This window comes from Kitasatospora sp. NBC_01560 (assembly GCF_045208415.1).
Classification (GTDB): Bacteria; Actinomycetota; Actinomycetes; order Streptomycetales; family Streptomycetaceae; genus Kitasatospora.
Genome location: NZ_CP109364.1, coordinates 2,004,513 through 2,235,198, shown reverse-complemented (window position 1 = coordinate 2,235,198; position 230,686 = coordinate 2,004,513). Strand labels below are relative to the sequence as shown.

Here is a 230,686-nt window from a genome sequence, read left to right as displayed (position 1 = left end):
GCTGGAGCGCTTGGCGGGGGTGATCGGCGAGCGGTTCGGCAAGCTGGACGGTGTGTTCGCCAATGCCGGGGTCGCCCTGTTCAAGCGCAGCGCCGAGATCACCGAGGCCGAGTTCGACCACGCCGTCGGCATCAACTTCAAGGGCGTCTTCTTCACCGTCCGGTCCACGCTGGCGCTGCTCGACGCGGCGGGCGGCGGCTCCGTCGTCCTCAACGCCTCCTGGACGCTGCACCGCGGCCTGGCCGGCGCGCCGGTGTACTCGGCGACCAAGGCCGCCGTGCACAACCTGGCCCGCACCCTCGGCGCGGACCTCGCGGAGCGGGGCATCCGGGTCAACTCGGTCAGCCCCGGCTACATCGTCACCGACATGTTCGACGCCGTGCTGCCCGATCCGGCCGAGCACGAGGAGGTCCGGGCCCGGGTGCCGCTGGCACGGCTCGGCCGGTCCGAGGAGGTCGCCGAGACGGTGGCGTTCCTGCTCTCGCCGCGTTCCTCGTACATCACCGCCCAGGACATCGTGGTGGACGGCGGCCTGGTGGGGGCCATCCCGGCCTGAGCTGGGCCCGAGCCCGAGCCTGGGCCCGAGCCCGAGCCTGGGCCCGGACCGGCCCGGGCCCCGCGTACCGGCCTGTCCCGGTCACCCCGCCCGCCCCGGTCGCTCCGCCCTCTGTGGTCGCTCCGGCAGCCTGGTCCTGGCAGGGCCAGGCTGCCGGCCCGGTGCTCGGGCGAGAATCCTCGTATGAGCACCGCGATCAGCCTCAACGAGTTCCTGCGCACCCGGCGCTCCCGGCTCCGCCCCGAGGACGTGGCCCTGCCGGACTTCGGCGGCCGCCGCCGGGTGGCCGGGCTGCGCCGGGAGGAGCTCGCCCAGCTCGCCGGGGTGAGCGTCGACTACTACACCCGGCTGGAGCAGGGCCGGGTCCGCAACCCGTCCGACGGCGTGCTCGACGCCGTGGCCCGGGCGCTCCGGCTCGACCCGGAGGAGGCTCGCCACCTGCACCGGCTCGCCCGCACCCGGCCGGACACCCGTGCGGCGCGTACGCCCTCCGCGCCCCAGCTGGTCCGGCCGATGCTGGCCCGGCTGCTGACCGAACTGCCGGACGTACCGGCCCTGGTGATCGGCCGCCGGATGGACGTGCTGGCATGGAACCGGGGCGCCGCGGCCCTGCTCGGCGACTTCGGCGCGCTCGCTCCGAACGAGCGGAACCTCCCCCGGATCACCTTTCTCGATCCGGCCTCGCGCGCACTGTTCGCGGACTGGACCACCTGCGCCCGGGAGAGCGTCGCCTTCCTGCACCTGGAGGCGGGGCGCCGGCCGGACGATCTCCGGCTGGCCGAGCTGATCGGTGAACTCTCCATGCGCAGCGAAGAGTTCCGCTACTGGTGGGCGCAGCACCCGGTGCGTGACAAGACCTCGGGTCGCAAGGTGTTCCACCACCCGCTGGTCGGCTCGCTGGAGCTGGACTACGACACCCTGCGCCCGGCCTCCGACCCCGACCAGGCGCTCCTCACCTACGCGGCCGAGCCCGGGTCGGCGTCCGACGACGCGCTGCGCATGCTCCTCGCCTGGTCCGCCACCCCGGTCCCCGAGCCGGTGGCCGGAGTCCCGACGCCCGACGCCTGACCCCGGCCCCCGACCCCCTGGCCCGGTGGTCCCGTCGGCCCCGCCCGCCCCGCCCATCGGCCCCGCCCGCCTGCACGGTCACCGGGAGGGTCCGGCTCACCTGAAGGTGCGTTCTTCTGTCCTGCCCGCCCACGCCCCTACGGTGAACGGGTACTTGGCAGAGCCACGCGGAGCCGGACGTCCGCCGTGGCCCGGACGACTCGGAGCGCCCATGGCCATCCTGAAGACCTACGCCCGCCTCTGGGCGGACCGGCTCGATCAGGCCCTCCCGTTGCTGCGCGAGCTCACCGGTGCCGAGCCGGATCTCCAGTTCGCCTTCCAGAACATCGAGTTGGCCGCCATCGGCGACTTCCTGGTGATCGCCGGCCCGCCCGGCGAGCGGGCCCGGTACGCGCACGCCTCGGCCACCGTGGTGGTGACGGACCTCGACGAGCTCCGGGCCGCGCTGCTGCGCGCCCAGGCCGTCATCACCACTCCCGAGACCGCGTCCCCCACCGGCCGCTTCCTCTACGCCCGGCACGCCGACGGCGCCGAGGTCGAGTACGTGGAGTGGTCGTCCGAGCTGGTCAGCCGGATCATCCACCGTGGGCCGTAAGGGAGTCCGGGCTGCTGCCGGGCCTGTCGGCCGGAGGGCGGTTCACTCGGACGGGTGAACCGAAAGATCGGAGCCATCCGGGGCCGCCGTTGCGCCGAATGGCAGGTGTGAGCAAGCACCAGAACCCCGCGAGCGCGGCGGCCGGGCCTCGTCCCGGCCGCCGCGCCGACCGGCTCCGGCAGACCTTCGTCGAGGCCTGCACCGGGCTGGCCGCCGCCGCTGCCGCCCTGGCGGCCGGCGAGGCGGCGGCGGCCCTGACCCGGCCGGACGGGTCCCCGGTGCTCGCCGTGGGGTCGGCGGCCATCGATCTGACGCCCACTCCGTTGAAGGAGTACGCCGTCCGGAGCTTCGGCACCCACGACAAGGCGGTGCTGCTGACCGGCATCTACCTGGTGATGGCCGCGCTGGCGGCCGGTACCGGCCTCCTGGCCGCCCGCCGGCCGGCGCTCGGCGCAGGCGTGTTCCTGGCGTTCGGTGCCCTCGGCACCTGGGCGGCGCTGGCCCGGCCCAGCGCGACCGGCTCCGACCTGGTGCCGTCCGTGCTGGCGGGCCTGGTCGGCGCTGCTGTCCTGGGGTGGCTGGCCCGCGGGCTGCGCCGTGCCACGGCCGCCGCGGCGGTGCCGCCGACGGCCTCCGCCGGAGCTGCGCCCGCCCCGGACGCCCTGGCCGGAGATGCCGGCATGACCGCGGTCGGGCCGGACGGAACACCTGCAGCCGGCCCGCCCGGACCGTCCCGCCGCGCGGTGCTGGCGGCCACCGGCGGTACCGCCGCGGCCGCCGCCCTGGTCGGCGTCGCCGGGCGGGTCCTGTCGGACCGGCGCAACGACGTCGGCGCCGCCCGGGCCGCCGTCCGGCTACCGCCGCCCGCCGCGCCCGCACCCTCCCTGCCGCGCGGGGTGCACCCCGCGGTGCCGGGCCTGACGCCGTTCCTCACTCCCAACCGTGACTTCTACCGGGTCGACACCGCACTGACGCTGCCGAGGATCGATCCCTCCCAGTGGTCGCTGCGGGTGCACGGCCTGGTCGACCGACCGCTGCTGATCGGCTTCGACGAACTGCTCCGGATGCCGCTGGAGGAGCTGGACCACACCATGTCCTGCGTCTCCAACGAAGTCGGCGGCCCCTACGTCGGCACCACCCGCTGGCTGGGTGCCTCGCTGCCGGGCCTGCTGCGCCGGGCCGGGGTCCGCCCGGGCGCCGACCAGCTGCTCGGCCGGTCCAAGGACGGCATGACGATCGGCACCCCCCTTGAGTCGCTGCTCGACGGCCGGCCGGCCCTGCTCGCGGTCGGCATGAACGGCGAGGCGCTGCCCGTCGAGCACGGCTTCCCGTGCCGCACGGTGGTGCCCGGTTTCTACGGCTACACCTCGGCCACCAAATGGCTGGTCGACCTGGAGGTGACCACGTTCGCCGCGCACGACCCGTACTGGGTGCAGCGCGGGTGGGACCGGACGGGGGAGGTGCGGACGGCCTCCCGGATCGATGTCCCCGCGCCCTTCGCCCGCGTCCCGGCCGGCGAGGTCACGCTCGCCGGTACGGCCTGGGCGACCCACCGGGGTGTCGCCGCCGTGGAGGCCAGGGTGGACGGCGGGCCCTGGCAGGCGGTCGACCTCGCCACGGATGCCGGGCCGGACCTCTGGCGCCAGTGGAGCTGGACGTGGAGGGGTGCCGCACCGGGCACGCACCGGATCGAGGTACGGGCCACCGACGCCCTCGGCGCCGTCCAGACGGAGACCCGGATGCCGCCCTACCCCTCCGGCGCGACGGGCTGGCACAGCACCGTCGTCACCGTCACCTGACCCGAACCGACCCCACCCGAACCGAACCGAACCGACTCGACCCCACCTGACACCGCCGAACCCCCAGACCCTCTCGAACAACCCGTTCCACCCACCCCCGGCCGGGGTCGCCCGGTCACCTCGTCAGACCATGGAGAGTTCTGTCATGCGCATGTCCATTTCTTCGCGGAAGTCCCTCGCCACCCTCTTCGCCGTCGGCGTCCTGGCCACCGGCCTGAGCGCCTGCAGCAGCAGCGGCAGCGGCAGCACCACCAAGGCCGCCGCCGGCGCCACCACGCAGGCCGCCTCGGCCCCGGCCACGAGCGGGACGCCCGCCGCCGCGCCGGCCACCTCGGGTGCGGCGATGGCCGGGCAGCCCTTCGGCACCGCCTGCGCGGCGGTGCCGAAGGACGGGGCCGGCAGCTTCTCCGGGATGGCCACCGACCCGGTCGCCACCGCGGCCTCGAACAACCCGTTGCTCTCCACCCTGGTGACGGCGGTCAAGCAGGCCGGTCTGGTGGACACCCTCAACTCGGCCCAGAACATCACCGTGTTCGCCCCCACCAACGACGCGTTCGCCAAGCTCCCCAAGGACACCCTGAACGCGGTGCTCGCGGACAAGGAGAAGCTCGCCAAGATCCTGACCTACCACGTGGTGCCGAACCGGCTGGCGCCCTCCGCCCTCGCCGGTGCGCACAAGACCCTGGAGACCAGCAACCTGACCGTCACCGGCGGCGGGGAGGACTTCACGGTCGACGGCAAGGCCAAGGTGCTCTGCGGCAACGTCCAGACCGCCAACGCGACCGTCTACATCGTCGACACCGTGCTGATGCCCGCCTCCTGATCCGCGGCGGCACCCCCGGACAGCGGTCCCGGCCGACAACCCCACGGCCGGGACCGCTCTTTGCCGGGCCGGGGCACGTCGCGCGGGCCGCGGGCGTCAGCCGGTCGAGGAGCCGTCGTCCGCCGACCCTTCGGCCCGCTCCTCCGCCGCTCGGACCTGCGCGGCGAACTCCTCGGCCCCGATCCGCTCCACCGTGACGCGGTGCCGGGCGGCGAACTCGTCGACCGGCTCGGGGGAGGACTCCCGGATGTCCAGCACCAGCAGTGCCGCCCCGTCCGGGACTCGCGGCGAGAGCACGATCAGCCCGGCTCCACCGGTGGCGTTCCGGCCCGCCTCGGCGGCGTTCCCCAGTGCCGCGCCGGCGGCGAAGCCCAGCAGCGATCCGATCGGACCGCCGAGCAGGCCGATCAGCCCGCCGGCCAGCCCGGACCCCACGGTGGCCACCCCGGCACCGCGGGTGTAGCCGTCGCGGGGCTGGAGCAGGCCGTCGGCGGTGCGTTCCAGGACGGCCGCCTGACGGAGACCGGGCAGGTGCTCGGCCTCCTCGAAGGCCGGCCGGCAGGCGGCGGCGTCCCGGAAGGTGAGCAGGACGACGTGGTGCTGGTCGGACATCGCACTCCGATCGGGCCGCGGCTGTTTCTCCGGTCTCCCATCCTGGTCGTGCCCGCCCGCGCCTGCCACAGGAGCGGGCAGGATGGCACCATGCCGACCAGCATCCCGCCCGACAGCACGTCTGCGCAGCGCACCGAACCGAAGCGCACTGCACCGAACAGCACTGCACCGAAGCGCACCGCACCGAGGAGCGCCGAACCGAAGTGCACCGTGCGGATCAGGATCGAGGCCACCGCCCTTCCCGGACGCAGCTGCGCCCAGGGGCCGGGCCTCCCGCCCCTCGAAGACGTCCACGTCGCCGTCCAGCGGCGCGGAAAGCCGGGCGAGCTGCTCGACCCGGTGGCCGGTGACGCGGCGCGCGCGGTCTGGACGCTGGAGTGCACCGCGCAGGGCGAGGACCTCCTCGGCCCGTACGTCCAGGGCGGCCCGGGTGCCCGGTTCGTCTACCTCTCCTGGCTCGCCGCGGGGGCGGGCGGCTTCACGATGTTCCGCCGGGCCAAGCTGATGCTGGACGCCGTCCCGGCCGGGACGGTGGAGGCGGCGGTGCGCGGCGGGCTGCTGGTGGCCCGGCTCGGCCTGACCGACGCCCGGGGTCTGCCGCTCTGTGCGGCCGTCCGGCCGCCGCTGGTCAGCTGGTCCGCATGACGCTGCGCCCCGCCCGGAGAGGTCCGGACGGGGCGCAGCGCTCGGAACGGGCCTACTGGTACTGCGTGGTGACGGTGGCGCCGCTGAAGGTCTGCTGGCCGTAGAGGCTGAAGTAGACCCAGCCGGACGGCGGGTTGGTGATGGTGAGGGTCTCGCCGTTGTCGGCGTTGGTGGACTTGGCCTGGTAGTTGGCGGTGGTGGCCCAGTTGCTGCCGCCGTAGTAGAGGTCGGCGTTGCCGGTGCCGCCGCTGCTGGTGATGGTCAGCTTCTGGACGCCGGCCGGCAGGTACAGGAAGTGGTAGCTGTAGTTGCCGGTGGCGGCGGCGAGGTTGTCCCGACGGCAGTTCTTGTCGAACTGCCGGGTGTCGGCGGCGGTGCAGAGCGGGGCCTGGTTGACGGGCGGCAGGGAGCCGCAGTTGTCGGCCGCGCACGCGGTGAGCCAGGTGGAGAAGTCGGCGTCGTACGAGGTGCCGATGGTGCTCTTGAGCAGCGTGCGGGCGCCGTTCCAGTCACCGGTGCGGTACTTGGCGAGCACCGCCTTCACGTCGTCCGGGTGCGACTGGAGCATGTAGCGCACGGCCAGGTAGCCCCAGCGGTAGACCCGGTTCGAGTTGGCGGCGGCGTCGGGGGTCTGGTCGTAGACGGTGTCGAAGAGCTCGCTGAGCTTGTAGGTCTTCTTGCCGGCCTCGGCGATCGCGTCGGCGTTGCGCACGTTGCGGTAGGTGTACGAGATGTACTCGGCGATGCCCTCGACCCACCAGATGGTCGGGGTGACGATGCCGGCCTCGAAGTCGCCGTACATGTTGTAGCGGCCGTCGAGGTAGTGGGTGTACTCGTGGTTGAGGTTCCAGATCTGGAAGTCCGGGCGCAGCCAGCTGGCCTCGTGGGCGATGAAGCGGGCCTGGTTGCCGACCTTGGCCGGGTTGCCCTCCTCGTACATGCCACCGTTGTCGACGGCGATGCCGTACATCGCCCCCGCGTAGAGGCTGTACTCGTAGTAGTCGTCGAAGACGACGACCTCCAGGTTGGTGTTCACGTCACCCGGGATCGCGCCGTTGTCCTGGATCACCTTGTGGAACAGGGCGTCCTCGTTGATCAGGCTGGTGCAGGTGTCCGCGAGCTGCTGCTCGGTCATCTCCTGGGCGCGGACGCGCAGGTTGGCGTTGCAGGTCTTGGTGTTGGTGAGCACCAGCGGGGGGAGCCGGGTGGGCAGGTCGCAGAGGCCGTAGACGGAGCAGTTGCCCTTGTCCTTGTTCTCCGTGAACCAGACCAGGTTCATGGTGAGCGGGCCGGTGGCGCCGACCAGCGGGAAGCGGGTGACGAGGTCCTTGATGATCGGCCGGCCCTGGGCCTTGAGCTCGTCGTGGGCGACGTAGTTGCCGATCAGGATGCCGATCGAGGTGACCATGTCGCCGCCGTTGATCAGCGAGGCGTTCCGCGTCACGAAGGAGGACAGCGTGGTGCCGAAGGCCGGGTCGGCCTGGAGCGCGGCGATGAAGGCGGGTTGGTCGAAGCCGTCCTCGATGACCGTCTTGGTGTTGGCGACCGCCGTGGTCATGAAGGACGGCCAGGAGGTGGTGTAGTCGCCGAGCAGGCGCTTCACGGTGCCGGTGTACCGGGCGTTCTCCTGGGCGCTGTCGATCAGCGTGACGGCCTCGGCGAAGGTCTGGCCGTTCGCGTCGGTGACGTCCTTGCTGTGCGGGGCGGCGAAGAACGCGTCCAGGGCGCCGCGGATCGAGGTCTGCAGCGCGGTGCCGTACGTGCCGACCACGTCGGAGTGGTACCACTGCACGTAGTAGCCGGCGCGCAGGAACTGCACCAACTGCCCGGTGGAGGTGGAGTTGTCACCCGGGTAGGTGGCGGCGTTGGTGCGCAGGGCGTCGGCCACGGCGACCATCTTGGCCTCGCCGAAGACCTTGCCCGCGTCGGTCCCGGTCAGCGGGTAGAGGGTGTTGAGGCAGTCGAGGCTCGCGGCCTTGACGTTGGCGACCAGCGTGCTGCCGGAGGCGTTGCTGAAGGAGGCGAGGTCGCAGCCGTTGCCCGCGGCGGCGGCCGAGAACTGCTTGGCGGCCTTGGTCGGGGCGGCGGTGGCGGCGGCCTTGGGGGTGGCGGCCTTCGCGTCGTCCTCGGCGGCGAGCGGGCGGCCGCCGGTGGTGGCCTCGGGGGCCTTGGGGACCGGGATCGACCGCGGCGCGGCGGCCTTGGTGGCCGGCGGCGTGGCGGCGGACGCCTGGCCGGCCGGGGCGGCATGGGCCTGCGGTGCGAACAGGCCGAGAGCGACGAAGAAGGCGGCGCCGAGCGCCGGTGCCTTCCTCGCCTGGGCCTTGGTTATCCGGAAGGGACGCATCTGTGGGGGCCTCCGGGGCCGTTCGGGGTCGCGTGTTGGGGGGCGCGACCGCTCGATGTGTGACATGTAAAATGGCACATGTCGCATCGCGACGGGAAGACCTCGGGCGGGATTGATCCCTACCGCAATCGAAACGTTGTCAGGAACCCGACGATCCGGGCGCCGGCCGCTCCGCCGCGCCGGTCCGCCCCGGCCTCATCGTCGAGGGGTGTGCCCCCGGACGGCCCGCCCCGGACGGCCTGCCCCCGCACGGTCCCGCGCCCGGACGTCCCCTGTTCGGACGCCCCGCCCCCGGATGCCCCGGCGCCCGGCGCCGCTCCGCCTCCTCGCCGTCCCTGGTGGGCGCGTGCGCCCGTGGCGCCCGACGGAGTGTGAGGAATACGCAGGAGCCCATACTGCGTTTCTGCAAGTGATACGCAATAGAGTGTTTCCGGCACGATCGTCACCGCAGAACTCGCTGAAAGGGCCCGTCTCCTGATGAGCACCTACTCCCTCCCCGATCTCCCGTACGACTACTCCGCGCTGGAGCGGGCGATGTCCGCCGAGATCCTGGAGCTGCACCACTCCAAGCACCACGCCGCCTACGTCAAGGGCGCGAACGACACCCTGGAGCAGCTCGCCGAGGCGCGCGACAAGGAGCAGTTCGGCGGTCTGGTCGGCCTTCAGAAGACCTTCGCCTTCCACCTGTCCGGCCACGTGCTGCACTCGCTGTTCTGGGAGAACCTCTCCCCGGAGGGCGGCGACCGCCCCGAGGGCGAGCTCGCCGACGCCATCACCGAGCACTTCGGCAGCTTCGAGGCGTTCAAGAAGCAGCTCACCACCGCCACCACCGGCGTCCAGGGCTCCGGCTGGGGCATCCTCTCCTGGGAGCCGCTCGGCAAGCGCCTGATCGTCGAGCAGGTCTACGACCACCACGGCAACGTCGGCCAGGGCACCACCCCGCTGCTGGCCTTCGACGCCTGGGAGCACGCGTACTACCTCCAGTACCGCAACGTCCGCCCGGACTACGTCACCAAGCTCTGGGACGTCGTCAACTGGCAGGACGTCTCGCAGCGCTTCGCCGCCGTCACCTCCGCCTGACCGAGGTCATGTGAACGGCCCCGGACCGCTCGCGGTCCGGGGCCGTTCCCCGTGTCATCTGCGGGCCCCCTCCGGCCACAGCACCTCCACCGGCACAGCCAGTCGTCGTGCGTACGCGACGACGTCCGCCGTCCCGCCGAAGCCGCGGGCCGGCAGGCTGTCCCAGACGGCCAGGAGCTTGTCGACCTGCTGTACGAGGAGCTCGCTCGCCGCCATGTGGGCCGCCTCGTCGGACTCCACCCGCCCGGTGCGGTGAACGGCGGCCGCGCCGCTCAGCAGCAGGTCGTAGGTGGGGTGATGCCAGTCCGGCAGCCCGTCCCGGTACCGGTCGGCCGGAACGACGACCTCCAGTCGGGCACCCCGTTCGAGTGCGACCTCGGCGAGCCACGCGTCCGGCCCGTCCGCGATGCACGACACGACGGTCAGCCGACCGGGGGCCTCTCCTGTGAGAGCCTCCTCCAGAAGCCGTCGGACCTGAGCCTCCACCTCGGCCGTCAGCCCGCGATGTCCCGTGATCCCGATCCGCATCGTTTTCCTCCCTAGAGATGGATGTCGTACATTCGCTCGTCGAACTCCCTCACGATCTTGGGCGGTGAGGAAGTGTTGAACGATCGTCGGAGTGCGCGTCCCCGTTCGACAATCCGCCCGGAGCGGTACTGGAGGCCGACCTCCAGAGCCTGCGCCGCGAGCGCGAATGCAGCCTCGACCCGTCCGGCGGAGAGGTGGCCTGCCGCGATGTCGAGTACGAGAAGCGCACGCTGCTTCGCGTGACCAGAGGTGAGGACCGGGCCGGTGCCGTCGGAAACCCATGCGGAGAGTCCGAGCTTGGCACCGCAGGTCACCCTGAAGCCCGCCACCTTGCTCTCGTCGAAGGTGAACACCCACGGCCAAGGAGGTGACTCGGCTCCGGTGTCGGCCTGGACCGCCGCTCGGCTCTCTGTCAGGGCACGGTCGGCTGCACGCCGGTCGCCCGTGGCAGAGTGCCCGAGGGCCTCCACCGCCGACAGCCACGCGTCCGCGACTGCGGGTGAGCCGGGCTCCAGGAGGCTTCGGGCCCGCTGCGCGAGGCTGAGGGCCTGGATTCCGTTGCCGGTGTGCGCCTCGAACTGCGCCAGGCTGCCGACCTGGTACGCCGCGAGGAGAGGATTCGCTCCCGATCTGGCAGCCTTGATCGCTGCCCCGTAGAGCGACCGCGCCGACCCGCTGTCCCCCATGTCCCACGCCAACCAGGCAGCCAGACTGGCCGCCTCGCTCGCGACAGCGGCGAGCCTCGTCCGATGGACGTCGGTCGGTGCCGTACCGATCAACCCCTGGATCAGCCTCAGATGTGAACGGACGGCTTCGGCGAGTTCGCGGGAGGGCGTTGAGCCGTCCAACCGGCGGTAGGACGTGGTGACAAGTCGAAGCGAGGCGGCCTGCTGCGCGGTCTCGTCTACGGGACCGGCGACGGCTGCCAACGCGGGCGATACGGCGACCGCCGCTGCGGCTCCGAGGAATTGACGTCTCTCCACGCTCTCAGTCCCGATTCGTGCCTGCACAGTGGCTCCGGCGAGGCCCAGGAGAGGCGCGGGAATGCCCAGGAGTTGCGACATCCGCAGCAGAACATCCATGGCATACGGGCTGACTCCCTTCTTCTCCAGTCGTGAGACGGCTGACTGCGAGAGGCCACAGGCCTCACCCAACTGGGCCTGGGTCATGCGCCGATGGGCTCGCGCCAGCTCGATGACCCTGCCGTAGTTCCCACTCCGGGACGCCTCCCGGAGCACTGCCGAATTCCAGTTCAACAGCTCACCCAACGGTACGAGTACCACCACGCCGAGGGGCGCAGCCCGATGCGGCGCCCGCATAGCCGTATGCGGGCGCCGCATGATCGATGGTCGCACAGACGTGACGGCTTGTTGACTGACAGTGAGAAGAGCTTGGGGTGGCTGTCCCGGTCCCCACCGGGACAGCCACTCGCCGATCTGCGCCTGGCAGTTACTCTGCCCGGCCGGCTGGGAGGGTATTCGTGGTGATCAGCCCACTGAACAATGCGCGGTTTCCGGTTCCGCTGGAGTGGGGTGAGCCGCCGGGGGCAGCCGCAGTGCCGGCGGCGCGGCGGTTGGTGACGGCGGTCGTGCGGGACTGGGCCGTGGCGCTCTCGGACGGCGCGATTCAGGACGTGGAGTTGTGCGCCAGCGAGCTGATCGCCAACGCACTCGTGCACACCGGGGAGCGCTGCACGGTGACGGTCCGCCGTCGTGCCGGGCGGTTGCGCGTGGAGGTCGCCGACCGGTGTCCTGATCTTCCCGAGCGGGAGCGTGACGCCGAATCGACCGGCGGGCGTGGGCTGTTGCTGGTGGAGGCGCTGGCGGACGCCTGGGGGTGGCACCCTGCGGGGGTCGGCAAAGTCGTCTGGTTCGAGTTCCTGGAGACGGCCGAAGCGCCGTGCCCCACGCACGGATGGGGCACGGCGTACGGCCTTCGTGCTCTGCGCGAGGTGGCGTAGTGCTCTCAGCGCTCCGGTCGACCGGCCTCGACCGGTCGACCGTGGTGCGCCTCGCGTGGTGGCTGTTCTTCTCCGTCGCTGTGACGGTCGGGTTCACGGCGGGTGGTGACCGCCGGTGCCTCGACCCGCGTGCGAGGTCGAGGCACTCCGGCGAGCTAGTCGATGCCGAAGAAGGCGTCCAGGATCCGTTGGGCGGCCAGGCCGGCCGGTAGCGTGCCGGAGCGGACCTGGTTCTCCAACCCCGGTGCGAGGCGCTGTACTTCGGGGTGTCCGTGCAGGCGGGCGTAGAGCTGGTCGTGGACCATCGCCCACGTCCACTCGACCTGCTGGTCCCGGCGCTTGGCCGCCAGCGCGCCGGTCGCGTCGAGGACCTTGCGGTGCTGCTGCAGCCGCTCCCACAGCACGTCCAGGCCGGCGCCGTCCCGGCCGCTGCAGGTGAGCACCGGCGGCGTCCACGGCGCGTCGGGGGCCTGCAACAGGCGCAGCGCACCCGCCAGTTCGCGGGCGGCGCCCTTGGCGTCGGTCTCGTGCGGGCCGTCGGCCTTGTTGACGGCGATGACGTCGGCGAGCTCCAGCACGCCCTTCTTGATGCCCTGGAGCTGGTCCCCGGTACGGGCCAGGGAGAGCAGGAGGAAGGAGTCGACCATGCCGGCCACCGTGGTCTCCGACTGCCCGACGCCGACCGTCTCGATCAGCACCACGTCGTACCCCGCCGCCTCCATCACCACCATCGACTCGCGGGTGGCCCGGGCCACCCCGCCGAGCGTGCCGGAGGTGGGGGAGGGGCGGACGAAGGCGTTCTGGTCCACCGCCAGCCGCTCCATCCGGGTCTTGTCGCCCAGGATGGAGCCGCCGGTGCGGCTGGACGTCGGGTCGACGGCGAGCACCGCGACCCGGTGGCCGAGGCCGGTGAGCATGGTGCCGAACGCGTCGATGAAGGTCGACTTGCCGACACCGGGGACGCCGGTGATGCCCACCCGGACGGCCCCGCCCGCGTGCGGCAGCAGCATGGTGAGCAGCTGCTGCGCGAGCGCGCGGTGGTCGGGCCGGGTGGATTCGACGAGGGTGATGGCCCGCGCGATGTACGCGCGCGAGCCGTCCCGCACGCCCTGGGCGTACTGGTCGAGGTCGATCGTCCGGGGCGCCATCGCCTCAGTACCTCAGAGCTCGTGGCCGAGGTCGGCGGCCAGCGACTCCAGCAGGTCGTAGGCGGCGTCGGGGATCACCGTGCCGGGCGGGAAGACCGCCGCGGCGCCCGCCTCGTACAGCGCGTCGAAGTCGCCCGGGGGGATGACTCCGCCGACCACGATGGTGATGTCCTCCCGGCCGGCCTCGGCGAGCTCGGTGCGCAGGGCCGGCACCAGGGTGAGGTGGCCGGCGGCCAGCGAGGAGACGCCGACGATGTGCACGTCCGCCTCGACGGCCTGGCGGGCCACCTCGGCCGGGGTCTGGAAGAGCGGGCCGACGTCGACGGTGAAGCCGAGGTCGGCGAAGGCGGTGGCGATCACCTTCTGCCCGCGGTCGTGGCCGTCCTGGCCCATCTTGGCGACCAGGATGCGGGGGCGGCGGCCCTCGGCCTGCTCGAACCGCTCGACCAGGTCCCGGGTGCGCTGGAGGGAGGCCGACGGGCCCGCTTCGTCTCGGTACACACCCGAGATGGTACGGATCTGGCCGGAGTGGCGGCCGTACACCTTCTCCAGGGCGTCCGAGATCTCGCCGACGGTGGCCTTGGCCCGGGCCGCGTTCACGGCCAGGTGGAGGAGGTTGCCGTCGAGCGAGCCGCCGCGCTGCGGGCCGGCCTCGGCGGCCCGGGTGAGCGCGTGCAGCGCGTCCTGGGTGGCGGCCTCGTCGCGCTCGTCGCGCAGCCGGCGCAGCTTCTCGATCTGGCGGGTCCGCACCGAGGAGTTGTCGACCTTGAGCACGTCGATCTGCTCGTCGCTCTCGACCCGGTACTTGTTGACGCCGATCACCGGCTGGCGGCCGGAGTCGATCCGCGCCTGGGTGCGGGCGGCGGCCTCCTCGACGCGCAGCTTGGGGATGCCCGCGTCGATGGCCTTGGCCATACCGCCGGCCGCCTCGACCTCCTGGATGTGCTGCCAGGCGCGGCGGGCCAGGTCGTGGGTGAGCTTCTCGACGTACGCGGAGCCGCCCCACGGGTCGATGACCCGGCAGGTGCCGGACTCCTGCTGGAGCAGCAGCTGGGTGTTGCGGGCGATCCGGGCCGAGAAGTCGGTCGGCAGGGCCAGCGCCTCGTCGAGGGCGTTGGTGTGCAGCGACTGGGTGTGGCCCTGGGTGGCGGCCATCGCCTCGACGCAGGTGCGGGTGACGTTGTTGAACACGTCCTGGGCGGTGAGCGACCAGCCCGAGGTCTGCGAATGCGTGCGCAGCGAGAGCGACTTGGCGTTCTTCGGGTCGAACTGCTTGACCAGCTTGGCCCAGAGCAGCCGGGCCGCGCGCAGCTTGGCGACCTCCATGAAGAAGTTCATGCCGATCGCCCAGAAGAACGACAGGCGCGGAGCGAAGGCGTCGACGTCGAGCCCGACGTCCAGGCCGGCGCGCAGGTACTCGACGCCGTCGGCCAGGGTGTAGGCCAGCTCCAGGTCGGCCGTGGCTCCGGCCTCCTGGATGTGGTAGCCGGAGATGGAGATCGAGTTGTACCGCGGCATCTTCTGCGAGGTGTACGCGAAGATGTCCGAGATGATCCGCATCGACGGCTGCGGCGGGTAGATGTAGGTGTTGCGGACCATGAACTCCTTGAGGATGTCGTTCTGGATGGTCCCCGCCAGCTTCTCGGGTGCCACCCCCTGCTCCTCGGCCGCCACGATGTACAGCGCCAGGACGGGCAGCACGGCGCCGTTCATGGTCATCGACACCGACATCTTGTCCAGCGGGATGCCGTCGAAGAGCTGGCGCATGTCGTAGATGGAGTCGATCGCCACGCCGGCCATGCCGACGTCGCCGGTGACCCGCGGGTGGTCGCTGTCGTAGCCGCGGTGGGTCGGCAGGTCGAAGGCGACGGAGAGGCCCTTCTGGCCGGCCGCGAGGTTGCGGCGGTAGAAGGCGTTGGACTCCTCGGCGGTGGAGAAGCCGGCGTACTGCCGGACGGTCCACGGCTGGTTCACGTACATCGTCGGGTACGGCCCGCGCAGGTACGGGGCGATGCCGGGGTAGGTGCCCAGGAAGTCCAGGCCCGCCAGGTCGTCGGCGGTGTACAGCGGCTTGACGCCGATGCCCTCCGGGGTGTCCCAGAGCAGCTCGTCGACGTCCTTGCCGGTGGCCTGCCGCCAGGCCGAGCGCCACTGGCCGTCGGTGACGTCCTTGCCGGCGTCCCCGTCGAGCCCGATTCCGGTGAAGTCGGGGATCATCACGCCACTCCGCTTTCGTCGAGGATTTCCTCGGTGATCTCGTCCATCAGGCCGGTCAGGGCGGCGACGGCGTCGCCGCCCGCGAAGACGAACTCGTCCACCCCGGCGGCCAGGAGGGCCTCGCGCTGCTCGCCGGGCCGGCCGGCCAGCAGCACCCGGCGGGCACCGGCGGCCTTGAGCGCCGTGGCGACGGCCTCGGCGTGCTCGCCGTACATCTGGTCGCTGGAGCAGAGGCAGGCCACGCGGGCGCCGGAGGCGGTGAACGCCTCGGCGAACGCGGCCGGGTCGGTCGCCTCGACGGCGGTGGTCGCGATGCCGCCGGCCTGGAACAGGTTGGCCGCGAACGTGGTCCGCGCGGTGTGCGCGGAGGCCGTCCCGATGGAGGCCAGGAAGAGCAGCGGACGGGCGCCGTGCGCCGCGAGCTGCGCGTCCGAGCGGTCCCGCAGTGCCTCGTACGCCTCGGCGCGCCGCACCCGCGGCAGGCCGCCGCCGGGCGCGGCCGGGGCCGGCTCGCGGACCAGCGGCTGCTCGGCGAGGTTCGGGAACTCGCTGACGCCGGTAATGGGTTCACGCCGCTTGGCGAGCGCCTTGGAGCGCTCCGCCCAGGTGGCGGCGATCCGCTCGCCGACCAGCCCGGTGGCGAGCGCGGCCCGCTGGCCGCCGGCCCGCTCGATCTCCTGGAACCAGGCCCAGGCGGCGTGCGCGAGCTCGTCGGTCAGCTGCTCGACGTACCAGGAGCCGCCGGCCGGGTCGATCACCCGGGCCAGGTGCGACTCCTCCAGCAGGATCGACTGGGTGTTGCGGGCGGCCCGGCGGGCGAAGGCGTCGGGGAGGCCGAGCGCGCTGTCGAACGGCTGGACGCTCACCGCGTCCGCGCCGCCGACCCCGGCGGCCAGGCAGGCCACCGTGGTGCGCAGCATGTTCACCCACGGGTCGCGCGAGGTCATCATCACGGCGGAGGTGACGGCGTGCTGGCGCTGCGCGGAGCCGTCCGTCGCGGCCCCGGAGGCCTGCGCCACCCGGGCCCAGAGCCGGCGCGCCGCACGGAACTTGGCGATGGTGAGGAACTGGTCGGCGTCGGCCGCGTAGCGGAACTCCAGCTGGCCGAGCGCGGCGTCCACGGAGAGCCCGGCGGCGGTCAGCGCGCGCAGGTAGGCGACACCGGTGGCGAGCGAGCAGCCCAGCTCCTGCGCGGGCGAGGCGCCGGCCTCGTGGTACGGCAGGGCGTCGACGGTCAGCGCGCGCAGGCCGGGGAAGCCCTCGGCGCAGCGGGCGGCGAGCGCGGCGGCCTCGGCGAGCAGCGCCTCGGTGGGCCCGTCCTCGCCGGTGCGGGCGGCCAGGCCCAGCGGGTCGGCGCCGAAGTTGCCCGCGGCGGCGCCGGGGGAGACCTCGTGCTCGCGGTACAGAGTGAACAACTGCTCGGCGGCCGCGGTGAATTCGGGGCCCGCGTCGAGCACCACACCGGCCAGGTCGAGGTAGACCCCGGTCAGGACCTCCGGCAGCGCCGCGACCGGCAGGCCCGCACCGCCCAGCTCCAGCCAGAGCGAGCCGCCGCCGTTCTCCAGATCGGCGAGGACCGCCTCGTTGGCGCGACGCGGGTCCGGGTCGGTGTGCCGCTGGCGGACGTCCCAGCCGGAGACCGAGGAGCCCTGCGGTCGCGCGCCGCGGACGAACGGGGGGAAACCCGGGTAACCGGGTTCGGCCGGGGCGTTCTCGGCGGTGTACAGCGGGCGGGCGCGCAGCCCGTCCTGGAGTGCGGTGGTGAGCGCCTGCTCGGCCGCTTCGCCGTCCGCGGGCTGTGCACCCGACTTGCGGAGCACGCTCTCGACGAGGTGCTGCCACTGCTCGCGGTGTGCTGCCGGGAACTCGGCGGCCAGGGGGAGCCCTTCGGGCGGGACCGTCATGCCCGCAGGTTAGCGCTCTGCGGCTCGGACGCAGCAGAGGCGGAAGGTGTGACCTTGCCCTCGCTCTGGGCCTTGCTGCACTTCAGAGGGCGTTACCCCTAGAGACCCCCTAGGAGTAGTTAGGGGCACGGCGGTGGGGGTGTGTCGCGGGGCGGGGGTGTCGCAGGGGTGCGTTCGCGGGGCGCTCCGGAGTGTCAGGGGCGCTCCGGGGTGTCAGGGGCCGGGCGTCGGGTGTCGGGGCGGGGTCCGGTGTCGTGGTTGCCGGGCGGGTTGCGGAACCCGGGGCGCTATCTATTAAGTTGCTTAGTAGATAGCGGCCGGGGCACCACCCGGGTCCGCCGGTCCGCGCTGCCCCGGCGCCCGCTGCCCCGGTGCCCGTCGTGAAGGAGCCCCTGCCATGGGAAAACGCCGCAAGCCCAGCCCGCCCGGCCGGGCCCGCCTCGCGGTGGTCACCACGGCGATGGCCGGCAGCGCCGTGTTCGCCGCCGGCACCGCCCAGGCCGAGCCGGCCCCCACCCTCGACTCCGTCAAGGAGCAGGTCGACCGGCTCAACGAGGAGGCCGAGCAGTCGATCGAACGCCACAACGGCTTCCAGGAGAAACAGCAGCGGCTCCAGGGCGAGGCCAACCGGATGCAGGAGAAGGTCGCCCGCGGGCAGGACGCGATGAACCAACTGCGCACCCAGCTCGGCGCCATCGCCGGCGAGCAGTACCGCAACGGCGGCATCGACCCGTCCGTCCAGCTCCTGCTCGAATCCGACCCCGGCGGCTACCTGGCCAAGGCCGCCGCGCAGAACCAGGTCGTCGACTCCCAGGCCGCCCTGCTCCGCCAGGCCCGCGACGAACAGCGCAAACTCGACCAGGGCCGCACCGAGGCCACCGCCACCCTCGCCCAGCTGGACGCCGCCGGCACCGCCCTGGCCGCGGAGAAGAAGCAGATCCAGGACAAGCTGGCCAAGGCGCAGGCTCTGCTCAACCGGCTCGGTGCCGCCGACCGCGCCAAGGTCAACGCCCAGGAGAACGCCGCCCGCGCCTCCCGCGCCGGCAGCCGCGGCGAGACCCCCGGCTACACCGGCCCGGCCACCGGCCGCGCCGCCGCCGTCCTCCAGTTCGCCTACGCGCAGCTCGGCAAGCCCTACGTCTGGGGCGCCACCGGCCCGGCCGGCTTCGACTGCTCCGGCCTCACCGGCGCCGCCTACCGCGCCGCCGACGTGAAACTCCCGCGCGTCTCCCAGGACCAGTGGAACGCCGGCCGCCGCATCCCCCGGGCCGAGCTCCAGCCCGGCGACCTCGTCTTCTTCTACGGCGACCTGCACCACGTCGGCCTCTACATCGGCGACGGAAAGATGATCCACGCCCCGCGCACCGGCAAGAACGTCGAAGTCCTCCCCATCGACGCCATGCCCTACGTCGGCGCCGTCCGCCCGTAGGGCCGCGGCCGTCCTCCGCGACCGGTCCCGCACCTCACCCTGACGCACAGCGGCCCCGCGCCCGGCCCCGGCCGCGCTGCGGCTGTCGGGCGGGATCACGGGTGCGGGGCGCAGGCGAGGAGGTAGGGGAGGACGGGGGCGGAGGCGGCGGCGAGGCGCCAGGCGGCGGGGGCGGCCGGGGCGGGGCGGGCCAGCCGCTGGACGCGGGGGAGGACACCGGTGGAGGCCGCGCCGAGGGCCCGGCCGGGCACCCCGGCGCCGGCCCGGCCGGAGGGCTGCCCGGTGGCCAGGAGGCAGAGGGCGGACGCCAGTTCGGTGCGGGTCGCCACGGCCAGAGCGGCGTCGTCGGCGGCCATCTCCAGCAGCAGTGCGACCTCCGCCCGCCCGGTGCGGGCGAGCGGGAGCGCGCCGAGGACGAGGGCGAAGGCGTCCACCGCGGCCCGGACGAGGTGGTGCCGGCCGCGGATGTGACCACGCTCGTGGGCGACGGCGGCGGCCAGCTGCCGTTCGCCGAGGAGCTCCAGCGCGCCCCGCGAGACGACCACCCGGGAGTGCCGGCCGGGCAGGCAGTAGACGGTGGGCCGGGGGTCCTCCAGCACCAGGGCGTCGCAGCGTGCGTCCCGCCGGGCCACGATGTCCAGGACTTCGCGGTGCCGCCGGCGCTGCCGCGCGGTCCGGAGGCCGACGGCCGCCGCGACGCCGCCCGCCGCGAGCGCCGCCGCGGCCGGCGCCCACCAGCCGTGGGCGGGCCGGGCGGGGGCCGGGACGGGCTCGGTGTGCGGGAGCAGGCCGACCAGGCCGGCCGGTTCGTGGCCGGCCGGCGCTGCGAGGTGATGGACGGTGAGCAGCAGTGCGACGCCGAACGAGGCCATCAGCGCGAGCCAGACGGCGGTGCCGGCCACCGGCCGCGCCTGCAACCCGGCCCGCAGCCGGGGCGAGCGGGCGAGCCGGCGGGGCAGCGCGAAGCCGACCAGCAGGAGGTACAGCCCGAGCAGCGCGGTGGTCACTCGGAGTCCCGTGCCTTGACCTGCTCCAGGGCGGCGAGCAGCGCCGAGGCCTCGTCCCCGCTGATCCGGTCCACGAAGTGGAGCAGGGCCCCGGCCCGGTCGGGGCTGGTCTCCAGCGCCTGGTGCATCAGCTGCGCGGTGTAGGCCTCGCGGGTGCAGGTCGGCCGGTAGGCCCAGGCGCGGCCGGACTTCTCGCGGCTCAGCCACCCCTTGGTGTGCAGGATGTCGGCGACGGTGGTGACGGTGGTGTACGCGACCGGCCGTTGGCTCCGGAGGTCGTCCACGACCTCGCGTGCGGTCGCCGGCCGGCCCCAGGTCCAGAGCCGGTCCATGATCTCCGCTTCGAGATCCCCGAACCCCCGCAACACGCCGTCCTCCTTCATCGCCGAGCCGTCGCCGAGCCGTCGCTGTGCTGTCGCCGGGGCGTCGGCCGGGCTGCTGCGGCGTCCCGTGCCGTGCCGTGCCGTGCCGGGGCCCGAGGCCCGAGGCCCGAGGCCCGAGGCCCGAGGCCCGAGGCCCGAGGCCCGAGGCCCATGGTACGGCGGTGCGCACGCAGGCCGTCCGCGCCGACAGCCCTCGCCGACGTGCTGCTACGACAGCCCCGCCTGCACCCCCGCCTGCACCCCGGCCGACCCCCGGCGGATCCGCCGGGCGAGGTCGACGGCGGCCGCCGGCCAGTGCGGGTGCTCGAATCCGAACCCGGCATCCTGGAGCCGGCCGGGGGTCACCGAGCGGCTCTTGAGCAACAGTTCGGTGTCCGAGCGGAGCGCGAAGGCGCCCAGCTCGGCCATCCGGCGGGTGGCGGGCAGGCCGACCGGGATCCCCCAGGCCCGGCGGATCGCCTGCATGAACGCGCGCTGCGGGAGCGGGTGCGGTGCGCCGAGGTTGACCGGCCCGGCGAGGTCCTCGCGGTCGAGCAGGAAGGTGACGGCGCGCACGAGGTCCCGGTCGTGGATCCACGACATGTACTGCGAGCCGCCGTCGATCGGCCCGCCGAGCCCGCACCGGGCCAGTCGCAGCATCAGGTCGAAGGCGCCTCCCCGGTCGGGGCTCATCACCATGGTGGTGCGCAGGGCGACCTGGCGGGTGCCGGGGGTGCGGGCGTCCTGCTGGGCCTGCTCCCAGGCCCGGGCGATGTCGACGCTGCGGTCCCAGTACCGGGGGACGTCGGGCTCGTTGCCGCCGAGGACGCCGGTCGCCTCGTCGTGCGGGGCGCCGTAGTGGTGGGCGTAGATGGTGGCGGTGCTCATCTGGAGCCAGACCCGCGGCGGGCGGCGCGCCGCGGCGACGGCCGCGCCGACGACCCGGGCGGAGTCCACCCGGGAGTCCAGCATCTCGCGCTGGTTGGTAGGGGTGTAGCGGCAGTTGACGCTGCGGCCGGCGAGGTTGATCACGGCGTCGCTGCCGTCGACGGCCTCGGCCCAGCGGCCGAGGGTGCGGCCGTCCCAGTGGAGCTCGCGGTCGCGCCGCGGTCGCCGGGTGAGGATCAGGACGTCGTGGCCCTCGGCGGTCAGGGCGCGGTCCAGGATGCGGCCGATCTGCCCGGTTCCGCCGGGTATGACGATCTTCACGGAGCCCCCCTTGATGGTGTGCTCCTTAGCCTAAACCAAAAATGAACGTGTTCAAAGGCGGGTCGGGAGTGGCCCGCCGGGGCACCGGGGCGTTGTGCGCGCGGCGGCCGGTAACCGCACCCCGGGAGCCCGGACACCGCCCGCCCGGAGCCCCGCCGGAGCGGGCGTGGCCGGAAATGTGTCCGGGATCGACGGAACCCGCCGCCCCCGCCGGCCGACTGGTGGACCGGGCGCCGACGGGCGGCCGCGCCGGGGCAGCAGCTCCGGGCGGACGGTGCCGCGCGCCCCGCCCGTCCGTTCCGACGCTGCCCGCCCAAGGAGTGCACACGCATGTGCGGAATCACCGGCTGGGTGTCCTTCCACCAGGACGTCCGCCACAGCGCCCCCGTCATCGAGGCGATGACCGCCACCATGGCCCTGCGCGGCCCCGACGCCGGCGGGATCTGGCTCGGCGCGCACGCCGCGCTCGGCCACCGCCGCCTCGCCGTGATCGACCTCGACGGCGGTGCGCAGCCGATGGCCGACCGCCACGAGCAGCCGGGCGTCGTGCTGACGTACAGCGGCGAGGTCTACAACCACCACCAGCTGCGCGCCGAACTCCGCTCCAGGGGACACCGGTTCGAGACCCGCAGTGACACCGAGGTGGTGCTCCGCGGCTATCTGGAGTGGGGCGAGGGGCTGGTCGACCGGCTGGAGGGCATGTACGCCTTCGCCGTCTGGGACGAGCGGACGGAGCGCCTGCTGCTCGTCCGCGACCGGCTCGGCGTCAAGCCGCTGTTCTGGGCCGAGGTCGACGGCGGCCTCGTCTTCGGCTCCGAACCCAAGGCGCTCTTCGCCCACCCCGGGCTCACCCCGACCGTCGACGCGGACGGCCTGCGCGAGGCCTACAGCCTGCTGTTCAACACCGGCCCGACGGTCTGGTCGGGCGTCCGGGAGGTCCACCCCGGCGGCCTGCTCGTCCTCGACCGGGGCGGGATCCGGGAGCGCCGCTACTGGGAGCTCCGGGCCCGCCCGCACACCGACGACCTCGACACCACCACCGAGCGGGTCCGCTCGCTGGTCAACCGTGCCGCCCGCGCCCAGCTGGAGGCGGACGTCCCGCTCTGCAGCCTGCTCTCCGGCGGCCTGGACTCGACCGTGGTGACGGCGCTGGTCGCCGACGAACTCCGGCTGACCGACGGCCCGCAGGCCAGGCTGCGCTCCTACGCCGTCGACTACAGCGACCAGGCCGAGCAGTTCACCGGCGATGTGCTGCGCACCGGGCACGACACCCCGTTCGCCGCCGAGGCCGGCGCCTTCATCGGCACCGACCACTCCACCGTCGTCCTCGACCCGCGGACCCTCCTCGACCTAGACCACCGCCGGGCCGTCGTGGTCTCCCGGGACTCGCCGATCGGCGTCGGCGACATGGACACCTCGCTCTACCTGCTGTTCGGCGAGATCCGCAAGCACTCCACGGTCGCGCTCTCCGGCGAGGCCGCGGACGAGGTGTTCGGCGGGTACCCGTGGTTCCACAACCCCAAGGCGCTCGCCGCGCAGACGTTCCCCTGGCTGCTCGTCACGGGTGACGAGGCGGCGATGCCGATCAACCCCGACCTCGCCGCCCACCTGCGGATCGGCGAGTTCCGGGAGGACACCTACCGCAGCGCGCTCGCCGCCGTCCCGCACCTGGACGACGAGACCCCCGCCGAGCACCGGCAGCGCGAGATGCAGCACCTCTCGCTGACCCGCTGGCTCCGCCAACTGCTGCACCGCAAGGACCGCCTCTCGATGGCCCAGGGCCTGGAGGTGCGGGTGCCCTACTGCGACCACCGGCTGGTCGAGTACGCCTTCAACACCCCCTGGGCGATGAAGAGCCACGACGGGCGGGAGAAGAGCCTGCTGCGCTCCACCGGGCAGGGCATTGCGCCGGAATCGGTGCTGTGGCGGCCGAAGAACCACTACCCGGCCACCCATCACGCGGACTACAACGGCGGTCTCCAGCGGCTCGCCCGCGAGGCGCTGGACGCGCCGCACGTGCGCGACCTCGCCGACGAGACGGTGATCAAGTCCGCGCTGGACACGCCGCCCGAGCGGCTGGAGTGGGGCCACCGGCTCCGCCTGGAGCGGGTGGTCGACCTCGCCCTCTGGCTCGACCACCACCGCCCGGCGCTCGCCGTCTGACGGTGCGCCGCCGTGCGGGAGCAGCGCCCCGCGGCCCCACCGGGCCGGTGCCGGGCGGCCGTCGCCGGTGCCGAGCCCGCCCGTTCCGCGCGGCATGCGGACCCGGACCCGGACCCGGAGTCGGCCGCGGAGTCGGCCCGGACCCGGACCCGCGCGGGGCCCGGGCGGGGCGTGGCGTGACCCGGCGGGCCCGGCGGCGTAGAACGGACGGAGTGCCGGAGCCGCGCGCGGCCGGCGCCCGACCGGAGGAGAACAGGCGTGAAGACCGACCCCCGCCACGGCCCGCTGGTACCGCTGCTGTTGGCGCTCACCGTGGTCACCGGCCTGGTCGACGCGGTGAGCTACCTCGCCCTCGGCCACGTCTTCGTGGCCAACATGACCGGGAACGTGGTCTTCCTCGGCTTCGCCGTGGCGGGTGCGCCCGGCCTCTCCGCGCCGGCCTCGCTCACCGCGCTGGCCGCCTTCCTGCTCGGTGCGCTCGCCGGGGGCCGGCTGTGCGAAGTCCTGCCGGGCCACCGGGGGCGGCTGCTGGTGGTCTCGGTCGCCGCGCAGTCCGTCCTGGTGGCCGGGGGCATCCTGCTGGCGGCCCTGGCCGGCCACACCGCCGATCCGGTGCGCCACCCGCTGGTCGGCCTGCTCGCCTTCGCGATGGGGCTGCAGAACGCCGTCGTCCGCCACCTCAGGGTCCCGGACCTCACCACCACGGTGCTGACGATGACCATCACCGGCCTCGCCGCCGACCGGTCCGGGGCCCGCCGGCTCGCCTCGGCGGGCTGGATGTTCGTCGGTGCCCTGATCGGCGCCCTGCTCGTCCTGCACGCGGACGTTCCGGTCGCCCTGGCGGCCGCCCTGGCCCTGCTCGTCGGGGTGGCCGTGGTCACCCACCGCGCCTCCGCCCCGCGCCCGGAGGCGCCGGCCTGGACGGCCCCGGTCCCGGCTCCGCCGACCGCCACTCCGCCGACCGCCACTCCGCCGACCGCCGCTCCACCGGCCCCGGGCGGCGGCTCCTGACCCGCCGACGGGCCGGGACCGCCGGCCGCTCCGCCGCTCCAGGTGAAGGCGAGGTTCACGGGGGCCTTCTCTCAGTCGTCCGGCGGTCCGCCGGGGCTGCCGGCGGTGCGGCCGGTCCAGTGCGGTTCGTGCCGGGCCCAGTCCCGGGCCCAGGCGTGGCCGGCCCGTCGGTCGAGGGTGCGCAGGCGCAGCGCGAGGGCGCCGCCGGCCGCCGCGGTGAAGGTGACGACGCCGAACAGGCCGGCGCAGACCGCGTCGACGGCCAGGCCGGTCGGGTCGGCGGGCGGATCGACAGGGGTGCCGGCCCGGTCGACCCAGAGGGTGACGGTGGCGCGGGCGGGGGTGGTGCGGGGCACGTCGATCGTGCCGGTGTGCGGCTGCCCGTCGGGGCCGGTCCAGTCGGCCTCGGCGCCGACCGTGTTCCGGTAGCCGCCGGTGCGACGGGCAGCCGGGGTGGCGGTGGGCCGGTCGATGCTCCGGACGACGGCGGTGACGGGCCGTAGGCGCTCGCGGTCGGCCGCCGCGTCGCGGGCCGCGAGGTGATGGGTGATCAGCGCGGTGCCGGCGCCGGCGGCCGGCGCGAGCAGGACGCCCAGCATCGCCGCGACCCAGGCCCGGCTGCGGGAGCGGTCCAACGGCCGCTCCAGAGCTCCGGGGTGGGTGCGGAAGGCCCGCCGCAGGTGCCGGCCGGCCCGGCGCGGCAGCGGCGCGGGTCGGGCCGGGGGCGGGGTGCTGGACACGATGCGGGCTCCTCGGGGGTGCGCGGGCGGCCGGTGGGCGGCGTCCGGGCGGCGGCTGGGGCTGGGGCTGGGGGGGTGGTGGCTGGGGCTGCGGCACCCAATCTGCCTCCGCGCCCGCCTCCCGCACAAGAGCCGTGCGCGCCCGCACCATCGCCGCCGGCCGACCGGGACGTTCGGCCCTCGGCGGGGGAGGGGTGGACGGGGCAGGCTGGGGCGGTCGCGTCCTCCCCGTGCCGGGGCGTGGCCGGCCCGGCCCGCTGTGGGGGCTCGCCGGGCCGTGGTGCGGAGCGGGGGCGGCCCCGGTCGGCCCCCGCCCGCACCGCTCCGCCCTCCGCTGCCGCCTCGCCCGCACCCGCGCCTGACGTCACCGCACGTTCGTTGTGAGGCCCCGTCAGTACCCGTACGCTCGCCGCCGCGGGCTTGCTGTGAGACTTCGTCAGCAGCCTTTCCTCCGGGCGCCGTAGCCCCTCCGTCGCAGCCCCGCCGGTACGTCGTTCTCCCGGCGCGGCGCCGTATTCCCTCCAGCTATACACTCGGAGTATACGCCTGGTGTACCGTCCTTCTCATGAGTGTTCCTTTGACCCTTCTCGGGCTGCTGGAGCGAGAGCCGAGCCATGGCTATGACCTCAAGCGCGACTACGACGCCTTCTTCGGGCGGGGCAAGCCCCTGCCGTACGGTCAGGTCTACGCCACACTGGGCCGGTTGGCCCGGGACGGAAAGGTCGTGGCCGGTGAGGCGGAGCCCGGCGACGGACCCGAGCGCAAGCGCTACGTGATCACCGAGGCGGGGGTGACCGAGTTCGAGCACTGGCTCACCGACCCCGTCGCGCCCGAACCCAACCTCCAGACACTGCTGTTCACCAAGGTGGTGCTGGCCCTGATGCTCGGCCGCGACGCCGAGGTCTACCTGAACACCCAGCGCGCCGCCCACCTGAAGCGGATGCGCGAGCTGAACGAACTGCGCCGTGCCGGCGAACTGGTCGACTCCCTGCTCGCCGACCACGGGCTCTTCCACCTGGAGGCGGACCTGCGCTGGATCGACCTGACCGCGGCCCGGCTGGACGCGCTCGCCGCGGCGGTGCGCGGATGAGCGCCCTGATCGAGGCCCGCGACGTCGCCCTCGCTTTCGGCGAGACGCCCGCCCTGCGCGGGGCGAGCCTGTCCGTCGAGGCCGGCGAGGTGCTCGCCATCATGGGCCCGAGCGGCTCCGGCAAGTCCACCCTGCTGCACTGCCTGGCCGGCATCCTCCTCCCCGATGCGGGCGAGGTGCATTTCGACGGGCGGCGGATCGACACCCTGAACGAGGCCGGGCGCAGCGCCCTGCGCCGCGACCGCTTCGGCTTCGTCTTCCAGTTCGGCCAGCTCGTCCCCGAGTTGACCGCCGAGGAGAACGTCGCCCTGCCGCTGCTCCTGAGCGGCACCGGGCGGGCGGCCGCCCTGGCGGAGGCCCGGCCCTGGTTCGCCCGGCTCGGTCTGGACGGCTTGGAGCAGCGCCGGTCCGGCGAACTGTCGGGCGGTCAGGCGCAGCGCGTCGCGCTGGCCCGCGGCCTGGTGGCCCGCCCCCGGGTGCTGTTCGCCGACGAGCCGACCGGCGCACTGGACTCGCTCACCGGCGAGCAGGTGATGGACTTGATGGTCGGCGCCGCGCGCGCCCAGGGCACCACCGTCATCCTGGTCACCCACGAGCCGCGGGTCGCCTCCTACGCCGACCGCCAGGCGGTCGTCCGGGACGGCCGGGCCACCGAGCTGACGGCCGGTCCGGCGAGCCGCGCGGCCGAAACGATCGACTCGTGATCGCCTTCGCGCTCCGCCTCGCCGTCAGCGGCGGGAAGGAGGCCGTGGCCCGGCTGCTGATGATCGCGGCGGCCGTCGCCATCGGCGTCGGGCTGCTGCTCTCGGCGCTCTCCGGCATCAACGCCGTGGACCGTGCCAACGAGCGGCAGGTCTGGATGAACACGGGGGTCAAGAGCCGGACGGAGACGGCCCCGGTGGACCCCCTCTGGTGGAACGCCCACGGCGACTTCTACCAGGGCAAGGAGATCTTCGAGGCCGAGGTCGCGGCCACCGGCCCGACCTCGCCCGTCCCGCCCGGCCTGAGCAAGGTGCCGGCGCCCGGCGAGTACTACGCCTCGCCCGCCCTGGCCGAGTTGCTGCGCGAGGTGCCGGCCGTCGAGCTGGCCGACCGCTTCCCCGGCCGGCCGGCCGGGATCCTGGGTGACGAGGCCCTGCCGTCGCCCGACACGCTGTCGTTGGTCATCGGCCGCACCGTGGACGAGGTCAAGGCCGCGCCGGGGGCCGTGGCCGTGACGACCATCGCCACCGCCGTCCCGTCCGTCTGCGACAGCGACTGCTACGGCCAGGGCGTGCGCGGCGACGCGATGACGCTCATCCTCTCGGTGGTGGCCGGTGCGCTGATCTTCCCGGTGCTGATCTTCATCGGCACCGCCACCCGCCTGTCCGCCGCCACCCGGGAGCAGCGCTTCGCCGCGATGCGGCTGGTGGGTGCCACCCCGGGGCAGGTGTCGGTGATCTCGGCGGTCGAGTCCACGGTGGCGTCGGTGATCGGGACGGCCGTCGGCTTCGGCCTGTACTTCGCGCTGCGCCCGCTCCTGGCCACCGTGCCGTTCACCGGGGACCGCTTCTTCGCCGCCGACCTCGGGCTGGGCGCGCTCCAGGCGGCCGGGGTCGCGGTGGGCGTGCCGGTGGCGGCGGCGCTCGCCGCCCGGCTCGCGCTGCGCCGGGTCACCATCTCGCCGCTGGGCGTCACCCGGCGGGTCACCCCGCAGCCGCCGCGGGCGTGGCGGCTGGTTCCGCTGCTGGCCGGCCTCGCCGAGCTCGGCTACTTCGTCGACAACCGGCCGTCCGACACCAACGGACAGACGGCCGCCTACCTCACCGGCTTCCTGCTGGTGATGCTGGGGCTGGTGATCGCCGGCCCGTGGCTGACCATGGCCGCCGCCCGCGGGGTGGCCCGGCGCACCAGCCGCCCGGCCACGCTGATCGCGGTGCGCCGCCTGGCCGACGATCCGAAGGCGGGGTTCCGTTCCGTCGCCGGCCTGGTCCTGGCGTTGTTCGTGACCACCGCGACCGTCTGCATCATCGGCACGATCGACGAGAACCGCGGCGCGCTGAGCGGCGATCCGGGCACCCGGAAGGCCGTGGTGCACACCGCGGAGGACATCCTCGGCCCGCAGGCGATCCCCACCGTGCCCGACAGCCTGGTGGCGGCGGCCCGGGCGGTCCCCGGCTTCCGGGGGCTGGCGCTGGCGCACACCAATCCGGCCGGGATCGGTTGGGACCCGTCGGGCCATGACCCCCATCCGCCCCTCCTGGCGATCTGCTCGGAGCTGGCGCAGGTCGCGGTGGTCGGCCACTGCGCGCCGGGCGCGAGCGTCGCGGCCGTCCCGGCATGGCGGTTCGTCGACCTGGGGGAAGCCACCGACGAGGAGTACCCGGCCGCGGCGGTCCCGGTGGCGGAGGCGGCCGCGCTGCCGGTGAAGATGATCTACGCGACCACGGACGGGTCGGCGGCGGCCATGGAGCAGCTGCGGACGATGTTCACCAAGGCCTACCCGGCCTTCCGGTCCCGGATGGTCGAGGACTGGGGCACCCGCTCGCAGAAGCGGCTCGCCGGCTGGCGGCAGCTGGCCGATGTCGTCCTGCTGACCACCCTGCCGATCGCCGGGTGCAGCCTCGCGGTGAGCGTGGTGGCGGGTCTCGCCGACCGCCGGCGGCCGTTCGCGATGCTGCGCCTCACCGGGGCGCCGCTGCGCCTGCTGCAGCGGGTGGTCGGCCTGGAGAGCGCGCTGCCGCTGCTGCTGGTGTCGGCGATCTCGGTCGGGGCGGGCTTCGCGGCGTCGGCGATGTTCCTCCGGTCGCAGATGGCGTACGACCTGGTGCCGCCGAGTGCGCTGTACTTCGGGCTGATCGGGCTCGGCCTGGCGGCCTCGCTCGGGATCATCGCCTCGACGCTGCCGCTGCTGAGGCGGATCACCGGCCCCGAGGCGGCCCGGAACGGCTGAACCCGGCCGCGTCCGGGTCGCGTACCCCGTCCGGCTCAGCCGGCGACGGGGTACGCGTACGTCCCGGCCCGCGCGGCCGTCGGGCGGTCCGTCAGCCAGCTGCCGAGCACCAGCGCGGAGGGGTAGAACATCGGCTCCGGCAGCGCGTCGAGCGGGAACCGCTCCCAGCCGGCGCACGCGTGCGGCTCGGTGACGAGTGCCTCGGCCAGGCTCGGCGGGGCGAGCACGGCCGCGGTGAGCCGGGGCCGGCCCAGCTCGTGGTCGAGCAGGACGGCCAGCACCCGCATCTCCGCGGCCGGCAGCACGATGCCGGTCTCCTCGGCGAGTTCGCGCGCGGCCGCCTGCTCGAAGGACTCTCCCGGGTCGTCCACCTTGCCGCCGGGCAGGCTCCAGGTGGGCGGCTCGCCGGCGGTGGTCCGGCGGCCGATCAGCACCCGGCCGTCCCCGGTGGGCACGATCACGCCGGCGCCGAGCATCGGTGCGGTGGTCAACTCAAGCCCTCCCAGGGTGATTTACCAGGCGGAGCGGTCGAAGTCCTTCAGGAAGCAGCCGTAGAGGTCCTCGCCCTGCTCACCGCGGACGATCGGGTCGTAGACCCGGGCCGCGCCGTCGACCAGGTCGAGCGGGGCGTGGAAGCCCTCCTCGGCCAGCCGCATCTTGTCCGGGTGCGGGCGCTCGTCGGTGATCCAGCCGGTGTCGACGGCGGTCATCAGGATGCCGTCGGTCTCGAACATCTCCTGCGCGCTGGTGCGGGTGAGCATGTTCAGCGCGGCCTTGGCCATGTTGGTGTGCGGGTGGCCGGCGCCCTTGTAGCCGCGCTGGAAGACGCCCTCCATCGCGGAGACGTTGACGACGTACTTGCGGCGCGAGGCCGAGGCGGCCATCGCCGGGCGGAGCCGGCTGATCAGGATGAACGGCGCGGTGGAGTTGCAGAGCTGCACCTCCAGCAGCTCGACCGGGCCGACCTCGTTGACGGTCTGCACCCAGCTGTTGGTGGGCGCGAGGTCGGGCACCAGGCCGCCGGCGTCGATGGCCGTCCCGGCCTCGATCCGGGCGGGCGTCGCGGAGCCGGTGACGAGGGCCAGCGAGGTGACGTCCTCGGCGGAGATCCGCTCGCCGGGGCCGGTGGCCTGCGCGGGCAGGGCGGGCAGGTCGACGCTGCCGCTGCCGAACCGGCCGATGGTGGTCGACTGCGGCAGCATGCCGGCCGGCAGCGGTGCGGACTCGGCGTTGACCAGCTCGCGGTAGGACTCCGGCGGGCGGCGGACGGTCTGCGCGGCGTTGTTGATCAGGATGTCGAGCGGGCCGTCGGCGGCGACCTCGTCGGCCAGCGCCATCACCTGGGCCGGGTCGCGCAGGTCGATGCCGATGACCTTGAGGCGGTGCAGCCAGTCGGCGCTGTCCGGCATCGCGGTGAAGCGGCGGATCGCGTCGTTGGGGAAGCGCGTGGTGATGGTGGTGTGGGCGCCGTCGCGCAGCAGCATCAGCGCGATGTACATCCCGATCTTGGCCCGGCCGCCGGTGAGCAGCGCGCGCTTGCCCGTGAGGTCGGCGCGGGCGTCCCGGTGGGCGCGGTTCTTCACGGCGCAGTTCTGGCAGAGGTTGTGGTAGAACGCGTCCACCTCCACGTACCGCTGCTTGCAGGTGTAGCAGGAGCGCGGGCGCTCCAGGATGCCGGCGATCTCGGTGGTGGTGACGGTGGTGAGGCCGAAGGCGCCGGCCGTCTCGTCGTCGATCCGGCTCGGTGCGCCGGTCGCGGTGCGGGCGGTGACGGCGCGGTCGTTGGCGGTCTTCCGGGCCCGGGTCTCCTGGCGGCGACGCTGCTTGAGCGTGCGGAATATGCCGCCGACCGCCTGGCGGACGGTGATCGCGTCCGGGTGGTCCACGTGCAGCCGGTCCAGCTCGGCGATCACGTCGAGGCAGAGCTTCAGCCGCTCCGGGTCGAGCCCGGGGCCGAAGTCGATCTCCTCCTCGGTGGCCGGGATGGCCTCCGCGGTCCCGATGGCCCCGGTGCCGCTGTCCTGCTCGATGTCCACGCCCGCCGTCATGATGCCTGCTGCCGCTTTCCTGGATCGCCTCGCCTTACCGCGTGAATGCTACGGGAGCGGCCGGGGCCGGGGCGAAAAGCCGTCGACTTGGAGGATCCTCCATGTCTACGCGCGGTGCATTGATCATCGGTTTGTGCACAGTGCCAGCAATCGGCCCCGAACTGGCTTTTGGCACCACCGTGCCGGAGAATCGAACGTTGGGTGCCGGGCGCCCGAGTGCGCCGGCCGGCCTCGCTGTCACCGCACCCGAGGTGTACCTTCTCCCAGCCAGAGAGCCCTTTTTCATGCGCTTCCTGAACGACCTCATGCCTTCGTACGACCTGACGTACGACGACGTCTTCATGGTCCCCAGCCGCTCCGCCGTGGGCTCCCGGCAGGCTGTCGACCTCTCCTCGAACGACGGCACCGGCACCACCATCCCGCTCGTGGTCGCCAACATGACGGCCATCGCCGGCCGCCGGATGGCCGAGACCGTCGCCCGCCGCGGCGGCCTGGTCGCCATCCCGCAGGACATCCCCACCGAGGTGATCGCCGACGTCATCGGCTGGGTCAAGCAGCGCCACCTGGTCCACGACACCGCCATCACCCTCGCCCCCGGCGCCACCGTCGCCGAGGCACTGTCGCTGCTGCCCAAGCGGGCGCACGGCGCGCTGGTCGTGGTCGAGGACGGCAAGCCGGTCGGCGTGGTCACCGACTCCGACTGCCAGGGCGTCGACCGCTTCACCAGCCTCGCCGACGTGATGTCGCGCGACCTGCTGCTGCTGGACGAGAGCATCGACCCGCGCACCGCCTTCGACCGGCTCACCGAGGCGCACCGCAAGCTCGCCCCCGTGGTGGACGCGGACGGCCGCCTGGTCGGCCTGCTCACCCGCAAGAACGCGCTGCGCGCCACCCTCTACACCCCCGCCGTCGACGCGCAGGACCGGCTGCGGGTCGCCGCCACCGTCGGCATCAACGGCGACGTCGCGGGCAAGGCCAAGGCCCTGGTCGAGGCCGGCGCCGACGTGCTGGTGGTCGACACCGCGCACGGTCACCAGGAGTCGATGATCAGCGCGCTGCGCGCGGTGCGCGGGCTCGACCCGCAGATCCCGATCGTGGCCGGCAACGTCGTCTCCGCGGCCGGCGTCCGCGACCTGGTCGAGGCGGGTGCCGACATCCTCAAGGTCGGCGTCGGCCCCGGCGCCATGTGCACCACCCGGATGATGACCGGCGTCGGCCGCCCGCAGTTCTCCGCCGTCCTGGAGTGCGCCGCGGAGGCGCGCCGGCTCGGCAAGCACGTCTGGGCCGACGGCGGCGTCCGTCACCCGCGCGACGTCGCGATGGCGCTGGCCGCCGGCGCGTCCAACGTGATGATCGGCTCCTGGTTCGCCGGCACCTACGAGTCCCCGGGCGACCTCCAGACCACCGCCGACGGCCGCCAGTACAAGGAGAGCTTCGGCATGGCCTCGAAGCGCGCGGTGAGCAACCGCACCTCCCAGGACTCCTCCTACGACCGGGCCCGCAAGGCGCTCTTCGAGGAGGGCATCTCGCACTCCCGGATGTTCGTCGACCCCGCTCGCCCGGGCGTCGAGGACCTCATCGACTCGATCGTGGCCGGCGTGCGCAGCTCCTGCACCTACGCGGGCGCCTCCAGCCTGGAGGAGTTCCACGAGAAGGCCGTGGTCGGCATCCAGAGCGCGGCCGGCTACGCCGAGGGCAAGCCGCTGCACTCCAGCTGGGCCTGATCCGCTCCCGGTCCGTGGGCGTGGCCGCGGCCGGTTCTGCCGTGCCCGCCCGCCCGCCCGCTACGCCCGCCCGACGGCCGGCCGGTTCCTCGCTCCGGGGAACCGGCCGGCCGTCCGGCTCTGCGGCTCCGCGGGGCCGTGGAGGCCCGGCGGCGCGAGGCCCAGCGGCGTGAGCAGGGCCCGGCCGAGCAGGCCCACCGAGGCGTCCAACGCCGTGGCGAGCGCCGCCGCCGCGCACGGCACCGCGCGCAGCTCCCAGAGCGCGCCGACGCTCGACCAGGCCGCGTCCCGCGCCGCGTCGACCGACCAGGCGCCCACCATGTGCGTCAGCGGCTCGGCCCGCTCCAGGGCGTCCGGGCCGGGCATCAGCTGCTCCCGGACGCCGGTCTCCACGGCGGCGAGCAGCCCGTTGATCCGCCGGTAGTCGTCGGCGAGCCGCTCCGGCGCGCAGCCGAGCCGGCGGCAGGTGTCGAGGACGGCGAGCGGCAGGTCGTGCTGGATGTGCGCGGTCATCCCGGCCACGGCGAACTGCAACGGGTGCACCCCCGGGTGCGCGCGAAGCTCGAACAGCGGCCGCCAGCAGGCCGGCGGCCGCCGCCCCGCCGCGTCGGCGTCCACGGCCAGCAGGTACCGGCGGGCGAAGAGCACGTCCAGCTCGGCCATCGCGGCCGGGTCGGCGAAGTACGGCGGGCGCTGCGCCGGGCCGCCGTCGGCCGGGTTGCCGACGCCGGGTCCGGCGAAGCCCGGTTCGGCGGCGGCCGGTCCGGTGCCGGCGTCCGGTGGCGTGAGCCGTCGGCGCACGGCCTCCGTCACGGTGAGGTACATCCGGTTGAACACCGCGACGCCGTCGCCCGGCGGCAGCCGGCGGCCGATCCCGCGCAGCCGCCCGATCACCCGGTCGACCTCGTGTGCCGCGTCCCGTGCCATCCGTCACCCTCCGCGATCGATCGTGTGCCGATCGCATCATCGTGACAGTGCCCACCCGGGCCGCCCCCGACGCCGCGCGGACGCCCCGCCGGACGGCCCCGGCGCGGACGGCCCGCACGGCAGCGCGGACCGCCCGCCCGGCCGGGGCGGCGCCCTCCCGGGCAGCCCGGCCCGGATCAGGCCAGCTCGTAGTCCAGCGTGTAGGTGTGCTTCCCCGCCTCGTCCACGTGCAGCGCGAACGTGCCGGTGATCCCCGCCAGATCGCCCTCCCCGGTGCCCGCCACCAGCAGGATCGCCAGCCGCTCGCCCTGGCTGCCCGGTGCCGAGTGCTGGAGCACGAAGGAGCCCTTGCGCCCGTCCAGCTCACCGGTGAAGTGCTCCACCGCGACGTACGCCGCCGGGCCGCCGGTCCCGTCCACCACGGAGAGCATCCGCACCACGCTGCTGCCGGTCAGCCCGCCCGTGAACTGCTTGGTGATCCGCACCCGGCCGAGCGTCGCACCGGCCCGCTCGTCCGTCTCCTCCGGCTCGAAGCCGGTCACCTCGAACGCCCCGCTCGCCTTGTTCGCCATGGCACCGTTCCCCTCGAAATCTCGCCGGCGCGGACGGCTCCCCGCCGGCCGTAGGGGAGAGCCTCGCACACGGCGCCGCCCAGCCGTTGGTGCCACACCCGGACGGGTGAGTCCCGGCCGGTCCGCCCGGCCCGGCAGTCAGCGCTCCCAGCGCAGCGCCAGCAGGGCCGCGTCGTCGGCCGGCCCGGCCGGGCCCAGCCAGGCCCGGACCTCGGCCAGCAACTCGTCCAGCAGGTCCTCCGGGCTCCCGCCGGGGAGGGTGGCGAGGCGCTCGGGCAGCGGGAAGAACCGGCCGGCCGCGTTCCGGGCCTCGGAGACGCCGTCCGTGTAGAGCAGCAGCAGATCGCCCGGGCCCGGGGCGAAGCCGCCCGCCCGGTAGCGTCCGCCGATCAGCCCCAGCAGCCCCAGTGGCGGCGCGTGCTGCGGCGGCACCAGCTCGCTCACCCGGCCCGCGCGGCGCAGCAGCGGGTGCGGATGGCCGCAGTTGACGAACTCGGCCCGCCCCCCGGCCCGGTCCACCGCCAGCAGCACCGCCGTGACGAACCGCTCGTTCACCGGGCGGGCCGCCAGTGCCGCGTCCAGCCGCTCCGCCACCCGGGCCAGCTCCGCCTCGGTCCGCGCCGCGTCCCGGAACACCCCCAGGACGTCCGCCGCCGTCTCCACCGCCGGCAACCCGTGCCCCTGCACGTCCCCCAGCAGGATCCGGATCCCGTACGGCGTCTCCGCCACCTCGTACAGGTCCCCGCCGATCCGGGCCTCGGCCGCCGCCGCGACGTACCGCACCGCCACCCGCAGCGGCCCGAGCCGCTCCGGCGGCGGCCGCAGCAGCGCCCGCTGCGCCGCCTCGGCCACCGTCCGCACCTGGAACAGCTCGCGCTCCCGGGCCGCCACCAGCACGACGTTGCCCGCACTGGCCAGGGTGGCGGCGGCCACGGTGATCAGCGCGGTGAGGTGGACGGAGGTGGGCAGGCCGTGGTTGGTGATCTCCAGCAGCCCGACGACGGCCATCGCCACCGCCCCCGTCACCAGCGGCACCCGGGCCCGCCGGGTGGTCGCCCCGGCCAGTACCGGCGCCACCGCGAGGACGGGCGAGAGCGTCGTCCCCGGGCCCGTCACCAGGTCGGCGACCACGGCCGCGACCAGCAGCAGGTAGGCGCAGCCGAGCAGCAGCCTGGTCCGCCGCGGCAGATGCGGCGGCGGCACCACGTCCTGCGGTCCGTCGGCGGTCACGGGTACGCCTCCAGTCGGTCGGTCGGCGGAGGGCCTCACCGTCCACTGTCCACCGCCGCCCCGCCTCCCGGCACGTCGGACCGCCCGGGCCGGCCGCCCGGCCGTCGCGGACGAACTACGCTGGCGGCGAGATGAGACGCAAGAGCAAGGTGCCGCCCGCCCCGCTGCCGCAGCGCCGCGGCGTCGACCCGGTGCACCTGCGGCTGCCTGTCGAGGGCCCGTGGCCGACCTTGCGCGGCTACCTCGCGGAGCGGCTGCCCACCGTGGCCCCGGAGCGGATCGACGAACTGCTGGCCGGGCGCGAGATCGTCGGCGTGGGCGGCCCGGTCGGGCCGGACGAACCCTTCCGCCCGGGCGCGCACCTCTGGCTCTACCGCGAGCTGCCGGACGAAGTGCCCGTCCCGTTCGAGCTGCACGTGCTGCACCGGGACGAGCACCTCGTGGTGGTCGACAAGCCGCACTTCCTGGCCACCACCCCGCGCGGCCGGCACGTCGTGGAGACGGCGCTCTCCCGGCTGCGGCACTCGCTCGGTCTGCCCGCCCTCAGCCCCGCGCACCGGCTGGACCGCCTGACCGCGGGCCTCGCGATGTTCGTGGTCCGCCCCGAGGAGCGCGGCGCCTACCAGACGCTCTTCCGCGACCGGCTGGTCCGCAAGGAGTACCGCGCGGTCGCCCCGTACGACCCGGCGCTCGACCTGCCGCGCACCGTGCGCAGCCACATCGTCAAGGAGCGCGGCGTGATCGCCGCCCAGGAGCTGGACGCCCCGCCGAACAGCGAGAGCCGGATCGAGCTGCCGGCGCACCGCGACGGCCTCGGCCACTACCGGCTGCTCCCGTCCACCGGGCGCACCCACCAGCTGCGGCTGCACATGAGCGGCCTCGGCGTACCCATCCTCGGCGATCCGGTCTACCCGGTGCTGCTGCCCGACCCGGCGCCCGACGACTTCCGCCGTCCACTGCAACTGCTCGCCTCCGTCATCGAGTTCACCGACCCGCTGACCGGCGCCCCGCGCCGCTACGAGACCCGCCGCACGCTCACCGCCTGGGCGGACCAGCAGGCGTGGGCCCGGGGCCCGGCAGTCCCGGCCGCACCGCCGGCCACGCGCTGACCTCCGGGGGGCGCCACCGCCCGTACCGCCGCACGCGGACCGCACGTCCGGGCCGCACGTCCGGCCCGGCCCCGGCCGGACGTGCGGTCACGGCCGTCAGTACTGCAGCGACTTGTACTGCAGGAACTCCTCCAGGCCGTGCCGGCCCAGTTCGCGGCCGAGGCCGGAGTTCTTGTAACCGCCGAACGGGGCCAGCGGGTTGAAGCGGCCGCCGTTGAGGTCGACCTGGCCGGTGTCCAGCCGGCGGGCGAACGCGGCGGCGACGGCGGTGTCTGCTGCCCAGACACCGCCGGCCAGGCCGTAGTCGGTCGCGTTGGCGAGTTCGGCGGCGTGGTCCTCGTCGCGGTACGCGAGGACGGCGAGCACCGGGCCGAAGACCTCCTCCCGGGCCACCGTCATGTCGGCCGTGACGTCGGCGAGCACGGTCGGCTGCACGTAGAAGCCGGTGGGCAGGCCGTCGGGGGCGTCCGCGCCGCCGGCGACGAGCCGGGCGCCCTCGGCGAGCGCTCCGGCGATGTAGCCGCGGACCTGCTCCCGCTGGCGGGCGCTGACCAGCGGCCCGACCCGGGTCTGCGGGTCGGCGGGGTCACCCGGGAGGTACTTGGCCGAGGCCTTCACGGCGAGCGACACGGCCTCCTCGTACTGCTCCTCGTGCACCAGCAGCCTCGTCCAGGCGCTGCAGGTCTGACCGGAGTTGGCGAAGACGTTGGCCACGTTGACGTTGACCGCCCGGGCGAGGTCCGCGCCGCGCAGCACCACGTTGGCGGACTTGCCGCCCAGCTCCAGCGCGACCCGCTTGATGCCGCGGCCGGCCGTCTCGGCCACCGTCCGTCCGACGGCGGTGGAGCCGGTGAACGAGACCACGTCGACGCCCGGGTGGGCGGCGAGCGCCGCACCCGCGAGCGCGCCCGTCCCGGTGACCAGGTTGAACACCCCGGGCGGGAAGCCGGCTTCGTCGACCAGCCGGGCGAACAGCCGGGCCACCAGCGGGGTGTCCTCGGCCGGCTTGAGCACCACCGGACAGCCCGCGGCCAGGGCCGGGACGACCTTGGCGACGATCTGGTGCAGCGGGTAGTTCCACGGCGTGATCGCCGCGACCACCCCGGCCGGTTCGGCGAGCACCACCGAATTGCCGATCCGTTCCTCGAAGGAGTACTCGGCGAGCAGCGCCAGGTACGAGGTGGTGACGGCCAGCGGCAGGCCCGCGTGTACGGCGCTGGCGAAGCCGACCGGTGCGCCCAGCTCGGCGACCACGGTGGCGGCGATCTCCTCCTGCTGCGCGGCCAGGCCGTCCCGCAGCCGGGTGAGCAGGGCGAGCCGCTCCTCGCGGGAGGTGGCGGCCCAGCTGCGCGCGGCCCGGCGGGCGGCGGCCACGGCGGCGTCGACGTCGGCCGCGCCGCCGGCCGGGACGGTGGCGAGCACCTGCTCGGTCGCCGGGTTCAGCACCGGTATCGACCCGCCGTCCAGCGCGGGCCGCCACGCGCCGTCGACGTAGTGGTCACCGTGTTCCGCGTACGGGACGTCGTACTCCGCGTCCTGCTGCACCGTTGGTCCTCTCGTCCGGGTGGCTGACCGGCCGACAGGTCGCTGGACCGACGGGCCGATCGGCCGGTCTCGCCTGCCAAAAGGCCAGTCAAGGGCGCCCGGACCGCCCCGCGCAAGGGCCGGATCCGCAATGGGGCGTTTCTCCCGGCCGGCCGGTACCCGGTTCGTGGCGTGCCGTCCGAAGTGCCCGGTGCGTCCGGCGGCCCGGTGCGGCCCGCGGCGGTTCGTGCGACCGGGCCGGGTACGGCCGGAGCGGCGAGGATCATCCCCGTGGACGGTGACAGACCGGTACAAAGAGTGGCAGGACGGAGTCAGCCGTTCCACCCGGCCCCCACTGAAGTCTTTTCCCGGTCTTTGCCCGGCCGGTGTCGTCCGGCAGGCCGGTCGAACGCCACCCGATTCGTACGGTCCGGGCATCCCGCACCTTCACCCCACGTCACCGGCCGGCGCCGTACCGGAACCGCCTTTCCCATCTGTACGCCGGGCGAACGCCGAGCGGCGGTCCGCAAATGTCCTCTGCGCAAGACCTCCCCAACTCCGTTGGGTCAGAGGTAGATTGCAGCGCACTCGGCCACGTGGGCACCGGTTGCGGAGACCGGACCAGGTGCGTCTCGCCGTGCCGGGCCGCCGACTGCTCCGGATGATGGGGGGAGGCCTGCGCCTCCCGTCCCGTGCCCCCGTGGCCAGGAGAACGTCCCCGATGGTCGTCCGTAGCGTGTAAGGAGCAATCTCGTGACCGACGCCGCGCTGAGCACCGAGCAGCACCGGGCAGCCGAGCCCGCCGTGCTCGATGACGTCCCCGGCTGGTTCTGGGACCACGACCGCCATCTCTTCGAGTGGTTCCTCGCCCGCCAGGAGAAGGCGGCAGTCACCGGTGACCTGCTGGAGATGGGTGCCTACCTGGGGCGGAGCGCGATCGTGATCGGCAGCCACCTGCAGCCCGCCGAGACGTTCACCGTCTGCGACCTCTTCGACTCCGACGCCCCGGACGACGAGAACGCCGCCGAGATGAGCCAGTCCTACCGGAAGTCGCTGACCCGGTCCGCGTTCGAGTCCAACTACCTCTCGTTCCACATGTCGCTGCCGGAGATCGTCCAGGCGCCCACGTCCAGCCTGGCCGGCGGCCGGATCCCGGCCGGGGCCTTCCGTTTCATCCACATCGACGCCTCGCACCTGTACGAGCACGTGGTGGGCGACCTCCAGGTGGCCAGGGTGGCGCTCCAGTCGCAGGGTGTGGTGGTCCTGGACGACTACCGATCCGCGCACACCCCCGGCGTCGCCGCCGCCACCTGGGAGGCGGTCTTCAACCACGGGCTCAGGCCGATCGTGCTCACCGAGTGCAAGTTCTACGGCACCTGGGGCGATCCCGGGCCCGCCCAGCGCGACCTGCTGGACCGGGTCGGCCTGGCCGAGGGCTGCCACGTCAGCAGCGAGACCGTGAACGGGCAGCAACTGCTGCGGATCACCGGCAGCTCGGACGGCATCGCGTCGTTCCGGCGCTCCCGCCACCACGACCGGCTGGCCGCCGCGGCCTCCCGGCGCGAGGCCGAACGGACCGCCGAGGACGCCCGCCGCGAGGCGGACGCGGCCGCCGAGGACCTGGCCGGCCGCCGGGCCCGTGCCGCCGAACGCCGTCGGCCGGCCAACGTCGCCAAGCGCGTCGCGGGCGACCTCCTCCCGCCGGTCGTCACCTCCGCCATCCGCCGCGCCCGCCGGGGCTGACCGCTCCGCCTCCGAGAGCCGCGCGGCCCGACCGCCCGCGCGGCTCGCGGCGTGCCGGTGCCGGTGGCGGTGCCGGTGTCGGTGCCGGTGTCGGTGGCCGCGCCCGGCGCGTCGCGCTCAGTCGCCCGTCGGCAGCCCGGCCTCGACCCCCAGCACGCCCAGCGTGCGCCGCAGCGCCTCCCGTTCGGATGCGCCGAGGGAGGCGGTGAGCTCCTCGTCCAGCCGCCGGGCGAGCGCCGTGCAGTCGGCGAGCAACGCCCGCCCGGTGCCGGTCAGCGCGAGTACCTGACGGCGCCGGTCCGCCGGATCGCGGACGCGGTCCACAGCGCCGATCTGCTGCAGGTGGTCGGCCAGCGCGACCACCAGGCTGGGGGCGACCGCCATCGTCCGGGCCAGCTCCAGCTGCGACGGCGGCGCCCCCGAATCCAGCGCGACCATCAGTCCGACGTGCTTGGGCTTGAGCCCGAGCGCCGCCAGCGCCTCGGTGAACCGCGCCGTGACGACGCTGCCGAGCGTGCCGAGGCGGAAGACCACGGATGCCGTGAGCGGCGGGGGGTCGGCCGGCGGGCGGGGGTTGACATCGTTCACGAGAGGAACGCTAGCATGGCAAAACCATTCAGAGATCGAACGATTCGAGGCATGACTCAATGCTGCGCCGTTCCACCCTTGCCCCCGCCATGCCCGTCGCCACCTCCACCCCCGCTGCCGCCCCCGGCCGGGGCGTCCGTGCCCTGGTGATCGCCAACGCGGTCGGCGCCGCGGTCTCCATGGCCGCCGCCGTCGTCGGGCTGGTCTCCCCGGAGCTGGCCCTGCCCGGCTCCACCGGCCCGACCGGCCCCCTCGTCGACGTCTACGCCCAGGCGTACGCCGCCCGCGCCCTGCCGCTCGGCGCCGTCCTGCTGTACCACCTGCAGGCCGGCCGGAGCAGCCGCTCCCTGACCCCGCTCCTGCTGGTCGCGGGCATGGCCCAGGTGGCCGACGCGGCCATCGGTCTCTCCTCGGCCAACCCGGGCATGGCCGTCGGCGGCACCCTGCTCGCCGCCCTCCACCTCGGCCTCGCCGCCCACCTCACCCGCACCCGCCGCCCCCTGACCCCCCTCCCGCCCACCGGAGCGACCCCCGCCCACCCCTGAACCCGTCCCGACCTCCTCGGCCGCCCCCCGAAAACCCACCCGCCGCGCCGCCGCGCCGACGCGCCGACGCCCACTGGCCCCGCACCGCGAGCTCCCGGAGCAGGGCGGGTCAAACAGGCTGGAGGGGAACCGTCCTTCCGGCCGGACCGGAGGAGTCAGGCTCGGGGCGAGCGGGTCATGGTGGCGTCGGGGCGCACCTGGCGGTACACGGCCAGGGCGATGTCGTCCGCCGACTCGTGCTCCCAGAAGCGGAGCACCGTCTCCTCAGCACGGCAGTGACAGCGACTGGTGCCCCGGCGACGCGGACGGGAGGGGGTGCATCCGGGGCGGCGTCCCGGTGCACCCCCTCCCGTCGGGGCCTGTGCGGGTGGCTCAGACGCGGGACGTCTCGCCCGACTGGTGGGGGACGTCGGCGGTCGGGCCGTTCTCGGCGGCCAGCTCGCGCTTCACGGCGTCGAGGGACGGGTTGGCCCAGGCGCTCGCGACGCCCCAGCGGTAGAAGGCGAGGCCGATCGCGGCGACGACCAGCAGGTCCCAGCCCTCCGGCAGGTAGCCGCGGCCGCCGAAGTCGGTGGAGCCGGCCCAGGAGATGCCGGCCATCACGAACAGGTAGGTGATCATCCAGGCGCCGGCCCGCAGGTGCGGCTTCAGCTCGGCGAACGGCTTGCGCAGCTCGTACCAGGCCCAGATCGGCAGGCCGGCGGCCATCAGCAGGATGACCTTGCCGGTCAGCGGCCAGCGGGCCCAGTAGAGCACCAGGGAGCCGAAGATCATGGCGACCGGGGCGATCACCGGCATCGCGCGCAGCCGGACAGGGCGGGGCAGCTCCGGGGCCAGGCGGCGCAGCGCCATCACGGCGACCGGGCCGGTGATGTACGAGATGACGGTGGCGACGGAGACGATCTCCGCGAGCGAGCCCCAGCCGCGGAAGACGGCGAGGAAGAGGAAGGCGATGAGCAGGTTGAGCAGCAGGGCGGGGCGCGGGATGCCGGTCCTGGCATCCACCCGGCCGAACAGCGAGGGCAGGTGCCCGTTCTCCTGGACGCCGTGGATCATGCGCGAGGTGGTGGCCGCGTAGATCATGCCGGTGCCGCTGGGGGAGACGAAGGCGTCCGCGTACAGCAGCAGGGCCAGCCAGTTCAGGCCCCAGGCGATCGACAGGTCGGCCAGCGGGGAGGTGTAGGCGAGGCTGCTCCAGCCGCCGGAGAGGTCGGCGGTCGGGACGGCACCGAGGAAGGCGATCTGCAGTACGACGTAGATCACCAGGGAGATCAGGATCGAGCCGATCACGGCCTTCGGCAGCGACTTGCCGGGGTTGCGGGCCTCACCGGCGAGGTTGAGCGGGGACTGGAAGCCGTTGAAGGCCCAGACGATGCCGGAGACGGCGACGGCGGTGAACACCGCGCTCCAGCCGTTCGGCGCGAAGCCGCCGTGGTCGGTGAAGTGGGCGGTGTCGAAGTGCGCGAACAGCAGGGCGCCGGCGGTCAGCGTCGGCACGATCACCTTGAAGACCGTGATCGCGGTGTTGGTCTTGGCGAACAGCGTGATCGCGAACCAGTTCAGCGCGAAGTAGCCGACCAGCAGCACGCCGGCCACGGCCACTCCGGAGACGGTCAGCTCCTGCCCGTTGAACAGCCCCTTGGCCCAGCCGAAGTCCCAGGAGCTCATGTACTGGACGGAGGCGGTGGCCTCGCCGGGGATCACCGAGACGATGGCGATCCAGTTGGCCCAGGCAGCCAGGTAGCCCGCGAGCGAGCCGTGCGAGTACTGGCCGTACCGCACCATGCCGCCGGCCTTGGGGAACATCGAGCCCAGCTCGCTGTAGGTCAGCGCGATGGTCAGCGCCACCGCGGCCCCGATCACCCAGGCGACGATCGAGGCCGGCCCGGCCAGCCGTGCGGCCCGCTCCGCTCCGAACAGCCAGCCGGACCCGATGATCGAGCCCAGCCCGACGGCCGTCAGGCTGATGGTGCCGAGTGAGCGGCGGTAGTTCTGGTGGGATGCCGTCGTCGGCTCGGGCACGCTCAACGTATCGGTCCTCTGTCTCGTCAGGGCTTCGCCGGGGCTTCGCCGGGGCTTCGCCGGGGCTTCGCCGGGATGGGTCCGGGCCCGGATCGACTCGTCACTCGTCGGAGTCCGGACAAACGCACAGCAGACTATGGTGCGAAATCGGACCAAAGCCTCAGATCGAGCTCAGATCACTCGATCGTTGCCATCTCGTGTCCGATTATCGGAGCATCATGTCCGCAGGTCAGGCATGGGGCGGCGGTGGCCCGATGGTCGGACGGGGGAGGCGCGGGCCGGGGAGGCGTGGCGGGTCGAAAACACCGCCGGACCGCCCCCGGGCGGGAACTCGGGCGAGAGCTCGGGCTGAAGTCCGGCCGGAAACCCGGCCGGAAACCCGGGCGGAAAAAAGAAATTCCCCGCGCGAACTCTTGCGAGCTCCCACGGGGAATTGCTGGTGTCCGAGGGGGGACTTGAACCCCCACGCCCGATAAAGGGCACTAGCACCTCAAGCTAGCGCGTCTGCCATTCCGCCACCCGGACAGGGTGTGTGCTTCGGGGGCTTTTCTCTCGCCCCCTCGGCGACAGAGAGAACACTACCAGGGTTCTGGAGTGCTTCTCACCTGCGTTTCCCCGGGGGGGATCAGCGGGGTGGCGGGGACGGATCGCGAGTGTGAGCGAAGCGGTGCTTCAGGGACGGGAACCGGTCGGGTTGCGACCGGCGTGCGGTCGGAATCGGGCGGTACCGATCCGACACGGCCAAGTTGTCGACGGTGCCACGGCTGCGGGGGCCGCTCTCCTAGCCTCTGTGGACCGAGGGCGCCATGAGCGGAACGCCTGATTCCCGGGGTCGCGGACGAAGGGCGGCTGGACGTGGAGCTGGAGCAGATCAGCGGGGCGGCCGAGGCAGGGCCGAGACGGGTCGAGGCCGGGCCGGCCGAGGGGGTGTGGCGGTTCGCGGTGCCGGCGGCGGAGGCGTCGGTGCCCCGGACCAGGCACGCGGTGCGGGACCGGCTGCTGGCCCAGGGCATGGCCGGGGTGCGCTACCAGGAGCTGGTGGACGACCTGCTCCTGATCGTCTCGGAGCTGGTGAGCAACGCGGTGACGCACGCGGCCGAGCTGTCCCCGGAGGTGACCACCGAGCTCGCCGTCCGCGACGGCTGGGTGCGGATCTCGGTCGAGGACGGCGATCCGTACCGGCCGAAGGCGCTGGAGACCGACACCGGGCGCACCGGCGGGCGCGGGCTGCTGCTGGTGAAGAGCGTGACGCTGCAGGCCGGCGGGGTCTGCGACGTGGAGCGGACGGGGGAGGGCGGCAAGGTCATCTGGGCCTCGCTGCCCGTCCCCCAGGAGGACGCGGACTGACGCCGGGGCCGCGCCGATCCTCGCGCCCGGCCGGCGTCCGGCCCCCGCGCCCGACCAACGTCCGGCCCCCGCGCCCGACCGGCGCCCGGTCCTCTCGGGCAGGCCCTCGCCCGGCCCCTCGGCGGACCGGCGCCCGGCCGCCCGTGCTACCAGTCGCGCCCGGCGATTTCCCGGATGCCCGGCAGGGCCGCCTCGAAGACCGTTCGGAACCACACCGAGAACGGCCGCTCCTCCTGCAACTCGCGCAGCTCCTGCGCGGTGACGAAGGCGAAGTCGTCCACCTCCTCCGGGGCCGGCCGGACCGGGGCGGTGACCAGGCCGACGAAGAGGTGGTTCCACTCCCGCTCGATCAGGCCGGAGGCCTCGTCGGGCAGGTCGTACCGCACGGTGCCGGCCTCGCAGAGCAGCGCCGGCGCGACGCCGAGCTCCTCCGCGGTGCGCCGGGCGGCCGCGACGAACGGCTGCTCGTCGGGGTACGGGTGGCCGCAGCAGGTGTTCGACCAGACACCGGGGGAGTGGTACTTGCCCAGCGCGCGGCGCTGGAGCAGCAGCCGGCCCTGCCGGTCGAAGAGGAAGACGGAGAACGCCCGGTGCAGGCGGCCGGGCTGCTGGTGTGCCCAGAGCTTCTCGGCGGTGCCGATCGTGACGCCCTCGTCGTCGACGAGTTCCAGCAGGATCTCGGCGCCCGCGGGCGCGCCGGCCGCGGTCCGGGGGTCGGCCGTCACGTCGGTCTCCACGTCGAGACCGGTGTCGATCTCGGCGGTGAAGTGCGTCGGGTCGGTCGGCAGACTCTGGGGCATGAGGCCTCTTTCGGGGGCAATGGGAGCACCGGTGGCGTCGGGCCCCAGTCTGCCGTACGGGTGGCGGTGCACAGGGGTCCCACACACAACCGGGCGGATCATGACCGTTCCCGGTTCATTCCTGGTATCGGAATGGGCGCGGGAATAGCAGATTCGTTCGGGATTCGTTCGGTGCGCGTTCGATCCGGCGCATTGTGGGCGGCGAACCGGCACCACACCTTCACCACCGTCGGTTGCCCACCCGGGCGGGGCCCCACTCCCGCCCCCACTTCCGCCCCCGGCGGCCCCCGGCCGCGTTCGGGCCGGTCACCGCGGTCGCCTACCATCACATACGACACGGTGCCCGCATCCACACCGGTATCGGCGCGCCCCCGACGGCTGTCGGCAGTACACGGCCGGACGGATCAGCACAGCACGACGGATCAGGAGACCTCGCATGATCGGCCTCGTTCTGGCAGCCGGCGCCGGCCGCCGCCTGCGCCCGTACACCGACACCCTGCCGAAGGCGCTGGTGCCGGTCGACGGGGAGCGGACCGTCCTGGACCTCACGCTCGGCAACTTCGCCGAGGTCGGCCTGCGCGAGGCGGCGATCGTCGTCGGCTACCGCAAGGAGGCGGTGTACGACCGCAAGGCGGCGCTGGAGCAGAAGTACGGCGTCAAGCTGACCCTGGTCGAGAACGACAAGGCCGAGGAGTGGAACAACGCCTACTCCCTCTGGTGCGCCCGCGAGCTCTTCGCCGAGGGCCTGCTGCTCGCCAACGGCGACACCGTCCACCCGGTCTCGGTCCAGCACACCATGCTGGAGGGCAACGCCCGGCTGACCGCCGAGGGCCGCGCGCCCGGCATCCTGCTCGCCCTCGACACGGTGAAGAAGCTCGCCGACGAGGAGATGAAGGTCGTCGTCGACCCGGCCACGGGCATGCGGCGCATCACCAAGCTGATGGACCCGGCCGAGGCGAGCGGCGAGTACATCGGCGTCACCGTGATCAACCCGGCCGCCGCCGCCGACCTCACCGACGCCCTGCGCGCCACCTACGAGCGCGACCCGCAGCTGTACTACGAGGACGGCTACCAGGAGATGGTCGACCGCGGCCTGCGGATCGACGTGCAGCCGATCGGCGAGGTCTCCTGGGTCGAGGTCGACAACCACGACGACCTGGCCAAGGCGCGGGAGATCGCATGCCAGTACTGACCCGGCTGGTGCCGTCGCCGGTCTTCGTGGAGATCCGCTCCGGGGCGCTCGGCGCCCTCGGCGGCATCCTCGCCGACCAGCGGCTCTCCGCCTCGGGCCGGATCGCGGTGGCGATCAGCAACGGCTCGGGGGCGGTGCTGCGCGAGCGGCTGGAGCCGGACCTGCCCGGCGCCGACTGGTACAACGTGGACGACGGCAGCCTGGACAGCGCGGTGCGGCTGGCCGAGGCGATGCGCGGCGGGCACTACGACGCGATCGTCGGCCTCGGCGGCGGCAAGATCATCGACGCCGCCAAGTACGCCGCCGCCCGGGTCGGCCTGCCGCTGGTCGCGGTGGCCACCAACCTCGCCCACGACGGCATCTGCTCGCCCGTCTCGACCCTCGACAACGACGCCGGCCGGGGCTCCTACGGGGTGCCGAGCCCGATCGGCATCGTGGTCGACCTGGACGTGATCCGGCAGGCCCCGCCGCGCTTCGTGGCGGCCGGCATCGGCGACGTCATCTCCAACATCTCGGCCTGCGCCGACTGGGAGTTGTCGCACGCCGAGACCGGCGAGCCGGTGGACGGACTGGCCGTGGCGATGGCCCGCTCGGCGGGCGAGAACCTGCTGCGACACCCAGCAAACCTTCAGGATCAGGACCTCCTCACCGCACTCGCGGAAGCCCTGGTACTGTCCGGCATCGCGATGAACATCGCGGGCAGCACCCGGCCCTCCTCGGGCGCCTGCCACGAGATCTCGCATGCCCTGGACGTGCTGTATCCCAAGCGGTCCGCCCAGCACGGCGAGCAGGTCGGCCTCGGGGCCGCCTTCGCCAGCTTCCTGCGGGGCGAGCACGAGCTGACCGGTCTGATCGTGGAGCGCCTGGCGCGCCACGGACTGCCGGTGACCGCAGCTCAGATCGGCTTCACCGAGGCGGAGTTCACCGAGGCGGTGCACTACGCTCCGAACACCCGCCCGGGCCGCTTCACCATCCTTGAGCACCTCGACCTCTCCCCTTCCGCAATCAGGGACGCGTACGCCGACTATGTCCAAGCCGTCAACAGCTGAGCCGTCCACGAAGGGCTCCTCCCCGGCCCCGGTGGACCTGACCCGCCGCCCCTCGATCGAGGAGCTGCGCGCGGTGATCCACCCGGAGGGCATGCTCCAGCGCCGCAGCGCCGAGCACTGGGCCGGCCGCCTCTACATGCGGAGCATCTCGCTGCGGATCACCCGCGTGCTCTCCACCATGACGGCGATCACGCCCAACGGTCTGACCTACCTGATGATGCTCACCGGCGTCCTGGCCGGTGCCGCCCTGGTCGTCCCGGGCCTGTCCGGCGCGATCCTCGGGGCCCTGCTGATCCAGGTCTACCTGCTGCTGGACTGCGTGGACGGCGAGGTGGCCCGCTGGCGCCGGCAGACCTCGCTCACCGGCGTCTACCTGGACCGGGTCGGCCACTACATGTCCGAGGCGGCCCTGCTGACCGGCCTCGGCCTGCGCGCCACCGACCTGCTGCACCGCGAGGGCGGCGCCCACTGGGAGTGGGCCTTCCTCGGCACGCTGGCCGCGCTCGGCGCGATCCTGATCAAGTCCGAGACCGACCTGGTGGACGTGGCCCGCGCCCGCAGCGGCCTGACGGCAGTCGAGGACAGCGCCTCCGTGCCGCGCTCGGCCGGGGTCGCCAAGGCCCGCCGGGCGGCGTCGCTGCTCAAGTTCCACCGGCTGGTCGGCGCGGTCGAGGCCTCGCTGTTCATCCTCGCCGCGGGTGTCGCGGACGCGGTGCACGGCGGGCTGTTCTTCACCCGGATCGCGGTGGTCGTGCTGGCCGGGATCGCCATGCTGCAGACCGTGCTGCACCTGCTGAGCATCGTCCTGTCGAGCAGGCTCCGGTGAGCGCCGTGACGGAGCCGGCCCGGGCCGCCGCCACCTTCCGGCTCGGTGCGGTCATCATCACCATGGGCAACCGCCCGGCCGAGCTCAACGCGCTGATCGAGTCCGTCCGCGCCCAGGAGGGCCCCGCGGTCGAGCTGGCCGTGGTCGCCAACGGCGCCCCACTGCCGCCGCTCCCGGCGGACGTGCGCGCCGTCGAGCTGCCGGAGAACCTCGGCATCCCGGGCGGCCGCAACGTCGGCATCGAGCTGTTCGGCCGGGACGGCAAGGACGTGGACGCCGTCCTCTTCCTGGACGACGACGGCCACCTGCCGCGCACCGACTCGGCCCGGCTGCTGCGCGAGGCCTTCACCGCCGATCCGGAGCTGGGCATCGTCAGCTTCCGGATCGCCGACCCGGAGACCGGCGTCACCCAGCGCCGGCACGTGCCCCGGCTGCGCGCCAGCGACCCGCTGCACTCCTCCCGGGTGACCACCTTCCTGGGCGGCGCCAGCGCCGTGCGCTGCGCGGTGTTCGAGCAGGCCGGGCAGCTGCCCGCCGAGTTCTTCTACGCGCACGAGGAGACCGACCTCGCCTGGCGCGCCGTGGACGCCGGCTGGGCCATCGACTACCGGGCGGACGTGGTGCTGCACCATCCGACCACCTCGCCCGCCCGGCACGCCTCGTACTTCCACAACGTGGCCCGCAACAGGGTGTGGCTCGCCCGACGGAACCTTCCGGCCCTGTTCGTGCCTCTCTATCTGGGAACCTGGTTCCTGCTCACGCTGGCCCGCCGCCCCTCGCCCGAGGCGCTGAAGGCCTGGTGGGGCGGGTTCCGGGCGGGCTGGCGCGAACCCTGCGGTACGCGACGGCCCATGCGATGGCGTACCGTTTGGCGACTGACCAGGCTGGGCCGGCCACCGGTCATCTGACCTGTCCGATGACCCTACGGCCGGCCGATCGGACGGTCGTACAGCCGTACGGTCGGCCGATCGCTGCGGCCGGTGACCACACACCGGCCGGATTCCCCCCGTGATCCGAGTGGATCCCCCTCGGCGAAGGCCGGCGGACCCCCGCCGACCGGCCCGCCCCGACCCGATCCCGCGCGAAGGACGAATGTGTCGACAGTGAGTGAACCCGTCAGCCTCTCAGCCCCGAGGGGGGCGGACGCGGGCCTGACCCCCAAGCAGCTTGCGGACAAGTACGGCCTGGCGGTCAGCGGAAGACGGCCCGGCCTGGTCGCCTACACCAAGCAGCTCTGGGCCCGCCGTCACTTCATCTGGGCCTTTGCCACCGCCCGCCTGGTGGCGCAGTACACCGACGCCAAGCTCGGCCAGCTGTGGCAGGTGGTGACCCCGCTGCTCAACTGCGCGGTGTTCTACCTGGTCTTCGGTGTGATCCTGAAGAACAAGGACGGCTTCCCGGAGGGCACCTACACCGCCTGGCTCTGCATCGGGGTCTTCGTCTTCCAGTTCACCCAGAACGCCGTGCAGTCGGGCACCCGGGCGATCTCCGACAACCTCGGGCTGATCCGCGCGCTGCACTTCCCGCGCGCCTCCCTGCCGATCGCCTTCACGGTGATCCAGCTCCAGCAGCTGCTGATCTCGATGGTCGTGCTGGTCGGCGTCGTGCTGGCGAGCGGGATCGACCCGGGCCGGACCTGGCTGGCGGTGGCCCCGGCCCTGGTCCTGCAGTCGATGTTCAACACGGGTGTCGCCCTGGTCATGGCGCGGATCGGCGCCAAGACCAGCGACATCTCGCAGCTGATCCCGTTCGCGATGCGGGCGTGGATGTTCCTGTCCGGCGTGATGTTCAGCATCCAGGACAAGAAGGACAGCTGGCCGCCGTTCTGGCAGAAGGTGATGGAGCTCAACCCGGCCTCGGTCTACCTGGACCTGGTCCGGCACGCCTTCGCGCCGGTCATCTACAACAAGCACGTCCCGCAGCACCAGGAGCTGCCGCCGCACCTGTGGACGTACGGGATCGCCTGGGCGGTCGGGATGTTCGTGATCGGATACGTCTTCTTCTGGAAGGCCGAGGAGGAGTACGGCCGTGGCTGACATCGACCTGCGAAAGGGCGAGACCGTGCAGGACACCGACGTGGCCCGCGAGCCCACCGTCGTCGTCGACGACGTGCACATCGTCTACCGGGTGCACGGCGCGGGCTCCGGCAAGGGCAGCGCGACCTCCGCGATCAGCCGGATCATCAGCCGCAAGCGCTCCTCGGGCGTGCGCGAGGTGCACGCCGTCAAGGGCGTCAGCTTCACCGCGTACAAGGGTGAGGCGATCGGCCTGATCGGCTCCAACGGCTCCGGCAAGTCGACCATGCTGGCGGCCATCGCCGGTCTGCTGCCGACCGAGCGGGGCGGCATCTACACCAACGGCCAGCCCTCGCTGCTAGGCGTCAACGCGGCGCTGATGAACGAGCTCACCGGCGAGCGCAACGTCGTGCTCGGCTGCCTGGCGATGGGCATGACCCCCGCCCAGGTGCGCGAGCGCTACCAGGAGATCGTCGAGTTCTCGGGCATCAACGACAAGGGCGACTTCATCTCCCTGCCGATGCGCACCTACTCCTCCGGCATGGGGGCCCGCCTGCGGTTCTCCATCGCGGCGGCCAAGACCCACGACGTGCTGCTGATCGACGAGGCGCTGGCCACCGGCGACCAGGCGTTCCAGCAGCGCAGCAAGAAGCGGATCGACGAGCTGCGCGGCTCCGCCGGTACGGTCTTCCTGGTCAGCCACGACAACAGCTCGATCCGCGAGGTCTGCGAGCGGACCATCTGGATCGAGGCCGGCGAGCTGGTGATGGACGGCCCGACCGAGGAGGTCGTGGGCCGCTACGAGCGCGGCGAGCGGCCGTAGCGCCGCCGGGCCCCCGTGCGCGGGAGGGCCGGTGACCGGGGCTCCCGGTCACCGGCCCTCCCCGCGTTCACCGCCGCCCGCAGGTCCCCCGGGTGGCCCGCCGCTGCGCGGGTGAGTGCCGCGCGCCCCGGGCGGGGCACCCTTCTCCGGCGCGGCCGGTGGTGTCAGGCTGTAAGACGCGGGCGTGGTGTGCCGGGCGGGACTCCCGGTATCGGACGCGTGTCCGACTCGGGGCGGTCGTACCGGGCGGTGTAGAACGGGGGAGTGACAGCAGTGTCGGCTTCGGCCCAGCCCAGTAGTGAGCCAGCGGACCGTCCGGCGGAGGTGACGCTGGACAAGGCGAACGCGGAGAACTTCCCGGTCGCCCCGTTCTTCCTTCCCGCCGCCTGGCGCGACGACCTGATGGCGGTCTACGGCTTCGCCCGTCTGGTGGACGACGCCGGCGACGGCGACCTCGCGGACCCGGCCGGAACGGCCCGCCTGCTCGGGGTCGCCGCGCGGCCCCCCGTCGTCGTCCCGCCGCCCGCGGCCGCCCCGGCCACTCCCGCGGAGGCAGCCCCGATCACCCCTTCGGCCCAGTCCGGTCCGCCCGGTCCGGCCGAGGTCGCCTTCCGGTTCGCGCTGCTCGACGGCCTGGAGCAGGACCTCGACCGGGTGTTCGAGGCGGCCCTGCACCCCGGCACCGCCGAGACGCCCCGGCACCCCCTGATGCGCGCCCTCGTCCCCCTGGTGGACCGCCACGGGCTGACGCCGGAGCCGTTCCGGCGCCTGATCGAGGCGAACCGGGTGGACCAGACCACCGCCCGCTACGCCACCTACCAGGACCTCCTCGGCTACTGCACGCTCTCCGCGGACCCGGTGGGCCGCCTGGTGCTGGCCATCGCCGGCGTCTCCACCCCCGAGCGGATCGAGCTCTCCGACGCCGTCTGCAGCGCCCTCCAGGTGGTCGAGCACCTCCAGGACGTCGCCGAGGACCTCGCGCACGGCCGGATCTACCTCCCGGCCGAGGACCTCGCCCGGTTCGGCGTCACCGAGGCGGACCTCGCCGCCCCGAGCGCGAGCCTCGCCGTCCGTGAGCTGGTCGCCTTCGAGGTCGGCCGGGCCCGCACCCTGCTCGACCGCGGCGCGCCATTGGTAGGTACGGTTCGGGGGAGGCTTCGACTGCTCCTGGCGGGATTCACCGCCGGCGGGTACGCGGCCCTGGCAGCCATCGAGGACGCCGGGTACGACGTGCTCGCCCAGCAGGCCAAGCCCGACAAGCGCCGCCTCGCAGCGAAGGCGGCGGCCATCTTCGCGAAGGGAAGGTGAACGCCCGAGTGGCGGCATCACCACTGGCGTCGGCACAGGTCATGGCGGCGTACCGGTACTGCGAGGCAGTCACCGGACTGCAGGCCCGCAACTTCAGCTACGGCATCCGCCTGCTGCCGGAGCCGAAGCGGCTGGCCATGTCCGCCCTGTACGCCCTGGCCCGCCGGGTCGACGACATCGGCGACGGCGAGCTCCCCGCCGACCGCAAGGCCGAGGCCCTGCTGCGCACCCGCGAGCTGCTGGACGAGATCCGCGCCGGATCGGTCGCCGAGGACGACACCGACCCGATCAAGGTCGCCCTGGCGGACGCCGCCCGGCGCTTCCCGATCCCGCTCGGCGGCTTCGACGAGCTGATCGACGGGGTCGAGATGGACCTCAAGGGCGCCGAGTACCAGACGTACGAGGAGCTCAAGGTCTACTGCCGCTGCGTCGCGGGCGCGATCGGCCGGCTCTCGCTCGGCGTGTACGGCTGCCAGGACCCGGAGCGCGGCGCGCAGTACGCCGACACCCTCGGCCTGGCCCTGCAGCTCACCAACATCCTGCGCGACCTGCGCGAGGACGCCCTGACCGGTCGGACGTACCTGCCCTTCGAGGACCTGGTCCGGTTCGGCTGCCAGGAGGGCTTCGCCGGCGCCAGGCCGCCGGTCGGCGCGGACTTCACCGGCCTGGTGGCGTTCGAGGCCGCCCGGGCCCAGGCCGCGTTCGAGGAGGGCCTGCGGCTGCTGCCGATGCTCGACCGCCGCAGCCGGGCCTGCACCGCGGCGATGGCCGGCATCTACCACCGGCTGCTCGGCCGGATCGCTGCCGACCCGGAGTCGGTGCTGCGCGGCCGCGTCTCGCTGCCGGGCTGGGAGAAGGCGTACGTGGCGCTTTCCGGGCTCGCCGGGGGGCGTTCTTGATTCTCGCCGCGGTTCTGTCACGCTGTGTCAGCGGGGAATCACTGATGGGTGGACCCGTGTTGTCCACCGTGATGCGAACGACGTCAACGGGCACCCCGGCCGGGACCGGGCGGGGTGCCGGATACGAGGGGGAGGGCCGATGACCGGCCGAGCCGATGCCGCGCGCCCGGCCGCCGTCGTGGTCGGCGGCGGCCTGGCGGGCATCACCGCCGCGCTCCGGCTGGCCGAGGCGGACCACCGGGTGACCCTGGTCGAGGGCCGCCCCCGACTGGGCGGGCTGGCCTTCTCGTTCCAGCGCGGCGAGCTGACCGTCGACAACGGCCAGCACGTCTACCTGCGCTGCTGCACCGCCTACCGCGGCCTGGTCGACCGGCTCGGCGCGAGCCGGCTGGTGCACCTCCAGGACCGGCTGGACGTCCCCGTGCTCGGGGTGTCCGGCCCGGCCGGGGCGCCGGTGCGTACCCTCGGCCGGCTCCGCCGGGCCGCCCTGCCCGTCCCGCTGCACCTGGCCGGCAGCCTGGCGCGCTACCCGCACCTGGGCCCGGCCGACCGGGCCCGGGTGGTCCGCGGCGCGCTCGCCCTGCGGGGCCTCGACCTCGACGACCCGGCACTGGACGCCGTCTCCTTCGGCGCCTGGCTGCGCGGCAACGGCCAGAACGAGCGCACCGTCGCCGCCCTCTGGGACCTGGTCGGCGTCGCCACCCTGAACGCCCGCGCCGACCAGGTGTCCCTGGCCCTGGCCGCGATGGTCTTCAAGACCGGCCTGCTCTCCGACCCGGGCGCCTCCGACATCGGCACCGCCGCCGTCCCGCTCGGCACCATCCACCACGACCGGGCGCTCGCCGAGCTGGAGCGCGCCGGCGTGCGGGTGCTGCTGCGGGCCCGCGCGGCCGAGCTCAAGCCGGCCAGCCCGCAGCACGCCGTGCTGCTGGACGGCGGCGAGCTGCTCACCGCCGACACCGTCGTCCTGGCCGGGGCCCAGGACACCGCCGCCGCCCTGCTGCCGCCCGACGCGATCGACGGGCAGGAGCGGCTCGACGGCTTCGGCACCACCCCGATCCTCAACGTCCACGTGGTCTACGACCGCAAGGTGCTGCGCCGGCCGTTCTTCGCGGCGCTCGGCTCGCCCGTCCAGTGGGTCTTCGACCGCACCGCGCACTCCGGCCTGGCCGGCACCGGGCTCGGCCGCTCCCACCCGGGCGCGCAGTACCTGGCGCTCTCGCAGTCCGCCGCCCAGGACGAGAGCGACCTGCCGGTGGCCGAGCTGCGCCGCCGCTACCTGCCGGAACTGGCCCGGCTGCTGCCCGCCGCCGGCGGGGCCGAGGTGCTGGACTTCTTCGTCACCCGCGAGCGCACCGCGACCTTCGACCCGGCCCCGGGCACCGCCGCACTGCGGCCGTCCGCCCGGACGAAGGTCCCCGGCCTGGTCCTGGCCGGCGCGTGGACCGCCACCGGCTGGCCCGCGACCATGGAGGGCGCCGTCCGCAGCGGCCACAGCGCGGCCGACGCCGTGCTGGCCGGCACCGGCACCAGGCTCCCGGTGGACCGCGGCGACGGGAGGTGGCCCCGGTGACCCGGGGTCCCGCCGCCGGCGACCCCGCGAGAGCCGCCGGCCCCGTCGCAGGCCCGGCCGGCCGTCCCGGCCTCATCGACATCGCAAGCGCCCGGCCGTCCCCTGCGGCCCGGCACCACCAGGGAGAGGGAACGCACGTGGAGTCACGCACCGGCACTGCCGTCGGAGGCACGGCGCACGCCGAACCGGTCTCGGTGCCGGAGCTGCTGGCCCGCAGCCGTACGCTCTGCACCCCGCCGCTGAAGGCCGCCGTCGCCCGTCTGGCCGCACCGATGGACACCGTCGCGGCCTACCACTTCGGCTGGATCGACCGGGACGGCACGCCGGCCGCGGGGGACGGCGGCAAGGCCGTCCGGCCCGCCCTGGCACTGCTCTCCGCCCAGGCCGTCGGCGCCCCGGCGGAGGCCGGAGTGCCTGGTGGGGTGGCGGTTGAACTGGTGCACAACTTCTCCCTGCTCCATGATGATCTGATGGACGGTGACGAGACCAGACGGCACCGGGCCACCGCCTGGACGGTCTTCGGACCGGCCCAGGCGATCCTGGCCGGCGATGCTCTGGCAACGCTCGGTACCGAGGTGCTGCTCGACGCTGGGGTGACCGGCGGGGCCGGCGCCACCGATGCCGCGCGCGCCGTCCGGCTGCTCACCACCGCGACCCGCGGGCTCATCGACGGCCAGGCCATGGACGTCGCCTTCGAGCAGCGGGACAGCGTCACCGTCGCCGAATGCCTGGAGATGGAGGGCGGCAAGACCGCCGCCCTGCTCGCCGCCGCCTCCGCCATCGGTGCCGTCCTGGCCGGCGCCGACGACCGGGTCTCGGACGCCCTCCAGCGCTACGGCCACCACCTGGGACTGGCCTTCCAGGCGGTGGACGACCTGCTCGGGATCTGGGGCGCCACCGAGGTCACCGGCAAGCCGCACTGGGGCGACCTGCGCCAGCGCAAGAAGTCCCTGCCGGTCGCCGCCGCCCTCGCCGAGGGCGGCGCGGCGTCCCGCAGGCTCGCCGAACAGCTGGCCGACCCGAAGGGGCGCGGCGAGGAGAGCGAGCCCGAGCTCGCCGCCCGCGCCGCCCTGATCGAGGAGGCCGGCGGCCGCGCCTGGACCCAGGAGGAGGCCCGCCGCCGGCACACGACTGCCCTCGCCGCTCTGGACGAGGTGCCCATGCCCGATGTGGTGCGCGAGCACTTCGTCGCACTCGCCGAATTCGTGGTGGTACGAGAGAGGTGACGTTACGTTGACAGCAACCGCGGACGGCCGGCTCGACCCTGAGTACGATTCCGAGCCGGTCGCGGTGGGCGACCGCCCCCCGGCGCTGCTGGGTACCGGGAGGTGGCAGCCCGAAGGGCCCGACGAGCTCCACCCGGACGGCCGGGACCAACAGCAGAGCGGGCCCGCCTCCGCCGAGGAGGCACTGGCCCGCGCCACCACCCACCTGCTCTCCCTGCAGAGCTCCGAGGGCTGGTGGAAGGGCGACCTCGAAACCAACGTCACCATGGACGCCGAGGACTTACTGCTCCGACAGTTCCTCGGGATCCGTACGGAGGAGCAGACCAAGGCCACCGCCGAGTGGATCCGCTCCCAGCAACGGGAGGACGGCACCTGGTCCACCTTCCACGGCGGGCCGGCGGAGCTCTCCACCACCGTCGAGGCGTACGTCGCCCTCAAGCTGGCCGGCGACGACCCCAACGCCCCGCACATGCTCGCCGCGGCCCGCTACGTCCGGTCAGCCGGCGGCATCGCGGCCGCCCGGGTCTTCACCCGGATCTGGCTCGCCCTGTTCGGCTGGTGGCCCTGGGCACGGCTGCCCGAGATGCCACCCGAGATCATCTTCCTGCCCCGCTGGCTCCCGCTGAACATCTACGCCTTCGGCTGCTGGGCCCGGCAGACCATCGTGCCGCTGACCATCGTCTCGGCCCACCGCCCCGTCCGGCCCGCGCCCTTCCCCCTCACCGAGCTGCACACCGACCCCGAGCACCCCTTCCCCGAGCGCCCGCTCGCGCGCGCCACCACCTGGGACGGCGTCTTCGAACGTCTGGACAAGGTGCTGCACGCCTACCACCGCCGCGCGCTGCGCCCACTGCGCAGGCTCGCCCTCTCCCAGGCCTGCCGCTGGATCGTCGAGCGGCAGGAGGCCGACGGCTGCTGGGGCGGCATCCAGCCGCCCGCCGTCTACTCGCTGATCGCCCTGCACCTGGAGGGCTACGAGCTGGAGCACCCGGTGATGCAGGCCGGGCTCTCCTCCTTCGACCGCTTCACCGTGCACACCGAGGACGGCCGGCGCTGGCTGGAGGCCTGCCAGTCCCCGGTCTGGGACACCTGCCTGGCCGCCATCGCCCTGGTCGACGCCGGCCTGCCGGCCGACCACCCCGCCCTGGTCTCGGCCGTCGACTGGATGCTCGGCGAGGAGATCACCCGGCGCGGCGACTGGTCCGTCCAGCGCCCCTCACTGGCCCCCGGCGGCTGGGCCTTCGAGTTCGAGAACGACACCTACCCCGACATCGACGACACCGCCGAGGTGGTGCTCGCCCTGCGCCGGGTCGCCCACCCGGACCCGGCCAAGGTGACCGGCGCGGTCGACCGGGCGGTCGGCTGGAACCTCGGCATGCAGTCCAAGAACGGCGCCTGGGGCGCGTTCGACGTCGACAACACCAGCACCCTGCCGAACAAGCTGCCGTTCTGCGACTTCGGCGAGGTGGTGGACCCGCCGTCCGCCGACGTCACCGCCCACGTGGTGGAGATGCTCGCCGAGGTCGGCAAGGGCCGGGACCCGCGCACCCGGCGCGGCGTCGAGTGGCTGCTGCGCAACCAGGAGGCCGACGGCTCCTGGTTCGGCCGCTGGGGCACCAACTACATCTACGGCACCGGCTCGGTGCTGCCCGCCCTGGTCGCGGCCGGCGTCCCGGACGAACACCCGGCGATCCGGCGTGCCGTCCGCTGGCTGGAGGACCGGCAGAACACCGACGGCGGCTGGGGCGAGGACATGCGCTCCTACGAGGACCCGGCCCGCTGGGCCGGCCGCGGCGACACCACCGCCTCGCAGACCGCCTGGGCGCTGATGGCGCTGCTCGCGGCCGGCGAGGGCCCCGACGGCCGGGCCAACCCGGCCGTCGAACGCGGGGTCGACTGGCTCGTCCGCACCCAGCTGCCCGAGGGCACCTGGGACGAACCACAGTTCACCGGCACCGGCTTCCCGTGGGACTTCTCCATCAACTACCACCTGTACCGGCTGGTCTTCCCGGTCACCGCGCTCGGCCGCTACCTGCACGGCAGCCCCACCACCGGCCGGGAGGCCGCACCCGGCGCCAAGGGCGCGCCGGCCACCGGCACCCCGGCGATCGGGGCGGCCCGGTGAACCGTGCCCCCCTGCTGGTGCTCTGCGCACTCGGCCCCGAGGTCTGGGCCCTGCGCGGCGGGGACTGGCGCGGCGCGGCCGGCGGCTCCCCGGTGCTCGTCCGGACCGGGGTCGGCCGGCGGCGGGCCGGGCACGCCGTCCGCCGGCTGCTGACCTCGGCCCCCGGCGGCTACGGCGCCGTCGTGGTCGCCGGCTTCGGCGCCGCCGTCGCACCGGGAATAACACCGGGTGACGTCATCGTTGCGAACGGCGTGCGCGACGCCGAGGGCAACCTCTTCGCGGTCGGCTCGGGACCGGACCTCGCCCGGGCCCTGAAACTGCGCGGCCTGACGGCCCACTGCGGCGTCCACCACACCGCCGACCACGTGGTGCGCGGCCTGGAGCGGCGCGCCCTGCACCTGCAGGGCGCACTCGCCGTCGACATGGAGGCCGCCGCCGTCCTCGCCGCCCTCCAGGAGCTCCGGCCGGCGCTGCCCGCGGCCGTCCTGCGGGTGGTGGTCGACACTCCCGAGCACGAACTCCTGCGCCCCGGCACCCTGCCGGCCGGCGTCCGGGCCTGGCGCAGGCTGCGCGCCACCGTACCCGCGCTGGTCGACTGGCACGAACAGAACCGGCCGGGCCCGCGCCGCCCGGCACCCGGTACCCGGCACCACCCCACATCCTCGACGCTCCCCCAGGAGGCGAGCTAGCCATGGCCATGCCGTTGCGCCAGACCGTGCGGGTCGGCACCTACCTCATGCAGCAGAAGCTCAAGCGGCGGGACAAATTCCCGCTGATCGTCGAACTGGAACCGCTCTTCGCCTGCAACCTGGCCTGCGAGGGGTGCGGCAAGATCCAGCACCCGGCGGGCGTGCTGAAGCAGCGGATGCCGGTGGCCCAGGCGGTCGGCGCGGTGCTGGAGTCGGGCGCGCCGATGGTCTCGATCGCCGGCGGCGAACCGCTGATGCACCCGCAGATCGACGAGATCGTGCGCCAGCTCGTGGCCCGCCGCAAGTACGTCTTCCTCTGCACCAACGCGCTGCTGCTGCGCAAGAAGCTCGACAAGTTCAAGCCCTCGCCCTACTTCACCTTCACCGTGCACATCGACGGGCTGCGCGAGCGGCACGACGCCTCGGTGGCCAAGGAGGGCACCTTCGACGAGGCGGTCGAGGCGATCAAGGAGGCCAAGCGGCGCGGCTTCCGGGTGACCACCAACAGCACCTTCTTCAACACCGACACCCCGCAGACCATCATCGACGTGCTCGACTACCTGAACGACGACCTCAAGGTCGACGAGATGATGATCTCCCCGGCGTTCGCCTACGAGAAGGCGCCCGACCAGGAGCACTTCCTCGGCGTCGAACAGACCAGGGAGCTCTTCCGCAAGACCTTCGCCGGCGGCAACCGGCGGCGCTGGCGGCTCAACCACAGCCCGCTCTTCCTGGACTTCCTGGAGGGCAAGGTCGACTTCGAGTGCACCGCCTGGGGCATCCCCAACTACTCGCTCTTCGGCTGGCAGCGCCCCTGCTACCTGATGGCCGACGGGTACGTGCCCACCTACCGCGAGCTGATCGAGAAGACCGACTGGTCGAAGTACGGCCGGGGCAAGGACGCCCGCTGCGCCAACTGCATGGCGCACTGCGGCTACGAGCCGACCGCCGTCCTCGCCACCATGGGCTCCCTCAAGGAGTCGCTGCGCGCGCTCACCGAGACCGTCGGCGCCAACCGCGGCAACTGAGCGCACCGGGCCCGGTGCGGGAGGAGCCTCCCGCACCGGGCCACCCCGCCCCAGGGGGGCCACGCACCGCTCCGAGTCGTGAGGTGAACGCATGTCACTGCTCTCCAGCGTCAAGTCCCCGGCCGATCTGCGGAAGATCCCGGCCGCGGACCTGCCGCTCCTCGCCGACGAGATCCGCGACTTCCTGATCGACGCCGTCACCAGGACCGGCGGCCACCTCGGCCCGAACCTCGGGGTGGTGGAACTGACCATCGCCCTGCACCGGGTCTTCGACTCGCCCTACGACCGGATCGTCTGGGACACCGGCCACCAGAGCTACGTCCACAAACTGCTCACCGGCCGGCAGGACTTCTCCAAGCTGCGCAGCAGGGGCGGCCTCTCCGGCTATCCCTCCCGCGCCGAGTCCGAACACGACGTCGTCGAGAACTCGCACGCCTCCACCGCACTCTCCTACGCCGACGGTCTCGCCAAGGCCGCCCGGCTGCTCGGCCAGTACGACCGGCAGACCGTCGCGGTGATCGGCGACGGCGCACTCACCGGCGGGCTCGCCTGGGAGGCGCTCAACAACATCGCCGAGGCCCGGGACCGCCCGCTGGTCATCGTCGTCAACGACAACGAGCGCTCCTACGCGAGAACCGTCGGCGGCCTCGCCAACCACCTCGCCACGCTGCGCACCACCCAGGGCTACGAGCGCTTCCTCGCCCTGGGGAAGGGCGCACTGCAGCGCACCCCGCTGGTCGGGCAGCCGATCTTCGACGCGCTGCACGGCGCCAAGAAGGGCTTCAAGGACGCCTTCGCCCCGCAGGGCATGTTCGAGGACCTCGGGCTCAAGTACCTGGGGCCGATCGACGGCCACGACCTGGCCGCCGTCGAGCAGGCGCTGCGCCAGGCCCGCGGCTTCGGCGGCCCGGTGATCGTGCACTGCCTCACCGTCAAGGGCCGCGGCTACCGGCCGGCCGAGCAGGACGAGGCCGACCGCTTCCACGCGGTGGGCCCGATCGACCCGTACACCTGCCTGCCCACCTCGCCGGGCGGCGGAGTCTCCTGGACGTCCGTCTTCGGCGAGGAGATGCTCGCGGTCGGCGCGGAGCGGCCGGACGTCGTCGCGATCACCGCGGCGATGCTCCAGCCGGTCGGGCTGGCCAAGTTCGCCAAGGCCTTCCCGGAGCGGACCTTCGACGTCGGGATCGCCGAGCAGCACGCCGTGACCAGCGCGGCCGGGCTCGCCACCGGAGGGCTCCACCCGGTGGTCGCGGTGTACGCCACCTTCCTCAACCGGGCCTTCGACCAGGTGCTGATGGACGTCGCGCTGCACCGGCTCGGCGTCACCTTCGTGCTGGACCGCTCGGGCGTGACCGGCCCGGACGGCGCCTCGCACAACGGCATGTGGGACATGTCGATCCTCCAGGTCGTCCCCGGCCTGCGGCTGGCGGCGCCGCGCGACGCCGACCAGCTGCGCGCGCAGTTGCGCGAGGCGGTGGACGTGGTGGACGCGCCGACCGTGGTCCGCTTCCCGAAGGCGAACATCGGGCCGGCCGTCCCGGCGGTCGAACGCGTCGGCGGCGTGGACGTGCTGCTGCGGACCGGCGAGGTGCCGGAGATCCTGCTGGTCACGGTCGGGACGACCGCGGCCGCCGGGCTGGACGCGGCGCGCCTGCTGCTCGCCGAGGGCTTCACCACCACCGTGGTCGACCCGCGCTGGGTCAAACCGGTCGACCCGGCGCTGCCGGCCCTGGCCGCCGCACACCGCCTGGTCGTCACCGTGGAGGACAACGGCCGGACCGGCGGCGCCGGCACCGCCGTCGCCCAGGCGCTGCGGGACGCCGGGGTGGACGTCCCGGTGCGGGTGCTCGGCCTGCCGCAGGAGTTCCTCGGACACGCCGCGCGCGGCGAGATCCTGGAGGAGACCGGGCTGACCGGTACCGGGGTCGCCGCCCAGACCGCCGCCTTCGCCAAGAACCTGCTGCCGACCCGAGGAGTGGACCAGCGCCATGCCGGCTGACCCGGACGCCACCGCGGCCCGCACCCGGGCCGGCTTCGACCTCGCTGCCCTGATCGCCGAACGCGGCTCCGAGCGCTACGAGTTGCACAGCCGCTACCTCAACCCGCAGCTGCCGAGGATGCTCCGCACGATCGGCTTCGACAAGACCTACGAGCGGGCCCGCGGCCAGTACTTCTACGACGCCGAGGGCAACGAGTACCTCGACATGCTGGCCGGCTTCGGCATCTTCGCGCTCGGCCGGCACCACCCGGTGGTGCGCTCGGCCGTCCAGCAGGTGATGGACCTCGACCTGCCCGACCTGGTCCGCTTCGACTGCTCGCCGCTGCCCGGCCTGCTCGCCGAGCGGTTGCTCGCCCAGGCGCCCGGGCTGGACCGCGTCTTCTTCGGGAACAGCGGGACCGAAGCGGTCGAGACGGCGCTGAAGTTCGCCCGGTACGCCACCGGGCGGCGGCGCATCCTCTACGCGGACCACGCCTTCCACGGGCTGACCACCGGTTCGCTCTCGGTCAACGGCGAGAGCGGCTTCCGCAAGGGCTTCGACCCGCTGCTGCCGGACACCGCCATCGCGCTCGGTGACCTCTCCGCACTGGCGAAGGAGCTGAAGAAGGGCGACGTAGCGGCGCTGATCGTGGAGCCGATCCAGGGCAAGGGCGTGCAGGCGCCCCCGCCCGGCTGGCTGCGCGCCGCGCAGGAGCTGCTGCACGAGCACCGGGCGCTGCTGATCTGCGACGAGGTGCAGACCGGCATCGGCCGGACCGGCGCCTTCTTCGCGTACCAGTACGAGGAGGGCGTGCTCCCGGACCTCGTCTGCGCGGCCAAGGCGCTCTCCGGCGGCTACGTGCCGGTCGGGGCCACCCTCGGCAAGAGCTGGATCTTCGAGAAGGTGTACTCCTCGATGGAGCGGGTGCTGGTGCACTCGGCCAGCTTCGGCGCCAACGCGCAGGCGATGGCGGCCGGGCTGGCGACCCTGGAGGTGATCCGCGACGAGCGGGTGGTCGAGAACGCCCACCGGATCGGCGACCTGTTCCGGGAGCGGCTCTCCGCCCTGGTCGAGAAGTACGAGCTGCTGGCCGAGGTCCGCGGCCGGGGCCTGATGATCGGCATCGAGTTCGGCCGGCCGAAGTCGCTGAAACTGCGGACCGGCTGGACGGCGCTGCAGGCCGCGCGCAAGGGGCTCTTCGCCCAGATGGTCGTGGTCCCGCTGCTGCAGCGGCACCGGATCCTCACCCAGGTGTCCGGTGACCACCTGGAGGTGATCAAGCTGATTCCGCCGCTGATCATCACCGAGCGCGATGTCGACCGGTTCCTGGACGCCTTCACCGACGTCATGGACGACGCGCACCGGGGGAGCGGCCTGATGTGGGACTTCGGGCGGACGCTGGTCAAGCAGGCGGTCGGCAACCGCTGACCGGCGGCGCGGGGTGGGAGCCGGCCGGGCCGGTTTCCCACCCCGTGGGAGACGGCGGGCGGCGCGTCAGAGCTCGGTCCGGCGGCGCCGGATCACCACGACGAGGTCGACGGCGGCGAACAGGGTGAGGATCCCGCACGCCACGGCGAAGCCGGTGAGCGTGCCCCGGCTGGGAACGCCCAGGTCGGAGGCGTTCGCGGCCCAGACGGCGAAGGCCACCGTCGCGATGGCGAACAGCGGGGTGAAGGTCAGCGAGAGCAGGTAGCGGAGCTTGAGATCGCTGCGGGCGGTGGCGGGTTCGGTGCCGCTGCGCCACCGGCGCGGGGTGGTGGTGCGCATGGTCCGGTCACCTCCTCCTCGGTCCGGAGGCCGCCGCGGGTGCGCGTCCTCCGGGGCTACCATTCCAGCGTACGTCCGGGGTACGAGGCGGGGAGGGGCCATGACGGAGGCGGACGCGGAAGGCTATGCGGGGCTGCGGGTGGAGCGGGCCGAGGAGCTGGCCCGCCGGCACGGCTGGGCCTCGGTGCGGGTGCTACAGCCGGGGGCGATGATGACCATGGACCACCGGGAGGGCCGGCTCAATCTCGCGGTGCGCGACGGGGTCGTGGAACGGAGCTGGGAGGGGTAGCCGGTCCGGCCGGGTGCCGGGGGCTGCGCTGCCGGGGGCTGCGCTGTTCGGAGCCGCGTTGTCGGGGGCTGTGTTGTCGGGGGTTGGGGCGGAGGCCCGTCCGCCGGGAGCGCCGGGTGGCCAGTCGCTGTTCGGCGGCCGCCACCAGGGGCTCCAGCAGCGGCAGCGAGAGCAGGACGAGCAGCCCGGCAGCCCAGCCGGCCAGCACGTCGGTGACCCAGTGGGTGCCCAGGTAGAGGGTGGTCAGCCCGACCGAGCAGGCGGTGACCGCGGCCAGCACCGCGCCGGTGCGCCGCCAGCGGACCGCGAGGTAGGCGAGTACGCCCCAGGTGACCACGGCGTTGGCGGTGTGCCCGGACGGAAAGATGGTGCCGCCGGAGAACAGCTCGGGCGAGCCGACGTAGTGCGCGTAGTGCGGGCCGAGCCGGCCGGTGACGATCTTCACCGCACCGACCGTGATGTTGAGCAGCAGCAGTGCCGCGCCCATCACCAGCAGCGGGCGCAGCCGTCGGGACCGGTGCGCCCGCCAGCCGAGCCAGCCGAAGGCGGCCACGGCGGACGGGCCGCGCTGGCCGGCCACCACCCAGTTGTCCAGCAGCGGCTCCAGGCTGGGCCACCGCTCGTACGGGCGCGCCAGCCGGACCGCCCAGTCGAGGTCCACCAGTGCGGTGTCGAGCAGCACGCCCGCCACCACCAGGAGGTAGCCGAGCGCGGTGGCGGCCAGCAGGCCGGTCTGCCGCCTGCCCAGGGGCGGCCATCCGGGCTCCCGGCCGGTGGCCGCGGGGGAGCGGCGCGGGCGCTCGCGGCGGGTGGTCAGGTTCTCCGGCAATTCACTCGGCGCTTGCACGCTGGTGACCATACCCAGCGGTCGGGCGGCATTCCTCGCGGAATTCGGAATTCTCCGGGAAAGCCGGGACAAGGCCGAAATAGGGCCGTGCGGGGACTGTTTTCCGGTATTCTCCGATCGAATTCACGTACGGTGCGGGTACATGTTTTCCCAAGGGCGGGCAAAGCGAACGGAGCGGGAGACCGGCCGAGCCGGTTCCCACTCCGTGGTAACCCTGTGTAGATCCGGTGCCTAGTCGAGGGGGCCGCCGGCCACGTAGATCACCTGGCCGGAGACGAAGCCGGCGCCCTCGCTCGCCAGGAACGAGATGGTGTGCGCGACGTCCTCGGGCAGGCCGACCCGCTGGACCGGAATCTGCGTCGCGGCGGCGCGCTTGAAGTCCTCGAACTCCATGCCCACCCGTGCGGCGGTGGCGGCGGTCATGTCGGTGGCGATGAAGCCGGGGGCCACGGCGTTGGCCGTGATGCCGAACTTGCCCAGCTCGATGGCCAGGGTCTTGGTGAAGCCCTGCAGGCCGGCCTTGGCGGCGGAGTAGTTGGCCTGGCCGCGGTTGCCCTGGGCGGAGGACGAGGAGAGGTTGACGATCCGGCCGAATCCGGCGTCCACCATGTGCTTCTGAATCGCCCGGGTCATCAGGAAGGCGCCGCGGAGGTGAACGTTCATGACCGTGTCCCAGTCGGACTCGGACATCTTGAAGAGCAGGTTGTCGCGCAGCACGCCCGCATTGTTGACCAGTACGACCGGGGCGCCCAGCTCGGCGGCGATCCGGTCGACGGCGGCCTGCACCTGGGCGGCGTCCGACACGTCCGCGCCGACCGCGAGGGCCCGCCCGCCCGCCGCGGTGATCCGGTCGACGGTGTCCTTCCCGGCCGATTCGTCCAGGTCGAGGACGGCGACGGCGTAGCCGTCGGCCGCCAGGCGCTCGGCGGTGGCGGCGCCCAGTCCGCGCGCGGCGCCGGTGACGACGGCGACCCTCGGGGCGGTGGTCTGCTCGGTCATGCTCGCTCTCGTCTCTCTCGGATCTCACTCGGTTCTGACGCGGAGCCCCGGGCGGAACCCCTGGTGGGGGTCGTGCGGCGGCTCCCCTCGGGGCGGACCGCCGAGTGGGCCATACCCTACCGGCGAGTAGGGGGCGCGGCCAGGGCGAAGCCGCAGGTGACCGAGGGTAAGGACCGACCGGTCGGCTTTCTCCTGCGAACGGGTTACCGACGGGTCGGACCGGCGCGTAAATATGCCAATGTTGCCGAACCTGCGTCTACTATCCGCCCCCGCCTGCCAGCAAGGGCCCGCCGTTTGTATAGTGTCCGCCAGCAGCCACCGGCTGCACGGCTGGAGCGCCCTCCCTCACAGCGGGACGCCCACTCGCCGTTACTGCCCCACCCGGGTGTCCCACACACACCGGGTGTGACATCGGGACGGATACATGGTGCTGGGGGAGATCCCGACGACCCGCGTGTCCGCGCGACTGCAGCAGTCGCCCGGGCACCTCATCCGCGTTGCACAGCAGGTTCACACCCGTCTGTGGTCAGAACACGTCGGAGCCGATCTCACGGCTCCGCAGTTCGCCGTACTGCTGGTCCTCGCCCTCGAACCGGGGGCTGACCAGCGGACGGTCGGCGAGCGAGCCTCGCTCGACAAGGCCACGATGGCCGAGATGGTCGCCCGGCTCGTCCGGCGCGGCCTGGTGCTGCGACGCCGCGATCCGGCCGATGGCCGGCGCAAACTGCTCGCTCTCTCGCAGAGCGGCGCCCAGGCGGTGCGCGAGGCCACCGGCGGAGTGGTCCGCGTGCAGCGCACGCTCTTCGAGCCGCTCACGGCCGAGGAGCAGCTGGAGATTGTCCGGGTGATGGCCAAGATAGCCAGGCTTGAACCCGCTGCGGTCGCCGTCCTCACCGACGCGCGACCGATGCTGGACGCCCAACGGGCGATCGGCTACCTGATCAGGGTGAGCCAGCAGGTGCACACCAAGCTCTGGTCGGAGCACGTCGGTTCGGACCTGACGGCGCCGCAGTACGCGGTGCTCGATGCGCTCGAACTGGAGCCGGGCGCCGACCAGCGCACGGTCGGCGAGCTGGCCTCGCTGGACAAGGCGACGATGGCCGAGATGGTCAGCCGGCTCGTCCGGCGCGGTCTGGTGCAGCGTCGGCGCGACCCCTCGGACGGGCGGCGCAACCTGCTGTCGCTCTCGCCGGCGGGTCAGGACCTGCTGCACCGTTCGGCCGCGGGTGTCGCCCACGTCCAGCGGTTGCTGCTGGCTCCGTTGGACGAGGACGAGCACGAGCCCGCGCTCGCGCTCATCGGGAAGGCGGCTCGGCTCTAGGGTCCGCCCTCCGAGCGTCAGCCAAAACGATTCGCCAACGTACTGAAGGTCGCCGACCCGGACGGGGGAAGGCGGCCTTCAGTTTTCCCGCCTCCCCGCCTCCCCGCTTGTCCGGTCCTCCGGGGGCGGCGGCGGTGCGCCGCCGGCCCCGGCCGGGTGCGTCAGTTCCAGTCGAACTCCTGCGGGTCCGGGCCGATCCGCGTGCCGGTGGCGATGCCGGCGACCGCGGCGAGGTCGTCCGCGTCCAGCTCGAAGCCGGTGACGTCCAGGTTCTCGACGATCCGGGACGGGGTGACCGACTTCGGGATCGCGATGACGCCGCTCTGCAGGTGCCAGCGGAGCACCACCTGCGCGACCGTGCGGCCGTGCTTGGCGGCGATCTTCGCCAGGGCCGGCTCGGCGAGCAGCTCCTTGCCCTGGCCCAGCGGGCTCCAGGCCTCCGTCGCGATGCCGTGCTCGGCGTGGAAGGCGCGCAGCTCGTCCTGCGGGAAGTAGGGGTGCAGCTCGACCTGGTTCAGCACCGGGGCGACCCCGGTCTCGTCCAGCAGGCGGGTGAGCTGCGCGGTGCCGAAGTTGGAAACGCCTATCGACTTGACCCGGCCGTCGGCGAGCAGCTCCTCGAAGGCCTTCCAGACGTTGAGGTAGCTGCCGTGCATCGGGCGCGGCCAGTGGATCAGGTAGAGGTCCAGGTACTCCAGGCCGAGCTTGGCGAGCGAGGCGTCGAACTCGCGCCGCACGGCGTCACGGCCCTGCTCGCCCGACCAGTCGCGGGTGCCCGAGTTCCACAGCTTGGTGGTGATGTAGAGGTCCTCGCGCGCGACGCCGCCGGCAATCGCCTCGGTGAGGGCCTGGCCGGTGCCGGCCTCGTTCTCGTAGATCGCCGCGGTGTCGATCGAGCGGTAGCCCGCCTCGACGGCGTTGCGGACGGCGGCCGTGGCCTCCGCGTCCGGCACCTGCCAGACGCCGAAGCCGAGCTGCGGGATCTGCACGCCGTTGTTGAGGGTGACGGTGGGGATGTTGCTCACGGGACGGGGTGCCCTCCTGGTCGTCCATGTTCTTCCAGTGGGGGCAACCGGCGTGCTGTCCCGATTGTTCCCGGTTCGGACAGGAACTTTCTGACGCGTTGTACCGGCGTGCGCAGCATGAACGGGCGGGGGCGGCGGCGCGGCGGCGGAGGGCGGGCGGGGCGGCGCCGAGGTGGCGGCGGGGCGGCGGGGATGCGGCGCCGAGGTGGTGCGGAGGGGGCGTGAGCAGGGGCGCGGGCCGGGGAAAACCTGTTGCGTGGGTCACATCGCGGTTGGCAGGCTCGCTGCCATGACCTCCTGAGACCGCCCGGGAACGCCCGGGACCGTCCGACATCGGACGGGTCCTCCTCCGCCGGCACCGGCCGTGACCGACCCCGGCCGCTGCGCCCTCCTCCCCTCCCCGCATCCGCGCGTGACCCGCGCCGGCTGCGCCATCCGCCCGTCCCACCCGCAACGGAGCGTCATGCCGCTCAAGACCCTGCCGCTGGCCGATCCCGGCGGTCCCGATCTCTCCTCCCCCCTCGCCCTGCTGCGCTGGCTCCAGCGCAGCCAGCGGCGCGGCCAGGTGCTCGCCACCTGCTGGTCGCTGCTGGAGATGGGCTGCCGGGCCGCCCTGCCGGTGCCGCTGGGCATGGGCGTCCAGGCCGCCGTCGACGGTGACACCGCCGGCATCTGGCGGGCCGGCGCCGTCGCGCTCGTCCTCTCCGCCTTCGCGGCGCTCGGCGCCGTCCTGCTGCACCGCCAGGCGGTGTGGAACTGGATCCACGCCGCCACCCAGGTCCGTCAGCTGGTGGCCCGGCAGGCCTCCCGCCTCGGCACCGGGCTGTCCCGGCGGATCGCCACCGGCGAGATCGTCGCGGTCGGCAGCGGCGACGTCGAGAAGATCGGCTGGTACGTCGAGCTGGTCGCCCGGCTCCGCGGCGCGGTGCTGGTCTGGCTGGCCGTCAGCGCGGCGGTGCTGGTGACCGAGCCGCTGCTCGGTCTCGCCGTCCTGCTCGGCGTGCCGGTGCTGGCCGCCTCCGTCTGGCCGCTGCTCGGCCCGTTCGAGCGGCGCTACGCGGAGCAGCGCGCGCTCGGCGGCCGGGCCACCGAGCTCGCCGCCGACACCGTCGCCGGGCTCCGGGTGCTGCGCGGCATCGGCGGCGAGGAGCTGTTCCTCGACCGGTACCGGGCGGCCTCCCAGAAGGTCCGCGCCGCCGCCGTCCGGTCGGCCCGGATCTGGTCGTTGATGCAGGCCCAGCAGGTCCTGCTGCCCGGCCTGTTCGTGGTCGGCATCACCTGGTACGGCGCCCACCTGGCGGCCACCGGACGGATCGGCATCGGCACCCTGGTCGCCGTCTACGGCGCGACGGCGTTCCTGGCCGCGCCGCTGCGCATCCTCGGCGAGGCCGCGCACGCCTGGAGCGTGGCGCGGGTCTCCGCGGGCCGGGCCGCCCGGGTGCTCTCGCTCGAACGGACCAGCGGCAGCCATGACGCGGCACTGGCCCGGCCCGGGCAGTCCGACCTGTTCGACCCGCTGTCGGGGCTGACCGCCCGGGCCGGCGAGCTGACCGCCGTGGTCTGCGGCGATCCGGACTTCGCCGGGGAGCTCGCCGAGCGGCTGGGCGGGCACGTCCCCCCGGCCGACGGCGAGCAGCCCCGGCCCTCCGTCAGGCTGGGCGGCACCGAGCTGGACGCCGTCCCGCTGGCCGAGGCGCGGGCGGCGGTGCTGGTCCACGACAAGGAGCCGGTGCTGCTCTCCGGCACCCTGGCCGCGCTGTTCGACATCCCCTCCTCCGGCCGGGTCACCCCGGCCGAGGCGCTGGCCGCGGCCCGCGCCGAGGACGTCCTGGAGGCGCTGGTGGACGGCTCACCGGAGTGCGGGGGCGATGCGATGCGGGCCGGGATCACCGAGCGCGGCCGCTCGCTCTCCGGCGGCCAGCGCCAGCGGCTCGCGCTGGCCCGCGCGCTGCTGGCCGACCCGCCGGTGCTCGTCCTGGACGAGCCCACCAGCGCGGTCGACGCGCACACCGAGTCGAGGATCGCGGCCGGGCTGCGCAGGAACCGGGAGGGGCGCACCACCGTGGTGTTCGCGACCAGCCCGCTGCTGCTCGACCGGGCGGACCGGGTGATGCTGCTCCGTGGCGGCCGGACCGTCGCGGCCGGCCGCCACCGCGAGCTGATGCGCACCGAGCCCGCCTACCGCGCCGTGGTCACCCGCGACGAGGAGCCGGCCCCGGTCGGGGAGGTCGTATGAGCGGGCCCGCGGCCCCCGGCACCGCCGCGCTCCGCCGGCCGGAGCGGCCCGGCCGCCCGACCGGCCCCACCACCCACCGGACGACACCGTCGAGGAGCACTGCATGAAGCCCCCCGTCCAACAGGAGAAGGGGCCGGCCGCCACCCTGCCGGTCGGCTCCCCGGCCGCCGTCCGCGCGTACCTGGGGCTGCTCGCCCGCCGCCACCGGGCCGGGTTCTCCTCGGTGGTGCTGCTGCACTCGGTGGCCACCGTCGCCGGGCTGGTCGGGCCCTGGGTGCTCGGCACCCTGGTCGAGTCACTGGCCACCGGCACCACCGAGTCGACCGTCGCGGTCGCGGTCGGCTGGTACCTGCTCGCCCTGTGCGTGCAGTCGGCCTTCACCTGGTGGTCGCGGCTGCGCGGCAGCGTCCTCGGCGAGCGGGTGCTGGCGGACCTCCGGGAGGACTTCCTGGTCCGCTCGGTGGCGCTGCCGACCGGCGTGCTGGAGCGGGCCGGCACCGGGGACCTCGTCTCCCGCGGCACCACCGACATCGACCGGCTGGACAAGTCGGTCCGCGAGGCGGTGCCCGAGCTCGCGGTCGCCGTGGTCTCGCTGCTGCTGGTGCTGGGCGCGCTGGTCGTGACCTCGCCGCTGCTCGCGCTCACCTCGCTGATCGGCCTGCCGCTGCTGCTGGCCACCTCCCGCTGGTACTTCCGGCGGGCCCCGCAGTCCTACCGGAACGAGTCGGCCGGCTACGCCGCGGTGAACACCGTGCTGGCCGAGACGGTCGACGCCGGGCGGACGGTGGAGACGCTGCGGCTCGGCGAGGAGCGGATCCGGCTGACCGACCGCAAGCTGGCCGACTGGCTCGCCTGGGAGCGGTACACCCTCTGGCTGCGGTCGGTCTGGTTCCCGACCATCGACGCGGTCTACACGCTGGCCGTGCTGGGCACGCTGGTGGCCGGCGGCCTGTTCGCCGTGCGGGGCTGGATCACCGTCGGTCAGCTGACCACCGGGGTGCTGTACGCCCAGGCGCTCACCGGCCCGGTCGACCTCATCCTGCGCTGGTACGACGAGTTGCAGATCGGTCAGGCCTCGCTGGCCAGGCTGGTCGGGGTCCGCGAGGTGCCCGCGCACGAGAGCGACGAGGAGGCCCGGCCGGACGGCCGGCGGGTCGAGGCGAAGGACGTCCGGTTCGGCTACCGCGAGGGCGCCGACGTGCTGCACGGCATCAGCCTGGACGTCGCTCCGGGCAGCCGGGTCGCGCTGGTCGGGCCGTCCGGCGCCGGGAAGTCCACCCTGGGCCGGCTGCTGGCCGGGATCTACGCGCCCGGCCGGGGCAGCGTCACGCTGGGCGGGGCGGCGCTCTCCCGGATGCCGGCCGAGCAGGTCCGGGCCCAGGTCGCGCTGGTCAACCAGGAGCACCACGTCTTCGTCGGCACCCTGCGGGACAACCTCCGGTTGGCTGCGCCGGACGCCGACGACGCCGGGCTGCGCGCCGCGCTGGACGCGGTGGAGGCCGGCGAGTGGGTGGACGCGCTGCCGGAGGGGCTGGACACCGAGGTCGGCTCGGGCGGTGCGGCGCTGACGCCGCCGCAGGCCCAGCAGCTGGCGCTGGCCCGGCTGGTGCTGGCCGATCCGCACACGCTGGTGCTGGACGAGGCCACCTCGCTGCTGGACCCGCGGGCCGCCCGGCACCTGGAGCGTTCGCTCTCCAAGGTGTTGGAGGGGCGGACGGTGATCGCCATCGCGCACCGGCTGCACACCGCGCACGACGCGGACGTCATCGCCGTGGTGGAGGGCGGGCGGATCAGCGAGTACGGCAGCCATCCCGAGCTGGTGGCGGCCGGCGGTCCGTACGCGGCGCTCTGGCGCTCCTGGCGGGACGAAGGGTAGGCCGCGGCCCGGGCAGGCGGGGCTGCCCGGGCGGTGCCGGGCCGCAGCCGGGGCAGAGCGGGCGCCGGCGGCCCCTGGCCGGGGCAGGCCCGCACCGGGCGGGGTTGCCCCGTGCGGGTTACTCCCGGGCGCGTAGCCGGACAAATCGGTGGATCGGACCGCAGACTGCGCAAGTGACCAAGATTTCGGACGGCTCGTCCAGCACCAAGCGCAGTGAGATCGCCGGCATCCCGACCCGGTACATCGGGATCGGCATCATCGTCGTGCTCGCGGTGTGGTTCCTGTTCGCCAACCTGGAGCGAGTCAAGATCCAGTTCTGGGTGTTCACCGTCACCGCACCGCTCTGGATCGCCCTGCTGGCCACCCTGGTGGCCGGCGGCGCGCTGGGCTGGCTGCTCAAGGGGCGGCGCGACCGGTGACCGACGCCCCCGCACCGGAACCGGGGCCCGCACCCACACCCGGGAGGGCGCCCGGGCCCGCTCCGGGGGCGCCCGCCGCCTACGCCCCGCTCATCGAGCTGCGGGGCGTCAACAAGCACTTCGGCGAGCTGCACGTCCTGCAGGACATCGAGCTGACGGTGGGCCGTGGCGAGGTGGTGGTGGTGATCGGGCCCTCCGGCTCGGGGAAGTCCACCCTCTGCCGGGCGATCAACCGCCTGGAGCCGATCGAGTCCGGCAGCATCGTCATCGACGGCCGCCCGCTGCCGGCGGAGGGCAAGGGGCTGGCCCGGCTGCGCGCCGAGGTCGGGATGGTCTTCCAGTCGTTCAACCTGTTCGCGCACAGGACGGTGCTGCAGAACGTCTCGCTCGCGCAGATCAAGGTCCGCGGCCGCTCGAAGGCGGAGGCCGACGCGAAGTCCCGGGCGCTGCTGGAGCGGGTCGGGCTGGTCACCCAGGCGGACAAGTACCCGGCCCAGCTCTCCGGCGGGCAGCAGCAGCGGGTCGCGATCGCCCGCGCGCTCGCGATGGACCCGAAGGCCCTGCTCTTCGACGAGCCCACCTCGGCCCTCGACCCGGAGATGATCAACGAGGTGCTGGACGTGATGCGCGGGCTCGCGCACGAGGGCATGACCATGGTGGTGGTCACCCACGAGATGGGGTTCGCCCGGGCCTCGGCCAACCGGGTCGTCTTCATGGCCGACGGGCGGATCGTCGAGGACCGCGCCCCGGAGGCCTTCTTCGGCGCCCCCGAGAGCGAGCGCGCCCGGGACTTCCTCTCCAAGATCCTGAAGCACTGAGGGCGCACGTGAAGAAGTTCGTGACCCTCGCGGTCCTGACCGTGCTGCTCGCCGGCTGCGGCAAGCCCGGCACCCCGCCGCCGAAGGGGCCGCAGCCCAGCGCGCTGCCCAGCTACCAGGTGGCGAGCGGCGCCGGGATCACCGGCTCGCCCACCCTGGACGCCGCGCGCGACCGGGGCCACCTGGTGGTCGGCGCCAAGGAGGACCAGCCGTACCTGGGCCAGAAGAACCCGGCCACCGGGGTGTATTCGGGCTTCGACATCGAGATCGCCAAGATGGTCGCCGCCGACCTGGGCTTCGCACCCGACCGGATCGAGTTCCGGACGATCGCCTCCGCGAACCGCGAGACGGCCCTGCAGAACGGTCAGGTGGACTACTACGTCGGCACGTACACCATCAACGACAACCGGAAGAAGCTGGTCGGCTTCGCCGGCCCGTACTACCTGGCCGGGCAGTCGCTGCTGGTGCGCCGCAACGAGACCACCATCAACGGCCCGCAGGACCTGGACGGCAGGAAGGTCTGCTCGGCGGCCGGCTCCACCCCGGCCCAGCGGATCGAGAAGCAGTACCCGAAGGCCCACCTGGTCACCTACGACACCTACTCGGCCTGCGTGGACAACCTGATCACCGCCCAGGTGGACGCCGTCACCACGGACAACACCATCCTGATGGGCTACGCGGCCAAGGTGCCGGACGAGCTCAAGGTCGTCGGGCCGCTGTTCTCCCAGGAGCCGTACGGGATCGGGACGCCGAAGAACGACACCGTGCTGCGCGGCGCGCTGAACGACGCCCTCGCGCACCACGAGGAGAACGGCGACTGGAGGAAGGCCTACGACGCCACCCTCGGCCTCTCGGGGGTGCCGGCGCCCACTCCGCCGCCGATCGACCGGTACTGAGAGGGCCGTTGTGAAAACGCTGATCGACAACTGGTCGACCTACTGGCACGGGTTCCTCGGCACGCTCTCGCTGTTCGTGGTGAGCGCCGTGCTGGCGCTGGTGCTGGGCGTGCTGATCGCGAGCTTCCGGGTCTCGCCGGTGAAGCCGCTGCGGGTGTTCGGCACGACCTGGGTGACGCTGCTGCGCAACACCCCGCTGACCCTGCTCTTCTTCATCGTGGTGCTGGGCCTGCCGCGGTTCGACATCACCCTCCCGTTCTTCACCTTCGCGGTGCTCACACTGGGCTGCTACACCTCGGCATTCGTCTGCGAGGCGATGCGTTCGGGCGTCAACACCGTCCCCACCGGTCAGGGCGAGGCGGCCCGCAGCCTGGGGATGAGCTTCGGCCAGACGATGGGCCTGGTGGTGCTGCCGCAGGCGTACCGGTCGGTGGTCGCGCCGATCGGCAGCGTGATGATCGCGCTGGCCAAGAACACCGCGATCGCCGGTTCGTTCAGCGTGACCGAGCTGCTGGGCAGCTACCGGACCATCAACGAGCTGGGGTACGGGATCGTCTGGACCTTCGTCTGGATCGCGGTCGGCTACCTGATCATCACGTTGGCCGTCAGCGCCGTCTTCAACCTGCTGGAACGACGAGTGGCGGTGTCGCGATGACGGCGGAATCCTCGGCGCTCTACGACATCCCCGGCCCCAGGGCGCTGGCCCGGCACCGGCTGTACGGCCTGCTGGCGCTGGTGGCGATCGCGGCGCTGATCGGCTGGATCGTCTACATGCTGTTCCACACCCAGCAGTTCACCTACGAGAAGTGGATGGCCTTCGAGTACGAGGGCGTCCAGGACCTGCTGCTGCGTGGGCTCGGCAACACCCTGAAGGCCTTCGGCTGGACGGTGCTGTTCGCCCTGCCGTTCGGTGCGCTGTTCGCGGCCGGCCGGCTCTCCGACCACCGGGTGGTCCGCCTGTTCTCCACGGTGGTGGTGGAGTTCTTCCGGGCCATGCCGCTGCTGGTGATGATCTTCTTCATCTTCGTCGCGCTCAAGGTGGAGCCGCTCTGGGCCCTGGTGGCCGGGCTGGTGCTCTACAACGGCTCCGTCCTGGCGGAGGTGTTCCGGGCCGGGGTGCTGGCGGTGCCCCCGGGGCAGCGGGAGGCGGCGTACGCGCTCGGCATGCGCAAGACCCAGGTGATGGCGTACGTCCTGGTGCCGCAGGCCAACCGGGCGATGCTGCCGGCCATCATCAGCCAGCTCGTGGTGGCGCTCAAGGACACCTCGCTGGGGTTCCTGATCACCTACGAGGAGTTCCTGCACGCGGGCAAGCTGATCGCCACCAACCTCGACTACGACCTGCCGTTCATCCCGGTGGTGATGGTGATCGCACCGGTCTACATCGGCATGTGCCTGCTGCTCTCGTGGCTCGCCCGCTGGGTGGAGCGCCGCAGCCGGCGCAGCCCGCGCATGCGGGGCGGTGCGCCGGTGGCCGAGGCCGAGGTGTCGATGGGCCTGCCGCCGGCCGGCCAGGAGCCGCCGCCGCTGTGAACTCCCCGTCGGACCACGCCGCCCGACGGCGGCCGGGGTGCGCGGACAGCACGACGACAGCCTGCGGCGGGGGCGCCCGGGGCGGTGGCGACGGGCCTCCGGCCGGGCGCGGCGGGGGCGCCGGGGGAGGGCGGTTCGTCCGTGAACCATAGGTGCGAACGGGGTCAGGCCCGAGACCTCCAAAGTCTGCTTATGATTGCCCGGACGTGCGGGCAGAGCGGGCGGAGGCGCAGTGGAGCCGGTATTCGACTCACGGCACATCAGAACCTTCCACGAGGTCGTCCGGGCCGGCTCCTACTCCGCGGCCGCCCGCGAACTCGGCTACACCCAGCCCGCCATCACCCAGCAGATGAAGGCACTGGAACGGTCCGTCGGCGTACCGCTGTTCACCCGCGCCGGGCGCGGGCTGCGCCTCACCGAGGCGGGCGAGGCGCTCTCCCGGCACGCCGAACTGATCCTCGGCAGCCTCTCGGCCGCCCAGCAGCAGCTCGCCGCACTCGCCCGGCTGCGGGCCGGGAGAGTCCGGGTCTGCGCCTTCCCGAGCGCCAACGCCACCCTGATACCCGAGGCGATGGCGCGGCTGCTCACCGACCACCCCGGCGTCCGCGTCGAACTGCTGGAGGCCGAACCGCCGGACTCCGTCCAGCGCCTGCTGCGGGGCGAGTGCGACATCGCGCTGGCCTTCCGCTACCCGGGCGTCGCCACCGAGCTGCCCGACGGCGTGGACGAGATCCCGCTGATGGAGGACCTGCTCACCGTCCTGCTGCCGGTCGGCCACCCGCTGGGCCGCCGGCACGCCGTCCGGCTGGCCGACCTCGACGGCGAGCGCTGGATAGCCGGCTGCCCGCGCTGCCGGGCCAACCTGCTGCACGTCTGCGCCGAGGAGGGCTTCGCGCCCGACATCGTCTTCTCGACCGACGACAACCTCGCCGTCCAGAGCCTGGTCGCCGCAGGGGTCGGGATCGCGCTGATGCCCGCGCTGGTGCTCTCCTTCATGTGCCACCGCAAGGTCACCGGGCGGGCCGTCGAACCCCACCTGCGCCGGCAGGTCAGCGCGTACGTGCTGCGCGAGCACCGCCGGATCCCGGCCACCGCGCTCGTCCTGGACCACCTGCGGTCGGCGGCCGCCGCCCGGGTCGGCTGCTGAACCCGCGGCCGCGCGGACCGTGACGGGCCCGGGCGGTACGGGGCCGGCCCCGGGGGTACCGGGCCGCGGCCCACGGATGCCGGGGGAACGGTCCTCGCGCCATCCATAAGTGCAATTTTGGGGAATGCTAAAAACCCTCCTTGGACGTGATGGGTCGGCCGGGTCGAACCTGCTGCCATGACACCCTCAGCCACCACGGTCGGCAGCGACCGGCTCAGCGAGCGCATGACCGCCCTGGTCGGCGAGATCCGCGCGGTCGTCGACCGCGGCCTGCCCCCCGAGCTCACCGCCTACCTGGTCGGCGAACGGCTCGCCCCGCACCTCGGCGACGACGACCTGCTCACCGCCGCCCAGCGCGAGGGCGACGCCGAACGCTACCGCCAGCACGTCCTGCACGCGGAGCGCGACGGCAGCTTCTCCGTCGTCGCCCTGGTCTGGCTGCCCGGCCAGCAGACCCCGATCCACGACCACGTCGCCTGGTGCGTGGCCGGCGTCCACCGGGGCCAGGAGAGCGAGACCCGCTACCGGCTGGTCTCCGACGGGCGCACCGCACACCTCGTCGAGACCGACCACGTGGTCGGTCCGGCCGGCAGCGTCGCCGCCTTCGCCCCGCCGGGGGACATCCACCTCGTCCGCAACGCCTGTTCCTCCACCGCCATCTCGATCCACGTCTACGGGGCCGACGTCGCCCGGCTCGGCACCAGCATCCGCCGGGTCTACCAGCTGCCCGCAGACGACCGGCGGTGAGCGCGTCGTGGCACTGACCGTCCGGGAGCGGCGCGTCCGCACCCGCTCGCTGCCCCCGCTCGGCGGGGACGCCCCCGGCCTGCTGCTCGCCGCGCTCGGCGTGGCCGCCGCGCTCGCCGTCCACCAGGCCGTCCCCGCCGTGCCCAAGCTCACCGCCGCCGTGGCGCTCGGCATCGCCGCCGCCCACCTGCCCGGCGTGCGGCCGGTGGTCCGCGGCGTCGCCCGGCCCGGCCTGTCCACGGCCGGGCGCCGGCTGATGCGGCTCGGCATCGTGCTGCTCGGCCTCAAGCTCAGCCTGGACGACGTGCTCGGGCTCGGCTGGGCCACCGTCGCCATGGTGCTCGCCGTGGTCGCCGCCACCTTCGCCGGCACCTGGTGGCTCGGCCGCCGGCTCGGCCTGCCCGGCGACCAACCGCTGCTGGTCGCCACCGGGTACTCGATCTGCGGGGCCTCCGCGATCGGCGCGGTCAGCCAGGCCGCCGGCAGCGAGGAGGAGGACGTCGCCGCCTCGGTGGCGCTGGTCACCCTCTGCGGCACTCTGGCGATCGCCGTCCTCCCGCTGCTCCAGCAGCCGCTCGGCCTCGGCGAGGCCGAGTTCGGCCGCTGGGTCGGCGCCAGCGTGCACGACGTCGGCCAGGTGGTCGCGACGGCGCAGACCGGCGGACCGGGCGCGCTGCGCGAGGCGGTGCTGGTGAAGCTGATGCGGGTGGTGCTGCTGGCGCCACTGGTCGCCGGGGTCGCCGTCGCCGCGCGCCGGGCCCGCCGCGGAACGCCAGACGGAACGCCCGACGGGACGGCCGCGGCGGGCCGGCGGCCGCCGATCGTCCCGCTGTTCGTCGCCGGCTTCCTGGCGATGATCGCGCTGCGCACCACCGGCCTGCTGCCCGACCGGGCGCTCACCCTCGCCGGGGACGCGCAGGAGCTGCTGCTGGCCGCCGCCCTCTTCGGACTGGGCAGCGCCGTCCACCTGCCCACCATGGTGCGCACCGGCGGCCGGATCGCCCTGCTCGGCCTCGGATCGTGGGTGATGGTGGCCGGTGTTTCCTACGCGGGAGTACTGATCACGACGTGACCGGCCGCCGCCCGGCCTCGGCTATTGTCGGGCGGGTAGTCCGCGCACCCGAGTCCGCAGAGGAACCCGAATGTCCACCGCACTGCCCGAACGGGACGGTCACGACGCCGTCGTCACGCTCGACCGGCGGGAGGGCCCCTTCGGCGAGGTGGTCCTGCGGCAGCGGGGGCGGCACTTCGAGATCATCGCCAACGGCTGCTTCCTGATGGACACCGCCGACGGGCGCTCCGAGCGGCTGCTGATCCAGGCGGCGCTGGACGAGCTGGACCGGACCGGCACCGCGGTCGAGCGGCCGTCGGTGCTGATCGGCGGGCTCGGCGTGGGCTTCTCGCTGGCGTACGCGGCGGCCGAGCCGCGCTGGGGCCGGATCGCGATCGTCGAGCGCGAGAACGCGATCATCGACTGGCACCGGGGTGGCCCGCTGGCCGCCTTCTCGGCCGGCGCACTGGAGGACGACCGGGTGGCCGTCCTTCACACCGACCTGCTGGAGTACCTGGCGGGGGCGGACGGCGAGCGCTACCACGCGCTCTGCCTCGACATCGACAACGGCCCGGACTGGACGGTCACCGACTCCAACGCCGGGCTGTACGGCGCGGACGGGCTGGCGGTGCTCCGGCACCGCCTGCTGCCGGGCGGGGTGCTGGCGGTCTGGAGCGCGCAGCCCTCCACGGCCTTCGAGGAGGCGCTGCGCGCGGCGGGCTTCTCGGGCGTGGTCACCCACGAGATCCCGGTTGCCCGGGGTGTGCCGGACGTCGTGCACCTGGCCCGCCGCACCGACTGAGCGGGTACGGCGGGCCGGGCGCTCCGGGGCGTTCCCGGTGGGCCCCGGTGGGGCCGCCCCGGTGGGGAGGGCGCCGGAACGGCACCACCCCGGGACGGCCCCCGTCGGGGCGGGCTACTTCAGGCCGTTGTCCACGGCGGCCATCAGCTCGCCGTTGGGCGTGTCGCCGTCGAAGGCCCAGACCATCGCGCCGGCCAGCCCCTGGGACTTGATCCAGGCGGTCTTGCGGGCGATCTCGATCGGGTCGTCGTAGGTGTAGAGGACGGTCCCGTTGTAGATGTACGCGTGGCCGGCCACCGGGTCCCGGTAGAGGGTGTAACCGCCGCTCGTGGCCATCTGCTTGAGCTTCTTGTAGTCCTCGAACCCGGCCTCGTACGTCCCCGGGCCGGGGCCCGTGGCGGTCTGGAACAGGCCGTTGGTGGTGCCGCGCGGCACACCCGTCCAGCCGCGTCCGTAGAACGGGATGCCCAGGGTCAGCTTGCTCTTCGGAGCGCCGCCGGTGACGTAGGCGTTGATGGCGATCTCGGAGCTGAACTGCCGGTCCGGCGTGCTCGGGTCACCGGCCGCGAGCTTGATGGCGGACTGCTGGTTGGTCGTCGTCTCCCAGCCGCCGTGGTAGTCGTAGCCCTGGATGGTGGCGAAGTCGAAGGCACCGAAGAGGCCGGGGATGTCGATGCCGGCGGTGACCTTCGCCGGGTCGGCGGGGAGGAAGGCGCTCAGCGTGTAGTGCTTGCCGGTGGTGCTGCCGAGCGCGTCCAGCTGGCGGCGGAACTCCTGCGCCAGCAGGGTGTAGTTGGCCTTGTCGGTCGGACGGAAGATGTTCCCGTCGTGCCCGCCGGAGGCCGGCCACTCCCAGTCGAGGTCGATGCCGTCGAAGATGCCGGCCGCGCTGCCCGCGCCGCCGCGGCCGTCGATGACCGGCAGGTTGCCCTTGATGTACATGTCGATGCAGGAGCTGACCAGCGCCTTGCGGGAGGCGTCGGTGGCCGCCGCGTCGGAGAACCACTTGCTGTACGACCAACCGCCCAGCGAGATCTGGATCTTGAGGTTGGGGTACTTGGCCTTGAGCTGCTTCAGCTGGTTGAAGTTGCCCGCCAGCTTCTGGTCCCAGGTGTCGGTGGTGCCGGCCACCGAGCTGCCCGCGTCCCAGCCCTTGCCGAAGTCGGCCCAGGCGTCACCGGCGCCGTCGCCCGCGTTGGGGTCGTTGTCCGGTCCGGCCGCCTTGTTGGTGATGAAGCACTGCTTGGTGGTCGGGTGGATGTTGGCGAACGCGTAGTTGAGCGTGGTGAGCCGGCCGGCCGAGCCGGAGGTGTCGAGCTGCTTCACGCTGTAGCCGCGGGCGTAGATGCTCCACTGGGTGAAGTAGCCGATCTTCAGCGCGCCGGGGTTGCTCCCGCCGGGCTGGGTCTTGCCGGTCACCGCGTTCGAGGCCGGGGAGACGTTGCCGGCCGCGTCGCGGGCCTTCACGGTGAAGGTGTACGAGGTGTCCGGCGCCAGGTTGCCCACGGTGGCGGAGGTGCCGGTGACGGTCGCGGCGAGCCCGGTGCCGCTGTAGACGTCGTAGGCGGTGACGCCGACGTTGTCGGTGCTGGCGCCCCAGGTGAGCGAGATGCTGTTGGCGTCCGAGCCGGTGACCAGCGGGGTGCCGGGCGTGGAGGGCGCCTGCTTGTCCGGGTCGGTCGGCGGCTTGGTGGTGGCGCTCACCGGGCCGGCGGCGGCCGAGCGGTTGCCCGCCGCGTCGAAGGCCTGCACGGTGAACTGGTAGGCGGTGCCGGCGGTCAGGCCCTGGACGGTGACGCCGGTGGCGGTGCCGTCCGTGGTGGCCACCTTGGTGCTGCCCTGGTAGACGTCGTACCCGGTGACCGCGACGTTGTCGGTGCTCGCGGTCCAGGAGAGGTCCACCGAGGTCTGGGTGGTGGTGCCCGCCTGGAGGCTGCCCGGCACCGTCGGCGCGGTCGTGTCGCCGCCGGCGCCGTCGCACGGCTGGCCGTTCAGCTTGCAGTTGAGCAGCGGCTTGTAGGTGCCCGAGTAGGCGATGTTGAAGCCCAGGTTGTACGTGCCGCCGGGCGGCAGAGTCCCGGCCCAGCTCGGGTTCTTCACCGTGACGTGCGAGCCCGCCGTGGTGTAGCTCGCGTTCCAGAGCGAGGCGACGGTGTTGGCGGCCGGCAGGTCGAACTCCAGCGTCCAGCCGTTGACCGGGGCGCTGGAGCCGTTGCTGATGGTGTAGCTGCCCTCGTAGCCGCTGCCCCAGTCGCTGCCCTTGGTGAACGCGGCGGTCGCGGACCCGGCGGCGTGGGCGGCGGTGCTGGGCAGGGAGACGGCGAGCAGCGGGACGAGCAGGGTCCCGGCCGCGAGCAGCGGCAGCTTGATCCGACGTCTGCGCATGGGTGTGGCTCCTGTCCTGGGGCCTCCGGGCATGCCGGGGTGCCCCGTTACCTGTGGGGAGGTGTCAGGTGCGTGGAGCAGCGTGCGGGCGCTCCGGCCGTGGGGCAGCGCGGAGCGGAGACCTCGGGCCGTCGGGGTGCCGCGGAGGATCCTGTGCTCCCCGAGGGTAGGGAGCCGGTCGGCAACTGGCAATAGGTCTGTACCAGTTGGCGATCGTGAGCATGACCGGGCCGGTGCCGGCGCGGCCGCGCGGGCAGGCCGGCGGCGGCTTCCGGGAGGGGCGGACGCGCCGGTGGCCGCCTCCGCGGGGGAGGCGGCCACCGGCGGGTGCGGCTCAGCCGAAGGGGCTGGTCTCCGGGGCCGCGGCGGCCGGGGCGGCGGCGGGGGCGGAGGTGTTGGTGGGCTGGGGGGCGAAGGGGTTGAAGTCCGGCGGCGGGATCTCCACCGGCGTGCCCTTGGGCTTCCGGTCGTCCGACGGGGCCGCGCCGACGACGGGCGGGGCCGTGGGCGGCGGCGGGACGGCCGCCGACTGCTGCGGGAGGGTGGTGCCGAACGGGTCGACCGGCTGGTCGGCGGTCACCGTCCGGAAGGGGTCGGTGACCGGGGCCGCGGCGGCCGGGGCGGCGGCCGGGGTGAAGGTGTTGGTGGGCTGGGGGGCGAAGGGGTTGAAGTCCGGCGGCGGGATCTCCACCGGCGTGCCCTTCGGGCGGTCGTCCGCCCCGGTGTCCGGCACCGTGGTGTCGGTCAGCGTCGGGGCGAGTGGCGCGAAGGGGTTGAAGTCCGGCGGCGGGATCGTGACGGGTGTGCCCCGGGGCGTCCGGTCCGGGTCCTCGGCGGGCGGGCCGGCGAAGGCGCCGGCCGGGCCACCGGCGGTGCCGGCGGCCACCGGGTCGAACGGCCCGTCGGTCACCGCCTCGAACGGCCCGTCGGCCGGGACGAGGATCGGCTGGGCGGGCGTCGGGTCGGCGACCGGGGCGAAGGGGTTGAAGTCGGCCGGGGGGACGCGCACCGGCGTACCGCGCAGGTGCACGGGCAGCGGCGTGCGGCCGGCCGGAGCGGGGTCGGTGAACACCGTCGGCAGGCCGGCCGGGACCGGCTCCGCCGGCGCCGGGGCGGGGGCGGGGGCGGGGGCGGGGACGGGGGACACCGGAGCGGCCGGCTCCACCTCGACCGGTGCGGGCGCAGGCGCGGGCGCGGCGGGGAAGCCCCGGGCCGGCGTCGGGTTGAGCGTGGGGACGGCGGCCGGGAGGGGGACGGCCGGCGCGGTGACCTTGCCGGCCACGCCGTCCCAGCCGAACTGCACGCTGCGCAGCAGCTCGGCGAAGGCCCCCGCGTAGAGGTCCCAGTCCTGCGGCCGGGCGGTGGCCAGCTGGACGCAGAGCACCGAGACGCCGTCCGGCAGCGGGACGAACGCCTCCACCGCCGCGGTGACCGCCCAGCGCCGCTGCCCGTCCGCGGCGAGCGGGCCGGGCACCGGGACGCTGCGGCCCTCGACGAGGACGGCGGCCGGGCCGGCCGGCAGCAGGACGGTCCAGACCTCGGCGTGCCGGCGGAGGGTGGCCAGCTCGGTGGCGAGCCCGGTGATCGGCAGCGGGTGCTGGGCGAGCGAGACGACCAGGGTGGCGTCGCTCGGGCGGCCGTCCACCTCCACCGCGCAGACGCCCGCGTAGACCGCGCCGGAGGCGGTGACGGCGTCCGCCAGGGTGGCGGCGATCACCGCGAAGTCGCGGCGCGGCGCCGGGCCCGTCCCGCTGAACAGTTCTTCGGCGACCTCGGCCAGATGGGTGGTCAGCTCCGCGGCGGCCGCGCCGGTGGCCGGGTCGACGCCCGGCGTGGTGGCGGCCGTGCCGGTGGGCACCGTCCGGGCCGACGCGCCGGGCGGGCCGCCCGGCGCGGTCAGCGCGTGGAAGCCGGGCGGGACGACCAGGCGGACCTCCGCGCCGGCGCCGGTGGCCAGCTCGACCGGCTGCCGGGTCTGCTGCCCGGCGGCGAGCGCGGCCAGGGCGGCGGCGAACGGCGGGCGGAGCTGGGGGTCGGCGGGCTCGGCGCTCACCGGCAGCTCGAACAGGGCGGCCGAGGCGGTGCCCCGGTCGGCGACCGCGCCGCGCACCGGGCCGCCGCCGTACCGGGCCAGCAGCGCGCCGGTGGCCAGCTCGGCCACCCGGGCCCCGGAGCCGGGGCGGGCCGTCCCGGCGGTGACGACGGTGCCGAGCCGGTCGACGGCGTCGTACACCGGGCCGTTGGGGGCGAGCCGGAGGGTGAAGAGCGTCTCGGCGGCCGGGTGCGCGCCCGGGCGCAGCGCGCCGAGCGCGGCCGCGGGGTGGCGCGAGGTGTGCGGCTCGAAGAGGGCCTCGGTGAGTGCCCCGAGCGTCGCGGACACCTGCTCCGCGGCGGCGAAGGGGTTGGCCTCCGCGGTGTACTGGCCGTCCTGGGTCAACTGATGAGCCCCCCGCTCTGCTCCGTGTGCGCCGGCTGGTCCGGCGGTCCGGGCGAGCCGTTGACCGGCGCGCCGTCAGATCCGTGCTCATTCCTATCAGAGGCCGCCGCCGGGGCAGAACCGGCGCCCGGTGCAGCCCTTGTGGCCGCTCTGTGCAGGCCGGGCCGGAGCGGCCGGCCCGGACGGGTCAGTCGGCGGCCGGCCGGGCGGTGGCCAGCGCGGCGACGGAGTCCGCGATCCCCGGCACGGCGAACAGCGCGGCGAGGTCGCGCACCAGCCGGCCGGTCGGTCCGTCGGGGCGCTCGTGGCTCAGGAACCCGGCCAGTTCGGCCGCCACCGCGGGTTCCCGGGCGGCGGTCAGCGTCAGCGCCGCCACGAACTCCTGGACGAGGTGGAGCTGGAGCTCCTCCAGCGGCAGCGAGCGGTCGGCCAGCCACTCCAGCGAGGTGATCTCGGCGTTGGCGATCCAGGCACGGACGGTGAGCCGCAGGGCCGGACTGGGTACGGGGACGGCCAGGTGCACCAGGATCTGGTCGGCCGCGGCCCGCCGGACATCGTCGATCACCGCGGACGTCCCGGCGCTGGCGGCCACCGAGCCGCCGCGCAGCAACGCCGCGAAGCCCGGCCCGTGGCTCTGCACGAAGTCCAGGTAGCGGCCCATCACCCGGTGGAGGCGCTCGGAGAGCGGGCCCTCGGCCGGCTCCTCGAAGCGACCGGCCAGCTCCCGCCCGGCCCGCCGCAGCGACTCCTCGTACAGGGCCTGCTTGCCGGGGAAGTAGTGGTAGACCAAGGGCCGCGAGGCGCCGGCCGCGGCCGCGATGTCGTCGATCGACACCTCCTCCGGCGGGCGGCGGCTGAACAGCTCCAGGGCGACGGTGATCAGCTGTTCGCGCCGCTCGTCCACGCTCAGCCGACGGCGCGGCCGCTCGGCGGCCCGGCCGGTGCCGGTGCCGCCCTCGGTGCCGGTGGCGCTGCCGCTGCTGGAGCCGGTGCGCCGGTCACCGCTCCGGTGCGGGCTCGCGGACGGGGGCGACGCGGACGGCGTACGGGAAGCCATGCGCGCCACCCTATCCGGCCGGCCCACGCCCCCTAGCCGCACAGCTCCTGGTAGCGGCGGTACGCCACCAGTCCGTCCGGAACGAACTCGTCGCGGGCCAGCCGCTCGTCCAGCTCCTCGGCGGTGAGCCAGGCGTGCCAGGCGACCTCCGACTCCTGCGGCGAGACCGGCCCGTCCCACTCCGCCTCGTACATGTCGCACCACCAGGAGAGCTCGTCCTGGCGGAACAGGAACTTGAACAGGCGCCGCGGTTCGATCCCGCTCACCCCCAGCTCCTCCTCGGCCTCCCGGACGGCGGCGCTCGCGTACGTCTCGCCCGCGCCGACGACACCGCCGACGAACATGTCGTGCGCGCCGGGGGCGAACAGCTTGGTGTCGGTGCGGCGGTGGACGAAGATCCGCCCGGCCGGGTCGCGGACCAGGACGAAGACGCAGCGGTGGGTCAGGCCGTCCCGGTACACCTCCCCGCGCGGGGCCGTCCCGATCACCCGGTCGTGCTCGTCGACGACGTCCAGCAGCTCTTCGGCGGGGTTCGTGGTCATGACGGACAGGTTAGGGTTTCCGGGCCCGGGCCGAACGGTTCCGGCACGGGGACCGGCACGATCCGGACAGGCTGAGGGCGGCACGCGGTGGTGGAGATCCGGGGCGAGGCGGCCGAGGGCTTCGAGCCGGTGCGGGACGCCTTCGCACGCAACTTCCAGGAGTACGGCGAGCTGGGCGCGGCCTTCGCGCTCTACGTGCACGGCCGCAAGGTGGTCGACCTGTGGGGCGGTGACGCCCGGCCGGAGGTCGGCGGCCGGCCCGCGCCCGCGGTGCCCTGGACGGCCGACACCGCGCAGGTGCTGCGGTCCGTCACCAAGGGGCTGACCGCCACCACCGCGCTGCTGCTGGCCGAGCGCGGCCTGCTCGACCTGGACGCGCCGGTCGCCTCCTACTGGCCGGAGTTCAAGGCGGCCGGAAAGGAGCGTGTCCCGGTGCGCTGGCTGCTCTCGCACCAGGCCGGGGTGCCCGCGCTGGACGTGCCGCTGCGGCTGGAGGACGTGCTGACCTGGGAGCGGGCGGCCGCCGCCGTCGCGGCGCAGGCGCCCGCCTGGGAGCCCGGCACCGCGCACGGCTACCACCCGTACACCTTCGGCTGGCTGGTCGGCGAGGTGGTCCGGCGGGTGAGCGGGCGCACGGTGGGCCAGTACTTCGCCGAGGAGATCGCCCGGCCGCTCGGGCTGGACCTGTGGATCGGGCTGCCGGCCGGCGCCGCGCCCCGGGTCGGCCGGCTGGTCGACCTGCCCGCCCCGGAGGCCGCCCGGACCGGGCCGAGCGGGCTGCGGCTGCGCCCCAAGCAGGCGGTGCGGGACGCCTACCAGGACCCGGCCTCGCTGACCGCCCGGGCCTTCGCCTCGGTGCGGCCCGGGGTGGACCTCAACGACCCGGCGGTGCAGGCCGCCGAGATCCCCGGCGCGGGCGGCATCGGCACGGCCCGGTCGCTGGCCCGGTTCTACGCGGCGCTGGTCGGCGTGGCCGACCGGCACGGCGCCGGGCCGGGCGCCCTGCTGCCGCCGCTGCTCGGGCCGGAGCTGATGGCCCGCGCGGCCGGGCCGGTGGTGAGCGGGCCGGACCGGGTGCTGATCGTGAACTCGACCTTCGGTCTCGGCTTCTTCCGGCACGGCCCGACCGCGCTGATGGCCTCGCCCGCGAGCTTCGGCCACCCGGGCCGGGGCGGCTCGCTCGGCTTCGCCGACCCCGAGCTCGGGCTGGGTTTCGGTTACGTCACCAACGGCATGCAGCCGGGGGTGACGGGCGACATCCGCTCCCGCAACCTGATCCGTGCGGTGCGGAGCTGCCTCGGCCTGTCCTGACGGTCGTCGGGCCGGGCCCGGGCCCCGGGAGCCGGGGCCGGTGCGCCGCCCGGGACCGGCCGGTCAGGCCTGGCCGGTCTCGAAGCGGGTGATCCGCCCGCCGTCGACGCTGAAACGCCAGGCGGTGCGCATCTCGCCCCAGGTCTCGTTGCTGTAGTTGGCGACGAGCGCCCGCCCGTGGTCCGACTCGCTCTGCACGTCCATGTGTCCGCGGCTGCTGAAGATCTCGCGGTCGATCCAGTCGTGCAGGTCGCGGTCCGAGCCGTCGTCCGACATGGTCGCGCCCTCGGACAGCAGCGCGGTGAAGGCCGCCCGGTCGCCCGCGTTGATCGCGGTGACGGCGGCGCGCACGGTGGGGTCGGAGAGCTTGGCGGTGGCGATGGTCATGGACGGCCTCCCGGAGGGTTGGGGTCGGGGTGTCGACCTCCTGTCTATTGGGTCCGCCGGGCGTGTCCGGGAATGTCGGCGGCGCGTCGGATATTTCCGAGATTGATGTGCTTAGATCCCGGTATGGGTGATTTGAGCAATCCGGCGGGCCTGTCCGGTCGGATCTGACGGCCCAGCAGGGCCTGCTCGCCCGTGAGGGGGCCGCGTCGGCGACGGCGCGGCCGCCCGGCGGGCGAGTGCGGGAGAAGCCGCGACCGGTGCCCCGGAGGGCGTCCGGCCGCGGGCCACGGGGAGTGGTTGCGGAGCGGGAGGCCGGCCCGGCCTCCCGCTCCGCGTCTGCGCCCGCCCTGCCGCCGGTCGAGCCCGGCCGGGAGCAGCTTGAGCGGCCTGAGCGGGCTGAGCTGCTTGAGTGACGAGGCGCCGGCCGTCGGACGGTCAGGGGCGGCCCGCCGGGGCGTGGGGCCGCTGGATCTCCTCCGGACGGGCCGTGTGCAGCACGGCCTCCTCGTAGGCGACGGCGCCTGCCGCGACGAGGGCGTTGAGGCTGCTCTCAAGGGTCTGCATGCCGTCACGGTGGCCGGTCGCGATCATGTTGCGGATCTGGCGCGTCTTGCCCTCGCGGATCAGGTTGCGGATCGCCGACGTGCCCACCAGCACCTCGAAGGCGGCCACCCGGCCCCCGCCGAGCCGGGGGACGAGCGTCTGGTTGAGGACGCCGACCAGGGTGCGCGCCAGTTGCAGCCGGACCTGCGGCCCTACGGCTTGTCGGACAAGCCCTGTCGGACAAGCCCTAGAAGAAGCCGAGCGCGTCGGGCGAGTAGCTCACCAGCAGGTTCTTGGTCTGCTGGTAGTGCTCCAGCACCGTCTTGTGGTTCTCCCTGCCGATCCCGGAGTTCTTGTACCCGCCGAACGCCGCGTGTGCCGGGTAGGCGTGGTAGCAGTTGGTCCACACCCGCCCGGCCTGGATCGCCCGCCCGGCCCGGTACGCGGTGCTGCCGTCCCGCGTCCAGACGCCCGCGCCGAGCCCGTACGAGGTGTCGTTGGCCAGCGCGATGCCGTCCTCGAATCCATCGAAGCGGGTGACCGAGAGGACGGGGCCGAAGATCTCCTCCTGGAAGATCCGCATGCTGTTGACGCCCTCGAAGACGGTGGGCGTCACGTAGTAGCCGCCGGCCAGCGGACCGCCGAGGTCGGCGCGTTCGCCGCCGGTGAGCACCTTGGCGCCCTCGGCCTGGCCGACCTCGATGTAGGAGAGGATCTTCTTCAGCTGGTCGTCGCTGGCCTGGGCGCCGACCTGGGTCTCGGTGTCCAGCGGGTTGCCCTGGCGCATCGCCCGGACCCGCTCCAGGCCGTCGGCCAGCAGCCGGTCGTAGACCGCGGTCTGCACCAGCGCCCGGCTCGGACACGTGCAGACCTCGCCCTGGTTGAGGGCGAACATCGCGAAGCCCTCCAGCGCCTTGTCGTAGAAGGCGTCCTGCTCGGCCGCGACGTCGGCGAAGAACAGGTTGGGGCTCTTGCCGCCGAGCTCCAGCGAGACCGGGATCAGGTTGCCGCTGGCGTACTGCGCTATCAGCCGGCCGGTGGTGGTCTCGCCGGTGAAGGCGATCTTGCGGATCCGGCTGCTGGAGGCCAGCGGGCGGCCGGCCTCCAGGCCGAAGCCGTTCACCACGTTGAGCACGCCGGGCGGCAGCAGGTCGGCGGTCAGCTCGACCAGCAGCAGGATCGAGGCCGGGGTCTGCTCGGCGGGCTTGAGCACCACCGCGTTGCCGGCCGCCAGGGCCGGGGCGAGCTTCCATACCGCCATCAGGATCGGGAAGTTCCACGGGATGATCTGGCCGACCACGCCCAGCGGCTCGTGGAAGTGGTACGCCACGGTGTCCTCGTCCAGCTGGGAGAGGCCGCCCTCCTGGGCGCGCAGCGCGCCGGCGAAGTAGCGCAGGTGGTCGACGGCGAGCGGGAGGTCGGCGGCCAGCGTCTCGCGCACCGGCTTGCCGTTCTCCCAGCTCTCGGCGACGGCCAGCTCCTCCAGGTGCGCCTCGATCCGGTCGGCCATCCGCAGCAGGACGTGGGCGCGTTCGGCGGGCGGGGTGCGGCCCCAGGCCGGCGCGGCGGCGTGGGCGGCGTCGAGTGCGGCCTCGATGTCCTCGGCGGTGCCGCGGGCCACCTCGGTGAAGACCTCGCCGGTGACCGGGCTGGGGTTCTCGAAGTACTCGCCGCGGACCGGCGGCGTCCACGCCCCGCCGATCCAGTGCTCGTACCGGGGGCGGTAGGTGACGATGGATCCGGGCCGGCCGGGGGGCTGGTAGACCGTCATGGCTGGTGCCTCCTCGCGTTGTCGGGGCACCGCCGCGGCCGCGCGGGCCGGGCGGCGCGCCGGACCGCGGGCCGGGTGGCCCCGACGGCCCGGCGGAGGGGTCGGACACGCCCGGCCAATCTAGCCGCGGACACCGCCGCACGGCTACGGTCCGTACCGCCTCCGTGGACGGAGGGTGGGCATTCCGGCCGTACTCCGGCAGTCCCGGCCGTTCGCCCGCGGGCCCCGGCCGCCTTTCGCCGCGGCCCGGGCGGTCGGCGGCCCGGGCCGCGGCGGGCCGGAGCGCGGCCGACGGCTCAGGCGGCCAGGTAACGGCCGGTCCGGGCCTCCCAGTCGAGGTAGCCGGCCAGCCAGGTGACCAGGCCGTCGGCGTAGCGCTGGGCGATGCTCCGCTCGACCCGGGACAGGCCGAGTTCGCGGTGGACGTCGGGGAGCTGCTCGTACAGCTCGCGGCAGCGCTCGACCATCAGCTGGGCCTCGGCCATCACCACCGCGCAGGCCTCCTCGGCCGAGCAGTGCCGCTCCCGCTGCACGATCAGCACCAGGTTGTTGACGTCGCCGCGCGGCGCCTCCAGCGGGAAGGAGCGGACGTCGTTGCTGAGCGAGGGGATGTCGGCGGCGAGCTGGCGGATCTGGCGCAGGACCGGGTGGTGCAGGACGGCGGCGGGGACCTCGAAGTGGCCGAGGCGCTCGACCATGTCGAAGATGGTCTCCATGGCGGCCGTGCCGCGCCGGAGCGCCAGGTAGCCGTCACGGTCCGGCGGGCGCTCGGAGATCCGGCCGGCCGCCTCGGCGGGGTGACTGGCCAGGTACCACTCCCAGTTGTACGCGGCGCGCGCCTGCCAGCGCGCGGGCATGCCGTGCGCGCTGCGGTTCCAGAGGTCCGCGAAGGCGGTCTCGACGGCGGAGGAGCGGTCCGGCCGGGCGGCGCCGTGCAGGATGGCGATCAGCCGCTCGCAGATCGGGGCCACCTCGGCGGGGCGGCGTCCGAGCGGCCCGTCGAACTGGTCGTCGAAGAGGAAGTAGAACCCCATCAGGTCGGCGGCCAGGGTGAGTTCGTCCTGGCCGGCATCGGGGTAGCCGAGGGCGGCGAGGGCGACGACGTCCCAGTGGGCGTACGACGGGTGGGTGGGGTCGGGGAGCAGCGGATGCCTGGTCAGCCAGGCGCGGTGGAGCTCGGCGGCGTACGGCCCGTGCGGGCTGCGGCGGTGCGGGAACGGAATCTGAAGTGAGGTGTCGTCAGACATCGGACTCCCGGTGCGGCGAAGGGTGGGGGCTGCTTGTACTACTGGTAAGCAATGTGGGGGAGTTGGAGCGAAATGGCTCGACGCGGGCGAAACGGCATGGCAAGATCAACTCGTTTCGGGGGCCGTAGAGTATCCGATGCAATGATCGGACGTTAGGGATATAGGGCAATTGCCCTTGGCAACCCGTCCGAACCCTCGATCTCCGCCCCAGCCTGGGCGAATGCCGAACAGCGCGCCCCCGACGGCGCTAATCTCGGCTCCACGAGCAGGGAACGGCGAGGCGGAGGCACGACGGTGACCGACCAGGGACACGAACTTCGGGCGGGGGAGGGCACCGGCGGGCGGGAACCGGAAGCCGTGCCGGTCCGGGTCAGGCTGCGCGACCGGGACGCCGAAGTCCGCTCCGCCGAAGCCGCGGTGGACAAACTCTGCCGCGAGTTCGCGGCCGGCGGCACCGAGATCGGCGAACTGCTCACCTTCTCCGGCCGCCCCGGCATCGGCAAGACCAGCCTGCTGCACGAAGTCCGCCGGCTCGCCAAGCTCCGCGACGGCGCCACCGTGCTGTTCGCCCGCGGCGGCGAACGCCAGTCCAACGAGCCGTACCACGTCCTGCGCCAGCTGCTCCAGCCCGTCCTCGGCAGCCTCGGACCGGCCGAGTTCCGGCAGGTCATGGGGACATGGGAGGAGGTGGTCGGCCCGGCCATGGGCCTCAAGCAGCCGAAGGCCGGGGCCCGCCGCCTCGACCCGCAGGGCGTGCGCGACGGCCTCGACTACGTGCTCACCCAGCTCGCCCCGCGCCGGGCGCCGCTGGTGATGATCGTCGACGACCTGCACTGGTCCGACCTCGAATCACTGGCCTGGCTCGCTCAGTTCGCCGTCCGCGCCCGCGAACTGCCCGTCCTGCTGGTCTTCGCCTACCGGGACGACCTCGTCGACTGGCAGCCCGAGGCGCAGGAGCACCAGAGCGCCGTCACCTCGCTCGCCACCCGCCGGCACGAGCTGAGCCGGCTCACCCTCGTCTCCGTCACCGACATGATCCGCACCGAGTTCGGCGACAAGGCCGAGGACGCGTTCTGCTACGAGTTCTGGAACGTCGTCAACGGCAACCCCTTCGAGGCCGTCGCCCTGCTGGACCAGGTCCGCGACCAGGAGCTCGACCCCGTCGAGGAGAACTCCCAGCAGCTGCGCGAACTCGCCGTCGACGCCACCGGGACGACCCTCACCGGCTGGCTGGAACGCCTCGGCGCCAGCACCCTGCGGTTCGCCTGGGCCTGCGCGATGCTCGGCACCGACATCCGGTCCGAGCTCGCCGCCCGGATCTCCACCCAGACCCCCGAGGGCGCCCGCGAGTCCATCAAGCAGCTGCGCAAGCAACGCGTCCTCACCCAGACGCCCAACGGGAACCTGGAGTTCGTCCACCCGCTGATCGGCAGCTCGATCTACAACACCATGAAGGAGTCCACCCGGACCGGCATGCACGGCGTGGCCGCCGCCGAGATCGAGAACGCCGGGCTCGGCCTGCTCGCCGCCTCCCGCCACCTGGTCGAGACCTTCCCCGGCGAGGGCGACGACCGCACCGTCCGCAAACTGCGCCGGGCCGCCCAGGAACACCTGCTGATCGGCGCCCCCGAGGCCGCCCAGCGCTGCCTGCACCGCGCCCTGGCCGAGCCGCCGGACGACGACATCCGCGCCGAGGTGCTCTACGAACTCGGCTGCTCCGCCCTGCTCACCGACCCGCACGCCACCGTCAACCAGCTGAAGCTCGCCCTCGACCCCGAGGAGGGGCCGCTGCGCCCCTCGCTCCGGGTCGACGCCACGTTCCGGCTCTCCGAGGTGCTCGCCCACAGCGGCCAGCTCGGCGAGGCGGCGCGGGTCTGCCAGGACGAGGCGGCGCAGACCGTCGGCGACCCGTCCGGCCGGCTCCGGCTGGAGGCGGCCTCGTTCATGTGGCACGCCTACCGCAAGTCCGAGGAGGACGGGCCGGGCCGCTCGGAGCGGCTGGGCGAGCTCTGCCGCAGCCTCACCGGCCGGGAGGCCGCCGACCGGGCCGTGCTGGCGATGCGCGCCTGGGACCTCACCCTGCGCGGTGACCCCTCCACGGAGGCGCTGCGGCACGCGGACGAAGTCCTCGACCAGGGCCGGCTGCCCAAGGGCCTCGGCTGGACCGACAGCACCTGGGGCTTCGAACTGCCCGCCACGCTCGGCCTCGCCTACACCTACAACGACCGGATCGCCCAGGCCGAGCGGCTCTTCGGGGACGCCATCGTCCAGTTCGAGATCGCCGGCTGGAGCGGGGCCCACCGCGGCTTCGCGTACTTCCTGATGGGCCTGGCGCGGTTCCGCCGCGGGCTGCTCGCCGAGGCCGAGGACTTCCTGCGCCGCGCGCTGCGGCTCTCCGAGCGGATCGGCCCCAAGCTGCCGCTCGCCTGGGACGCCGTCGGCGTCCTGGTGGACACCCTGATCGCCCGCGGCCGCAACCAGGAGGCGTGGGAGCTCGCGACCGGCTTCGGCTTCGGCCCGCCGTACCACGCCACCGCGATGGTGCTGCCGGACGCCGCCTCGCTGTACGGCAAGCTGCTGCTCGCCAAGGGCCGCAAGGCCGGCGCCGCCGCCGCGCTCACCGAGGCGGGCGCGCAGCTGGACACCCGCGGCTGGCACAACACGGTCTGGGCGCCGTGGGCCGGTCACCTGGGCGTCGCCCTCGCCGAGGACGAGCCGGAGCGCGCCCGCGGGTACGCCCAGCGCTCGGTGCTGGACGCCCGCCGGTTCGGCACCGCCTCGGCGATCGGCACCGCGCTGCGGCTGCAGGCCGAGATCGAGGACGGCCAGCAGGCCGTCGAGCTGCTGGAGGAGGCCGTCCGGTACCTCGGCCAGTCGCCGGCCGGTTACGAGCACGCCTTCGCGCTGGTGGACCTGGGCGCCGCGCTGCGCCGGGTCGGCCGGCTGGAGGACGCCCAGGAGTTCCTGTACCAGGGCATCGAGCTGGCCCAGCACTGCGCCGCCGACGGCCTGGTCGAGCGGGCCCGCCGCGAGCTGGCCAACTACGGCCTGCGGCCCAACCGGCTGGGCGACGTCCGCGAGATGCTCAGCCAGCCCGAGTGGGACGTCGCCCGGCTGGCCGTCCGGGGCGTGCCGCCGCAGCGGATCGCCGAGGAGCTGGGTGTCCACCTCAGTCTGGTGAACCGCCGGCTGGCGGCGGTCTACCGCAAGGCGGGCAGCGGCCCGGACGGGCTGGCGTCGGCGCTCGGCCTGCCGCCCGAGCAGCGCGGCGCCGCGGAGGAGTGACGGTGCCGGGGAGGAGTGACGGTGACGCGGGGCGGGGTGGTGACGGTGCCCGGCCCGCCCGTCGCCGCCCGGCCCGCTCCGGCGCCGCGCCCCGACCCCGACCGGCCCGGCCGTGCGCCCTGCGCCGGGCGGGCTGCCCGACGCCGCGTGCTGATACGGCACGAATTGTCGGGAAACCCCTAGGCTTTCACCCACCGGGGCCGCCGCCGCTGGCCCCGGACGGATCCGGTACCAGGGGCCGCGGTGTGCGCCGCGGCCGCCAGTGAGGAGCAGGTCATGGCGACGCCCCCGGCGAACGGGTCGCAGGCGACCACCGTGCGGCGCGAGCCCCTCGAACCTTCGGGCGTGGGCGCCGCGATCGAGCGCTGGACGCTGCAGGCCGGCCCGTACGAGGCGAGCGTGCTCAACCTCGGCGCCACCCTGCACACGCTCTCCGCGCCCGACCGCGCCGGCCGGCCCGCGCAGCTGCTGCTCGCCGCCGACCGGCTCGCCGAGCTCCTCGGCCCGGCCCGGCACTACGGCGCCGTGGTCGGCCGGTACGCCAACCGGATCGATGCCAGCAAGGTCACCATCGACGGCGAGGAGCACCCGCTCGCCCCGACCGGCGGCGGGGTCACCCTGCACGGCGGCCCGGACGGCTTCGCGCACCGGATGTGGGAGACCGAGGCGCTGCCCGACGGCGTCCGGCTGCACCTGCACAGCCCGGACGGCGATCAGGGGTTCCCGGGCGCGCTCGACGTCACCGTCGAGTACACCCTGAGCGCGGGCGGGGAGCTGGCCATCGCCTACCGCGCCGTGACCAGCCGCCCGACCGTCCTGAACCTCACCAACCACGCGTACTTCAACCTCGGCGGCGAGGGCAGCGGGGACGTCCTCGGCCACCTGCTCACCCTGGAGGCCGATGCCTTCACCCCGGCGGACGGCCGGCAGATCCCGTACGGGCGGACCGAGCCGGTGGCCGGCACACCGTTCGACTTCACCGCGGCCCGGCCGATCGGCAAGTCGGTGCACGACGAGCACCCGCAGCTGGCCGGGCCCGGCGGGTACGACCACAACTGGGTGCTCCGCCCGCGGCCGGCCGACGGCACCCCGGCCCGGGCGGCGCTCCTGGAGGACCCGGCGAGCGGCCGCACGCTGGAGGTGCTGACTACCGAGCCTGGCGTGCAGGTCTACACCGCCAACAAGTTCCAGGGGGCGGTGACGGGTGCGAGCGGCGTCGCGTACGGCCCGTTCGCGGGGATCGCCCTGGAGACCCAGCACTTCCCGGACGCCCCGCACCACCCGGACTTCCCCAGCACCGTGCTGCGGCCGGGCGAGGAGTTCCGCTCGACGACGGTGCTGCGGCTCGGGGTGGGCTGACCGGACGCGGCAGCCCGCGGCAGTCCGCGGCAGGACGAGCACAGGGCGAGCACAGGAGGACGGAGCAGGAGGACGGAGTGAGCCCGGGCCGACGGTCCGGGCTCTTTTCGTGGGCCCGGCTGCAAGGAGCTTTCTGCAACGCGGCGTACTAATCTGCCCGTCCGTCACCGGGGTGAAACGGACAAACAAGGGCGAACCCCTGCCCGTGGCGGCGGCTGTCAACTACCGCACGGCCACGCCCAGGACACGCGGGCGTAACGATCCCCATTTCTTGCAGAAACTTGCTGCAAGGACTTTCCGTGGCGATTGCGCCGCTGTTAACTTCCTTCCGAGCCCGACGGCAGCAACGGTGCGGTCGGCACGAGGCAGCCATTATGCGCCTGTCTCCCAACATCTCGGGCACCCCCACCCTCCCAAGGAGTTCTCATGCGGCGTGGCATCGCGGCCTCTGCCCTCGTTGTGGCCCTCGCGGTCTCGATGGCTGCCTGTGGCAGCAGCGGCTCCAGCTCGGACGGCAAGGCCGACGGGCCGGTCACCCTCACCTACTGGGACACCTCGAACGCCACCAACGAGGCGCCGAACTACGAGGCGCTCGTCAAGAAGTTCCAGGCCGCCAACCCGAACATCACCGTCGACTTCGTCAACGTGCCGTTCGACCAGGCGCAGAACAAGCTCCAGACCGCCATGGGGGCCAAGGGCGCTCCGGACGTGTTCCGCTCCGAGGTCGGCTGGACGGCCGCCTTCGCCAAGGCCGGCTTCCTGGAGCCGCTGGACGGCACCCCGGCCACCACCGAGTCCGGCTCCTTCCAGCCCAGCCTGGTCCAGCAGGCCAAGTACGAGGGCAAGACCTACGGCGTCCCGCTGGTCACCGACACCCTGGGCCTGCTCTACAACAAGGAGCTCTTCGCCAAGGCCGGCATCACCACCGCCCCGACCACCTGGGACGAGCTGAAGACCGCCGCGGCCGCCGTCAAGGAGAAGGCCGGCGTCGACGGCTTCTGGCTGAAGGCCGCGGACGGCTACTACGCGATGCCGTTCCTGTTCGGCGAGGGCACCGACACCGTCGACGCCGCCGGCAAGAAGATCACCGTCAGCTCGCCCGAGGCCGTCAAGGGCATCGAGACCTACAAGACGATGTTCACCTCGCCCGGCACCGCCAAGGCCGACGTCACCACCGACGCCTACGCGCACATGATGGACGCCTTCAACAGCGGCAAGGTCGCGGCGATCATCCAGGGCCCGTGGGAGATCACCAACATCTACAAGGGCACCGCGTTCGCCGACAAGACCAACCTCGGCATCGCCCCCGTCCCGGCCGGCTCGGCCGGCAAGGCCGGCGCCCCCACCGGCGGCCACAACATCTCCGTCTACGCCGGTGCGGACAAGGCCCACAAGGCCGCCGCCGAGAAGTTCGCCGCGTTCATGACCTCCGCCGAGAGCCAGGCGTTCATCGCGCAGAAGAACTCCACCCTGCCGACCCGCGCCGACGCCTTCACCCCCGAGGTCAAGGCCGACCCCGGCATCGCCGGCTTCCAGGCGGTCCTGAGCAGCGCCCGCCCGCGCCCCGAACTGCCCGAGTACAGCTCGCTGTTCGCCTCGCTCGGCACCAACCTCGGCAAGGTCGTCCAGGGCACGAGCACCCAGGACGGCCTGGGCACCGTCGCCACCGACTACGCCAAGCTCCTCCCGGGCTTCGCCAAGTAGTCCCCCGAGCCGCCCGGCCCGCCGTCACCTCTCCCGGCGGGCCGGGCGGCCAGACCCGTAGCAGCAGTCGCCGTAGCGAGGCGGCGGACCTCCCCCCGAGAAGGTGTCGAACAATGTCAGTCGCCGTGCAGGGCGCCACCGGCCAGGGCAGCCGGGAGCGCGATCCGCGTCCGGGCCTGATGGAGCGCCTCAAGCGCTCGTACGCCAAGCACTGGTACGCCTACGCGATGATCGCGCCGGTCGTGCTGGTGCTCGGCGTGCTGGTGCTCTACCCGCTCGCCGAGGGCCTCTGGCTCACCCTCACCGACGCCAACAGCCTCAACGCCGCCCGCAAGATCGGCGTCAACGAGATCCCGGCCAGCTACCACTTCGTCGGGTTCGACAACTACGCCGACATCCTCTGGGGCCCGGGGTCCTACGACCGCTTCTGGTCGCACTTCGTCTGGACCATCACCTGGACGGCGCTCTGCGTCTTCCTGCACTACACCATCGGCCTGGGCCTGGCCCTGCTGCTCAACCAGAAGCTGCGCGGCCGCGCCGTCTACCGGATGCTGCTCATCCTGCCCTGGGCCGTGCCGACCTTCGTCACCGTCTTCTCCTGGCGCCTGATGCTCGCCGACGGCGGCGCCGTCAACGGCATCCTGTCCGCCCTGCACCTGCCCGAACCCGGCTGGCTGGACGACCCGCTGGCGCAGAAGGCCGCCGCCGTCCTGGTCAACACCTGGGTCGGCGTGCCGTTCATGATGATCTCGCTGCTCGGCGGCCTGCAGTCGATCCCGGCCGAGCTGTACGAGGCCGCCGAGATGGACGGCGCCACCGCCTGGCAGCGGTTCCGGCACGTGACCCTGCCCGGGCTGCGCACCGTCTCCTCCACCGTGGTGCTGCTCGGCGTGATCTGGACGTTCAACCAGTTCGCCGTCATCTTCCTGCTGTTCGGCGCCAACGGCGCGCCCGACGCGCAGCTGCTGGTCACCTGGGCCTACCGTCTCGGCTTCGGCCAGCAGCCCCGGGACTACGCGCAGTCCGCCGCCTACGGCGTGATCCTGCTGTCCATCCTGATCGTCTTCACCGCCTTCTACCGGCGCTGGCTCGCCCGCAACGAGCAGGCCAACGGCTGACGCCCCGCAACCCCAGCGACCACGAAGGCAGGAGACCCCGATGAGCACCACCACCGACCGACCCACCGCGCTCGCCGCGCGCCCCGCGGCACCGGCCGCGAAGCCGGCCCGCGCCCGCCGCCGCGGCCAGGCCTCCCCGGCGGCCAGGGCGCTGTCCCACGCCGCGCTGATCCTGGCCAGCCTGATCGCGCTCTTCCCCGTGGTCTGGATCCTCTACGTCTCGCTCGGCCCGGACAAGACGGACTACCTCCACCCCGGCGCCATCTTCGACAAGATGACGCTGTCGAACTACCACAAGGTGCTGTTCGACACCGACTTCTTCAGCTGGTTCGGCAACGCCTTCCTGGTCTCCGGGATCACCACGGTGTTCGGCGTGATGATCGCCGCCTCCACCGGCTACGCCGTCTCCCGGATGCGCTTCCCCGGCCACCGGCCGCTGATGTGGTCGCTGCTGGTCACCCAGATGTTCCCGATCGCGGTGCTGATCGTGCCGATGTACACGATCCTCTCCGAGCTCGACCTGCTGGACAGCTACCTCGGCCTGATCCTGGTCTACTCGACCACCACCGTCCCGTACTGCGCCTGGCTGCTCAAGGGCTACTTCGACACCATCCCGGTGGAGATCGACGAGGCCGGCCGGGTCGACGGGCTCACCCCGCTCGGCACCTTCTGGCGGCTGGTGCTGCCGCTCGCCCGTCCGGGCCTGGCGGTGGCCGCGTTCTACTCGTTCCTCACCGCCTGGGCCGAGGTGGCCTTCGCCTCCACCTTCATGCTCAGCTCCGACAAGTACACCCTCGCCGTCGGTCTGCAGACCTTCGTCAGCGAGCACGACGCCCAGTGGAACCTGATGGCCGCGACCGCCGTGCTGATCGCGATCCCGTCCTCGGTCCTCTTCTACCTGGTGCAGCGTCACCTGGTGACCGGCCTGACCGCCGGCGCCTCGAAGTCCTGACCGCCGGCCCGACCGCCGGCCCGACCGCTGTTCCGCTCACCGCCTAGTCCCCAAGGGATACCGTCCATGACCCAGAACCTGGCCGACACCTCCCGGCCCGCCGCCGACGCCACCGCTCACGAGGCCGGCGCCGGCGCGTCCAGAGACTGGTGGCGGGACGCGGTCATCTACCAGGTGTACCCGCGCAGCTTCGCCGACTCCAACGGCGACGGCATGGGCGACCTGCCCGGCATCCGCAGCCGGCTGCCCTACCTGCGCGACCTCGGCGTGGACGCGGTCTGGCTCTCGCCCTTCTACGCCTCGCCGCAGGCCGACGCCGGGTACGACGTCGCCGACTACCGCGCGGTGGACCCGATGTTCGGCACCCTGCTGGACGCCGACGGCCTGATCCGGGACGCCCACGGCCTCGGCCTGCGGATCATCGTGGACCTCGTCCCCAACCACTCCTCGGACCAGCACGAGTGGTTCCAGCGTGCCCTGCGCGAGGGTCCTGCGTCCCCGCTGCGCGAGCGCTACCACTTCCGTCCCGGCAAGGGCGAGAACGGCGAACTGCCGCCCAACGACTGGGAGTCCATCTTCGGCGGCCCGGCCTGGACCCGCACCGAGGACCCGGACGGCACCCCCGGCGACTGGTACCTGCACCTGTTCGCCCCCGAGCAGCCCGACTTCAACTGGGACAGCCCGGCCGTCGCCGACGAGTTCCGCTCGATCCTGCGGTTCTGGCTGGACATGGGCGTCGACGGCTTCCGGATCGACGTCGCCCACGGCCTGGTCAAGGCCCCCGGCCTGCCCGACCTCGGCGGCGGCGACCAGCTCAAGCTGCTCGGCAACGACGTCATGCCGTTCTTCGACCAGGACGGCGTCCACGAGATCTACCGCAGCTGGCGGCGGATCCTGGACGAGTACCCGGGCCGGCGGATCGGCGTCGCCGAGGCGTGGACCCCGACCGTGCAGCGCACCGCCAACTACGTCCGCCCCGACGAGCTGCACCAGGCCTTCAACTTCCAGTACCTGGGCACCTCCTGGGACGCCGCCGAGCTGCGCGGGGTGATCGACCTCTCGCTCGACTCGATGCGCCCGGTGGAGGCCCCCACCACCTGGGTGCTCTCCAACCACGACGTCACCCGGCACGCCACCCGGTTCGCCAACCCGCCCGGCCTCGGCACCCAGATCCGCACCGCCGGCGACCGCGCGCTCGGCCTGCGCCGCGCCCGCGCCGCCACCCTGCTGATGCTCGCGCTGCCCGGCTCCGCCTACCTCTACCAGGGCGAGGAGCTCGGCCTGCCGGACGTCACCGACCTGCCCGACGAGGTCCGCCAGGACCCGTCGTTCTTCCGCAAGGCCGGCCAGGACGGCTACCGCGACGGCTGCCGGGTGCCGATCCCGTGGTCCGGCAGCGAGGCCCCGTACGGCTTCGGCCCGGCCGCCGGCGGCCCGAGCTGGCTGCCGCAGCCCGCCGAGTGGGCCCGGCTGAGCGTCGAGGCGCAGACCGGCGACCCGACCTCCACCCTGGAGCTGTACCGCAGCGCGCTGGCCGTCCGCCGGGCACAGCCGGACCTCGGCGCCGGCGAGGCCGTCGAGTGGCTGGACGGCCCCGAGGGCACCCTGCTGTTCCGCCGCGGCTCCTTCGTCTGCACCGTGAACACCACGGCCGAGCCGGTCCGGATACCCGCGCCCGGCCGCCTGCTGCTCTCCTCGGCGGACGCCGTGGTGGACGGCGGCGAGACCGTGCTCGCTCCGGACAGCACCGACTGGTGGGCGGTCTGACGTGGTTGCAATAGGCTCTGGGACCGTGACTACGGCGCGACTCTCAGACATCGCGGCTCAGGCGGGGGTCAGCGAAGCCACCGTCTCCCGCGTACTCAACGGCAAGGCGAACGTTTCCGCCGCCACCCGGCAGACCGTGCTGGCGGCGCTGGACGTGCTCGGCTACGAGCGTCCGACCCGGCTGCGCCAGCGCAGCGCGGGTCTGATCGGGCTGATCACCCCGGAGCTGAGCAACCCGATCTTCCCCGCGCTGGCCCAGGTGATCGAGCAGGTGCTGAGCCGGCACGGCTTCACGCCGGTGCTCTGCACGCAGACGCCCGGCGGCTCCACCGAGGACGAACTGGTGGAGATGCTGGTGGACCGGGGGGTGGCGGGCATCGTGTTCGTCTCCGGGCTGCACGCCGACACCACCGCCGACCACGACCGGTACGCCCGGCTGACCGGCCGGCAGGTGCCGTTCGTGCTGATCAACGGCTTCAGCGGGAAGATCGACGCGCCGTTCATCTCGCCGGACGACCGGTCCGCGATGTGGATGGCCGTCCAGCACCTGGCCGAACTCGGCCACGAGCGGATCGGCCTGGCCGTCGGGCAGCGCCGGTACGTGCCGGTGCTGCGGAAGATCGAGGGCTTCACCGCGGCCATGCACGAGGTGCTGGGCCGGAGCGAGGAGGAGGCCCAGGAGCTCGTCCACCACACGCTGTTCAGCGTGGAGGGCGGGCACGCGGCGGCCGGGGCGCTGCTCGACAAGGGCTGCACGGCGATCGTCTGCGGCAGCGACATGATGGCACTCGGCGCGATACGTGCGGTCCGTCAGCGCGGCCTGAGCGTCCCGCAGGACGTCTCGGTGGTCGGCTTCGACGACTCGCCGTTGATAGCGTTCACCGAGCCGCCGCTGACCACGATCCGTCAGCCGGTGGAGGCGATGGCCACCGCGGCCGTCGATGCGCTGCTGGAGGAGGTCGGCGGGAACGCCGCCCAGCGCGGCGAGTTCATGTTCCAGCCGGAGCTGGTGATGCGCGGTTCCACGGGCGCCTGCGCCCGCTGACCGGGTACGACCGGGGCCCGGGGAGTGTTCCGCTCCCCGGGCCCCTTTCGCGTGCCCGCTCAGCCCTCCTGGACGGCCGGGCGCTCCTGTGCCGCCCGCTGCCCGTCGCCGGCGTCGCCGGTCCGGGCCCCGGTGCGCCGGCCGCGGGCCAGGTAGTCGCGCAGGACCAGCTCGACGGCGTCCTGCGGGTTCTTGGTACCGGAGAGCATCATCACGTCGATGGCGAGATTGGCGTCGAGCGTGACGGTGACCTGGGCCATGGGGACTCCTTCTCGGGTGCGAAGCAGCAGGATGCCCCGCCGGCGCCGGTTTGACCACGGCCGGGCCCGGCGCGGCGGGCGGGCAGGCCGAAGCCCCCGGGGAGCGAGCGGACTCTCCCCGGGGGCTTCGGGCTACCGGTGCGCGCCCGGTGCGGTACCGGGTCAGACCCGGCCGGCGAAGTCCGGCGCCCAGTTGGCGACGGTCTGGATCCGCACGCCCGAGCTCGGGTTGGCGGCCTCGACGTACTTGCCGTCGCCGATGTAGAGCGCGACGTGGTAGACGCCGGAGTCCTGGCCGTTGTTGGACCAGAACAGCAGGTCGCCCGCCTTGAGGGAGTCCAGCGACACGTGGGTGCTGGCGGCGGCCTGGTCGGCGGCGACGCGCGGGACGGAGATGCCCGCGGCGCGCAGCGCGGCCTGGGTCAGGCCGGAGCAGTCCCAGCCGCCGTCGCTGGTGCCGCCGTAGACGTACGCCTGGCCGACCTTCGACTGGGCGAAGGAGACCGCGGCGGCCATGCTGCCGGTGGCGGCCTGGGCGGGCGCCTGGGTCTCGGCGGCCGGCTTGGCGGCCGGGGCCTGGGTCTGCGCGGCCGGCTTGGCGGCCGTGGCGGTACCGGCGGCGGCCTGGCCCGAGGTGCCGGAGGAGCGGTTGAACCAGTCGAAGTTCTTGCCGGACTCGTCCGAGGCACGGGTCTTGCCGTGGTCACCGAGGCTCAGGTGCTGGCCCGGGTAGATGACGTGCGGGCCGTCGGCCAGGGTGGAGCGGTTGAGCTCGTACAGCCGCTCCCAGCCGCCCTGGACGTTGTTCTTGTCGGCGATGGCGGAGAGCCAGTCGCCGGCGACCACGGTGTAGTCGTCGGAGCCGGCCTTGTCCTGCCAGTTCTGCGACCGGTTCTGGCCGCCCTGCGGCTTGGCGGAGTCGGTGGACGGGGCCGGGTCGGCCTTCGGGGCGGCCGGCTTGGCGGCGGGCGCCTGGGTCTGCGGCTTGGCGGCCGGGGCCGGGGTCTGCGCGGCGGGCTTGGCGGCCGTGGTGGTGTCCACGGCGGCCGGGGTGCCGCCCTTGGTCAGGCCCGCCTGGACGGAGCAGACGGGCCAGGCGCCGGGGCCCTGGACGGCGAGCACCTTCTCGGCGATCGCTATCTGCTGGTCCTTGGTGGCGAGGTCGGCGCGGGCCGCGAACGCGGTGCCGCCGAACTCGGCCCAGGTGCTGTTGGTGAACTGAAGGCCGCCGTAGAAGCCGTTGCCGGTGTTGATGCTCCAGTTGCCGGTGCTCTCGCACTGGGCGACCTTGTCCCAGGTGGCGACGGAGGCCGCGGAGGCGGTGCCGGTGGTCAGGCAGGGAATGGTGAGACCGACGCCGGCGACGCCGAGGGCGGCGATCACGCGGCGGGTGCGGCCGGACAGGCGGGTGCCGTTGGTGGGCAGCATGAAGGTGCGGTCCTCTCCCACGCCTGCGAGGTGAGCTGTCGGATTCGGGCTGGAGTTGCCCGGCCGCGCTGTGGACGCGGCTTCACCCCTAGCCCTGAACCGGTCGTGGACCGGTCCGGGCGACTTACCTGTGGTTCCCCCGCTCCTGCCGTGGTGCGTTTCTGCGCTGCCAGCGCAACCGACGGCAGGACTCGGCGTTGCGGATGAGCTGGGTCCGTGTGGCCACGAACGGGGAGCACGTTAAGCAGACTCAAGTTCAAACCGCAAACATGTGTGACGACCGTCACGGTTTGCGGATGCCCTGCTGAAAGGCTGTCCACCATGATCAGAAATGACCGTTTTCGCGCAACGCCCGTCGGCTTCACAGCAACTGCCTATGCTTCAGAGAGTCGGGACCGATGCAGCCGCCCGGGGGGAGGGCTACGCAACGATGGCCATGGACGAGGAGCCGGACGCCGGCCGGCCGCCGCACCGGCCGCGCGGAGCGCATCGCCGGGCAAAACCCCGCAGAGCGGACATCCCGCCCGAAGAGCCCATAACTCCCTTACGCCGCAGGACGATGCTGCGCTGGCTCGCCGTCGGGACGGTCTTCGCGGCGGTCGGCGGCGAGGAGGCGCTGCGCCGCTCGCTGGGCGGCCCGGCCGAGCCCGTCGCGGCCGTGGGCGGCCCCCTGCCGGCCGGCGGGGCCGGTGCGGACGGGACGGGGATGCTCCACGGCGGAGCGCCCGCCACCGGGCCGTCCGCCACCGCGCCGGTCACCGCGCCGGTCACCGCGGAGAGCGCTGCGGAGGGCACCGCGGAGGGTGCCGCCCCCGCGACCGGCCAGCCCGGCGCCGCCCCCACCGTCGGCCGGGGCGGCCGCCGGTGGTCCGACCCGGCCGGCTGGGGCGGCCGGGTGCCCGGCCCGCAGAGCGCCGTCCGGATCGCCGACCAGGTGCTGCTCGACACCGATGCCACCGTCGCCTCGCTGCTCGTCGAGCCGACCGGCGCCCTCGTCTTCGCCGCCGACCGCACCGTCACGCTCGCCTCGGCGGGCAACGTCGAGATCCGCGGGACGCTCGCCCTCGCCCCCGACGGCGCCGCCGTGCACACCCTGCGCTTCCCGTCCGTCGACGAGAAGCGGTTCCACGGCGACGGCATGAAGGTGGTCGACACCGACGTCGGCCTCTGGGTCACCGGCACCGGGTACCTGCGGCTGGACGGCGCCGCCCGTACGGCCTGGGTGCGGGCAGCCGGCGCTCTGCTGCCCGGCGACACCGCCGTCAGCCTGGCCGCCGCACCCGCCGGTTGGCAGCCCGGCGACGAACTGGCCGTCACCCCGACCGGCCCGCCCGACGAGGACGGCTTCGCCACCCGCTACGACCTGGCCGTCGTCCGCTCCGTCAGCGGATCCACCGTCACCCTGGAGGCCCCGCTGAGGTACGCCCACCCCCGGGTCGCGGCCGGAGGGGGCGTCACCGTCGGCGCCGAGGTGCTCAACCTGACCCGCAGCGTCCGGATCGAGGGCAGCGCCGGGGGCCGCACCCACGTCCACCTCACCAGCACCCGCCGCGCCGACGTCCGGCACGCGGCGCTGCGCTGGGTCGGGCCGCGCGCCGCGACCGGGGAGAGCTGGAAGGGGCCGGACGGCAGCACCCCGGTCACCGCCCCGGTGCTCGGCCGCTACGGGCTCCACTTCCACCTGCTGGGCGACACCACCCGCGGCACCGTGGTCGAGGGGGTGGTGGTCCGCGACGCCGGCAACCACGCGTACGTCCCGCACGCCAGCCACGGCATCACCTTCCGCAGCTGCATCAGCCACGACACCTGGGAGGACGCCTACTGGTGGGACGGCCCCCTGGACACCCGCACCCCGCAGCAGCCGTCCGACGACATCGTGTACGAGTCCTGCGTCGCCTCCCGCACCGTGCTGGAGCCCAATCCGCGCGCCTACCGGCTGACCGGCTTCAACCTCGGCGCCGGCACCGGCGGCAAGGCACTGGACTGCGTGGCCGTCGGCGTCCAGGGCGCCAACGGGGCGTCCGGCTTCGAGTGGCCGGAGAACAGTGAGGGCGTCTGGACCTTCCAGCGCTGCCTGGCCCACAACAACCTGCAGGACGGCATCTTCGTCTGGCTGAACGCCCGCCGGCACCACGTGGTCACCGAGTTCGCGGCCTACCACAACGGTGGCTGGGGCATCGAGCACGGCGCCTACCTCAACGACTTCGACTACACCGCGAGCGTGCTGTACGGCAACGCCGGCGGGGGAGTGGCGCTGCACGCGCTCGGCCGGGAGAAGGGCACCGTCTTCGACGGCCTGCTGATCGACTGCGCGGGGAAGAGCGACTTCGCCGTCTCCACCGCCCGGCACGAACTGGAGGGGGAGAGCGTCACCTTCGGCCGCAGCCGGTTCACCGGCCACCGGCGGGCCGGGTTCGCCTTCCGCGCCACCCCCGACGGCCGGCCGGACGACGTGCTGGTGCTGGACTGCGAGTTCGGCGGTAACGAGCTCTGGATCGACCCGGAGTCCGCGCCGCCGAAGAACATCCTGCTGCGCCGGGCCGGGCAGTCCGAGGTGCTCCAGGTGCGCCGGGCCGAGGCCGGCGGCACCGCGCAGCCGCAGTGGAACGCGAGCAGCGTGCCGCTGGCCTCGTTCGCCGCGCAGTCCCGCCCCGTCCAGCTGCCCGCACTGCGGCTCAAGGACGCCGCCGCGCCCACCGCCCGGCTCGACGGCAGGGCCTGAGGGCCGCGGCGGCGGTCGACGGCCGCGAGGGGCCCGGAACGGATGCGTTCCGGGCCCCTCGGTACGGTCTGCGGGCGTTCGCTACTGGGCGGCGTGCCGGCCGCCGCCGGGCTCGCCGGCGGCCTCGGCGTCGTCGTCGCCGAGCGCCTCGGGGTCGAAGGCGGGCAGCACCGCGAGGTAGGTGGAGGCGATCAGCTGCCCCACCGTCGGGTACGCGCCCAGCGGGGCGGCCGACGGGCAGCCGGCCTCCTCGGCGGCCGTGGCGAGCAGCTCGGAGTCCGCCTCCGGGCCGATCACCAGCGGGGCCAGCGCCGGGTTCCGGGCGCCCATGTCCTTGAGGTGGGCGACGGCCGTGGCGACCGAGCCGGGTACGTCGAGCGCGGCGGCGACGACCGGCACGGCCAGCCGGGCGGCCAGCAGCATGCCGGTGATCCCGGCGGCGTCGGCCGCGTCCTGGCCGCCGACGGTGGTCAGGACCACGCCGTCCGCGGCGGTGGCGATGGCGAACAGGCGGGCGCGGTCGGCGCGGGCCAGCCCGGCCTCGGAGAGCCGGACGTGGACGGCCTCGGCCAGCAGCGGGTGCGGGCCCAGCACGTCGGTGACGTGGGCGCCGTACTCGGCGGCGAGGGTGTGCAGTCCGCCCAGGAAGCCGTGCGGGCCGGGGACGAGCGGGACGACGACCGGCGTGGGCAGGCCGGCTTCGGCGGCGTGCGCCAGGAGTTCGGCGACGGTGCGCTCCTCACCGGCGGACCAGCCCTCGCCCGCCTCGCCCGGGAGGTAGCCGGCGGCGGTCTGCACGCCGTTCTGCTCGCTGCGGACGATCGAGAGGAGTTCCTCGACGACGGAGCGGGACTCCGGTCCGGCGGTCGCGGGCACCGCGAGCACCAGGGCCGGGGATCCGGCCGGGATCTCGGGGCGCTCGGGGCGGCGGTGGCGCCCCCGCGCACGGGAGCCTGGGGTGCGGACGGGCAGTGGCGCGCCCGGGATGGCTGCGGTGCTCATGGCGGAGATCGTAGGACATCGGGCGGCCCGGCCTGCAGTCGGCTGCCGAACCGGGGCGGGCGGGCTGCCTGAAAACCGGACAAATTCTGCCTAATCCCCGCGCAAGCAGGACAACTCCTATGACGCGGCGAACAGGGAACCGCGTTGCGGTCCCCGTGCGTGAGATGTCTCACAGGAAGGGGAATGTCTGACGGAGGGTCACGAAAGCGCGACTCCCGGCATTCGAAGATCAACATTCAGCGGGGGGCCGCCTACGGGCGGTTATCGGCGGCTTGCCGATTCAGTCGGCTATGTCCGGTTACGTACCGTCAGGTGTCCGAGTGGTGAAGAGTTGCAGTTTGGCAGCGAACGGCCCGTGCACCTGCAACGTCCCGTGCTGATGCACGTGCACTGGAGCTATCATCACGTCAAGTGAGGCGTTGTGCCGGGTCGGTACGGGGCCGGCCCAGCCGTTCGGCCGTGGCCGGGGCGCCGAGCTGGACGACCACTCCGGAGCTCTTCGGGAGATTTCTATGCACGACAAGAACGACACGGGCGGCCCGTTCAACGGGATGGCGGCTGCGGACCTGGGGGACGTGGTCTGGCAGAAGAGCCTGCACAGCAACTCTCAGGGCAACTGCGTCGAGTTCGCCGCCCTTCCGGGGGGCGGCGTCGCCATGCGCAACTCGCGCTTCCCGGACGGTCCGGCGCTGATCTACACCCGGGCCGAGATAGCGGCGCTGTTGCTGGGCGCCAAGGACGGGGAGTTCGACCACCTGGCGGTCTGACCGGCCGTCGCCTTCACCATCGGGGGGCCGTCGTGGGTGCTGACACCACGACGGCCTTTAATGTCTGCTCCCACGGCTCCCACGGCTTCCGGGGCCCGCACCGTTCCCACGGCTTCCGGGGCCCGCACGCCCTGCCGCACGTCCGGTCCGTCCGTGGATCCTGTGGTCCGTCCGCGGGGCCGGCCCGTCGGCGCGGTGGCCCGTCGGCCGGTGCGCGGTCGGGGAGTCGACCGGTGCCCGCTGCCCGTGGGTCGCCGATCGCCGCCGCTGTGCAGCCGCTGGTACCGCTGTTGCCGAGGTCGTCCGGGTGTCGTGGTGCGCTCCGGACGGCGGTCCTGCCGCCTGGTCGCCCTGCCGCTAGGCCGAGCGCCGGTGCCGGCCGCCGAGCTCCGGCACCGCGACCGCCGCGGCGCCCTCCGACTCGAACAGTGCCCAGACCACCTTGCCGCTGCCCAGTGGGTGCCAGCCCCAGGAGCGGCTGAACGAATCCACCAGGTGGAGCCCGCGCCCGGACTCGGCCACGAAGTCGGCCTCCCGTGCCACCGGCCCGGTGCTGCTGGGGTCGCTCACCGCACACACCACCTGTGGTGCGCGGTGCACCAGGCTTATTCGGATCGGCAGCCGGTTGTCGGCCGTCGCTTGGACGGGGAAGTCGAAGTCACCGAGTGCGCCGCCCGCCGTCGCCGGGGCCGCACCGATCGCGTGCCGCAGGGCGTTGGTCACCAGCTCCGAGGCCACCAGCGCGACATCGTCGAACAGCTCGCTCAGGCCCCAGCGCTGAAGAGCGGTTCTGGCGAAGTCGCGCGCGGTTCTGACGGCTTCGTAGCGCGGGGCGAGCGTACAGGTGACCACATGGGGATCGACTGCCAAGGCCGTACCGGTGCTCATGAAGAGCTCCTCCCATAAGGGGGCGGACACGGCTGGACCCGCCGGGGTCATGCCGGTCACCTCCGACTCGCTCGGCCGCACGGCCGCCCCCTCGACCAGGCGCGCGCGCACACGAATGCCCGGTGGCGCGAGGGGCGCTGCCGGGCCGGTGCACGGAGTCGCGCGTGGGGTCGACGCGGAGCCCGCGGGATTGCCAGGGATGTGCAGGTGCACGTGCACCATGGTCCTCTGCGCTCACAGCAGATGCAAGAGTCGATTCACGTGCAGTTGGTCAAATGGCATATGCAAGCGCCGAATGCACGTGCATCCTGGTGTGCGGGATACGGAACTGATAGGAACATCCGTCAGTATCGGCACCGTGAGCGCTCAACTGATGGCAGACTGTGCGCTGTTTGCCCTAGGTGGAGGTTTCGACCGCATGACCACAGTTCAGCCGGGCGGCGGCTCGATGGTCCGCCGGATCCTCCTGGGTTCCCAGCTGCGTCGGCTCCGCGAGGCGCGCGGTATCACCCGGGAGGACGCGGGCTACGCGATCCGCGCCTCCGAGTCCAAGATCAGCCGCATGGAACTCGGCCGTGTCAGCTTCAAGGAGCGCGACGTCGCCGACCTCCTCAGTCTCTACGGGGTCGACGACGGCATCGAGCGCGAGGCCCTGCTGGGCCTGGTCCGCGAGGCCAACAAGTCGGGCTGGTGGCACAGCTTCAACGACGTGCTGCCGGGCTGGTTCCAGACCTACGTCGGCCTGGAGGAGGCCGCCGCACTGATCCGCACCTACGAAGTGCAGTTCATCCCCGGCCTGCTGCAGTCCGAGGAGTACGCACGGGCGGTTTTCGGCCAGAGTCGGCCGGTGATCAGCGAGGAGGAGGTGGAGCGCCGGGTCAGCCTCCGGCTGCGCCGCCAGAAGCTGCTGGCCGAGGGCAACAGCCCCCGGCTCTGGGCCGTCATCGACGAGGCCGCACTGCGCCGCCCGGTCGGCGGTCCCAAGGTGATGCGCGGTCAGGTGCAGTACCTGATCGACGTCGCCGAGCAGGCCAACGTGGTGATCCAGGTGATGCCGTTCCGGTTCGGCGCCCACGCGGGCGAGTCCGGGGCGTTCACCATCCTCCGCTTCCCCGAGCAGGACCTCGCCGACGTCGTCTACCTGGAGCAGCTGACCAGCGCGCTCTACCTCGACAAGCGGGACGACGTCGACGCGTACATCCAGGTCATGGAGCGGCTCTGCGTGGACAGCCTCACGCCCGAGCGCACCATCGACCTGCTGGCGTCGATCCTGAAGGAACGCTGACGCCGGGCCCCGTCCCGACCGGAACGGCCGCCGGACCCGCGCTCACCCGCGGGCCGGCGGCCGTTCGCGTTCCGGCGGGAGCGGCTGCGGCGGCCGGCCCAGCCGCCACTCCAGGTCGTAGCGGCGGAACAGGTCGGCCCTGATCGGGGCCAGCGGCAGTTCGGCCCCCGGCAGCAGCAGGCCTATGCAGCCGCCCATCAGCGCGCTGCGCAGGACGGCGTGCTCGGCGACCGGGTCCGGTGCGCCCCAGTCGCGCAGCAGCCCCTGGAGGATCGCGCCGAGCCGGCGCTGCTCGGGGTCCTGGACGAACGCGCCGGTGTCGGGGTCGAGGATCAGCGCCAGGTGCGAGCGCATCACCCGGGGGTGCTCCATCGCCAGCCCCAGCACCACGTCGATCGCCCCGGCCAGCCGGGCCTCCGGCGAGGCGCCCGGCGCGAGTTCGTCCAGCGCCGCCGACAGCGTCAGGTGCATCATCCGGTGGGTGGCCGACTGCATCAGCAGCCGCTTGCCGTCGAAGTAGTACGAGAGCAGCCCGCGGGCGAGCCCGGCGCGTTCGGCGATGTCGGTCAGCGTGGTGCCGGCGTAGCCGTGGCGGTCGACCAGCTCGACGGTGGCTCGCATGATGCGCCGGCGGGAGCGTTCCCGCATCTCCTCATTGACCGAATCCCCGCGAGGTGCCATCGTGTCTGCTCCGTACGTCCGTTGGCTCCCGGCCAATATACTGGCGGGGCGAGCGACCGGACCGTGGTGTCCGCCCTCGGCGGGTGCGCACGGGCCGGCACGTACGGAGGCGCCGGCTCCACCAACACGGGGGTTTGGTGGAGCCGGCGCCTGCCGGAGGGGCGAGCAACCGCCCCGGGGGTGGTCAGCGCTCGGCCAGGACCTTGCCCCGCAGGCCGGCCGGATCCGCCGACGGATCGTCATGGTCCGCCACCGGCGCGGGAACCGCCTTCTGCCGCCGGTCGAGCACGGCGCCCGTCGCGGCGACCACGAAGCCGATCAGGGCCACCGCGGTGACCAGGACCAGCGCCGGCCGGTAGCCGTCGAGCTGGGCCCCGGCGCTCTCGCCGCCGCCGCTCCCGGCGGTGATCACCGCCGTGACCACGGCCAGCACGATCGCGCTGCCGACCTGGAAGGCCGTGTTGACCAGGCCGGAGGCGAGCCCCTGCTCCTCGTCGGCGACCCCGTCGGTGGCGGCGATGTTGACGGACGGGAAGGCGAGGGCGAAGCCGATCCCGAGCAGGATCATGCTGGGGAGCACCAGCGCCGGGTAGGAGCTGTGCTCGTCGAGCCGGAGGAAGACGGTGTAGCCGAGCACCAGGGCCAGCACGCCGATCGGCAGCAGCCGCCCGGTGCCGAAGCGGTCGACGATCGCCCCCATCCTGGTGGCCGACAGCGCGACCAGCGCGCCGGCGGGCAGCAGGCCGAGCGCCATCTCCAGCGCCGACCAGCCGAGCAGCCGCTGCAGGTAGAGCGTGACGATGAACTGGAAGCCGGCGTACGAACCGAAGATCGTGAACGCGATCAGGTTGGCCCGGGCGACCCCGCCGTTGCGGAAGATGCCGAGCCGGACCAGCGGGTGCGCGGTGCGGTTCTCGACCACCAGGAAGGCGGCGGCCAGGGTGGCCACCACGGCCAGCGAGCCGAGCGTGCGCAGGCTCAGCCAGCCGGCGCCCTGCGCCTCGGTGACGGTGAAGACCAGCAGCAGGACGGCGGCCGTGCCGGTGATCGCGCCGAGCACGTCGTACCCGCCCTTGGCCGGCGCCTCGGTGGGCCGGGGGAGCAGCCGGACGGCGAAGACCAGGGCGATCAGGGCGACCGGGACGGGCATCAGGAAGGTCCAGCGCCAGCCGACCGAGGTGAGCAGGCCGCTGAGCACCAGGCCGAGCGAGAAGCCGCTGGCGCCGCAGGTGGTGTAGATCGACAGGGCCCGGTTGCGGGCGGTGCCCTCCGGGAACGTGGTGGTGATGATCGACAGGCCGGCCGGTGCGGTGAAGGCCGCGGCGACGCCCTTGAGGAAACGGGCGGCGATCAGCAGGGCGCCGTCGTCGACCAGTCCGCCGAGCAGCGAGGCGCCGGCGAAGACGGCGAGGGCGACCAGGAAGACCCGGCGGCGGCCGAGCAGGTCGGCGGCGCGGCCGCCGAGCAGCAGCAGTCCGCCGTAGCCGAGGACGTAGCCGGAGACCACCCACTGCAGGGTGGAGGTGGAGAGGTGGAGCTCGGAGCCGATGGACGGCAGGGCGACGCCCACCATCGAGACGTCCAGGGCGTCCAGGAACATCGCCGCGCAGAGCACGATCAGGGTGCCCCAGAGGCGGGGGGTCCAGCTCGGCCCGGTGATTGACGGATCGTCGGCCGGTGCCGGCGAGGCGGTCGGAGTGGTCGCGGTGGTCATGGGGAGGACACTACATGCACGTGCATTCAATGCAAATGAATAAGATGTGAACGCATAAGTTTCATGCGCATGTGGTACCGTGGCGGCGTGGCTGAACTCGACTCTCCGACGGAGGCAGTGCTGGTCGCCGAATGGCGCGACCTGCTGGCTCGCCATGCCGCCGCGGCCTGCGCGCTCGACCGCGAGCTGGGCGAGAAGTACGACCTGGGCATGAGTGAGTTCGAGGTGCTGGAACGCCTCGTCGAGGGGTGCAGCGAGAGACCGCGGCAACTGCGGGTCCAGGAGCTGGCCGACGTTGTGCACCTGAGTCAGAGCGCGCTCTCCCGGCTGATCGGCCGCCTGGAGAAGGCCGGGCTGGTGACGCGCGCGATGTGCCCGAACGACCGGCGCGGCATCCAGGTGGTGCTCACCGAGGCCGGCCGCCGGCGCTATGTCGAGGCCCGGCCGCTGCACCGCGAGGTGCTCGCCCGCACGCTGGGCGGGGCGCCGCTGCCGGTCTGCTCGGCCGGCTGACGGCCGGGCTCCCGCAACGTCCGCGGGCGGACACGCCCGCGGGCGTTCGTGTGCTCAGGGCCGGGCGTGGTTCAGGGCCGGGTGCGGTTCGGGGTCGGGCGCGGCTCAGGGCCGGGCGTGCTGCAGCAGTGTCGACAGCCCCGGTGCGGCGGCCAGCAGGACGGCGGCGGCCGGAGCGGCCAGCGCGACCACGGTGAGCCGCAGCCGGTGGGTCACCGGCAGCCGGGGCCGCCCGGCGAGCAGCCGGTCCACCCGCTTCGGCGACTGCGCCAGCCCGGGCGGGCAGGAGCCGAACACCCCACTGCCCAGGTTGAGTTCGGCGAGTGCGAGGGCGGTGGTGTGCCGCCCGTGCCGACGCGCCGCCCGGTCGTCCGCGGCCAGCTCCACCAGCTCGCCCACCTGGTCCCGGAAGGCGCTGAACACGCCGACGCCGGGGAAGCCGGAGGCGAGTGCCTGGGAGCACTGCGACAGCCAGTGATGCCGGGCCCGCACGTGGCCGCGCTCGTGGCTGAGCACAGCCGCCAACTCCCGGTCGGTCAGCTGCTGGAGGGCGCCGGTGGTGACCACCAGACGGGAGTGGTGCCCCGGCAGCGACCACGCCTCGGGGCGGACGTTCTCCAGCACCACCAGCCGCTCCCGGCGGTTCCGCAGCGCGTCGATGGACTCCGGCAACTCCGGTGCCCGACGGGTCAGTTGCGCGTGCCGCCGGTCGCGCAGCGCCTTCGCCGAGCGGACTTCGCGGGTCAGCGCCAGCACCGTCCGCAGCGCGCCCGCCGCCAGCACCGCGGCACAGAGCCGCCCCCAGCCCTCGGCGTTCTGCAGCTCGTACGCGGCCTCCACGCCGTGCGGAGCGCCCGAGAACACCACGGCCCGCAGCTCCGGGAGGGCGGCCGAGGCGGCCAGCACCAGGCCCAGTGCGCAGCACAGCAGCACGGCCACCACCAGGCACTGCCAGACCAGCAGGGCCAGCACGGGTTCGCGCTCGGCCCAGCGGGCCCGGGCCAGCAGTCTGGGCGCCACGGTCGAGAGCAGCAGTCCGAGCAGCAGCAGGCCGAGCAGGGCCGTCATGGCATGGGCTCCCCGAGTACGCACGGAACGCGACAGCGCGCTCTCCGCCAACCTAAGCGGTGGTGGCGCCCGGTGGAACGACTTTCGGCCGGCCAGTGACCAACGCCACGCGCGGTGCCGGCCGGGCCCGGCTCACATCGTCAGGAGCATGGCGAACATGCCGATGCCCATCGACAGCCGGCAGGCCCGCGGCAGCCCGGCGGTGGCCGTCCGCAGCCCCCCGGCGGAGGTGCTGAGCAGCCGGCTGCCGGCCCAGAGCGAATAGCCGCCGAAGTAGAGCAGCAGCGCGCCCGTCAGCAACGGCGCCCCCGCCCCCGCCGCGTGGTGGTGGCCGTGGCCCTGCCCTGCGGCGGAGCCCATGGCCAGCGCCATGTACGCCATCGCCAGCCCGCCGATCGCGTGGTGCAGCCGGTGCGCCCGCCGGGCCGGCGCGCTCGCCGCCGCCAGCACGAACACCACCGCCGGGGCGCCGAAGACCCAGGCCCAGACGGCGGCCGGCACCGCGCTCCCGGAGACGGCCATCGCCGCCATCCCGAACCCCATCAGGGCCTCGGCGGCGTCCGATTCGTGGCTGTGCGGCCGGTGTGCCGCGGTGCCGGTCGCGCAGGGGGAGCGGCTCAGCCGGGTGAGGCAGTAGCCGCCGGCGGCTGCGGTGAGGACGGCCAGCAGCCAGCTGACCAGGACTGGACCGTGCAACGGCGGCCTCCCGGGCGGCGCGGACGGGCGTACCGTCCACGATCACTGCTCGGGGCCGTGTGCAGCAGGGCGCGCGCAGGGGCGCATGGTGGTGCCCGCCGTAGTGAGCCCCTCCGGCGGGCGCCCGTCCGGGCCCTGCGCGAGCGCGTGGGCTCCCTAGGGAGTGAGGCGCCCCGAGGCGACCACCCGGCTCAGGAAGCTCCTGGTCCGCTCGTGCCGCGGATCGCCGAACACCTGCTCCGGCGGGCCCTGTTCGAGCACGGTCCCGGCGTCCAGGAAGCAGATCTGGTCGGCCACCTCCCGGGCGAAGCCCATCTCGTGGGTGGAGATCAGCATCGTCATGCCCTGCTCCTTGAGGTCCCGCACCACCGCGAGCACCTCGCCCACCAGCACCGGGTCGAGCGCCGCGGTGATCTCGTCGAGCAGCAGCAGCCGTGGCCCGGTGGCCAGCGCGCGGACGATGGCGACCCGCTGCTGCTGGCCGCCGGAGAGGCGGTCCGGGTACTCCCGCGCCTTCGCCGCCAGTCCGAGCCGCTCCAGCAACGCCAGGGCCGTCGCCTCGGCCTCGGCCCGGGGGACGCCGTGCACCCGGCGCGGCGCCAGGGTGACGTTCTCCAGCACCGTCATGTGCGGGAACAGGTTGTACGACTGGAACACCACGCCGATCCGGCGCCGGACGGCGTCCTCGTCGGTCCGTGGGTCGGTGATCTCCTCGCCGTCGAGGAAGACCGCGCCGTCGTCGATCCGCTCCAGCAGGTTGGTGCAGCGCATCAGCGTGGACTTGCCGGAGCCGGAGGCCCCGATCAGCGCCGTCACCGAGTGCTCGGGCACCACGAGGTCCACCTCGCGCAGCACCACCTGGGCGCCGAAGCTCTTGCGGACCGACTCCAGCCGCAGGACGGGGGTGGTCGTCACACCGCACCTCCCTGGTGCTGACGGCGGTTCGTCCGACGGGTCAGCCAGTCGGTGAACCGGGTGAGCGGAACGGCCAGCACGATGAAGACCAGCCCCGCGACGATGTAGGGGGTGTAGTTGAACGAACGGCCAGTGATGATCTTGGCCGCGTAGACCGCGTCGATCGCGCCGCCGATCGAGACCAGGCCGGTGTCCTTCTGCAGGCTGACCAGATTGTTCAGCAGCGGCGGTACCACCCGGCGGACGGCCTGCGGCAGCACCACGTACCGCATCGCCTGGGCGTTGCTCAGCCCCAGCGAACGGGCCGCCGCCCGCTGGCTCGGGTGCACCGAGTCGATCCCGGCGCGGAACACCTCGGACACGTACGCCGAGTAGGTCAGCACCAGCGCGGTCCCGCCGAGCAGGATCGGGTCGGTGGTCACGCCGGTCAGCCGCAGCGCGGGCACGCCGGTGATCATCACCAGCAGGCAGATGATCATCGGCAGGCCGAGGAAGAAGTCCACGTACGCCGTGGCCAGCAGCCGCACCGGCAGGAAGACCGGCCCGCGCAGGGTCCGCAGCACGGCGAGGAGAAGCCCGAGGACGAGGATCAGCGCCCCGCAGCCGAGCATCAGCTCCAGGTTGATCCGCAGGCCCTTCAGCACCTCCGGCAGAGCCAGTCGCGCGTACTCCGCGTTGAAGAAGGTCTTCCGGGTGGCCTCCCAGCCGGGGGAGTTGACCACCAGCAGGTACAGCGCGACCGCCGTCGCCAGGGTCGAGCCGCCCGCGATCAGCGCGGACCGCCGGGCCCGGCGGCGACGGAAGGCCTCGTGGGCCAGCCGGCGGTCGGACGGGCGGTAGCCGGCGCCGGGCGTTCCCGCGTCGTGCGGGGCCACGCCCGCCTTGCGCAGGACGCCCGCCGGGGCGCGGCCGTCCGGCCCGGTGCCGCCCACGTCGCCCGCGCCCACGTCGCCCGCGCTCACCTCGCCCGCGCTCACTTCAGCACGGGGGCGGAGACGGCGTCGGAGAGCCACTGCTTCTCCAGCTTCGCCAGTGTGCCGTCGGCCCGCAGCGCGTCCACGGCCTTGCTGACGCAGCCGGTCAGCGCGGAGCCCTTGTCCAGCACCAGCCCGAACTGCTCGCCCTGCGCAGCGCCCTCGAACTGCCCGACCACCTGGGCGTCCGTCACCTCGGCGCCGGTGATGTAGAACGCCGTCGGCAGGTCCACCACCAGGGCCTCGATCTGACCGTTGCGCAGCGCGGCCTTGGCCAGGTCGTTGGAGTCGAAGACGGCGGGCTGGACGGACGGCTTGATGGTGTTGGTGACGACGTCCAGGCTGGTCGTCCCGACCTGCGCGCCCAGCTTGGCGCCCTTGAGGTCGGCGATGCCCTTGGCCGAGGCCGCCTTGGAGTTCTTCAGCGCGATCACGGCCTGCCGCACGTCGTAGTAGCCGGAGGAGAAGTCCACCGCCTGCTTGCGCTCGGCACTGATCGAGACCTGGTTGATGTCGAAGTCGAAGTCCTTGGCGCCGGGCGTGGTGGCCTTGCCGAACGGCGCGACCACCCAGGACACCTTCTCCTTGGGGTACCCGAGCTTCTCGGCCACCGCGTACGCCACCGCCGACTCGAAGCCCTTGCCGTTCTCCGGCTTGTCCTCGGTGAACCACGGGTCGTAGGCCGGCTTGTCGGTGCCGACGGTCAGCGTCCCCGCCGTCCGGGTGGCCAGCGCGCCCGGCGCGCAGCCGCCGGCCGTCCCCGCCGCGGTCGCGCCGGCGTCGGAGGCGCTGTCCTGCGGGGCGCACGCGGTCAGCGCGGCGGCGGCTACCAGCAGGGCGGCGAACGGCAGGGCGGCGAGCGGCTTGCGGGTGGAGGTCATGACAGGGGGCTCCTGGGAGAGGGGACCGGGCAGGGCGGAGGAAGGACGGTGCGGTGCGGCTGGTGCAGCGGTGGGACCGGCGGTGCGGTGCGTCGAGGGCCGGGGCCCGGGGCGGTGGCCCCGGCGGGTCACTTCCCCCCGGTGGCGGCGCCGGAACACAGGCGGCATGGTCGGCGTACGGGGCCGCGTCCGCGGCACCCTCGGAGCCGGATCAGCAGCAGCGGCAGCAGAGGCCGCGCGCACCACCGCAGGCGTGACAACACGAGGGCGCCCGGAGCAGGTCGACGTGGCGCCGGGCCACCTGGTTCACCAGCGGGAGCATGGCGGGAGGTTCGCATCCCCACGGTGCATCTGTCCAGAAGATCCAGATACCCGTCCACATGCCGGACATCCGGTGGCCGGCGCCGCCGTTGGGGTCCCGTTCACCGGTGGTTCTCCTGCGGTCGGCCCCGTTGGCGGGAGATCTGTCGGTAGGCCCCCCCTTGAACAGGAGAACCTTTCGTACTTATGGTGGTCTCGTTGAAAACCCTCCTGTCGAAGTGAGTCCCCGATGCAGAATCTTTCGCCAAAGCTCGCTGTGGCGGCCGACGCTCCGGTCTCCGACCTCGCCGGCCACCCGGCCTGGCTGCGCCTGAAGGAAGCCGTCGAGGCCCTGCGCCCGCTCCAGTCCAAGGACGGCTCGATCGACCTCGCCGCCGTGCAGCGGCACACCGTCGACCCGCTGGTCGCCACCGTCCGCAGCGCCGTCGAGGAGCTCTCCCCGCTCTTCCCGCACGACGCCGACTACCTCGCCGCCGTCGACGCCGACCTCGCGAAGTGGGCGGACACCGGCTACCGCGAGCCGGACTTCCTCGACTCCCTGCTCGCCTTCCAGCCCGCGGAGCAGCGCGAGGACGGCCTGGAGCACCTGGTCGTCTTCCCGATGTACACCCAGAACGGCAACCCGGACCGCAACCTGGAAGCCGTCCTGCTGAGCGTCGTCTGGCCCGACTGGCTGGCCGAGCTGGAGCGCACCCGCTTCGACAACCCGATGTTCGTGCCGATCACCTTCACCGACTTCACGGCCGGCTACGACACCAACTCCGCCGTCCTCTTCCCCGAGACCGTGGCCGTGCGCAAGGCGCCGGAACGTTTCACCTGGGGCGGCATCTTCTGCGACCGCGAGGCCGCCCGCTTCCGCGCCGTCACCACCAGCGCCGTCCGCCAGCTCGGCCTGGAGATCCCGGCCGACGCGGAGGGCCTGCTGCAGGACCAGCACCGCGCGCAGGAGACCTTCGTCCTGTGGGACCTCGTGCACGACCGCACCCACAGCCACGGCGACCTGCCGTTCGACCCCTTCATGATCAAGCAGCGCAGCCCGTTCTGGATGTACGGCCTGGAGGAGCTCCGCTGCGACCTCACCACCTTCAAGGAGGCGGTGAAGCTGGAGACCGAGGGCAACAAGCACGCGCGCGACGTCCAGTACGCCGTCCTCTTCGACCGGATCTTCCGCTTCCCGGTCAGCGGTGACCGCGTGCGCAACTACGACGGCCTCGGCGGCCAGCTGCTCTTCGCCTACCTGCACAAGAACGACGCGCTGCGCTGGCGCGACAACCGCCTCAGCATCGACTGGGACCGGGCCCCGCAGGTGACCAACGCGCTCTGCGCCGAGATCGAGACCCTCTACCGCGACGGCATCGACCGCCCGAAGCCGGCCCACTGGATCGCCGCGTACGAGCTGGTCTCCCGCTACCTCACCCCGCACCCCGCCTCCACCTGGGCGAAGGGCGCCGACGCGCTCCCGCTCGACATCACCGACGGCAAGGCGCTGAACAAGGCGCTGTGCGACGCCGTCCTGCCCGACGAATTCCCGCTGAGCATGTTCTACGAGGCCCTCTCCAAGAAGCTCGGCGGCGTCATCGCCTCCACCACCGGAATTACCGGCACGAGCGTCCAGGGAGTCGCCGCGTGACCAGCACCACCTCCAAGCCGCTGACCGGCAAGGTCATCGCCGTCGCCGGCGCCAGCGGCCCGGCCGGCCAGGCCGTCCTGCGCCGCCTCACCGCCGACGGCGCCACCGTGATTGGTGCCGACATCGACGCGCACCGCCTTGAGTCCGCCCTCGACGCCACCCGCGTCGCGGTGCCGGGCGCGCGGGTCAGCGGCCAGGTCATCGACCTGCTCGACCCGCAGGAGGTGCACGACTGGGCCGACCACCTGGAGGCCGAGCACGGCCACGTCGACGGCCTGTTCCACCTCGTCGGCGGCTGGCGCGGCAGCAAGAAGTTCTTCGACACCCGGATCGACGACTGGGACTTCCTCCACGACACCGTCGTGCGGACCCTCCAGCACACCTCGCTGGCCTTCCAGCCGGCCCTGGTCCGCAGCGAGTCCGGCCGCTACGCGATGATCTCCGCGTCCTCGGCCCACAAGCCGACCGCCGGCGGCGCCGCCTACGCCGCCGCCAAGGCCGCCACCGAGGCCTGGACGCTCTCCATGGCGGACTCCTTCAAGAAGGAGACCACCGCCGAGGACGGCGAGCCGACCGCCGCGGCTGCGATCCTGGTGATCAAGGCGCTGGTCAGTCCCGAGATGCGGGCGGAGAAGCCGGAGGCGAAGTTCCCCGGTTACACCGACACCGCCGACCTCGCCGCAACCCTGGCGGGCCTCTGGGACCGCCCCGCAGCAGAACTGAACGGACAGCACCTGTGGCTGACAGCCCGATGACCGACCCCACCCCCGGCACCGACGCGGTACGGCGGCACGACCCCGCCGTCCGGGGCTTCGCCAGCGACAACTACGCCGGCGTCCACCCGGAGGTCCTCGCCGCGGTGGCCCTCGCCAACGGCGGTCACCAGGTCGCCTACGGCGAGGACGACTACACCACCCACCTGCAGGACGTCTTCCGCCGGCACTTCGGCGACAAGGCCGAGGCGTACCCGGTCTTCAACGGCACCGGCGCCAACGTCGTCGCGCTGCAGGCCCTGCTCCCGCGCTGGGGCGCGGTGATCGCCGCCGAGTCCGCCCACATCAACGTGGACGAGGGCGGCGCCCCGGAGAAGATGGGCGGCATCAAGCTGCTCACCGTCCCCACCCCGGACGGCAAGCTCACCCCCGAGCTCATCGACCAGCAGGCCTGGGGCTTCGGCGACGAGCACCGCGCGCAGCCGCTCGCGGTCTCGATCACCCAGAGCACCGAGCTCGGCACCCTCTACACCGTCGAGGAGATCCGGGCCATCGTCGAGCACGCCCACCAGCACGGCATGCTCGTGCACGTGGACGGCTCGCGCCTGGCCAACGCCGCCGCCTCGCTCGGCGTGCCGCTCCGGGCCTTCACCACCGACGCGGGCGTGGACGTGCTCTCGTACGGCGGGACGAAGAACGGCCTGCTCTTCGGCGAGGTCGTGGTGGTGCTCGACCCCGAGCGGGTCCGCAACATCAAGTACCTGCGCAAGACCTCGATGCAGCTGGCCTCGAAGATGCGGTTCGTCTCGGTCCAGTTCGAGGCCCTGCTCGCCGGTGACCTCTACCTGCGCAACGCCGGCCACGCCAACGCCATGGCGAAGCGGCTGGAGGCGGCCGTCCGTGACATCGACGGTGTGAGCCTCGTCCGCCCCGTGCAGGCGAACGCCGTCTTCGCGATCCTCCCGCGCGAGGTCAGCGAGCGACTGCAGAAGCGTTACCGCTTCTACTTCTGGAACGAGCACACCGGCGAGGTCCGCTGGATGTGTTCGTTCGACACGACGGAGGCCGACATCGACGCCTTCGCCGCCGCCATCGCGGAGGAGATGGGCCGCGCCTGACGGCCCGCTGCCGACGCTGCTGGACCGCCGATCGCCCCGCCCTGCCGTCGCAGGGCGGGGCGATTTGCATGTGGCGGGCCCGTCCCCGTACAGTTCCGGAGTCGCCGCGAGAGAGCGGGGACAACGCGGAAAGCAAATCCGATGAATGAAACTCCGGAAAAACGGAGCGAAAACGTCTGGTAAGCTGGAAACACGAAAGAACGAAGCGCCCGGAGGGTCGGTGTGAAAGCCGCCTGAAGGAAGTGTCCGTTCCTTGAGAACTCAACAGCGTGCCAAAAGTCAACGCCAGATATGTTGACATCCCCGGCTTCGATCACTTGATCGGGGTTGGAGATTCCTTTTGAAGTAAAACACTAGCGAGGACGCAGTGCGCGGGGCCGCCCTATTCCGGTGGTTGCCGTGCCGCTCGACGCGAGTGCAGCTCGACCGCTTTTCATTAAGCACTGTCGAGAAGACATTCACGGAGAGTTTGATCCTGGCTCAGGACGAACGCTGGCGGCGTGCTTAACACATGCAAGTCGAACGGTGAAGCCCTTCGGGGTGGATCAGTGGCGAACGGGTGAGTAACACGTGGGCAATCTGCCCTGCACTCTGGGACAAGCCCTGGAAACGGGGTCTAATACCGGATATGACCACGGTCCGCATGGACTGTGGTGTAAAGCTCCGGCGGTGCAGGATGAGCCCGCGGCCTATCAGCTTGTTGGTGGGGTAATGGCCTACCAAGGCGACGACGGGTAGCCGGCCTGAGAGGGCGACCGGCCACACTGGGACTGAGACACGGCCCAGACTCCTACGGGAGGCAGCAGTGGGGAATATTGCACAATGGGCGAAAGCCTGATGCAGCGACGCCGCGTGAGGGATGACGGCCTTCGGGTTGTAAACCTCTTTCAGCAGGGAAGAAGCGCAAGTGACGGTACCTGCAGAAGAAGCACCGGCTAACTACGTGCCAGCAGCCGCGGTAATACGTAGGGTGCGAGCGTTGTCCGGAATTATTGGGCGTAAAGAGCTCGTAGGCGGCCTGTCGCGTCGGATGTGAAAGCCCGGGGCTTAACCCCGGGTCTGCATTCGATACGGGCAGGCTAGAGTGTGGTAGGGGAGATCGGAATTCCTGGTGTAGCGGTGAAATGCGCAGATATCAGGAGGAACACCGGTGGCGAAGGCGGATCTCTGGGCCATTACTGACGCTGAGGAGCGAAAGCGTGGGGAGCGAACAGGATTAGATACCCTGGTAGTCCACGCCGTAAACGTTGGGAACTAGGTGTTGGCGACATTCCACGTCGTCGGTGCCGCAGCTAACGCATTAAGTTCCCCGCCTGGGGAGTACGGCCGCAAGGCTAAAACTCAAAGGAATTGACGGGGGCCCGCACAAGCAGCGGAGCATGTGGCTTAATTCGACGCAACGCGAAGAACCTTACCAAGGCTTGACATATGCCGGAAACGGCCAGAGATGGTCGCCCCCTTGTGGTCGGTATACAGGTGGTGCATGGTTGTCGTCAGCTCGTGTCGTGAGATGTTGGGTTAAGTCCCGCAACGAGCGCAACCCTTGTTCTGTGTTGCCAGCATGCCTTTCGGGGTGATGGGGACTCACAGGAGACTGCCGGGGTCAACTCGGAGGAAGGTGGGGACGACGTCAAATCATCATGCCCCTTATGTCTTGGGCTGCACACGTGCTACAATGGTCGGTACAAAGGGCTGCGATGCCGCGAGGCGGAGCGAATCCCAAAAAGCCGGCCTCAGTTCGGATTGGGGTCTGCAACTCGACCCCATGAAGTTGGAGTTGCTAGTAATCGCAGATCAGCATGCTGCGGTGAATACGTTCCCGGGCCTTGTACACACCGCCCGTCACGTCACGAAAGTCGGTAACACCCGAAGCCGGTGGCCTAACCCGTAAGGGGAGGAGCCGTCGAAGGTGGGACCAGCGATTGGGACGAAGTCGTAACAAGGTAGCCGTACCGGAAGGTGCGGCTGGATCACCTCCTTTCTAAGGAGCACATGGCCGCTTGCAGGCGAATGTTCTGCACGGTCGCTCATGGGTGGAACGTTGACTATTCGGCACACTGGGTTGGCATCCGTTAGTACTGCTTCGGCGTGGAAGACGGATTGTTGATCGGGTGTGTCGGGCACGTTGTTGGGTCCTGAGGGAACGGCCGTATGGTCGTTGCTTCAGTGATGCCGGTCTCACTTGAGGCAGCCCGTTTCGGGTTGTTGATGGTGGGTGACTGGTCGTTGTTTGAGAACTGCACAGTGGACGCGAGCATCTGTGGCCAAGTTTTTAAGGGCGCACGGTGGATGCCTTGGCACCAGGAACCGATGAAGGACGTGGGAGGCCACGATAGTCCCCGGGGAGCCGTCAACCAGGCTTTGATCCGGGGGTTTCCGAATGGGGAAACCCGGCAGTCGTCATGGGCTGTCACCCATACCTGAACACATAGGGTATGTGGAGGGAACGCGGGGAAGTGAAACATCTCAGTACCCGCAGGAAGAGAAAACAACCGTGATTCCGGGAGTAGTGGCGAGCGAAACCGGATGAGGCTAAACCATCAGCGTGTGAGACCCGGCAGGGGTTGCGCTGGTGGGGTCGTGGGATTTTTCTTGATCGGTCTGCCGGCCGGTCGACGAGTCAGAAACCGTATGGGTAGTCGAAGGACATGCGAAAGGTCCGGCGTAGAGGGTAAGACCCCCGTAGACGAAATCTGTACGGCTCGTTTGAGAAACTCCCAAGTAGCACGGGGCCCGAGAAATCCCGTGTGAATCTGGCGGGACCACCCGCTAAGCCTAAATATTCCCTGGTGACCGATAGCGGATAGTACCGTGAGGGAATGGTGAAAAGTACCGCGGGAGCGGAGTGAAATAGTACCTGAAACCGTGTGCCTACAAGCCGTGGGAGCGTCGGACGTGCAGCTTGCTGTGTGTCTCGTGACTGCGTGCCTTTTGAAGAATGAGCCTGCGAGTTTGCGGTGTGTAGCGAGGTTAACCCGTGTGGGGTAGCCGTAGCGAAAGCGAGTCCGAATAGGGCGTTTGAGTTGCATGCCCAAGACCCGAAGCGGAGTGATCTAGCCATGGGCAGGTTGAAGCGGAGGTAAGACTTCGTGGAGGACCGAACCCACCAGGGTTGAAAACCTGGGGGATGACCTGTGGTTAGGGGTGAAAGGCCAATCAAACTCCGTGATAGCTGGTTCTCCCCGAAATGCATTTAGGTGCAGCGTCACGTGTTTCTTGCCGGAGGTAGAGCACTGGATAGGCGATGGGCCTCACCGGGTTACTGACCTTAGCCAAACTCCGAATGCCGGTAAGTGAGAGCGTGGCAGTGAGACTGTGGGGGATAAGCTCCATGGTCGAGAGGGAAACAGCCCAGAACACCGACTAAGGTCCCTAAGCGTGTGCTAAGTGGGAAAGGATGTGGAGTCGCAGAGACAACCAGGAGGTTGGCTTAGAAGCAGCCACCCTTGAAAGAGTGCGTAATAGCTCACTGGTCAAGTGATTCCGCGCCGACAATGTAGCGGGGCTCAAGCACATCACCGAAGTCGTGTCATTGCAGCATATAGGGCCAACGCCTGCTGTGATGGGTAGGGGAGCGTCGTGTGCCGGGTGAAGCGGCGGTGGAAACCAGTCGTGGACGGTACACGAGTGAGAATGCAGGCATGAGTAGCGATACAAGAGTGAGAAACTCTTGCGCCGATTGACCAAGGGTTCCTGGGTCAAGCTGATCTGCCCAGGGTAAGTCGGGACCTAAGGCGAGGCCGACAGGCGTAGTCGATGGACAACGGGTTGATATTCCCGTACCCGCTTTGAAGCGCCAACGCTGAACCAGGTGATGCTAAGGCCGTGAAGCCGGCCCGGAGTCTTCGGACAAAGGGACGTGGTGGAGCCGCCGGACCAAGTCTGTATTAGGTGAGCGATGGGGTGACGCAGGAAGGTAGTCCAGCCCGGGCGGTGGTTGTCCCGGGGTAAGGGTGTAGGCCGAGTGATAGGCAAATCCGTCACTCATTGAGGCTGAGACCTGATGCCGAGCCGATTGTGGTGAAGTGGATGATCCTATGCTGTCGAGAAAAGCCTCTAGCGAGTTTCATGGCGGCCCGTACCCCAAACCGACTCAGGTGGTCAGGTAGAGAATACCGAGGCGTTCGGGTGAACTATGGTTAAGGAACTCGGCAAAATGCCCCCGTAACTTCGGGAGAAGGGGGGCCATTCCTGGTGACGAGTCTTGCACTCCGAGCTGGGGGTGGCCGCAGAGACCAGCGAGAAGCGACTGTTTACTAAAAACACAGGTCCGTGCGAAGCCGTAAGGCGATGTATACGGACTGACGCCTGCCCGGTGCTGGAACGTTAAGGGGACCGGTTAGCTCTGATTCGTCGGGGCGAAGCTGAGAACTTAAGCGCCAGTAAACGGCGGTGGTAACTATAACCATCCTAAGGTAGCGAAATTCCTTGTCGGGTAAGTTCCGACCTGCACGAATGGCGTAACGACTTCTCGACTGTCTCAACCATAGGCCCGGTGAAATTGCATTACGAGTAAAGATGCTCGTTTCGCGCAGCAGGACGGAAAGACCCCGGGACCTTTACTATAGCTTGATATTGGTGTTCGGTTCGGCTTGTGTAGGATAGGTGGGAGACTTTGAAGCAGCAACGCCAGTTGTTGTGGAGTCGTCGTTGAAATACCACTCTGGTCGTGCTGGATGTCTAACCTGGGTCCGTGATCCGGATCAGGGACAGTGTCTGGTGGGTAGTTTAACTGGGGCGGTTGCCTCCTAAAGAGTAACGGAGGCGCCCAAAGGTTCCCTCAGCCTGGTTGGCAATCAGGTGTTGAGTGTAAGTGCACAAGGGAGCTTGACTGTGAGACTGACGGGTCGAGCAGGGACGAAAGTCGGGACTAGTGATCCGGCGGTGGCTTGTGGAAGCGCCGTCGCTCAACGGATAAAAGGTACCCCGGGGATAACAGGCTGATCTTCCCCAAGAGTCCATATCGACGGGATGGTTTGGCACCTCGATGTCGGCTCGTCGCATCCTGGGGCTGGAGTAGGTCCCAAGGGTTGGGCTGTTCGCCCATTAAAGCGGTACGCGAGCTGGGTTTAGAACGTCGTGAGACAGTTCGGTCCCTATCCGCTGTGCGCGTAGGAGTGTTGAGAAGGGCTGTCCCTAGTACGAGAGGACCGGGACGGACGAACCTCTGGTGTGCCAGTTGTCCTGCCAAGGGCATGGCTGGTTGGCTACGTTCGGGAGGGATAACCGCTGAAAGCATCTAAGCGGGAAGCCTGCTTCGAGATGAGCACTCCCACCTCCTTGAGAGGGTAAGGCTCCCAGTAGACGACTGGGTTGATAGGCCGGATATGGAAGCCCTGTAAGGGGTGGAGTTGACCGGTACTAATAGGCCGAGGGCTTGTCCTCAGTTGCTCGCGTCCACTGTGTTGTTCTGAAACAACGACCCCCATGACATGGCCTGTCGTGGGTGCGGTTGACAGTTTCATAGTGTTTCGGTGGTCATAGCGTGAGGGAAACGCCCGGTTACATTCCGAACCCGGAAGCTAAGCCTCACAGCGCCGATGGTACTGCAGGGGGGACCCTGTGGGAGAGTAGGACGCCGCCGAACAATCATTCACAAAGAACCCCTTCCCGGGATACGGGAAGGGGTTCTTTGCGTTTTCCGGACACTGAGGTGGTGCCGGCTCTAGCCTGGCGCGATGACGAGTCGAAATCGAACCTTCCGTGCCGGGACGGCGGCCCTGGCGGCCGCCGGCCTCGTGGTCCTGACGGCATGCAGCAGCAGTGGCGGCGGTGGCAGTGGCGGCAAGGCGCACAGCGTCGGGTGGTACCGCACGGTCAGCAACGTCTGTGCAGCGCTCGGCGATCCCGGCCTGCCGGGGCTGCGGAGCTCCATACCCGTCACGAGCGCCGGGATCCAGAGCGATCCGTCCAAGACGATCAGTTGTAGCTACGACGCCGGCGAAGGTCTGGAGGACTGGCGGGTGTCCGTCGACGCGACGGTTTTCGAGGCGGCCCGTGGCTGTCATTGGCTGGAGGTCGCGGCGGAGAACGCGAGGTCGCCGATCGGCGGGCCGAAGCCGACCGAGACCCGGAAGTTCGAGAGGAACGACGGTGGTGGGCTCGGGCAGGAGGGGTACCAGGTGTCGGTCCGGCACCCGCTCACCGACACCATCCCCGGGGCGGTCGACCACCTGACGTTCAAGTCCAGCATCTGCGACGGCAATCTGCGCCTGGATGTCGACGTGGACTACGGTGCCGGCAGCGACCGGTCGGCGGACTACCCGGGAGCGCTCGACAAGGCCGAGGCGGCGGCCCGGAAGAAGGCCGACGAACTGCTGAAGCGTGCCGAGGAGAAGCTGTTCGAGCACGCGATGAGCCCGCAGCCGACGCCGTCGTAGGGCCCGGACGGGCCGCGCTACTGCGTCACTGTGGCCGCTGTGCCCCAGGCCGGCCGGGTGTCCCCGCGGCCGGCCGTGCCGGTGAGCGGGGTGACGTTCGAGCCGTCGCGCTTCATGGTGAACAGCTGGGCGTTCCCGCTGGCGGGCGCCTGGGTGAAGGCGATCGAGCTGCCGTCGGGGGAGTAGCCGGCGGCGCCGTAGAAGACGTCGGACGGCCCGGGGGTGAGGGCGCCGATGGCGGTGCCGTCGGGGTGGACGGTGTAGATGCCGCCGCCCGGTGCGTTGTCGGGGCCCGAGGGGTACGTGGTGAACACGATCTCGGTGCCGTCGGGCGACCAGTTGGCCCGCTCGCCGGCGCGCAGCTCCCACGGGGTGAGGCGGCGCAGGCCGGTGCCATCGGCGTTGACGACGTAGAGGGCGCGGCTGTTGGCGGGTTGGCCGGTGGCGCTCGTCCGGTAGGAGAAGACGATCTGCTTGCCGTCGGGGGACCACGCGGGGCTGCTGACCTCGCCGGAGTACGGGGTGTCGTTGGTGAGGAAGGTGACCCGCTGGACGCTGGTGCCGTCGGGGCTCATCACGTAGAGGTCGCTGTACTGGATCTGGTTGGCCGTCGGGTCGGCGGCGCCCCAGGTGCGGCTGAAGGCGAGCTGCGTGCCGTCGGGGGAGAAGGCCGGGGTGGTCTCGGCCTCGTTGGTGCAGTCGGGTGCGCCGGCTTCGCAGAGCGGCCCGATCCGGTGGGCGTTCTCGCCGTCGGCGCCGATCGTCCAGATCCGCCCGGGGGAGTCGCCGACGCTGCGGTCGAAGGCGACCGTGCTGCCGTCGGGGGACCAGTCGGGGTGGTCGTCCCGGGTCTGTGCGGGCGGCTGGGTGAGCTGGCGCGTGCCGGTGCCGTCGGGGGCGACGGTGAAGACGGCGCTGGTCGTCCGTTGCTCGTCGAGGAAGACCCGGCCGGCGATCAGGCCGTTGGTCCTCGTCCCGATGGCGGCCGCGACGGCGCCCGCGGTCGGGTCGGATGCGGCGGCGGCGACGGCGGGCTCGGGGGCGGCGGACGGGCTCTCGGCCCGGATCTCGCTGAGCGGGATCTCGCCCGGCTCGGCACCGCAGCCGGTGAGCAGGACCCCGGCCAGCAGAAGGCCCGCACCTGCGCGGGAGCGAGTGCGGGCCATGGTGGTGGGTAGTGGCAGGTGCGGTGTGCCGGTCATCGGCGTGTGATCTCCGTATCTCCGTCTCCGGCCCGGGACGAGGCCCCGAGGGAGCTGTCACTGTGGCAGATCGGGAGTGCGGAGGGAGGGGCGACACGCGACGCTCCGGCGCCGGTCGGTCACACGGAGTATGAAGAGCGGACCGTCTGGTTGACCGATCGGGTACGGACTGCGGCCGTTGCCGTCGCGGGCCCCGGCCGGTCGTCCGCGGCCCCGGTCGGCCCGGTCGGCCCGGTCGCCCGGCGTACCGTCGCGGCCGGTGTACGGCCGCGGGCCGCGAGGTCAGTCCCGGTCGGCGCGGCGTTCGGCCTTGGCGGCCGCCTCCGCCTCGTCCTCGGCCTCGGCGGCCTCCAGGGTGGGCGCGGTGCCGCCGAGCTGGGCGGGCATCCACCAGGTGTCGTCGGGGCCGGACGGCTTGCCCGGGTACTCCCGCTGGGCCCGGTCGAGCATCTCGGACATCGCGGCGCGCAGGCGGCGGGTGACCATGACGGGCTTGTCACCCGGAGCGAGCACGATCGGCTCGCCGATCATGATGGTGACCGGCACGTGCCGCTTGGTGAGGGTCTTCGGGCGGCCCTTGGTCCACAGCTGCTGGGTGCCCCAGAGGATGACGGGCAGCAGCGGGGCGCCGGAGTCGGCGGCCATCCGGGCGGCGCCGGTCTTGAACTTCTTGAGCATGAAGGAGCGGCTGATGGTGGCCTCGGGGAAGACCCCGACGACCTCGCCGGCCCGCAGCGCGCTCACCGCGGCGTCGTAGGCGGGCTGGCCGTCGGTGCGGTCGACCGGGATGTGCTTCATGCCGCGCATCAGGGGGCCGGAGATGCCGTGCTTGAAGACGTCGTCCTTGGCCATGAAGCGGGTCTTGCGCTTTCCGCCGCGGTAGGCGCCGAGGCCGGCGAAGAGGAAGTCCAGGTAGCTGATGTGGTTGCTGACCAGGACCGCTCCGCCCTCGGCGGGGATGTGCTCGGCACCGATGATCCTGATCCGCACGTCGAGGGCGCGGAAGACGGTCAGTGCGGCGCCGATCACCGGCGGGTAGACGAACTCAGCCACGGTCAGTCCTGACTTCCACGGGCCCTTGCGGCCCGGTACGGCGGTACCCGGACCGTACGGGGGAGCCGACCGGAGGCGCGGCACGCCGCGGCGGCCACGGGTGATACACGCAGATGATCCCCCGAACGAGTGCCCGCTGTCACCTGAGGGCTGCGGCCGGACGGCCGTCGGGGGTGTGAGATCCGTGATGGGCCGGACGGGAACCTTCCGGGTGGAATCCCTTCCGGCGGCCGTCGCGGAACAGGCGCGGACCGGGCGCGGACCGGGCGCAGACCGGGCTCTGGACGGGCTCTGGACGGCGGCCGGGCCCGTACGGACCCGGCCGGCGGGAGGCGCGGTGCGGTCAGGCCGCGGGGTCGAGGCGGCCCTGGGCGCGGCGGATCAGCAGGTACATCTCGCAGCCGAGGCAGTAGCCGAAGGCGGCGTTGAGGAAGGCGGCGGCGAGGGCGACGCCGGTGGCCAGCAGGCCGAGCCAGGTCACGCCGGTGCCGAAGCCGAGCGTGCCGATGACGGTGAAGGCCAGCCCGACGCCCTGGGCGAAGCGCGGCGGCCGTTCGTCCTCGGTCTCGGTGGGCGGCTTCAGCCGGGGGAGGACGAAGGTGCGGAAGAGCCGGCTGTACGGGGAGCGGTGCAGCCCGCCGATGGCGGCCAGGCCGAAGACGACGGCCTGGAGGGCGAGCAGCACACCACTGCCGGTGAGCAGGACGGCGATCAGTACGAGGGTGGTGAGCACGGCGGCGAAGCGCGGGCCGCGGGGGTCGATCTGCACGGGGACTCCGGGGTGGGGAGTGGAGGGGGGACGGCGGGGCGCGTCAGTGACAGCGCGAGGCCGTGGCCCGGCACAGGTCGACCACACGGCGGGTGGTCAGCAGCGGCTGTGCGGGGCGGTCGGAGTCCACCCGGCGATCGTACGCGCGGCCCGGCCCGGCGGTCGACCGGTTTGGCCGGACTGCCCGGCCCGCCCGCCGCCACGGTGCCGCCACCGGCTGTCGGTGACCGGGAGCCCTCCCTGCGGGGCGTCCGCCGGCCTGGCGCAGACTGGGGGGATGACCGGTTTGGTGGTGTGCGTGGCGGTGCTCGCGCTGGCGAGTGCGTTCGGCCTGCTGCGGGCCCGGCGCGACGGGAGGCTGCGGGTGCGCACGAAGGACGGGGCGGTACGGCTGTCGGCGACGGAGCTGGGCGTGCCGCTCGGTGAGCGGGCCACCCTGGTGCAGTTCTCGACGGCGTTCTGCCAGCCGTGCCGGGCCACCCGCCGGGTGCTCGGCGAGGTGGCGGGCATGGTCGAGGGGGTGGCGCACGTGGAGCTGGACGCCGAGGCGCAGCTGGAGCTCGTCCGCCGGCTGGAGATCCTGCGGACGCCGACCGTGCTGGTGCTGGACGCGGGCGGCCGGGTGGTGCGCCGGGCGGCGGGGCTGCCGCGCCGGGCGGACGTGATCGCGGCACTCGGCGAGGCGGTCTGAGCTGCGGGGCCGCTGCGCTGCGGGCGGCGGGGAATCTCCGGGCGGATCCGGCGCCCCGTCGCGGGTACCGGGCCCGGGCTGGGGCAGGATGGGCCTCGACGGCAGTGCAGGCCGTCCCGTTCGTCCGTCCGGACCGGCGGGCCCTCCGGGCCGCCGCAGGCGTCGCGCGGGGCGTCCGGCCGGGCCCGGCGGCGTAAGCTACTGGCCAGTAGTGACCGCTGAGCTACTGGCGAGTATGCTGCCAGCAAGTTCCGGACCGGCACGGGAACACGCTGCCCGGAGCGGGTGCGGATCGGTTTCGCGCCCGCTTGCACAGCCGCAGCCGCCGGACGAGACCAGTACAGGAGACAGGCCGTGAGCTTGAGGATCGTTGTCTGTGTGAAGCACGTGCCGGACGCGACGGGTGACCGTCGTTTCGCGGACGACCACACCACCGACCGGGAGGGCGTGGACGGCCTCCTGTCGGAGCTGGACGAGTACGGCGTGGAGCAGGCGCTGCGGATCGCGGAGGCGCACGGTGACGCCGAGGTGACGGTGCTGACGGTGGGTCCGGACGATGCGAAGGACGCGCTGCGCAAGGCGTTGTCGATGGGTGCGGACAAGGCCGTGCACGTGAACGACGACGACATTCACGGGTCGGACGTGATCGCGACGTCGGCGGTGCTGGCGAAGGCGCTGGAGAAGACCGGTTTCGATCTGGTGATCGGTGGTATGGCGTCGACGGACGGGACGACGGGTGTGCTGCCGGCGTTGCTGGCGGAGCGGCTGGGTGTGCCGCAGGTGACGCTGCTGTCCGAGGTGTCGGTCGAGGGTGGTGTGGTGAAGGGCCGTCGTGACGGTGACGCGGCGACGGAGCTGGTGGAGGCGTCGCTGCCGGCGGTGGTGTCGGTGACGGACCAGTCGGGTGAGGCCCGGTACCCGTCGTTCAAGGGGATCATGGCGGCGAAGAAGAAGCCGGTCGAGTCGCTGGACCTGGACGATCTGGGGATCGAGGCGGGCGAGGTCGGTCTGGCCGGGTCGTGGACGGCGGTGGAGTCGGTGACGGCGCGTCCGGCGCGTACCGCGGGCACGGTCGTGAAGGACGAGGGTGAGGGCGGTAAGCAGCTCGCCGGGTTCCTCGCCGACCAGAAGTTCATCTAGCCCACCCGTAAGCGATTCCAACGATCGATCAGGAGCAACGAATCATGGCTGAGATCCTGGTTCTGGTGGACCACGCCGACGGTGTGGTGCGCAAGCCGGCCCTGGAGCTGCTGACCCTGGCCCGTCGGATCGGCGAGCCGTCGGCCGTCGTCCTGGGTGCGGGTGCGGCCGCGGCCGGTATCGCGGCGAAGGTCGCCGAGTTCGGTGCGGCGAAGGTGTACGTCGCGGACGGTGCGGAGTTCGCGGACCGGCTGGTCGTCCCGAAGGTGGACGCGCTGGCGCAGATCGCGAAGGCCGTGGACGCGGCCGCGGTGCTGGTCACGTCCTCGGGTGAGGGCAAGGAGGTCGCGGCGCGGGTGGCGCTGCGGATCGGTTCGGGCATCATCACCGATGCGGTGGACGTGGAGGCGGGTGCGGACGGTCCGGTCGCGACGCAGTCGGTGTTCGCGGCGTCGTTCCAGGTGAAGGCGAAGGTGTCGCACGGTGCGCCGGTCATCACGGTGAAGCCGAACGCGGTGGCGCCGGAGGCCGTGGCGGCCGCGGGCGTGGTGGAGAACGTGTCGGTGGCGTTCACGGGCAACGCGGCGACGGTGACCTCGCGGACGCCGCGGGTGTCCAGTGGTCGTCCGGAGCTGACGGAGGCCGCGGTCGTGGTCTCGGGTGGTCGTGGTGTGGGTGCGGCCGAGGGCTTCGGCGTGGTCGAGGAGCTCGCGGACGCGCTGGGCGCGGCCGTCGGTGCCTCGCGTGCGGCCGTCGACGCGGGTTGGTACCCGCACAGCAGTCAGGTCGGCCAGACCGGCAAGCAGGTCTCCCCGCAGCTGTACATCGCGGCCGGCATCTCCGGTGCGATTCAGCACCGCGCGGGCATGCAGACCTCGAAGACCATCGTGGCCGTCAACAAGGACCCGGAGGCCCCGATCTTCGAGCTGGTCGACTACGGCGTCGTCGGCGACCTCTTCGCCGTGCTGCCGCAGCTCACCGCCGAGGTGAAGGCCCGCAAGGCCTGACCCGGTAGCAGGTGAACGGCCGACGCCGGGGCGCGTCCGGGATCTCCCGGGCGCGCCCCGCGGCTTTGGAGCGGCCGAACCCGTGCCCCGTAGAGTCGGCCGCACCATCGGTGACGACACTGCTGCACCCGACTGCCCGCGGCGGCGGCCCGGGTGCAGGGGCAAGGGTGAGGGCAGAGGCATGACACTCCTGACGGCGCTTCGGGGCGACCACGGCGACTCCGGCGACGCACTGCGGATCGACGGGCGGGCGCTCTCCCGCGAGCACCTGCTCGGGGCGGCGAGCGCGGTGGCCGACCGGGTGGCCGGCGCCCCGGCGCTGGCCGTGCTCGCCCGGCCCACCGCCGAGACCGTCGTCGCCGTGGTCGGCGGGCTGCTGGCGGGCGTGCCGGTGGTGCCGCTGCCGCCCGACTCCGGGCCCAAGGAACGCGCGCACATCCTGCGGGACTCGGGCGCCGTCCTGCTCGCGCACGCCGCGGGCGACACGCCGCCCGAGGACGCCGGGGTCGCCGCGCTGCCGGTCGACCCGGCGGAGCGGTCCGCCGCCACCCACCCCGAGCCCGCCCCCGACACCGCGGCGTTCGTGCTCTACACCTCCGGCACCACCGGCGCGCCCAAGGGCGCGGTGATCCACCGGTCGGCGGTCGCCGCCGATCTGGACGCGCTGGCCGCGGCCTGGGCGTGGACCGCCGACGACACCCTGGCGCACGGCCTGCCGCTGTTCCACGTGCACGGCCTGGTGCTCGGCGTGCTGGGCGCCCTGCGCACCGGCAGCCGGCTGGTGCACACCGGGCGGCCCACCCCGGCCGGGTACGCCGCCGCCGGCGGCAGCCTCTACTTCGGTGTGCCGACCGTCTGGTCCCGGGTGGCCGCGGACCCGGCGGCGGCCGGGCGGCTGGCCTCGGCCCGGCTGCTGGTCTCCGGCAGCGCCCCGCTGCCGGTGCCGGTCTTCGCCAAGCTGGCCGCGCTGACCGGCCACGCCCCGATCGAGCGCTACGGCATGACCGAGTCGCTGATCACCGTCTCCACCCGGGCGGACGGCGAGCGCCGCCCCGGCAGCGTCGGCCTGCCGCTGGCCGGCGTCCGGACCAGGCTGGTCGGCGAGGACGGCGAACCGGTGCCGGCCGACGGCGAGAGCGTCGGTGAGCTGCAGGTCGCCGGGCCGACCCTGTTCGCCGGCTACCTCAACCGCCCGGACGCCGACGCCGAGTCGTGGACGGCGGACGGCTGGTTCCGCACCGGCGACGTCGCGGTGATCGGCGAGGACGGCTTCCACCGGATCGTCGGCCGGGCCTCGGTGGACCTGATCAAGAGCGGCGGCTACCGGATCGGCGCCGGTGAGGTCGAGGCGGCCCTGCGCGACCACCCCGCCGTCGCCGACGCCGCCGTGGTCGGCACCCCCGACGAGGACCTCGGCCAGGCGGTGGTCGCGTACGTCATCGCGGACGGCGAGGTGACGGGGGAACAGCTGACGGACTTCGTGGCGGAGCGGCTCTCGGTGCACAAGCGGCCCCGCAAGGTGGTGCTGGTGTCCGAACTGCCCAGGAACGCCATGGGCAAGGTGCTGAAGAAGCAGCTGCTGGCGGAGGCGGCACACGGGTGACGGGAGGTCATCCGGTGACGGTCGCTCACCCGATCGCTCACCTGATTGTCCGTCGCCCTGCTCACCATCCGTGAACCCTTCCATTGGCGCACTCCACTGCGCGCCGTGAGCGGACGCGTGCCTACCGTGACACGCAGGCAGAACCGAATACCCGCAGGACATGCTGCGGCTCCCGGTCGCAGGAACACCGGAAGCCGCGGCATGTCGGCCGGAGGACCTCTGCCGATCCCCGCTCAGCAACGCAGTAGAGCCAGCAAAGGAAGACAGCAGGATGACGACCGTCAACACCGGCGCCCCGGGTGCCGCCGACGACCCGACCGAGCAGCACGCCACCACCGACGCGCGGCCGCGTGCCGCCCGTCCCTCCCGGTCGGCGCGGGTGCGCCGGGGGATAGGCATGGTGGCCGTGATCGCGGCCGGAGCCGGCGTGATCGGCCTCGGCACCAGTGTGGGCAGCGCAGCGGCCGAGTCCGCGCCGGCCCACGCCGGGTGGGACGGCTCGCGGTACTGGTTCAAGAACAGCCAGGGCCAGTGGCGCTGGACCTCGCACTACGACATCTACCAGGCCCGGACCGGGGGCGGCTCCTCGTCCTCGCCGGCCAAGTCCTCCTCGTCCTCCTCCGGCGGGATCAAGCAGGGGTGGGACGGCTCGCGCTACTGGTTCAAGAACAGCCAGGGCGAGTGGCGCTGGACCTCGCACTACGACATCTACCTGGACCGGACCGGGGGCGGCTCCTCCTCGGGCTCGTCGTCCGGCTCCTCCGCCTCGGCCGCGGCGCCCGCGGCCGACGGCGACGTCGAGACGGCGGTGCAGTTCGCGCTGGCCCAGCTCGGCAAGCCGTTCCTGACGGCCGGGAACGGACCGGACGGCTACGACTGCTCGGGCCTCGTCCAGCAGTCCTTCCGGCGCGGCGGGATCGACCTGCCGCGGGTCGCCAACGACCAGTACGCGGCGACCACGCCGGTGAGCGCCGGCCAGCTCCGGCGCGGTGACCTGCTCTTCTGGTCGGACGACGGCAGCGCCCGGGGAATCCACCACGTGGCGATCTACCTGGGCAACAACCAGTACGTGGAGGCCGCCCGGCCCGGTACGGACATCCGCATCTCGGGCATCAGCAGCGGCTACTACCCCACGCACATGGGCCGGCCCTGAGGCCCGCATCCGGGTGGTACGACGCCCGGGCCGGCCGGGAGGCACCGACTCCCGGCCGGCCCGGGCGTTCGTGACGGTCCGCCCCCGCCCGGAGGTCGGGTCGGGGAGGGCGTCCGGCGCGGGCCGGAGGTCGGGTCCGGAGGTCGGGTCCGGAGGTCGGGTGCGGAGGTCGGGTGCGGAGGGGGCGCGTGGGGTGTGGAGGGGGCGCGCACGATGAGTGCGGACGCCGGTGTCCGGGGGCGCGCGGACCGGCGGTGACGCGGGCGCGCGGAGGTCGGGGCAGCCCTTCTGGCCTGGGCACATGCCCCTGTCACGGGGCGGCCTGCGATCCTGGGGGCGGCCCCCGTCCGGAGGTATGGGGACCGGCACGGCGGGGGTACCACCTCGGGTGGCGCCGGTTCGGCCGACGGGGGCGCCGCCCGGTGCGAACGGCACCGGGGGAAGTCGAGGGGCAGGGGACGTTGTGATCGTCTGGGTCAATGGCACGTTCGGCGCGGGCAAGACGAGTGCCTGCCGCGAGTTGGTCGAGCTGCTGCCCGGCAGCACGCTGTTCGACCCGGAGCAGATCGGGTTCGGGCTGCGCGGGATGCTGCCGGCCGACCGGCTGGCTGCGGTGTCGGACTTCCAGGACCTGCCGGCCTGGCGCCGGCTCGTCCCGGAGACGGCGGCCGCATTGCTGGGTGAGGTGCCGGGCCCGCTGGTCGTCCCGATGACGCTGCTCCGGGAGGACTACCGGGACGAGATCTTCGGGGCGCTCGCCTCGAACGGGATCACGGTGCACCACCTCGTGCTGGACCCAGAAGAAACGATCCTGCGTGAGCGGATAGCCCAACGCGAGGAGATCCCCGACGATCCCGAGCGCAGCGAGCGGATCCGGCAGTGGTGCCTGGAGCACCTGCCCCGCTACCGCACCGCCCGCCGCTGGCTCGGCCGGGACGCCCGGCTCGTCGACAGCGGCGCCCTGACGCCGCGCGAGACCGCCGAGCGGCTCGCCCGGCTCGTCCAGGACGGCTCGGCCCGCTGCCCGATCGTCCAGACCCCCGACCCGACCGGTGACACCGTCGCCTCCGCCGTGCTGTTCTTCGACGAGCAGGACCGGGTGCTGCTCGTCGACCCGGTCTACAAACCGGACTGGGAGTTCCCCGGCGGCGTCGTCGAACGCGGCGAGGCGCCGACGGACGCGGCCCTGCGGGAGACGGCCGAGGAGCTCGGCCTGCGCCTCGACCCGGCCGCGCTGCGGCTGCTCGCGGTCGACTGGGAGCCGCGGACCGGCCCGCGCCGCGGCGGCCTGCGGCTGGTCTACGACGGCGGTCTGCTGGACGCCGCCGCCCGTCAGGGCCTGCTCCTCCCGCAGGAGGAACTGCGCAGCTGGCGCTTCGTCAGCCTGGAGGAGGCCGCCGGCCTGCTGCCGCCCGGCCGGTACCGGCGGCTCGCGGCCGCGCTGGACGCCCGCCGCAGCGGTGAGCTGCGCTACCTGGAGGCCGGGCGGCGGACGGCCCTCGGCCTGGCCCGGGCGGCCGACGCGGCGTAGCGGGGTGCGGCGGCCGCGCGCTGCCCGCGCCCTCCCCGCGGCTCCTCGTCGCTCGTGCTGCGTGTCCGTCCCGTTGTTCGCCCCGCCGTCCGTCCCGTCGTCCGTCCCGTCGTCCGTCCCGTTGTTCGCCCCGGGGGTGGCCGGTTCGGTGGAAGCGGGCGGGGGCGGCAGGATGGGGGCATGCCGTTCACCCTGAGCCACCCGGCCGCCGTCCTGCCCCTGCTGCGCGCGGCGGGGGCGCGCGGGCCTCTGGTCGCCTCGGCGCTGGTCGCCGGCTCGATGGCGCCCGACGTGCCGTTCTTCGCGGAGTCGCTGCTGCCCGGCGTGTACGGGCAGGGCGGGCTGACGCACCGCTGGTGGGCGGTGCCGACGGTGGACGTGGTGATAGCGGGCGCGCTCGTGGCGGGCTGGCACGGTCTGCTGCGCGGCCCGCTGGTCGGGCTGCTGCCCGGCCGGTGGGCAGGGGCGGCCGAGGCGCTGACGGTCCGCCGGTCCGGCCGGCCCGGGGCTGCGGGCGGCGACGGCGGCGCGGCGGGTACGGGCGGCGGCACCGCCGCGGCCGCGGCCTGGTTCGCGGGCTCGGCGGCGATCGGCGCGGCCACCCACGTCGGCTGGGACGCCTTCACCCATGAGGGCCGGCTCGGCGTCACCCTGCTGCCGGTGCTGGACCGGACGGTCGCCGGGCTGCCGCTGTACACGGCGCTCCAGTACGGCAGTTCCGCGCTGGCGCTGGCCGCGCTGGCCGGCTGGGCGGGGCGTGCCGTCCGGGCGGTCGAGCCCGTGGAGCCGGCCGTGCGCCCTCCGGCGGGCGTCCGACGGGCCGCCGTCGCGGTGCTGGGCGCGGCGACGGCGGCGGGGGTGGTGCACCGGCTCACGCCGCTGCGGCGGAACCTGATCCCGGAGTTCTGCTTCGGGGCGGGTGCGGGCCTCGCCGTCGGCGCCGTCGGGTACGCACTGGTGCACGCGGCGGCGGCGCGGCTGGGCCGGCGGCCCGGTGGCCGCCCGGCCGACCGGGAGCGGTCGGCCGAGCGGGCCGGGGTGTGAGCAGCGGGGCGCGGTGAGCGGCCGGGGTGCGAGGGTGTCCGGCCGGTCGGGGCCTCAGCGCTTGCGGAGCTCCGCGTAGCGGCGCAGGAAGAGCGCCTCGGTCAGCGCCATCCGCTCCAGCTCCTCGGGGTCGACGCTCTCGTTGACGGCGTGGATCTGGGTGGTCGGCTCCTCGACGCCGATCAGCACGATCTCCGCCTCCGGGTAGAGCGTCTGCAGGGTGTTGCAGAGCGGGATCGAGCCGCCCTCGCCGGAGGCGACCATCGGGGTGCCGAAGGCCTCGGCCATCGCCTCGCCCATCGCCTCGTAGGCCGGGCCGGAGGTGTCGGCGCTGAACGGCGAACCGTTGCCGTGGCGCTCGATCCGCAGCTGCGCGCCGAACGGGACCCGGGCCTCCAGGTGGGCGGCCAGCGCCTCCTGGGCGGCGGCGGTGTCGGTGCCCGGCGGCACCCGGAGGCTGACCAGCGCCTTGGCGGTGGCCTGGACGGAGGAGGTGGCGCCGATCACCGGCGGGGCGTCGATGCCGAGCACGGTGACCGCCGGACGGGCCCAGAGCCGGTCGGCGACGCTGCCGGTGCCGGACAGCGCGACGCCGTCGAGCACCTTGGCGTCGGCCCGGAACTTCTCCTCCGGGTACTGCACGCCGGGCCAGGTCTGGCCGCCGGCCAGCCCCGCCACCGCGACGTCGCCGTGCTCGTCGTGCAGCGAGGCCAGCACCTTCACCAGGGCCTGGAGGGCGTCCGGGGCGGCGCCGCCGAAGGCGCCCGAGTGCAGGTTTCCGGCCAGCGTGGTGACCGTCACCTCGACCACCGTCATGCCGCGCAGCGAGGCGGTGACGGTGGGCAGTCCGGCGGCGAAGTTGCCGGCGTCGCCGATCACGATGGCGTCGGCGGCCAGCAGCTCGGGGTGCGCCTCGGCGTACCGCTCCAGGCCGCCGGTGCCCTGCTCCTCCGAGCCCTCCACGACGATCTTCAGGCCGACCGGGTAGCCGTCCCCGTACACCTCGCGCAGCGCGCGGAGGGCCGTCAGGTGCATCAGGATGTTGCCCTTGCAGTCGGCGGCGCCGCGCCCGTACCAGCGGCCGTCCCGCTCGGTCAGCTCGAAGGCGGGGCTCAGCCAGCCGTCCTCGTCCAGCGGCGGCTGCACGTCGTAGTGGGAGTAGAGCAGCACGGTGGGTGCGCCGGCCGGGCCGGGCAGCTCGGCGTAGACCGACTGGGTGCCGTCGGGGGTGTCCAGCAGCTGCACGTTCGTCAGGCCCTCGGCGGCGAAGGCGTCGGCCACCCACTGCGCGGCCTTGCGGCACTCCTCGACCGGGAACTGCCGCGGGTCGGCGACGGAGGGGAAGGCGACCAGCTCGGCGAGGTCGGTACGGGCACGGTCCATCAGGGACCGGACGGCGTCGGCCAGGGGCTGCTTCGGCATGCGGGTGCTCCGGGAGGGCTGGCCCGTCGGGGAGGATGGTTCCGGCGGGCGACGTGGACTTGGGGTGTGGACTTGGGGTACGGACGATCATAGGCCGGGCCGAACGAGCGGTCGTGGGGATCGTGCGGATGTTCGGGGTGCCGCGGCGGACGCCGGCTCACCGGGCCGCATAGGATTGCTCGACGTGACTGACTCCGGAAGCTCCGATTCCCGTAGCCCGCTCGACGCCGCGGCGTCCGGACAGCCGTCCGGGATGCAGCCCGACCGGGCGGCGTCCGGGCCCGACCGCCTCGACCCCCCGGACGGCGTCTGGGACGTCGTCGTGGTCGGCGCCGGACCGGCCGGGGCGTCGGCCGCGCACGCCGCCGCGACGCAGGGCCGCCGGGTGCTGCTGCTCGACAAGGCCGAACACCCCCGGTACAAGACCTGCGGCGGCGGCATCATCGGCCCGTCCCGGGACAGCCTCCCGCCGGACTTCCGGCTGCCGCTCCAGGACCGGGTGCACGCCGTCACCTTCGCCTACAACGGCCGGTTCACCCGGACGCGGCGGTCGAAGCGGATGCTCTTCGGGCTGGTCAACCGCGACGAGTTCGACCTGCGCCTGGTGCAGGCGGCCAAGCAGGCCGGTGCGGTGCTGGTCACCGGAGTGACCGTCACCGGTGTCGAGCAGCGCGGCGGCGAGCACCGCACGGCGGTCGTCACCGCCTCCGACGGGCGCACGTTCGAGGCGCGTGCGGTGGTCGGTGCGGACGGCAGCGCGAGCCGGATCGGCCGGCACGTCGGGGTCTCCTTCGACCAGATCGACCTCGGGCTGGAGGCGGAGATCCCCGTCCCGGCCTCCGTCGCGGCCGACTGGGCCGGCCGGATCCACCTCGACTGGGGCCCGCTGCCCGGCAGTTACGGCTGGGTCTTCCCGAAGACGGAGTCCGGCAGCCTCACCGTCGGGGTGATCTCGGCCCGCGGCGACGGCGAGCGGACCAAGCAGTACCTGGCCGACTACATCCGCCGGCTGGGGCTCGCCGGGTTCCCGCCGAGCGTGGAGTCCGGGCACCTGACCCGCTGCCGGGCCGAGGACTCGCCGCTCGCCCGCGGCCGGGTGCTGGTGGCCGGCGACGCGGCCGGCCTGCTGGAGCCGTGGACCCGCGAGGGCATCTCGTACGCGCTGCGCTCGGGCCGGCTGGCGGGCGAGTGGGCGGTCAAGGTCGCCGAGGCGGGCAACGCCTCCGAGGTGCGGCGGGAGGCGCTGAACTACGCCTTCGCCGTCAAGGCCGGGCTGGGCGTCGAGATGCGGGCCGGAAAGCAGATGCTGGCCGCGTTCGAGCGCCGGCCGTACCTGTTCCACGCCGCGGTCTGCCTGATCGCGCCGGCCTGGCGGGCGTTCGCCCGGACGACCCAGGGGCACACCACCTTCGCGCAGGTGCTGCGGCAGTACCGGGCGGCGCGGCGGCTCTCCTCGATCGCCTCGCGCTGAGCGGACGGGCCTCCCGGGGCGGGCTGCGGCCCGCCCCGGGAGACCCGGGTGTTGCGTGAGCCCGGGTGTTGCGTGAGCCCGGGTGTTGCGTGAGCCCGGGTGTTACTTGAGCCCGGTGTCGAGTGCCGTGATGAGCGTGCCGTTCGGGGTGTCGCCGGTCATCTCCCAGATCATCGCGCCGAGCAGGTTCTTCGACTTCAGGTAGGCCGTCTTCTGGCCGATCGACCAGGCGTCGTCGAAGGTCCACCACTGCCCGCCCGCGCCGGTGTAGCCGTAGGTGGCGATCGACTGGGTGTCGTGGCGGACGGTGAGGTTGGGGAAGGTGGTGATCAGGTTGTTGTACCCGCGGGTGCCCGCCTCCTCGGCGAACTGGCCGGGTGCCGCGCCGGTCGCGCTCTGCCACTCGCCCGCCGCGCCGCCGTCCGCCACGCCCTGCCAGCCGCGCCCGTAGAAGGGGAAGCCGATGGTGAGCTTGCGCGGGTTGACCCCGGCGGAGAGGTAGGCCTGGACGGCCGCGTCCACGCTGAAGTGGTTCGGGTACGGGTCCTGGGCGTCCTGGTAGAGGTTGGCCTGGTGGCCGGTCCGGTTGGGCTCCCACGAGTTGTCGCTGCCGGCGCCGTGGAAGTCGTAGCCCTGGACGTTGGCGATGTCCAGGTAGTTGAAGATCTTCGAGAGGTCCCAGCCCTGGTTGATCTTGACCGGGTCGGCCGGGGTGAAGGCGGTCAGCAGCTTGTGCGAGCCGCCGAGCGCGTCCAGCTGCTTGCGGAACTCGGCCAGCAGCAGGGTCAGGTTGGTCTTGTCGCCGGCGCTGTAGTGGTTGCCGGCGTGACCGTCGGCGGAGCCCGGCCACTCCCAGTCGAGGTCGATGCCGTCGAAGATCCCGGCCGCCACGCCGTCGCCGCCGGCGCCGTTGTAGAGCGGCAGGTTGCCCTTGATCCAGACGTCGAGGCAGGACTTCACGAACTTCTGCCGGGAGGCGTCGGTCGCGGCCGCGTCCGAGAAGTACTTGGAGTACGTCCAGCCGCCGAGCGAGACGACCACCTTGAGGTTCGGGTACTTGGCCTTGAGCTTCTTCAACTGGTTGAAGTTGCCGCGGAGTTTGCCCCAGCCGTCGTCGGCCACGCCGTCCACCGACTGGGCGGCGCTCATCGGGCGGGCGTAGTCGGCGTCCGCGTCGCCCGCGCCGGTGCCCTGGTCCGGGTCCTGCGGGTCGGCGGTGGTGCCCTTGGTGACGCCGGCCAGGCAGGTCAGGTTGACCGGATCGATGTTCTCGAAGGCGTAGTTGATGACGTCGAGCTTGGCCGCGCTGCCCGAGGTGTCGAGGTTCTTCACGAAGTACTGGCGCCCGTAGATGCCCCACTGGGTGAAGTAGCCGACCCGCGCGTACTTGCCGGCGCCGACCAGGTCCGCGGTGGTGACGGCGAGCGGCGCCGAGGCGGGCGAGGCGTTGTCGGCGCCGTCCCGGGCCTTCACCGTGAAGGTGTAACCCGTGGACGGCGAGAGGCCGTTGACGGTGGTGGTCAGGGTGCTGCCGGTGACGGAGCGCACCAGCGCGGAGCCCTGGTAGACGTCGTAGGCGGCCACCCGCTGGTTGTCGGTGGCGGCGTTCCAGGCGAGCGTCACGTCGGTCGAGTTCACCGTCGTGGCCCGGAGGTTGGTGGGTGCGGTGGGCGGTGTCGGGTCGGTCGCCGGGTCGAAGGTGGAGGCGGTCACCGGCGTGCTCAGCGGGCCGGTGTTGCCCCGGGTGTCCTTGGCCCGGACGGTCAGGGTGTACGAGGTGGCCGGGGTCAGTCCGGTCACCACGGTGTCGGTGCCGGCGGCGGTCGCCACGACGGTGGTGCCGTTCAGCACCTCGTAGGAGGCGACCGGGAAGTCCCCGCCGGTGGCGGCCGGCCACTTCAGGGCGAGGCTGTGCGCGGTCGACTCGGTGACCACCGGGGCTCCGGGGGCGGACGGCAGGACGTCCGAACTCCCGTCGCACTTGTCGCCGTTGATCCGGCAGCCGGTCGGCGCGGTGATCGGGCCGTTGGCCACGAACCAGAAGCTGTACGGCTCGGTGGTGCCGTGGGCGGCGACGTTGGCGTTGTAGAACGCGTTGGTGGCGGTCACGTGGCGGCCGTTCACCGTCGCGGTGCCGTTGTAGCTGCTCTGGATCGTCACGCCGGCCGGGAGGTCGAACTCCAGCGTCCAGCCGGAGACGGCGGCGGCGTTGTCGTTGTGGACGATGTACGTGCCCTTCCACCACGAGCCGTTGTCGGCGGTGGTGAAGGCGGCGGTGAGCCGTCCGGCCGCGTTGGCCGGGGTGGCCAGCGCGGTGAGGGCGGTCAGCGGGAGGAGCAGGGCGGCCAGCAGCGTCAGCAGTCTGCTGTGCGCACGCGGGCGGCGGGCCCGGAGGCGCGCCCCCGGACGGCGGGGGGCCCGGAGACGGGCAGCCCGAGGTGGAGCGGACATGGTTCTCCCTGTGGCTGTGGGGGTTGGACAGGGTGACGTAGAACCGTGCGGATGGAGCCCGGCCGAACTGCCCGGCCGGTGCGGTGCGGTGCTTTGCAGTGCGGCGGTGCGGTGCGGTGCGGCGGTGCGCGGCCGGTGGTACGTGACCGACCGGTGCCCGCGCCGTGGGGAGACGTGGGCATGGGCACTTTAGGAGGACTGGACCAATGCGTCAACAGGTCTGTACCAGTGGAGAGTTGTCGGCCGAGGCCGGGTAGGCGACCCGGAGTGGCGGCCGGGCGGCGACGGTCCGGACCGCGCGGGTGGGCGTCGGCGCGGTGGCCGGACTCAGGCCCGGCGCGGCCGGCCGGTGAGCTCGTCGCCCAGCGGGCTGCGGCTGTAGAGCACCGAACGGCCGTGCCGGGCCCGCGTCACCAGCCCGGTCGCGTGCAACACCGCCAGGTGCTGGCTGACCGCGCCCGGGGTCACCCCCAGCCGGTACGCCAGATCGGTGGTCGAGGCCGGCTCCGCCAGCAGGGCCAGCAGCCGTGACTTCGGCGCGCCGAGCAGAGACTCCAGCGCGCCGGCGGTGACCGGTGCCGGCTCGGCCGCCATGCCGCCCTGCCCGCGCGCCGGGTAGCCGATCTGCGGCGCGCGCTCGTCACTGATCATCGTGATCGCCCCGCGGGCGAAGAACGTCGGGGTCAGCACCAGCCCGCGCCCGTCGACGGTGACCTCGCCGTCGAGGTCCGACCAGGGGCGGTCGACCGAGAGCACCCCGTTCTCCCAGCGCAGCCGGTGGTCCAGGTCGGCGAAGAGTGCCGCTGCGCCGTGCCGGGAGAGCACCCGCGCCCGGTACACGAGGTCCGCCTCCAGCGCGGCCCGGGCCCGCGGCCACCAGGAGGGGGCCAGGCAGACCTCCCAGTACTCCTCCAGCGCGTCGCCGATCCGGGCGAGCAGCCCGGCCGGATCGGCCAGCCCGGCCTCCAGCACGACGGGCAGCGACCGGCCGTGCGGGAGGAAGGCCCGCTCCAGTTCGGGGCGGAGCTGCTCGGGCGCCAGCCCGCGGACCACCGCCAACTCGGCCCGGAAGTCGGCCGCGGGGGTGGCCGGCCGGGGCGTCAGGAAGTCCGGGATCCAGCGGTTCGGGGAGACCAGCGACAACAGCAGGGTCGAGTCCAGCCGGTCGAACGCGGGGCGCAGCCGCTCGAAGGCCGCCGACTGCAGGGCGTAGTGGCCCGGGTGGGTCCACATCCGCAGGCTGAGCACCGCCTCCTGGATCGGCGAGCAGGCGAACCAGGTGGTGGCGAGGTCCGCCAGGTCGAGCCGGAATCTGTGCACAACCCACCCCCGGCCGGCTCGGACATTGAGCCAGAGCCTAAATCACTACTGCGCGCCCCCGGCGGGAGGGTGGGATCGGGGGCATGACCACCTCACCGGCGGAGACCGCCGCACCCGCCTCCGGCCTGCCCGCCGACGGACCGCCCCGGCGCTCCCGTGCCGGGCGGCTGCTGCACCCCGACCCGATGGTGCGCCGGCTCGCCGGGATCACGCTCGTCAACACCGTGGGCAACGGGCTCTCGCTCGCCGTCGGCGTGCTCTTCTTCACCCGCGTCCTCGGCTTGAGCGCCGCTCAGCTCGGGCTCGGTCTCACCGCCGCCGGTCTCTGCGGGGTCGTCGCGAGCGTGCCCGCCGGGCGGGCGGCCGACCGCTGGGGCGCGCGGCCGGTCCTGGTGGTGCTGGTCGCGGTGGACGCGGTGGGTACGGCCGGCTACGTCCTGGTGCACAGCTACCCGGCGTTCGTCGTCCTGGCCTGTGTGGTCACCGCCGTCGACCGCGGCTCCGCCGCCGTGCGCAACGCGCTCTACGCCCAGGTGCTGCCCGCCGACCGCCGGGTGGCGGGCCGCGCCTACCTGCGGGTGGTGACCAACGTCGGGATGTGCCTCGGCACCGCGGTGGGCGCCGTGGCCCTTCAGGTGGACACCCGGCCGGCCTATCTGACGGCGATCCTGGCCGACGCCCTCTCGTACGTGGCGGTCGCCGTGCTCTTCCACCGGCTGAGCGTTCCCGCGGTGGGCCGCAAGGGCGTGCCGGCCGAGCCGGCCGCGGCGTCGGGTGTGGAGCCGGGTGTGGAGCCGGCCGCGGCGTCGGGCGGGGGCCGGGAGGAGGGCGGACGGCGGCGCAACCCCGCGCTGCGGGACGGGCCGTTCCTGCTCGTCACGGCACTGAACGCGCTGCTCTGCCTGCAGTTCGCGATGCTGGAGGTCGGGGTGCCGCTCTGGGTGGTCCAGCAGACCGACGCCCCGCGGATCACCGTGGCCGGCACGCTGATCGTCAACACCGTGCTGGTCATCGCCCTGCAGGTCCGGGCCACCCGGGGTACCGAGGACCGCGCGACCGCCGCCCGGGCCTGCGGGCGGGCCGGGCTGGTCCTGGCCGCGTCCTGCGTGGTGATCGGCCTCGCCCACGGGTTGCCCGCCACCGTGGCCGCCGCCCTGGTGCTCGCCGGCGTCGCGTTGCAGGCGCTCGGCGAGGTGCTCGGCCAGGCCGGCGCCTGGGCCCTCAGCTACGACCTGGCCGGCGAGCGCGACCACGGTGCCTACCAGGGCATCTTCAACGCCGGGACGTCCGCCGCGCTGATGATCGGGCCGGCCGTGGTCAGTACCGCCGTCATCGGGTACGGCCTGCTCGGCTGGGCCGCCCTCGGCGCGCTGCTCGCGGCGGCCGGGCTGGCCATGGGCCCCGTCGTCCGGTGGGCCGGACGACAGGGCGCGGTCGCGGCGGGCTGAAGCCCACCGCGGCCGGGGGCCGGACGCCGAGCGGTGGGACGTGCACGGCGCCGGTCGTCCGCCCGCCGGCCCGGCCGCCCCGAGCGGCTCTCACCGGCAGGGGTCACCGGTTGGGGGCACCGGCAGTGGTCACCGGCAGGGGTCAGCCGCGGCCCTCGGGGACCAGGGCGAGCGCCTCGATCTCGATCAGCACATCCGGCCGGAACAGCGCGGCGACCTGCATCGCCGAACTGGCCGGGAGCGGCAGCGCGCCGAAGTGCGCGTCCCGGGCCTCGCGGACGGCGGGCATGAACGCCATGTCGGTGACGAAGTACGTCAGCTTCACGACGTCGCCGAAGCCGGCGCCGGCGGAGGCCAGGCACCGGCCCAGGTTCGCGAAGACCTGCTGCGCCTGCGCCTTCGGGTCACCGGGCCCGACCAGCTGCTGCTGCTCGTCGAAGGCGACCTGCCCGGAGACCGCGACGAGGCGCCCGGTCCCGGTGACGACGTGGGTGTAGCCGGTGGCGGGGGCGACCCCGGCCGGTTCGGCGATGTGGGTCAGGTGGTGCGGAGGGTGCGAGGTCATGCGGCCCATCGTGGCTGACGGACGATCATCGCACCACCCGCTTCCGGCCCCCGCTCAGCCGACCACCTCGGGCAGCGCGCGGCAGAACCGGCCGTCACCCGGCGCGAGGACGCCCGCCGGCCCGCCGGACCGCAGCACCACGTCCAGCACGGCGTCCGGGTCACAGGCGTAACCGCCGCTCGCCCAGGCCGCATTGGCCTCGACCACGGCCCACCGCCCGCCGCCCGCCGGCCCGCTGTCGACCAGGCCCACGTCGATCACGGCCGCGCTCGGCAGGGCCGCCGCCGAAGCGGCCAGGACATCGGCGGCGAAGGCGGCCACCTCGGCCCGGTGCCCGTCCTCCGCGAGCGGAGCGGCGTCGAGATCGCCGTCCACCGCGTAGCGCGAGGCCGACCGCACCTCGCCGTCCAGCACGAACAGCCGGTACTCGCGGCGGAACCGGACCACCTCACTGGCCAGCACCGGGGTGTCGTCGTCCAGCGCGTCCGGGCCGGGCAGACCGGTGCCGTCCGGGTACACCTTCGCGGCGAACAGCTTGTCCGCCGGCGGCTTGAGGAACATCGGCCGGCGCAGCGCGCGGGCCTCGGCCAGCGTGACGAGCGAGACCGACCGGTGCGTCAGCTCCGGCGGGAGACCGGTCAGCCAGTCCGCGGGCGGCTCCAGCAGCGCCAGCCCGAACGCGCCGCCGACCGCGTCGCCGAACAGCGGCCCGCCGTACACGTGCACGGCGGCGCCGAGCAGCTCCTCCGGGGCGCGCCAGCCCGCGGCGGTGTGCACGCGCAGACCGCGGCGGCCCGCGGCGGTGCGCAGCTGAAGACCGGTCTCGTTCACGCGGGGCGAGAGCAGGAGGACGGAGTCGGTGATCATGTGCACCGATGGTGCCCTGCCCGGCGGTGTCCGGGCCACCCGATTCGCGCGGCACCTCCGGAGGCTCTGGCCGAGCGGCGGGTGGGCATGTCAGAGTCGTCCGGGCGCCGTCCGAGCCAGGACCGGCGCCGCGGCAATCCGACCCACCCTCAGCCGGAAAGCAGGTCCGCACCGATGACCCGCGAAGTGCCCTTCGTCCGCGTCACCACCACCGACGCCGTCACCACCCTGACCCTCGACTCGCCGCACAACCGCAACGCGCTCTCCACCCGGCTGATGGCCGAACTCGCCGCCGGGCTGACCGCGGCCGCCGCCGACCCGGAGGTCCGGGCCGTCGTCCTCGGCCACACCGGCAAGGTGTTCTGCGCGGGTGCGGACCTCTCCGAGGCGACCGGTGCGGACCCGACGGTCGGCCCGCGCGGCCTGGTGGACCTCCAGCGGGCGATCGTGGACTGCGCGAAGCCCGTGATCGCCGTGATCGACGGGCACGTCCGGGCCGGTGGCCTCGGGCTGGTCGGCGCGGCCGACCTCGCCCTCGCCGGCCCGGCCGCCACCTTCGCCTTCACCGAAGTCCGGCTGGGCCTCGCGCCCGCCGTCATCTCGCTGCCGCTGCGCCCCAAGCTGGAGCCGCGCGCCGCCTCCCGCTACTACCTGACCGGCGAGGTCTTCGGCGCCGCCGAGGCCGCCCGGATCGGCCTGATCACCGAGGCGACGGACTCCGCGGAGTCCACCGGCACCGCGCTCAAGGGCCTGCTGGACGCCCTGCGGCAGGGCTCGCCGCAGGGCCTCGCCGAGTCGAAGCGGCTGGCCAACGCCGAGGTGGTGCGCTCCTTCGAGCGGGACGCGGACGAGCTGGTCGCGCTGTCCGCCCGGCTCTTCGGATCGGACGAGGCGCAGCAGGGTATGCGGGCGTTCCTGGAGAAGCGGCCGGCGCCCTGGGCCCGGTAGGGGAACGGCGGTAGGGGAACGGCGCCAGGGGCTGCTCCGGGCGGGGCCGGGCTGCTCCGGGCGGGGCCGGGCCGGTCCCGCGGGCCTGCGTCGGAGGCGGGCCGGGGCGGGCCCCCTGCCGGGGTCAGTCCTGGACGACGGCGGCCTGCTCCCGCCAGAGGTCCAGGAGCGCGCCGTCGCCGGTGAGCTCCACCCGCCCGGCCGGGGGCCGGTTCCAGAGCAGCAGGTAGAGGTCGCAGGCCCGGCCGTCGAGCACCAGGTCGGCCTGCGCCCCCGCCGCCGCGGGGGAGGAGACGGTGAGCGGGCCCGGGCCGATGCCGACCAGCCAGGAGCCGGGCCCGTCGGTGGGCCGGACCAGGACGGTGCGCGGCTCCTCGCTGCGCACCGCCCCGGCCCTGGCGTGCGCCATGAAGCCGTGCAGCAGCTCGTCGATCCCGTCGAGGGCCAACTCGGCCGCCACCTCCGGGCCGCGGATCCCGGCGGCCGCCTCGGCGTCGATCCGGTGCACGGCCGTCTCGTGGGCCTGGCGCCGGGCCCAGAAGGCCAGCGGGCCGGGCGCGGGCAGGAAGGTCCAGCAGTCCAGGTCGTCCGGCGCCGCCTTGAACGTCTCCACCAGTGCGGCGTGGCCCGCGCGGAACCAGTCCACCAGGACGTGGTCCGACGGGTCCGGACCCCAGGCCGCGCGCTCGCCGGCGCGGTCCAGCCGTACGGGGTGGGCGTGCCGCAGGTGGGCGGTCGCCCAGCGGTGGACCCGTCCGGTGTGCAGGACGAGATCGCGCAGCTGCCACTGCGGGCAGGTCGGGACGGGGGCTGCGGGGTCGGTGCGGGCGGCCGTGTCGGCGAGCAGGGCGCCCTCGTGGTCCAGCGCGATGATGTGGTCGACGATCTTCATGACGATCTTCATGGCCCCCGAGTCTGCTCCCGGCGTCGGCCTCCGGACCGGGCGACGGGCCGGGACCGGCGGGGCGGGAGTCGCACGGGCGGGGCGTGCGGATGGTCGACCCGGGGCGCGGCGCGTGCGGGCAGCGCGCACGGACGGGCGCCCGCCGGTCGTCCGGCGTGGTCCTGTGCGGTCCGTCGGGGTCCGGCGTGGTCCGTCGTTCGGCGTGTTCGGTGGTCCTGTGCGGTCCGTCGTCCGGCCGGCTGGGTGGTTCGGCGGGGTCCGTAGTCCGGTGGGTTCGGTCGTCCCGCGCGGCCGGGAGAGTGCAGGCCGGGGGCGTGTGATGTTGGCCGCCTCCTCGGTGGCCGTGGGCAACCGACCGGTAGCGTGGCCGCATGTCGATCACCCGTTCCCTGTTCTCCGCCGCCCGGTCCGGCGGTCGCCGCGCCGCCGGCCGCCTCGTCCACCGGGGCTGGCAGTGGGTGCAGCGGGCCGGTGCGGTGTCCAGTGAGAGCCCCGGCCCGTACCGGTTCGGCGAGCTCGGCGCCGGGACGAAGCTGAGCTTCCCGCTGGGTGCGGTCTTCAACGAGCAGTGGATCACCATCGGCCCGTTCTCGATCATCGGCGAGCGCGTCACCATCAGCGCCGGCTTCCTGCCCGGCCTCGACCTCGGGCCCGAGCCGATCGTCCGGATCGGCGGCGGCTGCGTGATCGGCCGGGACAGCCACATCGTCGGCCACCAGTCGATCGTCCTCGGCGACGACGTCTGGACCGGCCCCGGCGTCTACATATCCGACCAGGCCCACGAGTACCGCGCGACGGACCTGCCGATCGGCAAGCAGTGGCCGCGCAACGAGCCCGTCGAGATCGGTGCCGGCAGCTGGATCGGCACCGGCGCGGTGATCCTCCCCGGCGCCCGGCTCGGCCGCAACGTGGTGGTCGCGGCCGGCTCGGTGGTGCGCGGCGAGGTGCCCGACCACAGTGTCGTCGCCGGCGCCCCGGCGAAGGTCGTCCGGCGCTGGACGGCCGAGGAGGGCTGGCAGCCCCCCTTCCGGTACGACGCCCCGAGCCCGCTGCCCGACGACATCACGGCCGCGCAGCTGCGGGCCCTCGCCGGGTGGGACCTCCGGCTGCCGGGCGAGTCGGGGGTCTGAGGGCGCGCGTCCCGCCGCAGGCGTCGGGCGCGGGCGGCGGGCGGCGGGTGCTGGGGAGGGCGTCTGTGGAGGCAGGCGTCAGACGCCGCCGCGGGCCGGTTCCTGGGTGCGTTCGGCGTCGTGGGCGGCGATGGCGGCGGTGATGCGGAGCAGGTCGGCGGGGCGGGTGGGGTCGAGGCCGGTCAGGACGGCGATCCGGCGAAGCCGGTAGTCGACGGTGTTCGGGTGCAGATGCAGCGCGTGGGCGGTGTGCCGGCGGTTGAGGCCACCGGCGAGGTGGGTGCGCAGGGTGGTCAGCAGGTCGGCGGAGTCGGCCAACGGCCCGATCAGGGAGGCGAGTCCGGGGCGGGCGTGGCTGGGCCGGCTGAGCTGGTACTCCAGCAGCACGTCGTCGAGGCGGTGCAGGCCGGGCGGGTGGCCGAAGGCCCGGGCGACGTCGAGCACCTCCTGGGCGAGCACGGCCGCGCCCGGCACTCCGGCGGGGGCGGCCGCCGCGGCTCCGGCCCGGACGGCGGCGCCCGCGGCGCGGGCCGCGCGGCGGACGGTGTCGGCGAGCAGCTGCCAGGTGGCGGCGGGGACGCCGTCCGGCGGGCAGTCCAGCGGGACGAGTGCCACGCCACCGGAGGCGGAGAGCGAGCTGAGCGCCGACTGCCGGGTGCGGTGGTCGAGTTCGGAGCGGAGCCGGCGCAGTTTGCGGTGGCCGGCGACGGTCCGGTCGACGCCGGGGGCCTGTTCGTCGGGGTGGTCGGCGACGGTGAGGCGCAGGACGGCGTACGTGGCCGGCAGCCGCAGACCCGCGCGGGCCGCACTCTCCCCGGCGGGGGCGCCGTCCAGGAGCGCGGCGAGCAGGGTGTGCCGCGCGGCGTGCCGTTCGTCGGTGAGGCTGCGGCGGCCGTCGACGTATCCGGCGCCGGCCGCCGCGGTGGCCTGGCGGAGCTGGTCGAGCAGCAGCCGGTTGAGGACGAGCAGGTCGGCGGCGTCGCCGTCGCGGGCCTGCCGGGTGACCAGCTCCCAGCAGACCTCCAGGCCGAGGTGGTGGGCGAGCAGGACGGCGTCGAGCGGCAGCCCCTCCTCGGCACGCCGGGCGGCGGCCTCCCGGACGGCGGTGAACTCGGCCTCGGGGGCGGGGAGTCCGGTGCGGACGGCGTGGGCGAGGGCGCGGATCCGCCGCTCGGTGACCTGGACGAGCTCGCCGGTGACCTGTTCGCGCGGCAGCCGGCGGTAGACCGGCACCCGGTTCAGCAGGGTGGCGACGACGGACTCGACCAGCTCCGGTACGGCGCCGAGCAGTCGTTGGTCGGCGGGCACGCCGCCGACCACCGGGATCCGCCAACCGGGTAGGCAACCGGGGAGGCAAGCGGGTGAATTGTGACCGGTCACAGAAAACACCGTCCAGGTCTGGGGGACACCCAAGGGCCGGGTCGGAGGGGCGACCGCATGATGGAGGCACTCGGGTTACCTGTTGGTAACAAACTTCCGCTGTGGAGGCAACAGTTGGGAACCCCACTTCTCCGCTTCTCCGCAAGACCCGTGCGCCGCGGGGTGCTTCGCACCCTCGGTGCGGCCCTGCTGGCCGGCGCGCTGCTGGCGGGCGGCCCTGCCGGTGCCGCGTACGCGACCGACGTGGCGGACGCGACCCCCACCGCGTCCGCCCCGTCGTCCGCCCCGTCCGCTGCCCAACTCCCGCCGGACGGTGACCAGGTGGCCTCGCCGCCGGGCGCCAACGACTGGTCCTGCCGGCCGACGGCCGCCCACCCCGAACCGGTGGTCCTGGTGCACGGCACCTTCGCCAACCGGTACGAGAACTGGCTCGCCCTCGCACCGTTGCTGAAGAGCAAGGGCTACTGCGTCTTCGCCCTCGACTACGGCATGGTGCCGGGCATCACCTCCTCCGGCAGCGGACTGCTGCTGCCGATCGGCGGGCTCGGCCCGGCCGACGAGTCGGCCGCCCAACTCGGCCGGTTCGTCGACCTGGTGCGGGCGGCGACGGGCGCCGCGAAGGTGGACATCGTCGGCCACTCGCAGGGCGGCATGCTCCCGAACTACTACCTGAAGTTCCTCGGGGGCGCGGCCAAGGTCGGCAAGGTGATCGGCCTGGCGCCGTCCAACCACGGCACCACGCTCGACGGCATCACCAACCTGGTGCCGTACTTCCCCGGGGTCGCCGACCTGATCTACACGGCCTGCAAGGCCTGCCGGGACCAGGTGGTCGACTCCGCCTTCAACCGGAGGATGGCCACCCTGCCGGACACCGTGCCGGGCGTCCGCTACACGGTGATCTCGACCGTGTACGACGAGGTGGTCACGCCGTACCGCACGCAGTTCCTCAGTGGTCCGAACGTGGACAACGTGGTGCTGCAGGACCACTGCCCGGTCACGCTCGCGGAGCACGTGGCGATCGCCTTCGCGCCGACCGCGCTGCACCTCGTCACCAACGCGCTCGACCCGGCCCACGCGACGCCGGTGTTCTGCGGCTGAGCCGCGGGAGGAACCGCCCGGCGCGAGCCGCTGCACGGGAAGTCGGCCCGTCCGACTTCCCGTGCAGTCGTGCGTCTGCCGCCGGGTGCCGCCGGGTGCCGCCGGGTGCCGCGTCAGGCGGCCGGGCCGAAGGTGACGACGGCGGTCACGCCGTCCGGCCGCAGTTCGTACGGGCCGGGGCTCTCGTGGCGGTCCGGGCCGTCGGGGCTGCCGCCGTCCAGCAGGGCGGCGTCGAAACGGGCCAGGGCCGTGCCGGCGAGCGTGGCGCTGCCGGTCAGGCAGAGCACGAGGACGGTGGCCCCGGCCGGAACGTCCACGGGAGCGGCTTCGGTGGCCAGGACCAGCCCGGCCGTGGTGCGGCCGCGCCGGGTCATCACGTTGAAGTCGACCACCGGACCGCCGAGCAGCCGGCAGTCGGTGGCCGCGTCGCCCGGGAACGCGAACGGGCGGAAGGGGGCGTCGATCCGGTGCGCGGTGCCGTCGACGGTGAGCGCCATGCCGTCCCCGTCCACCAGGGTGATCACCCGGTCGATCCCGGGGAACTCCGAGAACGGTCCGGCGGAGGCGACGTCCGCCAGGCTGACCCGCCAGTCGAAGGCGGTCGGCCCGGCCCCGGCGGGGGAGCCGGCGACCTCCCTGGTCACCCCGCCGCCGTTGAGCCACGGTGTGGCCGGGCGGTCGGCCGCCCGCAGTACCTGGATACGCCCGCTGGTCGTCATGGCGGCATCCTGCCACGCGGCGGGTCGGCGGGTCGGCGGGTCGGGGGGTCGGGGGGTCGGGGGACGGTGGGGCGGCGAGACGGTGGGCGGGTGGACGGCGGGCCGGGGCCCGGGGCGGGCCCGGTCAGCGGCCGCGGACGGTGAGAGGGAGCAGGGCGGCGAGCGTGGCGGTCACGGCGACCGTGGTGAGGGCGAACGGCAGGCCGACGGCGTCCGCCAGGAAGCCGATCACCGGGGGACCGATCAGCATGCCGCCGTAACCGAGGGTGGAGGCGAGGGCGACGCCCTGCGGGCCGCCGGTGGCGCCGGCCCGGGCGATGGCGAGCGGGAACAGGTTGGCCAGGCCCAGCCCGACCAGCACGAATCCGGTGAGGGCGAGCGGCACCGAAGGGGCGAGCGCGGCGAGCAGCATGCCGGCGGCGGCGGTGAGGCCGCCGAGGAACATCAGCCTGGTCTGGCCGAGCCGGATGGAGAGCCAGGTGCCGGCGATCCGGCCGCTGGTCATCGCGAAGGCGTACGCGGCGTACCCGGCGGCGGCAGCACCGGCACTGGCGTGGACGTCGTCGGTGAGGTGGAGGGTGGTCCAGTCCGCGACGGCGCCCTCGCCGTAGGCGGTGCAGAACGCGGTGAGGCCGAGCAGCAGCACCAGCAGCCGGGCGTGCGGCAGGCGGGAGCCTGCGGTGCCGGTGCCGGTGGTGCCCGCGGCGGCGGGCGCGGCGGCGGGCGCGGCGAGCGGTGCGGCCGGTCCGCGGAGCAGGACCACGCCCGCCGCCACGGTGACGAGCAGCCCGAGCAGGCCGCCGAGGGCGAGCGCCCAGGCCGTGCTGAGCGCGGTCGCGAACAGCCCGCCGACGCCCGCGCCGAGCAGGCCACCGAGGCTGTACCCCGCGTGGAAGCTGGGCATCACCGGGCGCCGCAGCTGCGCCACCAGCTCGACGGCGGCGCTGTTCATGGCGACGTTGGCGCCCCCGTACCCCGCGCCGAAGAGCAGCAGGACACCGCCGAGCGCCGCGACCGAGTGGGTGTGGGCGGGCAGCGGGACGGCGAGGCTCAGCAGTGCGAGCGAGGCGACCGTCACCGGCCGCGAGCCGTACCGCAGGCAGAGCCGGCCGACCACGGGCATGGTGGCGACGGCTCCGGCGGAGACGCAGAGCAGGGCCAGGCCGAGCGCACTGTGCGAGGCGCTGACCTGGCTGCGGATGTCCGGGATGCGGACCACCCAGGCGGCGAAGAGGAAGCCGTCGACGGCGAAGAACGCGGTGAGGGCGAGGCGGGCCGCGCCCCAGGGGGTGTCGGATCGGGTGGCCGTGCTGCGAGACTGGGGGAACGGCCGGTCGGCGTGGGTGTGGGAACGGATTTTGTTTCGGAGCGGCACAAAGTAACAATAGGGGCGTGCAGCTCACTCCTTCAAGTCCGCAGCCCGCAGGCCCGACGCGCGGCGCCGAGGCCGACCACGATGCGCAGCGCGACGCCCACCGCCGAGCGGCCCCCGATCGCGGCCGCACGCTGCTCGGCCCCGCGCTCTCGCTCATCCACACCGGCCAGACCCCGACCCGCTCCGCGCTCACCCGCGCGCTGGACGTCACCCGGGCCACCGCCGGCGCGGTCACCGCGGAGCTGGAGGCGCTCGGCCTGATCACCGTCGACTCCCGCCCGGCCGGCGGCGGCCGCGGCCGCCCCTCGCACCGGCTCGCCATCGACCCCGAGGGCCCGGTCGTGATCGCCGGCCAGATCCACGCGGACGGGCTGAGCGTCACCCTGGCCGGCCTCGGCGGCCTGCTCGAACCACCCGTGCACCGGCCGCTGCCCGCCGCCACCGACCCGGTCCGGATGCTGCGCGCCGTCGCCGAGACGGGCGCCGAACTGGCCCGCGCCAGCAGCCGCCGCTGCCTCGGCGCCGCGCTCGCCCTGCCCAACCCGGTGACCGAACCGGACGGCACCGCGCTCGCCGCCCTGCACTTCGCCTGGCCCAGCGGCACCCCCGTGGCCGACCTGTACGACGTCGAGGTCGGCCGCGCCGACAACGGCCCGCGCGCGTTCGATCCGCTGCCCGCCTCCATCGCCAACGACGCCAACCTCGCCGCGCTCGCCGAGTACCGGCACGGCGCCGGCCGCGGTGCCCGCCACCTGCTGCTGGTCACCTCCGGCCACCGCGGCGTCGGCGGCGCGCTGGTGATCGACGGACGGTTGCACACCGGCAGCGCCGGGCTGGCCCTGGAGGTCGGCCACCTCACCGTCGACCCGCAGGGCCGCCCCTGCCAGTGCGGCAACCGCGGCTGCCTCAACTCCGAGACCGACCCGGACGCGCTGTTCGCCGCCGCCGGACTCACCCCCGACCCGGACCGCCCGTTGCTCGACCAGGCCCGCGAGCTGTGCCACGCCGCCGCCACCGACGAGCGGGCCCGGACCGCCGTCGAGCACGTCATCGACCGGCTGGGCCTGGGGCTGGCCGGCGTCGCCAACATCCTCAACCCGGACCGGGTGGTGCTCAGCGGGCTCCACCGCGACCTGCTGGAGGCCGCGCCCGAGCGGCTGCGCGCGGTGGTCGCCGAGCGCTGCCTCTGGGGGCGCAGCGGGCGGGTGCCGATCGTCGGCGCGGAGCTCGCGCACAGCGCGCTGGCGGGCGCGGCCGAGCTGGCCTGGCGGCCGTACCTGGCGGACCCGCAGTCGGTGGCCGCGGGCTGAGCGGGCCGGGCTGAGTGGGCCGAGTGGGCGGAGCGGGCCGGGCCGAGCGGGCCGAGCGGGCTGGGCTCGGCGGACCGAGTGGACTGGGCCGAGTGGGCCGGCTGTGGCGATAAGCGGAAGCTGGGGCTTCGAAAACGGTCACTTATCGTGACTCTCATACACTCGTAGTGAGCAACCGGGGGGTTCGAGCGAGGAGAGTGACCGTGGGTACCCAGCAGAGTGCCGGGCAGCAGAGTGCCGCGCCGACCAGCGCCGCATCGGCGGGTGCGGCGCGGACGGACGCCGCGCGCACCGACGACGTGGACCGCTCCGACGCGGAGTACCGCAGCTGGCTCAAGGAGGCGGTGCGCAAGGTCCACGCGGACGCCAACCGCTCCGCCGACACCCACCTGCTGCACTTCCCGCTCCCCGCCGACTGGGGCATCGACCTCTACCTCAAGGACGAGTCCACCCACCCCACCGGCTCGCTCAAGCACCGGCTGGCCCGTTCGCTCTTCCTGTACGGGCTCTGCAACGGCTGGATCCGCCCCGGCAAGCCGGTGATCGAGGCGTCCAGCGGCTCCACGGCCGTCTCCGAGGCGTACTTCGCGCAGCTCGTCGGAGTGCCGTTCATCGCCGTGATGGCGAAGTCCACCAGCCAGGCCAAGATCGACCTGATCGAGTTCCACGGCGGCGAGTGTCATCTGGTGGAGCGGTCGGACGAGGTGTACGAGGCCTCCGCCCGGCTCGCCGAGGAGACCGGCGGCCACTACATGGACCAGTTCACCTACGCCGAGCGGGCCACCGACTGGCGCGGCAACAACAACATCGCCGAGTCGGTCTTCGCCCAGCTGCGCCTGGAGCCGCACCCCGAGCCGGCCTGGATCGTCGCGACCGCCGGGACGGGCGGCACCTCGGCGACCATCGCCCGGTACGTGCACTACATGCAGTACGACACCCGGATCTGCGTCGCCGACCCGGAGAACTCCTGCTTCTTCGACGGCTGGGTCGGCCACGACCCGGACGCGGTCTGCGAGAGCGGCTCGCGGATCGAGGGCATCGGCCGGCCGCGGATGGAGCCGAGCTTCGTGCCCGGGGCGATCGACCGGATGATGAAGGTGCCGGACGCCGCCTCGGTCGCCGCGGTGCGGGTGCTGGAGGACGTGCTCGGCAAGAAGGCCGGGGCCTCCACCGGGACGGGCCTGTGGAGCGCGCTGAGGATCGTCGCGCAGATGCGGGCGGCGGGGGAGCGCGGCAGCGTCGTCACCCTGATCTGCGACCCGGGTGACCGCTACCTCGACAAGTACTACTCCGACGACTGGCTGGCCGGCGAGCGGATCGACATCGCGCCGTTCCGGGCCCGGTTGGAGTCCTTCCTGGCCGGCGGCTCCTGGGAGGGCTGACGCCGGAAGCCCCCGCGGCGGGGCGGGGGCGGGCGGGTGCGCGCTGCGCCGGCCGGGCGGTGCGCCGGTCAGGTGGTGGGACCGGCCGGGTGGTGGGACCGGTCAGGCGGTGGGACCGGCCGGGTGGTGGGACCGGTCAGGCGGTGGGCCGGCGCTCGGTCAGGAACAGGGCGCCGGTCAGGACGACCAGCACGGCCGTCGCGCCGTGGATGCCGTAGGCGGCGGCCGCCGAGCCGTGGTGGCTCAGCACGTTGAGCGCGTCGTCCAGCGGGATCAGTGCGTCGACCAGGAGCAGCAGGCCGAGGGCGCGGCGGTGGCCGGCGGCGAGCAGGACCAGCACAGCGATGCCGGAGGCGAGATCCCGGATGCCCTTGATGTCGAAGAACGCGGCGGCCCCGCCGTGCGGCCACTCGGGCAGGCCGAAGCCGGAGACCGTGCTTCCGGGGGCGAACAGGTAGCCGATGCCGACGTAGCCGATGCCGAGGGCGAGGAGGACGGCCAGCACGGTGGCGGTGTGCTCGCGGGCCGTTCGGGCCGGGCGGGTGGTCGGGCCGGCGGCCGTGGTGCTGCTGGGCGCGGTGGTGCTGGACATGGTGGATCCCCCTTGCGGTGAACCGGAAGCTTGCGCCGCACTTTTTGCTAGCGCCGCTAGGAACTGGAACGAAGCTAGCGCGGTCGGCGCTCGGTTGTCTAGCGCTGCTAGGGTTGTTTCCATGTCCATCCAGGAGCGCCGCGAGCGCGATCGCGCCGAACGGCATCAGCTGATCATCCGGACCGCCCGCGAGCTGGCCGAGGCCGAGGGCTGGGAGGCGGTGACGACCCGTCGGCTCGCCGAACGGATCGAGTACAGCCAGCCCGTGCTCTACAGCCACTTCGCCAACAAGGACGCGATCGTGGCCGCCGTCGCCCTGGAGGGCTGCTCGGTGCTGGCCGCCGACCTGCGGGCGGTGGCGCGGAGGGCCGACGGCCCGGTCGAGGCGTTCGAGGCGGTGGCGGCGGCCTACCTGGCCTTCGGGGCCGCCAACCCGGCGCTCTACGACGCCATGTTCACCCTCGCGACGGAGCTGCCGTTCGGCCGGCCGGACTCACCCGCCCCGCTGAAGGAGGCGTTCGCCGCGCTGGCCGGCCCGATCTCCGAGGTGGCCGGCCCGGAGGAGCCGGAGCCCTTCGCCGAGATGGTCTGGGCGGCCCTGCACGGGCTGGTCACCCTCGACCGGAGCGGGCGCCTGCGCCCGGACTTCGCGGAGTACCGCCTGGCGCTCCTGGTGGAGCGGATGCTCGGGCCCGCCGCCGCCGCGGGGTAGTGACGGCCGCCCGGGCACGGCCGTCCCGCCGGCGCCGGGCACGCCCGATCGGCAGCAAGCGCCGCCGGGCGTACCGGAGTTCCGCGGCCGCGGACGGCCGTCGCCCCGCCGACGGACCTCCGGTACGCCCGGCGCCTCAGGGCAGCCGGGCGGCCGGGAGGTCGGCGGGGACGAGCAGCTGGAGCTCCTCGGTGGACGGATCGGTCAGGTGGGCGACCCGCATCGCGTGCCGCTCGACCATGGTCTCGAAGACCTGCCGCGCGGTGCGCCCGTTGCCGAAGTTGGGGCCCCGGTCCAGCCCGGCGAAGTGGTCCAGCAGCGCGCCCTCGGTGGCCTCGGCCAGCGCGTACTCGTGCTCGGCGCACTGCGCGCGGGCGATCTCCAGCAGCTCGTCCGCGGTGTAGTCGGAGAAGGTGATGGTCCGGGAGAAGCGGGACGAGACACCGGGGTTGGCGGAGAGGAAGCGCTCCATCTCGGCGGTGTAGCCGGCCACGATGACGACCACTTCGTCCCGGTGGTCCTCCATCAGTTTGACCAGGGTGTCGATCGCCTCCCGGCCGAAGTCGCGGGCGCCGTCCTCGGGCGCCAGCGCGTACGCCTCGTCGATGAACAGCACGCCGCCGCGGGCCCGGTCGAAGGCGGCGGCGGTGCGGATCGCGGTCGAGCCGATGTGCTCGCCGACCAGGTCGACCCGGGCCACCTCGACCAGGTGGCCGCGCTGCAGCACCCCGAGCGAGGCCAGGATCTCGCCGTAGAGGCGGGCCACCGTGGTCTTTCCGGTGCCCGGGGCGCCGGTGAAGACCAGGTGGCGGCGGAGCGAGGGGGCCTTCAGCCCGGCCTGGCGGCGGCGCCGGCCGACCGCGATCAGGTCGATCAGCGTCCGGACCTCCTGCTTGACGGTGGCCAGGCCGACCAGCGCGTCGAGTTCGGCCAGCGCCTCGTCGGCGGGACGGCAGTCCGGGATCGGCCCGATCGCCGCCCCGGCGGAGCCGGCCGCGCCGGCCGGGTGGACGGCGGACACGGCCACGGAGGGCGCGGTCGACGGTGCGGCCGGGGTGCTCGGCCGGGCGGTCCGCGGGGCGGGCAGCTCGGCCGCCGCCGGTGCCACGTCGTCCGAGGTGCAGCCCTCCGCCACCGGGCCGGGCTCGGAGAACTCGAAGCCGGCCCGCTCGTTCTGCTCGGCCCGGCAGCGGGTCAGCACGGTGCGGCAGCCGTCGATGATGTGGAAGCCGAAGCCCTTGCCGTGCGAGACCCGGCAGTCCTCGAAGGTGCCGCGGCCCTGCGCGGAGACGTACACGCCGGCGTCCGAGCTGGCCCGTACGGTGCAGTCGCGCAGCACCGGGTCGGCGCCCTTGGTGACGATCACCCCGGTGGCCACGTCGGAGATCTCGCAGTCGGTGAGCAGTCCGCCGCTGCCGTGGTCGCGGAACCAGAGCCCGGTGCCGGCCTCCTGGACGCGGCAGCGGCTGAGCGTCACCCCGGCGCCGCCGCTGACCGAGACGGCGGAGCTGCGGATCCTGCTGAACGAGCAGCCCTCGGCGGTCGCGGCGGAGTCGCGGTCCAGGACGAAGAGCGCGTCCGGCAGATCGTGCAGCGAGCAGTCGGTGAGGGTGAGCCTGGCGCCGTCGCTGACCCAGAGCGCCGGGTACTCGCCCGAGGAGCTGTGCAGTTCGCAGGACTCCGCGGTGGCCTCGGTGCCCTGGTCCCAGACCGAGAGCGCGCCGCGGCCGAAGTCCCGCACGGTGGTGTTGACCAGGCTGAGCCGGGCGCGGCCGCGCAGGTCGGCGCCGTTCTCCGGCAGGTCGTGCACCCGGCAGCCGGTCAGCACCAGCTCGGCCTGGCCGTCCAGGGTCAGGCCGTTGCCGGTGACCCGGTGGATCTCGCAGTCCACCAGCCGGCCGCCGGCCTGCGCGTCGGCCTGGACGCCGCTGCCGCGGATCTCGTAGATCTCGCAGCCGGTCAGCTCGGCGGCGCTGCCGGGGTCGCTGAGCAGGACGCCGGCGCCGGCCGCGTGGTGGATCCGGCAGCGTTCGAGGGCGGCGGTGGCACCGCCGAGGACGGCCAGCCCGGCCTGCCCGGCGGCGGCGACCTCGCAGTCGTCGAAGGCGGCCGCGGTGCCCTCGCCGCGCAGCCGCAGGCCGAGGCCGGCCGGGTTGGCGACGACGCAGCCGCGCAGCGTGGGCCGGGCGCCGTCGGTCACCTCCACGCCGGTGGCCGAGCGGGTCTCCACCCGGCAGCCGATGAGCGCGGGGGTGGCTTCCGGTCCGGTGACCAGCACGGCCGGGACGGAGCTGTCACTGCCCTCGATCACCAGGTCGCGGACGGTGGCCGCGGCGGTGACGGTGAGCGGCACGCCGCTCGGCGGGTCGATCCGGACGGTGCCCGGGCCCTGCGCGGGGACGATGGTGACCGGTTTGTCGAGCACCAGGTTCTCCCGGAAGGTGCCCGGTCGGATCGTCACCGTGTCGCCCGGCTCGGCGGCCGCGACGGCCTCCGCGAGCGTGTCGTACTCGCCGGCGCGGCGCCGCCAGCGGGATGCGCTGTCCTGGGTGACTCGGACCCTGTGCTCAGCCATGACGGTCTTCGTCCCACCTTCGTCGAGCCGGCGATCAGCGGGCCGTGCGCGCGGGGTGCGCGGGCCGCCCTGCGCCCACCGTAGCGCGCCCGCACGGGTGGTCCGGCCGCCCTGCACCGAGCGGGGCGGGGGGCCGTTTCGTCTTCACCACATGCTTCAACGAGCGCGCACAGCTCGGGTTCCGGACCCGCCCCCCGGCGGGTGGCGGCCGCGGGCGGCGCCCACGGGTCAGACCAGCTCGTTCGCCGGCCAGTGCGCGCCGTCCGCGAGGACTTCGACCTCGTCCCCGGTGCGGAGCGTGCCGAGCACGTCGCCCCGGGCGCCGGCCGGCCGCTCGGGGATCAGGTTCTGCCCGAACGAGGCCTTCCTCAGCAGCCGGTGGTGCCGGGCCAGGGCGCGCAGCGGCTCGGGGCCGCGGCGTTCGCCGCTCTCCTGGTCGGTGGTGGTGATCACGCACCGGCCGCAGGGCTTGACCACCTTGAAGGTCAGCTCGCCGATCCGGATCCGCCGCCAGCCGTCCTCGGCCCACGGCTCGGCCCCGCCGACGACCACGTTCGGGCGGAACCGCGTCATCGGCAGCGTCTCGTGGCCCTCCGGGTGCTCCTCGGCGATCAGCGCGTTGAGCGCGTCCAGTGAGGCGGTGGTGGCGAGCAGCAGCGGGAATCCGTCGGCCATCGAGACGGTGTCGCCGGGCTCGGAGAACTTCGGGTCGACGGGGCGGGCGCGCGGGTCGTCCAGGTGCACCAGGCGGTAGTCGCCGAGGTGTTCGGCGATCCAGCCCTGGGCCTTCTCGGCCGCCTCGGCGGCGCGGAAGCGGGTGCCCCAGACCTCGACCTCGGCGAGCGGGTCGCCGGTGGCCGTACCGGGGGCCGGGATCTCGATCCGGGAGCCGCCGGGGGCGGTGAGGGTGAGCGTGCCGTCGTCGGCGAGGCCGGTGCGGATCAGGCCGAGGGCGGGGTTCTCGCGCTGGGTGACGAAGCGTCCGGTGCTGTCGGCCAGCATCCAGCGGCGGTCGCCGGCCAGGCCCCACGGCTCGACCCGGGCGGTTGCGGGGCTCAGGCGGTACATGGACTTGACGGGGTAGACGTGGAGGCCGGTGAGCTGCATCCCCCCATCCTGCCAGCAGCGGGCGCCGCGACGGCGGGCGCGTTTGCCGGCGCCGGGCCCCGTACGCGCACGGACCGCCCGGACGCCGTGGGGGTGGCGGTCCGGGCGGTCCGTGGATGACCCGTTTCTCCGTACGCCCGGAGCGCGGTCGCGCCCGGGTGGTGCTCAGGTGGTGCGGGTTCGGGCCGGGTGGGGCCGGCCCGGGGTGTCAGTAGCCCTGGCCCTGCGGCTGGTAGCCCTGCTGGAACTGGCCGGGCTCGCCGTACGGGCCCGGGCGCTGCGGCTGCATCGGACGGATCGGGGCCACCGGGGAGACGGCCGGGCGGAGCCCGGCGCCGCCGAAGCCCTGGTCGCCGCCCTGGCCGGGGAAGCCGGCCGGGCTGGAGCCGCCGAACGACTGCTGGCCGCCGAAGCTCTGCGGACCGCCCTGCGGCTGGCCGGCCGACGGCTGCGGGCCGCCGAAGGAGCCCTGGCCGCCCAGCGGCTGCGCGCCGAAGGTCTGCTGGCCGCCCTGGCCGGCGCCGACGAAGGTGTTCTGGCCGCCGAAGCTCTGGCCGCCGGAGGGCTGGTAGCCGCCGCCGGTGGTCTGCGAGAAGCCGGGGGCGGGGGCCTGTGGACGCTGGCCGGGGGCGTACGGCTGCGGGCCGCCGTACCCGGGGACGGGCGGCTGGGCCGCGGAGGCGTACGCCGGTGCGGGCTGCGCCGGGATGTACGCCGTGGAGGGGCCGGCGGAGGGGCCGCTGCTCGGGCCGGGGCCCAGGGCGAGGCGGGCGGGCGGCAGCGCGGGGAGGTTGCTGCCGGGGGTGTCGTACCCACCGCCGTACCGGTTGTCGTAGGACGGGCCGAGGCCGGATCCGTAACCGGACGACAGTGCCGGCGGCAGGGCGGCCGGCACGTTGATGGGCGCGATCTGCGGGACACCGCGCTCTGCGACGAGGGAGTCGTAGATGGGCGTGCCGGAGGAGAAAGACGGAGAGGGGTAGCCGACTCCGTCGTAGGAGCGGGGCGAGGTCATGGGGCATACGGTAAGCCCACAATGCGCCTGCTGAGGAGAGTGGGAGGCCGAGCAGTTCGAGTGTTTACACAGTCTTCGCTCGCACAAAGGGCTCGAAAGTAGTAACAACGGACATTCTGGCGACGACTTCCGGCCAGCTCCGGGTGGGGTCGGAGCCTCGAACGGGGCCCGGACGGGGCCCCTCGGAGCCGGTGCGGTGACGGGGCGGTGGACGGTTCGGGGTCCGGCGAAGAAACTTTTGTGGGCAGGGCGTGCGCTGGCGCATTCGAGCCCCCGCCGACGGACGGGCGGGGGCTCGTGAATGTTTCGGGGATAAAATTCGCGTGAGGGCTGGTCAGCGGCCCGAAGCCCGAGGTCAGCGACCCGGGCCGGCCGGACCGCGGCACTCGGCGGGGCCGGTGCCGGGGCTCCTCCGCGGCCCCGGGCTCAGTGGGTCGCGAGCGGCTGCTGCGGCCCCGCGGCCTGCGCCGGGAAGCCCGGCCGGCCCGCCACCTCGGAGGTGCAGAAGGAGCAGCGCACCGCCGCCGCCGGGATCGGGCTCAGGCACTCCGGGCAGTCCGCCTTGGCCACCGGGGCCGGCTTGGCACCGTCCAGTCGGGTCTGCAGCCTGCCGACCGGCACCACCACGATGAAGTAGATCACCGCCGCCACCAGCACGAAGCTGATCAGCGCGTTCACGAACACGCCGTACGGGAACCGGGTGCCGGCCACGGCGAAGGTCTTCTGGGTGAAGTCGCCGACCGCGCCGGTGGCGACCCCGATCAGCGGGGTGAGGAAGGCGGTGACGAACCCGGTGACGACGGCGGTGAAGGCCGCGCCGATGACGATGCCGACCGCGAGGTCGACGACGTTTCCGCGCAGCAGGAAGCTGCGGAATCCCTTGAGCACCGGGTGACTCCAAATCCGTTCGGGGAAAAGTCAGATGGGACCACGGGCCCCGGCCGGACATCCTGCCGACCTGCGGTGCCCGCGGTCCAACCGCGTTCACCCGAACCGCGTAACCGGGCAGGTTCCGGTCAGGCGGAGCGCAGACGCTCCGCGTACGGCTGGATCCGGGCTACCGCGGCGGCGATCCGGCGCACCACGGGCGCGTCCATCTGCGACCAGAGCGGCACGGTGAGCACCGAGCCGGACAGCCGGTCGGTGACCGGCAGCGCATCGGCCTGGCCGAGGTGGGCGTAGGCGCGCTGGCGCTGCACGGGCGGGTGGAAGTAGCGGCGCGAGTCGATGCCCTCGGCCCGCAGCGCGTCGCCGAGTTGGCGCGCGGTGAGGCCGAAGGCATCGGAGTCCAGGATCAGGGTGAGGTCCTTGAAGGTGGAGGTGTCGCCCTTCTCCGGCAGGGCCAGCCGCAGGCCGGGCAGGCCGGCCGTCCCGGCGGCGAACTCGGCCACCAGCGAGCTCCGGTGAGCCACTCGTTCGGGGAGCCCGGCCAGCCAGTTCAGGCCGACGGCGGCGTGCAGCTCGCTCATCCGCGCGTTCAGGCCGGGGAAGAGCGTGTCGTAGTCGCCCGGGTTGCCGTAGTCGCGGGCGATGCGCAGCCGGCGGGCGAGGTCGGCGTCCCGGGTGGCGACCAGGCCTCCCTCACCGGCCACCGCGACCTTGGTCGGGCTCATCGAGAACACCTCGGCGTAGCCGAAGGTGCCGACCGGCACCCCGCGGCGGGTGCTGCCGAAGCCGTGCGCCGAGTCGTAGACCAGCGGCACCCCGGCCGCGTCGGCGACCTCCTGGAGCCGTTCGACCTGGCAGGGCGTGCCGTAGACGTGGGTGGCCATCAGGGCGGCCGGCCGGTCGGCGGCGGCCAGCCGGGCGGCGGCGTCCTCGGGGTCGAGGGTGATGTCCTCCTCGCGGGCCTCGGCGAACACCGGGGTGCCGCCGGCCCAGTGGGCGGCGTGCGCGGTGGCGGAGAAGGTGAAGCCGGGCATCACCACCGGGCGCCCGCCCTCCACCCCGGCGGCCTGGAGCACCAGCATCAGGCCGGCCGTGCAGTTGGAGAGGGCCACCACGTGCGGCACGTCCAGCAGTTCGGCGGCGGCCTCCTCCAGCTCGGCGACGGTGCGGCCGTTGGTCAGCTGCCCGCTGTCCAGGACGGTGCCGAGCCGCTCCAGCAGCGCGGCGCGGTCGGGGACCTGCACCCGGGTGAGCGGGAGTCCGTCCGGGAACGCGGGCGTACCGCCGAGGGCGGCGGGCAGGGCAAGGGTGTCGGTGGTCATGGTGTGGCTGATCCCCCCTGGGACGGTGACTGGGTCTCGGAGTGGCTCGTGGCCGGGTGCGGGTGCGGGTGCGGGTGCGGGTGCGGGTGCTGGTGCTGGTGCGGGTCCGGGGCTGCGTGCGCGTGCGGAGGCGGCTTCGCGAACGGGGCCGCGTACGGGTGTGGGGCCGGTGCCGGGTACGGGTGCGGCCGGTCGTCGGGCGGCCGGCGGCGCCCGCCCCACTGCCCCGGGGTGACCCGCCAGACCGGGGGCGGCCGCCGCCCGGCCGGTCCGCGGGCGGTGCCGGCCGCCGGGACGACCAGCAGCACCAGCACCAGCGGCAGCACCTGGACGCGCTCGCGCGACAGGATCCCCATGTTGTTGATGGTCGAGAAGGCCCAGCAGAACAGCAGGGTGTAGACGGCGGTGAAGGCGACGTACGAGCGCTGCACGAACAGCCGGGGCAGCCGGCTCAGCTGCGGCCAGTTGCGGATGAACATCACCAGCAGCGCGAAGCACTCCACCGACTGGATCAGGTTCTGGATGTTGGACGCCTCGAACGGGAAGGGCCGGAACAGCACGCTGACCACGGCGACCGGCAGCCCCGCCGGGTTGAGGCTGAACCTGGGCGCGGCGTCCTCGGGCGCGGTCGCGTTGATCATCGAGTTGCCCTGGCTGGTGCGCCGGGAGGTCTCCGAGAGCACCTGGTTGACGGCGTCGCCGCCGGTGCCGTCGGTGCCGAAGAAGGCGGAGACCTGCTGCAGCATCAGGACCGCCATCGCCCCCAGCACCACGGCGGTCAGAATGGTGCGCAGCGGCCCCAGCGCACCGGCCTGCTGCGGGCGCTTGCGCAGCACGTACGCGACCATCAGCCCGGCGCCGGCGAGCGCGGTGACGTGCGGGCGGACCATCGCGGTGCCGAGCGAGCCGAGCGCGATGCAGGCGAAGGCGCCGAACCGGCGGTCCAGCAGACGGGCCGTGCCGTAGGTGGTCAGGCCCAGGCAGAACATCATCCAGGCGTCCTTGCCGATGCTGGAGGGCCAGAACAGCAGCGAGGGCAGGAAGAAGACCAGCTTGGCGTACTTGCGGGTGTCGGCCTCGGGGAAGGCGATCTGCAGCGCCCGCCAGAACAGCAGCAGGCCCCAGAAGCCCAGCCAGGAGAAGACCAGGAAACCGCCGATCAGCGACGGCCCGGTGATCGCGTACACCACGCCGGTGACGATGATGACGAAGCCGGTGCCGGCGACCTTCATCCCGAGGTCGTAGTGGACGCCGGCGAACAGGTCGGCCCCGTCGAGGTAGGCGGCGAGCTCGCTGCCCTTCTGGTGGTACATCTTGGCGTCGGCCGCGCCGCCGTAGAGCACGAAGGCCATCAGGTAACGGGGGAAGGCGCAGAGCAGCTTGGCCGTCATGGCCAGCATGAGCAGGCGGAACACGTCCCGTTCGGGGTTGGCGGCGGCGATCCGGGCCAGCAGCGGCGTGCCGAGCGCCATCAGCGCCGGGAGGATCAGCAGCGCGCCCCAGGTGTCGTACGAGGTGTGCACCGTGGCGAGCACGAAGACGGTGACGTAGCCGGTCACCAGCACCGCGGCGAGGGCGGACGGCCAGGGCAGGCGCGCCAGGGCGGCCCGGGCGGCCCTGGCCGGGTGCGCGGCGGGGCGCGGGGCCGGCTGCGGGGCGGCCCGGCCCGGGTGGAGCACGCCCCGGGCCGCCGGGGCCGGCCGGGCCATCAGAAGACCTCCAGGTCACCGAGGCTGAACCGCCAGTCGGCCAGGGCGGCGCCGGGGCCGCCGGTGGCGCCGCCGGTGGTGCGGGCGGCGAGGGTCATCCCGGTGCGCGGTGCGCGCAGGTAGCCGGTGCGCAGGGCGGCGGCGGCCGCCTCGGTGCCGGGGGAGAGGTGGGTGGCGACGTGGTCGCAGCCGGACTCGCGGGCGGCGGCGCGCAGCAGCCGGGCCGCGCTGTCCCGGTCGCCGGGGCGGACCAGCACGTCGGCGAGGGTGAACTCGGCCAGCGGGCCGCGCCGCCGGGGCCGGCCGACGGCCAGGCCGGTCAGTTCGCCGCCGCGGTGGCAGGTGAGGACGCGGTAGTCCAGGCCGGGGGCGCGGCCGTAGCGCCAGCGCAGGAACTCCGGCGTGCGGCGGACGCCGAGCCGCGGGTCGGCGGCGTCGGCGCCGGCCCGTTCGCCGAGCAGCTCGGCCAGCGGGCCGTCCGCCGGCTGGTGCTCGAACCAGTCACCGGCGGTGGGCAGGTGGCAGACCGGCGGTGCGGCCGGGCCGGCCGGGCGGCGGGCCAGTGCGGCGCGCACCCCGCGGGCGAACGCCGCGGGGCGGACCGCCCGCACCGCCACCGGGACCTGCCCGAGCTCCTGCCAGCCCATCGTCCGGTAGCCGGGCAGGCTGTTGCCGTTCGGCGTGTTGAACACCAACTCGGCCTCGTCCGCGACCTCTTCGAGCAGGTCCAGGGTGAGCCGGCGGAAGATGCCGCGCCCCCGGAAGTCCGGATGGGTGGCGGTGTCCACCGGCCGGAATGCGCGGACTGTGCGGCCGGTGGAGCCCTCGCGCCACTGCCAGCGCAGGAAGAGCCGGACGCCCGCGAGTCGCCCGTCCGGGGCCTCGGCGACCAGGCCGGGGCTGGCGCCGAACGGGTTCTCCCGGTGCTTCCAGGTGAAGAAGTCGGCGGTACGGGTGCCGGTCGGGCCGCCGGCCAGCGAGGCGCTCAGGAGGCCGAGCACCGCCGGGAGGTCGTCGTCCCTGAGCGGGCGGTAGGTCGGCGCGGCGGGGGCGGGGGTGGGCAGGGCACTCACGTCCGGACTCGCACTCATTTCGGTGGTAGGGCCTCCGGGGAGGCGGTGGGCGCGGGGGTCAGTGCCGCCTCAGTGCCGCAAAACCTGCTCGTACACCGCCTCGACGGCCCGCTGGGCGCCCGCCACGTCGAAGCGCTTCGCCCGTTCCCGGGCCGCTGCGCCGAGGCGCGCCCGGAGGGCTTCGTCCCCGGCCAGCCGGCCCAGGGCCCCGGCGAGCGCGACCGGGTCGCCGGGCTCGACCAGCAGGCCCTGCCCGTCGTCGTCCAGCACCTCCGGCATGCCGCCGACCCGGGTGACGACGGAGGGCAGTCCGCTGGTCATCGCCTCCATCAGGGCCACCGGAAGCCCCTCCTGACGGGAGCTCAGCGTGAAGACGTCCAGGCCGGGGAGAAGCAGCGGGACGTCGGAGCGCGAACCGGCGAGGAGCACGCTGTCGGTGATCCCCAGTTCGGCCGCCCGGGAGCGCAGTTGCGCCTCCAGCGGCCCGGCCCCGACCAGCACCAGCCGCGCCCCGGGGTGCCGGCGCAGCAGCGCGGCGTGGGCGGCGAGCAGGGTGGCCTGGTCCTTCTTCGGCGTCAGGTTGCCGACCGTGCCGATCACGAACGCGTCCGCCGGGAGGCCGAGTTCGGCGCGGGCGGCGGCGCGGGCGGCGGGCCCCTGCGGGGCGCCGGCCAGGTCGGGGCCGTGGTGCACCACGTGCACCCAGTCGCCGGGGCGGCGCCGGGCGGCGGGGATGGTCCGTCCGACGGCGTGCGAGACGGCGATCACCGCGTCGTTGCGCCGGTAGGTCAGTGCGTTGGCCCAGCGGGTGGCCGGGCGGTAGCGCTCCCAGACGTTGTGCTCGGTGTGCACCAGGCGCGGTGATCCGGCGGTGGGTGCCAGCAGCCGGGCGGCGACGGCGGGGACCGGCATGTGGGTGTGCACCAGGCCGTAGCGGCGGTCGGCGAGCAGCCGGCGCAGCCGCAGCGGCCAGCGCGGGTCGGCCCGGCCGGGGGTGCCCGGGCCCGATGCGCCCGGGCCGGGGGTGCCCGCGCCGGCGCCCTTCGCCGGGGCGCCGAGGCAGTGCACCCGGACGCCGGCCTCGACGAGCGCCGGCGCCAGCGCGTCCTTCCACGGCAGCACATAGGCGACCTCGACCTCGTACCGCGAACGGTCGGCGTGGCGGGCGCAGTTGACCAGCAGCTGTTCGGCGCCGCCGCGGCCGAGGCCCTTGGCCAGCCAGAGCACCCGGACGGGCGCGCTCACCGCTCCTCCGCCTCGCGCAGCAGGGCGGCCTCGCCGTGGTCGTCGGCCTCGGAGCCGGCCCGGTACACGGGGCCGTCCCGGTACCCGCGGCCGGCGTCCGGTTGCTCCGCTCCGCCCTTGTCCGCTCCGGTGCTGTTCGGTTCGGTGCCGTTCGCTCCGGTGCTGTACGGTCCCGGGCTGCCCGTGGCCGCGCCGTCCGGCCGCGTGCCGTTGGCGCCGCGGCGGGCCCAGCTGGGGGCCGGCCGCCCCGGGCCACCGCCGTCGGCGGTTGCGGAGGCGGCTGCGGACCCGGGCACGGAGCCGGGGGCGGGGTCGGTCGGACGGCCCGCCGACCGGCTCGCCGCCCGGTCCGTCGGCCGCTCCGATGCGGGTGCCGCCGGGCGCGGCAGGGCGGCCTGGCCGGAGCGACCGCCCGGGGCCGCGGTGCCGCTGCCGGTCGTACCCCGCCGCCGCCGGCCGGGCGGGCCGTAGGTACCGAGCAGGGCCACACCGGCCACCGGCACACCGGTCCGGGAGAGCAACTCCGCCACCCGGTCCGCCTGTTCGGGGGTGACGTTGCCGCTGCGCACGGTGACGAGCACCGCGTCGGCGTGCTGCACCAGGTCGTAGGCGTCATTGGCGTGCAGCAGCGGCGAGGTGTCGACCAGGATCACGTCGGCGTACCGGCGGGCCCGGTGCAGCACCTCGGCGGCCCGCAGCACCAGCGCGGCCGGGTAGGCGGTGGTGTTCCCGCCGGTGACCAGCGAGACCCCCGCGACGTTGGTCGGCCGGATCAACTCGTCCAGCTCGCCCAGCTGTTCGCCGCTGAGCAGCTCGGCCATGCCGGGTCCGCCGCCGACCCCGAGGTGGCTGTGCAGCTGCGGGTGGCGGAAGTCGCAGTCCAGTACCAGGACGTCCCGGCCGGTCTCGGCGAGCGCGGCGGCCAGGTTGGCGACGGTGGTGCTCCGGCCGTCGCCGCTGCTGCCGGAGGCGACCAGCACCACCGGTGCGGGGTGGGCGGGCCGGCGCTGCGCGGTGCCGCCGGCCTGCCGGTCGGGGTGCCCGGGGGCGGGCAGCGCGAGCGCGTCGGGGCCGGTGAGCAGCAGGGTGGAGCGCAGCGAGCGGTACGCCTCGGCGGCCGGGTCGGACGGCCGGGCGCGCACCAGCGGTTCGCGCAACCGTCGCAGGCGGCGCGAGAGTTGCGGCACCTCGCCGATCACCGGCAGGTTGAACGCCTCCTCCACCGCGTTGCGGGTGCGCAGCCGGGTGTCCATCCGGCTGAGCATCAGTGCCGCGACGACACCGAGCCCGAGACCGAGTGCCACGGCCAGGCCCAGCCGGACGCTGCGGGTGGGGGAGGAGAGGAGGTTGCTCGAACCCTGGCGCGCGTCGATGCTGCCCCACTGCTGGATGGCGTCGGTCTGGGCGCCGTTCTGCAGCTTGCTGATCGCGGTGAGGGTCGCGGTCAGTGAGGTGGACGCGGCGGTCAGCTTGGGCTGGAGCTTCGGCTGGTCGCCCGCCGAGGAGCGGTTGAACTGCTGCTGGATGTCGTCCAGCGCCTTCTGCTGCGCGTCGGCCTGGGCCTGGAGCCTCTTGACGGTCTCGGCGGCGCTCTTGGCGGACTCCTCGCCGAAGCCCTTGATGATCGCGGCCGAGTAGGCGGCCGCCAGGTCGGAGCAGGACTGCTGGGTCGGCCCGATGGTGGCGATCGACAGCATCTGCGCGCTGTCGGCGGTCACGGTGCGGCGGGCGATCACCGTCGCGACGTCGCCGATGCCGAGCTGCCGGGCCGCGGCCGTCGCGACGTCCGAGCCCTGCGCGTAGGAGAGCACCTGGTCGGCCCGCACGGTGTCGCCGGCCCCCGCGACCGGCGTGATGGCGACCTTGCACTTCCATTTGGCGTTGTCCACGGTGTCACCGGCCGGGGTGAGCAGCCAGCCGACGACGAGTGCGGCGAGCGTGCAGCCGACGAGCAGCCGCCAGTACCGCCGCAGGACGGTGAAGTGGTTTGCCGGTTCCACCGGTTGGATCCCCTCGCGTTCGTGGTGCGGTGGTGCTGTGGGACTCCCGGCCGGGGGTGGCCCGTGCGGGAGCGCGGCGGTCCGGGTGCTGCCGGCCGTGCCGGGCCGGGGCGACTGCTAGCCGTGCCGGGCGCCCGGCACGATGGAATCCCTCGGTCGATGTCGCAACTCGCCCCCCTGACGACCCGCTGCCCCGACGTGCCCCGCCCCGACGTGCCCCGCCCCGACGCGCGCTCCCCGACGACCGTCCCGCCGACGACCCGCTCCCCGGCGCTCCCCGTTCGGCGGCGTGGTGCGCGCCGGCCCCCGGGGCCCGTCCCGGCCCGCCGCCCCCGCCGGTCCTCCCTGCGATGCTTGCCGAGCCGCGACGTGCGGCGCAACCGCTTTGGCGATACTGGGGCCGGTCGGTTCCCGACGAACGGCACGGGGGTGGCCGGATCCCGTCAGACCGGGCGCATCCGCAGCGAGCGCTCGTAGAACTCGACCATCTGGGCCGACACCTGATGCAGCGTGAACGAGGTCAGGAACCGCGCCCGCGCCGCCTTCGCCCGCACCCGGGCCGCCGCCCGGTCCTCCAGCGTGTCGACCAGCGCCGCGGTCAGGTCGGCCGGCCGCTCCGGCGCCACCAGCCGCGCGTAGTCCTCCGAGCGGACGGTCTCGCGCAGCGCCGGCACGTCCGCGCAGACCAGCGGCACGCCCACGCCCATCGCCTCCATCGCCGCACTGCCCAGCCCCTCCCAGCGGGAGGGCACGGCGAACGCGTCGGAGGCGGCCATCAGGTCGAAGACGTCGTCGCGCGGCCCGAGGAAGCGCACGTTCCCGGTGACCCCGGCGAGCGCCGTCAGCCGGGCCGTCTCGCTGCCCTCGCTGCCGGCCAGCAGCAGCACCGCGTCCGGCTCGGCGCGCAGCACGCCGGGCCAGGCCTCCAGCAGCACGTCCAGGCCCTTCTGGTACTGCTGGCGCGCCGCCGCGAGCACCACCGGGACGTCCTGCGGCAGGCCGAGCGCGGTGCGCACCGCGGCCCGCCGGTCCGGGGTGATGACGCCGAGCAGCTCCGGGTCGCGCCCGCGCGGGACGACGTCGATCCGGTCCCGGGGCACCCGCAGCCGCTGCGCCATCGCGCCCGCCACGTACCTGGTCAGCGCGTGGAAGCGCCGGTTGCCCTGGGCGGTGGCGGCGTCCACCGCCTGGGCGGCGCGCACCTTCCAGGGGCTCAGCCCGCGCGCGTTCAGGTGCTCGGGGCCGTAGGCCGAGTTCACCAGGCTGGAGACCACCGGGGTGCGGGCCGAGAGCGCGGCCGCCCGCCCCAGCACGTCCGACTCGTAGAGCGTCGTGTGCACGAGGTCCGGCCGGCGCTCCCGGACCAGCCGGCGCAGCGCGGCGGCGGTGCGCCCCCGGGTGGCCCGGCCCACGCCGAACACGTCGGCCCCGGCCGCCGTCAGCTCCGGCTGGAAACCGCCGGGCGAGTCCTTGAGGTAGGCGACGTCCAGCCGCACACCGGCCCGCACCAGCGGGGGCGCCATCGCCACCAGACCCTGCTCGGCCCCGCCGACCCGGCTCACGCTGTCGATCACATAGAGCACATGCACAAGGCCAACCCCCGCCCTCCCGGGGCGCGTCCGGTCTCCCGTGCCGGCCGGCACCCTGACTGCCGATCAGCATCGCAGGTGGCGCCCGCCGCTCGCCAGGGAATCGGCCAGGAGGCGTGCCGCCCCCGGGGGGCGGCCGGGGGCGGCCGGGGGAGCGGAGCCGGGCGTACGGCCGGCGTGACCGGCGCACGCAGGGCCCGTTCGGCGCCCGCCCGGAGTACGCACGCGGGCGCACGGGCCACCACCGGCCCGCACCAAGGGGCTGTACCGCGCCGGGCCCTGTGCCAAGGTCGTTCCCATGCCCGACGCGACACCGGCGAAGACGACCGGAACCCGCCCCCGCATCCTGCACCTCGTCACCGATCCGCGCCGCCGCGGCGCGCAGAACCTCGCCCGTGACCTCCACCGCGAACTGCGCCGCCGCGGCCAGGCCTCCGCCCTGCGGGCCCTCGCGCCGCACCCCGACGCCCACCCCGACGCGCCCGACACCCGCGCCACCGCGGTGCTCGGCCCCGGCCGGCTGCACCCCGCGACCCTGCGCGCCCTGCGCGCCGCCGCCCGCACCGCCGACCTGGTCGTCGCGCACGGCTCCGCCACCCTCCCGGCCTGCGCCCTCGCGCTGGCCGGCACCCGCACCCCGTTCGTCTACGTCTCCATCGGCGACCCCCGGCACTGGACGGCGAGCCCGCTGCGGCGCCTGCGCACCGGCGCCCTGCTGCACCGCGCGGCCGCCGTCACCGCACTCGCCGACGAGGCCGTCGCCGTCCTGGAGGACCGGTTCCGGCTGCCCGCCGGCAAGGTCCGCACGATCCCCAACGCCCGCGCCGCAGCCGCGTACCCGCCCGCGGCGGGCGAGGCCGACCGCCGCGCGGCCCGGCACACGCTCGGCCTGCCCGCCGACGGCCTGCTGGTCGCCTGGGTCGGCGCGATAGCCCCCGAGAAGCGGCTCGACCTCGCCCTCGACGCCCTCGACCGCCTCCCCGACGTCCGCCTCGCGGTGGCCGGCGACGGGCCGGACCGGGCCGCCCTCGAACAGCACCCGGCCGCCGCCCGGGCGCACTTCCTCGGCACCCTGGCCGACCCGGCGCCGCTCTACCGGGCCGCCGACGCGGTGCTGCTGACCAGCGACAGCGAGGGCGTGCCCGGCGTGCTGATCGAGGCCGCCCTGGCCGGCCTGCCGGCCGTCGCGACCGACGTCGGCTGGGTCGGCTCGGTGGTCCGGGACGGCGTCACCGGCGCGCTGGTCGCCCCCGGCGACCCGCTCGCGCTCGCCGAGGCGCTGGCCAAGGTGCTGGCCGGCGACCGCACCGCGTTCGGCGCCGCCGCCCGGGCGCACGTCCTGGCGCGCAACGAGCTCGGGGTGGTCGCCGACGCCTGGCAGGCCCTGTTCGCGGAGCTGACCGGCCGGGGTGCCGCCGGGCGCGGGTGAGCCGCGCGCCGAGGGTGCATCGGCTGCCGGCCGGGGCCGGCGGTGGGCGGGCCGACGGTGGGCGGGCCGGTGGTGCACCGGGGAAGATCCGGGGCCCCGCGCCCATGGGCAGGAGGCCGCCACGGGCGGATACTTCCCAGCGGCGCGCTCGCACGACAGAGCCAACAGGGACTCGGCCCGGGCGCGCCGGCACGGGGAAGGTCGGCCGACATGCTGGTACTTGTGGGTCTCGCGGCTCTGGGAATCCTCTGGCTCGCCACCGGGGTACGGGTGGTCCAGCAGTACGAGCGGGGCGTGATCTTCCGGCTGGGCCGGGTCCGCAGGCAGGTGCGCCAGCCCGGTCCGGCCCTGCTGCTGCCGATCGTCGACCGGATGCGCAAGGTCAACGTGCAGGTGATCACCATGCCGGTGCCCGCGCAGGAGGGCATCACCCGGGACAACGTGTCGGTACGGGTCGACGCGGTGGTCTATTTCCGGGTGGTCGACCCGGTGCTCGCCACCGTCGACGTCCAGAACTACACCTTCGCGATGTCGCAGGTGGCCCAGACCTCGCTGCGCTCGATCATCGGCAAGAGCGAGCTCGACGACCTGCTCTCCGGCCGGGAGAACCTGCACCGCGGGCTGGAGCTGATGCTGGAGAGCCCCGCCCTCGGCTGGGGTGTGCACATCGACCGGGTCGAGATCAAGGACGTCGCCCTGCCCGACTCGATGAAGCGGTCGATGGCCCGTCAGGCCGAGGCCGACCGCGAACGGCGGGCCCGCATCATCACCGCCGACGGCGAGTTCCAGGCCGCCGCCAAGCTCGCCCAGGCGGCGGAGATGATGGACGCCACGCCGTCGGCGCTCCAACTTCGCCTGCTCCAGACGGTCGTGGAGGTCGCGGCGGAGAAGAACTCCACCCTGGTACTGCCCTTCCCGGTCGAGCTGCTGCGCTTCTTCGAAGGCGCCACTCCGAAGGCCGCGCCCGTGCCGAAGCAGGCGGCGGCACCGGCGGAGGAGACCGCACCCGTCCCGGCCGTGGACGGCGCGACGCCCGCGACGCCCGCGGCGGTCGGCGCACCCGCGCTCGACGGGACCGCGGACGGCCCGGCCCCGGCCGCCCTCGCGCCACGGCCGGAGGGCCTGCCCGCGGAGTGACCTCGCGGCGGCGTCGCCAGGCCCGGCGACGCCCCGCCGCCGGGGTGCCGATCCCTTCCGCCGCCCGGACCGGTGGTACCCGACCGAGCGCCGGCGCCCCGCGGATCGGCGACACCGCACCGAGCACCGCTACCCGTCCGATCACCGCTACCTCTCCGAGCACCACTACTCCGCCGAGCACCGCTACCCCGCCGAGCGCCGCTGCCGGGCTGGGCCGAACGGGCGAATCCCGGCGCGGCCGCCCCAGGGCGAGTGGCCGATGACGATCCGTCACAGCGACACTGCCCGGTGTGAAATCGCTGCTGAGGTCCACCGTCCTGCTCGCCGTCGCCACCGGGATCGTCGCGTTCCCCGCCCAGGCCGGCGCCGCCACCACCCACCAACCCGCCGCCGAGAGCGCCCAGTTCGTTCGGCTCGACCACCCGCAGCCGGTGCGCGAGAGCGCCCGTACCGAGGCGGTCGAGTTCTTCTGGTACGACTGCGGCCACTCCCAGCAGCTGGAGCAGCCGCTCCAGGCCTGGGTGGAGAAGCACCGTGCTGACGCGGACCTGCGCAGGGTCCCCGCGATCTGGCAGGGCAGCCCCGAGGAGCGCGCCCAGCGCGGCCATGCCCGCCTCTACTACACGCTGGAGCGCCTCGGCCTGGTCGAGCGGCTGCAGACCACGGCCTTCCGGGCGATCCACACCAACGATCAGGACCTCACCACCGAGGGAACCGCCACCGACTGGGCGGTGCGCCAGGGCGTCGACCAGCAGCGGTTCCGGGACACCTACCGCTCCGCCGACGTCCAGCGCTCCGTGGACGAGGCCGCCGCCCTGTTCGTCCGGTACGAGATCAACGAGCTGCCGACGGTGGTCGTCCAGGGCGAGTACCGCACGACGCCGACCCGGGCCGGCGGCGTGGCGGCGATGCCCGACGTCCTCGACCGGCTGGTGGAGCAGGACCAGCAGCGCCACCCGCGCGCCCTGCGTTACTGACGCACGGCCACTGGCGTCACCCACGCCGAGGCGCCAACCGGCGTACCGCCGTGTCACCGATCCGCCACGTTCGTCCCCCCGCGCCCCGGTCGGTCCCGATCCGATCACCTTCACCGAACCGACCCCCGGCGACCACACTCTGTGCCAGAGTGGACGCCGGGCCGCACCGCCGCGATGCACAACGGCCGTGGTGGCGGGCCCACTTCTCGATACCGGCGGTACCGGAGAGGGCAGGGGTCCGTGGGGGGACAACGCGCGCAGCTCGTCGACGAGCGGGACAGCCAGACATCGGCCGCACCGGGGCGGCCGGCCGCCGCCGAGGGGCCGCCACCGGAGCTGATCTTCAAACGCGGGCTGCGCCCGGCGCAGGTGGCACGGGAGCTCTGGGGCGCGCGTGAGCTGGTCCGCGCGCTCGCCGAACGCGACCTGCGCGCCCGCTACAAGCAGGCCGTGCTCGGCTTCGCCTGGGCGGTGCTGACCCCGCTCGCGCTCTGCGCCATCTTCACCCTGGTGTTCCACCGCGCGGTGAAGATCGACACCGGTACGGCCGCCTACCCGCTCTTCGCCTACGTCGGCCTGATCGTCTGGCAGTTCTTCAGCAACACCATGAACCAGGGCGCGCTGAGCCTGGCCAACAACCTCAGCCTGCTGAACAAGGTGTACTGCCCGCGCGAGGTGTTCCCGCTGGCCACCATGCTGGTCGCCAGCGTGGACATGGTGATCGGCGTCGGGGTGCTGGGGCTGCTCTTCCTGATCTTCTGGACGGCCCCCGCCGCCACCTTCCTCTGGGTGCTGCCGCTGGTGGTGATCCAGTTCGCCTTCACCTACGGCGTCGCGCTGGTGCTCTCCGTCGCCGTGGTCTACCTGCGCGACGTCCGCCACCTGCTGCCGATCATCACGCAGATGGGCGTCTTCGCCACCCCGGTCGCCTACCCGCTGGCGCAGATCCCGCAGCGGCTGCAGGAGATCTACGTCGGGCTCAACCCGCTCGGCGCCGTCATCGAGGGGTACCGCGGTGCCCTGCTGTACGGCGACGCCCCGGACGTCACGCTCACCTCGATCGCCGCGCTCTCCTCGCTGGTGTTCCTGGTCGGCGGCTACCTGCTGTTCAAGAAACTGGAGACGGGGATCGCCGATGTCGCCTAGCCGGACGTACCCCCTGGGCACCATCCGGACCGACCAGGTGTGGAAGCGCTTCAAGGCCGACCAGCAGCGGATGCTGCTGCGCGACAAGGTCGAGTCGATGGCGCGCCGGCTGCGCGGCGACAAGGGCGAGGAGTGGCGCTGGGCGCTGCGCGACATCACGATGCACGTCGAGCCGGGCGAGTCGGTCGGCCTGATCGGCTCCAACGGCTCGGGCAAGTCCACCCTGCTGAAGATGCTGACCCGGGTGATGTACCCGTACGGCGGCGTGATCGACGTGCGCGGCCGGATCGGCGCCCTGATCGAGATCCGGGCCGGCATCCACCCGGACCTCACGGGCCGGGAGAACATCTACCTGTTCGGGGCACTGCTCGGCCTGCGGCGGCGCGAGGTGGCCACCCGTTTCGACGACATCGTGGAGTTCGCCCGGCTCGGCGGTGCCATCGACCGGCAGGTGAAGTTCTACTCCTCCGGCATGCAGATGCGCCTCGGCTTCGCCGTCGCCGCCTATCTGGAGCCCCACGTCCTGCTGGTGGACGAGGTGTTGGCGGTCGGCGACGCGGTGTTCCAGCAGCGCTGCCTGGACCGGATGCGCGAGGTCGCCGAGCAGGGCACCACGATCGTCTTCGTCTCGCACGACCTGCCGGCCGTGGAGTCGATCTGCCGCCGCGGGATCTGGCTGGAGCAGGGTTCCGTCCGGGTGGACGCGGGCATCAAGGAGGCGATGGCCGGCTACCGCGACTCCATCGAGGCGCAGTCCGAGGCCGGCGGCCGGACGGGCGAGCCGCTTCAACTGCTCAAGTACGCCGTCCGGGGCGAGGACAGGGACAGCCTGACCACCGACGAGCCGATGTCGATCGAGCTGACCCTCGGCGGCGACTACCGCGGTGACGCCACGCTGCACCTGGGCGTCAGCGAGGGCACCTCCAGCCCGATCTTCCAGATCAGCCATGAAGTCCGGCTCTCCGGGGACGACCACGAAGTCGCCTGTGTGATCCCCCGGTTGCCGCTGCCGCGCGGCCGCTACACGCTCTGGGCCGGCGTCTACAGCATCGGGCGGACCGACGGGGGCACGCTGATGAGCTGGCACTCCGTCGGCCAGTTCGACGTGTTCGGCCCGATGCTGGACACGCCGCCGCGCGCGGTGGTGCTGGCCGCGCCGGTGTTCGTCCCGCACCGCTGGGAGGAGTGAGCCGTGAGACCTGTCCGGGTGCTGGTCCATCTCAACAACCTGGCCCTGGGCGGAGCCCAGCTCAACGCGGTCGACATCGCCCGGACGCTGCGGGAGCGCGGCCACGATCCGGTGCTCTTCGCCCAGGGGGTGGCCGGGCCGGCGCCGCTGGTCGAGGTCGCCGCCGGGTACGGCCTGGAGGTGGTGGTCGCGGGCGGGCCGGACACCCCGCACGCGGAGGTCCGCCGCCGGCTGGGCCGCCTCGCGGCCGAGCACGGCAGTCAGCTGCTGCACGCCTGGGAGGTCCGGGCGGCCCGCAACTCCTATTTCGGGCCCGGCCGTTACGGCCGGCTGCCGGTGGTCACCACCTTCTACGGCATCCGGATGCTGCGCGGTCTGCCCCGGCACCAGCCGCTGGTACTGGGCCTCGGCGCGCTGCTGGGGGACGGCCGGGCCTTCGGCCACCGGGACATCAGCCTCATCGAACCGCCGGTCAACACCGCCGCCGACGCGCCCGGGCGGGCGGACGGGGCCGCGTTCCGGCGCGAACACGGCATCCGGGACGGCGAGTTGCTGCTCTCCATCGTGACCAGGCTGGTGCCCGCCCTGGAGAAGGACGCCGGCGCCGAGCTGACCGTCGACGCCGTCGGCCGGCTGGACGATCCGAGGGTGCGGCTGGTGGTCGTCGGCGCCGGTCCGAGCCTGGAGAAACTGCGGGCCCGGGCGGCCGGGGTGAACGCCCTGCTCGGGCGTGAAGCCGTCCTGGTGCCGGGCCAGTTGGCGGATCCGCGGCCCGCCTACCAGGCCGCCGACATCATACTCGGGATGGGCGGTTCGGCCCTGCGCGGGCTGGCCTTCGGGAAGCCGGTGGTGGTGCACGGCGCGGCCGGCTACACGGCGGTGCACGAGCCGGGCCCGCTGGTCGAGCCGCACGCCTCGCGCTGCATGTACGGCTTCGGGGACGGTTCGCGCGCGCCGGAGGAGCTGGCCGGGCAGCTGCGCGGCCTGCTGGACGATCCGGACCGCCGGGCCCGGCTGGGTGCCTGGGGCCGGGAGTGGGTGGTCGGGCGGTTCTCACTGGAGAGCGTCACCACCTCCTTCGAGGAGCTGTACGCCCGGGTGCTGGCCCGCCCGGCCCGGGTGACCGGCTGGGTCAAGGACCTGGAGCAGATGACCAGGTACGAGTTCACCAAGCCGGCCGCGCTGCGGCTGCTGCGCCTGCTGGGGCGGTGAGGGCGGCCCGGGACGCCGGGGCCGGGGCCGGGGCTGAAGCCGGGAGGCCGGAACCGGGCCGGACGTCGGAGTCGGGGCCCGGCATCGGAACCCCGGGCTTCACCTAACCGGTAAGACGGTGTTTAATGGTTAGCATGAGCGAGTTGACGATCCCGAACATCCGGCACCGCCACGTCGACGTGGACGGCCTGCGCGTCTTCTACCGGGAGACCGGCCCCGCCGACGCCCCCGTCCTCCTGCTGCTGCACGGATTCCCCTCCGCCTCGCACCAGTTCCGCCGGCTCCTCGACGCGCTCGGCACCCGCTACCGCCTGATCGCTCCCGACTACCCCGGCTTCGGCCACAGCGAGAGCCCCGCGCCCGGTGACTTCGCCTACCGCTTCGACACCCTCGCGGACGTCGTGGAGGGCTTCTGCGAGGCGCTCGGCCTGGACCGGTTCGCGCTCTACGTCTTCGACTTCGGCGCGCCCGTCGGTCTCCGGCTGGCCACCCGCAGGCCGGAGTGGATCACCGGCCTGGTGGTCCAGAACGGCAACGCCTACGAGGAGGGACTCTCCGAGCTGGCCCGGGAGTTCATCGCCAACCGGCACGGCGTCGAGGGCGCCGCCGAGCGGGCCCGCGCGATCCTCACCCTGGAGGTCACCCGCAGCCAGTACGAGGGCGGCACCGGCGACCCGGAGCTCGTCGCGCCCGACGGCTGGACCCTCGACCAGCACTTCCTCGACCTGCCCGGCCGCAAGGACATCCAGGTCGAGCTCGCCCTCGACTACCACAGCAACGTCGCGCTCTACCCCGCCTGGCAGGAGTGGCTGCGCACCCACCGGCCGCCCACGCTGGTGCTCTGGGGGCGCAACGACCCCTTCTTCACCGAGCCCGGCGCCCGCGCCTACCTGCGCGACCTGCCCGACGCCGAACTGCACGTGTTCGACACCGGGCACTTCGCGCTGGAGGAGAAGCTGCCCGAGATCGCTCCGCTGATCGACGACTTCCTCGCCCGCACCCAGAAGTAGACCGGTGGCCTGCTCGCCCGCCCCCGGGTCGTACCCGCACCCGCACCCGCACTCCGGGGCGGGGCGGGGGCGGGGCGGGGCGGCAGGAGGGCTTCGGCGACCCCGGCGCAGCAGGCCCTCAGCGACCCTGCTGCAGCAGGTAGGTGACGAAGCCGAGGGTGCCGCGGTAGCCGTGCAGCCACTCCGCACGGTGCCGGTCCGCGGCCTCGCGGGCCGCCGCGGCGTCCGGGTGCTCCGGGTGGTCCAGCGCCCATCCGGCCAGCGAGCCCGTCCAGGAGAACTCGTAGTCGTCCCACTCCTGCACGCTGCTGACGTACCCGTACAGCGGCGTCCACCCGTCCGCGAGCACCCGGTCGGTGGTGGTCGCGAGGTCCGCGTAGTCGTCCCGGGCCGCGCCCAGGCCGTCCAGCGCCGCCCGGGCGGGCTCGCGCTCCCAGAAGGCCTCGCCGACCAGCACCAGGCCACCCGGCGCGAGCAGGTCGCGGGCCGCCGCCAGGGTCGGCAGCAGGCCGCCGAAGACGTGCGTCGCACCGACGTTCAGCACCAGGTCGAACGGTGCGGCGGCCCGGAACTCCCGGGCGTCCTGGTGGTGCAGGCCGATCCGGCGCTCCACCCCGAGCGCCTGCGCCGACTCCCGGGCCCGGGTCAGCGCGGCCGCGTCGAGGTCCACCCCGACGGCCTGCCAGCGCGGACGCGCCGTCAGCGCCCGGACGAGCCAGCCGCCCTCACCGCAGCCGAGGTCCAGTGCCCGGCCCTCCTCGGTGCGGCCGGTGGCACGGTCCAGCAGCCGGGCCACCGCCTCGTCGGCGACCGGCGCGGCGATCGGATGGCGGGCGTGGGCGAGGCGGGAGATCGTCTGGCGGTCCATCCGACCAGTGTGGCCCAGCGGCTCTCAGTACGTCCGGCCTTTCCAGGCCGCCCCGCGTCCGCGCCAGTGCTGCACCGCCGAGTCGACCGTCATCAGCAGGTAGAGCGCGGCCGTGAACGGCAGCAGCAGCGCGGCCGGCGCCGGCTGCCGGTAGTAGCGCAGCATCGGCAGGAACGTCCCCGTCATCAGCGCCCACGCCGCCCCGCCCGCGGCGGCCACCGTCCACCGGCCGGCGGCCAGCCCGGCGAGGGTGGCCACCGGCGGCACCAGGTACACCAGGGCCAGGCCGGCCACCGTCCCCGCGAGCAGCGGCACCGAGTGCCGCAGCTGGGCGTACGCGCTGCGCGAGACCATCCGCCAGAGCTCGGCCAGCCGCGGGTACGGGCGGACGCTGTCCACCTGCTCGGCCAGCCCCAGCCAGGTCCGGCCGCCGCCCGCCTTCACCAGGCGGGCCAGCGACACGTCGTCGATCACCGCGCCGCGGATCGCCGCGACCCCGCCGATCCGCTCCAGGGTGTCCCGCCGCACCAGCGAGCAGCCGCCCGCGGCCGCGGCAGTCCGGGCCCCCGGCCGGTTGCTGCGGCGGAACGGGTACAGCTGGGCGAAGAAGTAGACGAAGGCCGGGACGATCAGCCGCTCCCAGCCGGTCTCCACCCGGAGCCGGGCCATCTGCGAGACGAGGTCCAGCCGGTTGCTCTCGGCGGCGGCCACCAGCTCGGCGAGCGAGTCCGGGCCGTGCGCGATGTCCGCATCGGTGAGCAGCAGGTACTCCGGGTCCGGACCGGCCAGCTCCACGCCGTGCCGCAGCGCCCACAGCTTGCCCGTCCAGCCGGCCGGCAGCGGGGGAGGGGTGGTGACGGTCAGCCCCGGGCCGCCGGGCGCGGCGAGCGCGGCCGCCAGCTCCCCGGAGCCGTCCGCACTGTGGTCGTCCACCAGGATCACCCTGGCCCGCCCCGGGTACTTCTGCGCCAGCAGGCTCGGCAGGCTGACCGGCAGCACCTCCGCCTCGTCCCGGGCCGGCACCACGACCGCGACCTGCGGCCAGCGCGCCGGCGGACGGCGCGGTGGCAGCCGTACGTCGGTGCGCCAGAACATCCCGTGGCAGCACGCCAGCCAGAGCCAGACCAGCAGGGAGAGCACGGCGATCCACAGCAGGACGGTCACCCGGGCAGTCTGCCGCACCCGGGGCCGGGAGCGGCGCATCGACTAAAGTCTTGCCTTGTGAAGATCGCACTGATGGACTCGGGAATCGGCCTGCTGGCGGCCGCCGCCGCCCTGCGGAAGCTCCGCCCGGACGCCGACCTGGTGCTCTCCGCGAACCCCGCCTCGATGCCCTGGGGCCCGCGCACGCCCGAGGAGGTCACCGCGCTCGCGCTGGACTGCGCACGGGCGGCCGCCGCCCTGGAGCCGGACGCCCTGGTGATCGCCTGCAACACCGCCTCGGTCCACGCGCTGGCCGCCCTGCGGGCCGAGCTCGAACCGGCACTGCCGGTGATCGGCACCGTCCCGGCCATCAAGCCGGCCGCCGCCCTCGGCGGACCGGTCGCCATCTGGGCCACCCCGGCCACCACCGGGAGCGCCTACCAGCGCGGGCTGATCCGCGACTTCGCCGGCCCGGCCGCCGTCACCGAGGTGGCCTGCCCCGGTCTGGCGGACGCCGTCGAGCACGGTGACGACGCCGCCGTCGACGCGGCCGTGGCGGACGCCGCGGCCCGCACGCCGCACGGCACGGCGGCCATCGTGCTCGGCTGCACCCACTACGAACTGGTGGCCGACCGGATCCGCGCGGCCGTCGCGCCCACCGCGGACCCGCGGCTCACCCTGCACGGCTCCGCCGACGCCGTCGCCGCGCAGGCCCTGCGGCGGGTCGCCGACCCGGGCCGCACCGGCGGTGCCACCCTCACCGTGCTGCACGCCGGCGTGCCCGCGGCCCTCCCGGCCGCCGCTCTGCGCTACCCGCAGGGCCGCATCCTCGCCGCGGCGGCCACGACCGCCTGACCGCCGGGCGGCTCCGCCCGGCCCGGGCGCGCGCCGCTACCGGACCGGCGCGGGTGAGCCGTGCCCGCGCCGGTCTCCGTTCTACGGCCGGCCGCTGCCGCTGCCGCAGCGGTGCCGGCACCGGCCGCTACGCGACGGCCTGGCCGCGCCAGCGGCGGTAGGCGGGCTCCAGGCCCGAGAGGATGGTGTCGAAGCGGCGGGTGCTGGTGGTGGAGTCGACCTGGAGCCGGCTGATCTGGAGGGGATGGTCGGGCAGCCGCGGGCCGAGGCGGTGGTCGGAGAGGAAACCGAGCCGGTAGCCCAGCTCCTGCAGGACGGCTTCCGCCCGCGGGTCGTGCCCGCCGTCGGGGTAGGCGAAGGCGGCCGGCGGCTCGCCGAGCCAGCGGGTGAGGGCCTCGTGGGCACCGGTGATCTCGGCCCGCACGGTGGCGTCGTCGCAGCGCCCGAGGCACGGGTGCCCCTGGGTGTGGTTGCCGATCGCGACGCCGCCGTCGCGCAGCGCCAGCAGGTCGGCGGGGGTGAGCTGCTCCTGCCGGGGCGGCCGGCGGTCGGCGCTCACCCGCAGTTCCTGGAGGCTGCGGCGGCGGTCGGGGTCGGGCATCGCCTTCAGCCGCCGCAGCAGCTGGGAGGGGTGCCCGCAGTCGAGGGAGCGGGCGCGGCCGCCGTGCCGGGCGAGGAAGTCGGCCTCGTGCCACCAGAACGGCTTCTCGGTGCCGATCAGCTCGGAGATCACGAACGCGGCGGCCGGGATGCCCCGGTCGTTGAGCGCGGGCAGGGCGTGGGTGAGGACGCTGCGGTCCGCGTCGTCGAAGGTGACCAGCACGCTGCGGGCCGGCAGCGGACGCCGCTCGGCGACGGCCTGCTGCACGGCGGCGAGCGAGATGGGCGTGGCGAGTCTTCGCAGCCGGTCCAGCTGGTCGCCGAACGAGCGCGGGTCGGTGACGCCGTGGTAGGCGAGCACGGCGAGCCGCTGTGCGGCCCGGGCCCGGAACAGTGGCTGGACGGGTGCGAAGCGCAGCCAGTCGCCGCGCTCGTCGGGCCGGCAGTCGCCGGGCCGGGCGGCCTTGCGGCCGGTGGCGGCCGGGGGAGCCGCCCGGGGCAAGGGCCGGGGGGCCGGTTGGGGAGCCGCGACGGGGCGGGCGACGGGCTGGAGGGCGGTGGGCTGGCGAACAGCTGGCTGCCGGGCGGCCGGCTGCCCGGCAGCCGCCTGCGACAACGGGCGCACGTTCGCACTGGGCAGGGTGCGGACCACGGAGCTGGTCCGCCGGGCCCTGGTGGTCGACGTGGTGGACTGGGACTGCGGCACGGTTCCCCCTCGGTCGCCGGTGCGGCGTGGCGGTACCGCCGGAGGACGGAGCCCGGCCTCCGACTCCAGGGCACGGCGGCTCCGCCCCCTGGTGTTCTTCCGGTCCTCGGCGGGGACTCCCAACCCGCACCGCGGACGGCTCCTGGATCGCTCAATGTAGTGGAGACCGATACACCCCGTAGATGGTTGTACCGGACAGCAGAGGATTTTTTGCAGGCCGGAACCTGCCACGCCGCGAGGCGCGCCGCAGTGCCGCCGGCGGCCCCGGCCGGTTGCGGAGGGTGGCCGGGAAACCACTCCCTGCGGGCTGCCTCCGTGGCCGCCTCGGGGTACCTTGGGCTCATGGCAGATGCGGACCGTGATCACTTCCACCTGCACGGCGCAACGCGGATGGCGCGCGCCTGGAGCGGCGGTGCGCTGGTCACCCACCAGATCCCGCTGGCGGTGGTCGGCCTGGCGTGTCTGGCGGTGGGCATCGTGGTCGCGGTGGCGGTTCCGGACAGTGACGGACCGGCCTGGGCGATGGCGGTGGCCGGATGCCTCGCGGCCGGGGTGCTGCTGCTCGGCCGGATCGCGTTCGCCCTGCTGCGGTACCGGCGCGGCGCGACGCTCTGACGCGCAGCCCGCCGGCGGCCGGTGCGCCCGCCCGCGCTGCTGCCTCCACCCGCCCGCGCTGCCGACCCGCCCGGCCGCTGCCGAGCCGCCCGGCCGGTGGTTCCACCCGGCAGGGCGTCCCGTCGGGTACCTCCGGGCCCCTCCGGACCCACCTGAAACGCCCGATCGGTCCCTACTGGTCAGATCGGCCGGTTTCGGCCCATCTGTCGACTCCTTCTCGCTTCTTTCACAATTCCGGGCCACCAGCCCCACAGTTCCCCCTACTGTGAATCCCGTCCGGCTGCCAACTGCGCCGGACGGAAGGCCACTTGGGCCGGTGCCGGGGAGGGCGCCGCCGAGGGCGGCACAGGGCGGAGGGGGAGCGATGAGCGGCACCGCCGGGCCCGTCGGGGCCGGTGCGACACCCGGCCCGGCCGGGGCGACGGCCGGGCCCACCGGGGGTATCCGGGCACAGGTCAAGCGCGGGCTGGCCCGCCGGGCCGGCGGCCGCCCGGGCGAGGGCGCCACCGTGCTGATCTACCACCGGATCGGCGGCGGCAGCCCGGACGAACTGGACGTCGCCACCACCGACTTCACCGCCCAGGCCGACCTGCTCGCCGAGCTGCCGCCCGGCCGGGTGGTGTCGCTGGACGAGGCCGCGGACCGGATCGAGGCCGGCCGTCGCACCCCGAGCACGGTGCTCACCTTCGACGACGGCTTCGCCGACGTGTACGACAACGCCTGGCCGCTGCTGCGTGAGCGCGGGCTGCCGTTCACCGTCTACCTCACCAGTGGCCGGGTCGGCGGTGAGATGAGCTGGGAGGGGTCGACCGCCAAGGTCTCCGGCGCGCCCGGGCTCGGCTGGGAGCAGCTGGGCGAGATGACGGCCTCCGGGCTGTGCACCGTCGCCAACCACACGCGCAGCCACGCCCGTCCCGAGCTGCTCACCACCGCGGAGCTGGACGGCTGCAACGACGACGTCGAGCAGCACCTCGGCGTCCGCCCCCGGCACTACGCCTACACCTGGGGCGTGCCCGTCCCGCACATGGAGCCGGCCCTGCGGGCGCGCTTCAGGACGGCCGCGACCGGCCGGGTCGGCCGCAACACGCCCGGCGTCGACCCGGTCCGGCTCTGCCGGGTGCCGGTCCGCCGCACCGACCCGATCGACTTCTTCCGCGCCAAGCTGTACGGCCGGCTGATCCCCGAGCGGGCCTACGCCCGGATCGTCGCGACCGCCAAGGCGGTGGGCGCGCGTGCCTGAGAGCCCGGTGCCGCAGCGCCTGCGCGGCCCGGGCGGCCGCCCGCTGCGGGTCGCCCACCTCACCACCGTCGACATGAGCCTGCACCTCCTGCTCGCCACCGAGCTCAAGGTGGACCTGGAGGCCGGCTTCGAGACGTACGGCATCAGCGCGCCCGGGCCGTACGTGCCCGATCTGGAGGCGATCGGTGTCCGGCACGAGCCGCTGCACGCGCTCACCAGGGCCTGGCAGCCGCGCGCCGACGCCGCCGCCGGGCGCGAACTGCTCGCGGTGCTGGACCGGATCCGCCCGGACGTGCTGCACACGCACAACCCGAAGACCGGCGTGCTCGGCCGGGTGCTCGGGCGGCTCGCCCGCGTCCCGGTCGTCGTCAACACCTGCCACGGCCTCTGGGCGCAGGCCCACGACCCGCTCGCCAAACGGGCGTTCGTGCTCGGCGCCGAGGCCTTCGCGGCGCGCTTCTCGCACGCCGAGCTGTACCAGAACGGCGAGGACCGCCGGACGCTGGCCCGGGCCGTCCCGGCCCGCCGCTCGCGGGTGGTCGGCAACGGCGTGGACCTCACCCGGTTCGCCACCGACCCCGGCGACCGGGCCCGAACCCGGGCCCGGCTGCGCGCCGAACTCGGCGTCGGGCCGGAGGAGCTGCTGGTCGGCGGGGTCGGCCGGCGGGTGGCGGAGAAGGGCATCGGCGAGTACGCCGAGGCGGCCCGCGCGCTGGCCGGCAAGGCCCGCTTCGTCTGGATCGGCCCGGACGACCCCGACAAGCCGGACGCCCACGGGGGCGAGTCCGGTGTCGAGTTCGTCGGCCCGCGCAGCGACATGCCCGCGGTGTACGCGGCCCTCGACGTCTTCGTGCTCCCCTCCTACCGGGAGGGGTTCTCCCGGTCCGCCATGGAGGCCGCCGCCGGTGGTCTTCCCATGCTGCTCAGCGACATCCGCGGCTGCCGCGAGATCGGCCACCACGAGGAGCACCTGCTCCTCGCCCCGCCCGGGGACGCCCGGGCCCTCACCACCGCGCTGGACCGGCTTCTCACCGAGCCCGGCCTGCGTGACCGGCTCGGTGCCGCAGCGCGGCTCCGCGCCACGGAGCACTTCGACCAGCGTGCCGTCGCCCGGGTCTCGCTGGAGACCTACGCGGCCGTGGCCCGCGCCAAGGCACTGTCCTGGACGGCCGGCTGAGCCGACCCGTCGACCACACCGCATCAGGGGGAAGGACCGTCATGAAGCGAGGGGGGGACCTCGCGGTCACCGTCCTGGCCGGGATCGTCGCGATTCCGCTCGGCCTGGTGATCGCCCTGCTGATCCGCTGCACGATGGGCGGACCGGTGCTCTTCCGGCAGACCAGGACCGGGCGGCACGGCCACGAGTTCGAGATCCTCAAGTTCCGCACCATGCGGGACAAACGTTTCCCCGAGGAGCCGGACGCGCCGCGCATCACCCGGCTCGGCGAGCTGCTCCGCAGGACCAGCCTGGACGAACTCCCGCAGCTCTGGAACGTCGCCCGCGGCGAGATGGGCGTGATCGGGCCCCGGCCCACGCTCCCGGAGCAGGTCGTGCACTACTCGGACCGCCAGCGCGGCCGGCTCGACGTCCGGCCCGGTCTCACCGGCTGGGCGCAGGTCCGCGGCCGCAACTCGATCGGCTGGCCGGAGCGGATCGAGCTCGACCTCTGGTACGTCGAGCACCGCTCGCTCCGGCTGGACGTGCGGATCCTCGTCCTCACCGTCAAGGTGCTGCTGGACCCCAGTGGCATCACCGCCGCCGGCGGGGTCAACCCCGGCTTCCCGGCGCCGACCGAGCCCGCCGGGACGCCGGCCCGGCGGGGCGCGCAGCCCGGCGGGCAGCCGGCCGCCGAGCAGCCCGCCCGCGCGGTCATGCCCGTCGCGCCCGTCACGCCGGCCACGCCCGTCGCGCCGGTCACCCCGGTCGTTCCGGTCGCCTCGATCACGCTGCCCCGGCAGGCCACCGCGCCGCGGCTGGCGCACCCCGTCCGCACTGCCGTCGAGGAGGTCTCCTGAACGCGGAACCGGCGGCGACGACCGCCGTGCCCACCACCGGAGAGCCGGGCCGTCCCGGTCTCTGGATCGCCGGCGCCGGGGGCGTCGGCCGGGAGACGCTGGACACCGCGCTCGCGGCCGGCGTCCCGGTCGAGGGCTTTCTGGACGACCGGCAGTACGGTAGCGCCGTCCGGGGCCTGCCGGTCCGCCGGCCCGCCGACCTGCCGGCCGGTGCCCGTTACCTGGTCGGCATCGCCGACCCGGCCGTCCGGCAGCGGCTGAGCGCCCTGCTGGACGGTCTGGGCGCGGTGCCCGCCACCCTCGTCCACCCCCGGGCGCTGATCGCCCCGGACACCGTGCTCGGCCCCGGCTGCCTGGTGATGGGCGGCGCGTACGTCTCCAGCAGCGTGCGGCTCGGTGCGCACAGCCAGGTGCACTACAACGCCACCGTCGGCCACGACACCGTGTTCGGCGAGCGGGTGACGGTCTACCCGGGCGGCAACGTCTCCGGGGCGGTACTGCTCGCGGACGGTGCGACCGTCGGCAGCAACGCGGTCGTTCTGCAGGGCCGCACGATCGGCGCGGGGGCCTTCGTCGGCGCGGGGGCGGTGGTGACCAGGGACGTCCCGCCGGGTGTGGTCGTGGTCGGCTCACCGGCCCGCCCGCTCCGGCCGGCGTGACCGGGGCCCGGCCGGCTGCGGGGTCCGGGAGCCGGTCGGGTGGGCGAGCAGGTCGGCGGTGCAGGTCGGCCGGGCGCGGGGGCCGGCGGATAGGCTGCCGGGCATGGCCATTCCCACGTTCCTCGCCGAACTCCGCGCCCTGGTCGGCACCCGCAAGCTCTGGCTGAGCGCCGCCGTCGCCGTCGTCCTGGACGACCAGGGCCGGGTGCTGCTCGCCCAGCGGGCCGACGACGGCCGCTGGGCCCTGCCCGGCGGCATCCTCGAACCGGGCGAGCAGCCCGCCGACGGCGCGGCGCGGGAGTGCCTGGAGGAGACCGGCGTCGAGGTCGTCCCCGAGCTGCTCGCCGCGGTGGACGTCACACCCGACGTCACCTACCCCAACGGCGACGTGACGCAGTACCTGGTGACGGTCTTCCGCTGCCGGATGGTCGGCGGCGAGGCCCGGATCAACGACGACGAGTCGCTCGCCGTGGGCTGGTTCGCCCTGGACGCGCTGCCGCCGCTGGTCGAGCAGGAGCGGCAGTGGCTCCGTCAGGGCCGGGAGGCCCGGGGCGGGACGCTGTTCGAGTGGGCGGGCGCGACCCGTCCCGGTGACCCGCTCCGGTGACCCGCCCCTGACCCGTCCCGGCGGGCGGCCGGGCCTCGCGGGCAGTCGCCGGACGGCTGCCCCCGGGTGCGCTCAGAGCGTCCGGAACCACTCCGCCGTACGCTCCAGCCCCTCGCGCAGCGGCACCGGCCGGACGTCCGGGAAGAGCGCGCGGAGCCGCGCGTTGTCGGCCTGCGAGTCCCGGACGTCGCCGGGCCGGGGCTCGGTGTGGGCGACCGCGACCGGGTGGCCGAGCACCGACTCCAGCTCGCCGACCAGCTCCAGCAGCGACGTGCGGGTGCCGAAGGCCAGATTGACCGGATCGGCGTGCACCACCCGGCGGACCACCGCCTCGGTGATCACCTGGGTGACGGTGCCGACGTAGGTGAAGTCCCGGCTCTGGCCGCCGTCCCCGTGCACGGTCACCGGCCGCCCGGCCAGGGCCGCGTCCAGGAAGGCCGGGACGACCGCCGCGTACGCGTGCCCGGCCGGCTGCAGCGGCCCGAACACGTTGAAGAACCGCAGCGGCAGCACGCCCAGCCCGTAGCAGTGGTGGTAGGCCGCGAGGTACGACTCGGTGGCGAGCTTGGAGACGGCGTACGGGCTCATCGGCGCGGTGCGCATGGTCTCGCGCTTGGGCAGCTCGCGGTTGGCGCCGTACACCGAGGACGAGGAGGCGGCGGCCACGTACAGCCCGCCGGCCCGACGGGCGGCCTCCAGCACCTCCAGGGTGCCGGTGGCGTTCGCGTGGTGGCTGGCCAGCGGGTCCGCCACCGAGCGGGGGACGGAGGGCAGCGCGGCCAGGTGCACCACCGCCTCGGCGCCCGCGAACGCCTCGTCCAGCAGGGCCGGTTCGAGGATGCTGCCCTCGTACAGCACGGCACCGGTGCCGGCCAGGTTGGCCTTGCTGCCGGTGGACAGGTCGTCCACCACCCTGACCTGCTCGACCTCGGGGCGGGCCAGCAGGGCCCGGACGAGGTTGGCTCCGATGAATCCGGCCCCACCGGTGACGACCACGCGCATGGCTGAGGTTCCCCCCTCCGACCGCCCGGCCGCTCGGCCGGCACGGTGCCGATCGTAGCCGGGTGGTCACCCGCTGTGGGGTGGAACGCCGAGAAGTCCCGTGCGGGCGGTGCCGGTTCAGTCCTTCCGCTGGCGGTAGGCCTCCTCGGCGGCGTCCAGCACCGCGGCGAGGTCGCCGCCCGCGGTGGCTGTCGCGACGGCGGCGACGGCGCCCTCCACGAACGGTGCGTCGGCGAAGCGCACCGGGAACGGCAGGCCGTGCTCGTCCGCGTCGCCGAGCAGCGCGCGGACGGTGGACACCGCGCCGCCTAGGTCGGCGAGGATCACCACGCCGTGGCCCTGGTCGACCCGGCGGGTGGCGGCGGCCACCAGGACGGCGCTGATGCCGGGGCCGGAGACGAGGTCCCCGCCGGTCGCCGCGACCGGGGCGGGGGCGTCGGAGCCGGCCAGTGCGAGCGCCAGGGCCCGGACGGCGGCGGCCAGCTCCTGGCTGTGCGAGACCAGGGCGATCCCGACCCGTCCGTGCGCGGGCGGCCGGCCCGGCGTCGGCCGGGGCAGCGGGGTCCGCGAGGGCGGGGTGCGGGGCGCCGGGGGGTGGGCCGAGGGGGCGTCGGAGATGGGGATGACATCGGCGCGGGTGCCGTCCCGGCGGCTCATCGGCTGCTCCTCGGGCGTTGGGTGGGGGCTTCCCACACTCTGGCAGTTCACCCGCCGCCCGCCCGGGCGGGACACGCTCGGCGCGGCGACGGCGGTGGGGCCGGCGGGGGCGGAGCTTCCCGGGGCGGCGACGGGGGCGGAGCGTTCGGGGCGGCGCGCGATTGGACCTAGCACACCGGCCCGGCGCGCGGGGCCCGCCGCCGGGCATCGGCCCCGCTCGGGGGAGTCCTCGGCAACCCGCTGACCGGGGCGGCGGCGGTGACTAGGCTGGAACCGGTAGACCGTCGGGAGGAGACCAGCAGTGGCAGCCAACATCGGGATTGACGTGGGGTCGGTAGTGGAGTCGGCGGTGGGGCGGGTCGTGGAGCCCGCGGGGGAGCCGGCCGGGGTGCCGTCCGGCCCGGCCGCCGGGGCGGTGGCCGACGTGGCGCCGGAGCTCGCGCCGAGCGGGAAGCCGAAGGTCGACTTCACGGGTGCCACCTGGCTCTGCAGCAGCCAGGGCGTCGGGGACGTCCAGATCGCGTTCGTGGACGGCTACATCGGGATGCGGGACGGCCGGCAGGAGGACGGGCCGGTGCTGGTCTTCACGCCGGGGGAGTGGCGGGCCTTCGTGCTCGGTGCGCGGGACGGCGAGTTCGACCTCACCTGAGGCGCCTTCGGACGGGCTCCGACCGGGGCCCGTCCTCGCTGTGCATCGGGCGTGCATCGGTCGGGTCTCGTTTGAGCGTACCCGGTCATTATTTCTGTTGACTGTTAGACAAACGCAGCTCAGAGTATGAGCACAGGCAGACGCCGTGCCCACCGCCCCCACGCGGCCAGACACGGCGCCTGCTGTTGCAGCCCGGCAGCGCTGCCAGGCCCCTCCCAGTCATCCCCTGCGCACCGGGGTGCGTCGGCCGGTCCCGACCCCACGAGGAGGTCGGCAGTCGCCGGGAGGCTGGTACCGACGTCGAGAGCGACTCAGCGGCGGTACCGGGTGCTCGGGACCCGCACGCCCCCACGCGGCGGCGTCCCGAGCAGATCCGCGGGAGCGACGGGCCGGGGCCCCGCGGACCTTGCTTGTGTGACGTGGAACTGTTGGCTTCTGTGTGCTGCTCGCTGTGCTGTGCGGTGTGCGACGACGAAGCTGGGTGCTCGGCGGTTCGGCACGACGATGTGCACAGTGAGGGATACGCGTGTAGGGCCGCGTTGCGACATGCCGTCCCCCCGAAGGGTGAAACCCAGAACGGCTGTCGTGCTGAACCGAACGTAGCCCGGACGGTTGCTCAGAGTCAACATTGGTCTCTGAGCGTCGATCTCCGTCCGGCGCCCCACCCACCCCGCGAACGCGGTGTGCCGGGCACGTACGATGTTCCCATGTCTTTTCTCCGCCGTCGCTCCGGCCAGCCCGCCGGCCCGGACTTCGACGTGCTCGCGATGGACCCGGGCGACTGGCCCGGCGACTTCGGTGCGGCCATGATGACCGGCCCGGACGGCTCCTGCCAGGGGATTTTCCTGCGCTACGACCTGTTCGGCGGCAGAGGCCCGGCGATGTTCATCGGCAACCTCCCCGACGGTTCGCCGGCCCGTGAGACCGGGGACGAGGTGCCCTTCGAGGTCCGGCAGCTGCTCGCGGCGCTGGAGAACGAGGAACCGGTCGACTTCGTCTCGGCGGAGGACTTCCCGGTGATGCTCGGGGACGACCTGCTGATCGTGAAGAAGGTCAAGGTCAGCGAGGGTCGGGTGTTCTGCTCCCAGTTCGGGCGCAGCGACGGCGTCCAGGTCACCATCGCCTCCTGGGACCGACCGATTTCGGACGACCTCTACCAGCTGCTGAAGCCGCTCCCGGCGGACATGTTCCAGCAGGGCTGACGCGCACCCCGGCCGGTTCGCCGGCCGCGGGGCCGCCCGCCACCGCCGCGGGCGTCGCTTGACGGTTTCGATCATCGCTTCGTACAGTCGCGAACATGTCGTGCCGTCTCCCGCTGCTGACCCGTCGCAGCTATCTGGACCTGCGGCGCACCGCCAGCGCGGCGTGTCCGGGCCACTGAGGGGGATTCGTCCCCGAGGCGGCGGGCGGCCGGCCGTGTGCGGCCGGCGCCGATCCGGGGGCGGGCCATGCGCCGACCTCCGGGGCCGCCAACCGGTACCGCGCGCCCGCCGGGCGTGCCGCCCGCAGTTGCCGAGCCCACGCTGCCGCCCGGAGGCACCGCACCATGACCACCACCGCTGCCGACCAGTTGCCCGTCGCCACCGCCCTCGCGGGGCTGCCCCGGGTCGTCGACCTGCTGGCCGCCCGGGCGGAGGAGCACGACCGTGACGCCACCTTCCCCTACCAGGGCATCGAGGCGGTGCACGAGGCCGGGCTGCTCACCCTGACCGTGGCCCAGCGGTACGGCGGGCCGGGCGGCACACTCGCCGACACCGTCCGGGTGCTCGCCCAACTCGGGCGCGGGGATGCCTCGGTGGCCGTGGTCACGGCGTTCACGCTGCTCCAGCACGCCGAGCAGGCCCGGGCCGCGAGCTGGCCGACGGCCGGGTACCGGCGGCTGCTCACCGAGTCCCGGCGCGGTCCTGCCCTGGTCAACACCCTGCACGCGGAGCCCGGTGGCCGGCCGGGCGGCCCGCCCGCCACGCTGGCGCGCCGGGACGGTGACGGCTGGCTGCTCACCGGCCGGAAGACGTACTGCGCCGGAGCCGAGGCGCTGGCCTGGATGGCGGTCACGGCGCGGACGGACGAGCCGGTGCCGCGGATCGGGACCTTCCTGGTGCGCGGTGAGAGCGAAGGCATCGAGGTCGACCCGACCTGGGACCAGCTGGGGCTGCGGGCCAGCGCCAGCCACGACGTGGTGCTGGACGCCGTCCGCGTGCCGGTCGAACTGGCGATCGGGCTGACGGTGCCGAGGGCACCGGCCGGATCCACCCCTTCGGGAAGCGGAACCGGCCCTTCCGGCGGCGGTTCCGGAGTGGCCGGAACTGCCCCTTCGGGAAGCGGAGCCGGCGAGTCCGCGGTGCCGGCCGCCGAACTCACCCGGGCCTGGCACGATCTCGCCCTCTCCGCCGTCGCCCTCGGGGTGGCCCGCTCCGCCGAGGCCTGGCTCGTCCGCTTCCTGCACCAGCGCACTCCGGCCAATCTCACCGAGCCGCTCGGCCGGCTGCCGCGCTACCGCTGCGCGCTCGGCGAGATCGAGGCCCAGCTGATCGGCGCCGAGGAGCTGGTGCACGGCCTGGCGCCGCGGGTGGACCGGGGCGAGCCGGACGCCGTCGCCCGCACCGGGCCCGCCCAGCTGCTCGCCACCCGGGCCGCGATAGCCGCCGTCCAGCAGGCCGTCACGCTCACCGGCAGCCCCGGGCTGAGCCGGCGTCACCCGCTGGAGCGCTACCTGCGCGACGTGCTGAGCAGCCGTGTGCACTTCGCCCCGGACGAGGCGGTGCTGGAGGCGGCCGGCCGCGCCGCGCTGGACCGCGGCGCCCGCCCCTGACGGGTGAGCACGCGAGCGGCCGGGGCCTCGGTCCCGGCCCCGGCCGCTCGCTGTCTGCCGCCCGTCTGCTGACTGCCTGTCCGCTGCCTGCTGCCAGGGGTCAGCGGGTGCCGACGGCGGCCCGGACGGCCCGGCGGGCCAGTGCCGCGTCGTCGTACAGCCGGCGGATCATGATCCGCTGCTCCTCGCCCGCGCCCGGTACGTCGTACAGCCGGATCTCCCGCATCAGCACCAGCACCAGGTTGACCAGGAACGCGTCCCGGGCCAGCGTGCCGCCGCTCTGCGCGAGTTGGCTGATCTGCCGGCGGGCCGCGGTGTCACCGGAGAGCACGCTCCACAGCACCGCCAGGTCGTAGCCGGGCAGGTACCAGCCGGCCTGCTCCCAGTCGACCAGCACCGGGCCGGACGGCGCCAGCAGCATGTTGCTGAGCAGGGCGTCGCCGTGGCAGAGCTGGAGCGGGGTGTGGCTCAGGCCGTGCAGCAGGCCGCGCAGGTCCCCGGCGTCCCGGTCGGTGAGCTGGCCCACCGAGTGGTACCGGGCGATCTCCAACTGGTAGTCCAGCCGCTGCTGGAACACGTCGGTCGGCGGCCGCCACAGGTTGAGCGTGCGCACCGCGGTGAGCAGCGCCCGCACCTCGCCCGGGGTGGGCGCGTTGACGGGGTGGCGCTCCCGGGCGGCGGGCCGGCCGGGAACGCGCTCCATGACGAGCACGCAGCGGTCGTGGTCGGCCGCCACCAGCCGGGGCAGCCGGACCGGCGGGCGGTGCCGGACGAAGGCCCGGTAGACCGCGACCTCGTGGTGGAAATCGGCCACCAGCTGCTCGAAGTACTCGCTCCGGACGGCCTGCGGCGCCAGGCACTTGGCCACCACCGGGGCCCGCCCGATGGTGCCCGCCACCAGGATGTGGCGGCTCCCCTCGCGCAGCACCTGGCGCGGGGTGAAGGCCGGGCATATCCGCGCGACACCGGCCAGCGCGGCCCGTACCGCCGGGGTCTGGAGTGCCGACGGGTCGATCCGCTCGGCGGTGCCCGGCTGGCCCGGCCGCATCGGCGGGCGCAGCATCCGGCCGTCGCCCGGGCGGGCGACCGGGATCCGCGCGCCGCCCGGCAGGGCGGTGTCCGGGGCGCGCAGCCCGAGGGCGGTCCGGGCGGCCTGACCCCGCGTGTCCGCGGACCGGCCGTCGGTGCCGCGCGGTGCCACCGGGCGGCTCGTCGGCGGGACCTGCTTCGGGCCGGGCCGGCCGGCGGCTGCGGTGGGGGGACGCAGCGGCGAACGGGTCGCGGTCGGCGTGGGGGAGGTCGCTGAGGAGTACATGGGGTGAGGGAAGTCCCTTCCTGTCCGTCGGCGGGTGCGCCCCGCGGTGCGGGGAGGGCCGGTGCCGCGTGCTTCCTGGCGTGACGGCGGCCCTGGCTCGGTGCGGTGGGTGGAGCGCGGGCGCCGGGCACGGACGCGGGGGCCGGAGCCCCTTGCTACGGCGGTGAACCGGCCGGCCGCACCCTGGGGAATGCGGTGGCCGGACTGCCGTGGCCGTGCCCGGCGCCCCCGCGCCACCCGGCCGCGCCACCCCCTCGGGTGAGGACCGGGGGCGCCCCCGTGACCCGGTCGGGGGAATCCCCGGTCAGGTCTGGGGCGCCGCCCGACCCGAGGGGCGAGGTGGCGCACCCCTACATCACACCCGGATGGCACTGGTTCGTAATGTGGCGGACCCTGGCGAAGCCTGGCGAATGCTCGCCTGGCACATGACGGAGCCTCTAGCCTCGAACCAGCCGAGGAACCTGGGGGCTTCACGTGAGCAAGGGGCCGAACACCCGACTCGCCGATCTGTTCGTCCTGACCGGATGGTCGAAGGGCGAGCTCGCACGGCTGGTCAACCGGCGTGGTGCCGCGATGGGACAGCAGCAGTTGTCCACCGACACTTCGAGGGTACGGCGCTGGATCGAGCAGGGGGAGATCCCGCGCGATCCGGTGCCGAGGGTGCTGGCGACCGTGTTCACGGAGCGGCTCGGCCGTGTCGTCACCACTGAGGACCTCGGTCTGGAACGACACCGGCCCACCAGGACCGGAGCGGCGCAGTCCGCGACACATCCATGGGAGCCGGATCGAACGGCCGCGGTCCTCACCGAGTTCACGGGAATGGACCTCATGCTGAACCGACGTGGATTGGTGGGCGCGGGTGCCGCGCTCACGGCCGGGGCGGTCGTCGCCGACTCCCTGAAGGGCTGGCTGGGCGGGGACGCGGTCGCTTTCGCGGCCGCGGTGCCCGGCCCGCGCCCGGTGATCACCGGTCAGGGCGCTGCCCGGCCGGTGGTGGACGTGTACGACGCGGGCCCGGTCGGGCTCGACGAGGTGGAGGCGCTGGAGCGCTCGGTGCAGGTGTTCCGCGCCTGGGACGCCGCGCGCGGCGGCGGCCTCCAGCGCAAGGCGGTGGTGGGTCAGCTCAACGAGGTGGGCGGCCTTCTGACGCACCGCCACAATCCGCTGGTGGAGCAGCGGTTGTGGCTGGTCGCGGCCAACCTCGCGGTGCTGGCGGGCTGGATGTCGCACGACGTCGGCCTGGAGCCGACCGCGCAGAAGTACTTCGTGATCGCCGCCGAGGCGGCGAAGGAGGCGGGCGACCGGCCGCGGGCCGGCGAGGCGATCTCGCGGGCCGCCCGGCAGATGGTCCACCTGGGCCGGGCCGACGACGCGCTCGACCTGATGTCGGCCGCGCGGGCGAGCGGTGGCCGGGTGCTGCCCAGAACCCGGGCGATGCTCAACACCGTGGAGGCCTGGGCGCACGCCTCGATCGGGCACGCGCAGGACACCCGGCGGCTGCTCGGGGAGGCGGAGGAGCTCTTCGCCGAGGACGTGTCCGAGCCGCCGCCCTCCTGGATGCAGGTCTTCGACGAGGCCGAGCTGCGCGGGATGCAGGCACTGGTGCTGCGCACCCTCGCCGAGCACGACCCGTCGGCGGCGCCGCAGGCCCGCCGGCAGGCCGAGCGGGTGATCGAACTGCGGGAGGGCACCGGGCAGCTGCGCTCGGCGCTGTTCGACCGGATCACCCTCGCCTCGGTGCACTGGCTGACCGGGGAGCCGGACGCGGCGGAGCTCCAGGCGAAGATGGCGATGAACCTGATCGGCCAGAACTCCTCGCACCGCACCTGGGACCGCCTGCGCGAGATGTACCGGCTGACGGCGCGCTACCGCGGGCTGCCGGTGGTCGACGAGCTCCGCGCGGAGCTGGGGCGCGAGCTGCGGAAGGCGGACGCCACGAACCGGCCGAAACTCGCCTGACGGCGGCCACGGGCCGGATGTGCGGTTCGGGTGTCCCTGCCGTGCGGATTCTGTACGGATTTCCGGGGATTCGGTATGCCCGGCTCCGTGTCGGTCCGTGCCGGTATGTCCTGATCCGTCCTGCCGCGGTGCGATGCGGCGGGCGGTACTCCCGGGCCGGGTGCGGCCGGCCCGGAGGCAGTCGGCCCGGAGAGAGCCGGCCCGGAGAGAGCCGGCCCGGAGGGAGTCGGCCCCGAAACGGCCGGCCCGGGTGCGGCCGGCTCAGGCCCGGTCGGCCGGGCGGATCAGCAGGCGCAGTGCGGTGACGGTGCCGTCGGTGCCGAGGACGGGCTCGCCCGCGCACTCGACGAGCGCGTGCCCGCCGCCGGGGCGGCGGACCTGGAGGGTGCCGTGCGCGTGCCGCCCGTGCACCAGGGCGTCGGTCATCATCCGGCGCAGCTGCGGCCGGTCCGCCTCGTCGAGGCGGTCGGGCAGCCGGTCGAGGCTGAGCGGGCCGCGTCCGGGGTCGCACCCGAGCAGTCGGAAGGCCTCGGCGGACCACTGGACGTCGTCGGTGAGCAGATCCCACTCGGCCGAGCCGACTCCGGGGCCGGACGGCGCCTGCGCCGTGCCGTCCACTCTGCCGCTCACCGGGTCGTCCCCACCACCGGGGGCCGTGGCCCGGCCCGCCCCGCCGCCCGTCCCGTTCTCCGCCGGCGTGCCCGCCGGGGCCGGGGCCGTGGCGGCGCCAGGCGGGCGGGTGGCAGGAGTGGTCATGCTCATGGCGATTCCAGTGCTCGGGGGCCGCCGCCGGAGAGGGGCCTGTCTGGTCGGTGAGACGACTGTCGCACAGGCGCATCATCCCTGTGGGGGATTCGGGCAGATCCTCGGCAAAGTTCCTCCGGCATATGCCAGTGCACGGGAAGGGCCGATTGCCCTGTGTGCGACGGGGTGTCCGAGGCGGTAACCTTCGGTGATTCCGGCGCCCGGGCGCCCACCGCAGTACCCGACCAGAGACCCCGGCGACGGAAATCCCGTTGCCACTACGACCGCCGCAACGGATGCTGACCTCATGTTCGAGCCAGTGATAGCACCTAGTGCCAGCCTCCTCGGCCTCCTCCAGCGAGGCCGCGGTGACGGGCAGCTCCATGCGCTGGCCGCCGACCGCACCGAGGCCATCGCCGCACTGGAGGAGTGCGTCACCAGCGACCCGCGGGCCGACTGGCAGGTCGAGAACCGCTCCCTCTACTACGCACGCCTCTTCATGGAACTCGAGGCGCCGCTCGACGGGATCGAGGACCACCTGCACGACCCGGAGGACCTCCTCGACGACGACGAGACCCGGACCGGCCTCGCCCTCTCCGTCCTCGGCCACCTCGCCGCCTACGGCCGGCGCGACGCGCTGCTGATGCTGCGCGAGTACGCCGCCACCGGCACCAACTGGGCCTGGGCGCTGGACGAGCTGGCACTGCGCGACGACGACCGCGGCCTGCTGCTGCTCGGCACCGCCGTGCTGGACCGGTTCCCGCCGGGCCCCGAGGGCGACGCCGAGCTGCGCGAGTTCATCCGCGGCGCGTACGAGCCCCGGCCCTGGCGGCTCTGGGCGGCCTACCACCCGCGGGTCGCGGCGGCCGGCGAGCAGTCCCCCTTCGACCTCTGGCAGCGCCAGGTGAACCGCAGCGGCGTGACGCCCGGCTGGTCCACCGCCGACGTGCTGGCCTGGGCCGACCAGGGTGACCTGGGCGGCCACGGCGCCGGCGCCTTCCTCCGGCAGCCCGACCGCCCCGAGCCGGCCCGCAACGCCGACCCGGCCGGCCCCGACGCCGTGGACCGCCGCGCCGCCGCGGCCGCCCGCTGCCTGGCCGCGGTCGTCCGCCCCGAGGACGTTCCGGCCGTCCAGGAGGCCGCCCGCAGCGGCCTGCCCGGTGCCCGCCGGGCCGCCCTGCGCTACCTCGTCGACCAGCAGGATCCGGCCGTCGCCGGCCTGATCGAGGCCGCCGCCGCCGACGTGGACGACCGGATGGTGCGCGCGGCCCTGGAGCTCGTCGGCCGGATGCGCGGCCCCGAGGCACTGGCCCGCGCCCGGCGCTGGGCCGACCCGACCACCGGCGGCGCCGACAGCGCCCTCGGCGAGGCCGCCGTCCAGTTGCTCGCCGACGCCGGCGAGGCCTGCGACGCACCCCTGGTCGTGACCGGGCTGCGCCGCTGGATCTCGGTGCGCGGGGTGACGGGTACCGGCCTCGGGGCCCTGGTCGACGGTGCGGGGCGGCTGGCCGCCGCCGACGCTGTCCCGGTCCTGCGCCACATCTACGGCGAGTCGGCCTCCTCGGAGCTGCGCGGCCGCGCCGCCCGGGCGCTCGCCGCGACCGACGTGCACTTCCCCGAGGGCCCGGCCGTCGAGTGCCTCTGGGACTGCGAGGAGTCCACCCGGGAGCTCGCCGCGAGGCACGTCGCCACCACCGGCGACGCTCGCGTGCTGGAGCGCCTGCGCCGCCTCGCCGCCGACCCGGCCGAGGAGGCCGAGGTCCACGCCGCCGTGCGCGGCCGGCTGACGGCGGCCCGCGAGCGGAGCCGCTAGCGAAGAGCCGCCGCCGGCCTCCTGACCGGCCCCGGCGCAGCGGAACGACGACGGGCCGGACACCTCAAGCAGGTGTCCGGCCCGTCGTCGTTGGCGCTCCGGTTGCCGTTCCCGTTGCCGTTCCCGGTGCCCGGGAGCCGTCCAGGGGCGAGGTGGAACCGCGTTCTACTCCGCTCGGTGTGCCGCGCTACTTCACATGCCGCGCTACTTCACGACCCCGGCGTCGGCGGCCAGGGTGCCGGTGCTCACCAGCACGATGATCAGGACGCCGAGCGCCACCCGGTACACCACGAACGGCATGAAGCTGTTGTTCGAGATGTACTTCAGGAACCAGGCGATGGCCGCGTAGCCGACCACGAAGGCGATCAGGGTGGCCAGGACGGTCGGGCCCCAGGCCGGGGCCGGGCCCTCCCCGATCTTGAACAGTTCGAGCAGGCCGGAGGCGAGCACGGCCGGGATCGCGAGCAGGAACGAGTACCGGGCCGCCGCCTCGCGGCTGTAGCCGAGCAGCAGGCCGGCGCTGATGGTGCCGCCGGAGCGCGAGACGCCGGGGATCAGTGCCAGCGCCTGGGCGAAGCCGTACGCGGCGGCGTGCGGGAAGGTCAGGTCGGTGATCGGCTTGGCGTGCCGGACGGCGCGGGTGCGGTCGGCCACCGCCAGGATCAGGCCGAAGACGATCAGCGTGGTGCCGATGATCCGCAGGTCGCGGAGGTTGGTCTCGATGGAGTCCTGGAACAGCTTGCCCAGGATGCCGATCGGCAGGGTGCCGATGATGACGAACCAGCCCATCCGGGCGTCCTGGTGCGAGCGCAGCGCGGGCCGGAACAGCGAGAGCGTCCACGTCTTCACGATCGAGGCGATGTCGCGCCGGAAGTAGATCAGCACGGCGGACTCGGTGCCGAGCTGCGTCACGGCGGTGAACGCCGCGCCCGGGTCGTCCCAGCCCAGCAGGGCCGAGAAGACCCGCAGGTGGGCGCTGGAGGAGATCGGCAGGAACTCGGTGAGCCCCTGGATCAGGCCGAGGACGGCCCCATGGAACCAGTTGATCACCGGACACCCGCCCGGGGTATCCGTCGCTCGATGCGCATCAGCGGTCCTTGCTGGTAATCGGTGCGGGAGCATGCCGTGGGCATGCACGAGGCACATGCCGATGGCATGCGAACGGCCGGTCCCGCCCGACGCTCGGGGCGCGCGAGGGCCCGGCGCGCGCCTGATGGTACGCGGTGAAGGTGACGGCTTTTCGCCCGGCCCTGCTCCGTGCCCGTCCCCGCCCGCCCGGCACTCGTGGCGCTGTCAGCCGCGGGGCCGGCCGGTGCCGGGGAGGGCCCGGGCCCAGGTGCGGTCGTCGGTCAGGTAGGCGTCCACGGCCAGGTCGGATTCGGCCAGCGCCGTTTCGAAGGCGGCGGTGTCGAGCGGCCGCGAGAGGAAGGTCTGGGTCCAGCGCGCGTCCGGGAACTCGTACTCGACGTGCACCGTGTTCACCCCGTCGCCGACGGGGGCGGAGGAGGCGATCCTGACCAGCCCGTCGGTGCCCAGCGGGCGTTCGCGCGGCACGTTCCGGTGCCAGTCCTCGCCCTCGCGCTGGATCAGGACGCAGCCGTCCGCCGCGACGTGCCGCCGGCAGGCGTCCAGCAGGCCGCGTCGGACGGCCGGATCTCCCGCGTGCACCAGGAACGAGCCCAGCAGGACGACGTCGAAGTGCTCGCCGAGATCCAGTCGCTCGATCGGGCCGCGGACCGTCCGGGCACCGCGCACCCGGGCCAGCATGTCGGCGGACTCGTCCACGGCCGTCACGGTGAAGCCGAGCTCGATCAGTGGATGCGTCACCCGGCCGACGCCGCAGCCGAGTTCGAGGATGCGTGCGCCGGCCGGGGCGGCCTTCCGGATCACCTCCGGCTCCCCGTTCACCGGCAGGCGCGCGTACATCTCGACGGCGCAGCCGTCCGGTGTGATCGCGCCCGGCCCCGTCCCGTCGTGGCCCCTGCGTCGCGTCCCCGTCAGTCGCGTCTCTGTCATGAGTCCCATCGGAGCACGTGTCGGCGGGAGTGGGAAGAGGGCGTTCGGGCGAGGGTTGATAGATACCCCCAGGGGGTATACATTCGTCAACGACGGAGCGAGGAACGCGGTGCCGAGCGCGGTGCCGGGGCGAGTGGAGGACGACATGGCACACACCACGCAGCACGGGCACGGGCACCAGCACGAGCAGCACGCGGGCCACGGCCACCAGGGTCACCCGGCGGGCCACGAAGGTCACGAAGGTCACGAGGGTCACCAGGGTCACGCCGGTCACCAGGGCCACGTCGCCCACGCCGGGCACGGTGCCGGGCACGGCGGTGGTGCGAGCTGGCGGACCGCCGCACAGGCGACCCTGCACTGCCTCACCGGCTGCGCGATCGGCGAGATCCTCGGGATGGTGCTCGGTACCGCCTTCGGCCTGCACAACGGCGCGACCGTGGTGCTCTCGGTGCTGCTGGCCTTCGTCTTCGGCTACGCCCTCACCATGCGCGGTGTGCTCAAGGCCGGTCTGGACGTCCGGGCCGCGGTGAAGGTGGCGCTGGCCGCCGACACCGTCTCGATCCTGGTGATGGAGCTGATCGACAACAGCGTGATGGTCACCGTCCCGGGTGCGATGGACGCGGGCCTCGGCGACCTGCTGTTCTGGATCGCGCTGGCCGGCTCGCTCGTCCTGGCCTTCGCCCTGACCGTGCCGGTCAACAAGTGGATGATCGGCCGGGGCCGCGGCCACGCGGTGGTCCACGCCCACCACCAGCACTGAGTGCCCGCCGTCCGGTGCCGGTGCCGGTGCCGAGGCCGGGGTCCAGGGCCCGGGGCCCGGGGCCCGGGGAGCGGAGCCCGGAGGCTGGGGCGAGACGAGTGGGGCGCCGCAGCGGCCCGTACCGACCCGAGGGGGCGGTACGGGCCGCTGCGTTCGGTGCTCCTACGGACCCCGCGGTCCGTAGGCAGGGCCGATCGGGTCGGTGGGGGCGACGCCCCCCGAGGTGGGGCGTCGGCACTCGACCTGTCGGCCGTCGCACTGGCAGGCCGGGTGGTCAGGCCTTCCGGATGGAGTACGCGACCCCGCTGCCGACGCAGCCGCTGCTGCTCTGCGAGCCGGTGACGACCCACCCGGCGGGGATGGGGGAGAAGGAGCAGACGGTGGCGTAGACCTGGGTGGTGATCCGGCTGATGGAGTAGGCGACGCCGGTGCCCGCGCAGCCGCTGCTGCTGTACGAGCTGGTGACGACCCACCCCGCGGGGATGGGCGACATGGAGCAGACGGTGGCGTAGGACTGGTTGGTGACGTTGCTGATGGAGTAGGCGACGCCCGTGCCGGCGCAGCCGCTGCTGCTGTACGAGCTGGTGACGACCCACCCGGCCGGGATCGGGGACATCGAACAGACCGTGGCAGAGGCGCGGTTGGTGACGTTGCTGATGGAGTAGGCGACGCCGGTGCCCGCGCAGCCGCTGCTGCTGTACGAACTCGTGATGACCCACCCTGCCGGGATGGGGGACATCGAACAGACGGTCGCGGAGGCCAGGTTGGTGGCGTTGCTGATCGAGTAGGCGACGCCCGTGCCGATACAGCCGCTGCTGCTGTACGAGCTGGTGATCACCCACCCGGCCGGGATCGGGGACATCGAACAGACGGTGGCCGACGCCTGCGTGCTCACATCGGCGATGCTGTACGCGATGCCGGTGCCGGCGCAGCCGCTGCTGCGGTAGGAGCTGGTGATGACCCAGCCGGCCGGGACGGGGGAGTTGGAGCAGATCGTCGCGCTGCTGGTGAGCTGCTGCGGGGTCGCCTGCGCCTGCGCGGCTGCCGCGGTCATCATGCCCAGGAGCATGAGAACGACCGTCACCAGATGGGGTATGCGGTTCTGTACGGTCTTCACTTCGGGCCTCAAATCGTCTCGACGCGCCACGACCACGTTGGTGTGGGTGAGGTGAACGCTTGGCACACTGATCCTTCACCTCGGCTGAGATGGTGTCAGAGTTGCTCAAGTGCCACCAGAGCGCCGGATGTCGGCGTCCCGGCGTCGGGCGCTCTGCGGGATCGTCGACCGCCTCGGTCGGCTGCCCGGGCTCCGGCTGTGCGCGCGGCGCGCGGCGAGCAACCGGCCCGGCCCGGTGCGACGTGGCCCGTGCTCCCTAGCTCGGCAGGCCGTTCTCCAGGTCGAGCAGGGTGGCGCGCAGCCAGGTCAGCTCGGCCCCGGTGGTGGCGCGGGCGATCAGCAGGATGCCGCGCCGGAAGGGATCGTCCATCTCCTCGGCGCCGACCGGGCGTTCCCCGTCGTAGAAGAAGCTGGCCGGCTCGCTGAGGAACGCCAGGCGGCGGCGGAGCACGGCGGCCTGGGCGTTCGGCTCGCCGTGCAGGTGGCGGAGGAAGGCCAGCACGGTGAACCAGCGGTTCTCGTCGCTGATGTCCAGGTCGTCCGGCGTGCGGAGCCGGTCGAGCAGGGCGGCCCGCCCGGCGTCGGTGAGGTGGAGGGTGTGGCGGGGGGCGGCCGCCGATCCGGGCTCGGTCTCGCGGACCAGCAGGCCGTCGGACTCCAGGCGCTTGATCGCCGGGTAGAGCGTGCCGTCGCTGATCGGCCGGACGTGTCCGGTGAGGGCGGCCAGGTGGCGGCGCAGCTGGTAGCCGTGCAGTGGCCGGTCGTGGAGGAACCCGAGGATCGCGAGCTTCAGCATGGGGCCACTCTCCCAGAGGTCGGGCTCCCGGCCGCGGGCGGCATATATCTGTACCGCTATACCTCGGCATCGAGGTATGGTCTGGATGCGCGAAGCCCGCTGCTGCGTGCCGCCTCCGGTGGTGCGTGCTGCCCCGAACCACGAAGGAGTACGACCGTGCGCGATGTCACCGTCACCCCGAACGGCGACCGGATCCGCTGGGTGGAGCTGCCGGGTGCCGAACCGGCCCGGCTCTACCTGCACGGCCTCGGCGCCAGCTCGCCCGTCTACTACGCCGCGGCCGCCGCCCACCCGCTGCTCACCGGGCGCCGCTCGCTCCTGCTCGACCTGATGGGCTTCGGCATCAGCGACCGGCCCACCGACTTCGGGTACACGCTGGAGGAGCACGCCGACGCGGTGGCGACGGCGCTGGACGCCGCCGGACTCGCCGGCGTCGAGGTGGTCGGGCACAGCATGGGCGGTGCGGTCGCGATCGTGCTCGCCCACCGGCACCCGCGGCTGGTCGCGAACCTCCTGCTGGTCGACTCCAATCTCGACCCGGTCGCGCCCGTCCGCCGTCCGGGCAGCAGCGGGATCGCGACCTTCACCGAGGAGGAGTTCCTGGCGGGCGGTCGCGAGGAGGTCGGGCGGTGGGTCGGCCCGTTCTGGTGGTCGACCATGCGCCTGGCCGGCCCCGAGGCCCTCCACCGCACCGCCGTCCACGGCACGCGCGGCACCGTCCCGACCATGCGCGAAATCCTGCTCGACCTGGCCGTCCCGCGGACGTTCCTGTACCCGCAGGAGGACGGCGAGCCGGTGGGTGCGGCGCGTCTGCGGGAGTCGGGGGTGGAGCTGGTGGCGATCCCGGACTCGGGGCACAACATCATGTTCGACAACCCGGAGGCCTTCGCTGCGGTCGCCGCTGCCGCTCTGGCGCGCCGCGCCACTCCGGCATGACGTGCCACTCCAGCATGACGTGCCGTCATGGCGCGTTCTGCCGGGATGGCCTGGCAACGCACCTCACCGCCACGCCGTGCCCACGTGACATGACACGCTGACCGTTCGGCCCGGCGCGCCGGGCCCGCGTCCCGTCCCCGTCCCTGTCCCCGGGCGCCTCCGCGTCCCCACGCGTCCGCGTCCGCGCCCGGGGACCTCGCCGCCCAGGAGGTCCGCATGCCGCCCCTTCCCGCGCCCGAGCCGGTGGTCCGCGTCCCGGAGGCGCTGGCCGGCTCCCTGGCCGAGTACTTCGGCGACGAGGGCCGGCGGTGGGCGGCGGGCCTTCCGGCGCTCGCCGCCGAGCTGCTGGACCGGTGGTCGCTGCGCCCCGACGGCCCGCCCGCCCACGGTCTGGTGGGCCTGGTCCTCCCGGTACGGCGGGCGGACGGGACGCCGGCCGCACTCAAGCTCCAGCCGGTCGACGAGGAGACGGCCGGCGAGCCCGTCGCCCTGCGGGCCTGGAACGGCCGCGGCGCCGTCCGGCTCCTCGCCGACGACCGGGCGACCGGCTCGATGCTGCTGGAACGCCTCGACCCGGGCCGGTCCCTGCTCACCGTCCCCGACGACGGTGACGCGGTGGCCGTCCTCGCCGGCCTGCTGGCCGGCCTGACGAGCCGGCCGGCCCCGCCCGGCCTGCCCCGGCTGGCCGACGTCGCCGACGCGATGCTGGCCCGGGTGCCGGCGGCGTCGGCGCGGCCGGCCGGGCAGGCCGACCGCCGCCTGTTCGCCGACTGCGCCGCGGCCCTGCGCGAGGTGCGGCGCGAACCGGGGGACAGGCTGCTCCACTGGGACCTGCACTACGGCAATGTGCTCGCCCCCTTCGGCACCGACGGCCGGGCGCCCTGGTTGGCCATCGACCCCAAGCCGCTCGCCGGCGACCCCGGCTTCGAACTCCTCCCGGCCCTGCAGAACCGCTGGAGCGACCTCGTCGCGACGGGTGACGTCCCGCGGGCGCTCCGCCGCCGGTTCGACCTGCTGACCGACGTGCTCGCGCTCGACCGGGCCCGCGCCACCGCCTGGACGCTGGCGCGCGTCCTGCAGAACGCCCTCTGGGCCGTCGAGGACGGCGGGCCGGCCTTCGCCCCCGCCCAGCGCGCCGTCGCGGAGACGCTGCTGGGGTGACCACCGGGTCGTCCGGACAGTGCGGGCAGTGCGGGCAGCGATTCGGGCCGGGCCGCCCCGGGAGACCGCAGCGGTGGCGGGAGGCGCTACCGCCCCCGCATCGGAACGAAGCGGACCGGCGTCCCTGGGCGGGCCTGGGCGGCGGCGGCGAGGTCGGCGGGCGGGACGACGCCGAGGACGGGGTAGCCGCCGGTCGTCGGGTGGTCGGCGAGGAAGACGACCGGCAGGCCGTCGGGCGGGATCTGGACGGCGCCGAGCACCATCCCCTCGCTCGGCAGCTCGCCGGCGCGGGCCCGGGGGACCGCCGGGCCGTCGGTCCGCAGGGCGATCCGGTTGCTGGCCGGTGCCACCCGGTAGGGGGCGCCGGCCAGCCGGGCCACCGCCTGCGGGGCGAACCAGTCCGCGCGCGGGCCGAGCTGCAGGCGCAGGACCAGCTCGGTGGGCGGAGCCGGCAGCGGCACCAGCTCGGGCAGCGGCCGGTACGCCGGGCGGGGGCCGACCGGCAGCCGGTCGCCGCCGGCCAGCGGGGCCGGGCCGAGCCCGGAGAGCAGATCGGCCGAGCGGCTGCCGAGCACCGGCGGCACGGCGATTCCGCCCGCGACCGCGAGGTAGCCGCGGACGCCGTGGACGGCCGCGCCGACCTCCAGCAGCCCGCCGGCCGGGACGGCCACCGGTGCACCCCAGGCGGCCGGCCGGCCGTTCACCCGCACCTCGCAGGGCGCACCGGTGACGGCGACGAGCACCGGCCCGTCGGCGCGCACGGCCACCCCGCCGAGGGTGGTCTCCAGCGCGGCCGCGCCCGGTTCGTTGCCGACCAGCCGGTTGGCGGCCCGCAGGGCCGGCGCGTCCAGCGCGCCCGCCCGGGGCACGCCGAGGTGGGCGACGCCGCGGCGCCCGAGGTCCTGCACGGTGGTCAGCGGGCCCGGGCGGACGACCTCCAGCACCGTCCCCGTGCCCACCCCGCCGGCGGACCCGGCCGCCGCCGCTCCGGCCGGCCCGTCCCTGCCCGCCGGCTCAGCCACGGCCGCCGCGCACGGCCGTGAACCGCACCCGCACGCCGGGGGCGAGCAGGGCGGCCGGGTCGCGTGCGGTGTCCCAGAGCGGCAGGCCGGTCCGGCCGAGGAGCTGCCAGCCACCGGGGGAGGAGCGCGGGTAGACGCCGGTGTAGGGGCCGGCGAGGGCGACCGAGCCGGCCGGGACGCCGGTGCGCGGGGTGGCGCGACGCGGCACGGCGTACTGCTCCGGCAGGCCGGTCAGGTAGCCGAAGCCGGGCGCGAAGCCGCAGAACGCGACGACGTACTCGGGCCCGGTGTGGATCCGCACGGCGGCCTCGGGGGAGACGCCCCAGAGCTCCGCCACCTCGGCGAGGTCCGCGCCGTCGTACACGGTCGGTACGTCGAGCAGCGGGCCCGCGGCCGGGCCGGCGGCGGTCGGGCGGGCGGTGCGCAGCAGCGCGGTCAGGGCGCGGACGTCGGCCACCCCGTCCAGCAGGACGGTCCGGGCGGCGGGGACGATCTCCTCGACGGCGGGGAGCTCGCCGGCCGCCTGCCGCTCGCGCAGCCACGCGTACAGGGCGGCCACCTCGGCCGTTCCGGCGACCTCGACCAGCAGCGCGGCCGCCCCGACCGGCCGGATCTCCGGCGCCCCGGCGTCGTCCGCCCGCCCTGCCGCTGCCTGCCCTGCCGCCGCCGGGGCGGCGCTGCCGGCTGCCGCGGCGGTGCCCCCCGCCACCGTCACGTGAAGGCCTCCACCCGGACGCCGGCGGAGGCGAGCGCGCCGCGGATCCGCCAGGCGAGCTGGGCGGCGCCGGGGGTGTCGCCGTGGACGCAGAGCGAGCGCGCCTCGACCGCGATGGGCTCGCCGCCGACGGCCTCCACCACGCCGTCCCGGGCCATGCCGACGGCCCTGGTGATCACCTGCTCGGGGTCGTGCACCACGGCGTCCGGTTCGCGGCGCGGCACCAGCGTGCCGGCCCAGGTGTAGGCGCGGTCGGCGAAGGCCTCGGTGACCACGGGCAGCCCGACGCCTTCGGCGACGGCCAGCAGGCGGGAGCCGGGCAGGCCGAGCACCGGCAGCGGGCCGTCGCAGACCGCCCCGGCCCGGAGGACGCCGGCGACCACCGCTTCGGCCTGCTCGGAGTCGGCGACCACCCGGTTGTAGAGGGCGCCGTGCGGTTTGACGTAGGAGACGCGGGAGCCGGCCGCGCGGGCGAAGACCTGCAGGGCGCCGATCTGGTAGGCGATCTCGTCGGAGAGCTCCTCGGCGGGGACGTCCATCGCGCGGCGGCCGAAGCCGGCGAGGTCCCGGTAGGAGACCTGCGCGCCGATCCGGACGCCGCGCTCGGCGGCCAGTGCGCAGACCCGGCGCATGGTGGACGGATCCCCGGCGTGGAAGCCGCAGGCGACGTTGGCGCTGGTCACCACGGAGAGCAGGGCCTCGTCATCGGTCAGCGTCCACCGCCCGAACCCCTCGCCGAGGTCCGCATTGAGATCGATCACCGCATCGGCCACGCCCGTCCGCCCTCCAGCAGCTGTTGAGCCAGATGGTAGGGCCTGTGTGTCGCCGCCGGTGCCGCGCGGCCCGGGTGCCCCGGTGGAACGGGCACCCGGGTGGTCCCCCGGACGGCTCAGCCGGTGGTGGCGGCCCCGCCGTCGGCCGGGGTGCGGGCGCCGTCGGCGAGGGCGGCCCGCTCCAGCGGGCGCAGTGCGCGCAGCACGATCAGCAGCGGGACGACACCGACGATGCCGAACGACATGTCGATGAATCGCCAGCCCAGCGGGATGCCCCGGAGCGGGCCGCAGATCAGGGCCAAGGGGATGACTCCGGCGCACGCCAGGACGGCCCAGCGGATCACCCAGATGTTGCGCACCGGCTCCTTGATCGGGCCCCAGAACGCGGCGGCGATCACCAGGTGGGCGAAGGCCAGCCAGTCGGTGCCGTAGGCCAGGAACGGGTAGCGGGCGTTGGTGGCGGCGACGCCGTCGCGTGCCCGTTCGAGCCAGTCGGTCAGGGCCGGCAGGTGGTCGGTGAGGGGAGCGGCGGGGCCGGTGGCGAACTCCGCCGCCCACCGCGTCTCGGCCTCCAGCGGGAAGGCGGTCAGGCCGCTCAGGACCAGGCAGACCACGAACGCCCACAGCCAGCGCCGCACCCGCCGCAGGACCGCCCCGGAATCGGTGTCCATCGCGCAAACCTCCATGCCGAAGACCAGGCGGGCTCTTGTCCCACCTGCACGGCGCGACTCCAGACCGGTGAATTGAACGTGTTCAACTCAGGGGTGTGCGGCGCTCCGGAAGCCTGCCGGCCGGGGCCGGGGGCCCGGCCCCGCAGTCCGCTCCGCCCCCCCGGAAACGCCGGTGGCCGGGCACGGGGATCGTGCCCGGCCACCGAGGTGTCCGGCCGGCCGCGCGGGGTGCGCGGGCCGGGCTGCTATGCGGTGTAGGTGAAGCGGTCCGCGGCGACCACGGCGCTGGTCCCGCCCGCCGTCGTCACCGTCACGTCGACCACGCCGGTGCCCGCCGGGGCGGTCGCCGAGCACAGCGACGCGCCACAGGAGGAGCGGGTCGCCGGGACCCCGCCGAAGGACACCGTGCCGGAGGCCAGGTTCGTGCCCTGGACGTAGATCTGGGTCCCGGCCGGGCCGGTGGCCGTGGTCAGACCGGTGACCGCCGGGGCCGGCGGTGCCGGGGGAGCGGCGCCGGTGTAGTCGAACGCGCCGGCGGCCGCGGAGCCCCCGGGGGTGACCACGGTGACCGGCGTGCTGCCCGAGCCGCCGGGGGTGGTCACGGTGCAGCCGGTGCTGGTGCAGCTGCCGGCCGCGACGGAGCCACCGACCAGGACGAAGCCGTTGTCCAGGTTGCTGCCGGTCAGCGTGACGGCGGTGCCGCCGGCGCCCGGGCCGGTCGTGGTGCCGATGCCGGTGACCGCCGGGGCGGCCTGGGTGGCCGGGGCCTGCGGACCGCTGCCGAGCAGGTAGGTCGAGACGTTGTCGGACGGGTCCGCGTCGTTCCGGTTCGCGGCCGTCACCTTGATCGTGCCGGCCGGCTTGGTGCCGTGGGACTGCACGAACACCTTCATGAACTCACTGCGCCCCGGGGCGCGGTTGCCGGTGAAGAAGGCGTCCAGCCGGCGGGCGTCGGGCGAGATCGTCTGGGTGAAGGTGTAGTCCTGGAAGGAGGTGATCATCGCGCCGCTGGTGGTGAGGCCGGCCGGCAGTTCGACGGTGAGGTGGGTGACCCCGGTGAGGTCGGTGGTGCCCGAGGACTTCCAGGTCACCGAGAAGTTGGTGTTGTCGACCGGGAAGATCGGGTAGTTCCCGGCCTGGGTGACGGTCACGTTCGGACCGGCGACCGCCGGCTTGACGGTGCCCGCGGCGGTGGTGGCAGCGGTGGCGGTGGCAGCTGCCCCCGCGGTGAGGGTGGTCACGGCCAGTGCGGCGGTCACGCCGCCTCGTACCAGTCTGGTGATCATATGAGCATCATGGCGGGCCCGAGTTCGCCCCGCCGAGGTTTTCTCGAAAGCGGGTTCTATTGCGCCGCCGGCCCGTGGCCCGGGACCGCCCGAAAGGTCCGTTTCGGTCGAAGTCGGTACCTGCCTCTAATCTTGTCCACCGTGACCGCCATCGCTGACCCGCCCACCGAGTACGGGCCCCGGCCGCCCGCCGGGCCCGCCGCCGCCGCGCGGCCCGCGCCCGGCCCCGCCGCCGACGAGGGCCTGGCCCGCCGGCTCAAGGCGCTGGCCTGCACCGCCCCGCTGCACGACCTGGACGGCCGCAAGGGCATGCTGGCCGGCGAGTACGGCGGCTACGCGATGGCCGAGGTCGGCCTCGCCGCGATCGACCTGGTCACGCTGAACATGGACTTCGACACCGGGGCCGACCGCGACATAGTGCTCGCCCGGCTGCTGCCCCGGGTCGCCGCCCAGGCCTCCACCCGGCCGACCGCCGAGCACGAGCGGGTCGCCCGCTGGGTGCTGGAGTCGCTGATCAACGTCGGCAGTGTCGACCGCGGCTTCCGCGCCGTCTACGGCACCTTCGGCGCGGACGGCGCGTACGTCCGCCGGGACTACGACTTCAAGCTGATCGAGGAGGTGCCCGGCCCGGACGGCGGCGTCTACCTGCGCACCACCGACGAGGCGGTCAACGTCCTGGTCGGCGCCCTCGACACCGACGTCACCTCGGCCCAGATCGCCGCCGAGGTCAAGCTGGAGGTGCTGATCCGGCGCGGCCGCCTGGCCGACGCGCAGCTCGCCGCCGAGCAGGCCCGCTACCGCACCGTCCAGTACGCCGAGACGTTGCGCCGCGCCCTTGACGCCACCCGGCGCAACGTGCGCGCCGTCGACTGGATGCAGGCCGTCCCGGACCTGATCGACGAGGCGCTCGACCACATCGCCGACCGCTACCGGCACGAGAACGCGATTCTCACCAACATCCGCAAGGCCCGCGACGAGGCCGAGGAGCCCGAGCACAAGCGCCGCGCCGCCGAGCTGGTCGACATCGTCAAGGACTGCATCCGCCGCCACACCCAGTTGCAGACCCGCCTGCTGGAGGCCGGCCCGCTGTTCCGCGCCGAGCAGGACCGCCAGGCCTTCGCCGCGCCCGGCGCCCGCAGCGGCCTGGACCTCTACGGCCAGCTGCTCGCACCCGTGCTGCGCCTGCCGGTGGAGCAGGCCGTCCGGCCCACCGGTGCCTTCTTCGCCCGCGGCATTGGCCTGCGCACCCCCGTCTCGGTCCGGGTCGCCGACCTGGTCGACCTGCTGCTCACCCCGCCCGTCGAGCGCGAGCACCTGGGCGCCGAGCTGCCCGACCCGGACCTCGTCGCCACCCCGGACGACAGCCGGTTCTCCGAGGCCCAGCTGGAGTCCGCGCTGGAGCTGCTCGACCTGCCGGCCGACGCGCCGCGCCGGCTCTCCGGTCTGCTCGCCGACGCCCGCAGGCGTGACCCCGAGCTGCCGTACCTCGTCGCCCTGCTCGCCGTCCACGCGGCCAGCCCGCCGGTCGGCACCGCCTACCGCCAGGGCGAGGAGCGGCTGCTCTTCGCGGTCGACGACGGCACGGTGCTGCACGATCCGGAGTTCGGCGGCGCCGACCTCGTCGTCGGCAGCGCCCTGCTCGACGCGGCCGGCATGGCGGCCGACCGCAAGGACGCCGGTTGACGATCCCCCGGGCCCGCCGCACCGATCCGCGCAGCGATCCGTCCACCGGGCCCCGCACCGATCCGTCCACCGGACCCCGCACCGGGCCCCGCACCACGTACCGTCAGATCTGCCGCACCAGCAGCAACACCCCCGAGGAGCACCGCCCGTGACGACCCACCACGACACGTCCTGGGCGCCCGAGAGCGAACCCGCCGCACCCGCCGCGATCACCCCGGCGGACGTCGCCGACGCCGCCCGGCTGGTCTCGTTCGGGCTCCAGGCCAAGCTGCTCCCCGCCCGCGACGCCGAGTACGCCGAGCTGGTCCGCCGCCACCGCGAGGACCCGCCGTTCGCCCGGCTCGCCGACGCCGTCGCCACCGGCATGGGCCTGGTCGTGCTGGAGGTCTCGCCGCGCGCCGGCATGGCCGTCGCCGCCGCCGAGGACTCCGTCTTCGCCGTCCGGATGGGCGACTACTCGCGCCGCGCCGCCTCCGAGTCCACCGACCGGTTCCTGCACGGCCTGGCCCACCTCGCCGTCGCCGCGATGGCCTTCCCCCGCCCGGAGGACCTCGCCGACGACGGCTACCTCGGCCGGATCACCGTCAACGGCGTCGACTCCTTCGTCCGCCAGGCCTGCCGCCGGCTGGAGGAGCAGGCCGAGGCCGAGGGCGCCAACACCGACCCGCAGAGCGACGCGCCCGGGCTGGAGGCCGCCTGGCGGGTCTGGGCCCGCCGCACCGCGACCGGGGCCACCAAGGACGCCCGCCGGCTCTCCGGCTCGACCATCGGCATCGTCGCCAAGGCCGTGATGTTCCTGGTCGACTCCGGCTTCCTGCAGAAGACCTCCGACGACTCCGGCGGCACCTACCGCACCACCGCCCGCTACCAGCTCCAGGTCCGCGACCTCGCCGGCAGCGCCGCCATGGCCGAACTCCTCGACCTGGGCATCGTCCCGGTCTCGGACGGCACCGCCAGCCTGCTGCCGCCGGACACCGGCGACGAGCTGGTCGCCGACGCCGGCCTGCCGTTCCACTCGCTCTGAGCCCTCCCGAACCACCCGCACTGGAGAACCGCCGCACATGTACGAGCTCAACCGGGTCCGCCTCTACTCGATCGGACCGGCCGGCGCGCGCTACGCCGACACGGTGCTCGACCTGCGCGGCGTCGGCGAGCCGGTCGCCGACCCGGCCCCGCAGCAGATCGGTCTCTTCGGCGAGGAGGCCGACGGCCCGGTCCGCCGCCCCGCCCCGGCCGGCGTGCTCTTCCTGGAGAACGGCGGCGGCAAGTCCGTCCTGCTCAAGCTGATCTTCTCGGTGATGCTCCCCGGCCACCGCAACACCCTCGGCGGCGCCAGCTCCGGCGTGCTGCGCAAGTTCCTGCTCGCGGACGACTGCGGCCACGTCGCCCTGGAGTGGCAGCACACCGTCACCGGCGAGCTGATCGTGGTCGGCAAGGTCAGCGAGTGGCGCGGCCGCCAGGTCTCCTCCGACCCGCGCAAGTTCGCGGAGACCTGGTACTCCTTCCGCCCCGGCGCCGGCCTCACCCTGGACTCGCTGCCCGTCGCCGAGCGGGTCAGCCTCGCCGGCGACCAGAAGGCCCGCGGCCGCCGCCGCACCATGAAGGGCTTCCGCGACGCGCTCACCGAGGCCGGCAAGGCCCACCCCCACCTCGACCTGGTCTTCGAGGACGGCCACGACCGCTGGACGGAGCACCTCGGCGACCTCGGCCTCGACCCCGAACTCTTCCGCTACCAGCGCGAGATGAACGCCGACGAGGGCGAGGCGGCCGGCCTCTTCGCGGTCAAGCACGACAGCGACTTCACCGACCTGCTGCTGCGCGCCGTCACCGACACCCGCGACACCGACGGCCTGGCCGACCTCGTCCACGGCTTCGCCGCCAAGCTCGGCCGCCGCTCCGAACTCACCGCCGAACGCGACTTCACCGCCGGCTCGCTCGACCTGCTGGAGCGGATCGCCGAGTCCACCACCGTCCGCGAGGGCGTCCGCGAGGCCCACCGCACCGCCGAGCGCCGCACCCGCCGCCTCGCCCACGCCCTCGGCTCCCGCGCCGCCGCCGAACGCGACCGCGCCCAGGACCTCTCCATCGAGGTCGCCGCCGCCGCGAGCGCCGTCACCGCCGCCGAGGCCGACCGCACCCGGCACACCCTGATCACCGCCGAACTCACCCACCGGCACGCCACCCTGGGCCTGGCCGCCGCCACCACCGAGGCCGCCGCCCTGCGCCGCGAGCTCATCGAGGCCCGCACCCTGCACTCCGCCTGGCAGGCCGCCGAGACCGTGCTGCGCCAGCGCGCCGCCGCCGACCGGGTCGCCCGGGTCGCCGTCGCGATCCGCGAGGCCGAGCTCGACGCCGCCCCGGCGCTGGCCGCCCGCGCCCGGGCCGCCGCCGCGCTGGCCCGCGCCCTCGAAGCCGCCGCCGCGGCCGCCGAGACCCGCGCCGACACCGAGGAACTGCGCGCGGGCGAGCTCCAGGCCGACGGCGCCAAGGCCCAGACCGACGCCACCGAGGCCGCCACCGCCGCCCAGAAGGCCCGCAGCGAGGCCGACCACCTGCGCCAGCGCCTCGCCGAGGTCGAGCAGGAGACCGAGGCGGCCGTCCGGGCCGGCTTCATCGACGCCGACGGGGACGTCGACCCGGCCCGCGCCGCCCTGCACGCCGCCGACGTGGAGCAGACCGCGAGCGCGGCCCTCGCCCGGGCCCGCACCGCCGCCGAGTCCGCCGCGGCCCGGCTGCGCGAGTCCGCCGGCGCCGCCGGCCGCGCCGAACTGGCCGCCGCCCGCGCCCACGACGCCCGCAAGGCCGCCGCCCGGGCGCTCGCCGCCGAGCAGCGCACCGCCGCCCTGCTCGCCACCGAGCCCCGCCTCGCCGACCTGCTCGCGCTCACCCCCGCCCCCACCGACTGGAGCGAGGACGGCGCGGGCGCCGAGGAGGACGCCGGCTTCCTGACCCCCGCCGTCCTCGACCGCAGCGCCGAGTACCTGCGCGAACTCCTCGACGAGGCCATCGCCACCGCCGAGCGCACCCTGTTCGACCTGCGCACCGCCGCCGCCGACGACTCCCGCATCCTCGCCGCCCTCGGCGACGGCGGCCTGCTGCCGCCCGGCCCGGACGTCCTCGCCACCGTCGAGTACCTCGCCGAGCACGGCATCCCCGCCCTGCCCGGCTGGCGCTACCTCGCACAGTCCGTCGACCCTGCCGACCACGAGGCGATCCTCGCCGCCCGCCCCGAACTCGTCGACGGCGTGGTCGTCACCGACCCGAACTCCCTCGACCGGGCCCGCGAGGCCCTGCAGAGCGCCGCCCTGCTGCCGCGCTCCACGGTGGCCGTCGGCGCCGCCGCCGCGCTGATCGCCCCGATCACCGGCGAGCCCGCGTTCTTCCTCGTCCCGCCGAACCCGGCCATGCACGACGAGTCCGCCGCCGACGGCGAGCGCCGCGAACTGCGCGCCCGCGCCACCGCCCGCGAGGAGCACATCCGCGAACTCGCCGCCCGCCTCGGCGGCGACCGCGCCCTCGCCGCCCGCCTCGCCTCCTGGCACGCCAGCTGCCCGCCCGGCACCCTCGCCGAACTCGCCGCCGCCCACGAGGCCGCCCGCGAGCACGCCGAGCAGTCCGCCGCCGCCCTCGCCACCCTGCGCTCCGACCACGACGAGGCCGAGACCGACCACGCCGCGGCCGCCGCCGCCCACGAGGAGCACCGCGAGGCCGCCCAGCGCGCCCGCCGCCGCGCCGACGCCCTCTCCGGCCTCGCCTTCCGGCTGCGCGAGCGCGCCGGGTGGACGCGCCGCCAGCGCGAACTGGCCGAGGACGCCACCGAGTGCGACCGCCGCCAGGCCGTCCGCGCCGAGCGCGCCCGCACCTGCGACGAGGACCGCCGGGCCGCCCAGCGCGCCGCCGACGACGCCCGCCGCACCGCCCGCACACTGCGCGCCGAACGCGCCGAGATCCCCGCCGCCGAGCAGGCCGAGGAGCCCGCCGCCGACACCGCGCCCGTCGCGCTGCCCGCCCTGCGCGAGGCCTACCGCGCCGCCTCCCAGCTCTACGAGAAGGTCGGCGTCGGCGCCGACCTGCGCGCCGAGCAGGCCCGCGCCGAGGGCGACGAGGCCGCCGCCGCGACCGAGCTCGACCGCCTCACCAACAAGGTCCGCACCCGGGCCGAGGAACTGCTCGGCAGCCCCGACGGCGCCGACGGCCCCGCCCGCCAGGCCGCCGCCGCCCGCGCCGAGGAGCTGGTCGCCACCATCGAGGCCCGCTCCGCCACCGCCAGCGAGCAGCTCGGCCGGCTGCGCGGCGAGGCCGAGCGCTCCGCCCCCGCCGACGGCGAGGCGCACACCGAGCTGCCCGAGGACCTCGTCCCCACCGACCCCGAGCACGCCCAGCTCCTGCTGCGCACCGCCACCACCCGCCTCGCCGAGCGCCGCGAGACGGTCGAGACCGCCCGCACCGCCCACGCCGACCTGCAGCGCACCTACGACGCGGCGCAGACCGCCGCCGCCGACTTCGACGAGCACGCCGGACAGCTCCGCGACGGTCTGCGCGAGCACCCCGACGAGGACGGCGGGCCCGTCGAGCCCTACCTCGGCACCCTCGCCGACGCCCGGACCGCCGCCACCGAGGCCCGCCGCTCCCTGCGCACCGCGGCCGGCGAGCTCTCCTCCGCCGAACTGGCCGTCCGCGACGCCTCCGACGCACTCGTCCGGCACGCCAACGCGGCCCGCTACGAGGCCGTCCGCACCCCGGCCCGCCAGCAGATCCGCGAGCTGCCCGCCGCCGCGCTGCCCGACCACGCCGCCGCCTGGGCCACCGCCTTCGCCCCCCGGCTGCGCGTGCTCACCGACGAGCTCGCCCAGCTGGAGAGGAACCGCGGCTCGATCGTCGACCGGCTGCGCGGCCTGGTGGAGTCCTCGCTCACCACGCTGCGCGCCGCCCAGCGGCTCTCCCGCCTGCCCGAGGGCCTGGGGGAGTGGTCCGGCCAGGAGTTCCTGCGGATCCGCTTCGAGGACCCGGACCACGCCACCCTCGTCGAGCGCCTCGGCGAGGTCATCGACGAGGCGACCCGTGCCGCCGTCCGGAAGAACAGCGACCTGCGCCGCGACGGCATGTCGCTGCTGCTGCGCGGCGTCGCCGCCGCGATCGGACCGCGCGGCGTCTCCGTCGAGATCCTCAAGCCGGACGCCGTGCTGCGCGCCGAGCGGGTCGGCGTCGGCCAGATGTCCGACGTCTTCTCCGGCGGCCAGCTGCTCACCGCCGCCATCGCGCTCTACTGCACGATGGCCGCGCTGCGCGCCAACGACCGGGGCCAGTCCCAGCTGCGGCACGCGGGCACGCTCTTCCTCGACAACCCGATCGGCCGGGCCAACGCCACCTACCTGCTGGAGCTCCAGCGGGCGGTCGCCGACGCGCTCGGCGTCCAGCTGATCTACACCACCGGGCTCTTCGACACCACCGCGCTCGCCGAGTTCCCGCTGGTCATCCGGCTGCGCAACGACGCCGACCTGAGGGCCGGCCTGAAGTACATCTCGGTGGAGGAGCACCTGCGCCCGGGCCTGCCCGCCGCGCCGGACCCGGACGGTCCCGCCGTCCACGGCGAGATCACCGCCACCCGGATGTTCAAGCGGCCGGCGGAGGTTCCTGCGCAGGCATGAGCCGCCTACGGTGGTCCCCATGCTGACGATCGCTCACTTCAGTGACATCCATCTCGGCCAGGAGCACCACGGGGACGGCGGCAAGCGGGCCCGGCGGCGGGCCGAGCAGGTGATGGCGTACCTCGACGCCCTGCCCGGCCGGCTGGACGCGGTGCTCGTCACCGGGGACCTCGCCGACCACGGCCTGCCCGCCGAGTACGCGCAGGTGGCCGAGGTGCTCGCCTCGCGGCACCGGGTGCTGATCTGCCCCGGCAACCACGACAGCCGGGCGGCCTACCGGGAGGGGCTGCTCGGCGAGGCCCCCGCGGACGGCCCGGTCAACCGGCTGCACCGGCTGCCCGGCGCCGACGTGCTGATGCTCGACTCGTCGATACCCGGCCGCTCCGACGGCCTGCTCGACGACGGGACGCTGGCCTGGCTGGACGCCGAACTGTCCGGCGGGCGCACCGACCTGCCGGCGCTGGTGGCCTTCCACCACCCGCCGGTGGTCCTGCACGCGCCGACCGTCGACGGGATCCGCCAGTTCGGCGAGGCACGGCTCGCCGCCGTGCTGCGCCGCCACCCCCGGGTGGCGGCGCTGCTCTGCGGCCACTCCCACACCGCCGCGGCCACCACCTTCGCCGGCCTGCCGCTGCTGGTCGCCCCCGGTGTGGTCTCCACCGTCACGCTGCCCTGCGAGGGCGGGCGGGGCATCGACTTCACCCACCCGCCGATGTTCGCCTTCCACGTGCTGGCGGGCGACGGCGGGCTCACCACGCACTACCGGGCCGTTCCCCGGGGCTGACCGGACGGCAGGCCCGCGGCGGCCCGCGCAGCACGGCTGGGCCCAGGACGGTCAGGCCCAGAACGGTCAGGCGAAGGGCACCCGCGGCTGCCGCGTGCCCTGGGCGGCCGGGCCGCCGGCGGCGGGGCCGCTGCCCGGCGGTGCGGCGGGGCGGGGGAGCGGTCGCGCCTGCGGCGCGGGCCCGGCCGCCCGGCTGCCGGCCATCGGCGAGGCCGCGTTCGGCCCGCGGGCCCGCTGGGCCGCGACCTGACGCGAGATCATGATCTCCAGCAGGCACCACATGCAGCCGAACACCCCGAGCCCCATCGCCATCAGCGCGGGCGTCAGCAGCCAGCTGCCCGCGTACGAGGCCAGCGTCGCGACCAGCAGGCCGACCAGCGTGAAGGCGAGGCAGAGCACCGCCCGGATGGTGGCGGCCCGCACCTCGTCGGGCAGGCGGCGGCGACGGCGTGCGACGGACATCGGGCGACCCCCAGGAGCGGCCACGGTGGCAGGGCGTGCAGGACGGGCGCACGAATGCGCGCCTGCGCACACTCTGCCCCGTCGTACCCGGACCATGCGCCCGAATTCGCCGAAGTGCCGTCAAATGGTGTGATCTGTTCCGGAACCGCTCAGGGCGGCCTCAGCCCAGCTGCTGGTTGAGCTCCTCCAGCGCGCCCGTCACGATCGTGCGCATCGCCCGCTCCGCGTGCTCGGCGTCCCCCGCGCAGACCGCCTCCGCGACCTCCCGGTGCAGCCGGATCGCGTACGGCTCCGGCTGATGGGGCATCAGATGGTACTCGGTCCGGCCGGTCAGCACCGCCCCGACGGTGTCACCGAGGTGGGCGAACATCTCGTTGCCGGAGGCCTTCAGCACCGTGGCGTGGAAGGCGATGTCGTGCCGGAGGAAGGCCTCCAGGTCGGCGGCCCGCGCCGTCATCGTCAACTCGACTGCCAGAGCGCTGAGTTCACGGCGCTGGTCGTCGTCGGCGTGCACCGCGGCGAGTGCGGCGGCGGCCGGCTCCACGGCGACCCGCAGGGAGCCGAGCGACCGCAGCTGGGCCGGCCGGTCGCTGCCCGCCAGCCGCCAGCGGATCACCAGCGGGTCGAAGACGTCCCAGTCGGACTTCGGCTGCACGGTGATGCCCACCCGGCGCCGGGACGCCACCATGCGCATCCCCTCCAGGATCCGCACCGCCTCGCGGACGACCGTCCGGGAGACCCCGAACCGCTCCTCCAGGTCCTCGCTGCGCAGCACGGCGCCCTCGGGAATCTCGCCGGCCGCGATGGCCGGTCCGAGCTCGGCGAGCAGTCGGCCGGGCAGCCCCTGGATCTCCATCCGCCCAGCCTAGACGCCACAGCCCCGCGGCTCGCGCCCGGCCCCGCCGGGCCCGGCCCTGTCCTGCGCGGTCCCGCCCGGCCGCGCCTGCGGTGCCGGCCCCCGCTGCGCCGACTCCCGGCGTCCCGGCCGCCCGGGTCGGCCAGCTCAAAAGTATGACGATTTGGTTTCCGCTACTTGAATACGTCATATCTTTGGAGCGATAGTGGCGGCCTGGCAACGAAGGAGCACCACCCATGGCTCTCAGCGTCGAGAACCACGACACCCCCGCACCCACCGTCCCCGGCCCCCTCACGGTCGTGGTGATGGGTGTCTCCGGTGTCGGCAAGACCACCCTGGCCCGCCTCCTGGCCGACCGCCTCGGCCTCCCCTATGCCGAGGCGGACGACTTCCACCCGCCCGCGAACATCGCCAAGATGTCGGCCGGCGTCCCGCTGGACGACGAGGACCGCGCTCCCTGGCTGGGCGCCCTCGGCGGCTGGCTCGCGGAGCGGACCGCGGCCGGCACCGGCGGCGTGGTCACCTGCTCGGCGCTGAAGCACCGTTACCGCGACACCCTGCGCACCGCCTGCCCGGGCGCGTTCTTCCTGCACCTCAGCGGTGGTCACGAGCTGGTCGAGGACCGGCTCGCCCACCGCACCGGCCACTTCATGCCGCCGTCGCTGCTCGACTCGCAGTACGCCGCCCTGGAACCCCTCCGGGCGGACGAGCGCGGCGCCGTCCTGGACGTCGGCCCGTCCCCCGAAGACCTCGTCGAGATGGCCGTGGCGCTGCTGCGGCCCGTCAATGGAGACCTCGCGTGAGCTTGTCCCCCACCCTGCTCGCGGCCGCCCCACCGGCCCTGCCGCACACCAGCAGCGACACCCAGCTGCTGATCGCGGTGCTGCTCAGCATCGGCGCCATCGTGGTGCTGATCACCAAGCTGAAGCTGCACCCGTTCCTCGCCCTGACCCTCGGTTCGGCCCTGCTGGCCGTGGTGGCGGGAGCCCCCTTCGACAAGCTGCTGGGCAGCTTCTCCACGGGCTTCGGCGCCACCGTCGCGGGCGTCGGCCTGCTGATCGGGCTGGGCGCGATGCTCGGCAAACTGCTCGCCGACTCCGGCGGGGCGAACATCATCGCGGACACCGTGCTGTCGCGCTCCGGCCCCAGGGCCCTCCCCTGGGCGATGGCCCTGATCGCGGCCGTGCTCGGCCTGCCGCTGTTCTTCGAGGTCGGGGTCGTCCTGCTGATCCCGATCGTGCTGCTGGTCGCGCGGCGCGGCAACGTCCCGCTGATGCGCATCGGCATCCCCGCGCTGGCCGGGCTCTCGGTGCTGCACGGGCTCGTCCCGCCGCACCCGGGCCCGCTGGTGGCGGTCGACGCGCTCAAGGCCGACCTCGGCATCACCCTGGCCCTCGGCCTGCTGATCGCCGTCCCGACGCTGGTCGTCGCCGGTCCGCTGTTCGCCCGGGTCGCCGAGCGCTGGGTCGGTCCGCTGGAGATCCCGCAGGCCACCGCCCCGGCGGAGACGGAGAAGCCCGAGCACACCCCGAGCTTCGGCGCCGTCCTCGTCACCATCCTGCTGCCGGTCGTCCTGATGCTCGGCAAGGCCCTGGCCGACGTCGTGGTCGACGACCCCAAGGCGATGGTGCAGCGGGTGTTCGACTTCATCGGCTCCCCGCTGATCGCCCTGCTGGCCGCGACCCTGCTGGGCATGCTGACCCTCGGCCGGGCGGCGGGCTTCTCCAAGCAGCGGATCTCCGACACCGTCGGCAGGTCGCTCGGCCCGATCGCGGGCATCGTCTTCATCGTCGGCGCGGGCGGCGGCTTCAAGCAGACGCTGATCGACGTCGGCGTGGGCAACGCCGTCAGCGAGTGGGCGGGCAAGTGGCACATCTCGGCGCTGCTGCTCGGCTGGCTGATCGCGGTGCTGATCCGGCTGGCCACCGGTTCGGCCACGGTCGCCACCATCACCGCCGCCGGCATCGTCGCCCCGCTGGCCGCCGGCATGTCGTCGACCCACGCGGCCCTGCTGGTGCTGGCCATCGGCGCCGGCTCGCTCTTCTTCTCGCACGTCAACGACGCCGGTTTCTGGCTGGTGAAGGAGTACTTCGGGATGAGCGTCGGTCAGACCGTGAAGTCCTGGTCGGTGATGGAGACGGTGATCTCGGTGGTCGCGATCGCCCTGATCATGCCGCTCAGCCTGGTCATCTAGCGTCATCCGGCGTCATCCGGCGTCACCGCCGACGGCTGCCGCCGTCGGTGACCGCGCCGCACCGCCGAGGGCGGCACCCGCACCGGGTGCCGCCCTCGGCGCGTTCCCGGCCGCTCGGCCCGGCAGCGCACCGAGGACGGCGGCGGTCGCGGCCGGCAGGTCCTCCGCGACCTCGCCGCCCGCCGCGGTCCGGGCCGGCAGCCCCTCCCGCGCGGCCAGGACCGCCGCCGCGGCCTGCGCCGCGGTGGCACCCGGCGGCACCAGCTCCGGCAGCGCCCGCTCCCGCGGTTCGGGCACCCTCGCGCCGGGGGCCCACGCCGACCTGCTCGTCGTCGACGGCGACCCGCTGGAGGACCTCGGCGTGCTGATGGCCCCGGACCGCCACCTGCGCCACGTGGTCAGGGCGGGCGCGGTGGTCCGACCCGCGGCCGCGCCCCGCAGCCCGGGAATGCCGGAGGGCGGGCGCCCCCAGCCCTGGGGTGCCCGCCCTCCGAGTCCTCGCGGCGCCCGCCCGCGCCGCGGCTGCTCGCCGGCGGCTACTGCACGGTGCTGCTCGGTCGGTGCTGCCTACTCGGTGCTGCTTACTTGGTGCCGCGCTTCGCGAGGAAGGCGTCGACCTCGCTCCGGATCTCCGGGGTGTCCAGGCCGCGCACGGTCATCGTGGTGCGGCGGCGCAGCACGTCGTCCGTGGTGTAGGCCCACTCGCTGTCCGCGGCGTAGGCGACCTGCGCCCAGACGTCCGGACCGTCCTCGTGGATCGGCCGGCCCAGCTCCGGGTTCTCGTCGATCATGCGGGCGATCTCGAAGGAGAGCGTGCCGTAGTGGCTGGCCAGGTGCCTGGCGACGAGCGGCTCCATCCGGGAGCCGGGCTCGCGGTCGATGAGCAGGCGGTGCGCGACGGCGTTCGGTGCGCCGACGCCGGGCAGCGGCACGGTCGCGGCGATCGGGGACATGTCCTCGCCGAGGCTGGTGCCGGGCACGTGGGCCAGCTTCTCCAGCACGGTGCGGCCGATGTGCCGGTAGGTGGTCCACTTGCCGCCGGCGACGGAGAGCATGCCGCCCCGGCCCTCGGTGACGACGGTCTCGCGCTTGGCGGCGGCGGTGTCGCCGGGGCCGCCGGGCAGCACGCGCAGGCCGGCGAAGGAGTAGGTGATCAGGTCGCGGTCGAGGTGCTCGTCACGGATGGCGTGCGCGGCCTCGCCCATGATCTGGTCGATGTCCGCGTCGGTGGCCCGGACGTCCTGCGGGTCGCCGGTGTACTCCTCGTCGGTGGTGCCGAGCAGGACGTGGTCCTCCCACGGGATGGCGAAGGAGACGCGGTACTTGTCGATCGGGATGGTCAGCGCGGCCCGCCACGGGGAGCGGCGCTTGACCACGACGTGCGCGCCCTTGGAGAGGCGGATCGACGGCGCGGCGCCGGCGTCCTCCATCGTGCGCAGGTGGTCGACCCAGGGGCCGGTGGCGTTCAGCACCAGGCGGGCGTTGACACCGAACTCGGTGCCGTCGAGGCGGTCCTTCAGGTCCGCGCCGGTGACCCGGCCGCCGGTGAAGCGCAGGCCGGTGACCTCGGCGTGGTTGAGGACGACGGCGCCGGCGTCGACGGCGGCGCGCACCGTCATCACCGCGACGCGGGAGTCGTTCATCTGGTGGTCGCCGTAGACGGCCACCGAGCGCAGGCCCTCGGTGCGCAGCGCGGGCACCTGCTGGGCGGCGTGCGCGGCGGTGGAGACCCGGCCCATGCCGTCGCGGAACGCGGAGAGCGCCGAGTAGAGGAAGACGCCGGCGCCGAGCTTCGGGGCGCTGTGCGGGCCGCCCTTGTAGACCGGCACGAAGAAGGTCAGCGGGTTGACCAGGTGCGGGGCGACGTCGGTGGCGAGCGCGCGGCGCTCCTTGTGGTTCTCGGCGACCAGCCTGACCGCGCCGGTCTGCAGGTAGCGCAGGCCGCCGTGGACCAGCTTGGAGGAGGCGCTGGAGGTGGCACCGGCGAAGTCGCCGGCGTCGACCATGGCGACCTTCAGGCCCGCCTGGGAGGCGGTCCAGGCGACGGCCGTGCCGAGGATGCCGCCCCCGATCACCAGCAGGTCGTAGGTGGCCTTGCCCAGCAGCTCGCGGGTCTCGGCGCGGGAGGCGGTGCGGCCGGCGGTGCGCTCGGCACCCAGGGTCGGGATGGTTGCCATGGTGTGTGTCACGGCGCCGCGGGTCGGGCGGCGCCGTTACTCCTCTCGGTGTGCGGTGCGGCCCCTGTGGAGAGGCCGGTCGGCCCGGTGCGGCGGGCCGGTGGAACGGGGGCAAGCCGGTCGGGGCCCGGGGGCCCCGACCGGCTTCGCGGTCAGACCTGCTCGTCCTCCTCCACCCAGCCCATGGTGCGCTCCACGGCCTTGAGCCACTTCTTGTACTCGCGCTCCCGGGTGGCCTCGTCCATCCGCGGCGTCCACTCGGCGGCGCGGTGCCAGTTGGCCCGCAGGGTGTCCAGGTCGCTCCAGAAGCCGACCGCCAGGCCGGCCGCGTAGGCGGCGCCGAGCGCGGTGGTCTCGGCCACGTACGGGCGCTCGACCGGGGCGTTCAGCACGTCGGCGATGTTCTGCATGAGCAGGTTGTTGCTGGTCATGCCGCCGTCGACCTTGAGGGCGGTGAGCTCGACGCCGGAGTCCTTCTGCATGGCGTCGACGACCTCGCGGGTCTGCCAGGCGGTGGCCTCCAGCACGGCCCGGGCCAGGTGGCCCTTGGTGACGTACCGGGTCAGGCCGGCGATCACACCGCGGGCGTCGGAGCGCCAGTACGGGGCGAACAGACCGGAGAAGGCCGGGACGAAGTAGGCGCCGCCGTTGTCCTCGACGGTGTTGGCGAGGGTCTCGATCTCGGCGGCGGTCGAGATGATGCCGAGCTGGTCGCGCAGCCACTGCACCAGCGAGCCGGTGACGGCGATCGAGCCTTCCAGGGCGTAGACCGGCTTCTGGTCGCCGATCCGGTAGCCGACGGTGGTCAGCAGGCCGTGGTAGGAGTTGACGACGTCCTCGCCGGTGTTCAGCAGCAGGAAGGTCCCGGTGCCGTACGTCGACTTGGCCTCGCCCTTGTCGAAGCAGGTCTGGCCGAACAGCGCGGCCTGCTGGTCGCCGAGCGCGGAGGCGACCGGGACGCCCGCCAGGTCGCCGACGGCCTCGCCGTAGACCTCGGCGGAGGAGCGGATCTCCGGCAGGACGTTCAGCGGCACGCCCATCGACTCGGCGATCTTGTCGTCCCACTGCAGGGTGTGCAGGTTCATCAGCATGGTGCGGCTGGCGTTGGTGACGTCGGTGACGTGCTTGCCGCCGTCGACGCCGCCGGTGAGGTTCCAGATCACCCAGGTGTCCATGGTGCCGAACAGGATGTCGCCGGCCTCGGCGCGCTCGCGCAGGCCCTCGACGTTGTCCAGCAGCCAGCGGATCTTCGGGCCGGCGAAGTAGCTGGCCAGCGGGAGGCCGGTCTCGCGGCGGAAGCGGTCCTGCCCGACGTTGCGGCCCAGCTCGCGGCAGAGCCCCTCGGTGCGGGTGTCCTGCCAGACCAGCGCGTTGTGCACCGGCTCGCCGGTGTTCTTGTCCCACAGGACGGTGGTCTCGCGCTGGTTGGTGATGCCGATCGCGCGGATGTCGTCCTTGGTCAGTCCGGCCTTCTCCAGCGCGCCGCGGACGACCGACTGCACCCGGGTCCAGATCTCGGCGGCGTCGTGCTCGACGTATCCGGGCTGGGGGAAGATCTGCCGGTGCTCCTGCTGGTCGACCGCGACGATCCGGCCGTCCGCACCGAAGATGATGCAGCGGCTGGACGTGGTGCCCTGGTCGATCGCGGCGATGTAGTTGCCCGTGCCAGTGGAGGTCATGA

The 230,686-nt window shown here is 73.9% G+C and carries 194 protein-coding genes, 1 tRNA gene, 3 rRNA genes and 1 riboswitch (1 of these 199 running past the window's edge); of the genes, 110 read left to right on the top strand and 88 right to left on the bottom strand.

Annotation, left to right across the window (positions count from 1 at the left end; translation table 11 throughout):
- The 5 genes from OH807_RS09230 to OH807_RS09210 all read left to right on the top strand — a co-directional run.
- Nucleotides 1-556, top strand: partial view of an SDR family NAD(P)-dependent oxidoreductase gene (locus OH807_RS09230; RefSeq protein ID WP_406196201.1) — the 3' portion only. 257 nt of this gene lie to the left of the window's left edge; 556 of the gene's 813 nt are visible here — the last part of the coding sequence; its start codon lies off the left edge, out of view; its stop codon occupies nt 554-556.
- Nucleotides 557-739: 183 nt separating this feature from the next.
- Nucleotides 740-1,624, top strand: coding sequence for a helix-turn-helix domain-containing protein (locus OH807_RS09225; RefSeq protein WP_406196199.1), 885 nt, complete (start codon nt 740-742; stop codon nt 1,622-1,624).
- Between the two features lie 211 nt (nt 1,625-1,835).
- A complete protein-coding gene (locus OH807_RS09220) occupies nt 1,836-2,219 on the top strand; it encodes a VOC family protein (protein ID WP_406196196.1) in 384 nt (127 codons plus the stop codon).
- 107 nt (nt 2,220-2,326) lie between these two features.
- Nucleotides 2,327-4,018 (top strand): molybdopterin-dependent oxidoreductase, encoded by a 1,692-nt coding sequence (locus tag OH807_RS09215; protein WP_406196193.1) that lies wholly within the window; start codon nt 2,327-2,329, stop codon nt 4,016-4,018.
- 151 nt (nt 4,019-4,169) lie between these two features.
- Nucleotides 4,170-4,841, top strand: a complete 672-nt coding sequence (locus tag OH807_RS09210; RefSeq protein ID WP_406196190.1) for a fasciclin domain-containing protein — start codon at nt 4,170-4,172, stop codon at nt 4,839-4,841.
- A 96-nt stretch (nt 4,842-4,937) separates the two neighbouring features.
- Here the strand turns inward: OH807_RS09210 and OH807_RS09205 are convergent, their stop codons facing one another.
- The gene (locus OH807_RS09205; protein WP_406196187.1) at nt 4,938-5,453 is read right to left on the bottom strand and encodes a histidine kinase; all 516 of its coding nucleotides are present in this window, start codon (nt 5,451-5,453) and stop codon (nt 4,938-4,940) included.
- Nucleotides 5,454-5,543: 90 nt separating this feature from the next.
- On the opposite strand from OH807_RS09205, the gene OH807_RS09200 reads away from it, so the two are divergent.
- Nucleotides 5,544-6,098 (top strand): DUF5990 family protein, encoded by a 555-nt coding sequence (locus tag OH807_RS09200; RefSeq protein WP_406196185.1) that lies wholly within the window; start codon nt 5,544-5,546, stop codon nt 6,096-6,098.
- A 52-nt stretch (nt 6,099-6,150) separates the two neighbouring features.
- Here the strand turns inward: OH807_RS09200 and OH807_RS09195 are convergent, their stop codons facing one another.
- Nucleotides 6,151-8,445 carry a M9 family metallopeptidase gene (locus tag OH807_RS09195; protein ID WP_406196183.1) on the bottom strand — a complete coding sequence of 765 codons (2,295 nt, stop codon included), beginning with the start codon at nt 8,443-8,445 and terminating at the stop codon, nt 6,151-6,153.
- Nucleotides 8,446-8,922: 477 nt separating this feature from the next.
- Between OH807_RS09195 and OH807_RS09190 the strand changes: the two genes are divergently transcribed.
- Complete coding sequence (locus OH807_RS09190) at nt 8,923-9,525, top strand: superoxide dismutase (RefSeq protein WP_406196180.1); 603 nt, start codon at nt 8,923-8,925, stop codon at nt 9,523-9,525.
- Between the two features lie 54 nt (nt 9,526-9,579).
- Here OH807_RS09190 and OH807_RS09185 read toward each other — a convergent pair whose 3' ends face one another.
- Nucleotides 9,580-10,053, bottom strand: a complete 474-nt coding sequence (locus tag OH807_RS09185) for a hypothetical protein (RefSeq protein ID WP_406196178.1) — start codon at nt 10,051-10,053, stop codon at nt 9,580-9,582.
- Between the two features lie 11 nt (nt 10,054-10,064).
- Nucleotides 10,065-11,372, bottom strand: a complete 1,308-nt coding sequence (locus OH807_RS09180; RefSeq protein ID WP_406196175.1) for a helix-turn-helix domain-containing protein — start codon at nt 11,370-11,372, stop codon at nt 10,065-10,067.
- Between the two features lie 161 nt (nt 11,373-11,533).
- On the opposite strand from OH807_RS09180, the gene OH807_RS09175 reads away from it, so the two are divergent.
- The gene (locus OH807_RS09175) at nt 11,534-12,013 is read left to right on the top strand and encodes an ATP-binding protein (RefSeq protein ID WP_406196172.1); all 480 of its coding nucleotides are present in this window, start codon (nt 11,534-11,536) and stop codon (nt 12,011-12,013) included.
- Nucleotides 12,014-12,168: 155 nt separating this feature from the next.
- Here OH807_RS09175 and meaB read toward each other — a convergent pair whose 3' ends face one another.
- Genes meaB through OH807_RS09160 form a run of 3 tightly spaced genes read right to left on the bottom strand, consistent with a single transcriptional unit; the run spans nt 12,169 to nt 17,282 of the window.
- On the bottom strand, nt 12,169-13,161 hold the full coding sequence (gene meaB, locus OH807_RS09170) for a methylmalonyl Co-A mutase-associated GTPase MeaB (RefSeq protein WP_406196170.1): 993 nt from the start codon (nt 13,159-13,161) through the stop codon (nt 12,169-12,171).
- A gap of 12 nt (nt 13,162-13,173) precedes the next feature.
- Nucleotides 13,174-15,378 (bottom strand): methylmalonyl-CoA mutase, encoded by a 2,205-nt coding sequence (gene scpA, locus OH807_RS09165; RefSeq protein WP_406196168.1) that lies wholly within the window; start codon nt 15,376-15,378, stop codon nt 13,174-13,176.
- Entirely contained in the window at nt 15,378-17,282 is a 1,905-nt protein-coding gene (locus OH807_RS09160) for a methylmalonyl-CoA mutase family protein (protein WP_406196165.1), read from the bottom strand. Before OH807_RS09160 ends, scpA begins: the two co-directional genes overlap by 1 nt.
- A 397-nt stretch (nt 17,283-17,679) precedes the next feature.
- On the opposite strand from OH807_RS09160, the gene OH807_RS09155 reads away from it, so the two are divergent.
- The gene (locus tag OH807_RS09155; protein WP_406196162.1) at nt 17,680-18,711 is read left to right on the top strand and encodes an NlpC/P60 family protein; all 1,032 of its coding nucleotides are present in this window, start codon (nt 17,680-17,682) and stop codon (nt 18,709-18,711) included.
- A 95-nt stretch (nt 18,712-18,806) separates the two neighbouring features.
- On the opposite strand, the gene OH807_RS09150 is transcribed toward OH807_RS09155, so the two are convergent.
- From OH807_RS09150 to OH807_RS09140, 3 genes are all read right to left on the bottom strand, one after another.
- A complete protein-coding gene (locus OH807_RS09150; protein WP_406196159.1) occupies nt 18,807-19,718 on the bottom strand; it encodes a M56 family metallopeptidase in 912 nt (303 codons plus the stop codon).
- Entirely contained in the window at nt 19,715-20,083 is a 369-nt protein-coding gene (locus OH807_RS09145) for a BlaI/MecI/CopY family transcriptional regulator (RefSeq protein ID WP_406210839.1), read from the bottom strand. Before OH807_RS09145 ends, OH807_RS09150 begins: the two co-directional genes overlap by 4 nt.
- Nucleotides 20,084-20,308: 225 nt before the next feature.
- Nucleotides 20,309-21,289 carry a TIGR01777 family oxidoreductase gene (locus OH807_RS09140; RefSeq protein ID WP_406196156.1) on the bottom strand — a complete coding sequence of 327 codons (981 nt, stop codon included), beginning with the start codon at nt 21,287-21,289 and terminating at the stop codon, nt 20,309-20,311.
- Between the two features lie 330 nt (nt 21,290-21,619).
- Here OH807_RS09140 and asnB point away from each other — a divergent pair, with 330 nt between their 5' ends.
- Both asnB and OH807_RS09130 read left to right on the top strand, forming a co-directional pair.
- Nucleotides 21,620-23,452 carry an asparagine synthase (glutamine-hydrolyzing) gene (gene asnB, locus OH807_RS09135; protein WP_406196154.1) on the top strand — a complete coding sequence of 611 codons (1,833 nt, stop codon included), beginning with the start codon at nt 21,620-21,622 and terminating at the stop codon, nt 23,450-23,452.
- 258 nt (nt 23,453-23,710) lie between these two features.
- Nucleotides 23,711-24,463, top strand: a complete 753-nt coding sequence (locus OH807_RS09130; protein WP_406196152.1) for a YoaK family protein — start codon at nt 23,711-23,713, stop codon at nt 24,461-24,463.
- A gap of 71 nt (nt 24,464-24,534) precedes the next feature.
- Here the strand turns inward: OH807_RS09130 and OH807_RS09125 are convergent, their stop codons facing one another.
- A complete protein-coding gene (locus OH807_RS09125) occupies nt 24,535-25,203 on the bottom strand; it encodes a hypothetical protein (protein WP_406196149.1) in 669 nt (222 codons plus the stop codon).
- A 565-nt stretch (nt 25,204-25,768) separates the two neighbouring features.
- Between OH807_RS09125 and OH807_RS09120 the strand changes: the two genes are divergently transcribed.
- From OH807_RS09120 to OH807_RS09110, 3 genes are read left to right on the top strand one after another with little or no spacing between them, the layout of a single operon-like run.
- On the top strand, nt 25,769-26,293 hold the full coding sequence (locus OH807_RS09120) for a PadR family transcriptional regulator (RefSeq protein WP_406196147.1): 525 nt from the start codon (nt 25,769-25,771) through the stop codon (nt 26,291-26,293).
- Nucleotides 26,290-26,997: an ABC transporter ATP-binding protein gene (locus tag OH807_RS09115; RefSeq protein WP_406196145.1), complete on the top strand. Its 708-nt coding sequence runs from the start codon at nt 26,290-26,292 to the stop codon at nt 26,995-26,997. Before OH807_RS09120 ends, OH807_RS09115 begins: the two co-directional genes overlap by 4 nt.
- Nucleotides 26,994-29,225, top strand: a complete 2,232-nt coding sequence (locus OH807_RS09110; RefSeq protein ID WP_406196142.1) for an FtsX-like permease family protein — start codon at nt 26,994-26,996, stop codon at nt 29,223-29,225. The genes OH807_RS09115 and OH807_RS09110 overlap by 4 nt, the downstream gene beginning before the upstream one ends.
- Before the next feature lie 35 nt (nt 29,226-29,260).
- Here OH807_RS09110 and OH807_RS09105 read toward each other — a convergent pair whose 3' ends face one another.
- Together OH807_RS09105 and OH807_RS09100 are read right to left on the bottom strand one after the other, a co-directional pair.
- Complete coding sequence (locus tag OH807_RS09105; protein WP_406196139.1) at nt 29,261-29,716, bottom strand: NUDIX hydrolase; 456 nt, start codon at nt 29,714-29,716, stop codon at nt 29,261-29,263.
- Nucleotides 29,717-29,737: 21 nt separating this feature from the next.
- Entirely contained in the window at nt 29,738-31,273 is a 1,536-nt protein-coding gene (locus OH807_RS09100) for an SDR family NAD(P)-dependent oxidoreductase (RefSeq protein WP_406196136.1), read from the bottom strand.
- A gap of 284 nt (nt 31,274-31,557) precedes the next feature.
- Here OH807_RS09100 and OH807_RS09095 point away from each other — a divergent pair, with 284 nt between their 5' ends.
- Nucleotides 31,558-32,997 (top strand): GuaB1 family IMP dehydrogenase-related protein, encoded by a 1,440-nt coding sequence (locus OH807_RS09095; protein WP_406196133.1) that lies wholly within the window; start codon nt 31,558-31,560, stop codon nt 32,995-32,997.
- 60 nt (nt 32,998-33,057) lie between these two features.
- Here OH807_RS09095 and OH807_RS09090 read toward each other — a convergent pair whose 3' ends face one another.
- The 3 genes from OH807_RS09090 to OH807_RS09080 all read right to left on the bottom strand — a co-directional run bounded on the left by OH807_RS09090 (nt 33,058) and on the right by OH807_RS09080 (nt 35,726).
- The gene (locus OH807_RS09090; protein ID WP_406196130.1) at nt 33,058-33,924 is read right to left on the bottom strand and encodes a DUF5995 family protein; all 867 of its coding nucleotides are present in this window, start codon (nt 33,922-33,924) and stop codon (nt 33,058-33,060) included.
- A gap of 176 nt (nt 33,925-34,100) precedes the next feature.
- Nucleotides 34,101-34,496: a DUF3224 domain-containing protein gene (locus OH807_RS09085; RefSeq protein ID WP_406196127.1), complete on the bottom strand. Its 396-nt coding sequence runs from the start codon at nt 34,494-34,496 to the stop codon at nt 34,101-34,103.
- A 138-nt stretch (nt 34,497-34,634) separates the two neighbouring features.
- Nucleotides 34,635-35,726, bottom strand: a complete 1,092-nt coding sequence (locus OH807_RS09080; protein WP_406196125.1) for a PP2C family protein-serine/threonine phosphatase — start codon at nt 35,724-35,726, stop codon at nt 34,635-34,637.
- A 131-nt stretch (nt 35,727-35,857) separates the two neighbouring features.
- Here OH807_RS09080 and OH807_RS09075 point away from each other — a divergent pair, with 131 nt between their 5' ends.
- Entirely contained in the window at nt 35,858-36,835 is a 978-nt protein-coding gene (locus OH807_RS09075) for a pseudouridine synthase (RefSeq protein WP_406196122.1), read from the top strand.
- Nucleotides 36,836-36,931: 96 nt separating this feature from the next.
- On the opposite strand, the gene OH807_RS09070 is transcribed toward OH807_RS09075, so the two are convergent.
- The gene (locus tag OH807_RS09070; protein WP_406196119.1) at nt 36,932-38,380 is read right to left on the bottom strand and encodes an aldehyde dehydrogenase family protein; all 1,449 of its coding nucleotides are present in this window, start codon (nt 38,378-38,380) and stop codon (nt 36,932-36,934) included.
- 732 nt (nt 38,381-39,112) lie between these two features.
- Between OH807_RS09070 and OH807_RS09065 the strand changes: the two genes are divergently transcribed.
- On the top strand, nt 39,113-40,102 hold the full coding sequence (locus OH807_RS09065; protein WP_406196116.1) for a class I SAM-dependent methyltransferase: 990 nt from the start codon (nt 39,113-39,115) through the stop codon (nt 40,100-40,102).
- 117 nt (nt 40,103-40,219) lie between these two features.
- Here OH807_RS09065 and OH807_RS09060 read toward each other — a convergent pair whose 3' ends face one another.
- Nucleotides 40,220-40,690 carry a MarR family winged helix-turn-helix transcriptional regulator gene (locus tag OH807_RS09060; RefSeq protein WP_406196114.1) on the bottom strand — a complete coding sequence of 157 codons (471 nt, stop codon included), beginning with the start codon at nt 40,688-40,690 and terminating at the stop codon, nt 40,220-40,222.
- Nucleotides 40,691-40,779: 89 nt separating this feature from the next.
- On the opposite strand from OH807_RS09060, the gene OH807_RS09055 reads away from it, so the two are divergent.
- Nucleotides 40,780-41,235, top strand: coding sequence for a hypothetical protein (locus OH807_RS09055; RefSeq protein ID WP_406196111.1), 456 nt, complete (start codon nt 40,780-40,782; stop codon nt 41,233-41,235).
- 372 nt (nt 41,236-41,607) lie between these two features.
- On the opposite strand, the gene OH807_RS09050 is transcribed toward OH807_RS09055, so the two are convergent.
- On the bottom strand, nt 41,608-43,257 hold the full coding sequence (locus OH807_RS09050) for an APC family permease (RefSeq protein WP_406210835.1): 1,650 nt from the start codon (nt 43,255-43,257) through the stop codon (nt 41,608-41,610).
- Nucleotides 43,258-43,694: 437 nt separating this feature from the next.
- Nucleotides 43,695-43,782 (bottom strand) — tRNA-Leu (locus tag OH807_RS09045).
- A 336-nt stretch (nt 43,783-44,118) separates the two neighbouring features.
- On the opposite strand from OH807_RS09045, the gene OH807_RS09040 reads away from it, so the two are divergent.
- Nucleotides 44,119-44,604, top strand: a complete 486-nt coding sequence (locus OH807_RS09040) for an ATP-binding protein (RefSeq protein ID WP_406210833.1) — start codon at nt 44,119-44,121, stop codon at nt 44,602-44,604.
- 146 nt (nt 44,605-44,750) lie between these two features.
- Here the strand turns inward: OH807_RS09040 and idi are convergent, their stop codons facing one another.
- Nucleotides 44,751-45,404: an isopentenyl-diphosphate Delta-isomerase gene (gene idi / locus OH807_RS09035; RefSeq protein WP_406196108.1), complete on the bottom strand. Its 654-nt coding sequence runs from the start codon at nt 45,402-45,404 to the stop codon at nt 44,751-44,753.
- Nucleotides 45,405-45,840: 436 nt separating this feature from the next.
- Here idi and OH807_RS09030 point away from each other — a divergent pair, with 436 nt between their 5' ends.
- The 15 genes from OH807_RS09030 (at nt 45,841) to OH807_RS08960 (ending at nt 63,567) form a co-directional block, all read left to right on the top strand.
- Nucleotides 45,841-46,596 (top strand): sugar phosphate nucleotidyltransferase, encoded by a 756-nt coding sequence (locus OH807_RS09030; protein WP_406196105.1) that lies wholly within the window; start codon nt 45,841-45,843, stop codon nt 46,594-46,596.
- Nucleotides 46,584-47,645, top strand: a complete 1,062-nt coding sequence (locus OH807_RS09025) for an iron-containing alcohol dehydrogenase family protein (protein ID WP_406196102.1) — start codon at nt 46,584-46,586, stop codon at nt 47,643-47,645. The genes OH807_RS09030 and OH807_RS09025 overlap by 13 nt, the downstream gene beginning before the upstream one ends.
- 91 nt (nt 47,646-47,736) lie before the next feature.
- On the top strand, nt 47,737-48,471 hold the full coding sequence (locus OH807_RS09020) for a CDP-alcohol phosphatidyltransferase family protein (RefSeq protein ID WP_406210830.1): 735 nt from the start codon (nt 47,737-47,739) through the stop codon (nt 48,469-48,471).
- Nucleotides 48,472-48,533: 62 nt separating this feature from the next.
- Nucleotides 48,534-49,379 (top strand): glycosyltransferase family 2 protein, encoded by an 846-nt coding sequence (locus OH807_RS09015; protein WP_406210827.1) that lies wholly within the window; start codon nt 48,534-48,536, stop codon nt 49,377-49,379.
- A gap of 186 nt (nt 49,380-49,565) precedes the next feature.
- On the top strand, nt 49,566-50,507 hold the full coding sequence (locus tag OH807_RS09010; protein WP_406196100.1) for an ABC transporter permease: 942 nt from the start codon (nt 49,566-49,568) through the stop codon (nt 50,505-50,507).
- The gene (locus OH807_RS09005) at nt 50,500-51,309 is read left to right on the top strand and encodes an ABC transporter ATP-binding protein (RefSeq protein ID WP_406196098.1); all 810 of its coding nucleotides are present in this window, start codon (nt 50,500-50,502) and stop codon (nt 51,307-51,309) included. The genes OH807_RS09010 and OH807_RS09005 overlap by 8 nt, the downstream gene beginning before the upstream one ends.
- 324 nt (nt 51,310-51,633) lie before the next feature.
- A complete protein-coding gene (gene hpnC / locus OH807_RS09000; protein ID WP_406196095.1) occupies nt 51,634-52,617 on the top strand; it encodes a squalene synthase HpnC in 984 nt (327 codons plus the stop codon).
- 41 nt (nt 52,618-52,658) lie between these two features.
- Nucleotides 52,659-53,516 carry a presqualene diphosphate synthase HpnD gene (gene hpnD, locus OH807_RS08995; protein WP_406210825.1) on the top strand — a complete coding sequence of 286 codons (858 nt, stop codon included), beginning with the start codon at nt 52,659-52,661 and terminating at the stop codon, nt 53,514-53,516.
- Between the two features lie 139 nt (nt 53,517-53,655).
- Nucleotides 53,656-55,089 (top strand): hydroxysqualene dehydroxylase HpnE, encoded by a 1,434-nt coding sequence (gene hpnE, locus OH807_RS08990; protein WP_406196092.1) that lies wholly within the window; start codon nt 53,656-53,658, stop codon nt 55,087-55,089.
- 137 nt (nt 55,090-55,226) lie between these two features.
- The gene (locus OH807_RS08985) at nt 55,227-56,315 is read left to right on the top strand and encodes a polyprenyl synthetase family protein (protein ID WP_406196089.1); all 1,089 of its coding nucleotides are present in this window, start codon (nt 55,227-55,229) and stop codon (nt 56,313-56,315) included.
- Between the two features lie 7 nt (nt 56,316-56,322).
- Nucleotides 56,323-58,440 carry a squalene--hopene cyclase gene (gene shc / locus OH807_RS08980; protein WP_406196086.1) on the top strand — a complete coding sequence of 706 codons (2,118 nt, stop codon included), beginning with the start codon at nt 56,323-56,325 and terminating at the stop codon, nt 58,438-58,440.
- Nucleotides 58,437-59,129 (top strand): 1-hydroxy-2-methyl-2-butenyl 4-diphosphate reductase, encoded by a 693-nt coding sequence (locus OH807_RS08975; protein ID WP_406196083.1) that lies wholly within the window; start codon nt 58,437-58,439, stop codon nt 59,127-59,129. Before shc ends, OH807_RS08975 begins: the two co-directional genes overlap by 4 nt.
- 2 nt (nt 59,130-59,131) lie before the next feature.
- Entirely contained in the window at nt 59,132-60,157 is a 1,026-nt protein-coding gene (hpnH, locus tag OH807_RS08970; protein ID WP_406196080.1) for an adenosyl-hopene transferase HpnH, read from the top strand.
- A gap of 91 nt (nt 60,158-60,248) precedes the next feature.
- Nucleotides 60,249-62,159, top strand: a complete 1,911-nt coding sequence (dxs, locus tag OH807_RS08965; protein WP_406196077.1) for a 1-deoxy-D-xylulose-5-phosphate synthase — start codon at nt 60,249-60,251, stop codon at nt 62,157-62,159.
- Nucleotides 62,149-63,567, top strand: a complete 1,419-nt coding sequence (locus OH807_RS08960; RefSeq protein ID WP_406196075.1) for an aspartate aminotransferase family protein — start codon at nt 62,149-62,151, stop codon at nt 63,565-63,567. The genes dxs and OH807_RS08960 overlap by 11 nt, the downstream gene beginning before the upstream one ends.
- Nucleotides 63,568-63,633: 66 nt before the next feature.
- Here OH807_RS08960 and OH807_RS08955 read toward each other — a convergent pair whose 3' ends face one another.
- Nucleotides 63,634-63,906: a DUF6343 family protein gene (locus OH807_RS08955; protein WP_406196073.1), complete on the bottom strand. Its 273-nt coding sequence runs from the start codon at nt 63,904-63,906 to the stop codon at nt 63,634-63,636.
- Between the two features lie 100 nt (nt 63,907-64,006).
- Between OH807_RS08955 and OH807_RS08950 the strand changes: the two genes are divergently transcribed.
- Nucleotides 64,007-64,195, top strand: coding sequence for an I78 family peptidase inhibitor (locus OH807_RS08950; protein ID WP_406196071.1), 189 nt, complete (start codon nt 64,007-64,009; stop codon nt 64,193-64,195).
- Here the strand turns inward: OH807_RS08950 and OH807_RS08945 are convergent.
- A complete protein-coding gene (locus OH807_RS08945) occupies nt 64,146-65,042 on the bottom strand; it encodes a phosphatase PAP2 family protein (RefSeq protein WP_406196068.1) in 897 nt (298 codons plus the stop codon). The two genes, OH807_RS08950 and OH807_RS08945, sit on opposite strands and share 50 nt — an antisense overlap.
- Before the next feature lie 231 nt (nt 65,043-65,273).
- A complete protein-coding gene (gene fabG, locus OH807_RS08940; RefSeq protein ID WP_406196065.1) occupies nt 65,274-66,041 on the bottom strand; it encodes a 3-oxoacyl-ACP reductase FabG in 768 nt (255 codons plus the stop codon).
- Nucleotides 66,042-66,495: 454 nt separating this feature from the next.
- Here fabG and OH807_RS08935 point away from each other — a divergent pair, with 454 nt between their 5' ends.
- Nucleotides 66,496-67,362: a MarR family winged helix-turn-helix transcriptional regulator gene (locus OH807_RS08935; protein ID WP_406196062.1), complete on the top strand. Its 867-nt coding sequence runs from the start codon at nt 66,496-66,498 to the stop codon at nt 67,360-67,362.
- Between the two features lie 161 nt (nt 67,363-67,523).
- Here the strand turns inward: OH807_RS08935 and OH807_RS08930 are convergent, their stop codons facing one another.
- Nucleotides 67,524-68,387: an aldo/keto reductase gene (locus OH807_RS08930; RefSeq protein WP_406196060.1), complete on the bottom strand. Its 864-nt coding sequence runs from the start codon at nt 68,385-68,387 to the stop codon at nt 67,524-67,526.
- 463 nt (nt 68,388-68,850) lie between these two features.
- Here OH807_RS08930 and OH807_RS08925 point away from each other — a divergent pair, with 463 nt between their 5' ends.
- From OH807_RS08925 to OH807_RS08875, 11 genes are all read left to right on the top strand, one after another.
- The gene (locus OH807_RS08925) at nt 68,851-70,623 is read left to right on the top strand and encodes an ABC transporter transmembrane domain-containing protein (protein WP_406196057.1); all 1,773 of its coding nucleotides are present in this window, start codon (nt 68,851-68,853) and stop codon (nt 70,621-70,623) included.
- Nucleotides 70,624-70,726: 103 nt separating this feature from the next.
- Nucleotides 70,727-72,499 (top strand): ABC transporter ATP-binding protein, encoded by a 1,773-nt coding sequence (locus OH807_RS08920; protein ID WP_406196054.1) that lies wholly within the window; start codon nt 70,727-70,729, stop codon nt 72,497-72,499.
- Nucleotides 72,500-72,672: 173 nt separating this feature from the next.
- Nucleotides 72,673-72,918, top strand: coding sequence for a LapA family protein (locus OH807_RS08915; protein ID WP_406196052.1), 246 nt, complete (start codon nt 72,673-72,675; stop codon nt 72,916-72,918).
- A 92-nt stretch (nt 72,919-73,010) separates the two neighbouring features.
- Nucleotides 73,011-73,736, top strand: a complete 726-nt coding sequence (locus tag OH807_RS08910) for an amino acid ABC transporter ATP-binding protein (protein ID WP_406210822.1) — start codon at nt 73,011-73,013, stop codon at nt 73,734-73,736.
- An 8-nt stretch (nt 73,737-73,744) separates the two neighbouring features.
- A complete protein-coding gene (locus OH807_RS08905) occupies nt 73,745-74,632 on the top strand; it encodes a glutamate ABC transporter substrate-binding protein (RefSeq protein ID WP_406196050.1) in 888 nt (295 codons plus the stop codon).
- Between the two features lie 10 nt (nt 74,633-74,642).
- Nucleotides 74,643-75,287 (top strand): amino acid ABC transporter permease, encoded by a 645-nt coding sequence (locus OH807_RS08900; RefSeq protein ID WP_406196048.1) that lies wholly within the window; start codon nt 74,643-74,645, stop codon nt 75,285-75,287.
- Complete coding sequence (locus OH807_RS08895) at nt 75,284-76,165, top strand: amino acid ABC transporter permease (protein WP_406196045.1); 882 nt, start codon at nt 75,284-75,286, stop codon at nt 76,163-76,165. The genes OH807_RS08900 and OH807_RS08895 overlap by 4 nt, the downstream gene beginning before the upstream one ends.
- A gap of 232 nt (nt 76,166-76,397) precedes the next feature.
- Nucleotides 76,398-77,312, top strand: a complete 915-nt coding sequence (locus OH807_RS08890) for a LysR family transcriptional regulator (protein ID WP_406196043.1) — start codon at nt 76,398-76,400, stop codon at nt 77,310-77,312.
- Between the two features lie 177 nt (nt 77,313-77,489).
- Nucleotides 77,490-78,059 carry a cysteine dioxygenase gene (locus OH807_RS08885; RefSeq protein ID WP_406196041.1) on the top strand — a complete coding sequence of 190 codons (570 nt, stop codon included), beginning with the start codon at nt 77,490-77,492 and terminating at the stop codon, nt 78,057-78,059.
- Between the two features lie 13 nt (nt 78,060-78,072).
- Entirely contained in the window at nt 78,073-79,131 is a 1,059-nt protein-coding gene (locus tag OH807_RS08880) for a YeiH family protein (protein WP_406210819.1), read from the top strand.
- 70 nt (nt 79,132-79,201) lie between these two features.
- Nucleotides 79,202-79,912 carry a spermidine synthase gene (locus tag OH807_RS08875; RefSeq protein WP_406196039.1) on the top strand — a complete coding sequence of 237 codons (711 nt, stop codon included), beginning with the start codon at nt 79,202-79,204 and terminating at the stop codon, nt 79,910-79,912.
- A gap of 114 nt (nt 79,913-80,026) precedes the next feature.
- Here OH807_RS08875 and OH807_RS08870 read toward each other — a convergent pair whose 3' ends face one another.
- From OH807_RS08870 to OH807_RS08855, 4 genes are all read right to left on the bottom strand, one after another.
- Complete coding sequence (locus OH807_RS08870) at nt 80,027-82,297, bottom strand: glycosyl hydrolase family 18 protein (RefSeq protein WP_406196037.1); 2,271 nt, start codon at nt 82,295-82,297, stop codon at nt 80,027-80,029.
- A 334-nt stretch (nt 82,298-82,631) separates the two neighbouring features.
- Nucleotides 82,632-84,734, bottom strand: coding sequence for a hypothetical protein (locus OH807_RS08865; protein ID WP_406196035.1), 2,103 nt, complete (start codon nt 84,732-84,734; stop codon nt 82,632-82,634).
- 187 nt (nt 84,735-84,921) lie between these two features.
- Entirely contained in the window at nt 84,922-85,791 is an 870-nt protein-coding gene (locus OH807_RS08860) for a TetR/AcrR family transcriptional regulator (protein WP_406196032.1), read from the bottom strand.
- A gap of 32 nt (nt 85,792-85,823) precedes the next feature.
- A complete protein-coding gene (locus tag OH807_RS08855; RefSeq protein WP_406196030.1) occupies nt 85,824-86,333 on the bottom strand; it encodes an NUDIX hydrolase in 510 nt (169 codons plus the stop codon).
- Between the two features lie 87 nt (nt 86,334-86,420).
- On the opposite strand from OH807_RS08855, the gene OH807_RS08850 reads away from it, so the two are divergent.
- On the top strand, nt 86,421-87,644 hold the full coding sequence (locus tag OH807_RS08850; RefSeq protein ID WP_406196028.1) for a serine hydrolase domain-containing protein: 1,224 nt from the start codon (nt 86,421-86,423) through the stop codon (nt 87,642-87,644).
- 63 nt (nt 87,645-87,707) lie between these two features.
- Here OH807_RS08850 and OH807_RS08845 read toward each other — a convergent pair whose 3' ends face one another.
- The 4 genes from OH807_RS08845 to OH807_RS08830 all read right to left on the bottom strand — a co-directional run bounded on the left by OH807_RS08845 (nt 87,708) and on the right by OH807_RS08830 (nt 91,592).
- Nucleotides 87,708-88,031 carry a nuclear transport factor 2 family protein gene (locus OH807_RS08845; protein ID WP_406196026.1) on the bottom strand — a complete coding sequence of 108 codons (324 nt, stop codon included), beginning with the start codon at nt 88,029-88,031 and terminating at the stop codon, nt 87,708-87,710.
- Between the two features lie 435 nt (nt 88,032-88,466).
- Nucleotides 88,467-88,703: a hypothetical protein gene (locus tag OH807_RS08840; RefSeq protein WP_406196024.1), complete on the bottom strand. Its 237-nt coding sequence runs from the start codon at nt 88,701-88,703 to the stop codon at nt 88,467-88,469.
- 118 nt (nt 88,704-88,821) lie between these two features.
- A complete protein-coding gene (locus tag OH807_RS08835; RefSeq protein WP_406196022.1) occupies nt 88,822-90,345 on the bottom strand; it encodes an aldehyde dehydrogenase family protein in 1,524 nt (507 codons plus the stop codon).
- A 296-nt stretch (nt 90,346-90,641) separates the two neighbouring features.
- Nucleotides 90,642-91,592 carry a terpene cyclase gene (locus OH807_RS08830; protein ID WP_406196019.1) on the bottom strand — a complete coding sequence of 317 codons (951 nt, stop codon included), beginning with the start codon at nt 91,590-91,592 and terminating at the stop codon, nt 90,642-90,644.
- 294 nt (nt 91,593-91,886) lie between these two features.
- On the opposite strand from OH807_RS08830, the gene OH807_RS08825 reads away from it, so the two are divergent.
- The 7 genes from OH807_RS08825 to OH807_RS08795 all read left to right on the top strand — a co-directional run bounded on the left by OH807_RS08825 (nt 91,887) and on the right by OH807_RS08795 (nt 102,822).
- The gene (locus OH807_RS08825; protein ID WP_406196017.1) at nt 91,887-94,877 is read left to right on the top strand and encodes an ATP-binding protein; all 2,991 of its coding nucleotides are present in this window, start codon (nt 91,887-91,889) and stop codon (nt 94,875-94,877) included.
- Between the two features lie 276 nt (nt 94,878-95,153).
- Nucleotides 95,154-96,236, top strand: a complete 1,083-nt coding sequence (locus OH807_RS08820) for an aldose epimerase family protein (protein ID WP_406196015.1) — start codon at nt 95,154-95,156, stop codon at nt 96,234-96,236.
- Nucleotides 96,237-96,662: 426 nt separating this feature from the next.
- Nucleotides 96,663-97,940 carry an extracellular solute-binding protein gene (locus OH807_RS08815; protein ID WP_406196013.1) on the top strand — a complete coding sequence of 426 codons (1,278 nt, stop codon included), beginning with the start codon at nt 96,663-96,665 and terminating at the stop codon, nt 97,938-97,940.
- Between the two features lie 113 nt (nt 97,941-98,053).
- Nucleotides 98,054-99,058, top strand: coding sequence for a carbohydrate ABC transporter permease (locus OH807_RS08810; RefSeq protein ID WP_406196010.1), 1,005 nt, complete (start codon nt 98,054-98,056; stop codon nt 99,056-99,058).
- A 40-nt stretch (nt 99,059-99,098) separates the two neighbouring features.
- Nucleotides 99,099-100,010: a sugar ABC transporter permease gene (locus OH807_RS08805; protein WP_406196007.1), complete on the top strand. Its 912-nt coding sequence runs from the start codon at nt 99,099-99,101 to the stop codon at nt 100,008-100,010.
- 66 nt (nt 100,011-100,076) lie between these two features.
- Entirely contained in the window at nt 100,077-101,777 is a 1,701-nt protein-coding gene (locus tag OH807_RS08800) for a glycoside hydrolase family 13 protein (RefSeq protein WP_406196004.1), read from the top strand.
- A gap of 25 nt (nt 101,778-101,802) precedes the next feature.
- Entirely contained in the window at nt 101,803-102,822 is a 1,020-nt protein-coding gene (locus OH807_RS08795; protein WP_406196002.1) for a LacI family DNA-binding transcriptional regulator, read from the top strand.
- A gap of 59 nt (nt 102,823-102,881) precedes the next feature.
- Here OH807_RS08795 and OH807_RS08790 read toward each other — a convergent pair whose 3' ends face one another.
- Nucleotides 102,882-103,082 (bottom strand): hypothetical protein, encoded by a 201-nt coding sequence (locus OH807_RS08790; protein ID WP_406195999.1) that lies wholly within the window; start codon nt 103,080-103,082, stop codon nt 102,882-102,884.
- 162 nt (nt 103,083-103,244) lie between these two features.
- Complete coding sequence (locus OH807_RS08785; protein ID WP_406195996.1) at nt 103,245-104,531, bottom strand: transglycosylase family protein; 1,287 nt, start codon at nt 104,529-104,531, stop codon at nt 103,245-103,247.
- Nucleotides 104,523-104,707, bottom strand: a riboswitch (cyclic di-AMP (ydaO/yuaA leader). Its footprint overlaps the gene before it by 9 nt.
- A gap of 362 nt (nt 104,708-105,069) precedes the next feature.
- Between OH807_RS08785 and OH807_RS08780 the strand changes: the two genes are divergently transcribed.
- Nucleotides 105,070-107,232, top strand: a complete 2,163-nt coding sequence (locus OH807_RS08780) for a hypothetical protein (RefSeq protein WP_406195994.1) — start codon at nt 105,070-105,072, stop codon at nt 107,230-107,232.
- Nucleotides 107,233-107,313: 81 nt separating this feature from the next.
- Here the strand turns inward: OH807_RS08780 and OH807_RS08775 are convergent, their stop codons facing one another.
- Nucleotides 107,314-108,234, bottom strand: a complete 921-nt coding sequence (locus OH807_RS08775; RefSeq protein WP_406195992.1) for a hypothetical protein — start codon at nt 108,232-108,234, stop codon at nt 107,314-107,316.
- A 512-nt stretch (nt 108,235-108,746) separates the two neighbouring features.
- Here OH807_RS08775 and OH807_RS08770 point away from each other — a divergent pair.
- Complete coding sequence (locus tag OH807_RS08770) at nt 108,747-109,001, top strand: DUF397 domain-containing protein (RefSeq protein ID WP_406195989.1); 255 nt, start codon at nt 108,747-108,749, stop codon at nt 108,999-109,001.
- 357 nt (nt 109,002-109,358) lie between these two features.
- Here OH807_RS08770 and OH807_RS08765 read toward each other — a convergent pair whose 3' ends face one another.
- Nucleotides 109,359-109,889, bottom strand: a complete 531-nt coding sequence (locus tag OH807_RS08765) for an ATP-binding protein (protein WP_406195987.1) — start codon at nt 109,887-109,889, stop codon at nt 109,359-109,361.
- 418 nt (nt 109,890-110,307) lie between these two features.
- Here OH807_RS08765 and OH807_RS08760 point away from each other — a divergent pair, with 418 nt between their 5' ends.
- Entirely contained in the window at nt 110,308-111,174 is an 867-nt protein-coding gene (locus OH807_RS08760; protein ID WP_406195985.1) for a helix-turn-helix domain-containing protein, read from the top strand.
- 42 nt (nt 111,175-111,216) lie between these two features.
- On the opposite strand, the gene OH807_RS08755 is transcribed toward OH807_RS08760, so the two are convergent.
- Together OH807_RS08755 and OH807_RS08750 are read right to left on the bottom strand one after the other, a co-directional pair.
- Entirely contained in the window at nt 111,217-111,822 is a 606-nt protein-coding gene (locus tag OH807_RS08755) for a TetR/AcrR family transcriptional regulator (protein ID WP_406195983.1), read from the bottom strand.
- 217 nt (nt 111,823-112,039) lie between these two features.
- Complete coding sequence (locus OH807_RS08750; RefSeq protein WP_406195981.1) at nt 112,040-113,569, bottom strand: MFS transporter; 1,530 nt, start codon at nt 113,567-113,569, stop codon at nt 112,040-112,042.
- Between the two features lie 69 nt (nt 113,570-113,638).
- Here OH807_RS08750 and OH807_RS08745 point away from each other — a divergent pair, with 69 nt between their 5' ends.
- On the top strand, nt 113,639-114,082 hold the full coding sequence (locus OH807_RS08745; RefSeq protein WP_406195978.1) for a MarR family winged helix-turn-helix transcriptional regulator: 444 nt from the start codon (nt 113,639-113,641) through the stop codon (nt 114,080-114,082).
- A gap of 105 nt (nt 114,083-114,187) precedes the next feature.
- Here OH807_RS08745 and OH807_RS08740 read toward each other — a convergent pair whose 3' ends face one another.
- From OH807_RS08740 to OH807_RS08720, 5 genes are all read right to left on the bottom strand, one after another.
- Nucleotides 114,188-115,150: a M56 family metallopeptidase gene (locus OH807_RS08740; protein ID WP_406195976.1), complete on the bottom strand. Its 963-nt coding sequence runs from the start codon at nt 115,148-115,150 to the stop codon at nt 114,188-114,190.
- Between the two features lie 132 nt (nt 115,151-115,282).
- The gene (locus tag OH807_RS08735) at nt 115,283-115,846 is read right to left on the bottom strand and encodes a DUF5134 domain-containing protein (RefSeq protein WP_406195973.1); all 564 of its coding nucleotides are present in this window, start codon (nt 115,844-115,846) and stop codon (nt 115,283-115,285) included.
- A gap of 156 nt (nt 115,847-116,002) precedes the next feature.
- Nucleotides 116,003-116,761 carry an amino acid ABC transporter ATP-binding protein gene (locus OH807_RS08730; RefSeq protein ID WP_406195970.1) on the bottom strand — a complete coding sequence of 253 codons (759 nt, stop codon included), beginning with the start codon at nt 116,759-116,761 and terminating at the stop codon, nt 116,003-116,005.
- Nucleotides 116,758-117,636: an amino acid ABC transporter permease gene (locus OH807_RS08725; protein ID WP_406210816.1), complete on the bottom strand. Its 879-nt coding sequence runs from the start codon at nt 117,634-117,636 to the stop codon at nt 116,758-116,760. Before OH807_RS08725 ends, OH807_RS08730 begins: the two co-directional genes overlap by 4 nt.
- Before the next feature lie 98 nt (nt 117,637-117,734).
- Nucleotides 117,735-118,616 carry an ABC transporter substrate-binding protein gene (locus tag OH807_RS08720; RefSeq protein WP_406195968.1) on the bottom strand — a complete coding sequence of 294 codons (882 nt, stop codon included), beginning with the start codon at nt 118,614-118,616 and terminating at the stop codon, nt 117,735-117,737.
- 550 nt (nt 118,617-119,166) lie between these two features.
- Between OH807_RS08720 and OH807_RS08715 the strand changes: the two genes are divergently transcribed.
- The 7 genes from OH807_RS08715 to OH807_RS08685 all read left to right on the top strand — a co-directional run bounded on the left by OH807_RS08715 (nt 119,167) and on the right by OH807_RS08685 (nt 128,778).
- The gene (locus OH807_RS08715; RefSeq protein ID WP_406195966.1) at nt 119,167-120,567 is read left to right on the top strand and encodes a DUF6421 family protein; all 1,401 of its coding nucleotides are present in this window, start codon (nt 119,167-119,169) and stop codon (nt 120,565-120,567) included.
- On the top strand, nt 120,564-121,322 hold the full coding sequence (locus OH807_RS08710) for an SDR family NAD(P)-dependent oxidoreductase (protein WP_406195964.1): 759 nt from the start codon (nt 120,564-120,566) through the stop codon (nt 121,320-121,322). The genes OH807_RS08715 and OH807_RS08710 overlap by 4 nt, the downstream gene beginning before the upstream one ends.
- Entirely contained in the window at nt 121,319-122,398 is a 1,080-nt protein-coding gene (locus OH807_RS08705) for a threonine aldolase family protein (RefSeq protein WP_406210813.1), read from the top strand. Before OH807_RS08710 ends, OH807_RS08705 begins: the two co-directional genes overlap by 4 nt.
- Before the next feature lie 457 nt (nt 122,399-122,855).
- Nucleotides 122,856-124,379, top strand: a 16S ribosomal RNA gene (locus OH807_RS08700).
- A 281-nt stretch (nt 124,380-124,660) separates the two neighbouring features.
- A 23S ribosomal RNA gene (locus OH807_RS08695) occupies nt 124,661-127,783 on the top strand.
- Nucleotides 127,784-127,868: 85 nt separating this feature from the next.
- Nucleotides 127,869-127,985: ribosomal RNA gene (gene rrf / locus OH807_RS08690) — 5S ribosomal RNA — on the top strand.
- The 16S, 23S and 5S rRNA genes sit together here, the layout of an rRNA operon.
- Nucleotides 127,986-128,076: 91 nt before the next feature.
- Nucleotides 128,077-128,778 (top strand): hypothetical protein, encoded by a 702-nt coding sequence (locus OH807_RS08685; protein WP_406195962.1) that lies wholly within the window; start codon nt 128,077-128,079, stop codon nt 128,776-128,778.
- 17 nt (nt 128,779-128,795) lie between these two features.
- Here OH807_RS08685 and OH807_RS08680 read toward each other — a convergent pair whose 3' ends face one another.
- The 3 genes from OH807_RS08680 to OH807_RS08670 all read right to left on the bottom strand — a co-directional run bounded on the left by OH807_RS08680 (nt 128,796) and on the right by OH807_RS08670 (nt 131,802).
- A complete protein-coding gene (locus OH807_RS08680) occupies nt 128,796-129,980 on the bottom strand; it encodes a hypothetical protein (protein ID WP_406195960.1) in 1,185 nt (394 codons plus the stop codon).
- A gap of 282 nt (nt 129,981-130,262) precedes the next feature.
- Nucleotides 130,263-131,033, bottom strand: a complete 771-nt coding sequence (locus OH807_RS08675) for a lysophospholipid acyltransferase family protein (RefSeq protein ID WP_406195958.1) — start codon at nt 131,031-131,033, stop codon at nt 130,263-130,265.
- A gap of 343 nt (nt 131,034-131,376) precedes the next feature.
- Entirely contained in the window at nt 131,377-131,802 is a 426-nt protein-coding gene (locus OH807_RS08670; RefSeq protein WP_406195955.1) for a DUF4395 domain-containing protein, read from the bottom strand.
- Between the two features lie 277 nt (nt 131,803-132,079).
- Here OH807_RS08670 and OH807_RS08665 point away from each other — a divergent pair, with 277 nt between their 5' ends.
- From OH807_RS08665 to OH807_RS08635, 7 genes are all read left to right on the top strand, one after another.
- Entirely contained in the window at nt 132,080-132,493 is a 414-nt protein-coding gene (locus OH807_RS08665) for a thioredoxin family protein (protein ID WP_406195953.1), read from the top strand.
- Between the two features lie 354 nt (nt 132,494-132,847).
- Complete coding sequence (locus OH807_RS08660) at nt 132,848-133,633, top strand: electron transfer flavoprotein subunit beta/FixA family protein (protein ID WP_406195950.1); 786 nt, start codon at nt 132,848-132,850, stop codon at nt 133,631-133,633.
- A gap of 44 nt (nt 133,634-133,677) precedes the next feature.
- Nucleotides 133,678-134,640, top strand: a complete 963-nt coding sequence (locus OH807_RS08655) for an electron transfer flavoprotein subunit alpha/FixB family protein (protein WP_406195947.1) — start codon at nt 133,678-133,680, stop codon at nt 134,638-134,640.
- Between the two features lie 181 nt (nt 134,641-134,821).
- Complete coding sequence (locus tag OH807_RS08650; protein ID WP_406195945.1) at nt 134,822-136,243, top strand: acyl-CoA synthetase; 1,422 nt, start codon at nt 134,822-134,824, stop codon at nt 136,241-136,243.
- 271 nt (nt 136,244-136,514) lie between these two features.
- The gene (locus OH807_RS08645) at nt 136,515-137,396 is read left to right on the top strand and encodes a C40 family peptidase (protein ID WP_406195942.1); all 882 of its coding nucleotides are present in this window, start codon (nt 136,515-136,517) and stop codon (nt 137,394-137,396) included.
- Between the two features lie 463 nt (nt 137,397-137,859).
- Entirely contained in the window at nt 137,860-138,927 is a 1,068-nt protein-coding gene (locus OH807_RS08640; protein ID WP_406195939.1) for an NUDIX domain-containing protein, read from the top strand.
- A gap of 180 nt (nt 138,928-139,107) precedes the next feature.
- Nucleotides 139,108-139,971, top strand: a complete 864-nt coding sequence (locus OH807_RS08635) for a DUF4184 family protein (protein ID WP_406195937.1) — start codon at nt 139,108-139,110, stop codon at nt 139,969-139,971.
- A 54-nt stretch (nt 139,972-140,025) separates the two neighbouring features.
- On the opposite strand, the gene OH807_RS08630 is transcribed toward OH807_RS08635, so the two are convergent.
- Entirely contained in the window at nt 140,026-141,393 is a 1,368-nt protein-coding gene (locus tag OH807_RS08630) for a dipeptidase (protein WP_406195935.1), read from the bottom strand.
- 253 nt (nt 141,394-141,646) lie between these two features.
- Here OH807_RS08630 and OH807_RS08625 point away from each other — a divergent pair, with 253 nt between their 5' ends.
- Entirely contained in the window at nt 141,647-142,864 is a 1,218-nt protein-coding gene (locus OH807_RS08625; RefSeq protein ID WP_406210810.1) for a geranylgeranyl reductase family protein, read from the top strand.
- Between the two features lie 102 nt (nt 142,865-142,966).
- Here the strand turns inward: OH807_RS08625 and OH807_RS08620 are convergent, their stop codons facing one another.
- Both OH807_RS08620 and OH807_RS08615 read right to left on the bottom strand, forming a co-directional pair.
- Nucleotides 142,967-145,315, bottom strand: a complete 2,349-nt coding sequence (locus OH807_RS08620; RefSeq protein WP_406195933.1) for a glycosyl hydrolase family 18 protein — start codon at nt 145,313-145,315, stop codon at nt 142,967-142,969.
- A gap of 327 nt (nt 145,316-145,642) precedes the next feature.
- Nucleotides 145,643-146,635: an ArsR family transcriptional regulator gene (locus OH807_RS08615; protein WP_406195930.1), complete on the bottom strand. Its 993-nt coding sequence runs from the start codon at nt 146,633-146,635 to the stop codon at nt 145,643-145,645.
- Between the two features lie 83 nt (nt 146,636-146,718).
- Here OH807_RS08615 and OH807_RS08610 point away from each other — a divergent pair, with 83 nt between their 5' ends.
- Nucleotides 146,719-148,083: an MFS transporter gene (locus OH807_RS08610; RefSeq protein ID WP_406195927.1), complete on the top strand. Its 1,365-nt coding sequence runs from the start codon at nt 146,719-146,721 to the stop codon at nt 148,081-148,083.
- A 142-nt stretch (nt 148,084-148,225) separates the two neighbouring features.
- Here OH807_RS08610 and OH807_RS08605 read toward each other — a convergent pair whose 3' ends face one another.
- Entirely contained in the window at nt 148,226-148,648 is a 423-nt protein-coding gene (locus tag OH807_RS08605) for a RidA family protein (RefSeq protein ID WP_406195925.1), read from the bottom strand.
- Nucleotides 148,649-148,702: 54 nt separating this feature from the next.
- Nucleotides 148,703-149,515, bottom strand: coding sequence for an ATP-grasp domain-containing protein (locus tag OH807_RS08600; protein WP_406195923.1), 813 nt, complete (start codon nt 149,513-149,515; stop codon nt 148,703-148,705).
- Between the two features lie 174 nt (nt 149,516-149,689).
- Between OH807_RS08600 and OH807_RS08595 the strand changes: the two genes are divergently transcribed.
- Nucleotides 149,690-150,463, top strand: a complete 774-nt coding sequence (locus OH807_RS08595) for an enoyl-CoA hydratase family protein (RefSeq protein ID WP_406195919.1) — start codon at nt 149,690-149,692, stop codon at nt 150,461-150,463.
- Nucleotides 150,464-150,587: 124 nt separating this feature from the next.
- Here OH807_RS08595 and OH807_RS08590 read toward each other — a convergent pair whose 3' ends face one another.
- On the bottom strand, nt 150,588-151,367 hold the full coding sequence (locus OH807_RS08590) for a maleylpyruvate isomerase family mycothiol-dependent enzyme (protein ID WP_406195917.1): 780 nt from the start codon (nt 151,365-151,367) through the stop codon (nt 150,588-150,590).
- Between the two features lie 371 nt (nt 151,368-151,738).
- Between OH807_RS08590 and OH807_RS08585 the strand changes: the two genes are divergently transcribed.
- Nucleotides 151,739-152,497, top strand: a complete 759-nt coding sequence (locus tag OH807_RS08585) for an acyltransferase (protein ID WP_406195915.1) — start codon at nt 151,739-151,741, stop codon at nt 152,495-152,497.
- 78 nt (nt 152,498-152,575) lie between these two features.
- Here the strand turns inward: OH807_RS08585 and OH807_RS08580 are convergent, their stop codons facing one another.
- Nucleotides 152,576-153,805, bottom strand: coding sequence for a PucR family transcriptional regulator (locus OH807_RS08580; protein WP_406195912.1), 1,230 nt, complete (start codon nt 153,803-153,805; stop codon nt 152,576-152,578).
- A 186-nt stretch (nt 153,806-153,991) separates the two neighbouring features.
- On the opposite strand from OH807_RS08580, the gene OH807_RS08575 reads away from it, so the two are divergent.
- On the top strand, nt 153,992-154,975 hold the full coding sequence (locus OH807_RS08575; protein ID WP_406195910.1) for an esterase/lipase family protein: 984 nt from the start codon (nt 153,992-153,994) through the stop codon (nt 154,973-154,975).
- A 113-nt stretch (nt 154,976-155,088) separates the two neighbouring features.
- On the opposite strand, the gene OH807_RS08570 is transcribed toward OH807_RS08575, so the two are convergent.
- Both OH807_RS08570 and OH807_RS08565 read right to left on the bottom strand, forming a co-directional pair.
- On the bottom strand, nt 155,089-155,694 hold the full coding sequence (locus OH807_RS08570; RefSeq protein ID WP_406195908.1) for a HutD family protein: 606 nt from the start codon (nt 155,692-155,694) through the stop codon (nt 155,089-155,091).
- Between the two features lie 124 nt (nt 155,695-155,818).
- Nucleotides 155,819-157,069 (bottom strand): MFS transporter, encoded by a 1,251-nt coding sequence (locus OH807_RS08565; protein ID WP_406195905.1) that lies wholly within the window; start codon nt 157,067-157,069, stop codon nt 155,819-155,821.
- 131 nt (nt 157,070-157,200) lie between these two features.
- Here OH807_RS08565 and OH807_RS08560 point away from each other — a divergent pair, with 131 nt between their 5' ends.
- Complete coding sequence (locus OH807_RS08560; protein WP_406210807.1) at nt 157,201-158,379, top strand: ROK family protein; 1,179 nt, start codon at nt 157,201-157,203, stop codon at nt 158,377-158,379.
- A gap of 299 nt (nt 158,380-158,678) precedes the next feature.
- Nucleotides 158,679-159,761: a PLP-dependent cysteine synthase family protein gene (locus OH807_RS08555; RefSeq protein WP_406210805.1), complete on the top strand. Its 1,083-nt coding sequence runs from the start codon at nt 158,679-158,681 to the stop codon at nt 159,759-159,761.
- A 136-nt stretch (nt 159,762-159,897) separates the two neighbouring features.
- Here the strand turns inward: OH807_RS08555 and OH807_RS08550 are convergent, their stop codons facing one another.
- Complete coding sequence (locus tag OH807_RS08550; protein ID WP_406195903.1) at nt 159,898-160,353, bottom strand: DUF4267 domain-containing protein; 456 nt, start codon at nt 160,351-160,353, stop codon at nt 159,898-159,900.
- A 121-nt stretch (nt 160,354-160,474) separates the two neighbouring features.
- Here OH807_RS08550 and OH807_RS08545 point away from each other — a divergent pair, with 121 nt between their 5' ends.
- Nucleotides 160,475-161,065: a TetR/AcrR family transcriptional regulator gene (locus tag OH807_RS08545; protein ID WP_406195901.1), complete on the top strand. Its 591-nt coding sequence runs from the start codon at nt 160,475-160,477 to the stop codon at nt 161,063-161,065.
- A 136-nt stretch (nt 161,066-161,201) separates the two neighbouring features.
- Here OH807_RS08545 and OH807_RS08540 read toward each other — a convergent pair whose 3' ends face one another.
- The 10 genes from OH807_RS08540 to OH807_RS08495 all read right to left on the bottom strand — a co-directional run bounded on the left by OH807_RS08540 (nt 161,202) and on the right by OH807_RS08495 (nt 175,573).
- Complete coding sequence (locus OH807_RS08540; RefSeq protein WP_406195898.1) at nt 161,202-163,640, bottom strand: right-handed parallel beta-helix repeat-containing protein; 2,439 nt, start codon at nt 163,638-163,640, stop codon at nt 161,202-161,204.
- A 228-nt stretch (nt 163,641-163,868) separates the two neighbouring features.
- Nucleotides 163,869-164,747, bottom strand: coding sequence for an MOSC domain-containing protein (locus tag OH807_RS08535; protein ID WP_406195896.1), 879 nt, complete (start codon nt 164,745-164,747; stop codon nt 163,869-163,871).
- Nucleotides 164,748-164,955: 208 nt separating this feature from the next.
- Entirely contained in the window at nt 164,956-165,762 is an 807-nt protein-coding gene (locus OH807_RS08530; RefSeq protein WP_406195894.1) for a DUF6643 family protein, read from the bottom strand.
- A gap of 426 nt (nt 165,763-166,188) precedes the next feature.
- Nucleotides 166,189-166,650, bottom strand: a complete 462-nt coding sequence (gene mscL / locus OH807_RS08525) for a large conductance mechanosensitive channel protein MscL (RefSeq protein WP_406195891.1) — start codon at nt 166,648-166,650, stop codon at nt 166,189-166,191.
- A 128-nt stretch (nt 166,651-166,778) separates the two neighbouring features.
- Nucleotides 166,779-167,972: a DegT/DnrJ/EryC1/StrS family aminotransferase gene (locus tag OH807_RS08520; RefSeq protein ID WP_406195889.1), complete on the bottom strand. Its 1,194-nt coding sequence runs from the start codon at nt 167,970-167,972 to the stop codon at nt 166,779-166,781.
- Nucleotides 167,969-169,681, bottom strand: a complete 1,713-nt coding sequence (locus tag OH807_RS08515; protein WP_406195887.1) for a hypothetical protein — start codon at nt 169,679-169,681, stop codon at nt 167,969-167,971. The genes OH807_RS08520 and OH807_RS08515 overlap by 4 nt, the downstream gene beginning before the upstream one ends.
- A complete protein-coding gene (locus OH807_RS08510) occupies nt 169,681-170,754 on the bottom strand; it encodes a GNAT family N-acetyltransferase (protein WP_406195885.1) in 1,074 nt (357 codons plus the stop codon). The genes OH807_RS08515 and OH807_RS08510 overlap by 1 nt, the downstream gene beginning before the upstream one ends.
- Nucleotides 170,755-170,823: 69 nt before the next feature.
- Nucleotides 170,824-171,999 (bottom strand): glycosyltransferase, encoded by a 1,176-nt coding sequence (locus OH807_RS08505; protein WP_406195883.1) that lies wholly within the window; start codon nt 171,997-171,999, stop codon nt 170,824-170,826.
- On the bottom strand, nt 171,996-173,999 hold the full coding sequence (locus OH807_RS08500) for a P-loop NTPase (protein ID WP_406195881.1): 2,004 nt from the start codon (nt 173,997-173,999) through the stop codon (nt 171,996-171,998). The genes OH807_RS08505 and OH807_RS08500 overlap by 4 nt, the downstream gene beginning before the upstream one ends.
- 443 nt (nt 174,000-174,442) lie before the next feature.
- Complete coding sequence (locus tag OH807_RS08495) at nt 174,443-175,573, bottom strand: glycosyltransferase family 4 protein (protein WP_406195879.1); 1,131 nt, start codon at nt 175,571-175,573, stop codon at nt 174,443-174,445.
- Between the two features lie 313 nt (nt 175,574-175,886).
- Between OH807_RS08495 and OH807_RS08490 the strand changes: the two genes are divergently transcribed.
- The 7 genes from OH807_RS08490 to OH807_RS08460 all read left to right on the top strand — a co-directional run bounded on the left by OH807_RS08490 (nt 175,887) and on the right by OH807_RS08460 (nt 183,688).
- A complete protein-coding gene (locus tag OH807_RS08490) occupies nt 175,887-177,017 on the top strand; it encodes a glycosyltransferase family 4 protein (protein ID WP_406195877.1) in 1,131 nt (376 codons plus the stop codon).
- A gap of 210 nt (nt 177,018-177,227) precedes the next feature.
- Nucleotides 177,228-178,154, top strand: coding sequence for a slipin family protein (locus OH807_RS08485; protein ID WP_406195875.1), 927 nt, complete (start codon nt 177,228-177,230; stop codon nt 178,152-178,154).
- A 290-nt stretch (nt 178,155-178,444) separates the two neighbouring features.
- Nucleotides 178,445-179,131: a thiol:disulfide interchange protein DsbA/DsbL gene (locus OH807_RS08480; protein WP_406195873.1), complete on the top strand. Its 687-nt coding sequence runs from the start codon at nt 178,445-178,447 to the stop codon at nt 179,129-179,131.
- A gap of 240 nt (nt 179,132-179,371) precedes the next feature.
- Entirely contained in the window at nt 179,372-180,277 is a 906-nt protein-coding gene (locus tag OH807_RS08475) for an ABC transporter permease (protein WP_406195871.1), read from the top strand.
- A complete protein-coding gene (locus OH807_RS08470) occupies nt 180,267-181,466 on the top strand; it encodes a polysaccharide ABC transporter ATP-binding protein (protein ID WP_406195869.1) in 1,200 nt (399 codons plus the stop codon). The genes OH807_RS08475 and OH807_RS08470 overlap by 11 nt, the downstream gene beginning before the upstream one ends.
- A 3-nt stretch (nt 181,467-181,469) precedes the next feature.
- Nucleotides 181,470-182,678: a glycosyltransferase family 4 protein gene (locus OH807_RS08465; protein ID WP_406195866.1), complete on the top strand. Its 1,209-nt coding sequence runs from the start codon at nt 181,470-181,472 to the stop codon at nt 182,676-182,678.
- A gap of 134 nt (nt 182,679-182,812) precedes the next feature.
- A complete protein-coding gene (locus OH807_RS08460) occupies nt 182,813-183,688 on the top strand; it encodes an alpha/beta fold hydrolase (protein ID WP_406195864.1) in 876 nt (291 codons plus the stop codon).
- A gap of 118 nt (nt 183,689-183,806) precedes the next feature.
- Here OH807_RS08460 and OH807_RS08455 read toward each other — a convergent pair whose 3' ends face one another.
- Entirely contained in the window at nt 183,807-184,556 is a 750-nt protein-coding gene (locus OH807_RS08455) for an SAM-dependent methyltransferase (protein ID WP_406195862.1), read from the bottom strand.
- A gap of 24 nt (nt 184,557-184,580) precedes the next feature.
- Entirely contained in the window at nt 184,581-185,759 is a 1,179-nt protein-coding gene (locus OH807_RS08450; RefSeq protein ID WP_406195859.1) for a glycosyltransferase, read from the bottom strand.
- A gap of 18 nt (nt 185,760-185,777) precedes the next feature.
- Here OH807_RS08450 and OH807_RS08445 point away from each other — a divergent pair, with 18 nt between their 5' ends.
- Nucleotides 185,778-186,554, top strand: coding sequence for a glutamate racemase (locus OH807_RS08445; protein ID WP_406195857.1), 777 nt, complete (start codon nt 185,778-185,780; stop codon nt 186,552-186,554).
- A 127-nt stretch (nt 186,555-186,681) separates the two neighbouring features.
- Here OH807_RS08445 and OH807_RS08440 read toward each other — a convergent pair whose 3' ends face one another.
- A complete protein-coding gene (locus tag OH807_RS08440) occupies nt 186,682-187,860 on the bottom strand; it encodes a polysaccharide deacetylase family protein (RefSeq protein WP_406195854.1) in 1,179 nt (392 codons plus the stop codon).
- A 342-nt stretch (nt 187,861-188,202) separates the two neighbouring features.
- Here OH807_RS08440 and OH807_RS08435 point away from each other — a divergent pair, with 342 nt between their 5' ends.
- The 6 genes from OH807_RS08435 to OH807_RS08410 all read left to right on the top strand — a co-directional run bounded on the left by OH807_RS08435 (nt 188,203) and on the right by OH807_RS08410 (nt 192,997).
- The gene (locus OH807_RS08435; protein WP_406195852.1) at nt 188,203-188,475 is read left to right on the top strand and encodes a hypothetical protein; all 273 of its coding nucleotides are present in this window, start codon (nt 188,203-188,205) and stop codon (nt 188,473-188,475) included.
- Between the two features lie 364 nt (nt 188,476-188,839).
- Nucleotides 188,840-189,715 (top strand): polysaccharide deacetylase family protein, encoded by an 876-nt coding sequence (locus tag OH807_RS08430; RefSeq protein ID WP_406195850.1) that lies wholly within the window; start codon nt 188,840-188,842, stop codon nt 189,713-189,715.
- The gene (locus OH807_RS08425) at nt 189,708-190,892 is read left to right on the top strand and encodes a glycosyltransferase family 4 protein (RefSeq protein ID WP_406195848.1); all 1,185 of its coding nucleotides are present in this window, start codon (nt 189,708-189,710) and stop codon (nt 190,890-190,892) included. The genes OH807_RS08430 and OH807_RS08425 overlap by 8 nt, the downstream gene beginning before the upstream one ends.
- A gap of 41 nt (nt 190,893-190,933) precedes the next feature.
- The gene (locus tag OH807_RS08420) at nt 190,934-191,731 is read left to right on the top strand and encodes a sugar transferase (protein ID WP_406195846.1); all 798 of its coding nucleotides are present in this window, start codon (nt 190,934-190,936) and stop codon (nt 191,729-191,731) included.
- A gap of 26 nt (nt 191,732-191,757) precedes the next feature.
- Nucleotides 191,758-192,390, top strand: coding sequence for a NeuD/PglB/VioB family sugar acetyltransferase (locus OH807_RS08415; RefSeq protein ID WP_406195844.1), 633 nt, complete (start codon nt 191,758-191,760; stop codon nt 192,388-192,390).
- Between the two features lie 103 nt (nt 192,391-192,493).
- Nucleotides 192,494-192,997 carry an NUDIX hydrolase gene (locus OH807_RS08410; protein ID WP_406195841.1) on the top strand — a complete coding sequence of 168 codons (504 nt, stop codon included), beginning with the start codon at nt 192,494-192,496 and terminating at the stop codon, nt 192,995-192,997.
- A 72-nt stretch (nt 192,998-193,069) separates the two neighbouring features.
- Here the strand turns inward: OH807_RS08410 and OH807_RS08405 are convergent, their stop codons facing one another.
- Both OH807_RS08405 and OH807_RS08400 read right to left on the bottom strand, forming a co-directional pair.
- A complete protein-coding gene (locus OH807_RS08405) occupies nt 193,070-193,999 on the bottom strand; it encodes an NAD-dependent epimerase/dehydratase family protein (RefSeq protein ID WP_406195839.1) in 930 nt (309 codons plus the stop codon).
- 117 nt (nt 194,000-194,116) lie between these two features.
- The gene (locus OH807_RS08400) at nt 194,117-194,656 is read right to left on the bottom strand and encodes a PTS-dependent dihydroxyacetone kinase phosphotransferase subunit DhaM (RefSeq protein WP_406195836.1); all 540 of its coding nucleotides are present in this window, start codon (nt 194,654-194,656) and stop codon (nt 194,117-194,119) included.
- Between the two features lie 415 nt (nt 194,657-195,071).
- On the opposite strand from OH807_RS08400, the gene OH807_RS08395 reads away from it, so the two are divergent.
- From OH807_RS08395 to OH807_RS08385, 3 genes are all read left to right on the top strand, one after another.
- Complete coding sequence (locus OH807_RS08395; protein WP_406210802.1) at nt 195,072-195,305, top strand: DUF397 domain-containing protein; 234 nt, start codon at nt 195,072-195,074, stop codon at nt 195,303-195,305.
- Between the two features lie 707 nt (nt 195,306-196,012).
- Nucleotides 196,013-196,507, top strand: a complete 495-nt coding sequence (locus tag OH807_RS08390) for a hypothetical protein (RefSeq protein WP_406195834.1) — start codon at nt 196,013-196,015, stop codon at nt 196,505-196,507.
- A gap of 344 nt (nt 196,508-196,851) precedes the next feature.
- Complete coding sequence (locus OH807_RS08385; protein WP_406195831.1) at nt 196,852-198,117, top strand: acyl-CoA dehydrogenase family protein; 1,266 nt, start codon at nt 196,852-196,854, stop codon at nt 198,115-198,117.
- A gap of 100 nt (nt 198,118-198,217) precedes the next feature.
- Here the strand turns inward: OH807_RS08385 and OH807_RS08380 are convergent, their stop codons facing one another.
- Nucleotides 198,218-199,432, bottom strand: coding sequence for a phosphotransferase (locus OH807_RS08380; protein WP_406195828.1), 1,215 nt, complete (start codon nt 199,430-199,432; stop codon nt 198,218-198,220).
- Nucleotides 199,433-199,906: 474 nt separating this feature from the next.
- Here OH807_RS08380 and OH807_RS08375 point away from each other — a divergent pair, with 474 nt between their 5' ends.
- Nucleotides 199,907-201,391: a hypothetical protein gene (locus OH807_RS08375; RefSeq protein ID WP_406195825.1), complete on the top strand. Its 1,485-nt coding sequence runs from the start codon at nt 199,907-199,909 to the stop codon at nt 201,389-201,391.
- 261 nt (nt 201,392-201,652) lie between these two features.
- Here the strand turns inward: OH807_RS08375 and OH807_RS08370 are convergent, their stop codons facing one another.
- Nucleotides 201,653-202,153, bottom strand: a complete 501-nt coding sequence (locus tag OH807_RS08370; protein WP_406195823.1) for a hypothetical protein — start codon at nt 202,151-202,153, stop codon at nt 201,653-201,655.
- Between the two features lie 289 nt (nt 202,154-202,442).
- On the opposite strand from OH807_RS08370, the gene OH807_RS08365 reads away from it, so the two are divergent.
- Complete coding sequence (locus OH807_RS08365; protein WP_406195820.1) at nt 202,443-203,948, top strand: HEAT repeat domain-containing protein; 1,506 nt, start codon at nt 202,443-202,445, stop codon at nt 203,946-203,948.
- Nucleotides 203,949-204,152: 204 nt separating this feature from the next.
- Here the strand turns inward: OH807_RS08365 and OH807_RS08360 are convergent, their stop codons facing one another.
- Together OH807_RS08360 and OH807_RS08355 are read right to left on the bottom strand one after the other, a co-directional pair.
- Nucleotides 204,153-204,995, bottom strand: a complete 843-nt coding sequence (locus OH807_RS08360; RefSeq protein ID WP_406210800.1) for an undecaprenyl-diphosphate phosphatase — start codon at nt 204,993-204,995, stop codon at nt 204,153-204,155.
- Nucleotides 204,996-205,241: 246 nt separating this feature from the next.
- Nucleotides 205,242-205,964 carry a class I SAM-dependent methyltransferase gene (locus OH807_RS08355; RefSeq protein WP_406195818.1) on the bottom strand — a complete coding sequence of 241 codons (723 nt, stop codon included), beginning with the start codon at nt 205,962-205,964 and terminating at the stop codon, nt 205,242-205,244.
- 145 nt (nt 205,965-206,109) lie between these two features.
- Between OH807_RS08355 and OH807_RS08350 the strand changes: the two genes are divergently transcribed.
- Nucleotides 206,110-206,724, top strand: a complete 615-nt coding sequence (locus OH807_RS08350; protein WP_406195816.1) for a DUF4396 domain-containing protein — start codon at nt 206,110-206,112, stop codon at nt 206,722-206,724.
- A 274-nt stretch (nt 206,725-206,998) separates the two neighbouring features.
- Here OH807_RS08350 and OH807_RS08345 read toward each other — a convergent pair whose 3' ends face one another.
- A complete protein-coding gene (locus OH807_RS08345; RefSeq protein ID WP_406195813.1) occupies nt 206,999-207,808 on the bottom strand; it encodes a hypothetical protein in 810 nt (269 codons plus the stop codon).
- Between the two features lie 289 nt (nt 207,809-208,097).
- Nucleotides 208,098-208,637 carry a PadR family transcriptional regulator gene (locus tag OH807_RS08340; RefSeq protein WP_406195810.1) on the bottom strand — a complete coding sequence of 180 codons (540 nt, stop codon included), beginning with the start codon at nt 208,635-208,637 and terminating at the stop codon, nt 208,098-208,100.
- A gap of 156 nt (nt 208,638-208,793) precedes the next feature.
- On the opposite strand from OH807_RS08340, the gene OH807_RS08335 reads away from it, so the two are divergent.
- Together OH807_RS08335 and OH807_RS08330 are read left to right on the top strand one after the other, a co-directional pair.
- A complete protein-coding gene (locus OH807_RS08335; protein ID WP_406195807.1) occupies nt 208,794-209,573 on the top strand; it encodes an alpha/beta fold hydrolase in 780 nt (259 codons plus the stop codon).
- A gap of 216 nt (nt 209,574-209,789) precedes the next feature.
- A complete protein-coding gene (locus OH807_RS08330; protein WP_406195805.1) occupies nt 209,790-210,734 on the top strand; it encodes an aminoglycoside phosphotransferase family protein in 945 nt (314 codons plus the stop codon).
- An 86-nt stretch (nt 210,735-210,820) separates the two neighbouring features.
- Here OH807_RS08330 and OH807_RS08325 read toward each other — a convergent pair whose 3' ends face one another.
- From OH807_RS08325 to OH807_RS08305, 5 genes are all read right to left on the bottom strand, one after another.
- Complete coding sequence (locus tag OH807_RS08325) at nt 210,821-211,693, bottom strand: biotin-dependent carboxyltransferase family protein (protein ID WP_406195803.1); 873 nt, start codon at nt 211,691-211,693, stop codon at nt 210,821-210,823.
- Nucleotides 211,694-211,748: 55 nt separating this feature from the next.
- Nucleotides 211,749-212,369 carry a 5-oxoprolinase subunit PxpB gene (gene pxpB / locus OH807_RS08320; protein WP_406210797.1) on the bottom strand — a complete coding sequence of 207 codons (621 nt, stop codon included), beginning with the start codon at nt 212,367-212,369 and terminating at the stop codon, nt 211,749-211,751.
- Between the two features lie 98 nt (nt 212,370-212,467).
- On the bottom strand, nt 212,468-213,244 hold the full coding sequence (locus tag OH807_RS08315) for a LamB/YcsF family protein (RefSeq protein ID WP_406195801.1): 777 nt from the start codon (nt 213,242-213,244) through the stop codon (nt 212,468-212,470).
- 116 nt (nt 213,245-213,360) lie between these two features.
- Nucleotides 213,361-213,915 (bottom strand): hypothetical protein, encoded by a 555-nt coding sequence (locus OH807_RS08310; RefSeq protein ID WP_406195799.1) that lies wholly within the window; start codon nt 213,913-213,915, stop codon nt 213,361-213,363.
- Between the two features lie 245 nt (nt 213,916-214,160).
- The gene (locus tag OH807_RS08305) at nt 214,161-215,201 is read right to left on the bottom strand and encodes an IPT/TIG domain-containing protein (RefSeq protein ID WP_406195797.1); all 1,041 of its coding nucleotides are present in this window, start codon (nt 215,199-215,201) and stop codon (nt 214,161-214,163) included.
- A 141-nt stretch (nt 215,202-215,342) separates the two neighbouring features.
- Here OH807_RS08305 and OH807_RS08300 point away from each other — a divergent pair, with 141 nt between their 5' ends.
- The 5 genes from OH807_RS08300 to OH807_RS08280 are packed head-to-tail and all read left to right on the top strand — an operon-like array spanning nt 215,343 to nt 223,316.
- Entirely contained in the window at nt 215,343-216,884 is a 1,542-nt protein-coding gene (locus tag OH807_RS08300) for a hypothetical protein (protein WP_406195795.1), read from the top strand.
- Nucleotides 216,881-217,036 (top strand): hypothetical protein, encoded by a 156-nt coding sequence (locus OH807_RS08295; protein WP_406195792.1) that lies wholly within the window; start codon nt 216,881-216,883, stop codon nt 217,034-217,036. Before OH807_RS08300 ends, OH807_RS08295 begins: the two co-directional genes overlap by 4 nt.
- Nucleotides 217,033-217,908 (top strand): hypothetical protein, encoded by an 876-nt coding sequence (locus OH807_RS08290; protein ID WP_406195790.1) that lies wholly within the window; start codon nt 217,033-217,035, stop codon nt 217,906-217,908. Before OH807_RS08295 ends, OH807_RS08290 begins: the two co-directional genes overlap by 4 nt.
- 37 nt (nt 217,909-217,945) lie before the next feature.
- Nucleotides 217,946-222,532, top strand: a complete 4,587-nt coding sequence (locus tag OH807_RS08285) for a hypothetical protein (protein ID WP_406195787.1) — start codon at nt 217,946-217,948, stop codon at nt 222,530-222,532.
- A gap of 19 nt (nt 222,533-222,551) precedes the next feature.
- The gene (locus OH807_RS08280) at nt 222,552-223,316 is read left to right on the top strand and encodes a metallophosphoesterase (protein ID WP_406195785.1); all 765 of its coding nucleotides are present in this window, start codon (nt 222,552-222,554) and stop codon (nt 223,314-223,316) included.
- 66 nt (nt 223,317-223,382) lie between these two features.
- Here OH807_RS08280 and OH807_RS08275 read toward each other — a convergent pair whose 3' ends face one another.
- A complete protein-coding gene (locus OH807_RS08275) occupies nt 223,383-223,778 on the bottom strand; it encodes a hypothetical protein (RefSeq protein WP_406195783.1) in 396 nt (131 codons plus the stop codon).
- Between the two features lie 160 nt (nt 223,779-223,938).
- On the bottom strand, nt 223,939-224,634 hold the full coding sequence (locus tag OH807_RS08270) for a FadR/GntR family transcriptional regulator (protein WP_406195779.1): 696 nt from the start codon (nt 224,632-224,634) through the stop codon (nt 223,939-223,941).
- 236 nt (nt 224,635-224,870) lie between these two features.
- Here OH807_RS08270 and OH807_RS08265 point away from each other — a divergent pair, with 236 nt between their 5' ends.
- Together OH807_RS08265 and OH807_RS08260 are read left to right on the top strand one after the other, a co-directional pair.
- Nucleotides 224,871-225,437 carry a gluconokinase gene (locus OH807_RS08265; RefSeq protein ID WP_406195777.1) on the top strand — a complete coding sequence of 189 codons (567 nt, stop codon included), beginning with the start codon at nt 224,871-224,873 and terminating at the stop codon, nt 225,435-225,437.
- 2 nt (nt 225,438-225,439) lie between these two features.
- Nucleotides 225,440-226,828 (top strand): GntP family permease, encoded by a 1,389-nt coding sequence (locus OH807_RS08260; RefSeq protein WP_406210794.1) that lies wholly within the window; start codon nt 225,440-225,442, stop codon nt 226,826-226,828.
- Nucleotides 226,829-226,840: 12 nt separating this feature from the next.
- On the opposite strand, the gene OH807_RS08255 is transcribed toward OH807_RS08260, so the two are convergent.
- The 3 genes from OH807_RS08255 to glpK form a co-directional block, all read right to left on the bottom strand.
- Nucleotides 226,841-227,125 (bottom strand): hypothetical protein, encoded by a 285-nt coding sequence (locus OH807_RS08255; protein ID WP_406195774.1) that lies wholly within the window; start codon nt 227,123-227,125, stop codon nt 226,841-226,843.
- Nucleotides 227,126-227,409: 284 nt separating this feature from the next.
- Complete coding sequence (locus OH807_RS08250; RefSeq protein ID WP_406195772.1) at nt 227,410-229,005, bottom strand: FAD-dependent oxidoreductase; 1,596 nt, start codon at nt 229,003-229,005, stop codon at nt 227,410-227,412.
- A gap of 152 nt (nt 229,006-229,157) precedes the next feature.
- Nucleotides 229,158-230,684 carry a glycerol kinase GlpK gene (gene glpK, locus OH807_RS08245; RefSeq protein ID WP_406195769.1) on the bottom strand — a complete coding sequence of 509 codons (1,527 nt, stop codon included), beginning with the start codon at nt 230,682-230,684 and terminating at the stop codon, nt 229,158-229,160.
- Between the last annotated feature and the right edge of the window lie 2 nt (nt 230,685-230,686).

Bases quoted from the DNA above. Each gene is read 5' to 3' on its own strand.
- OH807_RS09225 (WP_406196199.1), top strand. From the start codon at position 740: ATGAGCACCGCGATCAGCCTCAACGAGTTCCTGCGCACCCGGCGCTCC.
- OH807_RS09220 (WP_406196196.1), top strand. From the start codon at position 1,836: ATGGCCATCCTGAAGACCTACGCCCGCCTCTGGGCGGACCGGCTCGAT.
- OH807_RS09210 (WP_406196190.1), top strand. From the start codon at position 4,170: ATGTCCATTTCTTCGCGGAAGTCCCTCGCCACCCTCTTCGCCGTCGGC.
- OH807_RS09205 (WP_406196187.1), bottom strand. From the start codon at position 5,453: ATGTCCGACCAGCACCACGTCGTCCTGCTCACCTTCCGGGACGCCGCC.
- OH807_RS09200 (WP_406196185.1), top strand. From the start codon at position 5,544: ATGCCGACCAGCATCCCGCCCGACAGCACGTCTGCGCAGCGCACCGAA.
- OH807_RS09195 (WP_406196183.1), bottom strand. From the start codon at position 8,445: ATGCGTCCCTTCCGGATAACCAAGGCCCAGGCGAGGAAGGCACCGGCG.
- OH807_RS09190 (WP_406196180.1), top strand. From the start codon at position 8,923: ATGAGCACCTACTCCCTCCCCGATCTCCCGTACGACTACTCCGCGCTG.
- OH807_RS09185 (WP_406196178.1), bottom strand. From the start codon at position 10,053: ATGCGGATCGGGATCACGGGACATCGCGGGCTGACGGCCGAGGTGGAG.
- OH807_RS09180 (WP_406196175.1), bottom strand. From the start codon at position 11,372: ATGCGGGCGCCGCATCGGGCTGCGCCCCTCGGCGTGGTGGTACTCGTA.
- meaB (WP_406196170.1), bottom strand. From the start codon at position 13,161: ATGGCGCCCCGGACGATCGACCTCGACCAGTACGCCCAGGGCGTGCGG.
- scpA (WP_406196168.1), bottom strand. From the start codon at position 15,378: ATGATCCCCGACTTCACCGGAATCGGGCTCGACGGGGACGCCGGCAAG.
- OH807_RS09160 (WP_406196165.1), bottom strand. From the start codon at position 17,282: ATGACGGTCCCGCCCGAAGGGCTCCCCCTGGCCGCCGAGTTCCCGGCA.
- OH807_RS09155 (WP_406196162.1), top strand. From the start codon at position 17,680: ATGGGAAAACGCCGCAAGCCCAGCCCGCCCGGCCGGGCCCGCCTCGCG.
- asnB (WP_406196154.1), top strand. From the start codon at position 21,620: ATGTGCGGAATCACCGGCTGGGTGTCCTTCCACCAGGACGTCCGCCAC.
- OH807_RS09120 (WP_406196147.1), top strand. From the start codon at position 25,769: ATGAGTGTTCCTTTGACCCTTCTCGGGCTGCTGGAGCGAGAGCCGAGC.
- OH807_RS09115 (WP_406196145.1), top strand. From the start codon at position 26,290: ATGAGCGCCCTGATCGAGGCCCGCGACGTCGCCCTCGCTTTCGGCGAG.
- OH807_RS09100 (WP_406196136.1), bottom strand. From the start codon at position 31,273: ATGACGGCGGGCGTGGACATCGAGCAGGACAGCGGCACCGGGGCCATC.
- OH807_RS09095 (WP_406196133.1), top strand. From the start codon at position 31,558: ATGCGCTTCCTGAACGACCTCATGCCTTCGTACGACCTGACGTACGAC.
- OH807_RS09090 (WP_406196130.1), bottom strand. From the start codon at position 33,924: ATGGCACGGGACGCGGCACACGAGGTCGACCGGGTGATCGGGCGGCTG.
- OH807_RS09085 (WP_406196127.1), bottom strand. From the start codon at position 34,496: ATGGCGAACAAGGCGAGCGGGGCGTTCGAGGTGACCGGCTTCGAGCCG.
- OH807_RS09075 (WP_406196122.1), top strand. From the start codon at position 35,858: ATGAGACGCAAGAGCAAGGTGCCGCCCGCCCCGCTGCCGCAGCGCCGC.
- OH807_RS09055 (WP_406196111.1), top strand. From the start codon at position 40,780: ATGCCCGTCGCCACCTCCACCCCCGCTGCCGCCCCCGGCCGGGGCGTC.
- idi (WP_406196108.1), bottom strand. From the start codon at position 45,404: ATGCCCCAGAGTCTGCCGACCGACCCGACGCACTTCACCGCCGAGATC.
- OH807_RS09030 (WP_406196105.1), top strand. From the start codon at position 45,841: ATGATCGGCCTCGTTCTGGCAGCCGGCGCCGGCCGCCGCCTGCGCCCG.
- OH807_RS09025 (WP_406196102.1), top strand. From the start codon at position 46,584: ATGCCAGTACTGACCCGGCTGGTGCCGTCGCCGGTCTTCGTGGAGATC.
- OH807_RS09020 (WP_406210830.1), top strand. From the start codon at position 47,737: ATGCTCCAGCGCCGCAGCGCCGAGCACTGGGCCGGCCGCCTCTACATG.
- OH807_RS09015 (WP_406210827.1), top strand. From the start codon at position 48,534: ATGGGCAACCGCCCGGCCGAGCTCAACGCGCTGATCGAGTCCGTCCGC.
- hpnD (WP_406210825.1), top strand. From the start codon at position 52,659: ATGGCGGCGTACCGGTACTGCGAGGCAGTCACCGGACTGCAGGCCCGC.
- hpnE (WP_406196092.1), top strand. From the start codon at position 53,656: ATGACCGGCCGAGCCGATGCCGCGCGCCCGGCCGCCGTCGTGGTCGGC.
- hpnH (WP_406196080.1), top strand. From the start codon at position 59,132: ATGGCCATGCCGTTGCGCCAGACCGTGCGGGTCGGCACCTACCTCATG.
- dxs (WP_406196077.1), top strand. From the start codon at position 60,249: ATGTCACTGCTCTCCAGCGTCAAGTCCCCGGCCGATCTGCGGAAGATC.
- OH807_RS08960 (WP_406196075.1), top strand. From the start codon at position 62,149: ATGCCGGCTGACCCGGACGCCACCGCGGCCCGCACCCGGGCCGGCTTC.
- OH807_RS08955 (WP_406196073.1), bottom strand. From the start codon at position 63,906: ATGCGCACCACCACCCCGCGCCGGTGGCGCAGCGGCACCGAACCCGCC.
- OH807_RS08950 (WP_406196071.1), top strand. From the start codon at position 64,007: ATGACGGAGGCGGACGCGGAAGGCTATGCGGGGCTGCGGGTGGAGCGG.
- fabG (WP_406196065.1), bottom strand. From the start codon at position 66,041: ATGACCGAGCAGACCACCGCCCCGAGGGTCGCCGTCGTCACCGGCGCC.
- OH807_RS08925 (WP_406196057.1), top strand. From the start codon at position 68,851: ATGCCGCTCAAGACCCTGCCGCTGGCCGATCCCGGCGGTCCCGATCTC.
- OH807_RS08920 (WP_406196054.1), top strand. From the start codon at position 70,727: ATGAAGCCCCCCGTCCAACAGGAGAAGGGGCCGGCCGCCACCCTGCCG.
- OH807_RS08895 (WP_406196045.1), top strand. From the start codon at position 75,284: ATGACGGCGGAATCCTCGGCGCTCTACGACATCCCCGGCCCCAGGGCG.
- OH807_RS08885 (WP_406196041.1), top strand. From the start codon at position 77,490: ATGACACCCTCAGCCACCACGGTCGGCAGCGACCGGCTCAGCGAGCGC.
- OH807_RS08875 (WP_406196039.1), top strand. From the start codon at position 79,202: ATGTCCACCGCACTGCCCGAACGGGACGGTCACGACGCCGTCGTCACG.
- OH807_RS08870 (WP_406196037.1), bottom strand. From the start codon at position 82,297: ATGCGCAGACGTCGGATCAAGCTGCCGCTGCTCGCGGCCGGGACCCTG.
- OH807_RS08860 (WP_406196032.1), bottom strand. From the start codon at position 85,791: ATGGCTTCCCGTACGCCGTCCGCGTCGCCCCCGTCCGCGAGCCCGCAC.
- OH807_RS08855 (WP_406196030.1), bottom strand. From the start codon at position 86,333: ATGACCACGAACCCCGCCGAAGAGCTGCTGGACGTCGTCGACGAGCAC.
- OH807_RS08845 (WP_406196026.1), bottom strand. From the start codon at position 88,031: ATGACCATCGCCACCGCCAAGCTCTCCGACCCCACCGTGCGCGCCGCC.
- OH807_RS08835 (WP_406196022.1), bottom strand. From the start codon at position 90,345: ATGACGGTCTACCAGCCCCCCGGCCGGCCCGGATCCATCGTCACCTAC.
- OH807_RS08830 (WP_406196019.1), bottom strand. From the start codon at position 91,592: ATGTCTGACGACACCTCACTTCAGATTCCGTTCCCGCACCGCCGCAGC.
- OH807_RS08820 (WP_406196015.1), top strand. From the start codon at position 95,154: ATGGCGACGCCCCCGGCGAACGGGTCGCAGGCGACCACCGTGCGGCGC.
- OH807_RS08815 (WP_406196013.1), top strand. From the start codon at position 96,663: ATGCGGCGTGGCATCGCGGCCTCTGCCCTCGTTGTGGCCCTCGCGGTC.
- OH807_RS08810 (WP_406196010.1), top strand. From the start codon at position 98,054: ATGTCAGTCGCCGTGCAGGGCGCCACCGGCCAGGGCAGCCGGGAGCGC.
- OH807_RS08805 (WP_406196007.1), top strand. From the start codon at position 99,099: ATGAGCACCACCACCGACCGACCCACCGCGCTCGCCGCGCGCCCCGCG.
- OH807_RS08800 (WP_406196004.1), top strand. From the start codon at position 100,077: ATGACCCAGAACCTGGCCGACACCTCCCGGCCCGCCGCCGACGCCACC.
- OH807_RS08790 (WP_406195999.1), bottom strand. From the start codon at position 103,082: ATGGCCCAGGTCACCGTCACGCTCGACGCCAATCTCGCCATCGACGTG.
- OH807_RS08780 (WP_406195994.1), top strand. From the start codon at position 105,070: ATGCTGCGCTGGCTCGCCGTCGGGACGGTCTTCGCGGCGGTCGGCGGC.
- OH807_RS08775 (WP_406195992.1), bottom strand. From the start codon at position 108,234: ATGAGCACCGCAGCCATCCCGGGCGCGCCACTGCCCGTCCGCACCCCA.
- OH807_RS08770 (WP_406195989.1), top strand. From the start codon at position 108,747: ATGCACGACAAGAACGACACGGGCGGCCCGTTCAACGGGATGGCGGCT.
- OH807_RS08765 (WP_406195987.1), bottom strand. From the start codon at position 109,889: ATGAGCACCGGTACGGCCTTGGCAGTCGATCCCCATGTGGTCACCTGT.
- OH807_RS08760 (WP_406195985.1), top strand. From the start codon at position 110,308: ATGACCACAGTTCAGCCGGGCGGCGGCTCGATGGTCCGCCGGATCCTC.
- OH807_RS08755 (WP_406195983.1), bottom strand. From the start codon at position 111,822: ATGCGGGAACGCTCCCGCCGGCGCATCATGCGAGCCACCGTCGAGCTG.
- OH807_RS08750 (WP_406195981.1), bottom strand. From the start codon at position 113,569: ATGACCACCGCGACCACTCCGACCGCCTCGCCGGCACCGGCCGACGAT.
- OH807_RS08745 (WP_406195978.1), top strand. From the start codon at position 113,639: ATGTGGTACCGTGGCGGCGTGGCTGAACTCGACTCTCCGACGGAGGCA.
- OH807_RS08740 (WP_406195976.1), bottom strand. From the start codon at position 115,150: ATGACGGCCCTGCTCGGCCTGCTGCTGCTCGGACTGCTGCTCTCGACC.
- OH807_RS08720 (WP_406195968.1), bottom strand. From the start codon at position 118,616: ATGACCTCCACCCGCAAGCCGCTCGCCGCCCTGCCGTTCGCCGCCCTG.
- OH807_RS08715 (WP_406195966.1), top strand. From the start codon at position 119,167: ATGCAGAATCTTTCGCCAAAGCTCGCTGTGGCGGCCGACGCTCCGGTC.
- OH807_RS08705 (WP_406210813.1), top strand. From the start codon at position 121,319: ATGACCGACCCCACCCCCGGCACCGACGCGGTACGGCGGCACGACCCC.
- OH807_RS08685 (WP_406195962.1), top strand. From the start codon at position 128,077: ATGACGAGTCGAAATCGAACCTTCCGTGCCGGGACGGCGGCCCTGGCG.
- OH807_RS08680 (WP_406195960.1), bottom strand. From the start codon at position 129,980: ATGACCGGCACACCGCACCTGCCACTACCCACCACCATGGCCCGCACT.
- OH807_RS08665 (WP_406195953.1), top strand. From the start codon at position 132,080: ATGACCGGTTTGGTGGTGTGCGTGGCGGTGCTCGCGCTGGCGAGTGCG.
- OH807_RS08655 (WP_406195947.1), top strand. From the start codon at position 133,678: ATGGCTGAGATCCTGGTTCTGGTGGACCACGCCGACGGTGTGGTGCGC.
- OH807_RS08650 (WP_406195945.1), top strand. From the start codon at position 134,822: ATGACACTCCTGACGGCGCTTCGGGGCGACCACGGCGACTCCGGCGAC.
- OH807_RS08645 (WP_406195942.1), top strand. From the start codon at position 136,515: ATGACGACCGTCAACACCGGCGCCCCGGGTGCCGCCGACGACCCGACC.
- OH807_RS08635 (WP_406195937.1), top strand. From the start codon at position 139,108: ATGCCGTTCACCCTGAGCCACCCGGCCGCCGTCCTGCCCCTGCTGCGC.
- OH807_RS08630 (WP_406195935.1), bottom strand. From the start codon at position 141,393: ATGCCGAAGCAGCCCCTGGCCGACGCCGTCCGGTCCCTGATGGACCGT.
- OH807_RS08625 (WP_406210810.1), top strand. From the start codon at position 141,647: ATGCAGCCCGACCGGGCGGCGTCCGGGCCCGACCGCCTCGACCCCCCG.
- OH807_RS08620 (WP_406195933.1), bottom strand. From the start codon at position 145,315: ATGTCCGCTCCACCTCGGGCTGCCCGTCTCCGGGCCCCCCGCCGTCCG.
- OH807_RS08610 (WP_406195927.1), top strand. From the start codon at position 146,719: ATGACCACCTCACCGGCGGAGACCGCCGCACCCGCCTCCGGCCTGCCC.
- OH807_RS08605 (WP_406195925.1), bottom strand. From the start codon at position 148,648: ATGACCTCGCACCCTCCGCACCACCTGACCCACATCGCCGAACCGGCC.
- OH807_RS08600 (WP_406195923.1), bottom strand. From the start codon at position 149,515: ATGATCACCGACTCCGTCCTCCTGCTCTCGCCCCGCGTGAACGAGACC.
- OH807_RS08595 (WP_406195919.1), top strand. From the start codon at position 149,690: ATGACCCGCGAAGTGCCCTTCGTCCGCGTCACCACCACCGACGCCGTC.
- OH807_RS08590 (WP_406195917.1), bottom strand. From the start codon at position 151,367: ATGAAGATCGTCATGAAGATCGTCGACCACATCATCGCGCTGGACCAC.
- OH807_RS08585 (WP_406195915.1), top strand. From the start codon at position 151,739: ATGTCGATCACCCGTTCCCTGTTCTCCGCCGCCCGGTCCGGCGGTCGC.
- OH807_RS08570 (WP_406195908.1), bottom strand. From the start codon at position 155,694: ATGACGACCAGCGGGCGTATCCAGGTACTGCGGGCGGCCGACCGCCCG.
- OH807_RS08550 (WP_406195903.1), bottom strand. From the start codon at position 160,353: ATGTCCAGCACCACCGCGCCCAGCAGCACCACGGCCGCCGGCCCGACC.
- OH807_RS08545 (WP_406195901.1), top strand. From the start codon at position 160,475: ATGTCCATCCAGGAGCGCCGCGAGCGCGATCGCGCCGAACGGCATCAG.
- OH807_RS08540 (WP_406195898.1), bottom strand. From the start codon at position 163,640: ATGGCTGAGCACAGGGTCCGAGTCACCCAGGACAGCGCATCCCGCTGG.
- OH807_RS08535 (WP_406195896.1), bottom strand. From the start codon at position 164,747: ATGCAGCTCACCGGCCTCCACGTCTACCCCGTCAAGTCCATGTACCGC.
- OH807_RS08530 (WP_406195894.1), bottom strand. From the start codon at position 165,762: ATGACCTCGCCCCGCTCCTACGACGGAGTCGGCTACCCCTCTCCGTCT.
- OH807_RS08520 (WP_406195889.1), bottom strand. From the start codon at position 167,972: ATGACCACCGACACCCTTGCCCTGCCCGCCGCCCTCGGCGGTACGCCC.
- OH807_RS08515 (WP_406195887.1), bottom strand. From the start codon at position 169,681: ATGGCCCGGCCGGCCCCGGCGGCCCGGGGCGTGCTCCACCCGGGCCGG.
- OH807_RS08490 (WP_406195877.1), top strand. From the start codon at position 175,887: ATGCCCGACGCGACACCGGCGAAGACGACCGGAACCCGCCCCCGCATC.
- OH807_RS08485 (WP_406195875.1), top strand. From the start codon at position 177,228: ATGCTGGTACTTGTGGGTCTCGCGGCTCTGGGAATCCTCTGGCTCGCC.
- OH807_RS08470 (WP_406195869.1), top strand. From the start codon at position 180,267: ATGTCGCCTAGCCGGACGTACCCCCTGGGCACCATCCGGACCGACCAG.
- OH807_RS08460 (WP_406195864.1), top strand. From the start codon at position 182,813: ATGAGCGAGTTGACGATCCCGAACATCCGGCACCGCCACGTCGACGTG.
- OH807_RS08455 (WP_406195862.1), bottom strand. From the start codon at position 184,556: ATGGACCGCCAGACGATCTCCCGCCTCGCCCACGCCCGCCATCCGATC.
- OH807_RS08450 (WP_406195859.1), bottom strand. From the start codon at position 185,759: ATGCGCCGCTCCCGGCCCCGGGTGCGGCAGACTGCCCGGGTGACCGTC.
- OH807_RS08435 (WP_406195852.1), top strand. From the start codon at position 188,203: ATGGCAGATGCGGACCGTGATCACTTCCACCTGCACGGCGCAACGCGG.
- OH807_RS08430 (WP_406195850.1), top strand. From the start codon at position 188,840: ATGAGCGGCACCGCCGGGCCCGTCGGGGCCGGTGCGACACCCGGCCCG.
- OH807_RS08420 (WP_406195846.1), top strand. From the start codon at position 190,934: ATGAAGCGAGGGGGGGACCTCGCGGTCACCGTCCTGGCCGGGATCGTC.
- OH807_RS08410 (WP_406195841.1), top strand. From the start codon at position 192,494: ATGGCCATTCCCACGTTCCTCGCCGAACTCCGCGCCCTGGTCGGCACC.
- OH807_RS08405 (WP_406195839.1), bottom strand. From the start codon at position 193,999: ATGCGCGTGGTCGTCACCGGTGGGGCCGGATTCATCGGAGCCAACCTC.
- OH807_RS08400 (WP_406195836.1), bottom strand. From the start codon at position 194,656: ATGAGCCGCCGGGACGGCACCCGCGCCGATGTCATCCCCATCTCCGAC.
- OH807_RS08390 (WP_406195834.1), top strand. From the start codon at position 196,013: ATGTCTTTTCTCCGCCGTCGCTCCGGCCAGCCCGCCGGCCCGGACTTC.
- OH807_RS08385 (WP_406195831.1), top strand. From the start codon at position 196,852: ATGACCACCACCGCTGCCGACCAGTTGCCCGTCGCCACCGCCCTCGCG.
- OH807_RS08380 (WP_406195828.1), bottom strand. From the start codon at position 199,432: ATGTACTCCTCAGCGACCTCCCCCACGCCGACCGCGACCCGTTCGCCG.
- OH807_RS08370 (WP_406195823.1), bottom strand. From the start codon at position 202,153: ATGAGCATGACCACTCCTGCCACCCGCCCGCCTGGCGCCGCCACGGCC.
- OH807_RS08365 (WP_406195820.1), top strand. From the start codon at position 202,443: ATGTTCGAGCCAGTGATAGCACCTAGTGCCAGCCTCCTCGGCCTCCTC.
- OH807_RS08355 (WP_406195818.1), bottom strand. From the start codon at position 205,964: ATGACAGAGACGCGACTGACGGGGACGCGACGCAGGGGCCACGACGGG.
- OH807_RS08350 (WP_406195816.1), top strand. From the start codon at position 206,110: ATGGCACACACCACGCAGCACGGGCACGGGCACCAGCACGAGCAGCAC.
- OH807_RS08340 (WP_406195810.1), bottom strand. From the start codon at position 208,637: ATGCTGAAGCTCGCGATCCTCGGGTTCCTCCACGACCGGCCACTGCAC.
- OH807_RS08330 (WP_406195805.1), top strand. From the start codon at position 209,790: ATGCCGCCCCTTCCCGCGCCCGAGCCGGTGGTCCGCGTCCCGGAGGCG.
- OH807_RS08310 (WP_406195799.1), bottom strand. From the start codon at position 213,915: ATGGACACCGATTCCGGGGCGGTCCTGCGGCGGGTGCGGCGCTGGCTG.
- OH807_RS08305 (WP_406195797.1), bottom strand. From the start codon at position 215,201: ATGATCACCAGACTGGTACGAGGCGGCGTGACCGCCGCACTGGCCGTG.
- OH807_RS08285 (WP_406195787.1), top strand. From the start codon at position 217,946: ATGTACGAGCTCAACCGGGTCCGCCTCTACTCGATCGGACCGGCCGGC.
- OH807_RS08280 (WP_406195785.1), top strand. From the start codon at position 222,552: ATGCTGACGATCGCTCACTTCAGTGACATCCATCTCGGCCAGGAGCAC.
- OH807_RS08275 (WP_406195783.1), bottom strand. From the start codon at position 223,778: ATGTCCGTCGCACGCCGTCGCCGCCGCCTGCCCGACGAGGTGCGGGCC.
- OH807_RS08270 (WP_406195779.1), bottom strand. From the start codon at position 224,634: ATGGAGATCCAGGGGCTGCCCGGCCGACTGCTCGCCGAGCTCGGACCG.
- OH807_RS08265 (WP_406195777.1), top strand. From the start codon at position 224,871: ATGGCTCTCAGCGTCGAGAACCACGACACCCCCGCACCCACCGTCCCC.
- OH807_RS08250 (WP_406195772.1), bottom strand. From the start codon at position 229,005: ATGGCAACCATCCCGACCCTGGGTGCCGAGCGCACCGCCGGCCGCACC.
- glpK (WP_406195769.1), bottom strand. From the start codon at position 230,684: ATGACCTCCACTGGCACGGGCAACTACATCGCCGCGATCGACCAGGGC.